Raw genomic sequence first — 230,686 nt, 5'->3', positions numbered from 1 at the left:
TTCACCATGTAATCGGCGTAATCCTTGAACTTCGCCGTTCCATCCGGGTTCGTAATCCCCGGCAGGCCCAACCTGACCCCAAGATCCAGCAGCACCGACTGGAACCCCCGCACATCGCGATCCGCCTCCACCACCGGCCAGCGGATCGCATCGCCCGCCGCATCCGGCTCGGATATCGGGCGGTCCAGCAGGCTGATGCAATCATACCGCTCCAGATAGGTCGTATCCGGTAGGATCAGATCGGCATAGGCCACCATCTCGGACGCATAGGCATCAGAATAGATGATGCGTGGGATGACATACTCCCCGCTCGCATCCTTGTCCGTCAGCATCTCCATGACGCGGGCCGAATTCATCGACGAATTCCACGACATGTTCGCCATGTACAGAAACAGCGTATCCACCTTGTAGGGATCGCCCGCATGGGCATTGGGGATGACCATATGCATCAACCCATGCGCCGAGAACGGGTTCTCCCAGGTGAACCCCTTGTCGATCCGCCAGGGCGTCCCGTCCTCCTTGATCGCCAGGTTCTCCGGCCCCCGCACATAGCCGAGGTGAGGCCCGCTCAGGGGCTTGCCCGGCGCCGCCACGAAATGCGGCGTGGGATGCGCCTCCACGGGCTTTGGGTAAGGCGGCTTCAGCCGATAGCCCCCCGGCACCTCCACCGTTCCCAACAGGATCTGCAACAGATGCAGCGCGCGCGCGGTCTGGAACCCGTTTGAATGGGCCGAAATCCCCCGCATCGCATGGAAACTCACCGGCCGCCCGGTCATGCTCTCATGCCGGTCCCCCCGGAAATCCGTCCACGCCACGGGGAGTTCAAAGGCCTCGTCAAAGGCCACCCGCGCCAGTTCCGCCGCCAGCGCCCGGATGCGCCCCGCAGGCACGCCACAGCGATCCGCCACCGCCTCCGGCGCATAATCCGCGCTCAGATAGCGCTCGGCCATATGCTGGAACACCGTCCGATGCCCCTGCCACACCGCCCCCAGATCCGGCTGCACCCCCGCCCCGTCCCACGGCGCGGGCATCCCCGTCCGCTTGTCGATGACAAAGGGCTGGCTTTCCGCATTCTTGAGGATCAGCCCCTTCTCCGGCCCTTCCGCCGCATTCACCAGCAAGGGCGCATTGGTCCAGCGGGCGAGGTAATCCAGATCAATCTTCCCCGCCTCCAGCAGGCAATGGATCAAGGACAGGATCAACAACCCATCCGTCCCCGGCGTGATCCCCACCCATTCGTCGGCCACCGCATTATACCCGGTCCGCACCGGGTTCACGCCCACGACCTTCGCCCCCCGCGCCTTCAGCTTGCCGATCCCGATCTTGATCGGGTTGCTGTCATGATCCTCCGCCACGCCAAACAGCACGAAAAGCTTCGTATGCGCCCAATCCGGCTGCCCGAACTCCCAGAACGCCCCGCCAATCGTGTAAGTCCCCGCCGCCGCCATGTTGACGGAACAGAACCCCCCATGCGCGGCATAATTGGGCGTGCCGAATTGCTGCGCCCACCATCCCGTGAAGGACTGCGATTGATCCCGCCCCGTGAAGAAGGCCAGCTTCTCGGGCGCCTCCTCCCGCAGCGGCTTCAACCACGCCACCGCCGTCGCCAGCGCCTCGTCCCAGGAAATCTCCTCGAACGCCCCCGATCCCCGCGGCCCCACCCGCCGCAAGGGCGCGCGCAACCGGCTCGGCGCCGTCACCTGCATGATGCCGCTCGCCCCCTTGGCGCACAGCACCCCCTTGTTCACCGGATGGTCACGGTTGCCCTCGATATAGGTGACCTTCCCGCTCGTCAGATGCACATTGATCCCGCAGCGGCAGGCGCACATGTAGCAGGTGGTCTTGCGCACCTCATCCGACACCTTCGGCGATGTCTCGACCTTCGGCTGTCCCATCACGCCTTCCCCATCCGCTCGGACGCCATCACCTGCATGGCCTCCATCGCAATCTGCCGCTCTTCCTCTGCCGCGACTATCCAGACAGCGACATCCGCCCCTGCCGGATGCAGCACCCCCGCCCCGGCCATATTCGCCGCCTCGTCGAACCCTACCCCCAGAAAGCCAAGTCCCCGCAGGATTTCCGCACGCACCCTTGCGTCATTCTCACCGATCCCGCCGGTAAAGCAGACCGCATCCACCCCGCCCATCGCCGCCGCAAGCGATCCGCCATGCCGCACCGCCCAATAGCAGAAATGCGCCACCGCAAACCGCGCCGCCTCTGTCCCCGCCCGCTGCAGCGCGCGCATGTCCGACGCCCCGCCCAGCCCCAAAAGCCCGCTCTCGCGGTTCAGGATGCGCGCCGCGCCGTCGATGCCATGCACCTCGGCCAGTCTCAGAACAGCATTGCCATCAATCGCCCCCGCTCGCGTCCCCATGGTCAGCCCATCCAGCGGCGAATAGCCCATCGTCGTCGCCACCGACCGCCCCTGAACGATCCCACAGGCCGATGCACCGTTTCCCAAATGGAACACAAGCATCCGCTCAGGCACCGATCCAGATGCCATTTCTTGCACTTTTCGAACAACTGACGCGTAACTGATCCCGTGAAACCCATACCGCCGCAGGCCCAGCGCCTCAGCCTCCGCCGGGATCGCATAGCGCGCCGCCACCTCCGGCACGCTGCCATGAAAGGCCGTGTCGAAACTCGCATATTGCGGCAGGTCCGGCACCAGCGCGGCCACCGCCCGGATCCCCGTCAGGTTGGCCGGATTGTGCAGGGGCGCCAGCGGCACGCAGGCCTCCACCGCCGCGACAACGCCCTCCGTCACCCGGCAGGGCGCCACCAGCCCCGCCCCCCCATGCACCACCCGATGCGCCGCCGCCCGCAGCGATGCCACGGCAATCCCCGCCTCCTCCATCCCCTCAAAGCACAGCGCCAGCGCGGCGGCATGGTCAGGCACCACCCGCGCCCCCTGCAACGGCCCGATCTCCACCCGCGCTGCCCCGCCGATCTCGGTCACCCGGCCCGCCAGCACCTCGCGCAAACCCTCGTCAAACACCGCCACCTTCAGCGACGAAGACCCCGCATTGACGACCAGCACCGCCATCACATCACCGCCTTCACCAACCCCATCCCCGCCAGCCCCGCCAACAGAAGGATGGCAAAGCGGCGGAAATCCTGCGGATCGGTGTTCAGGAAATGCCGACTTCCCAGCCAATTGCCCAGGAACGTCAAAGGCAGCGCAATCAGCGACGCCCAAAGCGTGTCCCACGTCACCAGCCCCGCCCACCAGTACAGCGGCGCCGAATACAGGTCCAACAGGGGAAAATAGGCAATCAGCGTCGCCCGGAACACCGCCGCCCGCATCGGCTGCGCGGCAAAGAAGGCCGCCACCGGCAGCCCCCCCATCCCCGGCGCATTTGCAAGGCCGCTCACCAGCCCTGCCGCCAGCGTGGCCCCGCCACCCGCCTCGCGCGCCATCCGCCAGCCTGCCCACAGCACCAGACACATGCCCAACACATAGGCCGATATCACCGCCCGCGCCGCATCCTCCGATATCCCGGTCAGCGCCCACAGGCCCAGCGGCAAGCCCACCGCCGCCCCCGCCAGCAACAGCCCCACCCGCCGCCAATCCACATCCGCCGACACACCCCGCGCCGCCTGCACGCTCATCGCGGTCTCAAGGATCACCACCACCGCCACCATATGAAGCGGGTTCATCACCAGCGACGACGCGGCAATCACCATGGCCGAATAGCCAAAGCCCGAATAGCCCCGGATGAAGGCGGCAACCAGCACCGCCACCCCCATCCAGACTGTCCCCACAAGGGACAGATCAAAGGGCATCAAACGGCCTGCGGGCGCATATCCGCGCGTGTGATCCCCGCCACCGCGACCGGCTTCTTCATCGCATCGCGCCGGAACGGCTCGCCCAGTTCCTGATTGATCAGCGCCTCGATCAGCGTGGTCTTGCCGTGGGTCATCTGATCCTCAACCGCCTTGGCCAGCGCGTCCCGCAACTCCTCCATTGTCCGGGCCTGCACGCCCTGCAACCCGCAGGCCCGCGCGATCCCGGCATAGCTCACCTGCATATCCAGCTCGGTGCCCACGAAATTGTCGTCATACCATAGGGTCGAATTCCGCTTCTCCGCGCCCCATTGGTAATTGCGGAACACCACCATCGTCACCGCAGGCCATTCCGGCCGCCCGATGGCCGTCAGTTCCGTCACCGCGATGCCAAACGCCCCGTCGCCTGCGAACCCCACCACCGGCACATCCGGGCAGGCGATCTTCGCGCCGACAATCGACGGCAGGCCATAGCCGCAAGGCCCGAAAAGGCCGGGCGCCAGATATTTCCGCCCTGCCTCAAAGGTCGGATAGGCATTGCCGATCGCGCAGTTGTTCCCGATATCGGACGAAATGATCGCCTCCTTCGGCAGCGCCGACTGGATCGCGCGCCAGGCCATGCGCGGGCTCATCCAGTCGGGCTTGGCCGCCCGTGCCCGCTCATTCCAGGTCGTGCCTGGATCGTCCTCCTCATGGTCCATGCTGGCCAATTGCTGCGCCCAGCGGCTCTTGGTCGTGGCGATCAGGTCCAGCCGCGCCTGCCGCCCCGCCTCCCCGGCCCTCGCCGACAGCCGCGCCAAAATCCCCTCCGCCACCTTCTTGGCATCCCCCACGATGCCCACCGTGACCCGCTTCGTCAGCCCGATCCGCGCGGGGTTGATATCCACCTGGATGATCTTGGCCTCCTTGGGCCAATAGTCCAGCCCATAGCCCGGAAGGGTGGAGAACGGGTTCAGCCGCGTCCCCAGCGCCAGCACCACATCAGCCTTGGAGATCAGCTCCATCCCGGCCTTGCTGCCATTATACCCCAAAGGCCCCGCAAACAGCGGATGGCTCCCCGGAAAGGCATCATTGTGCTGATACCCCACGCAGACCGGGGCCGACAACCGCTCCGCCAGCGCCATCGACGCCGGGATCGCCCCCCCGATCACCACCCCCGCCCCGTTCAGGATCACCGGGAACTTCGCGGATGACAGCAGCGCCGCCGCCTCCGCCATCGCCGCCTCGCCGCCCGCGGGCCGCTCGAACTCCACCACCGCGGGCAGATCCACATCAATCACCTGCGTGAAATAATCCCGCGGCATGTTGATCTGCGCCGGCGCCGAATGGCGACGCGCGTTCAGGATGACCCGGTTCAACACCTCCGCCACCCGCGACGGATCGCGCACCTCTTCCTGATAGCAGACCATGTCCTTGAACAGCGCCATCTGCTCCACTTCCTGGAACCCGCCCATCCCGATGGTCTTGTTCGCCGCCTGCGGCGTCACCAGCAGCAGCGGCGTATGGTTCCAATAGGCCGTCTTCACCGCCGTCACGAAATTCGTGATGCCCGGCCCGTTCTGCGCGATCATCATGCACATCCGGCCACTGGCGCGGGTGAACCCGTCGGCCATCATGCCCCCCGATCCTTCATGCGCGCAGTCCCAGAAGGTGATCCCCGCCCGCGGGAACAGATCCGAGATCGGCATGAAGGCCGACCCGATGATCCCGAAGGCATTGTCGATGCCATGCATCTGCAGCACCTTCACAAAGGCCTCTTCCGTCGTCATCCGCATGGGGTCTCTCCCGTCCAATCCACTGCGCCACGGCGGGCGCTCTCCGCTTCCTTCTACCCCCGCCCCCACCCCCGGCTTAGGGCCAGAAAACAGGGCCGCTTAAGTCCAGATGCCCGAACCACCCCCGGACATCCGCCCCGACCCGCCCGCCCGCCAAATGGTTAACGCCCACTTGCCCCATCGCGCGCCTGCACCCTCTGCTGCACGCGTCGCGGCACGCGAAACGGCCCCCCCAGGAACCCCCCACGAACCGGCAAGCAAAGGAATAAACCCAGCGCCCGCAGGCCCTTACCCTGCCGCCTTCCCCGTTGCCCAAATATCCTCCAGGGGTGAATTGGCCGCAGGCCAAGAGAGGACGGAACGTCCCCTTCTTTCCCCCCCTCACATCTCCCGCCCCTCACATCTCCCGCATGACCTTCGCCACCAACCCGATCCCCTCGGCGATCTTGCCCACCGGGATCGACGAATAGGCCAGCCGATAGAAGTTCCGCCGCTCCGTCCCGGGGTGAAAGAACACCCGCCCCGGCTCGATCAGCACCCCCTCCCGCCGCAGCCGCAAGGCCAGCGCCTCGGTATCGACATGCCGCGTCGCCGCCATCCAGAAGGACGACCCGCCAAATCCCCCCTGCCCCGCAACACTCAGGCCCTGCTGGGAAATCGCTTCCTCCATCGCCCTGCGCCGCTTGGCAAAGGCCGCCTTCATCCGGTTCACCAAGGCATCGTAATGCCCCAGCGACAGAAAATGCGCCGCCGTCCGCTGCAACTGTCCCGGCGGATGGCGCAACACCTGCGCGCGCAGCGCCCGCGCCTCGCGGATAAATGGTTCCGGCCCCACCAGCCAGCCCAGCCGCAACCCCGGAAAGATCGACTTCGAAAACGATCCCGCATGCACCACCCGCCCCCCGGAATCGAGGCTCTTGATCGACGGCGACACGGGCGTCAGGTAACTCATCTCGAACTCGTAATCGTCCTCCACCACAAGGAAATTCCGCTCCTCCGCCGCCCGCAGAAGCGCGGTCCGCCGCGCCACCGGCATGGTGGCATTGGTGGGGCTCTGATGGCTTGCCGTGGTGAAGACGACATCCACCGCCTCGGGCAGCGCATCGACCACCAACCCCCCCTCATCCACCTCCACCGGCGTCACCCGCGCCCCCGCCTGCGCGCACATCGCCCGGAACCCCGGATAGCCCGGATTTTCCACCACCGCATGGCGGCCCGCACGCAACAGAACCTGCGCCGCCAGCCACAGCGCATTCTGCGCCCCCATGGTCACCAGCACCTCGGATGGCCGCGCCTCGATCCCCCGCCGCGGCAGGATGTTGCGCAAGAGATATTCGATCAGCAGCGGATCATCCCGCTCGTACCGATCCGCCGTCAGCGTTTCGAACTCTCGCCGCCCCAAGGATTGCAGCGCGCAAAGCCGCCAGTTCTGATGGTCAAACAGCGCCGGATCCGCCTGCCCATAGATGAACGGATAGGGATAGGCCCGCCAATCCTCGGGCCGCTCCACCCGCTCCATGGCCGAGAACCGCCCCCCGCACAGCGCCTCCCAATCCACCGTCCCCACCGCCCGCGGCGCGGGCTGGAACCCCGGCTGCACCGGCACGCCTTCGGACACGAAATAGCCCGACCGCCCCCGCGCCGTCAGGTAATCCGCCGCCACCAGTTCCGTATAGGCCAGCGTCACGGTGATCCGGCTCACCCCCAGATGCTGCGCCAGACCCCGGGAAGAGGGCATCTTCTCCCCCGCCCGGAACCGCCCCGTCAGGATGCCATCGGCGACCATGGCCCGGATGCGCTGCTGCAACGTGCCGCTCACCCCTTCCGCCAGATAGAAACGCTCCACCGGTATCGCCATCTGGACCGATCTCCCCTTGCGTCTGGATATAAGGCGCGCCCCACTTGCGGGCGTCAAGCCCGGCCGCACCGCCGCTTGGGGGGCTGTCTGCCCCCCGCGGCCCTGCGGGCCTCCCCCTGAGGGTGTTTTTCCCAAGATGAAGACCACACCCTTCATCTTGGCCCAAATACCCAAAGAAACCTCAAGCCGGAGCGCGCAGGCGCGCAGGCGAGCCAAAAGGAATGCGCGGCCCCTTCTTCAGGGGCCGCGCGCATGAACCTTGACGGTCGGGGAAAATCAGCCGAAGACGCGGGTCAGCGCGCCGTCGATGGCCCCGGTGATATGGTCGATGTCATCCTTCGTGGCGATCAGCGCAGGGCTCAGGCACAGCGTGTTGTTCAGCCCTGGCAACGAACGGTTCGTGGCCCCGATGATGACGCCCTGCGCCATGCAATCGGCCACCACCGCCTGCACCTTCTTCTCATCCGCCGGTTCCTTGGTCGCGCGATCGGCCACCAGTTCCGCACCAAGGAACAGCCCCTTGCCGCGCACATCGCCGATGACCTTGTGCTTCTCCATCAGCGCCTGCAGGTTGCCCAGGCAGTAATCGCCCATCTTCACGGTGTTCTCGAGAAGCCCCTCGCGCTCGATGATCGCCATGTTCTCCAGCGCCGCCGCAGGCCCGCTGGTGCAACCCCCGAAGGTCGAGATGTCGCGGAAATAGCTCATCGGATCGGCGGGATTGTCCTTGAACATCTCGAACACCCGCTCCGTCGTCACCGTGCAGGAGATGGCGGCATAGCCCGAGGCCACGCCCTTCGCCATGGTCACGAAATCAGGCTGGATGCCGTAATGCTGGTAGCCGAACCATGTGCCCGTCCGGCCCACGCCGCAGACCACCTCGTCAATCGCCAGCAGGATATCGTATTTGCGGCAGATCTCCTGCACCCGCTCCCAATACCCTTTCGGCGGCACGATCACGCCACCGCCCGCCGTCACGGGTTCCAGGATCAGACAGCCCACCGTATCCGGGCCCTCGCGCAGGATCACCTCTTCGATCGCATCCGCCGCGCGCTCGCCATAATTCTCCACATCCCACTGCTTGCGATATTCCAGGCAATGCGGCACCCGCACGAAGCCATCTGGGAAGGGCCCGTACTGCATCGCCCGCTGGTCCTGCCCGGCGCTGGCCAGCGCCGCGATGGTCGTGCCGTGATAGTCGCGGTCGCGATACAGGATCTTCCACTTCTTGCCGCCATGGTGCCGATGCGCGATCTGGCGCACCATCTTGTAGACCTTCTCGTTCGCCTCCGACCCCGAGTTGGAATAATAGACCCGGCTCATCCCCGGCATCTTCTCGATCAGCCGCTGGGCAAAGATCGACCCCGGCACCGATCCTGCGGCGCCCGCGAAATAGTTCATCTTGATCAGCTGGTCGCGCACCGCATTGGCGATGCTCTCGCGGCCATAGCCCACATTTACCGTCCAGACCCCGCCCGAGACGGCATCAAGATGCTCTTTCCCCTTGGCATCCCAGACCTTCATCCCCTTGCCTTCGACGATCACGCGGGGATCGACGCCGGTATCGTACTGCTTGTGCTGGCTCAGGTGGTGCCAGACATGGGCGCGGTCGGCCTCGACCACTTCGGAAATGTCGTTGAACCGGTCCAACCCTTCCATGGGCGCGTCCTTTCCTAAAATGCGGCAAGCCCCGGCAAAGGCGGGGGCGATCCGTTGCATCATCCCTTACCAGCGGCGGCACAGATAGGGCCAGAGGCCCCATCGCCATAAGTCCAGATACCCGCCTGGCCATGCGACTCAAGGCTTGCGCGCGAATGGTTAATGCGCCCTTTTCACCGCGCGCGTGCATACGCCTTGCTGCACGCGGTCCTGCACCGGTTCCGGCACATCCGCCGCCACCGCGCTGCACCGATTAATCCAGCGTCCGCAAGGGCTTGGCCGCGGGGCCAAGAAAAGATTTGATTTTGGGGGCCGAACCCGTATGAACGCGGGCAGCCGTCGGTCCGATCCGGTGGCCAAACCCTGGTGACCGGGCCCCTCTGGCGGAAGTCTTGCGACGCTTCCGCGATGTCGGCACCGCGGAAATCAACCGTCGCACGGACCTGACCGACCGACCGACCTCCACGACGCCCCTTCGCGCCGCGCGTCCTTCCGTCTGCCACCGGCCCGCCCCAGGCAAGGGATCGTCCCAATGTCCTCCACCACTGCTTCGAAATCGACGCTCGGGTATTTCACCTGGGCCTTCATCGTCACGGCCGCGGGCCTCGCCCTGGGCGCGTGGCTCGGCTGGCAGACCACCGGCACGCTGTCGGGCATGCTGTCCATCTTCTTCATCTGCTGCGTCCTCGCGGTGCTCGAAATCTCGCTCTCCTTCGACAACGCCATCGTGAATGCCAACAAACTCAAGGACATGCGCCCCGAATGGCAGCGCGCCTTCCTGACCTGGGGCATCCTGATCGCGGTCTTCGGGATGCGCATCGTCTTCCCGCTCCTGATCGTGGTGGTGGCCGCCAATATCGGCCCGTGGCAGGCGCTGGTCCTCGCCTCCACCCAGCCCGAGGAATATTCGCGCATCATGCACGAGGCGCATCTTCCCATCGCGGCCTTCGGCGGCGCCTTCCTGATGATGGTGGGGCTGACCTATTTCTTCGACGCCGAAAAGGACGTGCACTGGGTGCGCTGGCTTGAGGAAAAGGTGGCGGCCACCGCCACCATCCGGGGGATCGAGGTTGGGGTCGTGCTGATCCTGATCCTCGTCTTCTCCAAGTTCCTCGACGGCGCGGAATCGACGGCCTTCGTCTCCTCCGCCATCTACGGCCTTGTCACCTTCCTCGTGGTGGAAACCGTGGGCGGGTTGCTGGACAAGAGCCAGGAAACCATGTCCGCCGCCGCCAAGGGCGGCCTCGGCGCCTTCCTCTACCTCGAGGTGCTGGATGCCTCCTTCTCCTTTGACGGGGTGATCGGCGCTTTTGCCTTGTCGAACAACCTCTTCGTCATTGCCATCGGCCTTGGCATTGGGGCCATGTATGTGCGTTCGATGACCATCATGCTGGTCGAAAAGGGCACGCTGGCGCAGTACCGCTACCTCGAACACGGGGCTTTCTACGCCATCCTGATCCTGTCGGTGATCATGTTCAGCCAGACGCTGGTGCATATCCCCGAGGTGATCACCGGCCTCGGCGGCGCGGCCCTGATCGGCCTGTCGCTCTGGTCGTCGATCCGCTGGAACCGCGCCAATGGCGGCGCGGTCACCGATCCGCGCTGAACCGTCGCCGCGCTGCACCCCGTGAAACGGGTGCAGCGCGCCTCGACCGGATGGTTAAAAGGGCGTTAACGCCTTGACGTCATTTCAGGCCAATGGGCGCCCGTTTCAATGTCTTGACTGGGACGAGCATAAACCACCATCCACGCTGGTCCTTGCAAACCGACCGCCGCCCTATTTGCCCAGCCTCGCCGTACGCGCCTCAAGATGCTCGCGCATCTTTTCAAGATAGACCGCGTCCTCTCTTCGGCCTGCTCTGATCGTTTTGCGAAGCCACGCAATATCCGGATTGCCTTGCAGCAGTTGCGTCAACGCAGCCCCGCCGATCCCGGCACCCGCCAAGGCCCGCCAACAATGATGCCCTGAGAAAGGCACCTTGACCTCCGTCACCGTGGCGACGGATCTCAGCACCTCCACATGCCTGCGATCTACTTCGAACGGATCGTAGACCACAATATGTTGTGCCGTGCGCGAGATGTTTCCCAGATCGTCCCAACAGAAGGCAACGCCGCGCATCCGATCCAGCCAACGCGGCAGGATGAAATCATGTTTCCTCTCATCCACGGAAATCTGCGGTGAATAGGTGACTGTGACGCCCGCATTCAGATAGGCCGAGGATTGCAAAGCCGCGAAACCACCCATCGACATGCCATAGGTGGTGATCTGGCGATAAGGCGCAGAATACGCCTTTGCAATTGCAAGCGCCTCATGGATTTCGGGATACTGATACCGACGATTGTTGGCCGGAAGAAAATGCAGGGCATCCGCACCCGATCTTTGGATCGTAACCTGCGATTCACCCGAAGTCGGAAAAATCAAGCCTGAATTCTTGAGTGAGGCCAGCAAAGAGCGGAACGCAATCACGATACGATCCGACCGCCTTTCCTTACGCGCTGGAACAAATCCAACGCGCAGATCAGCCGTCTCGAACACGATCTCCATTTACTCAGTCCCACGCATACGCCACCAAAACACCGCCGCCAATCTGGGCCCATTCCGCCCTTCATGCAACCCGTTCCGCCTGCACCAAGGCCGGGACGCTTTCCGACACCGCGCCCCGGCGAACGTCGCCCCCAGCGATCTGCGCCCGGCCGCCCGCCGATCCGCGTTGACCAAAGCGATTTGAACATCTCTCACCCCGCAAACCCTTGACAGGCGCGGGGTGGCGGGCCACCCCTTCCAAAGCGCTTTCAAGGGAGGGACCCATGGCCATCCGCGTCACCGTCTGGGGCGAGAACGTCCACGAACGCAACAACCGCATCGTGGCCGGGATCTACCCGCAGGGCATGCACACCACCATCGCCGAAGCGCTCAACCGCGATCCGGGCGTGACGGCCACGACCGTCACCCTGCAGGACGCCGATCACGGCCTGACCCCGGCAAGGCTGGCCGCAACCGATGTGCTGATCTGGTGGGGCCATGCCGCCCATGGCGAGGTGCGCGATGACATCGTCGATCGCCTCTGCGATGCGGTCTGGTCCGGGATGGGGATCATTTTCCTCCATTCCGCCCATTTCTCCAAACCGTTCAAGCGTTTGATGGGCAGCCCCTGCAACCTCACCTGGCGCGAGGCGGGCGAGCGGGAACGCCTCTGGCTCACCTCGCGCAACCACCCCATCGCGGCCGGGTTGCCAGACCATTTCGAACTGGAACAGGAAGAGATGTATGGCGAACCCTTCGGCGTGCCGGAACCGTTGGAGACGGTCTTCGTCTCGTGGTTCCAGGGGGGCGAGGTGTTCCGCTCGGGCCTGACCTACAAGCGCGGGGCGGGCAATGTCTTCTACTTCCGCCCGGGGCATGAAACCTATCCCACCTATCACGATGCCAATGTGCAGCGCGTGATCCTGAACGCGGTGAAATGGGCGCATAATCCCGCCGCGCGCCTCGCAGATCCCAATGCCGCGCCGAATGTGCCGGTGGACAAGGCCCCTGAGTCCATTACCGAACGCGGCCCGCGCCTGCATCAGGCGGGGGAAGAGGGGTTCCGCTGATGCCGCGCGCGATCCGCCTGCTCATCCTCGGGACCGGGGGCATGGCCGCCAACCATGCGGAACAGTTCGCAAAAATCCCCGGGGTAAGGATCGTGGCCGGGGTAGACACCCGCGCCGATCAACTTGCCACCTTTGCCGACCGCTTTGCCATCCCGCATCGCTTCACCTCGCTGGAGCGGGCGCTGGACTGGGGCGCCTTCGATGCCGTGACCAACGTCACCCCCGACGCGGCCCATCACCCCACCACCCTGCCCCTGCTGGGGGCGGGCAAGCATGTGCTGTGCGAAAAGCCGCTTGCCACCAACGCCGCCCATGCCGATGAAATGGCCGCCGCTGCCGCCCGCGCCGGGGTGGTGGCGATGGTCAACCTGACCTATCGCAACGTCCCCGCCCTGCAACAGGCGGCTCAGATGGTGGCCGCAGGCGCCATCGGCACGCTCCGGCATTTCGAGGCCTCCTATCTGCAAAGCTGGCTCACCCAGCCCGCCTGGGGGCATTGGGACCGCGAACAGCAATGGCTCTGGCGGCTGTCCACCGCGCATGGGTCAAAGGGCGTGCTGGGCGATGTCGGCATCCATATCCTTGATTTCGCGACCTTTGCCGCAGGTCTTGACGTGGCCGACATCTCCTGTCGGCTGGCCACCTTCGATAAGGCGCCGGGCGGGCGGATCGGCGACTATGTGCTCGATGCCAATGACAGCGCCACAATGCAGCTTCGCCTTGCCAATGGCGCGCTTGGCACCGTCACCGCCAGCCGCTTTGCCACGGGCCATCTGAATGACCTGCGCCTCCGGCTGCACGGCGACCGGGGCGCGCTGGACGTGGCCTTTGAAAAGGGCAAAAGCCGCCTCTCCGCCTGCCTCGCCCCCGATCTTGAGGCGGCGCTCTGGCGGCGCGTGCCGTGCCCCCCCGTCCCCACGGTCTATCGCCGCTTCATCGCCGCGATCCGGGGCGAAGGCCCCGCCATCCCCGATTTCGCCCGCGCGGCCCGCCTTCAGGCCCTGCTGGACAGGGCCGAGGAGTCAGCCGCGCAGGAGGCGCGCGCCCTGCCCATCTAACTATGCCCCTCTGACCCTGTCCCTCTGACCCTGCCGTCAGCGCAGATAACGCCCGTTCACCCAGCCCGTGACCACCACACCGCCCGTGGTCTGGATGCGGCACCAGCGGGATGATCCGCTCGTCTGGCAGCCAAGGTTCTCCACCCGCGCGCCCTGTGAAAGCCGCGCGATCACCGCCCCTTGGGTGGAAGGCTGCGACCGCACGTTCAGCGTATCCCCGGCCGCAAGACCCGACACGACAAGGAAATCCGAACCACCGCCCGGCGGGGGTTGCACCACTGGCGCGCCGGATTCGCGCAGAAACTGGCCCAGAACCCAGCCCGTCACATCCATCCCCGTGGTCGATCGGATGCGGCACCAGCGCGTGCCACCCGTCATCCGGCAGCCCAGATTGCGCACCACCTCACCGTTGCTCAGGGTGGCCAACAGCGCCGCGCCGCGCACGGGCTCGATGCGAACGCCAAGCCGTTCATTGCCCTGCAGCCCGCGCACCGCCCAGAAATCCGGCCCCCCCGCCAGATCATCCGGCGGCACGCCCGCCCCCCCTTCGACCAGAAACCGCCCGGCCACATAGCCCGACACCCGGCCATCCAGCGTCGTCACCTCGCACCACCGCGCGCTCCCCCCGCCGAGGCAGAGCCCCGTCTCGACCCGCGTGCCATATCCCAGCGACCCCACCACCGGAAACACCACCGACGGACCGCTGCGCACATTGATCCGCGCATTCACCCCGATCCCGCCAATGGTCGTCACCCCCGGCCCGGTGATCGGCTCTGCCCGTTCCGACACCTGCGCCTGTGCGCCCCCCGAAACCCCAAGCACGACACCCAGCAGCGCCGCGCGGCACGCCATCATGACCCACCCACCCATGCCATCCTCCCCAATCCGCTGTCGAAACAATAGGGAGAGCCTAGCAGATTTCGGGCAGCCGGTATCGCCTGCCGACGGCAGATCGGCGCCCTTGCGGCGATCCCCGGCAGATCCTTGCTCAGCCGGGCGGTGCGGATCGGGGCGGATCGTCGGGCGCGGCAAACCCCTCTGCCGCATCAAACAGGCGGCGCACGGCTTCGAACTCGTCAACCGCCTGCTGCGCCTGCAAAATCTCGCGTGAGATCTTGGTCTGCCGCACAAGGTCCTGCACCGCGCCCTCGATCGCACGCAGCCCCTTGGTCTGGCGGGCGAGGTCTTGCAACTGTGTTTCGATGGCGCGCAGGCTGCGCGTCTGAGCCTCGCGGGCGGCATCGTTCCGCCAGGCCTGCACCGCGCCCCAGACATCACCCGCACGCAGCCGCGCCGCATGATACCATGTCGAAGACAGCTTCATTTCCGGGGCCAGCCCCGCCCACTCCGGCTCTGGCACCAGTTGTAGCGCCTCATGCGCGGCAACCGCATAGGGCAGCATCGCGCCGGTCTGCAAACGCCCCAGATGCCAGCTCATGTTGCCAAGGATCCAGCGCGTCGCCTGACGGCGCAGATCGGCCGCCTCTTCGGGCAGGGCGCCAAGGATGCTGCGGAAATGGGTGAAAAAGGCCGCCAGTTCCGTCCCGGTCGAGGCCATGGTCTGCCCCGGCCGGTTGATGCGATGATGACAGACGATCTGGCGCGAGAAGGCGATGCTCTCGGCCCGGGTGCATACCTGCCAGTGAAAGGGATTATCCTCGAAGAAGAATTCGCCTTCGGGATAGCGGATGCGATGCCGCCGCAGGAAATCGGCCCGATAGAACTTGCGCCACGGCACGGCGATCAGCGAAAGCGCCGCCAACCGGGTCGCATCGTCGGACAGCGGGCGATCCAGACTCGCCCAGCGTCCCGCATCGGCGGGCGCTTTGGTCTTTCCCGCCTTCTGGTCGAACTCCAGATAGTCGGCGATGCTGATATCCGTCGGTGCCGCCTCAAAGGCGCGGCGGGCGGCCATAAACCCTTCGGGGATCAGGTAGTCATCCCCATCGACGAAAAAGATCGCCTCCCCCTCGGCGTGATCCAGCCCGATATTGCCTGGGATGCCCACACCGCCGATGGTGTTGGTGCCCAGAAGCACGGGCGTCCAGCGGATATCCGGGCCAAAGCCCCCCTGCGCGACGAAGGCGTCGATGATCCCGACCGTGCCATCGGTCGATCCGTCATCCACCAGCACGACCTGATCCCCGGCCTGCAGACAGGGGCGCAGGCTTTCAAGGCACTGAAGGATATAGGGTTCGATGTTGAAGGTCGTGATGATGAACGAAATGATCATCGGCGCGTCCCCGTGGTGGCAAACCGCAGAACGCTCCGCGCAAGCGCCGGATCGCCATGCGCCAGCAGCGTCATGTGCGGGCCGTTCAGATGCTGCAGAAAGAAGCGGCGCGCCCTGTGGCGCAATTCGGCGGTATGGTCGGGATCAAGATTGGCCTCGATCCAGCCGATCAGGTTCCACGAAAAGCGCACGAAAGGGACAAGGAAGTAAAGCCCGCCATTGGGCACCGTCGCCGTGATCCGCGACAGGACATTGGCAAGGGCGGCAAAGACCTCCAGCCGCTCGCGCGAACGGCGATTGGTCAGCCGCCCGCCGTTGTCAAAGACGTAATGGACAGCGCCGATCAGGGTCGTCACCAAGATCCGCTCGGCGGCGATGAAGCTGGTCCAGTGCAGTTCCACATCGTTATGCACCATAAGCTCCGTACAGCGCAGGCCCCGCTCACGCAGGAACGCCGTGCGATAGATCTTGTTCCATGGATAGGCCGAAAGCCGGACAAGCCGCGCCGCCTTGCCACGGCCGATCGCCTGAGGCTGGGCCCGCGCCCCGATGGCGCGCCAGTGCTCCTCCTCCGACGCAAAGGTTCCGCCCGGCAGGCCCTCGCCCATGCGGCGGCTGTCGTCATGGCGGAAGATCATGAAATCGAACGGGTCTGTCTGCGCCGCCGCAAGCGCCACGATCTGCGGAAAGTCACGTCCGAAAAGATCATCGGAATCGAAAAAGATCACATGCGTCCCGCCCACCCGCGCCAGCGCGATGTTGCGGGCATGGCCCGCCCCGCGCTGCACCTCGCAGCGCAGGATCGTCACGCCACCCGGAAAGGCGCCCTCCGGCACCAGCGCAGCCGGATCAAGCGGCACATCCGACGCATCATCCACGATGACGGCGTCATCAAACACGCCCAGTTCGGCAGCCTGCCGCAACAGACGGGCCACCCCCTCCGCATCGTTCCAGACCGGGATCGCCAGCGACAGCCGGAACGGGGCGCGGTCCGCATCCATCGGATCAAACGATGAAAACACGGAAGTCCTGCAGAACGAGGTCTGCCTTGCTCGGCTGGAAGAAAAGCACGATCTCCCGCCACTCTGCCTGTTTCGGCAGGCCGGACACCGTATCGAGGCGCAGCAGATCGACATGCACGCTCGGCTGGGCGAAAGCAACGACGGATTTCGGCAGGAAGGTATCGACAAACCCTTCGGGCGTTCCAGAACGCAGACAGATGCGGAAGGTCACCGCCGCCTCGGCCTGCGACTTGCAGATCACGCCCAGAACGGTCGCCTCGGCAAGGTCGATGCCCCCCGCCGTCAGATGCAGGGCGCACCAGCGCGGCTTGCGTGACGCGGCATAAGAAAGCCGGATCAATCCGTCCTCTGCCGTCGCGAAGGTGCCCGTCAGCGCCGCCTCGGGATCGATGCTGAAGAACGTGTTCGGGGCCGGGGACCCAAGATCGGCGATCTCACCCTGACGCGCCTCCGCGCCCAAAAGCGCAATCGCGTGGTTCACCTGCGCGTCCCGCTCAAGACGCGTGTTGTGAATGTCCGTCACCCTGTCACCCTTTACGCAAACAAACCGATACTGACGACACAGATTAGCGCACTCCGCCCGATTCACAAGAGATGGCCGCCACCCGACAGGCCAGCCCGCACCGGGGGCGGAACGCGCCCGATCCATGGCGCAAGGGTGCATCGGCAACGGAATGGGGGGGGGTGCTTGGAGGCGGGTACCGGAATCGAACCGGTCTACACGGATTTGCAATCCGCTGCGTAACCTCTCCGCCAACCCGCCAAGAGCATGGGTGAACTATACGACCCGGCCCCGCCGCGCAAGAGCGGCGGCACAGGAAAATGCGCGCGCAGGCAGTGGCAGAGTTGTGAAGGCGCAAGGGTTTTCTTGTCCGAACGCGGCCTATCTTTGGCCGACCATGATGGATGACGCCCGATGTTGAAACCGCTCGCCGCCCTTGCAATCCTGCTTGCCCTGCCCGCCCAGGCCGATCCGGTGGCGCAGGCGCGGGCGATGGGGGCGGATGTCCTGTTCCTGCGTCACGCCCTCGCGCCCGGCACCGGCGATCCCGCGAACTTCCGGCTTGGGGACTGTGCCACCCAGCGCAACCTGTCCGACGAAGGCCGGGCGCAGGCCGGTGCCATCGGCGCCGCGATCCGTGCGTCCGGCCTGCGCGTGGCGCAGGTCCTCAGCTCCCAATGGTGCCGGGCGCGCGAGACGGCGGTGCTTCTGGACCTCGGCCCCGTGGCCGATGAAACCGGGCTGAACTCGTTCTTCGGCAATCCCGATGCACGGCAACCGACGCTGGATCGGTTGCAAGCCACCCTCGCCGCCCTGCCCGAAGGCAGCGAGGCCGGCCTGACCGTCATGGTGACGCATCAGGTTGTCATCACCGCCGTCACGGGTCGCACCGTCGCCTCGGGCGCAGCCGTGCTCTACGACACAGATACCGGCGCAGCGGTGGACTTGCCCCTGCCCTGATCGTCCCGCCTCCCAATCGCCTGCGGGCGGTCTTCATCTTGGCAAAAATACCCTCAAGGGTTGAGGCCGAAGGCCGAGGGGGCGGAACGCCCCCTGCCCCATCTGCCGTGGGCGATGTCAGGTCCAGTCCAGCACGACCTTGCCCGACAGGCCCGATTTCATTGCCACAAAGCCGTCGCGGAAATCGTCCACCTTGAAGCGGTGGGTGATGACCTTGCGCACATCCAGCCCGTTCTCCAGCATGGCGATCATCTTGTACCACGTCTCGAATATCTCGCGCCCATAGACGCCCTTGATCGTGATGGCCTTGAAGACGATCCTGCTCCAGTCCACGGGGGATTTGCCCGGCGGGATGCCCAGCATCGCGATGCGGCCGCCCATGACCATCGCCTCCACCATCTGGTCGAGCGCGGCCTGATTGCCGCTCATCTCCATCCCGACGTCAAAGCCTTCGGTCATGCGCAGCCGCGCCTTCACGTCGGACAGATGTTCCTTCGTCACATCGACCGGCGTCACATCGGCCACCTGCGCCGCCAGTTCCAGCCGCGCGGGGTTCACGTCGGTGATCACGACATGCCGCGCGCCCACATGGCGGGCGACGGCAGCGGCCATGATGCCGATGGGGCCCGCCCCGGTGATCAGCACATCCTCGCCCACCAGATCGAAACTCAGCGCCGTATGCACCGCATTCCCCAGCGGGTCGAGGATCGCCCCGATCTCGTCATCAATAGCATCCGGCAGCGGCACCACGTTAAAGGCCGGAAGGCGCAGATACTCGGCGAAGGCACCCTGCTCATTCACGCCGATGCCACGCGTGGCAGGGTCAAGGTGAAACTTGCCCGCGCGCGACTGCCGCGATTGCCGCCCGATCAGATGCCCCTCGCCCGAACAGCGCTGTCCGATGGTCAGACCTTCCACATTCCGCCCGATCTCCACGATCTCGCCCGCGAATTCATGCCCGGTCACAAGCGGCACAGGCACCGTCCGCGCCGCCCAGTCATCCCAGTTCCAGATGTGGATATCCGTCCCGCAGATCCCCGTCTTGCGGATGCGGATCAGCACGTCATCCGGCCCGATCTCCGGGACGGGGCGGGTTTCCATCCACAGGCCCGGCTCCGCCTTGGCCTTCACCAGCGCCTTCATCTCGTTCGTCATGTCAGATCACCCCCACCGCGCGACCGGCCGCCGCAAAGGCCTCCAGCCCGAAATCCAGATCACCCTTCGTCAGCCGCGCGTTCATCTGCGTGCGGATGCGCGCCTGCCCCTGCGGGACGACCGGGAAGAAGAACCCCGCCACATGCACGCCCCGCTCGCCCAGATCGCGCGCCATGGCCTGTGCAAGCCGCGCCTCGCCCAGCATCACGGGCACGATCGGATGTTCACCCGGCAGCAGCCGGAACCCCGCCGCCTCCAGCCCCGCGCGCCAATAGCGGGCATTGTCGAACAGCCGCGCGCGTAGGTCATCCGCCGCTTCGACGATGTCCAGCGCGGCAAGGCCCGCACCCACCACGGCCGGCGGCAGCGCGTTGGAGAACAGATAGGGCCGCGCCCGCTGGCGCAACAGGTCGATCACCGCCTGCGGGCCGGCGATATAGCCGCCCAAGGCCCCGCCCAGCGCCTTGCCCAGCGTGCCGGTCAGGATATCCACCTCCACCCCGAAATGGGCGGGCGTGCCGCGCCCCTGCGGCCCCATGAAGCCTGTGGCATGGCAATCATCGACCATCACCATCGCGCCGTGACGTTCGGCCAGCGCCGTGATCTCGGGCAGCTTGGCCAGATAGCCATCCATCGAAAAGACGCCATCGGTGGCGATCATGATAAAGCGCGCCCCATCCTCACGCGCCTTTAACAATTGGGCTTCAAGATCGCCCATGTCCGAATTCGCGTATCTGTAGCGCCGTGCCTTGCTCAGCCTGATCCCGTCGATGATGCTGGCGTGGTTCAGCGCGTCAGAGATGATCGCATCTTCGGGGCCAAGCAGCGGTTCGAACAGGCCGCCATTTGCATCGAAACAGGCCGCGAAAAGGATCGCGTCCTCCTTGCCCAGAAAGGCCGCCAATCGCGCCTCAAGCGTCCGGTGAATGTCCTGCGTGCCGCAGATGAAGCGAACGCTCGCCATGCCATAGCCATGCCCCCGCATCGCGGCCTCGGCCGCGGCAACCAGACGCGGATCATCGGCAAGGCCCAGGTAGTTGTTCGCGCAGAGGTTGAGCATCTCGCGCCCGGCCATCGCGACATGCGTGCCCTGCGCGCTCGCGATCAGACGTTCGCGCTTGAAAAGCCCATCCCGCTCGATCCCGGCCAGCACGCCATCCAAGTGTTCAAGAAACTCTGCCTTGGTCGCCATCGCGAAGCCCCCCAATTGCCGCAGCAGGAGGATCGCAGATCACAGCGTCTTCGTCAATATAACGGAAGCGTATCCGTCAAGACGGACGCGTCGGCCGGAAACGGCGCGACGCCCCAGCCCTCAGCGTCCGGCCACAAGACTGCCGAAGATCCGCTCCATATGCTCGGCCAGATAGATGCGCAGCCATGGCGTATAGGTCTCCGGGCAGCGCAGCGCCTCTGCGGCCAGATCATAAAGATCCACCCAGCGCACCGCCGCCACCTCGTCGGGGTTCGGCTGGACCGCAAGATCCTCGCCCGCCTCGGCCACGAAGATATCGACCAGTTCATGCTCGATCAGCCCGCCCCCCACTTCGGCGCGGTATTCGACCCGCTCCACGAAAGCAGGAAACAGGCCGGAAATGCCCAACTCCTCGCGCAGGCGCCGCACGGCGCAGGCAGCGGGTTCCTCATCCCAGCGGGGATGGGTGCAGCAGGTATTCGCCCACAGGCCGGGGGTGTGATACTTGCTCAGCGCGCGCTGCTGGATCAACACCCTGCGCCCGGCCACCACAAAAACCGACACCGCCTTGTGGCGCAGGCCGCGCTGGTGCACCTCAAGCTTGCCCACCGGCATCAGGCGGCCATCCACCCAGGCGGGGATCATTTCCTCGGTCCCCGTATCGGTCACAGCATCGGGCGCGCGCAGCATGGTCATGGCGGCGTCAGGTCCAGACCGGCGAGACAAGGCGCAACAGATGGGCCATGTTCTTGATCCCGATCTTCACATGGGCCAAGGGCCGCTTGGTCACAAGCTTCTTGTTCATGTAGGCCTCGAAGGTCAGCTTCTGGACATCCACATCGTGGCACAGGCTGACAAAGCGTTCGCGTCTTTCGTCGCTGCGATAATAGGCATCCTGCATCGAACGCAAGACGCGGAAGACGGTGCCATGCTCGCGCATGAACATCTTGCGCGCCAGACGCAGATCCGCCACCCGGCCCGAAGCCAGCGCCGCCTGCGCCGCTGTCGCGGCGGCCCGCCCCCCGGCCATGGCGTAATAGATGCCCTCGCCCGATGACGGCGCCACCACACCCGCCGCATCGCCCGCCAGCACGACATCCCGGCCATTGTCCCAACGGTCCATGGGGCGCAGCGGGATCGGCGCGCCTTCCTTGCGGATCGTCTCGCACTCCGTCAGGCCGGAAGCCGCGCGCAGATCGGCGGTGGCCTTCTTCAGGTCCACCCCGTCCAGCCCGGTGCCCATGCCGACACTGGCCTGACCGCCATGCGGAAAGACCCAGCCATAGAAATCCGGGCTGATCTTGCCGTCATAGATCACATCGCAACGGTCCGGATCGTAATCGGGCGACGGGGCCGGGGCCTTGATGATCTCGTGATAGGCGATGACATAAGGGATGCGGTCGCCGCCCGGCACCTCGGCCCGCGCCACGTTGGATCGTGCGCCATCCGCCCCGATCACCAGCCGGGTCTGGCTGCGACGTTCGGCCCCTGTCTCTTTCTCGCGCCACACGACGTGGCTGCCCGCGCCATCGCGTTCGATCCGCAGGAAGGTGCCGGTCAGTCGGTCCGCCCCGGCACTGGCCGCCCGGACACGCAGGTATTCGTCGAAATGTTCGCGATCCACCATGCCGACATAACCGTTCTCGATAGGGATATCGACCATGCGCCCCGTGGGCGAAATCATGCGCGCGGTGGTGATCTTGGCCACGATCTGGCTATCCTCGATCCCGAAATCGCGGATCGCGCGCGGCGGGATCGCGCCACCGCAGGGCTTGATCCGGCCTGCCCGGTCCAGCAGCGCGACGCGCTTGCCCGCGCGGGCCAGATCCTCGGCCGCCGTGGCACCCGAAGGGCCACCGCCCACGACGAAGACATCATAGGTCATGGCTCATTCCCCCGGTACGAGTTGCGGGCCGGGGGCGCGCGCCGCACCCCCGCGCCCTTCGACGACCCTCGCCGCGATCAGCGCGGCAAGACAGAACAGCGCGGCCTCAAAGACGAAGACCGATCCAAAGGCGGCAGGCACCGGGACGAACAGGCGCAAGCCATCGGCGGCAGCCGCGCCCACAAGGCCGCCGAACCCGGCCGCCAGCGCCTGCGCCGCCCCCCAGAGGCCCATGCGCGTGCCTTCGCGCGCAGAACGCCCCTGCCCCGCCAGCGCCATCATGGATCCGATGGCGGCCACGGCGAACATCCCGTTGAAAAAGCCCAAGGCCACGACGGCAGGCACCAGCGCGCCCCCCGTCTGCCCCAGCAGGGCGATGGCCATCAGGGCCGCCGCCGACCCGAGGCATCCAGCCACCACCCACATGCGCAGCGTGCCAAGACGCAATCCCGTGGCGGCAATCCCCACCAACAGCATGCCCACGAAGACCCCGCCATTCTGCGCCCCGGAAAGCTGCGTGCTCTGTCCGGGGGTAAAGCCGAAGACCAGCCCGGCATAGGGTTCAAGGATCAGTTCCTGCATGAAATAGGCGGTCATCGACAGGAAGATGAAAAGCGTGAAGATGCGCGCGCGCGGCTCGGCCCAGACTTCGGCGAGGCCGGCGCGGAAGGGCAGCGCCTCAGTCTCCCGTTCGGCCACTACGCGCCGCTCGATCCCCCAGACGGCAACAGCGGTCAGCACGGTCGCGCCTCCCGTCACCACCCCCACGATCTCCAACAGCAGTGCGGGGGTGTAAGGGTCCAAGAGCGCGCCCACCGTCCCTGCCGTCACCGCGATCCCGAGGATCATCATCAGCCACGTGATGGTGGCCGCCGCCGCCCGCCGCGCGGGATCGGTGGCCGTCGCAAGCAGCGCCAGAAGCGAGGTGCCCGATGCCCCCACGCCCACGCCGATCAGACCGTAGGCCAGCACAGACAGGACAAGCCCGCCCGTGAAACTGGACGCAAAGAGGATAACCGCCACCGCAGCGAGAAACGCGCCCAGCGACAGCGCCGCCATCCCGCCGATCACGAATACGGTGCGGTTGCCCTTGGTGTCAGAGCGGAAACCCCAGTTGGGCCGCGTGATCTGGATGCCGTAATGCAGTGCAACCAGCAGGCCGGGCAGGATCGCAGGCAGGGCCAGTTCCACCACCATCAGGCGGTTCAGCGTCGATGTCGTCAGCACCACCACGGCACCAAGACACATCTGCACCAGACCAAGCCGGATGATCTGGAACCAGCTCAGCCTCATGCCAACCCCCGCAGGGCAAAGGCCGAAATCATCATCCCGGCCACATAGAGCACGACGCCGGTGCCATTGTACCACGGCGCCTTCCCCTTGGGATCCCGGAACAGGACCCGCATCGCCGCGATCTGCAGGACAAGCACCGCAAGCACGCCCAGCGCGTGCCAAGGCTTGCCCCACAGCAGGAGAAGCGGCACCACAAGCGCCTGCGCCATCCCCATCACCGTGCAGGCGATCCGCGCCGCGACCTCCGGCCCCAGCACCACAGGCAAGGACCGCACCCCGTGCTGCCGGTCCCCTTCCAGCGCCTTGAAATCGTTCAGGGTCATGATCCCATGCGCCCCAAGGGAATAGAGCAGCGCGATGATCACGATCTCGAACCGCGGGGCGGCCTGCAGCAGGACCGCGGCCCCCGTGAACCACGGCAGCCCTTCATAGGACAGGCCCACCAGCCCCGGCCCCCACCAGCCCGACCGCTTTAGCCGCACCGGTTCGGCGCTATAGGCCCAGGCGGCCACGACGCCCGCGACCGTGGCCCAGAACCCCCAGGTCCCCAACAGGGAGCCGACCCAAAGCGAAAGCGCCGTCATCGCCAGCGCGATCCACAGCCCCCAGCGCCCCGGGATCCGCCCCGAAGGGATGGGGCGATCGGGTTCGTTGACGGCATCCACATGCCGATCGCACCAATCATTCGCGGCCTGACTCATCCCGCAGACGATCGGCCCCGCCAGCACCATGCCTAGAAGCACCATCCCCCAATTGCCCGAAAGCGGCACCCCGGCGGACACGGACCCGCAAAGATAGGCCCAGATCGGCGGGAACCACGTGATCGGTTTGATCAGCCGCAGCATGGCGCGCGGGTCCGGCAGGCGGCGGGGGTGTATCGAAACGCTGACAGTCATGGATCAACTACATAGCAGAAAGGAGAGTCGAGCAAGAGTCCAAAGGCAAAATGTGTCAACTTTATCTGACAGTCGGGCTTCATCTTGGGTCAAATACCCGCAAGCTGCGGCCAAAGCCCGCGGGACGGCCGCGATCAGGGCAAGGGTCCACTTCGAACCGGCAGAGAGTGGCACCCGCCGCGCGGCAGGCCGTCTCATGCACCCGGCACCCGGGCCAGACCAGATGCGCAAACAGCCGCTCGAACACCGCCGCATGCCAATGGCACAAAGGGTGATCCGCCTGCAGCCCCGCCACCAACGGGTTCTGCGTCACCTCGAAGGTCAGGGGATGCCAGCCTGCCACCCGGAAGCCACCCGATCCGGCAAAGGTCCAGCTGTGCCGCGTGATCGCACCCGAAAGGACCCGCGCCGCGATCCCCGCAGGAAGCGCCCGGATCAGCAATTGCGCCGCGCGGGGGATGCGGTGACGCAGGATATAGCTGCCCGTGGCCAAGCCCGCACTGCGCAAGAGCGTCTCTGCCCGCGCGGGCGCAAGCGCGCGCAAGGCGTGGTGAACAGCGGCCGCGTCGCCTTCGGGGATCATGCCTGCGGCTGGATCGGGCACCACCACCCCGGCGCGGGACATCACGGCGTCGCGGAAATGCGGCCCCTCGCAGTGATCCAGCACACCGACAAGCTGGGTGATCGCATTGGGCCCGATCCGCGCCACGGCTGGATCTGGCGCGCCCGCGCCTGTCATGGCCCTCACGCCCCTTCGTCCATCTGCGCCTTGCCACCGCCGCAGGCCGCGACCTCGGGCATCCGGAAGGCCCGCCGCTCTTCCGCCCGCTCGGCCATTTGCGCCTTCACCGCCGCCCGCCGCTCGGCCGCGCGGGCGGCGCGGTCGGCGCTTGCCTCCCAATCCGCCATCTGGGCATCGGCGATGGTCCGCGTCTCGTCAAAGTGGAAATCCACCTTCCCCTTGGTCTGCGGCCCCCAATAGCCCGCCTTGCCAAGGTCATAGAAGGTGCGCCCCACCCCGGCCTTCAGGAACGCCTTGAGGCAACCCAGCAGATAGCGCCGCCGGAAGCCGGTTCCGCGCCACGGGTAATGGAACAGCGCCTTGCGCATGTAGAAGCGGCGGTAGTTCTTCATGACACCATCCAGAAGCTCGCCCCGCGTCAGGGCGGCAGGCTTCATGATGGGCGTCACGAAGTTGTATTTGGAAAAGTCGAACACCTCCACCTGATCGCGGATTTCCTGGAACAGGGGGGTAAAGGGCCAGGGCGTATACATCGACCAGTTGGCAAGATCGGGCTGCCAATCCCACGCCATCTGAAAGGTTTCTTCCAGCGTCTCTGCCGTCTCGTTGTCCAGCCCCACGATGAACTGCGCCTCGACGAAGATATCCGCCTCGCGCAGCAGGCGGATCGCCTCCTTGTTCTCGGCGACCGTGGTCTCCTTGTTGAACAGGTCGAGCTTCAACTGCGCCGCCGCCTCGGTGCCAAGGCTTACATGCACCAGCCCCGCCTTGCGGTAGAATTTCAGCAAGTCGCGGTCGCGGTAGATATCCGTCACCCGCGTGTTGATCCCCCAGGTCACCCGCTTGTTCAGCCCCCGGTCGATCAGTTCCTGACAGAACTCGACGAATTTCCTCTTGTTGATGGTGGGCTCCTCATCCGCAAGGATGAAGAAGCCCACCCCGTGATCTGTCACCAGCCGCTCGATCTCATCCGCCACCTTCTTGGGGTCACGCACCCGGTAATCGCGCCAGAACTTCCACTGGCTGCAGAAGGAACAGGTGAACGGACAGCCCCGCGCCATATTGGGGATCGCCACCCTCACCCCCAATGGCACATAGATGTATTTCGACCATTCGAGGATGGACCAATCCGGGTCGATCGCATCGAGGTTCTTCACCGTGCTGGCCGCTTGTGTAGAGACGATCTCATCGCAATCGCGGAAGGCCAGACCCTTGATCCGCCGCCGATCCGCCGGCCAGCGGCCATCGCGCAGCGCCTCCATCAGCGCGACAAGGATTTCCTCGCCCTCTCCGCGCACGATGACATCTACCCATGGCGCCTCTTCCAGAACCTGACGGAACATGAATGTGGCATGGATGCCGCCCAGCACGCGCAGCGCCTGTGGCACAACCTCCTGCGCGATGCGCAGGCATGCCTCCGCCTCGTAGATGGCGGGGGTGATCGCCGTCAGACCGACGACATCAGGCTGCAAAGCCAGCAACCGGGCGCGTAACTCTTCAGGCCCGATGTGATTGGTCATCGCGTCGATGAAATGGATGTCATCGAACCCGGCGCGGCGCAGGTGGCCGGTCAGATAGGCAACCCAGGCAGGGGGCCAGTTCCCCGCAATCTCGGCCCCACCGGAATGGTAATTCGGATGGATGAAGACGATGCGCATGTGGTCCCTCCGCAAAACTGTAACATAAAGTTGACAGTTTTTGGCTCAGGCACCTTGACGCATGTCAATTTGCAACGACAATCTCTGTGCAAGAAAGGGATCGCAGGATCAGCGTCAGGCAGAATCGAGGTAAAGGAAAAGATGCACGGGGTTGGTTGTCAGATGCGGAACGGACGCCACAGCACCAGCCGGCTGCGCGCCCTAGTCGCCATCCTTGTTCAACAGCCCGTATTTGCGCAGTTTGACGTAAAGCGACTGTCGGCTCAGGCTCAGCATCTCAGCGGCGGCGACGCGGTTGTTGCGCGTCAGTTCAAGCGCCGTCTCGATACACATCTTTTCGATGACATCGGTTGTCTCGGCGACGATGTCCTTGAGCGTGCTGGACCCGACCAGCTCCATCACGTTGCGCACGCCTTCATCCGGCTGCCCAAAGGCAGGACGGCGCATGGTCTCCACCCGGCTTGCATCGCGCACGATCAGCACGAGCACGGGATTGGGGCGATCGTTGAGCCAGGTTGCCGAAATCTCCACCGCGATCTGGCCCATGAAATCGGTCGTCAGCCGCGTGGAGTAGAGGCGCAACTGCCCCGTCCGCTTCACGTTGTCCAGAAGGACGCGCAGATCCACCGCCCCACGGGCCAGGAAATCGGTCAGCGACCGGCCCCGCACCGCCGCGATATTGGCCGTATCGGTCAGGTTCAGGAAGGCCTCGTTGGCGGCGCGGATATTGCCCTCGCCGTCGGCGAAGACGATACCATCGACCCCTTCGTGGTAGAGACGGGCCAGATTGTCGCCCAATTCGTCCGCGCCCAAGGCTTCGCGTTCACTCGTGTCCAATTGGCACAGCAGCAGGCGTTCACCCGCCGCGCGGAACAGGGTGGGCGTCAAAAACATCCGCTTCTGCGATCGCCGCGCCATAAGCTCGATGGCGGCAGATCCTTCGGCAATCGCCATCGTGGCAAGATTGTCCAGCAACTCGCCCCTGCGACGGCCCTCGAATTCCTGCGCGACGGCCGAGCCCAGAAGATCGGCCCGCGTCCCCCCCAGCAGCTGCGCGGCCGCTGGGTTGATGTCCGTGATCCGGCCTGTGGACATTGATACCATCAGCACCGGGTCGCGCGACACCTCCATCAGGACGCGGTAGCGGGTCTCCATCTCGCGCTGGGTTTCGTAGTCGCGTTCAAGCGCCAATTGCGCCTGCACCAATTGCTGCTGCACCTCGGCGACAAGTCGCAGGTCATGCCCCAGCATGAGGATCGAGTCGTCCGCCCCGATCCGGTGCAGCGAGTAACGGACCGGGAACTCCCAGTTGGACTGATCCGCGTGGTTCAACTCAACCGCCACGGCACCGTGACGGATCCCGTGCATGTCAGTCAGCCGCGCCTCAAGCTTGCGCAGGCTTTCCTCGGTCAGCACATCGCGCAGATGACAGCCCTCCCAGTCGGTCAGCTGGCCAAAACTGCGATGATGCGGATTGACGAGAACAGAGATGATCCGGCGGGACGGCGCGACAAGGAGCGCAAGATCGGACGCCGTCGCAATGATCTCGCTCAAGAGATCGGGTGCGATCAACGGCAACTTCCCGCCATTCAGCAAATGTCTACCGTCCGTCGTCACTCTCTTTCCGATCCCATGACGCCCCGCAAAGGAGGGGCCATACACCCGTCAACTGGACTCAAGAACCGGCATGTTGCCAATGACAATGCCCATGGCCCGCAAGACATGGTCGATATCATTGGTCACCAGATCGGCACCTGTAGACCGCATTTCCTCTTCAGCTTCGTCGAGGATGGCGCCGCCGATCGCCACCAGGAGTGAGCCGTTTCCTGAGTGTTTAAGCGCTTTTATCAAATTCGAGCAAGCCGCAAGCCTGCTTTCGCCCGACACCGAGATCAGTACGCCGCGAAAGGCACCATCCGACACCAGTTTTGCAGCCGCCGCCGGGTCGGCGGCAAAGCGCAGACAGACCGAAACACCCATCCGGCGCAGGCGACCTGCCAGCAGCATCAGACCCAGCGTATGCTGCTCGCCGGGCGGGACGAGCAACAGCAAGCCCGGACCATCCGCCGCGCCATGCGCATCCGCCGTCCAGTCTGTGCCGATCTCACGCAGCACGGCCTGAAGCCGGGCCGTGCCCATCGTGACCGAGGCGAAGCTCAACTGATCATCCGTCCAGCACTGGCCCAGCCGACGCGCCACTTCGGGGATGTAGACATCGGCGATCTCGGCAGCCGAGATGCGGGCGCGGCGAAACTCGGCCCGGACACCCTCGAGCGGGCGCAAATCCGGGGCGATCACGGCCTCCATCAGGCGTACCAGCAGCGGTTCGCGAAGGGCGGCCGTATCAGCACCGTCGCGCGCCACCAGCCGCGCCACAACCTCGGCGGCAAGCCGCGACACGCCGCTGGCCGGACCTTCGGTCCGGTCTGCCGACGTGAACTGCTTGCCCTGCTGCATGTTCGGCTCCACCGACCCGCCAGACCAACCTGACAAAAGGTCATGCGGCCACCCGTAGACGACCTTCTACACTGTCCGCCTTCGGTCTGGCAATGTCAAAGCAAATTGACACCCCCACGGCCAAGAATCGGGGAATCCCGCCCGCACCGCGGCTTTGGTTCAAATTTTCCTTAAAAATTCTACATCTGGGCCGCTGATTTGGACCCGCTTTCGGCAAAAGCGTAAACCCCAAATGTGTAAGTTTTGATTGACACTCCGCCGCCCGACGCTAACCTTGATGCGAAGAGCCGAAAGGAGAGGCGTCTGTCGATGCACGCAGGTCAGAGCCCCACCCCGCGCAGGCGGCTTTACACCGAAGAGCAACGCGCTCGGCGCGATGCCACGAAATGGACCCTGGTTCAGGGCCTTCTGGCACCCGCACAGTTCGCGGTCTTTACGGTGTCCGTCGTGCTGGTTCTGCGCTTTCTCTGGACGGGCGAGGGCTATGGTGCCGCAACCGTCTCGATCCTCGTCAAGACCGGATTTCTCTATGTTATCATGGTGACGGGCGCGATCTGGGAGAAGGAGGTTTTCGGCCAGTACCTGTTTGCGCCCGCCTTCTTCTGGGAAGATGTCTTTTCCTTCGCCGTGATCGCGCTGCATTCGGCCTATCTCTGGGCGCTTTGGACAGGCGCGCTGACGCCCGCGGAACAGATGGTCCTCGCGCTGGCCGCCTATGCCACCTATGTCGTGAACGCGGGCCAGTTCCTTTGGAAGCTGCGCATGGCGCGGCTGGATGCCGAGGCCGAGGCCATCGAGGAAAACCGCACCATGGCCGAGGTGGTGGCATGAGCCTCGACCTGCCCAGCAGCGGCTGCCGCTCCACCCCCGTGCTGAAGGAACGCGGTCAGCGCGAGGTGTTCTGCGGGCTGACGGGCATCATCTGGCTGCACCGCAAGATGCAGGATGCGTTCTTCCTTGTCGTGGGCAGCCGAACCTGCGCGCATCTCTTGCAGGCCGCTGCCGGCGTGATGATCTTTGCCGAGCCGCGCTTCGGCACGGCGATTCTGGAAGAAAAGGATCTGGCCGGACTGGCCGATGCCAATGCCGAGCTTGACCGCGAGGTTGGCCGCCTGCTCGCCCGCCGCCCGGATATCCGGCAGCTGTTCCTTGTGGGGTCCTGCCCGTCCGAGGTGATCAAGCTCGACCTCGCCCGCGCGGCAGAGCGGCTCAACGGCCAGCATGCGCCGCATGTGCGGGTCTACAACTATTCCGGTTCGGGGATCGAGACGACATTCACCCAAGGCGAAGACGCCTGTCTTGAGGCGATGGTGCCGACCCTGACCACAAGCACCGCACGCGAGTTGCTGATCGTCGGCGCCATGCCGGATGTGGTGGAAGATCAGTGCCTTGCCCTGCTCGCCGCGATGGGCATCGGCCCGGTGCGGATGCTGCCCGCCCACCGGGCGGGCGAATTGCCGGGCGTGGGGCCGCAGACCGTGTTCGCCCTGGTCCAGCCCTTCCTCGGCGAAACCCATGCCGCCCTGCAACGCCGTGGCGCGCGCCACCTGCCCGCCCCCTTCCCCTTCGGAGAAGAGGGCACGACCGCATGGCTGCGCGCCATCGCCGATGAATTCGGCGTGCCTGCCCATCTGTTCGATGCCGTCACCGCCGCCCCCCGCGCCCGCGCGCAAAAGGCCGTGGCCGCGCAGGCGGCCGAACTGCGCGGCAAAAGCGTGTTCTTCTTTCCCGACAGCCAGCTGGAGATACCGCTGGCGCGGTTCCTTGTGCGCGAATGCGGGATGACGGCCATCGAGGTTGGCACGCCCTATCTGCACGACGCCATTGTCGGCCCCGATCTGGACCTGCTGCCCGCAGGCCCGGTCATCAGCGAAGGTCAGGACGTGGACAAGCAGCTGGACCGCCAGCGCGCCGCCGCCCCGGATCTGACCGTTTGCGGCCTGGGCCTTGCCAACCCGCTGGAAGCCCAAGGCTTCACCACCAAATGGGCGATCGAGCTGGTCTTCACGCCCGTGCATTTCTACGAACAGGCGGGCGATCTGGCGGGGCTCTTCTCGCGCCCGCTGCGCCGCAAGGCGGCCCTCCGGCAGGAGGCCATCGCATGAAGCTGACGCTGTGGACATATGAAGGCCCCCCCCATGTCGGGGCGATGCGCGTGGCTACGGGCATGACCGGCCTGCACTACGTGCTGCACGCGCCGCAGGGCGACACCTATGCCGATCTTCTGTTCACAATGATCGAACGGCGCAACCACCGCCCGCCCGTTACCTTCACTACGTTTCAGGCCCGCGACCTTGGGGGCGATACGGCCAATCTGTTCAAGGCTTCCGCCCGGGATGCCTATGACCGCTTTCAGCCGCAAGCGATGATCGTGGGCGCCTCCTGCACCGCCGAACTGATCCAGGATGATCCCGGAGGCCTGGCCGAGGCGCTGGACCTGCCCATCCCGGTGATCCCGCTGGAACTGCCCTCTTATCAGCGGAAAGAGAATTTCGGCGCGGACGAGACATTCTTCCAGATCGTCAAGGCCTTGGCCAAACCTATGCCGCGGACCGATGCCGTAACCTGCAACCTGCTGGGCGCGACCGGGCTTGGCTTTCGGCATCGCGATGACGTGACAGAGGTCACGCGCCTCTTGGCCCTGATGGGCATCACGGTGAATGTGGCAGCACCGCTGGGATCCAGTCCGGCGGACATTGCCCGGATGGGGCAGGCGCATTTCAACGTGCTGCTCTATCCGGAGACGGGCGAGACGGCAGCCCGTCATCTGGAGCGGGCCTGCGGCCAGCCCTATACCAAGACGGTGCCGATCGGCGTCGGCGCCACGCGTGAATTTCTTCGGGAAGTCAGCGGTTTGACCGGGCTTCCTGCGACGGTGGATGAAAGCGGGCTGCGCGCGCCGTGGTGGTCGGCCTCGGTCGATTCCACCTATCTGACGGGCAAGCGCGTTTTCATCTTCGGCGATGCCACCCATGTGATGGCCGCCGCCCGCATCGCCCATGCCGAGGTGGGCTTTGAAGTGGTGGGCATGGGCTGTTTCAACCGCGAGTTCGCGCGCCCCCTGCGCGCCGCCGCCAAGGGCTACGGGCTCGAGGCGCTGATCACGGACGATTACCTTGAAGTGGAAGAGGAAATCGCCCGCCTGCAGCCGGAACTGATCCTTGGCACGCAGATGGAACGCCATATCGGCAAGCGGCTGGGCATCCCCTGCGCCGTCATCTCTTCGCCCGTGCATGTGCAGGACTTTCCCGCCCGCTACAGCCCGCAGATGGGGTTCGAAGGCGCGAACGTGATCTTCGACACCTGGATCCACCCGCTGGTCATGGGGCTGGAGGAACACCTCCTCACCATGTTCCGCGAAGATTTCGAATTCCATGACGAGGCCGGTCCAAGCCATCACGGCGCCAAGGCCATGGCGCGTACGGAAGCGGATGATGATCTGTCCGTCCTGCCGATGGCCGACTGGCCGCCAGAATGGACCGATGAGCGCGATGCCGATCCTCGGGACTATCCGGCGGGTCCGCAAAGCGGGTCGATCCCGGTCGTCATGCCGTCGGGCGCGGTCGTCTGGATGCCGGATGCCGAGCGCGAGTTGAAGAAGATCCCCTTCTTCGTGCGCGGCAAGGCCCGGCGCAACACGGAAAAATACGCCGCCGACCGCGGCGTCCAGCAGATCACCGTCGATACGCTCTACGAGGCGAAGGCCCACTATGCGCGATGACCGTTTCACAGCGCCGGAAGACCGCACCATCCCCCGCAGGGGCGATGGGGTCTACCGCTTTGTGATCGTCACGCTCGACGCCCATGCGGCAGGCCCCGCCGCGCGTGTCGCCCCTGCGCTTGCGCGGGATTTCCCCGGGATCCAGGTCAGCGTGCATGCCGCCGCCGAATGGGCCGAAAACCCGGGCGCCCTCGCCCGGGCCAAGGCGGACATCCGCGCCGCCGATTTCGTGGTGGCGAACCTGCTCTTCATCGAAGAGCACATCACCGCGATCATCGAAGACCTGCGCATCGCGCGGGACGAGGCCGATGCCTTCGTCGGCGTCATCGCCGATCCCGCGGTGGTAAAGCTGACGCGCATGGGCGATCTGGACATGTCCAAGCCCGCCTCGGCGGCCATGCAACTCCTTAAGAAACTGCGCGGCTCTGGCGCGCCATCGGGTTCTTCGGGCGAAAAGCAGATGAAGATGCTGCGCCGTCTGCCGAAGATCCTGCGTTTCCTGCCCGGCAAGGCGCAGGACCTGCGCGCATGGTTCCTGTCGATGCAGTACTGGCTTGGCGGTTCGGACGACAACATCGAACAGATGATCCGCTATCTGGTTTCCCGTTACTCGGCCAACCGCGACTGGAAAGCGGTTTCGGCCAAACCCCCGGTCGATTACCCGGATGTGGGCTTGTACCACCCGGACCTGAAGGCGCGTATTACCACGAACCCGGCGGACCTCCCCCGCCCCGTGGGAGCGACTGCGACCGTGGGGCTCCTGATGCTGCGCTCCTACATCCTTGCCTCGGACACGGCGCATTACGATGCGGTGATCCGGCGGTTCGAGGAACAGGGGATCGCCGTGCGTGCGGCCTTTGCGGGGGGGCTCGACGGCCGCCCCGCGATTGATGCCTTCTTCGCAGGCACGGTTGATGCGATGGTGTCGCTGACAGGCTTCAGCCTGGTGGGCGGCCCGGCCTATAACGACAGCCCTGCCGCCGTCGCGGCGCTGCAGGCGCTGGATGTTCCCTATATCGCCGCGCATCCGCTGGAGTTCCAGACGCTGGGCCAGTGGGGCACCTCAGGCGGCGGTCTTGGCCCGGTGGAAACCACCATGCTCATCGCCCTGCCGGAAATCGACGGGGCAACCAATCCGACGGTCTTCGCCGGGCGGCACGATCTTGGCGGCTGCACAGGCTGTGCGCGGCAGTGCCAACCCGCCAGCGCCGAGGCGCTGACGACGCGCGCGATGGCGCCCTGCCATGAACGCATCGCGGCCCTTGTGGACAAGACGGCGCGTCTGGCCCGTCTGCGCCGGTCCGATGTTGCAGCGCGCAAGGTGGCCGTCATCCTGTACGGCTTTCCGCCCAATGCCGGGGCGGCGGGCACGGCCGCCTATCTGGGCGTGTTCGAGAGCCTGTTCAACACGCTGCACGCCATGGCGGCCGAAGGCTATGACCTGACCCCACCCGCCACGGTGGAGGAGCTGCGCGAGGCGGTGATGGGCGGTTCGGCCCGCAGCTATGGCCAGCCCGGGAATGTGCATTGCATCGTGCCCGCGGCCGAGATTGTCGCACGGTCGCGCTGGCTGTCGGATGTGGAAAAGGCCTGGGGCCCTGCGCCGGGGCGGGTGCAATCGGATGGGCGCGGCGTCATGGTGCTGGGCCGCCAGTTCGGCAATGTCTTCGTCGGTCTCCAGCCTGTCTTCGGCTATGAAGGCGATCCGATGCGCCTTCTGTTCGAGAAGGGCTTCGCCCCCACCCATGCCTTCACGACCTTTTACCGCTGGCTGCGCGAAGATTTCGGGGCTGATGTCCTGCTGCATTTCGGGATGCATGGCGCCTTGGAATTCATGCCGGGCAAACAGGCCGGGGTGGGCGAAGGCTGCTGGCCCGACCGGCTGATCGGCAATCTGCCCAACGTCTATCTCTACGCCTCGAACAACCCGTCCGAGGCCACGCTGGCCAAGCGCCGGTCGAATGCGGTGACGATCACCCATCTGACGCCGCCCTTGGCACAATCCGGCCTCTACAAGGGTCTGCAAGACCTGAAGGAGTCCCTCTCGCGCTGGCGCGCCGCCCCTGACGATGCGCCCGACCGCGCGGACCTGTGGGAATTGATCGTCGAACAGGCCCGCGCCGTGGATATGGACGCGGCCGATCCCGGCCAGCTCTGGGTGAAGCTCCTTGAAACCGAAGGCGCGCTGATCCCCGATGGCCTGCACGTCCTTGGCCGCCCGATGGGGCCGCAGGAACGGCGCGACTATATCGACCTGATCGGCGCGACGGGGGCCGAGGCCGCGGCGCTGGATGCCAAGCTGCAGGCCCAGACCGAGATTCCCGCGATCCTGCGCGCCCTTGGCGGCCATTTCACCAGCCCCGTGCCGGGCGGCGACCTGATCCGATCGACCGACATCCTGCCCACAGGCCGCAACATCCATGCCTTCGATCCGTTCCGCATGCCCACGGCCTTTGCGATCAAGGACGGCACGCAACAGGCCCAGCGCCTGCTCGACACCCATCCGACGCTGCCGCGGACCGTTGCCCTTGTCCTGTGGGGGTCGGACAACATCAAATCCGACGGCGGCCCGCTGTCGCAGGCGCTGGCCCTGATGGGGGCAAAGCCCCGCTTCGATCACTATGGCCGCCTCTGCGGTGCCGACCTCATCCCGCTGTCCGAACTGGGCCGCCCGCGCATCGACGTGGTGATGACGCTGTCGGGCATCTTCCGCGACCTTTTGCCCCTGCAAACCCGGATGCTGGCCGAAGCCGCCTGGAAGGCCGCCACGGCCGAGGAACCGCTGTCCCAGAACTTCATCCGCGCCCATGCCTTGGCCTATGCCGAAGAGATGGGCGTGGACATGGACACGGCCGCGCTGCGCGTCTTTTCCAATGCCGAAGGCGCCTATGGGTCGAACGTGAACATCCTTGTGGGCTCGTCTGCCTTTGGCGAGGAGGACGAACTCGCCGACGCTTATGAGAACCGCAAATCCTTTGCCTATGGGCGGAGCGGAAAGCCGGTGCAGAACGCGGCACTGTTGCAAAAGACGCTGCGGGATGTGGACCTTGCCTATCAGAACCTAGAGAGCGTCGAACTGGGTGTCACCACGGTGGACCAGTATTTCGACACGCTGGGCGGCATCGCCCGCGCGGTCAAGCGGGCGCGCGGCGGACAGGAAACGGCGGTCTATATCGGCGACCAGACACGCGGCGGCGGCACGGTCCGCACGCTCAAAGACCAGATCGCGCTGGAGACCCGGTCGCGCAGCCTGAACCCCAAGTATTTCGAAGGCCTGCTCCGCCACGGCGCCGAAGGCGTGCGCCAGATCGAGGCGCAGATCACCAACACGCTGGGCTGGTCCGCCACCACCGCGCAGGTGGAGCCGTGGGTCTATCAGCGCCTGTCGGAAACCTTCGTGCTGGACGAAGCGATGCGGCGCCGTCTGGCCGCGCTGAATCCCGAAGCCTCTAACCGCATGGCCCAGCGCCTGCTGGAGGCATCGGACCGGAACTACTGGCAACCCGATGCCGACACGCTAGCCGCGCTGCAACGCGCCGCTGACGAGCTTGAGGATCGGCTGGAAGGGATCGCGGCGGAATGAGCGGACGGCACGCCCAGACCCACCGTCGGACCGGGGGCCAGCCCCCGGACCCCCGGGGTATTTTCACCAAGATGAAGACCATTTCGAAGGGAAGCGACAGATGAGCCCGAGAGACGAAATCCCCCTGCTGAAAGGGTTGGACGGCGAGGGTTCGGTGCAGGTGCATCAGGATGCCTCGATGAAGATCGAAGGGGCAAAGGTCTTTTCCGTCTACGGCAAGGGCGGGATCGGCAAATCCACCACCTCGTCCAATCTGTCGGCCGCCTTTTCGGTCATGGGCAAGCGCGTGTTGCAAATCGGCTGCGATCCCAAACATGACAGCACCTTCACCCTGACGGGACGCCTGCAGCCTACGGTGATCGACATCCTGAAGGAGGTGGATTTCCACCCTGAGGAATTGCGCCCCGAAGATTATGTCGCCACCGGCTGGAACGGCGTGAAATGCGTGGAAGCCGGGGGCCCCCCGGCGGGCACGGGCTGCGGCGGCTATGTCGTGGGGCAGACGGTCAAGCTCTTGAAGCAGCATCACCTGTTGGAAGACACCGATGTCGTGATCTTTGACGTGCTGGGCGATGTGGTTTGCGGCGGGTTTGCCGCCCCCCTGCAGCATGCCGACCGCGCGGTGATCGTCACCGCCAATGACTTTGACAGCATCTACGCGATGAACCGCATCATCGCCGCCGTGCAGGCCAAGTCGGGCAATTACAAGGTGCAGCTTGCAGGCTGCGTCGCCAACCGCTCGCGCGAGACCGACGAGGTGGACCGTTACTGCGCGCGCGTAGGCTTCAACCGGCTTGCCCATATGCCCGACATCGACGCCATCCGCCGTTCGCGCCTGAAGAAGAAGACGCTGTTCGAGATGGATGACGAACAGGACATCGTCACCGCCCGCGCCGAATACCTGCGTCTTGCCGAAACGCTGTGGCGATCCGTGGGCGGCCCCGGATCGACCCCCGATCCCCTGCCCGACCGCGACATCTTTGAACTTCTGGGATTTGACTGAGAATGCAGGACTATTCCGCCACGCTCTCCCGGGTCGAAGACTATTTCGACCGCAGCGCCACCAAGGTGTGGGAGCGCCTGACCTCTGATGCGCCGGTAAGCCGGATCCGCCAGACCGTCCGCGAAGGCCGCGACCGGATGCGCGCGATCATGCTGTCGCGCCTGCCCGCCGATCTGCGCGGCTGCCGGGTGCTGGATGCAGGCTGCGGCACCGGGCTCATGACGGCGGAACTGGCGGCGCGCGGCGCGGATGTGGTGGCGGTGGACATCTCGCCGCAACTCATCGCCATCGCGGAGGCGCGCCTGACCGAAGACCTGCGCCCCCGCGTGACCTTCGCGGCAGGCGACATGACGAGCCCCGCACTTGGCCGGTTCGATTTTGTCATGGCGATGGACAGCCTGATCTACTACCGCACGGCCGACATCGCGGCGGCACTGGGAAAGCTGGCCGATCGCACGGCAGGCCACATTACCTTTACCGTCGCCCCGCGCACGCCGTTCCTGATGACCTTTTTCACCATCGGCAAGGCCTTCCCCCGCGCCGACCGGTCCCCCACCATGATCCCGCAGGACTGGCGCGCCATCGCCCGCCACACAGGCGGCGACCTGGGACGCGTCGAACGGGTCAGCCGGGGCTTCTACATTTCCGAATGTCTGGAGTATCGCGCATGATCCTCCGCAAGAAAGACCTGCAACGCTTCACCGCCAACTGGCTGCCCTTCGCGGATGCTGCATCGGAAGGCCTGCCGCTGGCGCAGCTCCTGCGGCTGTCGCTGTTTCAGGTTTCGGTCGGCATGGCGCAGGTGCTGCTTCTGGGTACGCTGAACCGCGTGATGATCGTGGAGCTTTCTGTGCCTGCCATGATCGTGGCAGCGATGATCGCCATCCCCGTTCTGGTCGCACCCTTCCGCGCCTTGTTGGGGCATCGGTCGGATACCTACCGTTCGGCTCTGGGGTGGAAGCGGGTGCCCTATCTCTGGTTCGGCTCGCTCTGGCAGATGGGCGGGCTGGCGATCATGCCGTTTGCCCTGCTCGTCCTGTCGGGCGACCGCACCTTCGAGGTGCCCTATGCGGGCGAGGCGCTGGCCGCCATCGCCTTTCTGATGACGGGCCTTGGCATGCACATGACCCAGACGGCGGGGCTCGCCCTCGCCTCGGATCGGGCAAGCGATGCGACACGCCCGCGTGTGGTGGCACTGCTTTATGTGGCCAATCTTCTGGGCATGGGCATTTCGGCGCTGGCCATCGGGTGGCTGCTGCAGAATTTCGACCCGCTCACCTTGGTCAAGGTTGTGCAAGGCTGCGCCCTTGCCACGCTGGTGCTGAACCTGATCGCGCTGTGGAAACAGGAACGCGTGCGTCCCATGTCGCGGGCGGAACGGGAAGAGCCGCGCCCGCGTTTCCGCGATGCCTGGGCCGATCTGATGGCAGGCGGGACAGCCGGCCGCCTGCTGGTCGTGGTCGTGCTGGGGACGCTGGGGTTCAACATGCAGGATGTCCTGCTGGAGCCTTATGGCGGCGAAATCCTTGGTCTGACCGTGTCGCAGACGACAACGCTGACCGCGATGTCGGCAGCGGGTGCGCTGTGCGGGTTCATGCTTGCGGCACGCTGGCTGGCGCGCGGCGTGGATCCCGTGCGGCTGGCGGCGCGCGGACTTCTGGCCGGTGTCGGTGCCTTCTCGGCCGTCATCTTTGCCTCCCCGCTCGGCTCGACCGCGCTGTTCTATGCCGGGGCGGGCCTGATCGGTTTTGGCGGGGGGTTGTTCGGCATCGCCACGCTGACGATCGCGATGACGATGCCCACCAACGGGCAGGCCGGGGCGGGCATCGTGCTGGGCGCCTGGGGCGCGGCGCAGGCCACGGCCTATGGCATCTCCATTTTCATGGGCGGCGCGATCCGCGACGTGGTGGGCCATTTGGCCGCCTCGGGCCGCCTTGGGGTGGGCCTGTCCGACCCCTCGCTGGGCTACTCCTTTGTCTACCACTTCGAAATCGGGCTGCTCTTTGCAACCCTTGCCGTGCTCGGGCCGATGGTCCGGTTGCGGCCTCTTGCCGACCCGAACCACCCGCAGACTTCCGGCGATGGACGCCTGCGCATCGCCGAATTCCCCACCTGACCCGGAGGACCATCACATGGTAGGTGTCAACTTTTTTGGAAACTTCGATCTGGCCAGCCTTTCCATCTGGCTGTTCTGGGCCTTCTTCGCCCTGCTGATCTACTACCTGCAAACCGAGAACATGCGGGAAGGCTATCCGCTGGAGATGGAGGACGGCTCGCCCGCCCCGAACCAGGGCCCCTTCCCGGTGCCCAAGCCCAAGACCTTCCACCTGCCGCATGGCAAGGGCGATGTCACGGTGCCGTCGGCCGCGAACGAAGCCGCCCATCGCCGTACCGATCTGGCACTGGCCCGCACCGCCGTGTCAGAGGGCTTTCCCCATGCGCCGACCGGCAATCCGCTGGTCGATGGTGTCGGCCCCGCATCCTGGGTGCCGCGGCGGGATGAGCCGGAACTGGATGGCCACGGCCACGCCAAGATCGTGCCGATGGGCCACGCCAAGGGCTTTGTCGTCAGCGCCGGGCGCGATCCGCGCGGCCTGCCGGTGCAGGCGGCGGATAACGAGGTGGTGGGTCGCATCTCGGACATGTGGGTGGACGCGCCGGAACAGCTTGTCCGCTATCTGGAGATCGAGCTGAACTCGGGCGGCAAGCGGCTGGTGCCGATGACGCTGGCCCGCATCTGGCCGGACCGCGTCCGCGTGCGGGCGCTGGCCTCGGACAGCTTCGAGGCGATCCCGCAGACCAAATCCATGACTACTGTCACCAAGCTCGAGGAAGAGAAGATCTCGGCCTATGTGGGCGGCGGTTGGATGTACGACGCCGACAAACGCAAGTTCGGCTTCTGAGAAACGAAGGGGGGCGGCCTGCGCCCGGGCCGCCCCGTCTTTTCCAAACACGGAGGGTCTGAAGATGTCAGACCATGATGATTTCGCCTTCGATGTGGCCCCGGGCATCCCCGCGCCACTGCCCAAAGGGGAGGTGGTCCTCTGGCAGGGCCGCCCTGACACGAACGCCCTTGCCCGCGAGGCATTCAAGATCCGCTGGATCGCTGGCTACATGGCGCTGATCGTGCTGTGGAAGGCGGGCGTCGGCTTCGCCGAGGCAGGGCCGCTTCTCGCGCTAGCGCGCGGCCTGCCCTATGTGGTGCTGGCGCTTGCGGCGACCGGCGTGGTCTGGCTTCTCGCCTGGGCGCAGGCCCGTGCCACTGTCTATACGATCACCTCGGCCCGCGTGCTGATGAAGATCGGGGCCGCCCTGTCGGTCACTTACAATATTCCTTTGGTGCAGATCGGCACCGCGCGGGCCGAGATCGGCCCCAAAGGCACCGGCACGATCGCCATGGAAACGCTGGGCGAAACCCGGCTGGCCTTTGCCGCGCTCTGGCCGCATCTGCGGCCCGGCCATGTGCGGATCACCCAGCCTGCCCTGCGCTGCATCCCCGACGCGGCCCGCGTGGCGCAGATCCTGGCGGAGGCCGCCGAAACGCGGGTGTCCATGCCAGTTGTCACCCGCAGCACCGACGTGACGCACGGCGCTGACGCCGTTGCCGCAGAGTGAGGCAGGAAAGCACCATGAACACGACACGCCAACCCGCCCTGCGCAACCAGAAGTCCGAGATGATCCCCACCGCGCTTGTGCGGGCGATGTTCGCGCTGGCGCTGGCCACACTGGGCATCACCACCATCGCCGTCGTGACCGACCGCCCGACGGTCGGTCAGCCCAAACCTTCGCAGGTTGTATCCTCTCAGGCCATCATCCTTGAAGGCCGGGACGCACAGGCCGTGACCGTGCGCAATACGGACGGCACGGTTCTGGCCGACCTGCCGCATGGCGGGTTCATCACCGTGATCCAGAACGCCATGGCGCGCGAGCGTCTGGTCCACCGGATCGAAGGGAACCCCCCTCTCTACATCGTGCGCTACGCCAACGGCCGCCTTGTCGCAGAAGACCCGGCCACGGGATGGAGCGCAGAACTTTACGCCTTCGGGGGTGAGAACAAAGCCGCGTTTGAACGGCTGCTGGATCAATAAGGGAACCGAACCATGGGACTTTTTCGCAAAGCAAAGGAGCAGGTGCCCTGCACAGTCGAGGTGAGCCATCGCTTCGAAAGCCTGCATGCGCATGTGCGTTTCAACAACGGTGCCGTCGTCCATCCGGGCGACGAGGTTCTTGTGCATGGCACGCCTGTCATGGCCGCCTATGGCGAAGTGGTGATCGAAGAGCGCACCGCAACCATCACCCGCGCCACATGGCTCGAACGGCAATGGACGCGGCTGACCGGCGATCTGGAGTTCATGGAACTGTGCGAATTCTCTTTCTCGGATGAGGTGACGCTATGAACGCCCACGCCCAGCCGCAGCATGACACCACCCATGGCGAGTTGCATGCCGAGCTGTCGGATGCCTTCGACACCACCGCCATGGCGACCGAAACCACGCTTCTCAATCCGCGCTTCTACACCACCGATTTCGACGAGATGGACCGTATCGACGTCACGCCGGTGCGCGCGGAATGGGACAGGCTGATCGCCCAGATGAAAAGCGACCCGAACCGCGGCCATTTCAAGAAGACGGCGGATTGGGACAGCATCGACTGGTCGGCCATGCCCCCTGCCCTGCGGGCAGAGCTGATTGATTTCCTCGTGTCATCCTGCACGGCAGAGTTTTCGGGATGCGTGCTTTACAAAGAAATGAAGCGGCGCGGAAACAACCCCGACATCTGCGAATTGTTCAACTACATGGCCCGCGATGAGGCCCGCCATGCGGGGTTCATAAACGATGCGCTGCGCGAGGCGGGCGTCGCAGTGAACCTTGGCTTTCTGACCAAGGCCAAGAAGTACACCTATTTCCGGCCGAAGTTCATCTACTACGCCACCTACCTGTCGGAAAAGATCGGCTATGCCCGCTACATCACGATCTACCGGCATCTGGAGGCGCATCCCGAACACCGCATCCACCCGATCTTCAAGTGGTTCCGCGAATGGTGCAACGACGAGTTCAGCCATGGCGAGGCCTTTGCCCTGCTGATGCGCACAGACCCCAAGCTGACAGGCAGTTTCACGAACAAGCTGTGGATCCGCTTCTTCCTGACGGCGGTCTATTCGACGATGTGGGTGCGCGATCATGCGCGGGTGGAGTTCCACAAGGCCTTGGGGATCGACATCGACTGGTATGATCAGGAGGTGTTCCGCAAGACATCGACGATCGCGCGGCAGGTGTTTCCGGTGGAACTGGACATCGACCATCCGCGCTGGCTGCCCGGCCTGCGCCGGATGGACGAGGCGATGCGCGACATGGACAAGGCCAAGCGCCAGGGCGGGCTGGGGGGATGGCTGGCCCACAAGACGGCCTCCCTGCGGGCTCTGAGGGCCTTTGCTGGTCTCTATCTGATCCCGGTCAAACACCAGATCCCGCCGGCACAGGTCCGGCTGGAGCCTTCGTATTGACCTTTGGATCGACATATCGCCGCGAAAGCGGTGATTGTGGCCGCGGGATGGGCGCGTCCCACGGCCCGGTGCGGCATCCCCTGCAAAGGGGGTGCCGCACATGACCAACCCATGGCTTGCCGCCGTCATGGCGCTGTTTCTGTGGTGGTTCTCGACCGGCATCATCATCTGGCGCGTCAAGCGCGCCGATCATGAGGGGCGCGATGCACATCTGTGGTCGGTCATCCTTGGCCTTCCGCTTCTGGTGGGCGGTTTTGGCGTGCTGCGCCAAACGCTCGACGATGCCAGCGCGCAAGGGGCCTTTGCCGGTTTTGTCGCGGCGCTGGCGATCTGGGGCTGGATCGAACTGGCCTTCCTGTCGGGCATCATCGCCGGGCCGAACACCCGCCCCTGCCCGCCTTTCGCGCCGATGTGGGAACGCTTCCTGCGCGCCTGCGGCACCATCGCGTGGCATGAACTGGCCCTGATGGGAACGCTGGGCGTTCTGGCGCAGATCAGCGAGGGCGCGACCAACCGCTTTGGCCTGTGGACCTTTGCGATCCTGTTCTTTGCCCGCATCTCGGCCAAGCTGAACCTGTTCTTCGGCGTGCCGCGCATCCATACCGAATTCCTGCCCCGGCCGCTGGCGCATCTGCCAAGCCATTTCCGCGTCGCGCCGATGAACGCGGTCTTTCCCCTGTCCATCACCGCGCTGTCCTTTGCCACCGCCTGTTTTCTGGAACGCCTCTGGTCCGCCACGACGGAAGGCCAGATCATCGGCTTTACCCTGCTTTCCGCCCTGACCCTGCTCGCGCTTCTGGAGCATTGGTTCATGGTCCTGCCCCTGCCTGACCAGAAGCTCTGGCGCTGGATGATCCCATCCAACCGCGCCGCACTGACACCCGCAAATGCCTCGGGCATGACAAGACCCGAAAAGCCACTGACAGTGAGGAAGTGACGACATGGACTTCGACGCCATCTTTCAAGGCCAGCTTGACGCGCTAAAGGCCGAAGGCAACTACCGCGTCTTTGCCGATCTTGAACGCCGCTGCGGATCGTTTCCGCGCGCTGCCAACCACAAGGATGGCACGGTGCGCGAGGTCACTGTGTGGTGCTCGAACGACTATCTGGGCATGGGGCAGAACCAGACGGTTGTGAAGGCGATGATCGAGGCGGTGGAAACCTGCGGAACCGGCGCGGGCGGGACGCGCAACATCAGCGGCACGAACCACCACCATCTGCTCCTGGAACGCGAACTGGCCGATCTGCACGGCAAGGAAGCGGCGCTGCTTTTCACCTCGGGCTATGTGTCGAACTGGGCGGCGCTGTCCACGCTTGGCGCGCGCATCCCCAACGCCGTCATCCTGTCGGATGAAAAGAACCACGCCTCCATGATCGAAGGCATCCGGCACAGCCGCGCGGACAAGGTCTTGTGGAAGCACAATGACTGGCGCGATCTGGACCGCAAGCTGCATGCGGTGGGCGACCGGCCGAAGATCGTGGCCTTTGAAAGCGTCTATTCCATGGATGGCGACATCGCCCCGATCCGCGAGATCGTCGAGGTCTGCGAAGCCCACGGCGCCCTGTCCTATATCGACGAGGTTCATGCCGTGGGCATGTATGGCCCGCATGGCGGCGGCGTGACCGAAGCGCTTGGCCTTGCCCATCGCATCAGCCTGATCGAAGGCACCCTGGGCAAGGCCTTTGGCTGCGTCGGCGGCTACATCACGGGATCGGCCAGCCTGTGCGACTTCATCCGCAGCTTCGCCTCGGGCTTCATCTTCACCACCGCCCTGCCCCCGGCCGTGGCGGCGGCAGCCACCGCGTCGATCCGGCACCTGAAGCAATCCGATGAGGAACGCCGCCTGCAGCGACAGAATGTCGCCCAGTTGCGCGCCCGGCTGGACCGCGCCGGCATCCCGCATCTGGCCAATGACAGCCACATAATCCCCGTGATGATCGGCGATCCCGTCAAATGCCGCATGATTTCCAACATCCTGATGGATGACTGGGGCATCTATGTGCAGCCCATCAACTATCCGACGGTTCCGAAAGGGACAGAGCGCCTGCGCATCACACCCGGCCCCTTGCATTCCGACGCGGATATGGATCATCTGGTCACCGCGCTTGCCTCGCTTTGGCAGCGCTGTGCGGTGGCACATGCGGTGGCTTAGGCAAAAATCTTCACATCCTTTTCAAGAAGACTTGCCACACAGGCCAAACAAACCAGATTAGGCTTCGCAGATAGACCCGGGAGGATATGCCCCATGAAGACCACACTTACCGCCCTCGCCCTGATGTCGTCCTTCGTCGCCGCCCCCGCGCTTGCCGCAGGCGATGCCGAAGCGGGTGCGAAGGTGTTCAACAAGTGCCAGACCTGCCACGTCGTCGCCAATGAGGCGGGCGAGGTGCTGGCTGGCCGCAACGCAAAGACCGGGCCGAACCTGTACGGCGTGGTCGGTCGCGCGGCGGGCACTTACCCCGACTTCGCGTATGGCGAGTCGATCGTGGCGCTGGGCGCCGGCGGCTATACCTGGACCGAAGCCGACCTGGCGGTGTACCTCGCCGATCCGGCAAAGTTCCTGAAGGAAAAGCTGGGCGACGACAAGGCGAAGTCCAAGATGGTGTTCAAGCTGAACAACGAAACCGAAGCGGCCAACGTCGCGGCCTTCCTTGCCACGTTCTCGGCCGCACCGGCAGCCGCTGAAGGCGAAGCCGCACCCGCCGAAGGCGAAGCGACCAACTGATCTGCTCCGAACGGACGATCAACAGGGCCGCCCCCAATCGGGCGGCCCTGACCGTTTTTGGCGAAGCCTAGACCGAAACGGTCGCGCGCAAGGCATCTTGCGACAATTCGGCCTTGGCGCCCTGCAAAGCCACTGCCCCACGCTTGAGCACATAGAAACGATCCGCCAGGCCATAGGCGAAGTCGAAATACTGCTCCACCAGAATGATCGCCATGTCACCCTTGCCGCGCAGATAGGAAATCACGCGGCCGATCTGCTGGATGATGTTGGGCTGGATCCCCTCGGTCGGTTCATCCAGAAGCAGCACCTTGGGTTTCATGATCATCGCACGCGCGATGGCAAGTTGCTGCTGCTGCCCGCCCGAAAGATCGCCCCCCCGGCGATGGCCCATGTCGCGCAGGACCGGGAAAAGATCGTAGATCTCGTCCGGGATGCGATGCTCTGCCTTGGGCAGAAGGGCGAAGGCCGTCTGCATGTTTTCTGTCACGGTCAGCAGCGGAAAGATCATGCGCCCCTGTGGCACCACGGCGAGACCGCGCTGGGCCATGCCTTGTGGCGGCACGCGCGGCACCTCTTCCCCGTCAAGGATGATCTTGCCACCAGACCGGGGATGGGTGCCCGCCAGCGCCTTCAGCAGGCTGGTCTTTCCCACGCCATTCGTGCCCATGACGCAGGTCACCTCACCTGCCCGCGCCTCCATGTCGATCCCGTACAGGATCTGCGACCCGCCGTAATGCAGCGTCAACCCTTCGGTCCTGATCATCACCCGCGCCCCAGATATACTTCGATCACCTGTTGGTTCTTCGTGACATGATCGAGCGAGCCCTCCGCCAGCACGGCCCCCTCATGCAGCACCGTCACCTTGCAGTTCAGGCGGCGCACGAATTCCATGTCATGCTCCACCACCACCACGGCCCGCGTCTTGGCCATCTCGACCAGCAGCTGGGTCGTGTGTTCGCGCTCGGCCAGGGTCATGCCCGCCGCCGGTTCATCGACCAAGAGAAGACGCGGCTCCTGCGCCAGCAGCATCCCGATCTCCAGCCATTGCTTCTGCCCATGGGACAACTCACCCGACTTGCGGGGAAGATGATCCGCCAGCCCCACCTCTTCGGCCAGTGCCTGCACACGGGCGCGGTCGTCGGGTCCTTCCTTCCAGAACAGCACCCGCCACGGCGCGCGCTGCGCCTTCAGCGCCATGGTCAGGTTTTCGGCCACGGTCTGATCTTCGAACACGGTGGGGCGCTGGAATTTGCGCCCCACCCCGGCGCGGGCGATCTCGGCCTCGGACAGCGACAGAAGGGATACCGAACGCTCGCCGAAGGTGACCGACCCTTTGTCGGGACGTGTCTTGCCGGTGACGATATCCATGAAGGTCGTCTTTCCCGCGCCATTCGGGCCGATGATCGCGCGCAACTCCTGCGCGCCGATGGAAAAGGACAGGTTGTTGATCGCGCGAAACCCGTCAAAGGTGACCGACACGCCCGACACTTCCAGAAGCGCGGTCATTTGAGCGCCTCCTTCTCTTGCAGCGATCCGTCCTCGGGGCCAAGTTGCGCGCCCTTGCGATCGGGCGCCATCCTGCCCTGCCAGAGATCGAACAACCCGCCGATCCCCTTGGGCGCGAACAGGGTGACCGCCACGAAGGACAGCCCCAGCAGCACCAGCCACCAATCCACCCAGTTGATCGTATAGAAGCCAAGCGGGATCGACGGGGCGCGCCCGCCCGTGAACCATGACGACAGAAGCGACACGAAAGCCGCGCCGATGACCGCCCCATACAGGCGCCCCCGCCCCCCGATTGCCACCCAGACCGCCAGATAGATCGACGCGATGGGCGCCAGTTCCGCCGGGTTGATGATCCCCGCCTGCGGATAGTAAAGCGCCCCTGCGATCGCCGCGATCACTGCCGTCAGGGTGAAGACAAACAGCTTGTACCCCTCGACCGAATAGCCAAGAAAGCGCACCCGCTGTTCATCATCCCGGATCGCCCGGATGACAGAGCCGAACTTGCCCGACACGAGCCAGGCCAGCAGCACATAGCCCAGTCCCAAGGCAAGCGCCGAGGCCCAGAAGAACCAGATCGACAGATCATCCTGTGATACATCGCCCAGACCCGGCAGGTTCTGCAACCCCGACAGGCCATTATTGCCCCGCAGGCCCGAGTCGTTCTGGAAGAGGTAAAGCGCAAGCGCCAGCGTCATCGCCTGCGTCAGGATGGACAGGTAGACCCCCGTCACGCGGCTGCGGAAGGCAAGCCAGCCGAACGCCAGCGCAAGGCCCCCCGGCACCAGAACGACCAGCGCCATCTGCGCCCAGAATGAATGGGCAAAATACCAGATCGGTGGAAACTCCGACGCCCCGACAACGCCGAAAATCTGCACTGCGATGCCTTGGCTGATTTCTTCCGGCGTGGCGGGAAGGCCGCCCTGTGCCAGCGCCGCGACCACGATCTCTTCGGTCCGGGCATACATCAGCCACATGCCCAGCATGTAGCCGCCCAGCGCGAAAAAGGCCATGTGACCGAGGGACAGGATCCCGGCATAGCCCCAGATCAGATCCATCGCGAGGGCGACAAGGCAAAGGCAGAGCGTCTTGCCGAGCGTCTTGACGAAGGAAGTGGAGATGAAGGCCAGGCCATAGGCCTCGGACAGGACGGTGACGCCCAGCGTGAAGACCGCAAGGATCAGGATGAACCACAGGACAGAGGGGTTTCTGGCCAGAAAGGACCGTTCGACAAAGGTCTGGCGCGTCATGTCAGCCTCGCGCGGGTTGAAGCTGCGGGACCGGGGGTTTCACACCCCCGGACCCCCGTGGGATTTTTGAACAACGGGGAAGCGGCAGGAAGGTCCATCACGCTCAATCCCCCGCTGCGCGGCCCTTGAGGGCGATGATCCCCCGCGGGCGGAACTGGATGAAGAGGATGATGAAGAGGATCATGTAGGTCTGCGCCGCCAGCGTGTTCGACGGATTGAGCCATTCGATGCCCTTTTGCAGCGCGCCGATCAGCGCGGCCCCGGCCAGCGTGCCCCAGATGTTGCCGACGCCCCCCACGACCACGGTCATGAAGCTTTGCACGATGTAATCGGACCCGAGTTCCGAGGTGACCTTGGCGAACAGCCCGATCGCCACGCCCGCGATGCCCGCGATGCCGGAGCCGAGGCCGAAGGTCAGCATGTTGATCCTGTCGGGATTGATCCCCATGCTGGCCGCCATGGACGGGTTCTGTGTGACCGCCCGCACCTCAAGCCCGAGCCTTGTGCGCTTCATCAGCCACAGGAAGAACAACAGGAAGACCATCGCCAGCACGAAGATGGCGATACGGATGTAGCTGATCGACACCACGTCGTTGAATGTCAGCGCCCCGTCGAGCCAGCCCGGCGCCGTCAGTGGCCGCGCCTGCGTGCCGAAGATGTTCTTGGCGATCTGCTGCAGCGCGATGGAGATGCCGAATGTGGCAAGCAGCGTTTCCAGCGGGCGCTTGTAGAGGTGCCGGATCACCAGCCGCTCCATCGCAACGCCCGCCGCGAAGGTGACTGCAAAGGCCAGCGGCAGGGCGATCAGGATGGACAGCGTGTAGTTGGTGACAAAGAGTTGCACCACATAGCCGGTATAGGCCCCCATCATGATGAACTCGCCATGGGCCATGTTGATCACGCGCATCACGCCGAACGTGATGGCAAGGCCGATGGCGGCAAGGAAATAGATCGACGCAAGCGAGATGGCGTCGAGTGCAAGATCCGCCGCCTGCATCGCCCCCACTTTGACCGTGATCGCATCGAGCGCGGTCCGGGCGGCCGATGTCACCAGCGGGTCGGGCTCTTCGTAGACTTCGGCAAAGCGGTGGGCGGCGATCGCGGCGGCCACCTCGGCATCGGTTGCCGCTGCGGGCACCGCCCCTGCCACCTCAAGCGCGGTATAGGCTCGGTCGCGCGCCGCCTGCGTGCCAAGCTCGGCCACCGGGATACCGGCCACAGCCCCATCGGTGATGTTTGCCAAAAGCGCCGCCCGCGCCTCTTCCACCGTCAGGCGGGCCGGGGCCATGCCGGCCGCGACCAGCAGATCATAGGCCTCGACCTCTGACAGGTCTGTTCCCGGCACGATGTTGCGCGCAAGGTTCACGCCTTCGGGAACATCGCCCGCATAAGCGATGCGCGATGTGGCCAGCAGCGGGTTCAGCGCCCCGCGCAGATCAAGCCCGAGATCCGCACCAAAGCCCTGGATGGCCGCCACACGCGCCGCGCTGTCCGGATCGAAGCGCAGGGTGAGCAGCCGTTCCAGCCGCTCCTTCTGCGCCCGCAGCGCAGGGTCCGTCTCGGTTGCGAGCGAAGCGCGCAGGGGTTCGAGATGCGCCTCTTCGGGGTCGCGCGCGATGGAGGTGAGCGCATCGGCCCGACGCGCCGGATCAGGATCGGACAGGGTGAACTGCACCAGCGCCGTCGCGATCAGGCCGCGCACCCCGGCATTGGGGCGCAGCTCGACCACATCCGCCCGTGCCGCCGTGCCCGCATCAGTGCCGCTGAGATCGCGCAGGATCCAGCCGTCCGCGCCGGCCTCGATCAGGAAAAAGGCGCCATCCGCCTTGCGCAGGCCCAGCCCTTTCTCCGCCCATGCCGCCAGCACGGTGGCGGCGACAGGATCGCCGCTTGTGGCGAGGGCCTCGATCACCGGGGCGATCTTGGCGCGGGTCGGCTTTTCGATCAGCGCGCGGTTCTCGTTCAGGATATCGGTCGCCGTGGCCTGCGCCTGCGCAAGGCCCGGCAGGGCCAGCAGCAGCGCCGTGGCGAGGGATAAAAGGATTTGTCGCATCACACCCTGCGGCAGAAAAAGGGGAGGCCGGATCATCCGGCCCCCCGCATGTCACGTGCGATCAGTAGTTGGACTTGATCTGCACGCAGGTTTTCGTCTCGGTGTTGTACATGCCGCAGTCCAGTTCGGCCCAGTCGGACTCCAGCACCGCCGATTCCGGCAGGAAGTCGGTCCATGCGTCGCCCGGCACGGGTTCGGTCTGGCTGATGATGTCGAACTGGCCATCTGCCCGGATCTCGCCGATCAGGACCGGCTTGGTCAGGTGATGGTTGGGCAGCATCTTGGCGATACCCCCGGTCAGGTTCGGCACCTCAAGGCCATACATCGCCTCGCGCACGGCATCCACATCGGTGGTTCCGGCCTTTTCCACAGCCTGCACCCACATGTTGAAGCCGATCACATGCGCTTCCATCGGGTCATTCGTCACGCGCTCCGGCCCGGCGAAAGCCTTCCACTTTTCGATGAAGGCGGCATTTTCCGGCGTGTCGGCCGACTGGAAGTAGTTCCACGCGGCGAGATGGCCGACGAGGTTGGACGTATCCAGACCCGACAGTTCCTCTTCGCCGACCGAGAAGGCGACGACGGGGATTTCATCCGCCGAGACGCCGGCCGCGGCCAGTTCCTTGTAGAAGCCGATATTCGCATCGCCGTTGATGGTGGAGATCACGCCCACCTTCTTGCCATCCGCGCCCAGCGCCACCACGTCGGCCACGATCTTGGACCAATCGGAATGGCCGAAGGGGGTGTAGTTGACGAAGATGTCTTCCTTGGGGATGCCCTTGGAGATGAGGTAGGATTCAAGGATGTTGTTCGTCGTGCGCGGATAGACGTAATCCGTCCCGAGCAGGGCGAACTTCTCCACCCCCAGTTCTTCGAGGAAATAGTCGGTGGCCGGGATCGCTTGCTGGTTCGGCGCGGCGCCGGTGTAGAAGACGTTCTTGGACGACTCTTCACCTTCATACTGCACGGGGTAGAACAGCAGGCCGTTCAACTCTTCGATCACCGGCAGCACCGATTTGCGCGACACAGAGGTCCAGCAGCCGAACATCACATCCACGTTCGACACGGTCAGCAACTCGCGCGCCTTTTCGGCAAACAGCGGCCAGTCCGACGCCGGATCGACGACGACCGCCTCAAGCTGCTTGCCCAAGAGCCCGCCCTTGGCGTTCTGCTCTTCGATCAGCATCAGCATGGTGTCCTTGAGCGTCGTCTCAGAAATCGCCATCGTGCCCGACAGCGAATGCAGGACGCCCACCTTGATCGTTTCCTCCTGCGCCAGTGCGGCACCGGCAAGGGCCATGCCCATCGCACCGCCCAGCATCATCCCCTTGATCCCGTTCATACGGTTTATCCTCTCTCGAGGCCGCCCGAAGCCATCCCTTCCCATTCCGGGCCGGGGTCACTATCTTCGTGCGGCAACTCTGGTTGCACCCCGTGCGGCGGGGGCGGACTTCCACATCGAAGCCCCTGCCGCACATCTTATCTTTCACGCGCCACACAGGGCCCGCAGGGGAAGAAGACTGCCTCTGCCGCGTTGCGGCAACGCAGGACCGCATGGGGGCCGGGCGCGGGTGGTGAAACGCCCTTGGACAGCCTGATTATTGCGCATCTGCAGCGTTCACGCGGAGAAAACAGGCAACGAAAATGTGACAGAGCCGCGACTCAGGCCGGTTTCTGGCGAGAATGGGTCGAAAACGTGAAGGGCCGGGGACACCAGATCCCCGGCCCTTCATCCGATGCGGCAGGGATCAGGCGCGCAGATGCAGCCCGCCCTCGCGTTCCAGAAAGGCCACGATCTCGGCGATGCCGTGGCCCTGCCTCAGGCGGGCCATGACATAGGGGCGGCTGCCCCGCGCCCTTTGGGTATCGGCCTCCAGCAGGGCGACATCGACACCGACATGGGGCGCAAGATCCGTCTTGTTCACCACCAGAAGATCAGACCGCGTCACCCCCGGCCCGCGCTTGCGCGGAATGTCCTGCCCGGCGGCGGTGTCGATGACATAGATCGTCAGATCGGCAAGTTCCGGGCTGTAGGTCGCGGCCAGATTGTCGCCCCCACTTTCGATCAGGATGAGGTCCAGATCGGGAAAGGCGCCGCGCAGATCGGCCACGGCGGCGAGGTTGATGCTGGCATCCTCGCGGATGGCCGTATGAGGGCAGCCGCCGGTTTCCACCCCCCGTATCCGCTCCACCGGCAGGACCTGCGCCCGCATCAGATATTCCGCATCCTCGCGGGTGTAGATGTCATTGGTGATCACCGCCATGGAACAGCGGGCCGCCAGCGCGCGGCACAGCTGTTCTGTCAGGGTCGTCTTGCCCACGCCGACCGGGCCGCCGATACCGACGCGCAAGGGGCCATTCCCGCTCATGTCTTGAAGATCCTCACATCCATTCCTTCATGCCGCAGGGCGGCCAGATCGGCCCCCAGCGCGGCGCTTTCGATCGCGGTGATCCCCTGCGCGGCCGCCCCCTCGGCGAGGGTTTCGATCAGCGGATGCAGGGCTGCAAGGGCCGCCTGCCCCTCATTCTGGCCCAGCGGCACGAAACGCACCGCGGCAGAGACAAGGTTCGACGCGAAGGCGTGCAGATACAGCGCGATCACCTGCGCCTTGGGCAGACCAAGGGTCCGCGCCGCCGCTCCCACGGCCACCGGCAGGGGATGCGCCTCTGCCGCAACGCCCGTTACCGCCGATACTGCCCGGGCGAAAGCCGCACCCTGTTCGGACGTCTCGCGCAGCCGTTCAGCAGATGGCTGCAGCGCCACGGCAAAGGCCCCGAGCGCCGCGTGATCTGCCCCCGGTTCGAGCGCCGCCGACAGCAAAAGCGCATCCTGCCGCCCGGCCCCGAAACGCAGGACATCGGACAGCCACCGCTCCAGTTCCGCGCCTGACCGGATCGCCCCGTCATGGATGACCTGCTCCATCCCATGCGAATAGGCGAACCCGCCCGTCGGAAAGGCGGGCGAAAGCCATTGCACAAGGGTCATCAGCGCGGCGGTTGTCATTCGTCGGGCAGATCCGGCTCATCGGCATCGACGCGATGCGAGGCATGGTGCTGCACCTGCAGACCCGATACGGAATGCGACAGGGAAAAGACATGCGGCACATGCCCCCCGCCATGCGACGGCCCATGATCGTGCCCCATCGTGCGCCCGTGCCCATAGGCCCCGCCTTCGGGCGAGAACGGCTCCATCGCATGGCTGACCGAGGCACCGAGTTGCACCAACATGGCCTTGAGCACATGGTCATCACGGATGATCAGACGATCCTCCTCGATCTGGCAGGGGGTGTGGCGGTTGCCGATATGCCAGGCCAGACGGGGCAGATCGCCCCGGATCACCAGCACCGGCTCTGCCGCCGCGACCACGGCGATCAGGCGCCCATCCATCAGTTCAAAGCAATCCCCCGCCTCGGCGCTGGTGGTTTCGGGCAGGTCGATCATCACGCCGCGATCCGACGCCGTCATCAGCCGCTTGCGGCGCAGGAAGCGTTCGTCATAGCCCAGCACCACCCGGTCGCAGGGGGTGCGGTCCAGCAGGGCCGCGCGGCGGATCAGGGCATGGGCGGGGGGATAATCGGTCATCGGTCGCATCCTTCTGGGTGTCGGCGGATCGGGCAAAGTCTATCAATTCCGCCCTGTCACGTCGTCACCGGTTGTTAAGGCCTGCATGCAAATCTGACGACATGGAATGGAGGTTTGCGATGCACATGATATCCCTTGCCGACGAACTTGCCGAAATCCGGGCCGAGATCGCGCGCCTGAAGCTGCGCGAGGCGGCGCTGCGCGACCGCATCCTTGCCGCCCCTGCGGCCGCACGCCTGGGACGCTGGCACCGGGCAGAGGTGAGCGATCACCTCGTGCGTCGGTTTGATCTGTCGCTGCTGCCTGCGGCGATCAGTGAAAACCCCGCCTTCTGGCGCGAGACGGTGCAGACCCGGGTGGCCACAATCGCGTTGACGGGCCGCACCGCGCGGCCGGGCTGGCCGATCCGCCGCGGCGACGGGCAGGCCGCGATGCACTGAACGCTGGCAGAGGCCACCGTTCGCCCGTCCCTGCCCGGGGTTGCCCTGACCAGCCATTCCTTGCCTTGCCCCGGCCTCAGAACAGGAAATAGCGCTGCGCCAGCGGAAGTTCGCGGGCAGGTTCGCAGGTCAGAAGCACGCCATCGGCGCGCACCTCATAGGTTTCGGGGTCAACCTCGATCTGCGGGGTCGAGCTGTTCAGGCGCATGTCGCGCTTGCCGATCCCGCGGCACCCCTCCACCGCCAGCGTTTCCTTGGCCAGCCCGTATTGCCCCCGCACATCTGCCGCCTGTCCGGCCTGGCTGACAAAGATGACGGCGTTGCGTTCGACGCTGCGGCCAAAGGCGCCGAACATGGGGCGGGTATGCACCGGCTGCGGCGTGGGGATAGACGCGTTGGGATCGCCCATCTGCGCCACAACGATGGCGCCGCCGATCAGCACCATTTCGGGCTTTGCCCCGAAAAAGGCGGGGGACCACAGCACCAGATCGGCGCGCTTGCCCTCTTCCACGCTGCCGATATGGCGCGACAGGCCATGCGCGATGGCAGGGTTGATCGTGTATTTGGCGACGTAGCGGCGGACGCGCAGATTGTCGTTTTCGCCCTGCTCGCCTTCCAGCCGCCCGCGCTGCACCTTCATCTTATGCGCCGTCTGCCAGGTGCGGGTGATGACCTCGCCCACCCGCCCCATCGCCTGACTGTCGGACGAGATCACCGAAAACGCCCCGAGATCATGCAGGATATCTTCGGCCGCGATGGTTTCGCGCCGGATGCGGCTTTCGGCGAAGGCCACATCCTCGGGCACCTTGCGATCGAGATGGTGGCAGACCATGAGCATGTCGAGATGTTCTTCGATCGTGTTCACGGTGTAGGGCATGGTCGGGTTGGTCGATGACGGCAGCACGTTCTGGCTGCTGACGACCTTGATGATATCGGGCGCATGCCCGCCGCCCGCGCCTTCGGTGTGGAAGGCGTGGATGGTGCGGCCGCGGATCGCGGCAAGGGTGTTTTCGACGAAGCCGCTTTCGTTCAGCGTGTCGGTATGGATCATGACCTGCACATCCATCGCATCGGCCACGGTCAGGCAGCAGTCGATGGCGGCGGGGGTTGTGCCCCAATCCTCGTGCAGTTTCAGGCAGGACGCCCCGGCGCGCACCTGTTCCTCGATCGCGGCGGGCAGCGAGGCATTGCCCTTGCCCGCGAAGGCGAGGTTCATGGGAAAGGCATCCGCCGCCTGCATCATCCGCATGATGTGCCAAGGCCCCGGCGTGCAGGTGGTGGCAAGCGTGCCATGCGCGGGGCCGGTGCCGCCGCCCAGCATGGTGGTGATTCCGGAATGGAGGGCGTCGTCGATCTGCTGGGGGGCGATGAAATGGATATGGGCATCCATCGCGCCTGCCGTCAGGATGCGCCCCTCGCCCGCGAGGATCTCGGTCCCAGGGCCGATGATCACGTCTACCCCGGGCTGGGTATCGGGGTTCCCGGCCTTGCCGATCTTGGCGATGCGCCCGTCGCGCAGGCCGACATCGGCCTTGTAGATGCCGGTCCAGTCCACGATCAGGGCATTGGTGATGACCGTGTCCATCGCGCCTTCGGCGCGGGTCAGCTGGCTTTGCCCCATGCCGTCGCGGATGACCTTGCCGCCGCCAAACTTCACCTCTTCGCCGTAGCGCCGGGCATTGGCCCCTTGCGCGGACCGCTCGGCAATCAGGTCGCGCTCCACCTCGATGATCAGGTCGGTATCGCCAAGGCGGACCTTGTCGCCCACGGTCGGGCCGTACATGTCGGCATAGGCTGCGCGGGACATCGCATAGGGCATGGGGTCAATCCTTCATGGGTTGGGCTGCGGATCCGCGACTGTGGGACCGCCGCGCGCCGTCGGGCGCGCAAATGTTTGCTTGGCCGGCTTGCGGCATCCACCACATCCCCATCTGCCAGACAGAACTGGCGATCTGGCGCTGCATCTCGATCATCCCCAAGGTTGCGGCCATCTGCCAGCGAAGCAGGTCAAGGGGTGTCATCGGTCGGTCCTTCCCCGGTCACGGTGAACCTGTCATCCACAGGCACTTGCAGGGCGGTAGCCAGCGCGTTGGTCTGGGTGGCCATGGCGATCACGGCCATCAACTCGCCTTGCTGGGCATCGGTCATCCCCTTGGCCCGCGCCGCCGCCGTGTGGGAATGGATGCAGTAGCTGCAGCCATTGGTGACCGATACGGCGATATAGATCATCTCCTTCACCAGCGGATCGAGATGGCCCGGACCCATCACCACCTGCAGCCGTTCCCATGTCGCGCGCAGGAGGGCGGGATCGGCGGCAAGCGCGCGCCAGAAGTTGTTGACGTAATCGGTGTTCCGCTTGGCGCGGATGTCGTCGAACACGGCGAGGGCATCAGCCCCCGCCGCCTTGTCCGAAAGGATCGGCACAACGGCCATCAGACGACCGCCATCACGCGCGCCGGGCCGCCCGTGCCGGTCTTGTGCTTGGGCGCGCCGATGAAGACGGTGGCCCCGCTGGCAGGCAGGCCATCCAGCCCGGCAAGGTTTTCGATCCCGAAGCGCCCGCCGGGCAGCCAGCTGAAATGCACGGCGAAATCGGCCGAATTCCCGGGATCGAGCGACAGGGTATCCACCCCGATACAGGCCGCATCCATCCCCGCCAGCATATCGGTCGCCGCCTTGGAGAAGCCCGGGAAGGCGAACTTGCCCTCGGCGTCGTTGCGATAGGACGGATCGCCCACCTTGGCCGCCCAGCCCGAATTCATGGCCACGCAGGCCCCGGCAGGGATCGCGCCATTGGCCGACACATAGGCCTCGATATCGGCGGGTTCGACCATGGCGTTCGGGTCCTCGGCCGCCTTGGCCTTGATGTCGATGATGCAGAGCGGGCAGACCAGCCGCTCGGGCGCCAGATCGGCGACCGAGGTGCCATCTTCGGTAAAGTGCAAGGGCGCGTCGATATGCGTGCCGGTATGTTCGAAGATCGTGAGCTTCCAGAGCTGATAGCCGGAATCCGCGAATTTCACGGCCGGTTCATAAAGGATGCCGGGGTTGCCGTCGAAGGTGGGGAAGGCGCCATCATAGGCGTGGGTCAGATCGACCACCCGCCCCGCCGCCTGCGCCAGTGCCGGACGCGCCGCTGTCAGGCCAGAGGCGAGGGCCGCCGCCGTGGTGGCCGCCGCCCCGGTAAAGAGTGACCGGCGCGACAGCATGGATTGCTTGACCGACTCGATAAGGCAGGTGTCACACATTCTATCCTCCTGATTTTCCGAGATGTTCCGTGCCGCTTTGGCCGGTGTTGCGGACCCTGTCCCTTGGCCCGTGGATCAGCCTTTCACCCCGTCTGCCCCTGCGTCAAGCAAAGCTAGAGCGGCCCCATTACCCGGGCGTTGAAGCCATAGACGCGCCGCGCGCCGGAAAGCGGCACCAGCCGCACCTCGCGGCTTTGCCCCGGCTCGAAACGCACTGCCGTTCCGGCGGGAATGTCCAGCCGCAGGCCATGGGCGGCGGCGCGATCGAAGGACAGGCCGGGATTGGTTTCGGCAAAGTGGTAGTGGCTGCCCACCTGTATCGGGCGGTCGCCGGTATTGGCCACCATCAGGACCACGGCTTCGGCATCGGCGTTCAGAAGGATGTCGCCTTCGGCGGGAAAGATCTGTCCGGGGATCATCATCCGCCTCCTTCAGCCAAAGACCAGCGACAGACCGGCCAGCGCCACGCCCGCGCCGATCACCCGCACCACCCGGCGCGCGGCGGGCGCCTGCAGCGCCCAGCCGAGGGCAAGCCCTGCCAGATGCAGCCCCAGCGTCGCCAGCGCGAACCCTGCGGCATAGGCGGCAAAGCCGCTTTGCCCCGCCTCGGCCCCGTGCGCATGGCCGTGGAACAGGCCAAACGCCGCCACCCCGGCCGCCGCCACGGCCACAGGCACCCGCAGCAGCAGCGCCGCTGCCACGCCAAGAAGCACGACCGAGGCCATGATCATCGGCTCCACCCCCGGCAGGGGCAGGCCGGCAAAGCCCGCCGCCCCGCCCGCCAGCATCGCACCCACAAAGGCCAAAGGCAGCGCCCAGACCGCCCGCCCCCCCAGCATGGCCGCCCAAAGACCGACGGCCACCATCGCCAGCAGATGATCGGTCCCGCCAACAGGGTGGCCAAGACCAGCCGCAAAGCCAGAGGCATGGCCCCCCTCATGCGCGAACAGGGCGGACGGGGCGGCGATAGCCAGTGCGGCAAGGGCGGAAAGCAAAGGTGTGGATCGCATGATGGCCCTCTCAGCGGATGGGATGGTGGACGGTGACAAGCTTCGTGCCGTCGGGAAAGGTCGCCTCGACCTGCACGGAATGGATCATCTCGGGGATGCCTTCCATGCACTGGTCACGGGTGATGACATGTGCGCCCGCCTCCATCAGATCGGCGACGGAGCGGCCGTCGCGCGCGCCTTCCACGACGAAATCGGTGATGAGGGCGATGGCCTCGGGGTGGTTCAGCTTCACACCTCGCGCGAGGCGGCCGCGCGCCACCATGGCGGCAAGGCTGACCAGCAGCTTGTCCTTTTCGCGGGGGGTCAGGTTCATCCTGTCTTCTCCTGATATTGCCAGACGCGGGGCAGGACGGCGCCGCGCCGCAAGATGAATAGGGCACGCGCGATCTGGCGGCGCAGAGGCCAGCCATCCTGTGCCAGCGCCCGCAGCGTAAGCCGCCCGTCAAAGGCCGAGGCGGCGGCGCTGACCCCGGGTTCATCCAGCACCGGGCGCAGCGCGGGCAGCGCATCTTCCACACCCGGGGCCACCATCACGAGGCTGGCGAAGGCCCGTGCGCCCCCAAGAACGGCCACCCCGGCCGCCAGCGCGGCCGCGTCCAGATGCAGGGGTTCCACATGCAGCGGCCGGTCACCGCGCCAGATTTCCCGCCGGTCGCGAAAGCGCAGGCGCGTCACCGTCTCGCCCATCGCGGCCCGGCCCAGCACCACGGTTTCCAGCGCAAGGCAGCCCGCATCGGGGCCGAGGTCGATGCGCGTCGCGCGTTCAACGGCGGCGTCTTCGAACAGGATCGTCTCCTGCGGCAGCCAGTCGAGCCAGCCCCCTGCCCCCACCTGCAGCGCAACATCTACCCGCGCGATGCCGGCGCCGGCCCGATAGGCGCGTTCGGCGGTCTGGGTGGTGGCCGTGGCGCGCAGGCACGCATCGAGCGTGACCGCGTAGGACAGCCGATCCCCGCCCGTAAGCCCGCCCGAGGTGTTGAGAAAGACGATCTCGGGCAGCGCGCCGACGCGCGGCAGAATAGCCTTGGCCGATCCCGCCTGCCGCAGGTCAGCGAGCCTTGGCACCCCTGCGTCATTGCGCAGACGGACCGCGGCATCGCCGCGGCTGCGCTGGTGTCGTGGCAGGGGGGTCTGGTCTGTCATGCGCGCTCCTCGCGCCCATCCAAGGCGCGGGGGCGCGGTGGCGGCAATCGGGGCGCTGCAGCATGGCGACACGCCCGCCATGATCGCAGGATAATAGCCTAATTTTTAGGCAAATAGCCCAGAATACCATCACATCGCCAAGTCGCACCCCGTTGGGGTGCGCCCCTCAGCCCCGCAGGAAATCGGTCAGCACGGCCCGGGTGCCGCGCGCGCCCAGATCGTTAAGAAAGCCTGCGAAACAGGCGATAACCTGCGGATCGCGGCCCAAGGGGCCGTAGATATCGGCCATGCCCAGCCAGACCGCCGGATCGGCAGCGGCGGCGCGGGCCGTGGCCTGCAGCCTGTCCCAGTTCGGATCGTTTGGCGCGATCGTCACCCCGGCATCGGACACGCCCATGCAGTAGCGGCACCACAGCGCGCTCTCCAAGATCAGCCCGCGCGGCAGATGGCCCCGCGCCAGATTGTCGGCAATGGAGGGGATGATGAATTTCGGCTGCCGGTTGGAGCCGTCGAGGCAGAGGCGGCGTTCGGTATCGGCCACCTCTGGGTTGGCGAAACGGTCGCGGATCAGGTCGAAATAGGCGTGCAGATCGGTATCCGGCACGGGCGGGACGATGGGGATGATTTCTTCCCGTTCCACCTTGTCGAGGAAGCCCGCGATCAGCGGTTCTGCCATCGCCTCATGCACATATTCGATATCCATCAATCCGCCGGGATAGGCGATGATGGCATGGCCGCCGTTCAGGATGCGGATCTTCATCGCCTCAAAGGCGTGGACATGCGGGGTGAAGGTGACACCCACCTTTTCCAGCGGCGGGCGCCCTGCGGGGAAGTGATCCTCCAGCACCCATTGGCGGAAGGGTTCGCAGGTGACGGGGACCGGGTCATCAGCAAGGCCGAAACTGGCCGCGAGGCTGCGTTCGCGCGGGCCGGTGGCAGGGGTGATGCGGTCCACCATGCCGTTGGGGAAGGCGACGGTCGCCTCCACCCAGTCGGCCAGTGCAGGATCGGACAGGCGCGCAAGGCCCGCCACGGCGGCGCGGGTCACCGCGCCGTTGCCCGGCAGGTTGTCGCAGGACATGACGGTGAACGCAGGCAGACCGCCCGCACGACGGGCGCGCAGGGCCGCAAGGATCGCGCCGAAGGCCGTGGTCGGGTGATCGGGGCGGCGGGCATCTGCGACGATGTCGGGATGGGTCGGATCGAACTGCCCGGTGGCGGGATCGACGAAATATCCCCCTTCCGTCACGGTCAGCGACACGATACGGATCTCGGGCCGCGACATGGCCGCGATGAGGGGGGCGTTGTCGGGGGCGACGGGCAGGAAGTCGATCATAGCCCCGATCCGGCGCGCGCTCTTTCCGGCCGGATCCAGTTCGATCACGGTGGACAGGCAATCCTGCGCCAGAAGCGCATCGCGCATGGCCGCATCCTGTGGGCGCACGCCCGCGCCGATGATGGCCCAGTCCATGCCTTCGCCCCGCGCGAACAGATCGTCCAGATAGACGGCCATATGGGCGCGGTGGAAATTGCCAAGGCCGATATGCACGATGCCGGGGGTCAGGCGGCGGCGGTCATAGGCGGGTAGCGTGAAGGCGGTCATGCGGGGCCTCGGACAGTAAGGGCGAACCCGTGGGGCCAGGCTGCGGCCACAGGGTTAAGGCGTGTTTGATGCAGGGATCGCTCGGGCATGGTCAGGCCATCCAGTTGCCGCCATCGACGCCGAAGCACTGGGCGACGATGTAGCGGGCTTCAGGCGTGGCGAGGAAGATGGCCATCCCCGTCAGGTCGGCGGCGGTGCCCATGCGGCCAAAGGGGACGGCGGCGCCCACCTCGCGCTTCTTCTGGCCGGGGGCCTTGCCTTCGTATCTGGCGAAGAAGGCATCCACCCCGTCCCAATGTTCGCCATCCACCACGCCCGGCGCGATGGCGTTGATGTTGATGCCATGGGCGATGAGGTTCAGCCCCGCCGATTGCGTCAGGCTGATGACGGCGGCCTTGGTGGCGCAATAGACGGCCACGAGACCTTCGCCACGCCGCCCGGCCTGACTGGCCATGTTGATGATCGTGCCGCCCTGCCCCCGCGCGATCATGTGGCGCGCGGCGGCCTGCAGGCAGAACAGGGTGCCTGCGACATTCACCGCGAAAAGCCGGTCAAAATCGCTGCGCGCGATCTCGGCGATGGGGGCGGCGGAAAAGAGGGCGGCGTTGTTGATCAGGATGTCGATATGGCCAAGCTGCGTGATGGCCGCAGCAAAGCCGCTATCAATGCTATCCTGCTGCGTGACATCCATCTGCACCGCAACGGCCTGCGGGCCAAGGCTGGCTGCAGCCTGCGACACGGCGCTATCATTGATATCGGCCAGCGCGACGCGCGCGCCTTCGGCGATATAGGCGCGCGCAAACGCAAGCCCGATGCCGCGGGCGGCACCGGTGATGAGCGCGGTTTTTCCCTGCAATCTCATGCCATTGCCTTTCCGTCGGCGTCGAAGCGGTGGATCTTGCCCGCCTGCGGGGCAAGCGCGATGCGGTCGCCATGGCGCAGCGCCACCTCGCCGCCCGCGCGCACCGTCAGTGCCTCGCCACTGTCGAGCGTGACCTTGAGGAAGGTATCCGATCCCAGATGTTCGGTCAGCCCGACCACACCCCGCCATGGCCCGCTATCGGTGATATCAAGGTGTTCCGGCCGCACCCCGATCGTGGTGGCCCCCTGCGCCTGCGCCGCCGCGCCTGCGATCAGGTTCATCTTCGGGCTGCCGATGAAGCCTGCAACAAACAGGTTCGCGGGACGGTGGTAAAGCTCCAGCGGCGAGCCCACCTGTTCGATATTGCCCGCATTCAGCACGACGATCTTGTCGGCCATGGTCATGGCTTCGACCTGATCATGGGTTACATAGATCATCGTGGTCTTCAGCGACTGATGCAGTTCGGTGATTTCCTGCCGCATCGTCACGCGCAGCGCGGCGTCGAGGTTCGAGAGCGGTTCATCAAAGAGGAAGGCCGCCGGTTCGCGCACGATGGCCCGGCCGATCGCCACGCGCTGGCGCTGGCCGCCCGACAACTGACCCGGGCGACGGTCGAGGTAATTGGTCAGGTTCAGGATGCGTGCGGCGTTCTGGACCTTCTTCTCCTGCTCGTCCTCGGGCAGGCCCGCCATTTTCAGCGGGAAGGCGATGTTCTTGCGCACGGTCATATGGGGATAGAGCGCATAGCTTTGGAACACCATCGCCAGCCCGCGCTTGGCGGGCGGCAGATAGGTGGCATCTGTGCCGTCGATGTCGATCTGGCCCGAGGTCACATCCTCCAGCCCCGCGATCAGGCGCAGGAGCGTGGACTTGCCACAGCCCGAGGGGCCGACAAAGACCACGAATTCCCCGTCTTCGATGGACAGGTTGATATCGGGGATGACAGCGACATCGCCGAAGGATTTGTTGACGTGTTTCAGGGTTATCTTGCCCATGGGAACCTCACTTCACCGCGCCGAAGGTCAGGCCACGGACGAGTTGTTTCTGGCTGAACCAGCCAAGGATCAGGATCGGCGCGATGGCCAAGGTGCTGGCGGCGCTGAGTTTTGCGTAGAAAAGCCCTTGCGGGGCAGAAAAGCTTGCGATGAAGGCCGACAGGGGGGCGGCCTTGGTCGTGGTCAGGACGATGGTCCAGAACGCCTCGTTCCACGCCAGAATGACGTTCAGAAGCAGGGTCGAGGCGATGCCGGGCAGCGCGATGGGGGTGAGGACGTAAAGGATTTCCTTGGGCAGGCTGGCCCCGTCCATGCGCGCGGCCTCTAGGATCTCGCCGGGGATTTCCTTGAAATAGGTGTAAAGCATCCAGACGATGATCGGCAGGTTCATCAGCATCAGCGCCAGCACAAGGCCGATGCGCGTGTCGATCAGGCCAAGCCGCAGGAACAGAAGGTAAAGCGGGATCATCACCGCCACGGCGGGCATCATCTTGGTGGACAGCATCCACATGAGCAGGTCCTTGGTCCGCCTGCCGGGGACAAAGGCCATGGCCCAGGCGGCGGGGATCGCGATGGCAAGACCCAGAAGCGTGGAGCCGAGCGAGATCACGACCGAATTCCAGAAAAAGCGCGGGTAATCAGAGCGCGACCAGACCTCGACATAGTTCTCGACCGTCCAATCCGCGCTGAACAGTTCGGGCGGCGAGGCGACGGCAGAGGCTTCGGTCTTGAAGCTGGTCAGGATCATCCACAGGACCGGGAAGAAGATGATCAGCGCGACCGACCATGCGGCGATGGTGGTGAACATGCGGCGGCGGGGAGAGACGGCGCGGGCCATGGGGATACCTTATGCGTCGAGATGGCGGCCAATGCCGCGCATCAGGAAATAGGCCACGATATTGGCGAGGATGACGGCGATGATCCCCCCGGCAGCGGCGCGGCCGATATCCTTGGCGGCGATGGCCTGCTTGAAGATCATGTAGGGCAGCGTGGTGGAGGCCGATCCGGGGCCGCCTTGGGTGGTGGTGAAGATCTCGCCGAAGATGCCCAGGAGGAAGATGGTCTGGATCAGGATGACCACGGTGATGGCGCGGGTCATATGCGGCAGGATGATATGGCGCAGGCGGTTGAAGGCGGAGGCGCCGTCCATCTCGGCCGCCTCAAGCTGTTCTGAGGACAGCGATTGCAGCGAGGTGAGCAGGATCAGCGTGGCGAAGGGCAGCCATTCCCAGGACACGATGCCGATGACCGACAGCATGGGGTGATTTTCAAGGAAAAGAATGGGTTGCGCGCCGAAGCCGCGTGCCAGCGCCGCGAAAAGCCCGTTCTGGGGGTGCATGAACAGGTTTTCCCAGATCGAGGCGGCGACAGGCGGCATCACGAAAAAGGGCGCGATCACGAGGATGCGCAGCAGCCCCTGCCCTTTCACCGGCTGGTCGATCAGAAGCGCGATCAGGATGCCAAGGACGACCGTCACGACCAGCACGCCCCCGACGAGCGCCAGCGTGTTCCACAGTGCCAGCCAGAATTCGGGCGAGTTGAAGAACCACAGATAATTGTTGAACCCCACCCAGCCGGTCCGGTCCGGCGACAACAGGCGGTAGAGGCGGAAGGAGTAGTACAGCGTCATGGCCAGCGGCACGGCCATCCAGATGAACAGCAGGACGACCGAAGGGGCCACCATGATGCGCGCGGCGAGACGGCTGGAATGTGTGGACATGGAATGCGCCTTTGGGACTACGTCGCGAACAGGGCGCCTTGCGGGCGGCGCCGTCGGATCGGGGCCGTTCCGCGGCAAAGGGCGCGGGCGGGCAAGGCACTGCCCGCGCCCAAGCGGCGCAGGCAGGCCAGGTTTGCGGGGCCGGTGGGAGGCCGGCCCCGCCCGTGACGGTTACTGGATGTAGCCTGCGGCCTTCATCTCATCGGCCACGGCGGTCTGGGCCTCTGCCAGCGCCTCATCCGCGGTCTTCTGCCCGGCCAGCGCGGCCGAGAAGATCTCGCCCACAGTGGTGCCGAGCCCCTGGAATTCCGGGATCGCCACGAACTGCACGCCGACGTAAGGAACGGGCTTCACCGTCGGGTTGGTCGGATCGGCCGCGTTGATGCTGTCCAGCGTCATCTTGGCGAAGGGAACCTTCTGGTATTCCGGGTTTTCATAGAGCGAGGTGCGGGTGCCCGGGGGAACGTTGGCCCAGCCTTCCTTGGAGGCGACGAGTTCCAGATAGCCCTTGCTGGTCGCCCAGTTGATGAAGGTCTTGGCCGCATCCGGCGCATCGGACGAGGACGGGATCGCCAGCGACCACGCCCAGAGCCAGTTGCCCCGCTTGCCAAGGCCGTTATCGGGGGCGAGCGCGAAGCCCACCTTGTCGGCCACCGTGCTGTCCTTGCCGGTCACGAAGGACGCGGCCACCGTAGCGTCGATCCACATGCCGCATTTGCCCTGATTGAACAGGGTCAGGTTTTCGTTGAACCCGTTGTTCGACGCGCCCGGAGGACCGTAGTTGTTCATCAGGTTCAGATAGAAATCGAGCGTGGCCTTCCATTCTGGCTGGTCGAACTGGGGGTTCCAGTTCTCATCAAACCAGCGGGCGCCGAAGGAGTTGGACATTGCGGTCAGGAAGGCCATGTTTTCGCCCCAGCCGGCCTTGCCGCGCAGGCAGACGCCGTAGATGCCGGCATCCTTGTTCGTCATGGCGGCGGCGGCCTTTTCGATATCGGCCCAGGTCGGCGCCTCGGGCATGGTGAGGCCTGCGGCTTCCATCAGGTCGGTGCGGTACATGACCATGGAGGATTCGCCGTAAAACGGCGCGGCATAGAGGTTGCCATCCACCGTCAGGCCGCCCCGGATGGCGGGCAGCAGATCATCCACGTCGTATTCGGCGGGCAGGTCGTTCAGCGAGGTGAGCCAGCCCTGCTTGCCCCAGATCGGAACCTCATAGGTGCCGATGGTGAGCACGTCGTACTGCCCGCCGCCGGTGGCGATGTCGGTTGTAACATTCTGACGCAGAACGTTTTCTTCCAGTGTTACCCATTCAACGGTGATATCGGGATGCTTGGCGTTGAAGTCATCCATCAGGCCCTGCATGCGGATCATGTCGCCGTTGTTCACGGTGGCCACGGTGATGGTGGTTTCGGCCATCGCGGCACCCGCAAGAGTGAGCGAAACCGTCGCGCCCAAAAGCGCGCGATGCGAGATTTTCATTGGTATCCTCCCATAGAAGCGACTGAGCATTTAATCGCTTAATGAGCAATTACCCACATCACTGGCCGCGACGTCAAGTCTGATCTTGGCAAAACATGCGGCGCGGATGCGAAAATCGCGCCCGAAAAACGGGCGATATGGCAACTGTCAGCCTGACAGCGGCGGGTTGCGGTGGGGTTAACGGGGCGATCCCACGGGTGCTGCGGCGCGGCGTCAGCGCTGGGCGAGGATGGCGCGGGCGGTTGATTCGTCGGTCACGATGCCGTTCAGGATCCCCGCCCCCAGCGCGGCGCGGATGGCCGCCACCTTGGAAGGGCCGGCCGCCACGCCGATGGCGGGGCGGGCCATGCGCGGCAGGATCGGCACGCCGCCGTTGCGGGTGCTGCCGGGGGTTTCCAGATAGGCGCCGCTGGCATCATAGACCCAGCCCGCCACCTCGCCCACCGCGCCGCGGGCCTGCAGGGCCGACAATTCGGCCCGAGTGATGAAGCCATCGGCGAGAAGCGGCGCATCATCGCCCATCTGGCCCACGCCGACGAAGATCACATCGGCCCGGGCGGCAAGATCGCGGACACGGGCAATGGGGGCGAGCGCGGTGAAAGCGGCAAACTCTTCCAGCGTCGAGGAAATCACCGGCATGGGCATGGGATAGTGCGGGGCGCGGACCTTGTCGGCGATGCGCATGATGACATCGAAGAAAGAGGCCGAGCCGTCGGGGGCGATGTTGCCGATCATCGACACGAGGCTGTGCTGGGGCGCGTCCATCGTCGTCATCGCATCCACCATACCCCGCAAGGCCCGGCCCGTGCCGAGCGCGATCACCAGCGGATCGGGCATGGCGAGGAAGCGTTCCAGCTCTTGCGCGGCGGCGGGCGCGATGGCCCGGACGGCATCCGCGCCCGGCCCGAGGCCCGGCGAGACACGCGCGCGGATCAGACCGAAACGGTCGCTAAGGGCTTGTTCCAGTTCAAGACAGGCGGCGATCGGGTGTTCGATGCGGACATGGATCAACCCTTCGGCCATGGCCCGGCTGACGAGGCGTTGGGCGCGCTGGCGGCTGACGCCCAGTTCGCGGGCGATCTGGTCCTGCGTCAGGCCCGCGACGTAGTAAAGCCAGCCCGCGCGGGCGGCATCATCGGATTGGCTGGGCTCTGTGTCGTGCAGGGTCATGGTGTCACTTGTTCCTTGAACAGGCCCGGATGGGCGGCGCGCAAGGCGGGAAAGCTGTCGAAACTCGCCTCAGGAATGGCATCGTCAGGCGGGGTGAGGTCAAGCCCTTTCAGATGGCTGCCCCCGGTGAAGCGCCAGACGCGCATACCTGCGGCAAGGCCGGCGCGGATGCCATTCTGGCTGTCTTCCAGCACGATGCAGGCTTGCGGATCGGCCCCCATCCGCGCGGCGGCATGAAGGAAGAGATCTGGCGCGGGCTTGCCGCGCGCCACCTCGGACGCGGTGAAGGCGCGGCCGTCGAACAGGGCGGAAAGTCCCGTGATTTCAAGGGATTTTCGCATCCGCTCTGGGCTGGAGGAGGTGGCGAGGCAATAGGGGATGCGCAGGTCGCGGATGGTGTCGACCACGCCGGGCATGACCTTCAGGTCACGCTCGAAGGCGGCGAGGAGGCGGGCGCGATAATCGGCCTCGAACCGGTCGGGCAGCTGCACGCCCCAGCGTTCGCGCACCTCTTTCAGCACGACCGGGTAGGAGCGGCCCAGGAAATGGCGGCTGACAAAGGCCATGTCCATGTCCACCCCATATCCCCGCAGCTCGGCGATCAGTTGGCGGGCGGAGATGACTTCGCTGTCGATCAGGACGCCGTCACAATCGAAGATGAAGAGCGCAGGGGTCATGGCGGGCGGAGAGTGGGGCGCGGAGGGCGGGCTGTCAACCGGCGGATGGGGCGGCGGCAGGATGGCAGGATCGGGGCGCAAGGGATTGCGGGCGCAGGATTAATTCGGATCATTGTGCAACAGCGGGGAGGCAGGAAGGCATGCAGCGCGATATGCAGACGGGCGTGCATACGGGCGGTGGGGTCAGGGCGCGTTAACCATCGCGGCACGGCCTGAGTCGCGGGGGCGATAAGGCCAGCGCGACCGCGCCTTAAGTCCAGATGCGGGGGCGGAACTTGACGCAAGTTCCGGCGCGATTTCTGCGTCAGAAATCGCCTACCGGGCGGCGAGGAGCGCCTCGATCTCGGCCCGTGATGGCATCGCCGGGGCGGTGCCGGGGCGGGTGACGGAGATGCCGGCGGTGGCGCAGCCGAAGCGCACCGCATCCACCACGTCGCGCCCTTCGGTCAGCGCCACGGCAAAGCCGCCATTGAAGGCATCCCCTGCCCCGGTCGTATCCACCACCTTGCCCGCGCTGATGACCGGCACATGGACAGACCGCGTCCGATCGCGGTAGAGCGCGCCGCGTTCGCCCAGCGTGATCAGGCAGGCCCCCACCCCGCGGGCAAGGAGCGCATCCGCCGCCGCCTCGGCCTCGGGCAGGGTTGTGACGGGCAGGCCTGTCAGGCTTTCGGTTTCCGACTCGTTGGGGGTGATGAAATCGCACAGGGCGAGCAGGTCATCCTCCAGCGGCGCGGCGGGCGCGGGGTTCAGGATCGTGCGCACGCCCGCCGCGCGGGCGATTTCCAGCGCGCGGCGGGCGGCGGGGATCGGCTGTTCCAGCTGGGTGATAAACACCTTGGCGCCTTCGATCAGGGCGCGGTTCGCCTCGACATCGTCAACGGAGATGCACCCTGCGGCGCCGGCGGCCACGATGATCGCGTTGTTGCCGGTGGCGTTTTCCAGAAAGATATAGGCCGCACCCGTGTAGCTTTCGGGGTCTTCGGTGATGGCGGACTTCACGCCCGCCTTGGCCCATGTGCTGCGCGCGATGTCGGCAAAGGCATCCTTGCCCAGACGGCTGATGATCGTCACATCCCCCCCGGCCATGGCGGCCGCGACGGATTGGTTCGATCCCTTCCCCCCCGGCCCCAGCGCGAAGGAGGTGCCCAGGATGGTTTCCCCCATCTTCGGCTGCCGGTCGGCGCGATAGGCGGTGTCGGCCACGAAGATGCCGAGGATGACGATGTCGGACATGGGAAGAACCTATCGGATCAGGTGGGGGGATCAGGCTTCGGGCGGGATCACGCCCTTGCGGAACATGAAGCAGCCGTAGAAGCGGCGTTCGCCCGTCTGGATCACGGCATAGGACTGGCGCGCCATGTCGTAGAAGGCGAAGCGTTCGATGCCGATCATCGGGCGGGGGCGACCCTCGGCCCGGTCGATTTCGGCCTGCACCTCGGCCTGCACGGGCGGGATTTCGGCGGGGTTGCCCACCACCTCCATCCGGCCTGCGAAATCATCGACGAAGGTGTCGAGCGGCAGGACGGAGAGGATGGCCTGCACGGCCTGCGCCGCGGTGAGGTTTTCCATCCGCAAAAGCTCGCCCGTGACCGTGGCGCGGGCGACGGAATCGGAGGGGAAGTTGGTGTCGGCGACGATCAGCACGTCACCATGCCCCATCGCGCGCAAGACGCGCAGCACATCGGCGTTGAGCCGGTTGTCTATTCCCTTGAGCATGCGATCCTCCCTCGGCGGTGTGGCGCCGGATGTTGCGAAAGCTGCCGCGCCCGGGCGGCAGGGTCAAGCGGCCCCGCGCGGCAAGACAGGACAGGCGGGGTCAGAAGCGGGTGCCGGTCGCCTTGTCGAAGATATGGACCTGCGCGGGATCGGTGGGGGCCAGCGTGATGGCATCGCCCGGGCGGTGGGCGACGCGGTCACGGAAGACGGCGACGAGTTCGCGCCCTTCGATCCGCACGACGACATGGGTTTCCGAACCGGTGGGTTCCACCACGGCGACCGTGCCCCTGATGCCCGCCGCCGTTGCCCCAAGGTTTTCGGGGCGGATGCCATAGATCACCTCGCGCCCGTCCGCGACCTTGAGGCCGGGGGGCAACGGCAGCGTCGCGCCGCCCGCCTGCACCGCGCCGCCCTGCACCACGCCTGCGATCATGTTCATCGACGGCGAGCCGATGAAGGAGGCCACAAACGTGTTGGCGGGGCGGTCATAGAGTTCCAGCGGCGCGCCGATCTGTTCGATGCGCCCGCCCTGCATCACGACGATCTTGTCGGCCATGGTCATGGCTTCGATCTGGTCATGGGTCACATAGACGGTGGTGGTCTTCAGGCGCTGGTGAAGCTCGCGGATTTCGGTCCGCATCTGGACGCGCAGTTTCGCATCGAGGTTCGACAGCGGTTCGTCGAAGAGAAAGACCTGCGGGTCACGCACGATGGCCCGACCCATGGCCACGCGCTGGCGCTGGCCGCCCGACAGCGCGCGGGGATAGCGGTCGAGATAGGGGGTGAGACCCAGCACCTCGGCAGCGCGCTTCACGCGGGTGTCGATTTCGGCCTTGTCCATCCCGCGCATCTTGAGCGCAAAGCCCATATTGGCGGCCACCGTCTTGTGCGGGTAGAGCGCGTAGTTCTGGAACACCATCGCGATGTCGCGTTCGGACGGGGGCAGGTTGTTCACCCGACGCTCGCCGATGCGGATATCGCCGGATGTCACCTCTTCCAGCCCCGCGATCATGCGCAGGAGCGTGGACTTGCCGCAGCCCGAGGGGCCGACGAGCACGACGAATTCGCCATCCGCGATGTCGATGTCCAGGCCGTGGACAACCTGCAGGGCACCGTAATTCTTTTTCAGAGCGCGGATCGTGACTTCGGCCATGCACCCCTCCCCGGGCATTTCCCCTGTGGTAGCGGGTGCGGCGGGGCCTGTCCACGCACTAATCATACTAACATGTTAGAATCTTGACAGGGGGCCTGCCCCGCGCCAAGGTTCGGCGCAGGGAATGCTGCCGCACGGGGTTGGGAGGCCCCGCTTCCACAAGATCAAAGGCTGCGACGGGCGGCCGCTGTGGTGTTCCGGACGTCAATGAAAGCACAAGGGTCGGGGCCGGATGGCCACCGGCCCATTCTCAGGGAGGAGAAAGACGTGAAAGTTGGAGCCTATGAGATCATTCAGGCGCGGATGAGCCGCCGCCGCCTGTTGCAGGGGGCGACGGCGCTGACGGCCGTGGCGGCGATGGGGCCGCTGGGCGGGGTGCGCGCGGCCTCGGCGCAGGAAAACCTGCGGGCCGAGATCCTGAAGATCCCCGGCGTGGGGATGGGGTCCCCGACCGATGCCGATTGGCAGAAGGTGGGTGAGTTGTGCCTTGGCGCGACCAAGGCCAACGTGGCCGAGGGCGAGTTCGCGGGCGTGGAGCTGACCTTCCTTGGCCTGAACAACCAGAACCTGCACAACTTCCTCTTCCGTGGCTTCCTCAAGCCGTGGGAGGCCTACACGGGGGCCAAGATCAACTGGATCGACCTGGCGCAGGCCGATTACAACGCGCGTCTGCAGCAGTCGATCGCGACCGGGACGGTGGATTTCGACATCATCGAGATGGGCGCCCCGTTTGAAGGCGATACGGCGGGCCGGGGCCTTCTGGACGAGATGCCCGACTGGGTGAAGACGCAGATCGAGGCGGATGATCTGGTGGGCTATCTGCAACCGCCGGTGGGGACGTGGGATGGCAAGTCCTACCGCATCACCATCGACGGCGACTGCCACACCTTCGCCTATCGCACCGATTACTTCGGCGAGGGCGCGATCGGCGGGGCTGCGGTGCCCACCACATGGCAGGATGTGAACGCGGCCACCAAGGCCGTGATCGGGCAGACCGACCCGCTAACCGGGCAGCCCGCGCATGGCTATCTGGACCCGCTGAAGGGCTGGGGCGGCTTTGGCTTCTACTTCATCGCCAACCGGGCCGCGGCCTATGTGAAGCATCCCGATGACCGGGCCTGGCTGTTTGACGCCGATACGATGAAGCCGCGCGTGAACAACCCGGGCTGGGTGCAGGCCATCCAGGATGTGATGGACCTGATCGCCACGGAAGGCGCCTATCCGGCCGACCAGATCAACGCCGATCCCGGCACCACCGGGTTCTCGCAGTTCCTTGCCGGGACGGGTTCGATGCTGATGTGGTGGGGCGATATCGGATCGTCGGCGCGCACCTCGGACACCTCGGTTGTGGGCGATGTGGTGGGCTTTGGCATCAACCCCGGATCGACGCGGCGTTACAACGCGGCGGCGGGCGCATGGGAAGAGACCGCGAACGAAGCGCCCGTGATGGCCTATATCGGCTGGGGCATCTATGTCACCAGCCGCGTGTCGGGCGACGAGAAGAAGCGCAAGGCGGCCTGGTCGGCGGCGGCCCATCTGGGCGGCAAGGACCTGTCGCTGTGGACGGCGGCCTATCCGTCGGGCTTCCAGCCCTATCGCAACTCGCACTTCCAGTATGAGGAGTGGGAAGCGGCGGGCTATGACCGGGCCTATATCGAGGATTATCTGGGATCGAACCTCGACAGCTACAACCACCCCAACGCCGCCATCGAACCGCGGATCCCCGGCATCTTCCAGTATTACTCGGTGGCCGAGGACGAGTTGGCCAAGGGCTTTGCCGGGCAATACGCATCGGCGCAGGAGACGGCGGATGCGATTGCGGCGGCCTGGGAGAAGATCACCGACCAGATCGGCCGCGACAGCCAGATCGCGCTGTACAAGGCGAGCTTGGGGATGTGATCCATCGGGGCGCGGTTCGCCGCGCCCCGCTCTTTTGCACAGGGTGTGCGGTCCCCGCGCACCCTTATTTTGCCAAGGACCGGGCCAAGGTGAGCAGCGAAGGCGATCTTCTTCATGTCGTGACGAACGACAACATCTCGGACGGGCGCAAGCGGTTCGGCCGGGCGATCATCTGGGGGACGGCCGCGCTGACGGCCCTGGTGGGCGGGTTGCAGTTCCTGCAGGCCACCGGGCAGGCGGAGTTCGGCTTCACCAATTGGCGGCCCACGCTTTACGCCTTTTGCACCTGGGCGGTGGCCCTGTGCTGGGGGCAGGTGCTGATCAATGGCGAGCATGGCAAGCGCACGCTGTTCGTGCTGCCGGCGGCCATTTTCGTGGCGGCGCTGACGATCTTTCCGCTGCTCTTCGGCCTGATCATCGCCTTCAGCGACTGGAACCTTTCCTCGCCCACGGGGCGGCAGTTCAACGGGTTGGACAATATCCGCCAGATGTGGACCGATCCGTTCTTCTGGAACGCGTTGTGGAACATGGTCCTCTATTCGCTGGCGATCCTTGTGGAATATGCCATCGCCTTCGGCCTTGCGCTGCTTTTGAACGCACAGATCCGGGCGCGGAAGTTCTTTCGCGTGGCCTTCCTTCTGCCGCTGATGCTGTCGCCGGTCGCGGTGTCGTGGATGATCGGCAAGTCGATGCTGGAGGCGCGATATGGCCCGCTGGCGCGGCTGGCACGGTTCTTCGGGGTGGAGAACCCGTCCTTCTTCGGCAGCCCCGAGATCGCGCGGGCCACGATCATGATCATGGATGCCTGGACCTATATCCCCTTCATGATGATCATGATCCTTGCAGGCCTGCAGGCCATCCCCAAGGAGCTGAACGAGGCCGCGAAGGTGGATGGCGCGAATGGCTGGCGGAACTTCTGGGAGGTGACCTTCCCGCTGATGCTGCCCGTGTCGATCACGGCGATCCTCATTCGCATCATCTTCAAGCTGAAGCTGGCCGACATCGTGATCAACGTCACCTCGGGCGGGCCGGGGGGCGCGACGGATACGGTGACAAGCTTCATCTTCCGCGAGTATCGTGAGCGGTCGAATGTGGGCTATGGCACGCTTCTGGCCTTTGTCTACCTCGTCATCATCGTGATCGCGATGACCTTCCTGATGAAACTTGCCGACCGCTGGATGAGGCCCCGGACATGACCGCCAATCCGCAGATTTTCCGGGATTCCGAAGCCGATCGGGGCCACCGCGCCAAATGGTGGACAAGCCGGATCGCGATTTATGGCGTGTTGATCCTGTGGACGGTGATCTGCCTGTTCCCGATCTATTGGACGATCACCACCAGCTTCAAGATGGCGCCCAACGTGATGAAGGGGAACATGATCCCTTGGGTGGATTATCAGCCCGCATGGCTGGGCTGGCGGTCGCTGGGCCTGTCACCCGACACGATCGGGGCTGAAAGCACGGTGCGGGCCGAATTCATGAAGCGCTTCATGAATTCGGCGGTGATCTCGGTCACCTCATCCGCGCTGGCGGTGGCCTTGGGCAGTCTTGCGGCCTATGGCCTGTCGCGGTTCAACTATCGCTTCGGCTATATGCGGAATTCCGACATCAGCTTCTTTTTCCTGAGCCAGCTGATCCTGCCGCCGGTGGTGCTGGCCCTGCCCTTCCTGGTGCTCTACCGGGAACTGGCGCTTCTGGACACGCGGGTGGGTCTGATCCTGCTCTATACCCTGTCGGTGCTGCCGATCGTGATCTGGATCATGCGCGACCAGTTCGGAAGCATCCCCACGGAACTGGAGGAGGCAGCGCTGGTGGACGGGCTGTCGATCTGGGGGGCGTTCGCGACGATCATCCTGCCCATCGCCCTGCCGGGGATGGTGGCGGCCTTCATCCTGTCGCTGGTCCTGACCTGGAACGAGTATTTCTTCGCGGCGCTGCTCACCTCCACCTATGCCAATACCTTGCCCGTGATGGTGGCAAGCCAGACAGGAAGCCAGGGGATTTCATGGTGGTCGATGGCGGCCCTGTCCTTTGCGGCGATCCTGCCCCTGATCGTGATCGGGGTGGTGCTAGAGCGCTATATCATCAAGGGCATGGCAGCCGGGGCGGTGAAGTGACCCGGGACGGGGCTACGATTTTCCTGCGAAGAATCCGCCCCGCGCGGCCTGATTTTTCGCAGGAAAATCGTGGGCCGCGGGGGGTGCGTCGATGCTGAAGGGGATCGACCAGCGGCTTTCGGCCGAGATCGTGCATGTGCTGATGCTCATGGGGCATGGCGACGATCTGGTGATCTGCGATGTGAACCACCCGGCCGCGGCCATTGCGGCCGAGACGACGCATGGGCGGCTCGTGGACATGGCCGGGTGCGATCTCCCCACGGCGGCGCGGGCGATCCTGACGCTGATGCCGCTTGACACCTTCGTGCCGGCGCCCGTGACCCGGATGCAGGTGGTGGGAGACCCCGCTGCAACGATGCCGGTCTTTGCGCGGATGCAGGCGGTGATTGATGCAGCCGAAGGGCGGCGCGTGGAGATGCAGGCGCTGGAGCGGTTCGCCTTCTACGCGGCGGCGAAGCAGGCCTTTGCCATCATCCGCACAGCCGATAGCGGGCCTTATGGCTGTTTCATCCTGAAGAAGGGCGTGGTGAACCTGCCGGAACTGTAGGATGGGCAGGTCTGCCCATCCTACGCGGGCGGCTCCTGACAGCGGCGCGGATGCGAAAGCGCGAGGACGCCCTGAGCCTCTCCGCCTCCGTGGCGGCGCTGCGGACGGCGGACAGGCGGCTGGCATGATGTCCGATCAGCCCGAGCGGCGGGACTGCGGGCCGGTTGTCGGCCATGGGGCATCAGGCCTGATCCGCGTGATGCCCCCCTTTCATTTCCCCCTGTCGGTGCCGAGGTCATGGGCGATATCCCGCGTCTGGGCATAAAGCCGCTTGAACAGCGGATACTGCCGCGCATAGGCGGGCACAGCCTCGGGCCGCACCGTGCGGGCCACGGGGTTCCATTCCACGATCTGATCCGGCAGGGCCTTGCCCACTGCGGTGGCGGCGAGGAAGGCATCGCCATAACTTGCCCCCACTGTCTTTTCGCAGAGGATCTGCCCGACGCCCGCGATATCGGATGTGGCCTGCATCCAGACCGCATTCTTCGTTCCCCCGCCGACGGCGAGGATGCGGCGGGGCATCGCATCAAGGTCGCGATAGGTTTCCAGCACATGCGCGGTGCCTGAGGCGATGCCCTCCAGCACCGCGCGGAACATGTCGCCGCGCGTATGGGTCAGGTCGAGGCCGAAGAAGGCCCCCTTGGCCTGTGGATCATGGATAGGCGTGCGTTCGCCGCTGAAGTAGGGCAGGCAGAGCAGGCCCTTGGCGCCCTTCGGGCTGGCCGCTGCCTCGGCGGCGAGGTCGCCAAAGCGCGCATCTCGGGCGAACTGGTCGCGGAACCAATGCGTCAGCGTGCCCGAGGTGGCCAACCCCGCCATGGAGGCATGCATTCCGGGCCAGAGCCAGGGCGCATACCACAGGCGTTGGTCGCGCACCGGATCGGACGTGACCTGGATGATGAAGATTGTGGAGCCATACATCATCATCATCTCGCCCGGACGCTGCACGCCCACGCTGACCGCCTCGGCCGCCGCGTCGATCGTGCCGCAGGTGACGGGGGTGCCGGTGGCAAGGCCCGTCTCGGCGGCGGCTTCTGCCGTGACATGGCCCGCGACATCGGTGGACCACATCAGCCGCGGGAGTTTCTCCAGAGGCAGGATGTCAGGGGCCAAGGCATCCGTCCAATCCAGCGCGTTCACATCGTAGAGGGGCGAGAAGTTGGCCGCCGTGTAATGGTCGATCACATGGGTGCCCGTGAGCTTCCACGTGATGTAGGAAGTGGAGGTCAGGACCTTCGCAGTGCGGGCGTAAAGATCGGGATGGGTGTTCTTGAGCCAGAGGATCTTTGGCCCCACCGATTGCGAGGTCAGCGCATTGCCGCAGGTGGCCATGATGCGCTCCGCGCCGATGCTGGCGTTCAGATGGTCGATCTCCGCCGCCGCCCGGGTGTCCACGCCATAAAGGACACCGTTCATCAGGGGCGCGCCCGTCGCATCGACGGGCAGCATGCAGGGGCCGATGGCCGAGGCGGCGACACAGGCGATATCCTTGGGGTCGATCCCCGATTCGGCCAGCAGCGCGCGGGTGATATGGACGAAATCGCCCCACCAATCCTCCTCCGCGCGATGTTCGGCCCAGCCGGGGCGCGGCACCAGCATCTTGTGGGGCCGCGTGGCGGTGGCGACGATGCGGCCCGTGCCGTCCACCAGAACGCCCTTGGATTCAAAGGTGCCGATGTCGATGCCGAGCGTATGGGTCATGGGGTCACCGGATCAGGTTGAAGCCGGGGGTGATGCGGGCGATGGCAGATTGCAACAACGCGACCATCTGCGCCACATCGGCGGGGTCCACCACCTCCAGCGCGGAATGGGTATAGCGCATGGGGAAACCCACATCGAGACAGGCCACCCCCTCCTCGCCCATGAACTGGATATAGCTGAGGTCCGTCAGCGCCCCGGTATGGGCCGAGCGTTGCAGCGGCAGGCCCTCGGCCTGTGCCGCCTCCTCCATCAGCGCGACCAGGGCCGGATGCGGGATCACCCCGTTCAGCGTGCCGCGCCCGTGGAAGGAATAGAGGCTGATGCCGGGGCCTCCGCCCAAGGTCACTTCGCCACGAGACTGCATGTCCGGCGTGTCGCAGGCCAGAAGAAGGTCGATCTGGAAGGCGATGTCGGGCTTCGCCGCCGCCGCGGCGGGCAGGACGCCGCGCAGGTTGTATTCCTCCTGCACCGACCAGACGAGGTGGACCGTCGGCCCGCTGCGCCGATCTTTCAGCCGCGCGGCCAGATCCACCAGCGCGGCGCAGCCGGCGCGGTCATCGGCGCTGGTCCCGGCAAGGCGGCCATTGGCAAGGTCCATCACATGGGGGCGATAGACCACCGGATCGCCGATGCGCAGGCCTGCCGCCTCGGCCTCGGCCTTGGAGGTGAAGCCGGCATCGACGTAAAGCTCGGCATAGGGCAGCACGCGGTATTTCTCTTCAGGCGTGGTGGCGTGGTGGCTCTTGTTCGCAATCACGCCGGGCACATCGCCCACCCGGGTGCAGATCACCACCGCCTGCGCCGCCAGCGCCCGTTCCGGCACGCCGCCCAGCCGTTCCAGCCGGATCAGCCCGCTGGCCTCGATCTTCCGCAGGATGAAACCCAGCTGGTCCATATGGGTGAAGACCAGAACCGCAGGCGCGGCGGGATCGCCCTCCAGCGTGGCGGACAGATTGCCCAGCCGATCGGTCCGATGCGCGATGCCCAGCGCATCGAGATCGGCCTTGATGCGGGCGCGGATGCGGTCCTCATGCCCGGCCAGACCGGGGATCAGCATGTAGTCGCGGATCAGGTCGCGCAGTGTCATTCCAACCCCCTGCCCCCTTCATCTTGGCCAAAATACCCACAGGGGGTGAATGGGCCGCATGGCCCAGAGGGGGCGCGTGCGCCCCCTGACCGCGGAGGAGGCGCGCAGGCGCCGACGACAGGAAAGGCTTGCGCGCCAGCGCTCCGCTTCGGTGGCGTCGGATGCGGGCGCATCAATAGCCCCTCGCGGCGCGGGCGCGGTCCATGAAATCCTTGGCGCGGTCGGGGTCCACGGCGGCCCAGGTGTCGCCGTCATATTTCAGGGCAGACCCCACGATGCAGCCATCGGCCACGCGCAGCACATCGGCGATGGTGGCGTGTTTCACGCCCGTGTTGGCCAGCACGGGCGTCTTGGGCAGCACGCGCTTGACTGCCTCGAGATCGGCCATCTCGGCCGCCTCGCCGGTGATCGTGCCGGAGACGAGCACGGCATCGGGGATGGACGAAAACACCGCTGACCGCGCCCGATCGGGCAACGAGCGGGGATCGAGCGAGCCTGCGAATTCCGCCGACACGTTATAAAGCAACGCGCAATCGGTATTGCCCAGGCGGCGCTGATAGCGCTGCGCGGCCCCTGCATCCGGCGCCCAGAGGCCCATGTCGCTGGCATAGGTGCCCGAGAAGATCTCGCGCAGGAAGGCCGCGCCCGTGGCCGCAGCCAGCGCAAGACTGGCCATCGGATCCCACAGCACATTCACGCCGAAGGGTACGCTGATGCGGTCGCGCAGGCGGCCGATCGCATAGGCCATGGTGGCGGTAGAGGCGGCATCCACCTTCATCTCGTAGGGGCGGTCGTTTTCATTGCCGAACATGACCGCATCCACGCCCGCCGCCTGCAGCGCCGCAAGATCGCGGGCGGCGCCGTCGATGATCGCCTCGACCCCGCCTGCGGCATCATAGAGCGGGGTGCCCGGCAGCGCGCCGAAATGCACCATGGCGATGACGGGCTTTTTCGGCCCGAACACGTTTTGAAACCGAGACATTCCATCCTCCCAAGACAGGGGAAGGCTAGACGGAAAGGGATTGGACCGAAAGGGGGAACATACTAGCATGTCAGTCAACGCGGGAGGGGCGGAGATGCAGGCACGGCGGCGCTGGAACAGGCATGGGGGCGCAGGGTTGGACTTCACCCTGCTGGGCTTTGGATCGGCCCCGATCGGCAACCTGTTCCGGGCGATATCGGATGACGCGGCCCATGCGGTGCTCGAGGCGGCCTGGGCGGGGGGCATCCGCTATTTCGATACGGCGCCACTCTATGGCCTTGGCCTGTCGGAGACGCGGCTGAACCGGTTCCTGCGGGGCAAACCGCGGGAAGACTACGTCCTCTCGACCAAGATCGGGCGGCTGTTACGGGTGGCAAGCCCCGAGACGCGCGACGGCCGGGGCAAATGGTTCGACGTGCCGTCGCGCCGCGAGATCTACGATTACGGCTATGACGCGGTGTTCCGGTCGGTGGAATTTTCGCTGGAGCGGCTGGGGCTGGACCGGATCGACATCCTTTATGCGCATGATCTGGACATCTTCAACCACGGGTCACAGGCGGCGCTGGAGGCGCGGCTGGCCGAGTTCATGGAGGGCGGCTATCGCGCGCTGGTGCAGTTGCGCGACGAGGGCGTGATCGGCGCCTTTGGCGCCGGGGTGAATGAGTGGGAGCCCTGTGCCTGGATGATGGAACGGGGGGATTTCGACATCTTCCTGTTGGCAGGGGAATATTCGCTGCTGCGGTCGGATGCGCTGGAGGGGTTCATGAACCCGGCGGCGGCGCGGGGCGTGGGGGTGGTGGTGGGTGGCCCCTACAATTCCGGCATCCTCGCCACGGGGCCGCGCCCGGGGGCGCAGTATCGCTACAACGACGCGCCGGATTGGGCGATGGAGAAGGCTGGGCGGTTGCAGGCCCTGTGCGCGGCGCATGGGGTGCGGCTGGTGGATGCGGCCTTCCAGTTCTGCGCGCGCCATCCCGCTGTCGTGTCGGTCATCCCCGGGGGGCAGACGCTGTTCGAGATGGAAAGCAATCTGGCTGCCGCGCGGGCGGAGATCCCGGCCGCGCTGTGGCAGGCGATGAAGGCCGAGGGGCTGATCCCCCCGGCCGCGCCCGTGTGAGGGGAGCGACCATGCAGATCGACGCGCATCAGCATTTCTGGCACCCCGCGCGGGGGGATTATGGCTGGATGCCTGCGGATGACCCCGTGCTGTCGCGGCCCTATGGCCCGGCGGCGTTGTGGCCGCAGCTGCAGGCGGCAGGCGTGCAGGGGACGATCCTTGTGCAGGCCGCGCCCACGGTGGCAGAGACGGAATACATGCTGGGGATCGCGGATGCGACGCCCTGGGTTCTGGGCGTGGTGGGCTGGGTAGATTTCGAGCGGCCCGGGGATCTGGCCCAGATGCGGCGACTGGCGGCGCATCCCAGGATGAAGGGGTTGCGCCCCATGATCCAGGACATCCCAGATGACGGCTGGATGCTGCGCGAGGATGTGCAATGGGCGTTCCGCGCGATGTGCGATCTGGGCCTTCGCTTTGATGCGCTGGGGTTTCCGCGCCATCTGGGGAATTTCCTGACGATCCTGAAACGCTATCCGACGCTGCAGGTGGTGGTGGATCACTGCATGAAGCCGCAGATCCGCGACCGTTCGGAGGCGCAGTTCCGGCTCTGGTCCGAAGGGATGGCCCGGATCGCGGATGAGACGGCGGCGGTGGTGAAATTCTCGGCGCTGATCACCGAGGCGGGGCCGGATTGGACGGTGGAGGACCTGCGCCCCTATGTGGAGCATGTCTTTGCGGCCTTCGGGCCGGAGCGGGTGATGTGGGGATCGGATTGGCCGGTGTGCCGGTTGCGCGGGGAATATGCCGATTGGCGGGCGGCGGCCTTGCGCCTGACCGAGGGCCTGTCGGACGTGGATCGCGCGCTGGTCTTTGGCGGGACGGCGGCGGGGTTCTACGGGGTATGACACGGCGCGCCGCCCTGCCGGGCTGCGCAAGTATGTTTCGCGCCTGCGCGCCTGCGCGCTTTGGCGCAGCGGCGGGGGCGCAGCGGCGGGGGCGCTTCGCCCCCCGCACCCCCCGAGGGTATTTGGGCCAAGATGAAGCCCGGAGGCCGAACAGCCGGCTGCGGGGCGCTCAGGCGCCGTAGAGGGCGGTGGCGATCCGGCGCGTGGCGGTGGCGGCATCCTGTGCGGACATCGCGGCGCGCAGCGTGGGATCATCGCGCAGGTCTGCGGCAACCGCCCGCAGGCGTTCGGTCAGGGCGATGTTGGCGCGCGATTCCTGCACCGGGTCCATGCCGCCGTGATCGGGGAAGGTGTCGAAATAGATCACCCCGTCATAGCCCAGCCGGTCGAGCACCCAGAAAAGTTCCACCGTCTGGATCGGGTGCACGGTGCCCGCGATCAGGCCATCGTCGCGCTTGGCATAGCCGTCATTCAGATGGACGCCCATGATCCGGCAGTAGCGGGCGGCAAGCAGGGCGGATCTGGCCGGCATCTCGCCTGCAAAGAGCATGTGGCAGAAATCCAGCGTCACGCCGAGATTGGGGCGGGCGACATCGCGGATGGCGTGCAGCGTGCTGGCCATGTCGGGCAGGACGGACCAGCTGCGCGGTTCGTTGGGTTTGTATTCGATGGAGATGTCGAGCGCGGGGTTGTGATCGCAGATCTCGGCCAAGGCCGCGAGCGTATCGTCCCACTGGCGGGCGTAATCGGCCTGAAAGCTGTAATCAAAGCCATCCTGCCCGAGCCAGACCGTCATCACCCGCCCACCCATCTGCGCCAGCGCATCCAGACCGCGCTTTGTAAGGTCGATCGCGGCGCGGCGGACGGTCGCGTCGGGATGGGTGAAGGCGCCAAGGCGGAAGCCGGGATCGGTGTAGTAGCGCATGGCGAGACCGTTCAGCGCCATGTTCGAATCTTGCAATAACTTGCCCAGAATTTGCGGCGTGTGATGGTCGAAATGGTCTGGAAAGTTCAGGTCCGCAGCATCAAGCCCGCCCACCTGACCGGCCTTTGCGATCATGTCGGCGACGGTGTCGCCCTTGCTCTTGAAGGCGTTCAGGCGCGTGGCATAGCGCGGGAGATTGCGCAGGGTCATGGGGAGGGGGCCTTTCAGGCAGGGGCGAACAACTCGGGCCGGTCACGTTCGAGCGGTTCGAGATAGGTGACAAGCTGACGCAGATGTGCGCGCGTGGCCTGACGGGCGGCCTGCGGATCGCGCGCCTCGAGCGCGGCGAGGATGGCGCGATGCTCGTCCAGCGTGGCGGCGACGCGGCCGGGGACGGGCAGGATCAACTGGCGCGCGCGGTTAACGTGGAGCCAGGCCGTTTCGCTGACCTGGGCGAGACGGCGGAACCCGGTGAAAGATAGCATCATCTCATGCATCGCGGCATCGAGCTGATAGAAGCCCGGCACATCGCCATCGGCCACAAGCGCGGCTTGCACCGTGATGTTGCGGCGCAGTTGGGTGATCTGGTCTTCGGTGATCGTCTCGGCCACGCGTTCGATGGCGGCCACTTCGATCGCCTCGCGCAGGAAGGCGCCTTCGCGGATCTCGGCCATGGAGAAGCGGGCGACAAACGTGCCAGCCTGCGGGATGACATCGACCAGCCCCTCTGCGGCGAGGCGGGCCACGGCATCGGCCACAGGGCTGCGCGAGACGCCGAGCGTCTCGCAGATTTCGGGTTTGCGGAGGATTTCGCCGGGACGATAGGCGAGCGACAGGATCGCCTCGCGCAGCGTCTGATAGACGCGCTGGCCGAGCGAGCCGGAAAACCGGTCAAGCGGCGCGAGCCGCACGGTGGAAGGGTCTTGTGGTGCGAGCTCGGGCGGCTGTAACATGCTAACATGTTAGACATGCGCGGGGTCCTGTCAAGGAAGCCGCGGGATCAGGGGGGGCGCGCGATGACAGCGGTTGCGGAAGTGGCGGGCGGGACGATCCGGCTGCACGGGTCGGACAATGTGGTGATCGCGCTGGAGGACCTTGCGAAAGGGGCGATGGCCGCGGGGGTGCCGGTGCCGTTGCCGCAGGCGGTGCCGCGCGGCCACAAGATCGCAACCGAGGCGATCCCTGCGGGGCGCAATGTGCTGCGCTATGGCCAGATCATCGGGCAGGCGACGGTGGATATCCCGGCAGGCGCGCATGTGCATGCGCACAACCTCGGGATGGCGCCCCATTCTGATGACTATGCGATCGGGACGGAAAGCCGCCCCCTGCCCCCGCTGCCGCCGCGCGAATTCATGGGATATCACCGCCCCGACGGGCAGGTGGGAACACGCAACTACATCGGCATCCTGACCAGCGTGAACTGCTCGGGTTCGGTGGCGCGCTTCATCGCCGAGGCGGCGGAAAGCGATCCGGTCCTGCGCGCCATGCCGAATGTTGATGGCATCGTGCCCATCGTGCACCAGACGGGCTGCGGCATGTCGGGGACGAACGAGGGCTATCAGACGCTGATGCGGACGCTGAAGGGCTATGCCCGGAACGCGAATTTCGGCGGCATCCTGCTGGTGGGGCTGGGCTGCGAGGTGATGCAGGTGCCCGATCTGGTGGGTCAGGGCCGCCTGCGCCCCGATGGCAATTTCCGCTACATGACGATCCAGGGCACCGGGGGGACGCGGGCAACGATCGCCAAGGCGCTTGAGGTGCTGCGCGAGATGGCGGAGGTGGCCGCGCGGGTAGAGCGGCGGCCTGCCCCGGTGTCCAAGCTGATCGTGGGGCTGCAATGCGGGGGGTCGGACGGCTATTCCGGGATCACGGCGAACCCCGCGCTGGGACATGCGAGCGATCTGCTGGTGCGGATGGGGGGGACGACAATCCTGTCGGAGACGCCCGAAATCTATGGCGCCGAACATCTGCTGACGCGCCGGGCGGTGCGCCGGGAGGTGGGCGAAAAGCTGTTGGAACGGATCCGCTGGTGGGAGGATTACACCGCGCGGAACGAGGGCGAGATGGACAACAACCCCAGCCCCGGCAACAAGAAGGGCGGGCTGACGACGATCCTTGAAAAATCGCTGGGCGCGGTGGCGAAGGGCGGCACGGCGCCGCTGGCAGGTGTCTACAAATTCGCCGAACCCATTGATACGGCAGGCTTTGTCTATATGGACAGCCCCGGTTATGATCCCTGTTCGGTCACCGGGCAGATCGCCAGCGGCGCGACGATGATCGTCTTCACCACGGGGCGCGGGTCGGTATCGGGCTACAAGCCCAGCCCCTGCATCAAGCTGGCCACCAATTCCGAGATGTATGCGCGCATGGCCGAGGATATGGATATCAACTGCGGCGACATCCTGACCGAAGGCCTGAGCATCGAGGCGAAGGGAGAGGAGATCCTCGAGCGGATCATCGCCGTCGCCTCAGGGCGGAAAACCCTGTCCGAGGAACTGGGTTTTGGCGGCGCGGAATTCGTGCCGTGGCAGATCGGCGCGGTGATGTAGGCGCGCAGCCGCCCCCCCTCCTTCCTTCTGGCCCTGCCGCTTCCCCGTTGTGGAAATATCCTCGGGGGTCCGGGGGCAGACAGCCCCCGGGGGGCGGGGCGGGGTGCCGTCAGGCCAGCAGCGCGCTGATCTCGGCCACGGCCCGATCCACCAGATCGGGGCGGGCGCGGGATTCGACGTTCAGGCGCAGAAGCGGTTCGGTGTTCGATCCGCGCAGGTTCAGCCGCCACGTCCCGAAATCGAGCGACAGCCCGTCGGTATCGTCGCGGGCCGTGGCCCGGGGCGCGAAGCTGGCCTCCACCCGTGCGATGGCCGCGCGCGTGTCGGGGACGCGGAAGTTGATTTCGCCCGATGACGGGAAGGCCGCGCGGCGTTCGGCCAGCAGCGCGCCCAGCGACAGGCCCGTGCGGCCCATCAGTTCGGCCACCAGAAGCCACGGGATCATGCCGCTGTCGCAGGCGTAGAAGGCGCGGAAGTAGTGATGGGCCGACATCTCGCCGCCATAGACGGCGCCGGTGTCGCGCAGGGCCTGTTTGAGGAAGGCATGTCCCGTGCGCGCCATAACCGCCCTGCCCCCGGCGGCGGCGACGGCGGCCTGCGTGGCCAGCACCACGCGGGGATCGTGCACGATGGTGGCGCCGGGTTCCTTTGCCAGAAACACCTCGGCCAGCAGGCCCACGACATATTCGCCGGGGGTGAAGCGGCCCGCTTCATCGAAAAAGAAGCAACGGTCGAAATCGCCGTCGAAGGCCACGCCCATGTCAGCGCGGGCGGCGACCACGGCCTCGGCCGTTACCGGCTGGTTCTCGGGCAGAAGCGGGTTCGGGATGCCGTTCGGGAAGGTGCCGTCGGGGGTGTGGTGCAGGCGGGTGAAGCGCAGGGGCGCGCCGCGGGCGGCAAGCGCATCGGCAAGCGCGTCGAAGGTGGGGCCTGCCGCGCCATTGCCTGCGTTCACCAGGATATGGAGCGGGCGCAGCGCCGCGATATCGACGAAGGACAGGACGCACTCCACATAGGCCGCACGGGTGGCGGAGGCATCGGTGATCCGCCCGCCCGGGCGGGCCGGGGCGAAGGCCTGCGTTTCGGCCAGATCCTTGATCGCGGCAAGGCCCGTCGCAGCATCGAGCGGTGCGGCCCCGGCGCGGACCATCTTCATCCCGTTGTAATCCATGGGATTGTGCGAGGCGGTCACGCAGATGCCGCCATCCGCACCGAGATGGCCTGTGGCGAAATAGACCTCTTCCGTCCCGCAGAGGCCGAGATCGAGCACCTCGACCCCCACCGCCATCAGGCCCTGCGCCACCGCATCGGCAAGCGCCTGCGACGAGGCGCGGATATCGCGGCCCAGCACCACGCGGCGGGCATCCAGCACCTCGGCGAAGGCGCGGCCGACGCGGGCGGCGATGCCTTCGTCAAGGTCATGGCCGAGGCGGCCGCGGATATCATAGGCCTTGAAGCAGGTCAGGGGGGCGGCGGTCATCTTGTCCTCATGGCCGGGGTGGTGGCCACTGGTTAACAGGGCAAGGCCCCTTGGGGAAGCGGGGCGTTCGGTCGTGCCGGGGTTTGGTGGCAGGAGGGGATTAAATCCGACTAAAAGAATCAGCTTTACAAATCTGACTGTTTTGCTAGGTTTCTTTTACTCCTCCCAGCCAACCCTTGCGGTCAGCCCGGCGCCCCTTGACCCCAACGACATGGCGAGATGACCCAGATGCACAAGATGACGCTTTTTTCCAAAGGCTTGCCACCTGTTCCTGATGCTCATCGGAGCACGGACATGGCTGATCTGATCCGCATGGCGCTGGAGGGCTGGCTGCCCATGGGCGCGGGTGCGGGGCTGGAGGCCCTGTTTGACCTGGTGGAGGCCGCACGATGAACATGCGTCCCGATCCCCTGCGGCTGCGCGATGGCGTGGCGCGCAGCATGAGCGTCGCCCGGCCTGCGGCCCCGGCGCCGATGCCCGTGGCGGCGGCGCCGCTGCATGATGCCCGCGTTCTGACGCAAGGCGGTGTGCAGGCGCGCATCGCGCTGGATGGGCAGGTCTATGCCCTGCGCATCACGCGGGCGGGCAAGCTGATCCTGACGAAGTGACCCATCCGGCGAGAGGCAGTGCCGGGTGACAGGCGGCACGGGGCGGTGTAAGGGACGGGCATGACGCACAGCCCGGCCCCTTTCGCCGCCCCGATGGCCCCGCCGCCGCGACCGCCCGGATCGGCGCTTTTGGCCTTGTGGCTGGGGACGACGGCGGCGCTGGCCCCGTTCGGTGCAACAATCTTGCGGCGACGGCTGGCGCGCGGCAAGGAGGACGCGGCGCGCTGGCCTGAAAAGCTGGGGCGCATCACGCTGCCGCGCCCCGAAGGCGCGCTGATCTGGCTGCATGCGGTGAGCGTCGGGGAAGGGCTGTCGGTCCTGCCCCTGCTGCGGGCGCTGGTGGCGCGGGCGGGCACGCGGGTGCTGCTGACCTGCACGACGGTGACGGCGATGGGCCTGATGCAGGCGCGGGTGCCTGAGGGCGTGATCGTGCAATATCTGCCGCTTGATCTGCCCGGGCCGGTGACGCGGTTCCTGTCGCATTGGCGGCCCGATGTCGCGGTGATGGTGGAAAGCGAATTCTGGCCCCGGCTGATCCATGCCACCCATGCGCGGGGCATCCCCCTTGTGCTGGCCAATGCGCGGATGTCCGAAGGATCGGCGCGGGCTTGGGCACGCGTGCCGGGATTGGCGCGGGCGATCCTCGGGCGGTTCACGGCGCTGGCGGCGCCCGATGCGGCGATGGCCGCGCGCCTTGTGGCGCTGGGGGCGGATCAGGCGCGGCTGCAGGTCATGGGAACGCTGAAGCGCGCGGCAGAGCGCCTGCCGGTCGATCCCGCGGCGCTGGCGCAGGTGCGCGCGGGTGTGGGCGGGCGGCCCGTCTGGCTGGCGGCATCGACGCATCCAGGCGAAGAGGCGGTGGTGGCCGAGGCGCATCGCGCGGTGCGGGCCGTGTCGCCCGATGCGCTGTTGATCCTTGCGCCGCGCCATCCGGCGCGCGCGGGCGAGATTGCCGCGCAACTATCAACGGCGGGGCTGGATGTGGCGCTGCGCAGCCGGGGGGAGGCCCCCGATGCAGCGGTCTATCTGGCCGATACGCTGGGCGAGATGGGGCTGTGGTTCGACCTCTGCCCCATCGCCTTTGTCGGCGGGTCGCTGCTGCCGGGAATCGGGGGCCACAATGCCTATGAACCGGCCTTGCACGGATCAGCGATCCTGCACGGGCGGCATGTGGGGAATTTCGCCGATCTCTATGCCCGGCTGGACGCGGCGGGGGGCGCGCAGCCTGTGGTGGATGCAGGCGCCATGGCCGCCGTGGTGCTGCGGCTGATGCAGGACGGGGCGGCGCGGGCGGCGCTGGTGGCGGCGGCGCGGGACGTGCTGGCGACAGAGGCGGACGGGGTGGCCGCCACGTCCGATCTGATCCTGTCGCTGCTGCCTGCGGTGTGAGGCGCGGCTACCAGGTCTTGTTTTCCATCTTCCAGCGGCGGTGGGTCCAGAGCCACTGGTCCATATGCGCGCGCACCTGGGCCTCGAGGCTGTCATTCAGCGCCTGTGTCATCGCCTCGGGCGTGGAATGGGGGATCGGTGCTTCGACCCGCAGGTCGAAGCCGCCATCGGGGCGGCGGATGCCATAGGTGGGCAGGATCAGCGCGTCATAGCGCAGGGCCATCTCGGCGGGTGAGAGCGCGGTCAGCGCGGGCTGGCCGAAAAAGGACAGAAGCGCCCCGTCCCCCATCGACTGATCGAGCACCACGCCCACCATACCGCCCCCCCTGAGGAAGCGCAGCATATCGGCAAGGCCCTTGCGCCCGCGGGGAAAGAGGGGCGTGCCGATGCGCGAGATGGCGGCGACGTAATGGATGTTGAAAAACGGGTTGTCCATCGGGCGGTAGAGGCCGCCCACAGGGTAGCCGCGGGCGATCAGGGCGCCACGGATGGCGTCGTAATTGCCCAAATGACCGGTGACGAGGAGGACGGGGCGGCCCGTGCGGTGCGCCTCTTCCAGCGCGGGGACGCCTGCGCCCTGCAGCGGTTCGCGGGCGACGCGGGCCACGAAATCGGGGCCGGAGTAAAGCTCGGCCAGGGTGCGGCCGATGCTGCGGGGAACGGCAAGTTCCATGCGGCGCACCTCGGCCTCGGGCAGATCGGGGCGGACGAGGGCGAGGTTTTCGCGGATGCGCCGGCGCCATCCGCCCAAGGGCGCGACGATGCGCGTCATCAGGAAGGCCGCAAGCGCGCGGCGGGCGTCGAAAGGCAGGCGCAGCATCACCCAGATCGCCCCGCGGATGAGGCGATCTGCCAGCCAGTGGCCGGCCTTTCCGGTGGTGTCCTTGCTTTCGGCCATCGGTGCCCTGCGTCAGCGGGGCATTGCCCTGCGCGCGAGGGATATAGCCCCGGCGGCGGGTGGTCACAAGGATGGGACGGGCGTCTCGGCGGTGCGTTGACAGGACGGGTCCTGCCGGGGTCTATGGGGCGCGCAAGCGGAGGGCTGCATGGCCGGGGATACCGACGTTTATGTAACCAACCTGAACCCCCGCTTCACCGGGGTTTCGGCCACGGCGGCGGCGGTGCTTTCGGTGCAGGCGCGCGATCTGCGGGTGGCGCTGGTGGGCCATGCCCTGCCCGGCTGCCCGCTGCCCATCACGCGGCGGCAGGCCGTGGCGGCGGCGCGGGTGGCGCCTGCGGGGCGGCCATTTTCCATCTGGCATGTGCGGCGCAACCCCGAGATGCAGCTGGCGCTTTTCGCGCGCGACGTGCTGCGCCTGCCGGTGCGCATCGTCTTCACGTCGGCGGCGCAGCGGCGCCATTCGGCCTGGCCGCGCTGGCTGATCAGCCGGATGGATGCGGTCATCGCCACGACCGAGGCGGCAGCAGGCTTTGTGCCGGGGGTGCAGGCGGTGGTGCCGCATGGCGTGGATACCACGCGCTTCCATCCCGTGCCGGACCGGGCCGCCGCCTGGGCGGCGACGGGGCTGCCGGGGGAGTATGGCATCCTGACGGTGGGGCGCATCCGGCCCGAGAAGGGAACGGATCTGTTCGTGCAGGCGATGATCCGCGCCCTGCCCCGCCTGCCCGGTGCCGTGGCGGTGGTGGCGGGTCTGGCCAAGGGCGGGGACGAGGCCTTTCTCGCGCAGCTGCAGGCCGAGGTGGCGGCGGCGGGGTTGACGGATCGCATCCTCTTTCCCGGCGAAGTGCCGGCCGAGCGGATGCCCGCGCTGATGCAGGGCTGCAGGCTTCTGATGGCGCTGCCCCGCTATGAAGGCTATGGCGTGACGCCGATCGAGGCGATGGCCTGCGGTGTGCCGATCATTGCCAGCCGCACGGGGCATTTCGCGGAATTCGCGGGCCGTCCGGGCGGGAATGATCAGGCGGGGATCGTGGTCGCGCTGGAGGATGCGGCAGCGGCAGCGGAGGCGGCCGTCGCGCTGCTCACCGATGACGCGCGCCACGCCGCATGGTCGGCCACGGCACGCGACCGGGCGGTGCGGCTGTTTGGCGTGGGGCGCGAGGCGGCGGGGATCCGCGCGGTCTATGACGCGCTTTGGGCGCGGGGCTGAGCGCCGCCGGGCGGAGGCCGGCGCCGGGGCCTAGCCCTTGGCGCCCTGCCCCCTTGCATAGATGTCTTCGTAGCGGATGATGTCATCCTCGCCCAGATAGGTGCCGGTCTGCACCTCGATCAGGATCATGGGCACCTTGCCGGGGTTTTCCATCCGGTGTTTGGCGCCAAGCGGGATGTAGACGGATTCGTTTTCACAGACGAGGCGGACGGTATCATCCACCGTCACCCGTGCGGTTCCGGCCACCACGATCCAATGTTCCGAGCGGTGCATATGCGATTGCAGCGACAGGGCCGCCCCCGGCTTGACCACGATCCGCTTCACCTGAAACCGGTTCGACAGCGCCAGTGTTTCGAACCAGCCCCAGGGGCGGTGGTCGCGGGGGAAGGCCTCGGCCTGTTTGGCGCCTTTGGCTTTCAGCACCTCGACCGCGCGCTTCACGTCTTGCGCGCGGGATTTGTCGGCCACCAGAACCGCGTCGCCCGTGGCAACCGCCATGATGCCGGAAAGCCCGATGCCCACAAGTTCCACACCGTCATCCTCGGCCCGGAGAAGCGTGTCGTCGCAGTCGATCGCGATGGCACTGCCGCCCAGCGCATTGCCGCGCGCATCCGCCGCCATCTCGGCGGCCACGGCGTCCCAACCGCCGAGATCGGACCACCCCGCACCGAAGGGCACGGCGACGAGGTTGCCCGCGCGTTCCATCACCGCGTAGTCGATGGAGATGGCCTCGGCCCCGCTCCATGCGGCCTCATCCAGCCGCAGGAAGCCCAGATCGACGCGGGCGGCGGTGACCGCAGCCTCGACCGGGGGAAGCAGATCGGGGGCGTGGGCGCGGAAGGCGGCGATCATCGTTTCGGCGGTGAAGAGGAAGATCCCCGCGTTCCACAGGAAATTGCCGGCGGCGAGCATCGCCTCGGCCGCGTCGCGGGGCGGCTTTTCCACGAAGCGGGCCAGATCCACCGGCACGCCATCGGCGGCGGGGCCTGTGAGTTCCAGCCAGCCATAGCCGGTTTCCGCGCGGGTGGGCCGGATGCCGAAGGTGACGATGCGGCCCGCGCGGGCGGCGGCTTTGCCCGCCTGCACGGCGGCGCGGAAGGCGGGCGCGTCGGGGACGACGTGATCGGAGGGCGCGACCAGCATCAGCGCCTGCGGGTCGGACTGCGCCAGATGCAGCGCGGCGGCCAGCACGGCGGGGGCGGTGTTGCGCCCCTCGGGTTCGATCAGCACGGCGCCGGGGTCGATCCCTGCGGCCTGCAACTGTTCGGTGACGATGAAGCGGTAGTCCGATCCGGTGATCACGACCGGGGCGGCGAAACCATCGCCCGCCAACCGCCGGGCAGAGGCCTGAAACAGGCTTTCGCTGCCGATGAGGCGCGTGAACTGTTTGGGAAAGCTCTTGCGCGAGAGCGGCCAGAGGCGGGTGCCGGACCCCCCGCACAGAAGAACCGGATGGATCATCGCCGCCAAACCCTTGCTAAACAATTCTGTAGAACGCGATGCATGGTTGCCGGATTTTGCGCCGCTGGGCAACCCTGCCGCGCAGGTGTTTCGCGCGGGTGTTGCACGGGATGCAGCGGGGGAAGGGACAGAGCAAGGGCCGCCCCTTTCGCGGGGCGGCCCTTCCCTTCATCAGGCGCGAGAGGGTGTCAGCTGGGGAAGGCTGGCGGCGCGGCCGGGGCGAGGGAAGCCCCCGGATCCGCGCCTTGGACCCCCGTCACGCGGATGACGTGCGCCCTTGCGTCAGTGGCGACGGCCCCAGGCATCGACTTCGCGTTCGGCCTCTTCCTTGGCGAGACCGTATCTCTCTTGCACCTTGCCCACGAGCTGGTCACGCTTGCCGGCCATCTGGTCCAGCTCATCATCGGTGAGCTTGCCCCACTGTTCTTTGGCCTTGCCGCGAAGCTGCTTCCACTTTCCTTCGATCTGGTCCCAGTTCATAGCGTCTTCTCCTGTGTCCAGCGCCCACCGCGAGGGCGGGGCGCAAGTTGCCGTCGGCCGGGGCCGACACGGGGACCGCGCTGTCGCCACCGGCCATTCCCTGCCGGGCGGCGTGGCGATCCCGAGACAGAGATAGGGGTTCTGACGCCGGGATGGATGCCCGGGGGGCCGGGGCACCGCGCGGCGGGGGCCATGGCGGGCTGCGGCGGGCGGGATGATCACGCGGGCGTGAGGGCGGCGCGCAAGGCGCGCCAGAATGCGCCTGTTCCCGGCGTGCAAGGGAAACGGGTCGATTTCCGGAGCGGACTGCCGCGGCGGCGGGCGCAGGTCGCCTCACCCGGGTTCAACTGGGCGTGAGAGGGCGAAACATTTGGGTTTTGCAGGGTTCGGGGGGTGCCGCGGGCAAACAGGGTGCCGCAGGACACGGTGCCGCAGCGCGTTGATTTCGGCGCGCGGCGGATCAGGTGTGCAGAGAACGCAAGGAGAGGCCGTGCCGGATCGCAGTGATCATCGCCCCGAGGGCAGCTTGGGCGCCCTGCGCGCAGATCCGCGGATCGCGCGGCTGCTGGCGCTGATCGGCGGCGCGCTGCACCCGGCGCCCGGGCGCGGGCGGATCGCGCTGGCACTGGCCATGGGGGTGATCTGCCACATCGTCTTTGCCGCCGCCGTGCTGGCCATGATCGCGGCGATGTTCTTCGGCATGAGCGCGAGCCTTGGGCGCGTGCCTTGGCCTTGGGCGGCGTTGGCCAATGCGGCGCTGATCCTGCAATTCCCGCTGGCCCATTCGGCTTTGCTGACGGGGCCGGGCGGGCGGTTTGTGGCCCGGCTGGTGCCGGGGCCGCATGGCGCGACGCTGGCGACCACGACCTATGCGATCATCGCATCCCTACAGCTTCTGGCGCTGTTCGCGCTGTGGACACCGTCGGGCATCGTCTGGTGGCGGGCGGAGGGGGCGGTGTTCTGGGCGGTGACGGCGGCCTATGGGGCCAGCTGGTTGCTTTTGCTGAAAGCCAGTTTCGATGCCGGGGCGGAGGTGCAGTCAGGCGCGCTGGGGTGGATGTCGCTGATGGCGGGGCGGCGGCCCGTCTTTCCCGACATGCCGGAGCGGGGCCTGTTCGCGGTGATCCGGCAGCCGATCTATGTGGCCTTTGCGCTGACGCTGTGGACCGTGCCGGTCTGGACGCCGGATCAGCTGCTGCTGGCTTGCGCCTATACCGGCTATTGCCTGTTGGCCCCGCGCCTGAAAGAGCGCCGCTTTGCCGCCCGCTATGGCGCGCGCTTTGCGCGCTATCAGGCGCGGGTGCCCTATGCGCTGCCGCGCCCGCGGCGGACGGAGAAAGATGCGGATGCGCAATGACCTGACGATCTATGACCGCGTGGCCGACAGGTGGTGGTCCGATGACATCCGCTGGGTGCGGACGTTGAAGAACCTTGTCCCCGGGCGGCTGGGCTGGTTCGACGGCCAGATCGACTGGGCGGGCAAGGCGGTGCTGGATCTGGGCTGCGCCGGGGGCTTCATGGCCGAGGCGCTGGCGCGGCGGGGCGCGGCGGTGACGGGGATTGATCCTGCTGCAGAGGCGATTGGCGCGGCACGGGCACATGCGCGGGCGGCAGGGCTGCGGATCGGCTATGACGTGGGCGTGGGCGAGGCCCTGCCCTATGCGGATGCGGCCTTTGATGCGGTGGTCTGTGTCGATGTGCTGGAACATGTGGCGGACCTGCACAAGGTGCTGGCCGAGGTGGCGCGGGTGCTGCGCCCGGGCGGGCTGTTCCTGTTCGACACGATCAACCGCAACCTTCTGGCGCGTCTGGCGGTGGTGACGGTGGCCGAGGATATCCTGCGCCTTCTGCCGCGCGGGACGCATGATCCGGCGCTGTTCATCCGCCCGGGCGAGTTGCGGGCGGGCCTGATCGGGGCGGGGCTGGTGCCGGGGCCGATCACCGGGCTTGGGCCGCGCGGGGTGAACCGGCGGCTGGACCTGACATTCGGCCGCCTGCCGCTGACGGCGATCCTGTATATGGGCGTGGCGCGGAAGCCGGCGGGGTGACCCATCACCCGTTGTAGCGTTCCAGAAATTCCTCGGCCTTGAGCCTGCGGAAATCGTCCAGCGCCGCGCGGAGGCGGGCGTGATCCCAGTCCCACCAGCCGAGCGCCAGCAGGCGGTCGATCACCGGGGCGGAAAAGCGCGACCGGATCGGCTGGGCCGGAACGCCCGCGACGATGGCGAAGGGGGCCACATCGCGCGTGACCACCGCGCCAGAGGCCACGATGGCCCCGATGCCGACCGTCACCTCGGGCTTGATGATGGCGCCATGGCCGATCCAGCAATCCGCCCCCAGCGTGCCGCGCCGGGCGGCGCGGGCGGCGAAGAAGGCGGGGTCATCCTCGGCATCGTCCCAGTAATAGCTGGAGCGATACAGGAAATGATGCTGGGCGGCATGGGTGAAGGGGTGATCCGTCGGCCCGATGCGGGTGAAGGCGGCGATATTGCTGAACCGTCCCACGGTGAAGTTGGCGATATCGGCATAGCGGTCGCAATAGGCGTAATCGTCGAACCGGCTGTTCTGCACGCGCGCGCCCTGCCCGATTTCGACATAGGCGCCGAAGGTGCTGTTCGCGATCTGCACGTCCGGGTGCAGGAAGGGCGCGTCGGGGGAAAGTTTCGGCATGGTCTTCGCGTCACTCGCCCTTGATCAGCTTGCGCCGCAGCCAGCCCGACAGGCTGTCCATCGCCATGACCATCAGGATGATGAGGACCATGTAATAGGCGACCTCTTCCCAATCCTTCTGCGTCTGGATGGCCTGTGTCAGCATCAGCCCGATGCCGCCGCCGACGATGGCCCCCACCACGGTGGCGCTGCGGGTGTTCGATTCGAAGTAGTAGAGCACCTGGCTGAGCAGCACGGGCATCACCTGCGGGATCACCCCGAAGCGCGCCCTTTGCAGGGCATTGGCGCCGGTGGAGCGGATGCCTTCCACCTGCTTTTCATCAATGTTTTCCAGCGCTTCCGAGAAGGTTTTGCCAAAGCTGCCGATATCGGTGATCAGGATGGCCAGCGCCCCGGTCATCGGCCCCGGCCCGAAGGCGCGGGCAAGGATGATGGTCCAGATCAGGCTGTCCACACCGCGGACAAAGTCGAACACCCGGCGCAGGCCAAAGCGGATGGGGGCAAGGACGTTGAAGTTGCGCGCGGCGATGAAGGCGAGGGGCAGCGAAACGATGGCGGCGCCGAACGTGCCCAAAAAGGCCATCAGCATCGTCTCGAAGATCGACCAGGCGACATCACGGTGGCGCCACATCTCGTTGTTCCAGAAATCCTGCGCCATGCCGACGATGTTGGCGCGTTCGGGATCCACCCGGTCGCCCCAGAGGGCCAGACCCGCGAGTTCAAAGAAACCGCGCCCGTGGAAGGGGCTGTTCAGGTCGAAGAAGAAGAGCTCCCACCCGTAGAAGTAGCGGAAGGTTTCCACCCGCGACCGGGTATAGGTGAAGCGGCCCGCATCGGTGGTGACCGTGACCCGGTTGCCCGAAGCGTTGATCCAATCGGGCAGCGGTTCGGGCGCGGTCAGCGCAAGGCGGCCGCCTTCGGGGCGGATGTCGACAAGACCGTAGCCCGGGATATCGTAGCGCGCGCCGGCGGGATCGTAGGTGACGACATGGCCATCGCCCAGATTGATGGTGGTGCTGTCGCCCTGCACCGTGACCCAGTCGGGATGCACGCCTGCGGGATAGGTTCCCTTCGCCTCGCCCTCGATCGCGGTGACGACAGCGCCACTGCGGTTGTCGCGCGAGACGTGCACCTTGTGCGACACGAAGTCGGACATCAGGATCACGGCATTGTCCATCCGCGCGCGCTGCGCGAGGCCGGGGATGTCAAAGCTGAAGAAGATGTAAACAAGATAGGCAAGGATCACGGCGGGCACCGACAGCGCGATCAGGCGGCGGCGGTGCATCCGGGCGAGGATCGGCGCGGCGGCCGTGGGAGCAAGGCTTGCGGTCATGTCAGCGCCCCGTCACGAGTTTTTCGCGGCCGCGATCGGACAGCTGGTCGATCACGACGATGGTCAGGAAAAGGACAAGGAAGATGGCGACAACCTGATCATACCGCCCCCCGCCCCATTGCATGGCGATCTTGAGCTCGTAGCCGATCCCGCCTGCACCCACGAAGCCAAGGATGGCCGAGGCGCGGACGTTGATTTCGAACCGCAGCAGCGCATAGGACAGCCAGTTCGGCGCGACCTGCGGCAGGATGCCGAACCACATCTGCTGGCCCCAGGTGGCGCCCACGGAGGACAGCCCCTCGACCGGTTTCAGATCGGCATTCTCGGCCACTTCGGAAAACAGCTTGCCCAGCGCGCCCGCAGTGTGGACGGCGATGGCGATCATGGCGGGAACCGGCCCGCCGCCCAGGATGTAGATCAGCACCAGCGCGATGACGATTTCGGGAAAGGCGCGCATGCCATCGGTCAGGCGGCGCAGATAGGGGATCAAGCGGGGAAAGCGCGCCAGACCCCGCGTCATCAGAAGCGACAGGATACAGGCGGCCAGCGCCCCGATCAGGGTAGAGACCAGCGCGATATTCACCGTTTCGATCAGCGACGGCAGCGCCGCCCACATCAGCCCCGGCAGGTTGCCGCGCTTGGCCCAGGCCTCGGTCAGCACTTCGGAGGGGAAATCACCCAGACGCTGCAGCCCATCCATAAAATCCCCGGCATTGCGATCCTGCGCGACAAGAAAGCCCGAGGCCATGGCGGCCACAAAGAAGATCAGCAGAACCCCACCATACATCCGCTTGCGGCGCTGTGCGGCGAGATAGGCTTCGGCATTGGCGGTGCTATGGGCCGGTTTCTTTCCCGGCTCGGGTCCGAAGGCAATGTCGACCATCGCTTCTCTTTCGCTGAGGATACGAAAAAAGGCCGGGCCATCGCATGGCCCGGCCAGTGGGGGAAAGGAGGATCAGTTGGTCGCGGCTTCTTCGAGCTTGCGCGCCGCGACCACGCCTTCGTATTCGGCATGCGTGACGGGGACGAAATCCTTCGCCTCACCTGCGGCCACGCCATAGGCGCATTCGGCATCGGTCTGCCACAGCGTGTCGGTCAGAGCGATGACCTTGGCCTTCACATCGGCGGGCAGCGCCGAACGCACGACCATCGGGCCTTCGGGGATCAGCTTCGATCTCCAGATTTCCACGATGTCGTTCATGTCCACGAGGCCCGCATCGGCGGCGCGGCGGAAGGCGCCCGAGTTGTAGCCGTCTTCCCAGTTGCCCAGGCCATCGGCCCACGACACGCCGGCATCGAAATCGCCATTGGCGACGCCGACGATGGTCTGCTCATGGCCGCCGGAGAATTTCACTTCCCCGAAATATTCCTGCAGGTTGCCGAACTTTTCGGTCAGTTCCGCGCCCGGGACGAGGTAGCCGGAGGTGGAGTTCGGATCGGCAAAGGCAAAGGACTTGCCCGCCGCATCTTCCATCGAGGTGATGCCCGCATCCTTGCGCGCAAAGCCGATGGAGTAGTAGCCGGTCGAGCCGTCAATGTTCTGCTTGGTCAGCGCAAGTTCCACGGCGGCGGGGTCGGTCAGGTAGATCTTGGCATAGGCGGACGCGCCGAGCCAGGCCATGTCAAGCGTGCCGCCCAGCAGGCCCTGGATCACGCCGTCATAGTCGGCGGGGGTGAACAGCTTGACCGGAACGCCCAGCTCGGCCTCGATCTTGGCGCGGTAGCATTCCTGCGAGGTCAGGCGGTCCTGCGCGTTTTCGCCGCCGAGGATGCCAATGTTGAATTCGGTGATCTCCTGCGCCTGTGCGGCACCGGCGAGGGTGGTGGTGGCAACGAGAAGGGCAAGCAGTCGCTTCATCGGAAGTCTCCGTTGTGAATGGCCCCCGGACAGGGGCCGGGTGGGAAAATCAGGCCAGCATCCTGTCGGCATAGGCATCGTCACCCGCGGTGCCGAGCCGGTCGATGGAGGTGGAGGTCGCGCTTTCGTTGAACGACGCGTCGGCACCGTAGATGTCGCGGGCGACCCCGGTGGTGAGTTGATCGGGGGTGCCGTCGAACACCACGCGCCCGTCGCGCATCCCGATCACGCGGTCGCAATAGCGGCGCGCGGTATCGAGCGTGTGGAGGTTGGCGATGACCAGACGGCCATCCTCATCGTGGATGCGGCGCAGCGTATCCATCACGACCTGCGCGTTCATCGGATCAAGGCTGGCGATGGGTTCATCGGCAAGGATGACCTTGGGATCCTGCATCAGGGCGCGGGCGATGGCGACGCGCTGCTGCTGGCCGCCCGACAGCGCCTCGGCCCGTTTGGGGGCCTGTTCGCCGATGCCGAGCCGGTCAAGGATCGCAAGCGCCTTGAGCGTGTCGTCATCCGGCCAGAAGCCGAACATGGACGGCAGCATGCCGCGCCGCGCCAGCGTGCCGTGCAGGACGTTCGACACCACATCGGCGCGCGGCACGAGGTTGAACTGCTGGAAGATCATGGCGCACTGGCCCTGCCAGGCGCGCTTTTCCTTGCCCTCGAGCGCGAGGATGTTGCGCCCTTCGAACAGGAGTTCGCCCGAGGAGGCATCGGTCAGGCGGTTCATCATGCGCAGGAAGGTGGATTTGCCCGCGCCGGACCGGCCGATGATGCCGATGAAGCCCGGCTTTTCGATGGTGAAGCTGACAGTGTCGACAGCGGCCTTCTGGCCGAACAGGCGTGTGACATTGCGCGCTTCAAGCAGCATGGGCCGTCTCCCCTTTGACTGGCGCCTTGCTAGCGGGGGTTTATGACAGCACGATTTCCGGTCTGTGAACGTTCAATGACTTCTTCATCGTGAAAGCGTCATCGAAACGATACAAGGCCGCACCCCTGTACGGGATGCGGCCAAGTCATTGAAATTAAAATGTTATCAGGCAGGGCAAGACAAAGCGGAATGAATGGCGCCGGTCAGGGCGGGCGCGGAGGGCCGCCCGAAAATCAGGCAGACCTCAGCCCAGCGCGTAGCCCGATCCGCGCACGGTGCGGACCGGATCATCATCGCCATGCACGCAGAGCGCCTTGCGCAGGCGGCCCACATGAACATCGACGGTACGGGTATCGACATAGATGTCGCGGCCCCAGACACGATCCAGAAGCTGTTCGCGCGACCAGACACGGCCCGGCTTTTCCATGAAGGCGGTCAGCAGGCGAAATTCGGTCGGCCCCAGCTTGAGCACCTTGTCCCCGCGGAAGACGCGGTGGGTTTCGGTATCCAGCCGGATGCCTTCGAATTCCAGCACCACGCCCATCGTCGAAGGCCGGACACGGCGGATCTGGGCCCGTGCGCGGGCCATCAGTTCCACCATCGAATAGGGCTTGATGACATAGTCATCTGCCCCGGTTTCAAGCCCGCGGACGCGGTCCACCTCATCGGCGCGGGCCGACAGCATGATCACCGGGATCGTGCGGGTTTCGGGGCGCATCTTCAAGCGGCGGCAGACCTCGATCCCCGACACTTTGGGCATCATCCAATCGAGGATGATCATATCGGGATGGTCTTCATCCACCAGTAGCAGCGCATCCTCGCCATTGTCGGCTTGGATCACGTCGAACCCTTCGGCCTCGAGGTTGTAGGCAAGCACTTCGCGCTGGGCGAATTCATCCTCGACCAGCAGGACCTTGGGTTGATGGACCATCGCACGCTCCATGTTCAGCGACCCGCCGCCGTGTCGGTGCCGCTGATCAGTTCGGCCTTGGGCCGTTCGTCGGCGGGCATGTCGCCGGTGGACAGGTAGATAACCTGTTCGGCGATCGACGTGGCATGATCGCCGACGCGTTCGATGTTCTTGGCGATGAAATGCAGGTGCATCGCGGCGCCGATATTGCGCGGATCTTCCATCATGTGGGTCAACAACTCGCGGAAGAGCGAGTTGTACATCTGGTCCACCTCTTTGTCGCGCAGACGCACATCCTGCGCCACGGCCACATCATGGGCGATATAGGCATCCAGCGCCTCTTTCAGGCGCAGCACCACGGTGCGCGCCATCCGCAGGATCGAAGACGAGGTGCCGCCCAGCGGGCTCATGTTCGACAGGACGAGCGAGCGCTTGGCCAGGTTCTTGGCATAGTCGCCCGACCGTTCCAGCGCGGCGGCGATGCGCATGACCGAAAGCACGGTGCGCAGATCCCCCGCCGCCGGGGCACGCAGGGCCAGAAGGCGGGCACATTCCTCGTTGATCTGCTCTTCCAGCGCGTCGATGGCCTTGTCGCCCGCCTGCACCTTCTGGGCCAATGCCTCGTCGCGGGTTTCCAGAGCTTCGGCCGCGTCGAGCAGGGCCTGTTCCACCAGACCGCCCATGCGCAGCACATGCGCCTGCACCGCTTCGAGATCGCGGTCGAAGGCCGACAGGATATGGGGTTCCTTCATGGTCTTTCCCTTCTCAGCCGATGCGGCCGGTGATGTAGGCTTCGGTTCTGGGATCCTTGGGATTGGTGAAGATCTGCCCCGTTTCGCCATATTCGACGAGGCTGCCCAGATGGAAGAAGGCGGTCTTCTGGCTGACGCGCGCCGCCTGCTGCATGGAATGCGTGACGATCACGACCGAGAATTGCGAGCGCAACTCGTCGATCAGTTCCTCGACCTGCGCGGTGGCGATGGGATCGAGCGCCGAGCAGGGTTCATCCATGAGCAGCACCTCGGGCGAGGTGGCGATGGCGCGCGCGATGCACAGGCGCTGTTGCTGGCCGCCCGAAAGCCCGGTGCCGGTGGCATCGAGCCGATCCTTCACCTCGTTCCACAGCGCGGCCTTGCGCAGGCTGGCCTCTACGATCGAGTCAAGCTCGGCCTTGTTGGCGGCAAGGCCGTGGATCTTGGGGCCGTAGGCCACGTTTTCGTAGATCGACTTGGGAAAGGGGTTGGGCTTCTGGAACACCATGCCCACCTTGGCGCGCAGCTGCACCGGATCGACGCGGGCATCATAGATGTCTTCGCCGTCGATGCGGATGCTGCCCATGACGCGGGCGCTGGCGACAGTGTCGTTCATCCGGTTCAGGCAGCGCAGGAAGGTGGACTTGCCACAGCCCGACGGGCCGATGAAGGCGGTCACGGTGCGATCGAGGATCGCCACATCCACATCCTTGAGCGCGTGCTTTTCGCCGTAATAGACCTGCACGCCCTTCGCTTCGATCTTGCTCTGAAGCTGTTCCACGGTCCTCTCCACCAGTCGCATGTCGTCCATCATAGCACCTTATCACCAGCGGCGTTCAAAGCGGCGCCGCAGCAGGATCGCTGCGACATTCATGATCACGAGGAACCCGAGCAGCACGATGATCGCGCCCGAGGACCGTTCGATGAAGGCCGGGTCCGAGCGCGAGGCCCAGGAATAGACCTGCACCGGCAGCGCGGTGGCAGGGTCCAGGACGCCGCCTTCCAGCGGCCCAGCAGGGTAGTTCGTCACGAAGGCCACCATCCCGATCAGCAGCAGCGGCGCGGTTTCGCCCAGCGCCGTGGCCAGGCCAAGGATGGTGCCCGTCAGGATGCCGGGCATGGCGAGGGGCAGCACATGGTGGAACACCGTCTGCATCTTGGACGCGCCCACGCCCAGCGCCGCATCGCGGATCGACGGCGGCACCGCGCGGATCGCCGCGCGGGTGGCGATGATGATGGTGGGCAGCGTCATCAGCGAGATCACCAGCGCCCCCACCAGCGAGGAAGATTGCGGCAGGCCCGCGAAGTTGATGAAGATCGCAAGGCCGAGGATGCCGAACACGATCGAAGGCACGGCGGCGAGGTTGGAGATGTTCACCTCGATCAGGTCCGTCAGGCGGTTCTTCGGGGCGAATTCCTCAAGATAGATCGAGGCGGCGACACCGACCGGCAGGGTGAAGATCAGGACCAGCACCATCATGTAAAGCGACCCGATGATCGCCACGCCAAGGCCCGACGATTCCGGCCGCTGGTCCGACGCATCGGGATTGGTCAGGAAGCCCGAGTTGAAGGCGACCGACAGGATCCCGCGTTCGACAAGGAGATCGGCAAGTTGCAGCTGTTCCACCGAGACGTTGGAATCGAGCTGGGCGGTTTCCATCGTCACCCGGCCCTTGAGATAGCCGTCGATCCGGCCCGTGGCATAGGCGGTGAAGTCGATGGTCTGGCCGATCAGCGCGGGGTTGGCCAGCACCATGTCGCGCAGGCGGCCCGGCGCATCGCGCGACACCATCCCCGAGATATCGCGGTCGGTGATGCCTTCCACGGCGATGCCTTCGGCGGCAAGGAAGTTGGCGAATTGCTGGCCGATCAGGTTGCCGTAGCCAATGGTCGTGACCTTGGCGAGGTCTTCGGGCGCGCGGTTGCCATTGGGATCGAGGATCGCGGCATCCAGCGTTATCGGAAAGCTGAGCGAGGCCTGCCGGAAGGCGGAGGTCCCGTCGCGGAAGATGGTGAACAGCATGATCGCCAGCACGACGAGGCTGACCACGATGGCCGTCAGCCCATAGAGACGGAAGCGCGTCTCGGCGGCGTTGCGGCGGCGGGTCAGCGCATCCTGTTCGAACAGCGAGGATTTGCCCCGCGGATGCGCGGTGGGGATCGGGGATGCGGCGGTGGCGTCGCTCATTCGTATTGCTCCCGGTATTTGCGCACGATCATCAGGGCGAGAATGTTCAGCCCCAGCGTGATCACGAAGAGGGACATGCCCAGCGCGAAGGCAACGAGCGTTTCAGGCGAGTTGAATTCGGTATCCCCCGTCAACTGGCTGACGATCTTGACGGTGATCGTCGTCATCGCCTCGAACGGGTTGAGGTCGAGCTTGGCCGCGGCCCCTGCCCCCATCGTCACGATCATCGTCTCGCCGATGGCGCGGCTGGCGGCCATCAGCACGGCGCCCATGATGCCGGGCAGCGCGGCGGGCAGCACCACCTTGCGGACCGTTTCCGATTTCGTGGCGCCAAGCCCGAGCGAGCCGTCGCGCATAGATTGCGGCACGGCGTTGATGATGTCATCGGCCAGCGACGAGATGAAGGGGATGTTCAGGATCCCGATCACGATGCCGGCCGTCATCACCGAAGAGCCGGAATTGCCCAGGCCCAGCGGTTCGGCAAAGTAGTCGCGCAGGAAGGGGCCAACGGTGACAAGGGCAAACAGGCCGAAGACCACTGTGGGGATGCCGGCAATCACCTCGATCAGCGGCTTCACGATGGCGCGGAAGCGGGGCGAGGCATATTCGGCCAGATAGATCGCCGCGAAAAGGCCTATGGGGACGGCCACCAGCATCGATACAAAGCTGATGTAGAGCGTGCCCCACAGAAGCGGCAGCAGGCCCAGTTCGGAATTGCCCCGGAAATTGGGCGACCACGTCAGGTTGAAGAAGAAATCCGCCGCCGGATACATCGTGAAGAAGCGCAGCGATTCCGACAGCATCGACAGCACGATCCCCACGGTGGTGAGGATGGCGATGGTCGAGGACAGGATCAGCAGGGCCAGCACCACCTGTTCCACCCGGTTGCGGGCGCGGAAGGCGGGCTTAGTCACGCGGATGGCCAGCGCAAGGCCGCCCAGCGACAGAAGGACGGTCAGGATGCTGCGCCCGAGCGCGCCGATATGCGACATCTCGCGATAGTCCTGCGCGGCTTGCAGCACGGGCGGCGTCACCTCGGCCCCCAGCGCCACGCCCACGGTGGCCAGACGGTCGCGGATGGAGCCGAATTCGGTGCGGATGTTGGCGGCCTGATCTTCGGTCAGCGCCCCTTGGGCGACCGCGACATCCAGCCCGGCGGCGACACGGCGCACATCATCGAAAAGCAGCGTGCGGGCGGCGTCATCCTCGATCATCTCGGGCGGGAAGAAGCCGCTCAGTTGCCGTTCGATCACGAGGGGCTGGGCGATCAGCCACACGGCCAGCACCAGAAGCGCCGGGACCGAGGCCATCACGAAGCCGTACCAGCCGTAGTAATTGGGAAGGGAATGAAGTTTCTGCCCGGTGGCGGCAGCGCCCTTGAGCGCGCGCTGGCGGCAGAGGATGTAACCGGCGACAGAGAAGACCGCCACGAGGGCGAGCAGCATGAAAACCGACATGGGGTGATCCAACCGGCAAGAGGGGAAAGGCAGGGCGGCGCCGCGCGCCGCCCTGCCCCGGAGAGCTTATTCCAGCGGACCCATCGGGGTGCGCGCAGCAACCATCGCCTGCGTCGCGGCCAGTTCCGGATCGGACACCAAGCCGTACTGGGCGAGCGGGCCGTTCGGGCCGGCCATATCGTCGGACACGAAGAATTCGACGTATTCCTTCAGGCCGGGGATGACGTCCATATGCGCCAGCTTCACGTAGAAGTAGAGCGGGCGCGACACCGGGTATTCGCCCGAGGCGATCGACTCGGTCGACGGGGTGACGCCGCCCATGGTCGCGACCTGCAGCTTATCGGTGTTGTTCTGGTAGAAGGACAGGCCGAACACGCCGATGGCGTTCTTGTCGGCATCCAGACGGGCCAGCGTTTCGGTGTAGTCGCCGTCGATATCGACGTTGCGGCCATCGGTGCGCAGCTTCAGGCAGGCCTCTTCGGCGCCGTCCTCGTCCATGCCGGCGGCCATGAAGGCGGCCATGGCACCGGTTTCTTCGCAGCCCACGAGGAGGACCTTGTCCTCATAGACTTCGCGCGTGCCGTGCTTCGTGCCGGGCGACAGGACCAGAATGTCCTGCGCGGGCAGGTTCGGATTGAATTCCGACCACTGGGCGTGCGGGTTGGCGACCAGCGCGCCATCCTTCACGACCTGCTCGGCCAGCGCGTTGTAGATGTCGGCGGGGGTGAAGGCGAAGGCCGGACCGGCCACGTCAGAGGCGAACACGATGCCGTCATAGCCGATGCGCACTTCCATCACCTCGGTCACGCCGTTGGCGGCGCAGGTATCGAGGTCTTTCTGGCTGATGCGCGAGGAAGAGTTGGCGATGTCCACGGTGTTCTCGCCCACGCCTTCACACATCTTGGCGCGGCCGGCGCCCGAACCGCCACCTTCCACGACGGGGGTCGGGAAGTCGAAGTTTTCGCCGAAGGCTTCGGCGACGATGGTGGCATAGGGCAGCACGGTGGACGAGCCGGTGATCTGCACCTGATCGCGGGCCAGGGCCAGACCGGTGGTGCCGGCCAGCACCGCCACGGTCGAGAGGGTGAGTTTGATAAGGGTCATCTGCATCTCCATCAGGGACCACGGCCCCCCGTCTGGGCGCCGCTCGTGAACGGTCCTAGTCTCGCTGCGTGACGACTATGCAAAGAAAGTATGACAGTTGTGTAACACCCGTTTCCAGCCTGTCACGAATGATGCAGACGATTGTGCGGGGGCAGAGGTATTCGCCGCGCGGTTGTGAAGCGGGGGCGGCGGCGCCTGTCACAAAAGGATCATCAGGCCGCGATCTGCCCGTCACCGCGATGTTGCCTGAGGGTGATCCCCTGCCATGGCGCAATCGGACGCGCCCAAACCTGCCCTCACCTACCCCTGCCCTCACCTGTCCCTGCCTTGCCGCCACCGCCCGCCGCCCGCACCAATGCCATTCCCCTGCCCTCTGCTTTTTCCCCGCTGCAAAGGAGAACCGCCCTGCCTGACCATTCCCTCCGCGCTGATGCAGGCGACGGCGCAGCGGTTTCCAAGGTGGCTTTGTCCTGCGTCCGCGTGCCGATTCGTGAAAGGCCCGCGCCCGCCTGACATACCCGAGATTGGCCGACTGTCCCCCTGACGGCCAACCCGAGGCCGCCCCCCTGCCCCGGGGGGGCGGCCTCACCCGTCACGGCTGGCCTGCAGCGGGAAGGTGGTATGCAGCGGCCCGGTCCGGTCTGTAGTATCAGTGGCAGGCGGCAGGACCGCCTTGCCCCCTGACAGAGGCCACAGCGCGCCATGCACCTTGTGAACCGCCCCTTTGACGAGATCGCCGTCGGCGAGGTGGCCGAATTGCGCCGCCTGATCACGGCGGATGATCTGTATGTCTTTGCCGCGGCCTCGGGCAATCACAACCCCATGCACCTGACCGACAGCGATCTGGATGGCGATGGCAAGATGGAGCGTGTGGCGCCGGGGATGTTCGTGGCCTCGCTCGTCTCGGCGGTGCTGGGGATGCGGCTGCCGGGGGCGGGAACGCTCTACCGCAGGCAGGTGCTGGATTTCCATGCCCGCGCCCATGCGGGCGACGAGGTGATCTGCCGTGTCGAGGTGCTGGAAAAGCAGCCCGGCGGGCTGGTGCGTCTGGCCACGGATATCCGCCACGCGGCGGATGGCGCGCCGATCCTGACTGGCGAGGCGCTGGTGCAGGCCCCGGCAACTAAGATCGAGCAGGAGGGGGTAGAGGTGCCGGGGCTGATCGTGCAGCGGCACCGGCATTTCGAGGCACTGCTGGCGCGGGCGCGCCCCCTGCCCGCCCTGCCCACGGCCGTGGTCTGCCCGGACGAGGCCGCCGCACTGGACGGCGCGCTGCGGGCGCATCGGGAAAGCCTGATCACGCCGATCCTCGTGGGGGATGCCAAGGCCATCATCGCGGCGGCGGCGGCCTTGCAGGCGGACCTGACGGGGATCGAGATCGTGGATGTGGCGGGCGACGAGGCGGCGGCGGCGCGCGCCTGCGCGCTGGTGCATGAAGGGCGGGCGGCAGCAGTGATGAAAGGGCATCTGCACACCGATGCCCTGCTCCGCCCGATGGTGGATCGCGCGCAAGGCCTGCGCATCGGGCGGCGGCTGACCCATGTCTTCGTGATGGATGTGCCGGGCCTGCCCGAGCCGGTGATGGTGACCGATGCCGCGATCAACATCGCGCCCGACCTCGCCACCAAGATGGACATTTGCCAGAATGCCATTGACCTTGCGCTGTCGCTTGGGATGGAGGCGCGGGTGGGCGTGCTCTCGGCGGTAGAGACGGTGAACCCCGCCATCCAGTCGTCCATCGACGCGGCGCTTCTGTCCAAGATGGCCGAGCGGGGGCAGATCCGGGGCGGGTTGGTGGAGGGGCCGCTGGCGATGGACAATGCCATCGACATCGCCGCCGCTCGGACTAAGGGCCTGACGGGCAAGGTGGCGGGGCGGGCGAATATCCTTGTCGTGCCGGGGATAGATGCGGGCAACATGCTGGCCAAGCAGCTGGCCTTTGTCAGCCATGCCGAAGGGGCGGGGCTGGTGCTGGGGGCAAAGGTGCCGGTGATCCTGAATTCACGCGCCGACAGCGCAATGTCGCGGCTGGCGTCCTGCGCGGTGGCGGCGATCCATCATTTCCATACCAAGGCGTAACAGGATGGGGAGCGGGGGGGGGGTGCGGGGGGGCGGGATGCCCCCCCGCCCCGCTTCAGTCTGTCATCTGCCCGGACCGCGCGGCGCGATCGCCCGGCGACAGCCGCAGCACCGATTGCGCGAGCGATCGGCGGTCCAGCCCGAAATGGCGATAGAGATCGCCGATCGTGCCGGTCTGGCCGAAATGTTCCACCCCATGCGCCACCGTCCGATGCCCCGCGACAGACCCGAGCCAGGCCAGCGTCGCGGGATGGCCGTCGATCGCGGTCACGATCAGGCAATCGCGCGGCAGGCCTGCGAACAGCGTCTCGATATGGCTGCGGGCGGCGGCATGGCCCCGGGCGCGGGCGCGTTGCGCCGCCGTCCAGCCCGCATTCAGCCGGTCGGCCGAGGTGACGGCCAGCACGCCCACATCGCGCCTGTGTTCCCCGATCAACCCCGCCGCGGCGATCGCCTCGGGCGCGATGGCGCCCTGATAGGCGATCACCGCCGCGCAATTCGGCCCCGGCGGGCGCAGCCAGTAGGCGCCGTCGATGGCCCCCTGACGGAAGGCATCGTCGCGCCGCTTTCCCGGCTGTTCCAGCGGGTTGGTGGTCAGCCGCAGATAGACCGATCCGCCCGTTTCATCGCGCAGCCATGTGCGCTCATCCGCGTCGCCGTCGCCGTCGCGCTGCAGATAATCAAAGGCCCATTCCATGATGACGGCCAGTTCATCGGCAAAGGCCGGCTCGAATGCCGCGAGCCCGTCCTGGCTCATCCCCGTCAGCGGCGTGCCGATGGATTGATGCGCCCCGCCTTCCGGCGCCAGTGTCACGCCCGAGGGCGTGCCGACGATGAGGAAGCGCGCATCCTGATAGCAGGCGTAGTTCAGCGCATCCAATCCGCGATGGACGAAGGGATCATAGACCGTGCCGATGGGGAAAAGCCGCTTGCCGAACAGGCTGTGCGACAGGCCGGCGGCCCCCAGCAGCAGAAACAGGTTCATCTCGGCGATGCCCAGTTCGATATGCTGGCCGTCCGGCGTGAATTCCCATTTCGCGGTGGACGGGATGCGATGTTCGATGAAGGCATCGGCCTGCGCCGCGCGGGCAAACAGCTTGCGCCGGTTCACCCAGGGGCCGAGGTTGGTGGTCCCCGTCACATCGGGCGAGGTGGTCACAATCCGCGCGGCAAGCGCGCTGTCGCCCTTGGACAGATCGTCGAGGATGCGGCCAAACGCGGCCTGGGTGGATATCTCGCGGTCGGTGTCGATCGCGATGGGCGGCACGGGAAGGCGCGCGTCGCTGTGGCGGCGGGGACCCTGCGCGAAGAAGGGAACACGTGACAGGAAATCCCGCAAGGCTAACGCATCGGGGACGGTGGCGAACGGCTCCCATTCCTGCCCGGGGGCCACGCCCATATGCGCCTGCCATGCGGCGAACTGGGTGGGGTTCATCAGCCCGCCGTGATTGTCCTTGTGGCCCGCGATGGGTGTGCCCCAGCCCTTGATCGTATAGGCGAGGAAACAGGTCGGGCGGTCATGGGTGACGGCGTCGAAGGCATCGGCCATGGTCTGCACGCAATTGCCGCCGAGGTTTTCCATCAGCGCCGCCAGTTCCGCATCGCTGCGCCGGTCGATCAGCGCGCTGACCGCGCCCTGATCGCCCAGATCCTCCATCAACCGCTTGCGCCACACCGCCCCGCCCATGAAGGTGAGCGCGGCATAGTCCTGGTTCGGGCAGGCGTCGATCCAGTCGCGCAAGGCGCTACCCCCCGGTTCCGCAAAGGCCGCGCGCTGGAGCGCGCCGTATTTCACTCGCACCACATCCCAGCCGAAGGCATCAAAGATCTTCTCGACGCGCGCGAACAACCCCTCGCGCACGATCCCATCCAGCGACTGGCGGTTGTAGTCGATCACCCACCAGCAGTTGCGCAGGCCGTTCTTCCAGCCTTCCTGCAAGGCTTCATAGACGTTGCCCTCATCCAGTTCGGCATCGCCCACCAGCGCCACCATGCGGCCCAGGGGCAGGTCCGCCCCCCAGGATTTGGCGGCAATGAAATCCTGCACCAGCGACGCGAAGGTGGTGATGGCCACACCAAGGCCCACCGAACCGGTGGAAAAATCCACATCATCCACATCCTTGGTGCGGCTGGGATAGCTTTGCACGCCGCCAAGGCCGCGAAAGTTTTCCATCCGCGCGCGGGTCTGGTTGCCCATCAGATACTGGATGGCGTGAAAGACCGGGGCGGCATGGGGCTTGACCGCCACCCGATCCTCGGGCCGCAGCGCGTGGAAATAGAGCGCCGTCATGATCGACACCATGGATGCTGACGAGGCCTGATGCCCGCCGATCTTGATCGCGTCCGTCTTGGGGCGGATGTGGTTGGCGTGGTGGATCATCCAGTGCGACAGCCACAAGAGCCGCTGTTCGATGGTTTTCAGATGCGCGCTGGTCATGGCCTGTCTCCCTCTGTGGCGGCAGTCTGCGGCGCGGGGGGCGCGCTTGTCCTTGCTATTTCCGCCCGGGCGCGCCAGCCTTGCGCAGGAAACCGCTACACATGGCGCCATTCATGGCTGATCCCGCCCAGATCGACGAATTCGACGTTCGAATCATCCAGACCCTGCAGCGCGAGGGCCGCCTGTCGGTGCAGGACCTGAGCCAGCGCGTGGGGCTGAGCCCGACCCCGGTGCTGCGGCGGATGCGGCGGCTGGAAAAGGATGGCGTGATCACAGGCTATGCTGCGCTGGTCGATGAGGTGGCGGTGGGCTTTCCGGTGCAGGTCTTCGTGTCGGTCAAGCTGGACCGTCAGGTGGACGCGGCGCTGGTCAGTTTCGAGGCGGCGGTGCAGGATTTCCCCGAAGTGGTGGATTGCTGGCTGATGACGGGCAACCGCGATTACCTGCTGCGGGTGGTGACGGACAGCCTTGCCGGGTTCGAGGCTTTCCTGACCGGGCGCCTGACCCGCCTGCCAAGTGTATCGAGCATCGAAAGCTCCATCCCCTTGCGGCGGGTCAAGGCCGGCATCAGCCGCAGCCTCTAGGGGCGCGATCAGCCCTCTTTGTAATAATAGCTGTAGCCGTTGATGGCGGGTGCGCCGCCCAGATGGACGTAGAGAACGCGCGATCCTTCGGGGAAGAACCCCTTGCGCGTCAGGTCGATCATCCCCTGCATCGACTTGCCCTCATAGACCGGGTCGGTGATCATCGCCTCGGTCCGGGCGGCAAGGCGGATGGCGTCATTCGTTTCCTCGGACGGGACGCCATAGGCCGGATAGGCGTAGTCGGGGTTGATGACGATCTCATCCTCGCGGATCTTGCGGCCAAGGCCCACCAGTTCGGCGGATTGGTCCACGATCTGGCGCACCTGCGCGCGGGTCTGGTCCAGCGTGCCAGAGGCATCAATCCCGATGACGCGATCCGCGCGGTCCTGCGCGGCGAAGCCCACGATCATGCCGCCCTGCGTGGAACCGGTCACGACGCAGACGATGATGTAATCGAAGGTGAAGCCAAGCGCGCGTTCCTGTTCGGCCACCTCTTCGGCAAAGCCGATATAGCCCAGCGCGCCGTATTTGTGCACGCTCGCCCCCGCCGGGATGGGATAGGGCACGCCGCCCGCATCGCGCACCGATTGGATCGCGTCTTCCCAGCTTTTGCGGATGCCGATGTCGAACCCATCCTCCACCAGCCGCGAATCCGCGCCCATCAGGCGGGTCATCAGGATATTGCCCACACGGTCATAGACGGCATCGTAATGGGGCACCCATTTTTCCTGCACGACCACGCATTTCATCCCGATCTTGGCCGCCGTCGCCGCCACCATCCGGGTGTGGTTCGACTGCACGCCGCCAATGGAGACCAGCGTATCCGCCCCCGACTTGATGGCATCGGGGACGATGTATTCCAGCTTGCGCAGCTTGTTCCCGCCCATGGCCAGGCCCGAGTTGCAGTCATCCCGCTTGGCATAGATCTGGACCTTGCCGCCCAAAGCCTCGGTCAGGCGCGGGAGGTGCTCGATCGGTGTGGGGCCGTAGGTGAGCGGGTAGCGTTCGAATTTGGCAAGCAGCGACATGCCGGTGTCTCCTGTGGGTGGCTATGCCGAAAGACTAGCAGGATCGGCGCAGAGGGGGCTTTCATATTGGGGCGGCAGAATTGCCGTTTCTTCCACGATGCGGCATGATTCGCGCCTTGGCGAAGACAGCAGGCCCACAGGATGAAAGAACCTTCCACCGCCGATCTGGACCGAATCGATCGCAACCTGCTGCGGGCGCTGCAAAAGGATGGGCGGCTGGCCAATGCCGATCTGGCGCGGATGGTGAATGTCAGCCCCGCCACCTGCCACCGCCGCACCCAGCGGCTGATCGACGAAGGCTATGTCACCGCCATCCGCGCCCAGATCGCGCCCAATGCGGTGGGACTTGGCGCGCTGGTGATGGTGGGCGTGGTGCTGGACCGGTCCACGCCTGAAAGCTTTGCCGCCTTCGAGGCGGCGGTGGGCGCGATGACCGAGGTGCTGGATTGCAACCTTGTCGCGGGTGATTTCGACTATCTGCTGAAAATCCGCGTGCGCGACATGGCGGGGTTCAACCTGCTGCATGGGCGGCAGCTGATCGCCCTGCCCGGCGTGCGCCAGATCCGCACCTTCTTTGTGCTGAAAGAGGTGAAGGACAACGCCCCCCTGTCCTTTTAGCCCTGTCCTTTTGGCCCTGTCCTTTTAGCGCGCCGCCGTGGCCTGCGGCGGCAGGGCGCGCGCGGGCGCAGATGCAGGCACATGCGCGGCGGCCGCATCCGGCCGGGTGTCGCGGATGCGGAACCACGCGGCATAAAGCGCGGGCAGGAAGAACAGCGTCAGCACCGTGGCCACGATCAGCCCGCCCATGATCGCCATGGCCATCGGCCCCCAGAAGACCGACCGCGCCAAGGGGATCATGGCAAGGATCGCCGCCAGCGCGGTCAGCACCACAGGGCGCGCGCGGCGCACGGTGCTTTCCACCACCGCATCCCATGGGGCGGCCCCGGCAGCAAGGTCGTGGTCGATCTGATCCACAAGGATCACGGTGTTGCGCATGATCATGCCCGCAAGCGCGATCACCCCGAGCAGCGCCACAAAGCCGAAAGGCGCGTTGAACAGCAGAAGCGCCGCCACCGCCCCGATGGCCCCGAGAGGCGCCGTCAGAAAGACGAGGAACAGCTTCGAGAAGCTGCGCAATTGCAGCATCAGAAGCGACAGCATCACCACGAACATCAGCGGAAAGATGCGGAACAGCGCGGCATTGGCCTTGGCGCTTTCCTCCACCGCGCCGCCGGTTTCGATGCGATAGCCCGCAGGCAGCGCGTCGATGATGGGTTGCAGGCCGGGCAGGATCTGCGCGGTCACGGTGGGGGCCTGCACGCCCGGCACCACATCGGCGCGCACGGTGAGCACCATGTCGCGGTTGCGCCGCCACAGGATCGGCTCTTCGAAATCATAGCTCACATCGGCCAGTTGCGACAGCGGCACAGCCGCGCCGGTGGGCAGCAGCACCGTCAGATCGGACAGGCGCGAGGGATCGGCCCGTTCGGCCTGTGGCGCGCGGACCATCACGTCGATGAGTTCGGTGCCATCGCGAAACTCGGTGACCTTGACCCCCGACAGCAGGGTTTGCAGCGTGTTGGACACATCCGCCGTATTCAGGCCCAGCGCGCGGATGCGGTCCTGATCGAGGTGCACCCGCAACGCCTTGGCCTGTTCGTTCCAGTCGAACTGCGGCTCTACCGTGTTGGGGTTGGCGACCAAGGCGGCGCGGACATCGGCGGCGATGCGGCGCACCTCGGCCGGGTCGGGGCCGATCACGCGGAACTGCACGGGAAAGCCCACGGGCGGGCCAAAGACGATCTGATCCACACGGATGCGCGCCTCGGGGATGGCGCCTGCGGCGACGGCCGCCTCGATCCGGGCGCGCAGGCGGTCGCGCGCGGCGGCATCCTGCGCCATGATGACCGTCAGCGCGAAGGATGGGTTGGGCAGCGCGGGGTTCAGCGCGAAGAAGAAGCGCGGCGCGCCCGCCCCCACATAGGTGGTGGCATGGCGGACATCCGGATCGCCCGCGACCAGCGCCTCAGCCGCCAGCGCGGCGCGGGCCGTGGCCGTGATTGAGGTGCCTTCAGGCATGCGCGTTTCGATGAACAGTTCCGCCCGCGCCGAGGTGGGGAAGAACTGCTGCTGGACAAGGCCCATCCCCACGCCCGTCAGCCCCAGCGCGCCCAGCGTCGCCCCGATCACCCACCAGCGGGCGCGCAGCGATGCGGTGACGCCCGCGCGCAGGGCGCGGTAGAGGCGGCTGTCATAGCTGGCGTGATGCGCCCCGGCTTTGGGCGGAGGCAAGAGTTTCATCCCCAGATAGGGCGTCACGATCACCGCCACGAACCAGGACACGATCAGCGCGATGCCCACCACCCAGAAGATGTTGCCCGCGTATTCCCCGCTGGTGGACCGGGCCAGCCCCACGGGCAGGAACCCCGCCGCCGTGACCAGCGTGCCGGTCAGCATCGGGAAGGCGGTGGAGGACCAGGCGGCCGAGGCGGCGGCGATGCGGTCATGGCCCTGTTCGATCTTCACCACCATCATCTCGACCGCGATGATGGCATCATCGACCAGAAGGCCCAGCGCGATGATCAGCGCGCCCAGCGTGATGCGGTCAAAGTTCATCCCCCAGACCTGCATCACCACAAAGACGATGGCCAGCACGATGGGCACCGACAGCGCCACCACGATCCCCGTGCGCCAGCCCAGCGTGACGAAGGACACGACAAGGACGATCACCAGCGCCTCGAGAAATGTCTTCAGGAATTCGTCGAAGGCATGGGTCACGATATCGGCCTGGTCGGCAGTCTGGATCACCTCGACCCCGAGCGGCAGGTCGGCGCGGAAGGCGGCAACCTCGGCCTCCAGCCGCTGGCCGAGTTGGACGACATTCGCGCCCTCGGCCATGGCGACGCCCACGCCCACGGTCGGCATCCCGCCGTGAAAGGCAAGATAGTCGGGCGGGTCCTCGTAGCCGCGCCGCACCTCGGCGATGTCGCCCAGCCGGAGCGTCGCCTCTCCGGCCGGGATGGGCAGGGCGCGCAGCGTGGCCAGCGTGGCGAGGCCGCCGCTGACGCGCACCTGCACGGCATCGCCCTGCGTCTGGATCGCCCCCGCCGCCGTCATGTCATTCTGCCCCGCGATGGCATCGAAGATGGTCTGGGGCGACAGGCCCAGCGTGGCCAGACGGCGGTGGCTGATCTCTACCCAGATGCGTTCCTCGACATCGCCGATCAGCGCCACCTTGGCGGCATCCTCGACCGCCAGCAGGCGCGTGCGCAGGCGTTCGGCATAGGCCTTAAGCTCGGCCCGGCCCAGCCCTTCGCCCGTCAACATGTAGATGGCGGAAAAGACATCGCCATATTCATCGTCGAAGAACGGGCCGATCACGCCCTGCGGCAGGGACGGCGCCAGATCGTCCAGCTTCTTGCGCACCTGATACCAGACAGGCTGCGCCGCACGCACCGAATCCTGCAATTGCACCTGCAGCACCGTCGCACCGGGGCGCGAGAAGGTGCGGACGAATTCAAGCTCCGGCAGTTCCTGGATGCGCTTTTCCATCGGTTCGGCGACGAGGTTCTGCATCTCATCCGCCGTGGCGCCGGGCCAGACAGCGGTGACGACCATGGTCTTGATGGTGAAGGTCGGGTCTTCGGCGCGTCCGAGATTGACATAGGCAAAGGCCCCGGCAGCCAGCGCCACGAGGATGGCAAAGAGCGTGACCGCCGGGTTGGTGACGGCCAGACGCGACAGGTTCAGGTTGCGCATCGGATCACTCCGCGACCGGGGTTTGGATTTCCACCACGCGGACAGGGCGATCGGGATCCAGCTTGTGGGCGCCAAGGCTGACGATGCGGTCACCGGGGCGCAGCGCGCCGCGGATCGTGGCAACCGTGTCGGTGACGGCGGCCAGTTCGACCGGGACACGCTCCACCCGGTCGCCCGTCACGCGCCAGACGGCGGGGCCTGCGCCTGCATCCTGCACGGCGGCGAGGGGGACGGTGGCCACCGGCGCCCCTGCCCCGGGGGTGACGCTGATGGTCACGGTGCGCCCGAAGCTGGCCCCTGCCCCCGGATCGGCCAGCGCCATGCGCACCCGGTAAGTGCGCCCCTGCGGATCGGCATCAGGGGCGATGTCGCGCAGGACAAGCGGGTGGGACACAGCGCCCGCGCCCCAGATTTCGGCGCGGGCGGTGCTGCCCGCCAGCAGATCGCGGTCATCCTCGGGCAGCGAGAAGACCACATCCACCGCCCCGCCCTGCGCGATGGAGACAACCGGCGTTCCGGCGGCGACCACCTGCCCCGCCTCGCCCGGCGTGGCGGTGATCACGCCATCGGCGGGGGCAAGCAGCCGGGTATAGCCCAGCCCGTTTTCGGCCAGCGCCAGCGACCGGCGGGCGCGGTCGGCGCGGGCGGCGGCCTCGGCCTCAACGCTGAGCGCGCGGTCGAGCGCGGCCTGCGCGACATGGCCCTTGTCGAACAGGGTTTGGGTACGGTCGATATCGGCGCGCGCGCGGCGGTGGTCCACCTCGGCGGCGGCCACCTCGGCGGCGGCGACATCGCGTTCCAGCCGCGCATCGGTATCGTCGAGCGTGGCCAGCACCGTGCCCGCCGTCACGGCATCGCCCACCTCCACCCTGCGTGAGACGATCTTGCCGGACAGGCGAAAGCCCATCGCCACCTCGTGCCGGGGGCGGATCGTGCCGGTATAAGTGACGGCGCGCGTCGTGGGGGTGAAGGCGATCTCGGTCACGCGGACAGGCTGGGCGGGGCGTTCTGCGGTGGCGGTGGCCTGCCCGGCCCGGGGGGCCAGAACCGCCCCGGCGGCGCCCAAGCCCCCCAGCGACAGGATCACAAAGGCCGTGATGGCCACGGCCCGCCGTCCCGAATTCCGTGCCATCGCGACCTCATGTGCTGGGGTGGGGTTGATTCTCGCAAAGTAAGTGACACATACATTAGTAAGTGATACTTACTTGACAAGCCCCTTTCTCGCGGTATCCCGAAAAGGCCGCGTCGCCTGCGGCCCCGGCGCCGAACTGGCCCTTCTGGAAAGCGACATGCCCGACAAGACGACCGCGCGCAGCACCTATCACCACGGCGACCTGCGGGCGCAGCTGATCGCGGCCGTGCGGGACCTGGTGGAAAGCCACGGCCCTGACGGGTTTTCCGTGGCCGAGGCCGCCCGCCGGGCGGGCGTCAGTTCCGCCGCGCCCTACAAGCATTTCCGCGACCGCCCCGAACTGCTGCGCGCCGTCGCGGCCGAGGGGATGGACCGGCTGCGCGCCGCGATGGAGGCGGGCTGCGCCCGCCATCCCGCCGGTTCGATCGAGGCCGTGGCCGCGATCGGGCAGGCCTATGTGGATTTCGCGCGCGGCGGGCCGGGTGTGTTCCGCCTCGTCTTCGGGCTGACCGAGGGACATGCCGCCGATACGCAGTTGCAGGGCAAGGGGTGGAACTGCTTTTCCGTGCTGCTGCAGGCGGTGGCGCGGGTGATTGGCCTGTCGGAAGGCCACCCGCAGGTGCAAGAGCGCGCCTATATGCTGTGGGCCACCGTGCATGGCCATTCCTTCCTGACCATCGACGGCAAGACGACCGGGAAATTCGCCCCGGGCGCGGATTGGCCGATGCTCATGCAGGTGGCGGCCGCGATCCTGCGCGACGGGCGCGCCGCCTAGATCGGGCGGGCCGCGCCGCCAAGACTTGCTGGCAGGTGCCAGAGCGGCTTATGTGCCGGGGCGGCAGGCGAGCAGAGGAAACAGGATGCGCAACGCGGCTATGGTGCTCGGGATCATCGGGGGGTTGATCGCGATGCTCGTGGGGTTCTTCGGGTTCGGCTATACCGAACTGGTGCAGGAGCATGCCGAACTGGGCGAGATCTTCGGCGAATTCGACAACCCCGCCCTGATCCGCTTTGCCAGTTTCATCGCCCCGCTGCTGGCGATTGCGGGGGCCGCCATGGCCAAGATCCGCGCGCTGGTGGGGGGTGTGCTGATGCTGGTGGCCAGCGGGTTGATGTATTTCTCTTTCGGCTTTGGCGTGTTCACGATGTTTCCCATCGGCTTTTGCATCGTGGGCGGGATCCTGGCCATCGCGGCGGGCAAGCCGGACGAGCCGAAATCGCATTTCTGAGGCAGACAAGGGCGGCGCGCGCGCCGCCCTGCCCTGACTATACAACCGGGGTCAGACGGCGACGGTGACCTTGCCCATGGGATGGGAACAGCAGGCGAGGATGTAGCCTGCGGCGATGTCGTCATCGCTGATCCCGCCGTTATGAACCATGTGCACATCGCCTTCGGTCTTTTTCACCTTGCAGGTGCCGCACAGCCCGAAGGTGCAGCCCGAGGGGATGTTCAGCCCCGACCGCTTGGCCACCGCCAGCACCGTATCGGTTTCGGCACAAGGCGCGGTGATGCCGCTGCTGGCAAAGGTGATGACTGCGCCGGTCCCGGCATCGGGGACCACGTCTGAGATCACGGGCGCCTCGGCCTCGGTCCGCACGGGGGCGCCGAAGCTTTCCTGATGGTAGTGCGCCATCTCATAGCCCAGCGACACCAGCATGTCGCGCACCCCCTGCATGAAGGGTTCGGGGCCGCAGCAGAACACCTCGCGCTCCAGATAGTCGGGGGCCATCAGGCCCAGCATGATCTGGCTGAGCCGTCCGGTATAGCCGGGCCAGGCGCGGAAGGGATCGGGTTCCTCGACCACAAAACGCAATTGCAGGCCCGGCACGCGGTTGGCGAATTGCTCCAGCCTTTCGCGGAAGATGATCTCGGACGGGCGGCGGGCGGCGTGGACGAAGGTGATGTCGGGCATCTCGCCCGAATCCCAGGCCCATGTCGTCATCGACATCATGGGGGTGATGCCGGAGCCTGCCGAGATGAAGAGGTATTTCTTCGCCGGGTGGCGATGGAAGGAGAAGATGCCCGACGGACCATAGGCCTTGATCCGCATCCCGGGCTTGAGGTGATCCAGCATCCAGCGCGTGCCGATGCTGTCCTTCTGCGCCTTGACCGTGACGCTGATCGACAGGGGGCGCGAGGGGCTGGAACTGATCGTGTAGGTGCGCTGGATATTGCCGCCCGGCACCGGCAGATCCAGCGTCAGGAACTGGCCCGGCTGATAGTCGAACCACGCGCCCGACGGCGCGCGGAAGGTGAAGGTCGCAGTGTCGGACACATCCGGCACCACCATGGCACATTCCAGAAGCTCTGCATCCGTCCAGGGCCGGGCCGTCCAGTTCATCTGACCCATGGCTTACTCCGCCGCCAGAGCCGGACCCGGCGCAACGCGCCCGGCCATCACGCCGCAATACCAATCCACGAACTGGATCACGCCTTCTTCCTGAATGGTCGAATAGGGGCCGGGTTCATAGGCGGGCGACAGGATGCCCTTCTGGTTTTCCTCCACCACCTGACGGTCCTCGTCATTGGTGGCGATCCAGACCTCGGTCAGGGTTTTCAGATCGTAGTCCACACCTTCCACCGCGTCCTTGTGGACGAGCCATGTCGTCGTCACCTCGGTCTCGGTCGGGCTGACGGGCAGGACGCGGAAGGTGATCGCGTGATCGCCCAGGAAGTGGTTCCACGTGTTGGGATAGTGATACATAAGCAGGCTGCCCGCATCGTTGAAGGGCATCCGCCCCATCCGCCGCGCCACGGCTGCCTTGGTCGACAGCGTATAGCTTTCGGCGTTGTTCAAAAGCGGGATGCGCGCGAGCCGCCACTGGAAATCGGGGGCATGGACAAAGCGCGAGGGCAGGCCTGCGGCTTCGCAGCGTTCCCAATGGGCAAGGATTTCGGGGCTGGCCGAATGGGGGCCATCCATCGCGCCGATCTTGGGATTATCCGAGAAGGTGCGGCAGAGCGACGGGTGCGAACCGCCGCAGTGATAACATTCGCGGTTGTTCTCGATCACCAGCTTCCAGTTGCCGTTTTCCACGATGGTCGAGGTGAAGGCCACCTTGGCATCCGACAGACCCGAAGGCGCCAGATAGCCCGCCGCGGTGCGCGCCAGATCGGCGACGGGGGGCGGCACCTCGGCCAGACAGATGTAGACGACCCCGCCCAGATCGACGCAATGCACCCGCTTCAGCCCGAACTTGGCGGCATCGAAATCCTCGCCCATGTCGCGGGCATAAAGAAGCTTGCCATCCAGCTCATAGGTCCACTGGTGATAGGGGCAGACGAGTTTGGGCGTGTTGCCCATGGTCTTGGAGCACAGCCGCTGGCCGCGGTGGCGGCAGACGTTGTGGAAGGCGCGGATGCGCCCGTCGGCGCCCTTGACCACGATCACCGGATAGGCGCCCACCTGCACGGTCTGATAATCGCCCGTCTTCTGCAACGCGGCCGAGGGCAGCGCGAACAGCCATTCGCGATACCAGATCTGTTCGAGATCGGCCTGATAGACGGCCGGATCGGCGTAAAGCGCGCGCGAGAGGGAAAAGTTCTTGCGGCGCGCGGCCAGTTCGGCGGCAATCTGGGAGTGGCTCAGCATCATCACCCTCGCTGTCCCGTGCCTTCCCGCACGGTCTTGTTCCTGACATGCGGCCAGACAGGGGGAAATGCGCGCGGCGACATGCAGGCCCGACGCAACGCATCGCCCCACCGCCCACCGCGGTTCGACGTATCGGTGCAAGGCTGGTTTCCGGGCTGGGGGAGCGGCCTTTCGGCCCGGACGCGACGCCTTCCCAAGGGGCTCCTCCCCCCCAGTGGCCTGATGTCGCGCCCTCTCCCGTTACCGTTGCGGGGGCAGCGCCGGTCTTGCACCGGCTTCCCAATTCTCCGCCTGTCGGGGCGGCACCTTGCCGGGCGAATGTAGGGGGTCGCCCGGGAACGAATCCCCTTTGGAACGACAGGTCATGTCGCAAACTCGACATGGGCCGCAGTGGGGGCGGCGCAGGCCAGCGTCACGCCGGCTGCGCCGCGAGATAGGCCCGCCACCCCCCGTGATGCGTGATCTCCTCTGCCCCTGTGACCGCCAGGGCTTCGGCCAGAAAGCCCACCGCGCTGCGGCCATCTGTCAGGTCCACCCGCCCAAGGCCAAGGGGCGAGGGGATCTGCGCCAGAAAGGCCCCCACCTGCGCCATGGGCAGCGCCCAGACCTCCACGTCGATGGCCGCGCCGGTTTCGGCGCGCACAAGGCCCGGGCGCGCGGGCGGCGATCCGGGCAGGCGGAACAGGCGGTAGACCGGCGCGGTGGTGGTGCGCCGCAGGAAGCGCCCGCCCAGCCCCGTGATCTGGCTGTTCAGCGGCAGGCCCGACATATGCGCGCCCACCAGCACCAGTTCCATTTCCTGCGGCAGGGCGGCGGGGGCTGGCGCGGGCGCGGCGGGAAGCGCCCAACCCGTGGCCCCCAGAGCTGCGCCCGACTGCGCCTGCACCACCGCGCCCAGCGCGGCCAGACGGGCGTCTTCGCCCGGGCGGGCCAAGAGCGTGATGCTTCCCGGCCGCCCGTCGCCACGCGGGCCGGTCGGCACGGCCAGACCGCACATGTCCAGCAGATTGACAAAGTTCGTATAGGTCCCAAGGCGGCTGTTGGGGCCGATGGGATCGGCCTCCAGATCGGCCAAGGAATAGAAGGTGGGGATCGTCGGCACCGCCAGCAAGTCAAGGCCAGCCATCGCCGCCACCGCCTGCCGCCGCAGCGCCGCAAGCCGATAGATGCCACGGAAGGCATCCGCCGCCGACAGCCGGTCCGCCCCGCCGATGATGCGCGCCGTCACCGGGTGAAAGGCCCCGGGCCGCGCCCGGAACAGGGGTTCCACCGCGGCCATGCGTTCGGCCACCCACGCGCCGTCATAGAGCATCTGCGCCACGGCGTAGAAGGGGGTGAAATCGACCTCCACCACTGTGGCGCCCATGGCCTGCAACATGGCGCGGGCGGTGCCGAAGGCGGCGGCCTGTGCCGTGTCGCCGAAGAACTCGATGCTGGCGGCATCCGGCACGCCGATGCGCTGGCCCGGCGGCGGGGCGGACAGGGCCGGGGCGGGCATCGGGCGCGACCACGGATCATCAGCGTCGGGCGCGCAGGCCACACGGTAGGCGCGCCACGCATCGGCGACGGTCAGGCCGAAGATCGAGATCGTGTCGAGCGTCCGGCAGGCGGGAACAACACCTGTGGCCGACAGCGCACCGAGCGACGGCTTCAGCCCCACGATGTTGTTCAGCGCCGCCGGAACGCGGCCCGATCCGGCCGTATCGGTGCCGAGCGCAAAGCTGACCAGCCCGCGCGCCACCGCCACCGCCGACCCGCTGGACGAACCGCCCGGCACGATGGCGGGGTCCAGCGCATTGCGCGGCACGCCATAGGGTGACCGCACGCCCACCAGCCCGGTCGCAAATTGATCCAGATTGGTCTTGCCGATCCAGATCGCCCCTGCCGCGCGCAACCGCGCCACCACAAAGGCATCCGCCTGCGCCAGATAGGCGAAGTCCGGGCAGGCGGCCGTGGTGGGCGCATCGCCCACGTCGATATTGTCCTTGACCGCGAAGGGAATCCCCCAGAGCGGATAGGCCACCGGATCGAAAGGCAGCAGGGACGCGGCCTCGTCCGCCGTGGCGGCGGGATCGCGCAGATGCAAAAAGATCGCGCGGTCCCCGGCCGCCGCGATACGGGCATGGACCTCGGCCATCACGGCGGCGGGTGATAGCCCGGTCGCATAGGCGGCGTGCAGCCGGTCGATGTCGAACGGCAGATCGGTCAGGCTTGTCTTGTCCATCGTCTTTCTCAGGTCATGAATTCCACAGGCCGGTTCCACTGGATCAGCACGGTGCAACCCGATGCTGACCAGACCGAATGTTCGGTCCCTTCGGGGTTCAGGATCAGCGATCCAGCCGGATAATCGCCGCGTTCGTCGCTCTGCACCCCTTCGAGAACGAGGATCGTCTCCATCCCCGGGTGGCGGTGGCGTGGCACCCCCGCACCGGGCGCATAACGCAAGAGCGCCACACCCGGCGCGCCTTCGCGCAGCACCGATATCTCCACGCCGTCGCGGAAGGGCTTGAAGGTGCGCGCGCGCCAGCCCGTCAGCAGCGCGGCAAAGGCCACGGGCTCTTCTGCGCGGTCAGGCATGGAAGGCCTCGACGATCTCGGCCACGGTGGCTGTCCAGCCGACGATGGCGCCTTGCGCGCGGATCATCTCAAGCGTGGCGGTTTTGAAGGCGGGAAAGTAGCTGTCGGTCGCATCCTCGGCCAGCAGACAGTCAAACCCGCGATCATTCGCCTCGCGCATGGTGGTCTGGACGCAGACCTCGGTCGTCACCCCGGCAAGGATCAGGCTGCGTGTTCCCATCCGCACCAGATGGGCCGACAGGCCGGTGGCGTAGAAGGCGCCCTTTCCCGGCTTGTCGATCACCAGTTCCCCCGCCACGGGATAGAGTTCTGGCACGATATCGGCGCCCGGCTCGCCGGCAATCAGGATGCGCCCCATGGGGCCCGCATCGCCGATCCGCAGCTCGGGCGCGCCACGGTCGCGCTTGGCAGGCGGCAGGTCGGACAGATCGGGGCGGTGACATTCCCGCGTGTGGATCACCGGCACGCCCGCCGCCCGCGCCCCGGCAATCAGCGCTGCCACGGCGGGAATGATCGCCCGCAGGCGCGTCACGTCATTGCCCAGACTTGCGCCGAACCCGCCCGGTTCGACAAAATCGCGCTGCATGTCGATCACGATCAACGCCGTGGTCGCCGGATCGAAACCAAAGGCGAAGGGCCGCGCCGCCGCGATCTGCCGCATCCCCAATCCGCGCATTTCGTTCATGCCGCATGTCCCCCCATGTGATGGCCGATCTCAGCCACCCGCGCCTCGGCGGCGGGCACCTCATAGGTGATCCGCCCTTCCGACATCACGAGGACCCGGTCGGACAGTTCCAGCACCTCGTCCAGGTCTTCGCTCATCAACAGCACCGCCGCGCCGGCATTGCGCGCCGCCACGATCCGCGCGCGGATATCCGCGACGGCGGCGAAATCCAGCCCGAAACAGGGGTTCGAGATGACCAGCAGACGCACCGCGCCCGTCAGTTCGCGCGCCAGCACCGCGCGCTGCACATTGCCGCCCGACAAGGCCGCGATCGGGCCTTCGGGATCGGCGGCCTTGACCTTGAAGGCCGCGATCAGATCGCGCCCGCGGGCCCGCATCTCGGCCGCCGACAGCCAGAAGCGCGGCCCCTTGCCGTTGCGGTCGAACGACCGGAAGGCGATGTTCTCGATCACGCTCATCCGGGGGGCGCAGGCATTGCGCAGCGGCTCTTCGGGCAGGTAGCGCACGGCATGGGCCTGCGCCTCTTGCCGCGTCGCGCCATAGGCTTCGCCCGCCACACGCACCTCGCCCGCGCGCAGCGCGCGCTGGCCGGTCAGCACCTCCATCAGTTCCATCTGCCCATTGCCCGATATGCCCGCAATTCCTGCGATCTCGCCCGCATGGACGGTCAGCGCGTCGATGCTGATCTCTTTCAGCCCTGACCGATCCACCGCCCGGACGCCGCGCAGTTCCAGCACCGGCGCCCCGCGCGTGCCCTGCCGGTCCATCGGGCGCAGCGCCTTTTCCTCGCCGATCATCATCGCGGCCATCTGGTCGTGCGTCAGATCGGCCACCCGGCCCTGCCCCACCAGACGCCCGCGCCGCAGCACTGACACCTCATCCGCAAAGGCCGTGACCTCGCGGAACTTGTGGGTGATCATCAGGACCGAAATCTCGCCCGCCTGACACAGACCGCGCACATGGCCCAGCACCTCGTCCGCCTCATCCGGCGTCAGCACCGAGGTGGGTTCGTCAAGGATGAGGAAACGGCTTCCCAGATACAGCTGCTTGAGGATCTCGAGCTTCTGCTTCTCGCCCGCCGCCAGCCGCGCCACCGGCTGGTCGAGCGGCACCCGAAAGGGCATGGCAGACATGAACGCCTCCAGCCCCGCGCGTTCCTGCGCCCAGTCGATCACCACCGGCGCATCGGCGCGGCTGATCACAAGGTTTTCGGCCACGGTCAGGGACGGGACCAGCGTGAAATGCTGATACACCATCCCCATCCCCAAGGCCCGCGCGTCGCGCGGATCACCGATCTCGGCCTCGCGCCGTGCCACGAGCAATTGCCCCGCCGTCGCGTGGTAAAAGCCCATGATGCATTTCACCAGCGTGGACTTTCCCGCCCCGTTTTCCCCCAGCAGGGCATGGAAACTGCCCGGGGCGATGCGGATCGACACATCGTCGAGCGCGGTGAAACTGCCAAAGCGCATGGTCATGCCCACCGTTTCCACCTCCAGCGCGCCTGCGGGCAAAGGATCCGCGCCGATCCCTGTGACGGGCGGCCTCATGGCAGCGCCCCGATCAGGGTGGCGCTGTCGCTGACCGCGCCGAAGACGCCGCCCTGCATGGTGACCATTTTCAGCGCCGCCGCATGGTTGCCCGCGTCCGTCGCCCCGCAGCAATCCGACAGGATCAGACATTCAAAGCCCCGGTCGTTCGCCTCGCGCATTGTGGTGGACACGCAGACATCCGTGGTGATGCCGGTCAAGATCAGGTTCTCGATGCCCCGCGTGCGCAGGATCAGTTCCAGATCGGTCGCGCAAAACGATCCCTTTCCCGGCTTGTCGATGATCGCCTCGCCCGGCAGGGGGTAGAGCGCGGGGATGATGTCCCACCCCGGTTCCCCCCGGATCAGGATCTTTCCGCACGGCCCCGCATCCCCGATCCCCGCCCCGATCTGCTGGCTGCGCCAGCGCTTGTTCGGCGGCAGGTCGGCCAGATCGGGCCGGTGCCCTTCGCGCGTGTGGATGATGTGGTAGCCCTTGGCCCGCATCGCGCCAAGCACCGCGCGGATGGGTTCAATGGGCGCCTGTGTCATCGATAGGTCATAGCCCATCATGTCCACATAGCCGCCCTGGCCGCAGAAATCGGTCTGCATGTCGATGATGATGAGCGCGGTGTTCTCGGGCCGCAGATCGCCATTGTATGGCCAGGCATAAGGATTGGCGTTGATCGTGGTCATCCTGCCCCTCATTTCGTTATGGAAAGTTCACCCGGCGCGCCCGCAAGCGCGCGGTTCGGCGACGAGGTGGCGATCAGCACGCCAAGCGTCAGCACATAAGGCGCGGCGTAAAAGAGGTAGTAGCCCTGCGTCACCCCCACCGATTGCAGCGCCGGACCCAAGGCCCCCGCCCCGCCAAACAGCAGCGCCGCCCAGAAACAGTTCAGCGGTTGCCAGCGTGCAAAGATCACCAGCGCCACGGCCATCAGACCCTGCCCGCTGGAAATGCCCTCATTCCAGCTGCCGGGATAGAACAGCGACAGATAGGCCCCGCCCACCCCCGCAAAGGCCCCGCCCAGCGCTGTCGCCATCGTGCGGATCACGGCAGGCCGCAGCCCCATCGCACGGGCCGCATCGGTGCTGTCGCCCACCACCCGCAGGATCAGCCCCGGCTTGGTGGCCCGCAACCCCCAATGCAGCACCAGCGCCGCTGCGATGCCCGCAAGAAACAGCACGTTCACATTCAACGCCGCCTGCACCTGCGGCACATCCGACCACCAGCCAAAGGGGATTGACGGCAGATCGGGCGCCGCAGGCTGGATGAAGGGCTTGCCGAAATAGAAGGCAAGCCCCGTCCCCAGCAGCATCATGGCGATGCCGATGGCGATGTCGTTCACCTTCGCCATCGAACAGATCAGCCCATGCACCAGCCCGAACACCGCCCCCGCCAGCGCCGCAACCAGAACCCCCGCCCAGGGGTTCCCCGTCATCACCGCGGTGGCATATCCCGCCATCGCCCCGAAAACGAGCGTCCCCTCAAGCCCCAGATTGATCCGCCCCGACCGCTCTGTCAGTGTCTCGCCCAGCGAGACGAACAGGATCGGCGTTGACACCCGGATCGCACCGCCCAGCACGGCAAGAGGAACCGCCCACCAGCCCAGATCGCCTTCCATCGCCCTACCCCCGTGCCTTGAAGAAGGGCAGCCGCCCATAGGCCGCGTCCGACATCAGGATCGCCATGAACACGATCCCCTGCAGCACCTGCATCGTGGCATCCGGCAGGTCCATCCGCCGCTGGATCAGGCCCGATGACGCATCAAACCCCGCCAGCAGCACCGCCACGGGCAGGATCGCCAGCCCGTTGTGACGGGCCAGGAAGGCGATCAGGATGCCGGTATAGCCATACCCCGCCGCAAGCGACGCATTGGCCGACCCATGCACCGCCGCCACTTCGAAGAACCCGGCCAGCCCCGCGCAGGCCCCGCCCAGCGCCGTGAAGCCCAGGATCAGCCGCCCCACGGGCAGGCCCTGCACCTCGGCCGCGCGGACGTTGCCGCCGGCGATGCGCGCGGCAAAGCCCCACCGCGTCCGCTCTATCACAACCCAGGCGAGGATGCAGGCAAGGATGCCGAAGGCAAGGCCCCAATGCACCTCCATCCCGGGCAGCATTCCGACCTGCAACCCGTCGGCCAGCGGCGCGGTCGAGGGTTTGTTCAGGCTTGCCGGATCGCGCAGCGGCCCCTCCACAAGGTGGTTCATCAGCGCGATGGCGATATAGGCCAGCAGCAGGCTTGATATCGTCTCGTTCACGCCCCGATAATGGCGCAGCGCCCCCGCCATCCCGATCCAGACCGCGCCCACCGCCATCGCGGCCAGCGCCATCAGCGGCAGGCCAACCGCCGAAGGCACCCCCGCCAGCGGCAGGGCCAAGGCTCCGGCGGCCAGCCCGCCCAGAACGATGGCCCCCTCTCCGCCGATCACGACAAGGCCCAGCCGTGCGGGCAGCGCCACGCAGAGCGCCGCAAGCAGCAGCGGGGCGGCACGCGACAGTGTGTTCATCCAGGAAAAGACCGATCCAAAGGCCCCCTGCCAGACATACCCGAAAAAGGCGGCGGGGGACTGCCCCTGCGTCAGCAGGAACAGCGCAAAGACAGCCAGCCCCGCCAGCAATGCCAGCACGGGGATCACCACCGGTTCGGCCCGGCGCAGGGCCGCCATGGCCCCGCCCCCCGTCACCTGCGCCTCGACCACCGCCATGCCCCTGCCCCCTTACGACGTCGAACCGATGACGCCCTCGACCAGATAGCCCATGCCTTCCAGCACCGGGTCGGTCTCGAGGAAGGCCTCGCCATCGGCCGCGACGACATTGCCTTGATTGTCCTTCAGCGGCCCCTTGATGACGCTGAACCCGCCCTTCTCGATCTCGGCCTTCACGGCCTCGAACTGGGCGCGGCCCGCCTCCGGCACCGCAGGACCGAGCGGCGACATCTTGATGAACCCCTCGGCCAGACCGCCGCGCACGAAGTTCGGGATTGCCTCGCCTGCCATCGTGGCGGTGACCATGTCGGTATAGACCTTGGCCCAGTTCCATTCGGCCCCGGTCAGGTATTTCTCGGGGGCAAGTGCGGTCTGATCCGCGTGATAGCCGCAGACAAAGGCCCCGCGTCCCGCCGCTGTCTCCACCACCACCTTCGGCCCGTCCACATGGCAGGTGATCACATCGCAGCCCGCATCGACCAGCGCGTTGGTGGCCTCGGCCTCCTTCACCGCCAGCGACCATTCGCCGGTGAAGATGACCTGACAGGTGATCGCGGGATCGACCGACCGCGCGCCCAGAAGGAAAGAGTTGATGTTGAGCAGCACCTGCGGGATGGGCTTGGCCGCGACGAAGCCGATCTTCTTGGTCACCGAGGCATGGCCCGCCGCGATGCCGTTCAGATACTGGCCCATCCCGATATAGCCGAAATAGCTGCCCACATTTGCGGGGTGCTTGTCGGCCGCCCAGAGGCCACCGCAATGCTGGAAGCGCACATCGGTGTATTTCGGCGCGAGAGCAAGGATATGGGGATCGAAATAGCCGAAGGATGTCGGGAAGATCAACGTCGCCCCGTCCAGATTGATCATCGATTCCATCGACTTCTGCACGTCCTGCGTTTCGGGGACGTTTTCCTCTTCGACGACGGTGACGCCTTCCATCGCCTTCACCGCCGCCGCGCCCGCGGCGTGCGATTGGTTGTAGCCGAAGTCATCGCGCGGGCCGACATAGATGAACCCCACGGTCAGGCCCGATTGCGCCCGCGCCGCACCGGGCAGGGCCGACAGCGCAGCGACACCGCCCAGCGCGGCGGCACCGCGCAAAAGGTTGCGGCGCGACAGGGTGGCGGGGGCGGCCAAGCGCCGCGGGAAAGCCGGAAACTCGGTCATGCAAATTCTCCATGCTGGTGTGGTCGGGCGCTCCATCGCGGGTCAGGCCCCGCGATTCGCCCCGGTTGTCTGTCACTTCTGCGGCGCAGCATGCGGCTTTGCACCGATGCCGTCTTGTGCTAACTTTGCACTTAACCGCTGCAAGAAATGCATCAGTCATGCACAGCCTGACCCCGCACCAGTTCATCGACGTCATCGCGCGCGCCGGATCCATCCGGAAGGCGGCCGAGGTGCTGGCGATCACGTCCACCGCGCTGAACCGCCGCGTGCTGGCGCTGGAAGAGGAACTGGGCGTCCCCATCTTCGAACGCCTGCCGCGCGGGGTGCGGCTGTCCACGGCGGGCGAGTTGCTGGTGTCGCACCTGCGTCATCAGGCATCGGATTTCGAACGCCTGCGCAGCCAGTTGGCCGATCTGGCGGGCGCGCGGCGGGGGCATGTGGCCATCGCCTGTTCGCAGGCGCTGCTGCCGTTCTTCCTGCCGGAACAGATCGGGCGCTACCGCCGCGACCATCCCGGTGTGACCTTCTCGGTCCAGTTGCGCGACCGCGCTGCCGCCGAGGCGGCGCTGGTGGAACATGACGCGGACCTTGCGCTGATCTTCGAACCGATCCGCCTGTCCGAGGTGCAGATCCTCGCCTCGGTCCGCCAGCCGATCCATGCCGTCATGGCGATAGACCACCCGCTGACGGCGCAAGCGACGGTGCGCCTGCGCGATTGCGCGGCCTATCCCGTCGCCATCCCCACCACGCAATATGGCGTGCGTTCGCTGATTGATCTGGCGCTGGTGCGCTTTTCGGTGCGCCTGCGCGTTGTGCTGGAGGCGGATAACTTCGATTTCCTGCGCCGCTATCCCGCGCAGGAGCATCTGATTTCGTTCCAGATTCCCATAGGCCTGCCCGATGGCCCCACCGCCGACGGCGTGACCTCGCGCCCCGTGGACACGCGCGATATCCCCGCCGGGCGGTTGTATCTGTGCCAGTTGCGCGGCCGCACCCTGCCCGTGGCGGCCGCGAAATTCGCCGCGCAGGTCGAAGGGTCGCTGCAGGACCGCTACGAGTTCTGATCGCCTTTTCCCCGCCCGCAGCCGCGCGCCCCACCGCCACCGCCCTGCCACCGCCCCACCCTGCCCTGCACCCCGGCCCGCTACACGCGGCTTGGGCCGGGTGCCGCGTCACCCTGCGGCCCATCCGCGCAGGAAGCGGATTGACAGATGGGGCGAATCTGTAAAAACTTACACAAGGGAGAAAAAATTACAGATCGGGAAACCGGTCCGTCACGATGGGGAGGATCGATGGCGCGCGGGCACCGCATCCGGGATGCCGAGGACAGCCTTGCCGTGCGGGCTGCCTGGTTGCATTACGCCGGCGGCCTGACGCAGGCCGAGGTGGCCAAGCGGTTGGGGATCACCGGGGTGAAGGCGCATCGGCTGATCACGCGGATGGCTGAATCCGGGGTCGTCAAGGTGACGATCGACGGCGACGTTGCCGAACTGGTGGAGCTGGAAGATCGTCTGGCGGGCCAGTACAACCTCGACTACTGCGAGATCGTGCCGGATCTGGCCGAAGAGGGGCTTCCCTTCCGGGCGCTGGGCCATGCCGGGGCGGGCTATATCCACCGGATGATCGACGCCCACCCGAAAGGCGTGATCGGCGTGGGCCATGGCCGGACGCTGGCGGCGGCTGTGCGCGAGATGTCGCATGTCGATGCGGCCTCGGTGCGGTTCGTTTCGCTTCTGGGCGGGCTGACGCGGAACTACGCGGCCAACCCCCATGACGTGATCCACCGCCTTGCCGAAAAGACCGGCGCGCAGGCCTATGTGATGCCTGTCCCCTTCTTTGCCAACACGGTCGAGGACCGCGAGGTTCTGCTGGCGCAGCGCGGCGTGTCGGATGTGTTCCGGCTGGCGGCCTCGGCCGATCTGATGCTGGTGGGGATCGGCACCGCCGAACCCCATGCGCAGCTCGTCGCCTCGCGCATGGTCGAGATGCCCGAGATCACCGAGGTCAAGGCACAGGGCGGCCTTGGCGAAATCCTCGGCCATTTCTTTGACGAACAGGGGCGGGCGATCGAGACATCGCTCACCCAGCGGACGCTTTCCCTCGGGCTGGAGGAGCTGAGGGAACGCAAGATCGTCGCCATCGCTGGCGGCGCGGAAAAGACCTGGGCGATCAGGTCTGTCCTGATGAGCGGCCTGCTCGGCGGGCTCATCACCGACGAGCGCACGGCACATGCGCTTGCACACGGCCTGACCGGTTAACGGCTCAGACACAAAGGGAGGAGTAGGAATGTACGATAAGGAAAAGGACCTGATAGATGCCTATATCCGCGGCTCGGTCAGCCGCCGGGGGCTGATCAAGGGTCTCGGCGCGCTGGGGCTGTCCACGGCGATGGGCGGCGTGTTGCTGAACGCGGCCGCGACGCGCGCGCTGGCGGCGGATTTCGACTGGAAGGCCCATGCGGGCAAGACGGTCAAGCTTCTGCTCAACAAGCACCCCTATACCGACGCGATGATCGCCAACATCGACAACTTCAAGTCGCTGACGGGTATGGAAGTCACCTATGACGTCTTCCCCGAGGATGTCTATTTCGACAAGGTGACTGCCGCGCTCTCCTCCGGCTCCAGCGAATACGACGCCTTCATGACCGGCGCCTACATGACCTGGACCTATGGCCCCGCCGGCTGGTGCGAGGATCTGGGCCAGTGGGCCAAGGATCCAGCCAAGACCAACCCGCTTTACGCCTGGGACGACTTCCTGCCGGGCGTGATCAAGTCCTGCGCCTGGAACGGCCAGCCAGGTGGCGCGCTGGGTTCGGACGATGCCAAGCAGTGGTGTATCCCGCTGGCCTATGAGCAGAACAACCTGACCTACAACAAGCGCATCTTCGATGCGAACGGTCTGGCTGTTCCCACCAACATCGACGAACTGCTGGAAACCGCTGCCAAGGCCAAGGCCGTGATGAACGGTGGCTATGGCATCGGTGTGCGCGGCTCGCGGTCCTGGGCGACGATCCACCCGGGCTTCCTGTCGGGCTATGCGAACTTTGACCAGAAGGACCTCAACATCGACGCGGAAGGCAAGCTGTCGGCCGCGATGAACACGGATGTGTCGAAGGAATACCATCGTAAATGGGTGCAGATGATTCAGGATTCCGGCGCGCCGGACTGGTCCACCCACACATGGTATCAGGTCGGCACCGATGTGGGCGCGGGCAAGTCGGCGATGATGTTCGATGCCGATATCCTTGGCTACTTCATGAACGGTGCGGGCAATGCCGAAGCTGGCAACCTCGCCTTCTCGGCGTTCAAGGCCAATGCGGCGGCGGCGGCCCCGACGCCGAACATCTGGATCTGGTCGATGGCCATGTCGTCCTTCTCGGCCGACAAGGATGCGACCTGGTACTTCCTGCAATGGGTGACCGGGCCGGAACATGGCCTGTTCGGCGCGCAGAAGATGGACCTCGTCAATCCGGCGCGGGCTTCGGTCTGGGCGGATGGGGCCTTCCGCGACAAGCTGTCGAAATCCTATCCGGGCTATGTCGAGATGCACGATGCCTCGGCCCCCGGTGCGTCGATCAAGTTCACGCCGCAGCCTCTGTTCTTTGACCTGACCACGGAATGGGCGGCGACGCTGCAGAAGATGGTGGCCAAGGAAGTGCCGGTGGACGAAGGGCTGGACCAGCTGGCCGAAAGCGTCAACAACCAGCTGAAAGAGGCCGGTCTGGGCTGATCGCCCCGGGATCGCCCAAAGCAAAGGGGGTGACGGGCACAGCGCCCGTCACCCGCACCCGCCCGAGATGACACCGCACTTGCGCCCTGAACACCCCGGCACGGATCGGGGATCGGAAGGACATATCCCATGACCACCGCCGCGCCCGATCTGCCGCGCCGCCGCCGTTTCCGCGTCAGCCGGAAGGTGCTGCCCTATCTTCTGTCGCTTCCCGCGCTCTTGACCTGCATCGGCATCCTGATCCCGTTCCTCACGGCGGTGGTCTATTCGCTGCAGCGCTACCGCTTGTCGCAGCCTTGGGCGCGCGAGTTCAACTGGGGTCAGAACTATCTGAACTTCCTGACGGATTCCGCCTTCTGGAACACGCTGAAGGTCTCTGTCACCTATGCCTTCCTGACCGTGACGGTAGAGCTTCTGCTGGGCCTCGGCATCGCGCTTTTGCTGCAGAAACGGACACGGCTGAACAATTTCATCTCCATCATGCTGCTGATGCCGCTGATGACCGCGCCCGCGCTGGCCGCGCTGATGTGGAAGCTGATGACGAACCCGGGCTTCGGCATCCTGTCCTATTTCGCCACCCTTCTGGGGCTTGAGAACTTCAACTGGGCGTCCGATCCCAGCACGGCCATGCTGACCGTGGTGATCGTCGATGTCTGGGTCTACACGCCCTTCATCATGATCCTGCTGCTGGCCGGTCTGCGGTCGCTGCCGCCCCAGCCGTTTGAGGCGGCGGCGCTGGACGGGGTGCCGCGGCTCTTTGTCTTCTGGCGCATCACCCTGCCCATGCTCACGCCCTTCCTGCTGACCGCAACGCTGTTCCGCGTGATCGAGAGCATCCAGCAGTTCGACATCATCTATGCCATGACGCAGGGCGGACCCGGCGACACGCTGACCGTCTTCCAGGTCGAGGCCTATCTCAACTTCTTCCAATCCACCAATGTGGGCCGGTCGGCGGCGCTGCTGATGATCCTGTGGGCCATCACCTATGTGCTGTCGAACATCTTCATCAAGAACTGGCTGAGGCTGCGTGAAAAGCAGCGCGGCAATGCCTGAGGTCTGATCATGGAAACCCATTCCCCCCTCGAACGCCTGCTGCGCGGCATCGCCCTGACGCTGGTCTGCCTGTTCTTCATGTTCCCCATCGTCTGGATCGTGCTGATGAGCTTCCAGACCAACGAGACGATCCTGCGCGTGCCGCCCTCGGTCGTCTTCATGCCGACGCTCGAGAACTATACCGCGCTGATCACCGGGCGGCTGGAGACGGCGGCCGGCACGCTGAACATCGATTTCATGGGCAATCTGTGGAACTCGCTGTTCCTGTCCACGACGTCGGTCGCCATCGGCCTGCTGCTCGGGGTGCCTGCGGCCTATGCCTTTGCCCGGCTGAAGTTCCGCGGGTCCGAGGATATCGCCTTCACGCTTCTGTCCTTCCGCTTTGCTCCGCCGCTGCTGGTGCTCTTGCCGCTGACGATCTATTTTCAACAGCTCGGGCTGGCCAATACCTATGGCGGGCTGATCTGGGTCTACCAGCTGATCGTGCTGCCGCTGATCCTGTGGATCGTGCGCGGGTATTTCGAGGATATCCCGGCCGATATCGAATATGCCTACCGTATCGCCGGGCATGACTTCTGGTCCACCTTCCGGCGCATCGCGCTGCCCTTGGCGGGGCCGGGGATTGCGGCGGCGGGGCTGTTGTCCTTCATCTTTGCCTGGAACAACTTCGTCTTTGCGCTGGTCCTTGCCTCGGCGGACAAGCAACCCGTCACCGTGGGCGCGCTGGCCTTTGTCACCGCATCCGGCATCCAGTACGGGCAGGTGGCGGCCGGGATCGTGCTGTCCATCGCCCCCACCTTCGCCCTCGCCCTCTATGCGCAGCGCTACCTTGTCGAAGGTCTGTCGCTGGGCGCCGTCAAGGGATAAGCCATGACGATTGAACTGAAAAACATCCGCAAGGCCTTCAAGACCAATACGGTGATCGAAGACCTGTCGCTGTCGGTCGCCAAGGGCGAAACGCTGGTGCTCTTCGGCCCCTCGGGCGCGGGCAAGACGGTGCTTCTGCGCCTGATCGCCGGGGTGATCGAACCCGACGCGGGCGAGATCCGCGTGAACGGCCAGAACATGGCCGGGGTAGAGCCGGAAGATCGCGGCATCGGCATGGCCTTCCAGAACTTCGCGCTGTTTCCCCATATGGACGCCTTCGCCAATATTGCCGCACCGCTGACGGCGCGGGGGCAGAGCAAGGGCGCGATGACGGAAACGGTGGAAAAGGTGGCGCGTCTTCTGAAGATCGACCATGTGCTGCACCACAAGCCGAAAGAGCTGTCCAACGGGCAGAAGCAGCGCACCGCGCTGGCGCGCGCCCTGTCGGCGCAGCCGTCGGTGCTGCTGCTGGATGATCCCTTGCGCAACGTGGATGCCAAGCTGCGCTTCGAGATGCGGCTGGAACTGCCGCGCCTGCTGAAGGATCAGAATGCCACCGTGATCTACGTCACGCAGGACTACAAGGAGGCGATGGCGCTGGGGCACCGCATCGCGGTGATGAACGGCCATGGCATCCAGCAGGTGGGCACGCCCGCCGACATCTACCACGCCCCCGCCAATGTGGATATCGCGCGGCTCTTCGGCGATCCGGTGATCAACCTGCTGGACATCGTGCCGGAACGGCGCGACGGGCGGGTGGTGGCGATGATCTCGGACCGGGCGATCCCGCTTGCCGACGACTACGCCCCGCAGATCGGCCAGCCCTGCATTCTTGGCCTGCGCCCCGAGGCGCTGCGCTTCGTGGCCGATGGCACCCCCGGCGCCATCCCGGTGGAGGTCGAGGCGGAGACGCCACTGAATGAAAAGACCGTGACGCTGGTCCTGACCCTGCGCGGGCGCGAGATCATGGTGTCGCGCCCAGCGGGCACCCCCGGCCCTGCGTCGGGACAGGCGCATGTGGCGGTGGATGCGGGCGCGGCGATCCTGTTTGATCGCGCGACCGGCCGCCGCATCGCGCCGGTGCACAAGATGATGCGTCAGGAGGACGTGGCATGAGCCTGCAGCTTTCGCTGAAATCGGTGGACAAGTTCTATGGCCCGGTGGGCAAGGGCGTGCACGCGGTCAAATCCATCTCGATGGATGTGCCCCGGGGCGACATCATCGCCCTTCTGGGATCGTCGGGCTGTGGCAAGACATCCACCCTGCGCATGATCGCAGGCTTCGAGACCGTCTCGCGCGGGACGATCGAACTGGCGGGCAAACAGGTGCAGACCCTGCCCCCCGTCCGGCGCAACGTGGCCATGGCCTTCGAGGGCTATTCGCTCTACCCCACCGTCACCGTGCGCGACAACATCGCCTTCGCCCTGAAGGCCAGCCGTCTGGCCGAGGCCGAGGTCGCCCGCCGCGTGGCCCATGTGACGGAAATGCTGGAGATCACCGATATCCTTGACCGCTTCCCTTCGTCCATCTCGGGCGGGCAGCAGCAGCGGGCAAGCCTTGCGCGCGCGCTCGTCCGCGATGCCGATCTGCATCTGCTGGACGAACCCATGGGCCAGCTGGAACCGCAGCTCCGCACGCTGTTGCGCGGGCGGATCAAGCATTACGTCAAGGAACGCGGCCTGACCGCCATCCTCGTGACCCATGACCAGACCGAGGCCAACGCGCTGGCCGACCGGATCGCGGTGATGGAGGGGGGCGTCTTGCAGCAATATGGCAGCCCGGCCGAGATCAAGGAGCGGCCTGCCAACCTGTTCACCGGCACCTTCGTGGGCGAGCCGCCGATGAACGTCTTTCCCGCCAGCGTGTCGGTCGCGGCGGGGCGGCTGACCTTCGATCTGACGGGCGGGCTGGACCTGCGCTATGACGAAGCGGCGTTTGACCCGCGCGTGCGCAAGATGCTCCTTGACCGCAAGCAGGTGGTGATCGGCGTGCGGCCTTATGCCGTCCACCGCGTGGAGACGGGGGCAGCCGCGCGGGTGGTGGCCAACCAGTGGCTGGGCGACCAGAGCCATATCGCGGCCAGCTTCGCGGGCAAGACCATCGTGCTGGTGGAACATGACCGCGCCCCCCTGTCCGAGGGCGAGCCGATCCGGGTGGAAATCCGCCCGCAGGATCTGCATGTCTTCGATCCGACCACGGGCCTTGCCCTGTCGCATGGGAACGAGTTGGCGGCATGACCTCGGGCGACGGCATCCTGATCGGCATCGACGCGGGCACCTCGGTCATCAAGGCCGTGGCCTTTGATGCGGGCGGTCGCCAGCTTGCCGTCGCCGCCACGCCCAACACCTATACCACCCGGCCCGACGGCGCGGCCTATCAGGACATGGCACGCACCTGGGCCGATTGCGCGGCCACCCTGCGCGCGCTGGCCGGCAAGGTGGAAAACCTCGCCGCCCGCACGCTGGCACTGGCGGTGACGGCGCAGGGCGACGGGACATGGCTTGTGGGGGCAGAGAACCGCCCCGTCACAGAAGGCTGGATCTGGCTCGATGCCCGCGCCGCCGCCACGGTGAAGCGCCTGCGCGGGACCGAGGCCGACCGCGCGCGGTTCCACCACACGGGATCGGGGCTGAACGTGTGCCAGCAGGGCAGCCAGATCGCGCATATGCTGGCGACCACCCCCGAAATGGTGGCGGCAGCCGAGGTGGCGCTGCATCCCAAGGACTGGCTCTATCTGAACCTGACCGGCATCCGCGCCACCGATCCGTCCGAGGCCTGCTTCACCTTCGGCGACTTCCGCACCCGCGCCTATTCCGACACCGCCATCGCGGCGCTGGGCCTGCAGGCGCAGTGCCATCTCCTGCCGCCGATCCTTGACGGCAGCCAGATCACCCATCCCCTGACCGAGGCCGCCGCGCAGGACACCGGCCTGCGCGCCGGAACGCCCGTCAGCCTTGGCTATGTCGATGTGGTCTGCACCGCGCTGGGGGCAGGCATCGTGACCGATGCGCCCGCCGCCTGCACCATCATCGGATCGACGGGCATGCACATGCGCGCGCAGGCGGCGGCCGACGCCGTGCTGAACGACGCGCTGACAGGCTATGTGATGTGCCTGCCCCTGCCCGGCATGATTGCCATGCTGCAATCCAACATGGCGGCCACGCTGAACATCGACTGGGCCCTGGCGCTGGCGGGCGATCTTCTGGCCAGTTTCGGCGCCCCGCAGGACCGCGCCGCCCTGATCGCGCGGATCGACGGCTGGATGGCCGACAGCACGCCGGGCGCACTGATCTATCACCCCTATATCTCGGACGCGGGCGAGCGCGGCCCCTTCGTGAACGCCGCCGCCCGGGCCAGCCTGATCGGGCTGTCGATGCGCCACCGCTTCCCCGATCTGATGCGCGCGGTGATCGAAGGGCTCGGGCTATCGGCCCGCGATTGCTATGCCGCGATGGGGGCGATGCCCGCCGAACTGCGCCTGACCGGCGGGGCCGCGCGATCCTCTGCGCTGCGCCGGGTGCTGGGCGCCGCTGTCGGCGCACCCACCCGCGTCTCTTCGCGCGAAGAGGCCGGCGCGGCCGGGGCGGCCATGATGGCCGCCGTGGCCAACGGCCTTTATCCCGACATGGCGGCCTGCATCGCCGACTGGGTCACGCCCGCCCTCGGCCCGGCCGAGCCTGCCGATCCCGACCTGACCGCGCTTTACGCCCGCCGCTACCCCGATTATCGCGCTGCACGACTGGCGCTGGAACCCGTATGGGACGGATTGAAGACCGACTGAGGACTGAAAGACAATGCCTAGAACCGTCGCCATCATCGGTGATCACTTCATGCTCCCCGAAGTTTTCGAGGAGAAACTGCGCGCCGCCTGCGGCGAGGATCTTGCCATCCGCATCCGCAAGGACAACTGGCCGGATGAGCCGATGGAACATGGCTATGCCGTGGCGGGGATGGATGGGTTGAAGGAATATTTCGGCGATCCCGACGGGGTGGTGGACTTCGTGGGCGATGCCGAGATCCTCGTCACCCAACTGGCGCCCGTGTCGCGCGGGATGCTGGAGCGGCTGCCCGCGCTGCGGATGATCGCGGTGTCGCGCGGCGGGCCGGTCAACATCGACATGGCGGCGGCGCGCGATCACGGCGTCCTTGTCGTCAACACGCCGGGGCGCAATGCCAGCGCGGTGGCCGAATTCACGCTGGGCGCCATGCTGGCCGAAACGCGCAAGATCCGTGAAGGGCACGAGGCGCTGCGCCGGGGCGACTGGCGCGGCGATCTCTACCGCGCCGATGTGACGGGCCGGGAACTGTGCGAGATGACGGTGGGCGTCATCGGCTACGGCAATATCGGCACCAAGGTGGTGCGCCTTCTGCGCGCCTTCGGAGCGCGCGTTCTGGTGCATGATCCCTATGTCCAGCTGGCGCCCGAGGATGCGGCGGCAGGCGTGGAACTGGTGGCCTTTGACCGGCTTCTTTCGGAAAGCGACGTGGTCACCATGCATGCCCGTGTCACGGAAGAGACCAGGCACATGATGAACGCCGCAGCCTTCGCCCGGATGAAGCGGGGGGCGCTGTTCGTGAACACCGCGCGCGGCCCCTTGTGCGATTACGATGCGCTTCATGCCGCGCTGACAGATGGCACGCTCGGCTCGGCCATGCTGGAGACTTTTGCCGTGGAACCCGTGCCGCAGGACTGGCCGCTTCTGCAACTGCCCAACGTCACCCTCACGCCCCATATCGCCGGGGCCTCGGTGCGCACCGTCACCTTCGCCGCCGAACAGGCCGCCGAGGAAGTGCGCCGCTACCTTGCGGGCGAACCCGCGCGGAACCCCTGCTGATGGGCGCGCGCGAGGATATCTGCGCGGCCATGGTCGCGCTGGTCGAGACCGGGCTGAACCGGGGTGCATCGGGCAATATCTCGGTCCGGGACGGGGATCACATGCTGATCACCCCGTCGGGCATCCCGCCGCGCGACATCCTGCCCGCCGAGGTGACGCGGATGGCGCTGACAGGGGATGGCGATTGGGAGGGGCCGAAGAAGCCTTCGGTCGAATGGCGCTTTCACCGCGACATCCTGCGCCACCGCCCCGACATCAACGCCGTCGTGCATACCCATGCCCAATGGTGTACGGTCCTTGCCATCGCGCGGCGCACGATCCCGGCCGTCCACTATATGATCGCGGCCTTCGGCGGGCCAGAGATCCGGCTGGCCCCCTACGCCACCTTCGGCACCCCGGACCTGTCGGCAGGCATCCTGCAGGCGATGGAGGGGCGGGCCGGGTGCCTGATGGCCAATCACGGCATGGTGGTGGGCGGGCGCGACCTGACCCATGCGCTGTGGCTGGCCAATGAACTGGAAGCCCTCGCCCATCAGCACTATCACAGCCTGCTGATCGGTGGCGGACAGGTCCTGTCCGAGGCGGAACTTGAGGACACCCTCAAGGGCTTCGCCACTTACGGAACCCAATCGAAAGCCGAACCCCAGAGGACATGAAAGATGACCGAAACGGTAGACCTGTTCATCATCGGCGGCGGCATCAACGGCGCGGGGATCGCGCGGGATGCGGCGGGGCGGGGCCTTTCGGTGATCCTGTGCGAAAAGGACGATCTGGCGCAGGGCACCTCGTCGCGGTCAGGCAAGCTGGTGCATGGCGGCCTGCGCTATCTGGAATATTACGAATTCCGTCTGGTGCGCGAGGCGCTGATCGAACGCGAGGTGCTTTTGGAAAGCGCGCCGCACATCATCTGGCCGATGCGCTTTGTCCTGCCCCATTCGGCCGATGACCGGCCCGCATGGCTGATCCGGCTGGGGCTGTTCCTCTATGATCACTTGGGCGGGCGCAAGCGGCTGCCGGGCACGCGCGCGCTGAACCTGCGCCGCGATCCCGAGGGCGCGCCGCTGAAACCTGCCTACGTCAAGGGGTTCGAATATTCCGACTGCTGGGTGGATGATGCGCGTCTGGTCGTGCTGAACGCGCTCGATGCCGCCGAACGCGGGGCCCGGGTGCTGACCCGCACCGCCTGCACCTCGGCCCGGCGCGAGGGCGGGCTGTGGCGGGTAGAGATGACCGACACCCGCACCGGCACCCGCCGCAGCGTGATGGCGCGGGCGGTGGTCAATGCGGGCGGGCCTTGGGTGAACGACATCATCGGTCGCGTCGCGGGCAGCAACTCCAGCCGCAGCGTGCGGCTGGTCAAGGGCAGCCACATCATCGTGCCGAAATTCTGGGAAGGCGCGCAGGCCTATCTGATCCAAAACCACGACAAGCGCGTGATCTTCATCAACCCCTATGAGGGCGACAAGGCGCTGATCGGCACCACCGACATCCCCTATGAAGGCGCGGCGGAAAAGGTCACCGCCGATGAGGCCGAGATCGACTATCTGATCGCCGCCGTGAACCGCTATTTCACCCAAGGGCTGCGGCGCGAGGATGTGCTGGAAAGCTTCTCGGGCGTGCGCCCGCTCTATGATGACGGGGCGGGCAACCCGTCGGCGGTGACGCGCGATTACGTCTTCGATGTTGATACCACGGGCGGTGCGCCGATGCTGAACATCTTCGGCGGCAAGATCACCACCTTCCGCAAGCTGGCCGAACACGCGATCCAGCGCCTCGCGCCACATTTCCCGCAGATGAAGGGCGACTGGACGGCGCGCGGCACCCTGCCCGGGGGCGATCTGCCCGATGGCGACGTGGCACGCTTCATGGCCGAACTGGCGCAGGCCTATCCTTGGCTGCCGCGCGATCTGGCCCGGCATTACACGCGGCTCTATGGCAGCCGGACGCGGCGCCTGATCGGGGCGCGGCAATCGCTGGCCGAACTGGGCCGCCGTTTCGGCCCCCTGCTATATGAGGCAGAGGTGCGCTATCTGGTGGCCCATGAATGGGCCGAAACCGCCGAAGACATCCTGTGGCGGCGCACCAAGCACCGCCTGCACATGACGCCCGCCGAACAGGCCGATTTCGCGGCATGGTTCGACAGCGCGCATCTGGCGATTTCGGCATGACCGTGCTTCCGCGCCCTGCCGACCTGCCCGCGCTGGCGCGCCTGTCCGCGCGGATCGGGGCCGATCCGCTGCTGATCCAAGGCGCGGGGGGGAACACCTCGGTCAAGGAAGACGCGGTGATGTGGATCAAGGCGTCCGGCACGCTGCTGGCCGATGCCCTGACGCGCGATGTCTTTGTTCCCTGCGATCTGGGTGCGATGCGGGCGGCCATGGCGGCGGGCGAGGCACGCGCCGACCGGCCGGGTGAATTCGCGCTGGTGGCGCAGGGCTTGCGCCCGTCGATCGAAACCTCGCTCCATGCCGTCTTCCCGCAGCGGGTGGTGGTGCATGTCCATTGCGTGAACACGCTGGCCCTTGCCATCCGGCAGGATGCCGGGGACGCGGTCGCCCGGCGGCTGGCGGGGTTCGGCTGGGCCATCGTGCCCTATGCCAAGCCCGGGGCAGAGCTGGCGCGACAGGTGCAGTCGGTTCTGGCACCCGGGGTGGATGTGGTCGTGTTGCGCAACCACGGGCTGATCGTGGCGGCGGATACGGTGGCAGAGACAGAGGCGCTCTTGTCCCGCGTCGTCGCCGCCGTCACCGCCCCGGCTGCCGCCTTGCCCCCGGCGGCCATGCTGGCCCAACGGGCGGACGGGGACTATCGCCCCCTTCCCCCCGATCACCCGCTGCATACGGTGGCGCGTCTGCCGCATCTCTTGCGCGCGGCGCAGGCGGGCAGTCTCTATCCCGATCATGTCGTCTTCTGCGGGGTGGGCGCCCCGGTTCTTGGCGAGGGTGACACGCCCGCGCAGGCCGCCGCCCGCATCGCGGCGCGCGGCTTGCCCCGCCCAGCCTTCCTGCTGGTGCCCGGGCAAGGCGCGCTGATCGCCCGCGATGCCAGCGCGGGGGCGGAAGCCCTGACCCGCTGCCTTGGCGATGTGCTGGCGCGCCTGCCCGAAGGGGCCGAAGTCGCGCCCCTGACCGATGCGCAGAACGCCGAACTGCTGAACTGGGATGCCGAAAAATACCGGCAGAGCCTGAATGTCGGCTGAGGCGCTGTATATCGGCATTGATCTTGGCACCTCGGGCGCGCGGGCGGCGGTGATCGACGCGGCAGGCACCCTGCACGCCACGGCGAAATCGGCCATGGCCGATCACGGCGGCGACCACCGCGATCCGCAGATCTGGTGGGCGGCGGTGCGCAGCGCGCTGGCGGCGGCGCTGGGGATGGTCGAGGCGCGGGCGGTGCGCGCGCTGGCGGTGGATGGCACCTCGGGCACGATGGTGGGCTTGGGCGCGGATGGGGCGGTCATCGGTACGGGGCTGATGTACAACGACCCCTGCCCCGATCCTGCGATCCTTGATGCCATCGCCCGCCATGCCCCCCCGACTTCGGCCGCGCACGGCCCCACCTCGGGCGCAGCGCGTGCGGTGCTTCTGTCGCGGCGCGGCGCGGTGCGCATGGCCCATCAGGCCGACTGGATCGCCAGCCGCCTTTGCGGCGCATGGGTCAGCGATGCGAACAACGCGCTGAAGACGGGGTACGATCCCGTCGCCGCGCGCTGGCCCGACTGGCTGGCGGCGGCCGGGGTGGACCTGCGCACCCTGCCCCCGGTCGTGGAACCCGGCACGGTGACAGGCCGCGTGACGCCCGCCGCCGCCGCCGCATTCGGCCTGCCCCCCGATTGCCGCGTGGTCGCGGGCACGACGGACGGCTGCGCCTCCTTCCTTGCCACCGGGGCCGAGGCCGCGGGGGACGGCGTCACCGCGCTGGGGACCACCCTGACGGTAAAGCTTCTGTCAGACCGCCCGATCTTCGCCCCCGAATACGGCATCTATTCCCACCGCTTCCTCGGGCGCTGGCTGGCGGGCGGGGCGTCGAATTCCGGCGGCGCGGCGCTGCTGGCGCATTTCACCGCCGCCCAGATGGCCGACCTGTCGCCCCGCATCGACCCGGATCAGGACACCGGCCTCGACTTCTATCCCCTGCCCGCCCCCGGCGAGCGCTTTCCCATCGCCGATCCCGCCCTGCCCTCGCGCACCATCCCGCGCCCCGCAGACGATGCGCGCTTCCTGCACGCCCTGTTCGAAGGCATCGCGGGGATCGAGGCGCTGGCCTATCGCCGCCTTGCGGAACTCGGGGCGCCGGCCCTGACCTCGGTCCGCACGGTGGGGGGCGGGGCGGCGAACCCGGTCTGGACCCGCCTCCGCGCGCGCCGCCTTGGCGTAGCCATGCCCGCCCCCCGGTCGGACGAGGCAGCCTTCGGCACGGCGCTTCTGGCGCTGCGGGGGGCCGCATGACGCCCGCCACCCTGCCCGATCTGATCGACCGCCACGACGCCTTTCTGATCGACCAGTTCGGCGTGCTGCTGGATGGCAAGGCCGCCTACCCCTGGGCCTCCGCCGCGCTGGATGCGGTTGCCGCATCGGGAAAGCCCGTGATCCTTCTGTCCAATTCCGGCAAGCGGTCCGAACCCAATGCCGCGCGTCTGGTGGCCCTCGGCTTCCGGCGCGAAAGCTTCCGCCTCGTCCTGTCCTCGGGCGAGGCGGCCTGGCGGCACCTGTCACACCGCGCCCTGCCCCCGCAGACGCGGGTCTGGCTCCATGCCCGCGACGGTGACACAAGCGCGATCGAAGGGCTGGGCCTGACCCTGACCGACGATCCCGCGGCAGCCGATCTTCTGATCCTTGCGGGCAGTCAGGCCGACCGGCTGTCGCTTGACGATTACCGCCACCTTCTGGAACCCGCCGCCCGGCAGGGGCGGCCCATGCTCTGCACCAACCCGGATGTCGAGATGCTGACCGCGCATGGCACCCGCCCCGGCGCGGGGCGCATCGCCACCCTCTACGCCGGATGGGGCGGGCGGGTGGACTGGATCGGCAAGCCCCATCCGCTGATCTATGCCGAAGCCGCGCGCCTTCTGCCCGGGATCGCGCCGGGCCGCATCCTCTGCATCGGCGACAGCCCCGCGCATGACATCGCGGGCGGCCATGCCGCAGGGCACAAGACCTGCCTTGCCCGCACCGGGCTGCATGCCGGGGCGGCAGAGGCCGATCTGCCCGCGCTCTGCCTGGCAGAGGCGGGCGTCCTGCCAGACCATGTCCTTCCCCGTTTCGCGGTGTGACCCATGCCCCTGACCCTGTCCCTGAACACGAACCCCCTTGTGAACCGCTTTGCCGATGCCGATGATCTGATCGACACGGTGGCGCGCGACCTGCGCATCCGCGATCTGCAACTGACCCATGAATTCATCAACCCAAGCTGGCCCGCCCCGGTGATCCGGCGCCTGACCCGGCAAATGGGCGCGGCGCTGCGCCGGACGGGCGTGCGCGTGACATCGGGCATGACCGGGCCTTACGGGCGGCTCAACCATTTCGGCCATCCCGACGCAGAGGTGCGGCGCTACTACATCGACTGGTTCAAGACCTTTGCCGACATCACCGCCGATCTGGGCGGCACCTCCATCGGCACGCAATTCGCCATCTTCACCTATCGCGACTACGACGATCCCACCCGGCGCGAGGATCTGATCCGCATCGCCATCGACGCCTGGGCCGAGGTGGCGGAACATGCACGGGCGGCAGGCCTGACCTACATCTTCTGGGAACCCATGAGCGTGGGCCGCGAATTCGGCGAAACCATCGCCGCCTGCATGGACCTGCAGGACAGGCTGACCGCCGCGCGCATGGCCGTGCCGATGTGGATGATGGCCGATATCGACCATGGCGATATCACCAGCCCCAACCCCGATGATTACGACCCCTATGCTTGGGCGCGGGCGGTGCCGCGCGTCTCCCCCATCATCCACATCAAGCAAAGCCTGATGGACAAAGGCGGCCACCGCCCCTTCACCGCCGAATTCAACGCCAAGGGCCGCATCCATCCCGCCCCCCTGCTGGCCGCGCTGGCCGAAGGCGGCGCGCAGGACAACGAGATCTGTCTGGAACTCTCCTTCAAGGAACGCGAGCCGAATGACCGGCAGGTGATCCCCCAGATCGCCGAAAGCATCGCTTTCTGGGCCCCGCATATCGACACGGGGGCGGCCGATCTGAAGGTCTGACCGCCCTCAGCCCTGCCCGCGCAGGGCGCGACAGATGTCCTCGATCACCATCGCGGCGGACACCGCGCCGGGGTCCAGATGGCCAAGGCTGCGCGCGCCCAGCCGTTCCGACCGGCCAATGGCGGCGACCATGGTTCGCGTCGCCTCGGCCCCGTCGCGGGCAGCGGCGGTGATGGCGTCGGGCGCGGCCCCGCCCAGCGCCGCCTCTGCCGCCGGGTGCCAGGCGTCCAGCATCGTCTTCATCCCCGGCGCGGCCTTGCCGCGCTGCGCCACCCCGTCGCGCATCGCGGCGATGATCTGGCGCAGATCGTCGCGCGGCATGGCGGGACGCGGCCCCGCCACCTTGCCCGCCCGCAGGAAGGCCGTGGCATAAAGTGGGCCGGAGGAAGCGCCGACCGCGTTCAGAAAGCCCTTGGCACCGGCGTTGAACAGATCCTGCAAGCTGCCATCCGCCCCCGCCACCGCCGCATCCGCCGCCACCATGCCCTGCTCCATGGCAATGCCGTGGTCGCCGTCCCCCACCAGCCCATCCAGCGCGCACAGCGCATCGCGCTCTGCCGCCATGCGCGCGGCCAGCCGGTGAAACAGCGCCTTCAGATCATCGGTCGTGAACTCCATTCGCCCCTCACCCGTGCCGGAACATCGCGCAATCGCAGGGATGGTCGATCAACCGCGTTAATTCATCATCCAGATGCATCAGCGTGATCGACGCCCCCGCCATGTCGAGCGAGGTGCAATAGGGACCCACCAGCGTGCGATGCACGCCAAGCCCCGCCTGATCCAGCCGCTGCGCCACGCGCGCGTTCAGGATGTATAGCTCCATCAACGGCGTCGCGCCCAGCGAATTGACCAGCACCGCCACCCGGTCGCCGCGCGCGGCACCCATCTCGGCCAGCAGGGCATCCATGATCTCGTCCACCACCTCATCCGCCGGGCGCAGGGGGCCGCGGCGGACGCCGGGTTCGCCATGGATGCCCATGCCGATCTCCATCTCGCCCACGGGCAGATCGAAGGACGGCCGCCGCGTCTGCGGCAGCGAACAGGAAGAGAGCGCCACCCCCATCGTGCAGGTGCGCGCATTGGCGTGGCGGGCGATGCGCTCCACCTCGTCCAAGGGCAGCATCAGATCGGCCGCCGCCCCCGCCGCCTTGAAGATGAAGACATTTCCCGCCACCCCGCGCCGCTTGGCCCGGTCGGTGTGCGAGGCGATGTCATCCGTCGTAAGCACCGTGCGCGCCTCGACCCCCTCCATCTCCAGCAGTTCCGAGGCCATGTCGAAATTCATCACATCGCCCGCATAATTGCCGTACATGAACAGTACCCCGGCCCCGCCCTGCGCGGCCAGTGCGGCATCCACCGCGGGCTGCGGCGGGGGCGAGGCGAAGACGTTGCCGATCGCCGCCGCATCGGCGAGCCCCTTGCCCACAAAGCCAAGAAATGTGGGCTCATGCCCCGATCCGCCCCCGATCACCAGCGCCACCTTGCCCGGGCGCGGGCCGTGGCGGGCCACGATGGCGCGGGGCGCATCGGCGGGGCGGAACAGGTGATCGGGATGGGCGGCAAGGATGCCTGCCAGCATCTCGTCCACGGCGGCATTGCCGTCATTGATCAGCTTCTGGGTCGGCAGCGTCATCCATTCCTCCCTCGCGGCACGGCATGATTAGAGCGCGGCGCAGGGCCGCGGCGCAACCCCGACGCGCGCGCCCCCGCGCAAGTCCCGGTTCAATACCGCTTCGCCATCGCCTCCAGCGGCAGCGGGCGGATGCGGTCGGCATGGCCCGAGGTGCCAAAGGCATCGAACCGCGCCTTGCAGACCTCTGTCATCATCGCCATCGCGGGCTTGAGGTATTTGCGCGGATCGAACTCGGCCGGGTCTTCCACCAGCGCCCGCCGGATCGCCGCCGTCATCGCCAGCCGGTTGTCGGTGTCGATGTTCACCTTGCGCACCCCGGACCGGATGCCGCGCTGGATCTCCTCGACCGGTACGCCCCAGGTGGGTTTGATGTCGCCACCATGGGCATTGATGATCGCCTGCAGATCCTCGGGCACGGAAGACGAGCCGTGCATCACCAGATGCGTGTTGGGCAGGCGGCGGTGGATCTCTTCGATCACATGCATGGCAAGGATCGCACCGTCGGGCTTGCGGGTGAACTTATAGGCGCCGTGGCTGGTGCCCATGGCGATGGCCAGCGCATCCACTCCCGTCTCGGCCACGAAACGCGCGGCCTCGGCCGGATCGGTCAGCAACTGGTGTTCCGACAGCTTTTCCGTCGCGCCATGGCCGTCTTCCTGATCGCCCATCCCGGTTTCCAGCGATCCCAGAACGCCCAACTCCCCTTCGACCGACACGCCGCAGGCATGGGCCATGCCCACCACCTGCCGCGTCACCGCGACGTTATAGGCGTAATCGGCAGGCGTCTTGCCATCGGCCCGCAGCGAGCCGTCCATCATCACGCTGGTGAACCCGTTCTGGATCGCCGTCGCGCAGGTCGCCAGATCGTTGCCATGATCAAGATGCATGCAGACCGGGATGTCGGGATACATCTCGGTCAGCCCGTCGATCAGCCGCGCCAGCACCCGGTCCCCCGCATAGGCCCGCGCGCCCCGGCTGGCCTGCAGGATCACCGGCGCGTTGCAGGCCTGCGCGGCGGCCATGATCGCAAGCCCCTGCTCCATGTTCGAGATGTTGAAGGCCGGCACGGCATAGCCCTGCTCGGCGGCATGGTCGAGAAGCTGGCGCAGGGTGATGCGGGCCATGGGATCGTCCTTTGATCGTGGATCAGTCGGGATGTGACAGATGGCGCAACAGCAGCGCCATCTCCTCGGTCGCGCCAAAGAAGAGCGGGGTCTTCTGATGCGGATGGTCGGCCGGGATATCGAGAATGGGCCGCTGGCCATCATGCGCCGCCCCGCCCGCCTGTTCGATCAGGAACGCGATCGGCGCGGCCTCATAGACCAGCCGCAGATGCCCGCGCTCTTTGCCCCGGCGGCGATCGGCGGGATACAGGAACGCCCCGCCCTGCAGCAGGATGCGGTGCAACTCGCCCACCGCCGCCGCCAGCCAGCGCATGTTCAGATCCCGCCCGCGCGGGCCGTCCTTCCCGGCCACAAGGTCCCGCGCATAGGCCTGCAGCCCGCGCGGCCAGTGCCGTTCGTTGGATGCGTTATAGGCGATGACCTTGGCTGCGGGCGGCAGCGCCACCCGGTCGCGCATCACGCGGAACAGGCCCGCGCCCCGGTCAAAGGTGGCGATGGTCACCCCGTCGCCCAGCGAAAAGCCGAAATCCAGCGAATGGCCGAAGGACGCATAGCCCGCCGCCACGATGGCGCGCCCCGGCCGGGCAAACCCCTCGGGCGCGGCGGGCAGGATGGAAAACATCATCCCCAGGGGCGCGCCGATGCCGATGCTGCCCGATCCGTCGATCGGGTCCATCGCCACATCCCATGCGCCTGCCGGATCGAGTTCCGCGATCTCCTCCGCCTCTTCCGACAGAACGAGCCGCACCCCCTGCCCCCGCAACGCGGCCAGCATGTGGTGATGCGCGCCCAGATCCAGCGCCTTTTGCGCATCGCCCGTGGCATTGTCACCCACCAGCGCCGCCGGATCGCCCGGCAGCAGGCCCGCCGCCAGCCGATCCGCCAGCGGCGGCAGCGCGCGGGCCAACGCAAGGATGATCGCCACAGGACCCGCGCCTGTCAGCCGCTCATCTATCGGGGCGCCCGCTGGCGCCCCGTCACCGGGCAGGAACAGCATGGAACCCCCTTCCGCCAAAACCCCAGAAAGGGCCGCGTCAGCCCTTGGTGTATTTCGCATCCACCGCGTCGATGGCGGCGACATTGCCCGCCGACCGCCCGGCAGGATCGAAGGTTTCCTTCAGGAAAGCGTCGGCAATGGCCTTGGCCAGTTCCGTCCCGATCACCCGCGCACCCATGGTGATGATCTGCGCATTGTTCGACAGGGCCGCGCGTTCGGCGGAATAGGTGTCATGCGTCAGCGCCGCGCGGATGCCCGGCACCTTGTTCGCCGCGATGCAGACCCCGATCCCCGTGCCGCAGACAAGGATCGCACGGTCATACTTGCCCGCCAGCACCTCATTCGCCACCCGGTCCGACAGGTTGGCATAAAACGCATCCGGCCCGGCTTCGGTGCGCGACACCTCTGCCACCTCGTGGCTTGCCTTCAGATGATCGGCCAGCACCCGGGCCAGACCTTCGCCCGCGCTGTCGCCTGCGACTGCAATCTTCATGTGTCTCTCCTTCAGATGGCGGCGGCGCAGCGCGACAGGATGTCAAGATAGCCTTGCACCTGCCAGGCCGACCGCCCGATGAAAAGCCCGTCCACATGCGGACAGGCGACAAGCTCGGCGCAGTTGTCGGGATTGACCGACCCACCGTAAAGGCAGGGGATGCGCCGCCCCAGCACATCCTGCGCGACAGCGATGATCTCGGCCTGCCGCGCATCGGCATAATCCGACGTGGCGGGGATGCCGTTCACCCCGATGGCCCAGACCGGTTCATAGGCCAGAAGAACGGGCGCCCCGCGCTGTGCGCCCGACAGCCGCCCCAGCGCCCCGCGCACCTGCGCCTCCAGCACCGCCGTGGCCCGGCCCGCCTGCCGCTCCTCCATCGTCTCACCGATGCAGATCAGCGGGATCAGCCCGTGCCGCACCGCCGCCTCCACCTTCAGGCCCACGGTTGCATCCGTCTCGCCGAAATGCGCGCGCCGCTCGGAATGGCCCAGTTCCACAAGGTCCAGCCCGCAATCCACCAGCATCAGGGGCGAAATCTCACCCGTCCAAGCGCCGTCATCGGCCCAGTGCATGTTCTGCGCCCCGACCTTGACCGAGGTGCCCGCCAGCATCGCCTTCACCTCGCGCACCGCCGTGAAGGGCGGGATGACAAAGCGCTGGATGCGGCTGTCGCACGCGGCATCGCTGGCGCGCAGGCCTTCGGCGAAGACCCGCGCCTCGGCCAGCGTCTTGTTCATCTTCCAGCTTGTCCCGATCCAGACCTGTGGTTCGTGCATGTCACTCCCTCGCAATGGTCAGCGCGATCCCCGCGCGGTCGATATCCGTGCGATCGGCGGGGTCGGCATCCGTGATGATGGCGTCGAACTCGGCCAGATCGGCCAGCACATGCAGCGAGGACCGGCCAAACCGCGCATGGTTCACCAAAAGCACCCGCCGTTCAGCCGCGGCCATCATCGCGCGCTTGGCGCGCACCACCGCCTCATCCATGTGGAAGGCCTGCACCCCCGCCACAGCGGGGGCCGAGATGAAGGCCACATCCGCCCGCAACCGCGACAGGGCATGTTCCGCAACCATGCCGAAAAAGGCGTTGAACTTGGCATTGAAGGCCCCGCCCAGCGCGATCAGCGTGATCCCCGGCGCATCCCGCAGGCCATCAATCATGGCGGCATTGTTGGTGATGATGGTCAGCGGACGCTTTTCCACCAGCGCCGCCCCCAGCAGCGCCGCCATGGAGCCGTCATTGACCAGCACGGTCATCCCCGGCTCCACCAGCGCCAGCGCCGCCCGCGCCATCCGCGCCTTGGCCTCCGCGTCCTGCAGCGCGCGGATGCGGAAATCGCTTTCAAACTGGATGCCCGCCTCGATCGTGGCCCCGCCGCGCACCTTGCGCAACAGCCCCGCCTGTTCGAGATCGTCCAGATCGCGGTGGATCGTCATGCGCGACACGGCAAAGCGTTCGGCCAGCGCGTCCAGATCGGCGGCCCGCGCTTCGACCAGAAGATCCATGATCGCCTGCCTGCGCTCTTCGCGTTTCAACGCCCCACCCACCCGTCGCGCCCTGTCTTATGGCCCCTCTAACACACCATCGTCACATCACAACATGATTCTTGTGATTTTGCGCTGATGTTTTGTGATTTCGTCCAGCCGACCGCCCCACTGTCAAAGTCTGGGCAACCCGATCATCCGCGCCCGCGCGCAGATAAGGCGGCGGCCGCGCGCTGCGGCATCAGCAGCGCCAAGGGACGCAGAGATGACAAAGGATCACTCCCGCAGACGGCCTTTCCCCGGGCCGCGTCCAAACCGACGCCAAAGCGCCGCGCCACCGCGCCCGGGGCGACCCGGTCGCCGCCATCACCCATCGGGGCGCCAGATTGACCGCCGTCCCGCGCGGCTTGGCGGGTGGCTGCGGGGGGGCTGCAGGGACGCAGGCCCTCCATCGGGATCCCCGCGACGCGGGGGCCCGCCGCAACGGCCCCGGGCTGAACTGGCCGCCGCCCAGACCCTGCCACGCGGTCTGCGGCAACGCAAAGCGGCGCGCCGGTGGTGGCCCGGCGCGCCGCACGTTCCCACGGTGGCGCAGTCTCAGGTCGCCTGCGGGCCGGGGAAGGGGAAGTCCAGCGTGCGCGCGTTCAGGAAGGCCTGCTCGTTGAAGCGCAGGAAACGCATCGTGTCGGCGCGGCTGGCAAGGTAGCTGTCCCAGATGCGGCGGGTCAGATCGTCGCCCGCGTCATAGGATTCCTGGATCACCTCGCCCGCAGCCTTGCCCAGCGCCTCCAGCACCGGGCGCTCCAGACGGCGGAACTCCACGCCATGTTCCACGCGCAGCGTCTCCATCGCGCGGCCGGACTGCAGGTCATACTCCACCTTCATATCCTCATGCCCCGCATGGCAGGCCGCGCGGATGATTTCCTGCAGATCGGTCGGCAGTTCCTGGAACTTGGCGGTGTTGAACATCGCCTGCACCGTGCCACCCGGTTCCTGCACGCCGGGGCCATAGCTGATCTTGGCCACCTGGTGAAAACCCATCGGCAGATCGTTCACCGGGCCGATGAATTCCGCCGCATCCACGGCGCCCGACTGCAGCGCGGCAAAGATCTCGCCCCCCGGCAGAAGCACGGGCGTCGCGCCCAGCTTCTTGACCATCTCGCCGCCCAGACCGGGCATACGGATCTTCAGGCCCTGAAAATCCTCGGGCGTGTTGATTTCCTTCTTGAACCAGCCAAAGGACTGGGCCGATGTCTGGCCTGCGGGCATCGAGATGATCCCGAACTGGCTGTTCAATTCGTCCCACAGCTGCTGGCCGCCAGAATGAAGCAGCCATGCCGCCTGTTCATCGCCCGTCATGCCGAAGGGCACGGCGAAGAAGGCCGCCAGCATCGGATGCTTGCCCACATGGTAGAAACTGGCGTCATGGCCCATCTCGGCCGTGCCGTCCATCACCGCGTCCATGCAGCCCAGCGCGGGGACAAGCTCGCCCGCGGCGAAGACGTTGATCTTCATCCGGCCGCCCGACATGGCCTCGATCCGCCGCGCCAGACGCTCGGCCCCCACGCCCACACCGGGCAACCCCTTGGGCCAGCTGTGCACCATGCGCCATTCGATCACCGATTGCGCGATGGCAGGTGCGGCCAGTGTCGTGGCCGCTACCGCCGCGCCCCCGCCCAGCACCGATTTCGTCAGAAAGTCGCGTCTCTTCATCCGGTCCTCCCGCTGCATTGTTGTGAACTGCGGCCGATCGCTCCCCTGACCCGCCACGATGCCGCTGGAGGTGGAGATGGAATGCCGCAGGGCAACGGTCCGACCCGCGGAAAAAGGTCGTTTAGGACAAAACTATCGAAAACTATCATTCGGACCTATTTGATTTAAAAAAACCTATCGCCAACCCTTGTATTCCCCTTGTCCGCGTCAAACTACCGCAATCAGGCCGGGGCGCGTCTGCCCGCGAGAGGCTGAAAAACAACTGCTGCGCGGCGCCATCGGCAGGATCGGCCGCACCGCGCGGCTGACAGGGAGGGGAAGACAGCATGGCAAGGTTGGAGGCCGGCCCCGAGCCGGCTTGGGTGCGCGCATCGGCACGCGTGGTGGCAGTGATCGACGGCATCTGCCGATGGAGCGGCTACATCGTCGCCTGGGCGACGCTGGCCACCGTGCTGTTGTGCTTTGCCACGGTCTATCTGCGCTATGTCATGGGCACGGGCCTGATCTGGCTGCAGGAATCCTACATCTGGACCCATGTCGTGGTGATCGTGCTGGGCGCGGGCTACACGATGATGACCGGCGGCTTCGTGCGGGTGGATGTGTTCTATTCGCATTGGCCGGCACGCAAGCGCGCCCTGTCCGACATGGCGATGACGCTGCTGTTGCTGGTGCCCTTCCTCATCGTCTTCGGCACCGCCGTCTGGACATTCTGGAGCGCCTCCTTCGCCTCGGACGAAGGCTCGCTCAACCCCGGCGGCATGGGGAATTACTGGATATTGAAGGCCTCGCTCATCGGGTTTGTCCTGCTGGTGGGCCTGCAGGGCGTGGCCTTCGTCCTGCGCGGGTTGATGGTGCTGGCAGGGCATGAACGCCACGCTCTGAACCACGGCGGCCACGGCGCCGAACAAACACAATAAGGGCGGGGGGCATAATCATGGATGCGGCACTTCTGGGCCAATTGATGGCGGCGGGTCTGTTCCTGCTGATCATCCTCGTTCTGATGACGGGCTATATCGTGGCCTTCACGCTGGGCGGTCTGGCGATCCTCGTGGGTTTTGCGGGCATCGCGGTGGGGGCCTTCGACCAATCGCTCTTTGCGGCGCTGCCCAACCGGTTCTGGGGGGTGATCACCAACCCCGTCCTTGTCGCGGTGCCGCTCTTCGTCTTCATGGGGGTGGTGCTTGAACGATCCGGCATCGCGGAATCGCTGCTCACCACCATGGGGCAGCTGTTCGGGTCGCTGCGCGGCGGTCTGGCGCTTTCGGTCGTGCTGGTGGGGGCGCTTCTGGCCGCAGCGACGGGCGTGGTCGGCGCCACGGTCGTGACCATGGGCCTGCTCAGCCTGCCTGCCATGATGCGCGCAGGCTATGATCCCAAACTTGCCACTGGCACGATCTGCGCGGCCGGAACGCTGGGCCAGATCATCCCGCCCTCGACCGTGCTCATCTTCCTCGCCGACATCCTGCAAGGCGCGAATTCCGCCGCCCAACTTTCGCTCGGCAATTTCGCGCCTGACACGGTGTCGGTGGGCGACCTCTTTGCCGGGGCCATCCTGCCCAGCCTCGTGCTGGTCGCGGCCTTCATCCTCTACATCGTCTGGAAGGCGATCTTCCACCCGGAAACCTGCCCGCCTGTCGCCATGACCCCGGCCGAAAAGGCAGGCCTCGGCCTGCGCATCGTGGGCGCGCTGATCCCGCCGCTCCTCCTCATCGTGTCGGTGCTGGGGTCCATCGTCACCGGCGTGGCCACCCCCACCGAAAGCGCCAGCGTGGGCGCCGTGGGCGCGCTGTTCCTTGCCGCCGTCAAGCTGTTCGCCGATGCCTATCTGGGGGCCGAGGGCGATCCCAAACGCGACATCCGGCTGTTCTGGTTCTGGCTGGTGGCGATCGCCGTCCTCGGGGCCACGGCCTTTGCCTTCGGGGCGGCCGGCCTTCTGAACACGATGCTGGGTCTTCTCGCGGTGGCGCTGATCGTGATCCTGGCGCGCGGCGATCTGCGGCGCAGCTACCTCCAGACGCTGTTCTATTCGTCGAAATCCACCATGTCGATCACCTCGATGGTGTTCATCATCCTCTTGGGCGCCACCGCCTTTGCGCTGGTCTTCACCCAGCTGGGGGGCAGCGCCATGGTGCAGGGCTTTTTGGAAAACATGCCGGGCGGCCAGTTCGGCGCGTTGTTCGTGGTCTTCTTCATCATCTTCATCCTCGGCTTCTTCCTTGACACGTTCGAGATCATATTCATCGTGATCCCGATCACGGCGCCGGTGCTGCTGATCATGGGGGTAGACCCGATCTGGCTGGGGGTGATGATCGGCTTGCTGTTGCAGACCTCGTTCCTGACCCCGCCCTTCGGCTTCTCGCTGTTCTACCTGCGCGGGGTGGCGCCACGCACGATCACCACACCGATGATCTATCGCGGGGTGATCCCCTTCATCGTGATCCAGCTTCTGGCGCTGGCGGTGCTGTGGATCTTCCCCGATCTGGCGACCTGGCTGCCGAACGAGCTGTTCCGCTCCGACGCGCCGGGAACCGAAGGCGCCCCGCCCCCGCCCCCGTCCTTTGACGAAGGCGGCGGCGAGGATGAGTTCCTCTGAGCCATGCGTGATCTGCCCAGCCTCCGCCAGTTGGAATACTTCGTCGCGCTGGTCGAGGCGGGCAGCTTCAAGGCCGCGGCCGAGCAATGCGGGATCAGCCAGCCCTCGCTTTCGGTGCAACTGGCCACGCTGGAAAAGCGGCTGGGCCAGCGGCTGGTGGAACGCGGGCGGGCGGGCGTGATCCCCACGCTTGCCGGGCGCGAGGTGCACGACCGCGCCCGCGCCATCCTCGAGGCGGCGCAATCGCTCGTGAACCGGTTCGATGTGCCGCGCACCGGCCTGTCGGGGACGATCCGCTTTGGCGCCTCCGGCACGCTGGGGCCTTATCTTCTGCCGCATGTGATCGCGCGCCTGCATGCCCGCCACCCGGACCTGCAACTCTTCATCCGCGAGGCCACGCCCGAAGCGCTGGCCACGGGCCTTGCGCGGGGCGATTTCGACATGATCCTCGTGCAACTGCCCGCGCGCGGGGACGTGGCCCCGATCCGCCTGTTCCGCGAACCGCTGGAAATCGTGGTCGCCCGCGACCACCCCTTCGCGGGCCGCAGCCGCATCCCGCGCGAGGAAATGCGCGGCCAGACCGTGCTCGCCCTCGGCCCCGCCTTCGCGCTGCGCCAACAGGTGGCAGACCTCTGCGAAACGCTGGGGGCGCATCTGCGCACGGATTACGAAGGCACCTCGCTCGATGCCATCCGCCTGATGGCCGGGATGGGGATGGGCATCGCCGTCCTGCCTGCGCTTTATGTCCGCTCCGAGGTGGGGCCGGATGATCGCGACGTCGCGGTGGTATCGCTGGAAGGGCCGCGCACGCTGCGCTCGGTCGGGCTGGTGACGCGGGCCGACACGTCCGATGACGCCGCCCCCCGCATCGCCCGGGTGATCCAGTCGGTGGTGCGCGATGTGTTCGCAGGCACCCTCGTCGTCGAACCGCTGTGATCCTGCGGCGCCATCGCCCGCACGCCCTGCGGCCCGCCCCCCACCGCGAGGCCGGGCGATGACGGCGGCGGCCCGCGCGATCGCCCAAGGCAACAGCTTCGGTCCTCCGGCACCGCAGGTGCGCCGGTCAGAGGCGGGTCACCGTTCCCCACCTCGAACGCCGCAGGCGTCAGGATGTTCAGCCCGTGAAAAGGCCCAACCTTTTCCACGCGAAGCCCTGCAAATCCCTCGCCAGATCCGCGCGGCCACCCTGGCCCGGCGAAACCAGCCACGCGCGCCCGCCTTCAAACCGCATCGCGCCCATGCCAAGCCCTCCCCGACAGGCCTGCACATCAGCGGCCGCAGCCGAACCCGGACAACGCTTTCGCCCGGGCAAGTGGCATAGGGAGTGGGTCTGACGTCGAACCGACTCTGGCAAACTCTTCGGACATCTGCGCAAGTGTCGGTAGCGAAAGCGACGGACCAACACCATGTGGTGGCGTGGGCGCCACCACAACGCGCTCGGCACATCTTCCGCAAGGGCGGTAGGGATAAATTTGTCCGAAGAGGAAACGCGGTTGCCGGACGGTCTGTTTGGTAGGTGCCCCAACAAGGGCGCGAGACAGCTTGACACTGCCGCTAAAGGTTGCTCTTGACTACATAACTTTAACGGATTGATGTTCGCGCCTTAAGTGCCGGTGCGATCTTTTCGCGCGACTGCGATTGCGTCATGACTAACCTATGCGTGGTCTGGGCTCTGGTGTAAACGCACGGGAGATAAGCCTCGAATTGCCCGTTTCGAAAACGCTTCGACGGCCAGGGCAGATTTAAGAATTATGTCAGTCATTACTTAATGGATGTGAGTTAATGAGATGAGAGCCTCCCGCGGCGCGAGAAGAGTAACGCTGTGCGTGGTGGCTTTCTGTGTATTAAATTACATTCTGCACAATCTTGGGTTCGTATTTTTTGGAAGAGAGTTTGCAGACTTGGTACTGCCAAGAGGGCTGCGGCTTGAGATAGGCAGAATGTCTGCTACGCCTCGCTATGCCTCGTTCGCTGATGCTTATGCGAGTTTCCTTGTGGTAATACTCTTCCAAATCATGATCTCCATGGCGATGTTTCTAACGCTTGTCATTCGGCGTGTCTTGGTCGGCCTCAAGGCAATACCGAAACTGGAACTTGAAAATGTTCAACTTCTGGCTGGAGTGTTTCTGGTGCTCGTAGTCATACTCACCTTTATTGTCCCAGATAGCGCTTCGATTGTTTTCAATGAGAATCCCCGATTGGGGGGGAAATCGATCTGTATTAGCACATTGTTCATAGCATGGCCGCTGTTGCTTGTGCTTGTTAGTTTTTGCGGCTTCTTACTGTTTCCAGCGGCGCTAAATCACAACGCAAATTTTCGAGGGAGAGACCCCAACAGCTCAAAGTGATCTTACTAATTCCGTAAGTCAAATCTTTGCAGCTTTGTTGAAACATTTCCGCCTACCGACTGAATAGCCTCATGTTTCCTGGACGCCTTATTCGTTAGAGACCGCTTTCGGGACTTTGCGCGCTAGCCGGTGAAAAGTCCTTCCCGCAAAACCCCCGAAAACAACAGAAGAAACCGGCCGCAGCCGAACCCGGAGAACGCTTTCGCGAGGGCAAGTGGCGGAAGCGGTGGGATTCGAACCCACGGTGCGGTTCCCCGCACGCTGGTTTTCAAGACCAGAGCCTTAAACCACTCGGCCACACTTCCGACGGCGCCCCTGTCCCCGCCCGGCACGCAGCCGGGGACGGGCCGCGCTGGGGCGACTAATCACATTCCAATCCGCCCGTCCAGCACCGACACGCCTCCCTTGCGCATCCGGCTTGGCGCCCAACCGCGCCCCGGGCGGGCACGACCGCGTGAGATTTCCGCCCATCGCCCGCCCCTGCCCTTTCCACCCGCCCGGCCAGACTGTATGCTGCGTGCGTCGGATCGGGTTGACCCGCCGACAGGGCAGGAACAACAACCGACAGGTCTGCGGGCGCGTGTCCGCATCCCGGCCGGAATGCGCGCGGCAAACGCGCGGCGATGGGGCTGAACATGGCAGGTCTTCCGAAAGCGCATCTTGCGCTGCTTCTCTCCGCAGTCACGCTGCTGGCCGCGTGCCAGCCCGGGCAGAACCCCTTCGCCCGCGACCGCGATACAGCCGCAGACGGCGCCAACGCGGCCGCCGCGCCCGCCCGGTCGGTCACGCTTGTGGATACCGATGTCGAGGCGCCCGAGGTCTTTCAGGTCACCGATCAGGCGCTCTGGGACGGGCGGCCCTCTCTGGGCGGCGTCTGGGTCGCCTCGGCCGATGCCGTCGATCCCGAACGGGTGATCCTGCGCAACCCCGCGAATGGCAAATTCGTCATCGGCGCGCTGTTCAAGCGCGAAGCGTTCAACCCCGGCCCGAAGCTGCAGATCTCGTCCGACGCGGCCGAGGCGCTGGGCATCCTCGCCGGTCAGCCGGCCGAGATCAGCGTCACCGCCCTGCGCCGCGAAGAGGCGGCCCCCGCCCCCGATGCCGCCAAACCCCTGCTCGATGCCAATGAAACGCTTGCCGCCGAAGGCAGCGCGTCCTCCGGGGCGGTGACCACCGCCGAAATTGGCGCCGTCGCCACCGCCGCCATCGACGCGGCCGAAGCCGACGGTGACGCCCCGACCGCGCCCCCCGCGCCGGCGATCACCGCGACAGCACCCGCCGCCACCGCCGCCAACGCACCCGCCCCTGCCCCCGCCCCGGCCCCGGCCCCGGCAGGTGACGTCACCATCCAGATCGGCATCTTCTCGGTCGAGGCGAATGCCAACCGCGCCGTCGAAACCCTGCGCAAGGCCGGGGTCAGCGCCAGCGCGCGGCAAGAGACCACCCAAGGCAAGACATGGTGGAGCGTTTCCGCCACCGGCAGCGGCGACCGCGCCGCCCTGCTGACCAAGGTCAAGGGGCTGGGCTTCGCCGATGCCTATCTCACCGGGCGCTGACCCGCGCCATCCCGCCGAAAGGAGACCCGCTTGATCGCCCTCAGCCGCGCCGCCGCTCGTATCCTTGCCCCGCTTGCCGCCCTCATCGCGGTGGCGCTGCTAGCTGCCCTGCCCGCCCGCGCCTTCGAGACGCGCGCGCAGGCGGCGTGGGTCTATGACATGTCGACCCAGACCGTCCTTCTGGACAAGAACGCCGATGTGGCCCTGCCCCCGGCCTCCATGTCCAAGCTGATGACGATCAACATGCTGTTTGAGGCGCTGCGCGACGGCCGCGTGACGCCTGAGACCACCTTCTCCGTGTCCTCACGCGCCAAGGCGATGGGCGGCTCGACCATGTTCCTCAATGAAACCGACCGCCCCACCGTGATGGACCTCGTCCGCGGCATGATCATCAACTCGGGCAACGATGCCTGCGTGGTGGTGGCCGAGGGGCTGGCCGGGTCCGAGGAACGCTTCTCGCAGGAAATGACGGAACGCGCCCGCGCGCTGGGCATGATGAATTCGACCTTCGCCAACGCCTCGGGCTGGCCGGCCGAAGGCCACCGCATGTCGATGCGCGATCTGGGCATCCTCGCCGTCCGCCTGATCAGCGAGTTTCCCGAATACTACCCGATCTTCGCCGAGACCGAGTTCAACTACAAGGATCGCGCCCCGGCCAATGCCAACAACCGCAACCCGCTTCTGCGCATCGCCGCGTCCGACTGGCGGGCTGACGGGCTCAAGACCGGCCACACGTCCGAGGCGGGCTATGGCCTCGTCGGTTCGGCGGTGATGGGCGAGCGTCGGGTGATCTTCGTCATCACCGGGCTCGCCTCCGACAAGGACCGCGCCGAGGAATCCGAGGCGATCGTCAACTGGGCCTTCCGCCAGTTCACCGAAAAGACCATCGTCAAGGCCGGCGCCCGCGTGACGGATGCGCCCGTCTGGCTGGGCGCCGCCGACACCGTGGGTCTGGTGCCTGCCGAAGACGTACGCCTCCTCGTCCCCGCGCAGGTGCAGGACAGCGTCAGCGCCGAGGTGCTGTTTACCGGCCCGGTCGAGGCACCGATCACCGCAGGCCAGCAACTGGGCGAACTGATCGTCCATGTCCCCGATCTGCCCGATGCCCGCATCCCGCTGGTGGCCGAGGCCGACGTGGCAAGGGGCGGCTTCAGCAAACGGCTGACCACCGCCGCGCAGCGCCTGATGCAGCAATACCTGTCCGACGCAGGCAGCGCCGAACCCAGCCCCGCCCCTGCCCCCGCCTCGTGATGGCGGGGCGTTTCCTCAGCTTCGAAGGGATTGACGGTTCGGGCAAATCCACACAGGCCCGCCGTCTGGCCGCCGCCCTACGCGCGCGCGGCCATGCCGTCACGCTGACGCGCGAACCCGGCGGATCACCGGGGGCCGAGGAAATCCGCCGCCTCGTCCTCGAAGGCGACCCCGACCGCTGGTCGCCCGAGACCGAGATCCTCCTGTTCACCGCCGCCCGTCGCGACCATATGGAAAAGACGATCCGCCCCGCGCTGGCCCGCGGCGATGTGGTCATCACCGACCGTTTCGCCGACAGCACGCGCATCTATCAGGGCATCACCCGCGGCGATCTGGCGGGCACCGTGGACCGGCTGCATGATCTGATGATCGGCACCGAACCCGACCTGACCATCCTTGTCGATATCGACCCCGCCCTTGGCCTGTCGCGCGCCCGCGCCCGCGCAGGCACCGAACTGCGCTTCGAAGACATGGGGCTCGACACCCAGACCCGCATGCGGGCGGGCTTTCTAGCCCTCGCCAGCCGCCACCCCCGCTTCCGCCTGATCGACGGCGCCCGGTCCGAGGATGCGGTGGCCGACGACATCCTGTCCACCGTCCTGCCGCATCTGGGCTGACCATGGCCGCCACCGCGCCGGAAGACATCCCCGAACCTGATCGCATCGAAGGCGCGCCCCACCCGCGCGAAACCCCGCGCCTGTTCGGCCATCCGGGGGCCGAGACTGCCTTCCTGCAGGCCTTCAACAGCGGGCGCATGCATCACGGCTGGCTCATCACCGGCCCGCGCGGGGTGGGAAAGGCCACGCTCGCCTGGCGTCTGGCGCGCTTCCTGCTGGCTGCGCCCGCCGATGACGGCGGCCTCTTCGGCGCCCCCCCGCCGCCAGATACGCTGGATACGCCCGAGGATGATGCGCTGGCCCGCCGCATCCGCGCGCTGGCCGAACCGCGCCTGTTCCTGCTGCGCCGCCCATGGGATGACAAGGCCGCCCGCCTGAAGCAGGACATCACGGTGGACGAGGTCCGCCGCATGAAATCCTTCTTCACCCTCTCCGCCGCCGACGGGGGCCGTCGCGCCGCCATCATCGACGCCGCCGATGACATGAACCCCAGCGCCGCCAACGCGCTTTTGAAACTCCTCGAAGAACCGCCCCCCGGCGCCACCTTCCTGCTCATCACCCACCAACCCTATCGCCTGCTTCCCACGATCCGCTCGCGCTGCCGCGAATTGCGCCTCACGCCCCTCGGCCCCGATGCGCTGGCGCAGGCGCTGACACAAGCCGGGGGCGAGGTCGCGCCCGAAGACACCCAACCGCTGGCCGAACTGGCCGGTGGTTCGGTGGGCGAGGCGTTCCGCCTCACCAATCTTGACGGGCTGAAACTCTACGCGGCCCTCATCGCGCTTCTCTCCACCCTGCCCCGCCTTGATCGGCCCCGCCTTCTGGCGCTGGCCGAAGCCGGGGCCGGGCGCGGGGCCGAGGCGCAGTTCGACCTGATCCTGTCCCTGATCGACCTCTTCCTCACCCGCCTCGCCCGCGCCGCCGCCACCCGCCAACTGCCGCCCGAGGCCGCGCCGGGCGAAGCCGCCCTCATCACCCGCCTTTCCGCGGCCCCCGATGCCGCCCGCCGCTGGGCCGACATCGCCCAGACACTCGCCGCCCGCGCCCGGCGCGGCAAATCGGTCAACCTTGACCCTGCCGCGCTTCTCATGGATATGGTGCTGAAACTGGAAGAGACGGCGGGAACGCTCGCCCATGGGTGAGCCGCAGATGACCACCGATCCCCGCCCGGAACTTGTCGACAGCCACTGCCATCTCGACTTTCCCGATTTCGCCGAAGAACTTCCCGACGTGATCGCCCGCGCCCGCGCCGCAGGCGTGCGCCGCATGGTCACGATCTGCACCCGCCTGCGCAACGAACCCGCCGTCCGCGCCATAGCCGAGGCGCATGACGGCGTCTTCTACGCCGCAGGCACCCACCCGACGAGCGCCGCCGAAGAACCCCTCGCCACTGTCGATCAACTGGTGGCCCTCGCCCGGCACCCCAAATTCGTAGGCATCGGCGAAACCGGGCTTGATTACCACTACACCGCCGACAGCGCCGCGGTGCAGAAAACCTCGCTCCGACTGCACATCACGGCGGCGCAGGAAACCGGCCTGCCGCTGATCATCCACGCCCGCGCGGCGGATGACGACATGGCCGCGATCCTGACCGAAGGCTACCGCGACCGCCCCTATTCCTGCGTCATGCACTGCTTCTCGTCCGGCCCCGCGCTGGCCCGCACGGCGCTCGATCTGGGCTTCTACCTGTCCATGTCCGGCATCGCGACCTTCCCGAAAAGCCAGGAGCTGCGCGACATCTTCGCCGCCGCCCCCGTGGACCGCATCCTTCTGGAAACCGACAGCCCCTATCTTGCGCCCATCCCCCATCGCGGCAAGCGCAACGAACCGGCCTATATCGCCTTCACCGCCCGGACCGGCGCCGCCCTCTACAATATGACCGAGGCCGAATTCGCCGCCCAGACCACCGCCAATTTCGACCGGCTCTTCCCCCGCGCCGCCCTGCGGGCAAGGGCCGCCTGATATGGCCACGCTGCGCTTCACCATCCTTGGCTGCGGATCGTCGGGCGGTGTGCCGCGCCTTGGCCCCCCCGGCGGCGACTGGGGCGCCTGCGACCCGTTCAACCCCAAGAACCGCCGCCGCCGCTGTTCGCTGCTCGTGGAACGCGAAACCAGCGACGGCACCACCCGCGTGCTGATCGACACCACCCCCGACATGCGCGACCAGTTGCTGGATGCCGGTGTCGGCACGCTGGACGCGGTGATCTACACCCATTCCCATGCCGATCATGTCCATGGCCTGGATGACCTGCGCCAGATCGTGTTCAACATCCGCCGCCGCCTGCCCGTCTGGGCAGATGGCCCCACGCAAGAGGCGCTGATCGCCCGCTTCGGCTATGCCTTCGTCCAACCCGCAGGCAGCCCCTACCCCCCCATCCTCGACCTGAACGCCATCGACGGCGACATCGCGATCCACGGCGCGGGCGGCACGCTGCACTTCACCCCCTTCACCGCCAATCACGGCAGCATCGACGCGCTGGGGTTCCGCATCGGCCCCCTCGCCTACCTGCCCGACGCCGTGCATATACCCCCGGAAAGCTGGCCCATCCTCGATGGTCTCGATTGCTGGATCGTCGATGCCCTGCGCCGCAAGCCGCACCCGACCCATGCCCATCTCGACATGACGCTGGACTGGATCGCCCGCGCCCAGCCCGCCCGCGCGGTGATCACCAACATGCACCACGATCTCGACTTCGCCACGCTGGAAGACGAACTTCCCCCCCATATCCGCCCCGCCCATGACGGCATGGTGATCAGCTACGAAAATCAGGCCTAGGGACGTGGAAGCCCTTCTCGACGTCATCCTTCCGGTCTTTCTGGTGATCGGCATGGGCTATGCCGCCGCCCGCGCCCGCCTCTTCGACGACAGCGCCGTGGACGGCCTGATGCGCTATGCGCAGAACTTCGCCGCGCCGACGCTGCTATTCGCCTCCATCGCGCGGCTGGACCTTGCCGCCACCTTCCAGCCTGCGCTGTTTCTGTCCTTCTACATCGCGGCCTTCACCAGCTTTGCCGTGGCCTTCGCCTGCGCCATCCTGGTCTTCCGCCGCCCCGTCACCGACGCCACCGCCATCGGCTTCGTCGCGCTGTTTTCGAACTCGCTCCTCCTCGGCGTGCCGATCACCGAACGCGCCTATGGCGCCGATGCGCTGGCGGGGAACTTCGCCATCATCTCGATCCACTCGCCGCTCTTCTACGGCTTCGGCATCGCGCTGATGGAATGGGCCCGCACCCGCGGGCAGGGCCTCTCCGGCCCCGCGCTCGCGCGTCAGATCCTGCGCGCAATCTTTTCCCAGCCCCTCGTCCTCGGCATCACGGCGGGCTTCCTCGTCAATCTCTCCGGCCTGCCCCTGCCGCAGGTCGCGTGGTCGGCGGTGGACCTGGTCGCCGCCACCGCCATCCCCACCGCGCTCTTCGGTCTGGGCGGCGTCCTGCTGCGCTACCGCCCTGATGGCGACTTCCGCATCATCGCCATGCTCTGCGCCTGCTCGCTCGTCCTGCATCCGGGATTGGCCTATCTCCTAGGCCGCTTCGCCTTCGGCCTCGATACGCCGGGCCTGCGCTCGGCCGTCATGACCGCCGCCATGGCGCCCGGCGTCAACGCCTTCCTCTTCGCCAATCTCTACGGCGTGGCCAAGCGCGTCGCCGCCTCCACCGTCCTCATCGCCACCGCCCTGTCGATCGGCAGCATCTGGGTCTGGCTGCAACTCCTGCCCTAAGGCCCGCCGCCGGGCGATTGACGCCGCCACCGGGCGGCCCTAGCCTCTGCCGCGTCAGTGCGTAAACGGTAGGGGGTTTAAAATGTTCAACGTCGCCGCGGGCCAGCATTACACGCGTTTCTTCGAAGGCCTGCACCGATCCTGCATCTTCGACTGGTACATGGAGGTGGGCTGCCGCAGCGGGCGCACCTTCGGCCCCGTCCGCAGCCGGACCATCGCCGTCGATCCCTATTTCCGCACCGAAGGCAACATCATCGGCGCCAAGCCCGCGCTGCACGTCTTCCAGCAGACCAGCGACGATTTCTTCGCCTCGGGGTTCCTGCGCGCCATGAACATCCAGCTGTCCTTCAGCTTTCTGGACGGCATGCACCTGTTCGAATTCCTGCTGCGCGATTTCATGAACGCCGAGGCGCACAGCCACGAAAAGGGCGTCATCGCGCTGCATGACTGCTGCCCCTCCAATCTGGGCATGACAACGCGCGATCTGGACAACCTGCCAAAGGGCGCATGGACGGGCGATGTCTGGAAACTGATCCCGATCCTGCAGGAATACCGCCCCGACCTCAGGATCACGGTGCTCGACTGCCGGTCCACCGGGCTGGTCCTGATCTCCAACCTCTCTCCCGGCAATCCCGTGCTGCGCCAGAACTACGACGCCATCCTCGCCCGCTATGTGCCGCTCACGCTTGATGCCTTCGGGATGGACCGCTTCGCCAGCAGCTTCCAGCTGACCGATGCCCGCGCCTATGCGCAGGCGGGCTATCCCGACTTCACCGCCATCGCCAAGCCGGGCAAGTCCTTTCAGGCACCGAAACCCACCGTCCCCTGACACGGTCAGAAACGAAAAAGGGCGCGCCCATCCCGGCGCGCCCCCGATTTTTCGCAGGAAAATCGCCCTTCGCCTCAATGCGGGGTGACGCCGCGCAACCGCTCCGACCGCCGCCGCAGCAATTCCACCGTGGCCAGCAGGCAGATCGATATCACCACAAGGATCGTCGCCACCGCCAGAATGGCCGGGCTGATCGCCTCGCGGATGCCGTTCCACATCTGCCGCGGGATGGTCTGCTGATCGGGGCCTGCGATGAACAGCACGGCCACCACCTCGTCAAAGCTCGTCACAAAGGCAAACAGCGCCCCCGACACCACCCCCGGCAGGATCAGCGGCATCACCACCTTGAAGAAGGTGCGCGACGGCGATGCCCCAAGGCTGGCCGATGCGCGGATCAGCGATTGGTCAAAGCCCGACAGCGTCGCCGTCACCGTGATGATCACAAAGGGGATCCCCAGCGTGGTATGGGCAAGGATCACCCCCAGATAGGTGCTGGTCAGCCGCCCGCATTCCGTCCCGATGATCGAACAGGGGTTGGAGTAAAAGAAGAACAGCCCCGTCGCGATGATGATGATCGGCACGATCATCGGGCTGATCAGGATCGCCATGATCACCCGCCGATAGGGCATCTCGGGCCGCGACAGGCCCAGCGCCGCCAGCGTGCCCAGAACCGTGGCAAGGATCGTGGCCCAGAACCCCACGATGATCGAATTTTTCGCCGCCCGCACCCAGGTGGAATTCTCCCACATGTCAGACCACCACGCCCCGTCGCGGATGGCCTCCGGCGCCTGCATCCCCAAGGTCAGCAACGCATCATACCAGCGCAGCGAATAGCCCGCCGGATCGAAGGTCAGCATCGCCTCGGTAAAGGTGAAATAGGGCTCCGCGTTGAAGGACAGCGGAATGACCACAAGGATGGGCGAGATCAGGAAGATAAAGATCGCCGTGCACAGCACCAGATAGGTGTAGTGCCAGATCCGCTCCAGGGGGCTTGCATAGATGGGCAGGGCCATGATCGCCGATCCTCAGCCAAGTTTCAGGTTGTCGATGCCGACCAGACGGTCATAGAGCCAGTACAGAACCAGCACCCCCGCCAGCAGCATGGCCGACAGCGCGGCCGCCATCGACCAGTTTGAATTCTTCATGTGGAAGTCGATCAGGTTGGAAATCAGCTGCCCATCGGCCCCGCCCACCAGCGCGGGCGTGATGAAATACCCCACCGCAAGGATGAACACCAAAAGCGACCCCGCCCCGATCCCCGGCAGCGTCTGCGGCAGATAGATGCGCCGGAACGTGGTCCAGCTTGTCGCCCCAAGGCTGCGGGCCGCGCGGGCATAGCTGGGCGGGATCACCCGCATCACCGAATACAGCGGCAGGATCATGAAGGGCAGCAGGACATGCGTCATCACGATGATCGTGCCCAGCTGGTTATAGATCATCTGCAACCGCCCCTCGGCCCCGATCAGGCCCAGCGCGATGAACAGCTCATTCACCACCCCCTCACCCTGCAACAGCACGATCCAGCTTGTCGTCCGCACCAGAAGCGACGTCCAGAACGGCAGCAGCACAAGGATCATCAACAGGTTGGCCTTCGCCATCGGCAGCGTCGCCAGAAGATGCGCCACCGGAAAGGCCAGCAGCAGGCAGATCAGCGTGATCAGCGCCGAAACAAGAAAGGTCTTGGCGAACAGATAGATATAGATCCGCCCGTTCTCTTCCACGCGCCGGATGCTGCCATCCTCGGCCCGCTCCATGTCCAGCGCGGCCAGATAGAAATCCGCCGTATAGGCCGAAGACGAAGACCGCATCGCCTGCCACACCGCCGCGTCATCCCAGCGGTCGTCGATGGCAAGGAAGGCCTCCTTGAAGGGCGGGGCCAGATCATCGGCATTGCGCGCCGTCTTGGTGAACAGCGACCGCGTCTCGGGCAGGGTGTAATTCACCCGCGTCCCCGCCTCGCCCGCCGTCCGGTTCTCGCGCATCGCCTTGAAATCCTCGGCCAGCGCGGCATAGGCCGCCTCGTCCGGCTCGGTGCCTTGCGCATTCTCCGCGAACCAGGCCGAAACCGCCGGGGCATTGGCGGAAAATCCGTCATGGTGAAACGACCGGTCCAGCATCTGCCCGATGGGAATGATGAAGGTCAGCACCACAAAGGCCAGCAGCGGCGCCACCAGAAGGAAGGCCCGACGCTTCGCCCGCGCCTGCGCGGCGGCCAGCGCGGCCTTCAGGGGGCGCCCGTCGGCGGTGGTAAGGGTCGCCGCAGAAGCGGCAGTCGCAGCAGCAGCAGCAGCCGGGGCGGCAGCGGTCAGATCGGCCATCGGTGCGGGTCCGTCGGAAAGGGAATGGGGGCGCGGTTCAACCCGCGCCCCCGGTCAGTCAGATCACTGCGCAAGCCATGCGTTGAAGCGCTCGTTCAGTTCCTCGTTCCGGTCCACCCAGAACTCGGCCGAGGTTTCCAGCGCGTTCTTCATGTTCTCGGGCGCGGTCGGCAGATGCGGCCCCATGACGGTCACGCCATCCTTGTAGAGCAGCTCGTCCTTCAGCGCCGACTGGCGCGCCGGGCCGTAGGAGATGTACTGCGCCTGCGCCCGCAGCCCCTCGGTCGAGGTGGCATACTTGATGAACTCCAGCGCCTGATCCTTGTTCGGCGCGCCCTTCGGGATGGCATACATCTCGTTTTCGTACAGCTGGCCGTCCCACACGATGACGAAGGGCTTCTTCTCTTCGATCGCCGCGTTGAAGATCCGCCCGTTATAGGCGGTGGTCATCACCACCTCGCCATCGGCCAGCAGTTGCGGGGCCTGCGAACCGGCTTCCCACCACACCACTTCCGACTTGATGGTGTCGAGCTTGGCAAAGGCGCGGTCCACACCTTCCGGCGTCGACAGCACGTCATAGACTTCCGCCGCCGGCACGCCATCGGCCATCAGCGCCACTTCCAGCACCGCCTTCGCACCCTTGCGGATGCCGCGTTTGCCCGGGAACTTCTCCAGATCGAAGAAATCGGCCACGGTCGTGGGCTTCTCGCCGGGGAACTTGCTGTCGTTATAGGCATAGACCGTCGACCAGATGTCGGTCGACACGCCACATTCCGTCACCGCACCGGCGATGAAGTCTTCCGACGCCGGGGTGCCATCTGCGCCCGCCGGCAGATCGTCGATCGAGATCGGCTCCAGCAGGCCCTCGTCGCACAGGCGGATCGCGTCGGCATATTCCAGCGACGCCACGTCAACCGTGACGTTGCCCGCCTCGACCATGGCCTTGATCGGGGTGGCGGGGTTGTCGCTGTCCACCATCTTGGCCGCGAAGCCCGAGGCCGCCGACCACGGCTTCACATGCGCCTCGGTCTGGGCCGCACCATAGGCGCCGCCCCAGCTCATCACCGTCAATTCCTGCGCGCCGGCCGAAAAGGCCATGCCGGTCAGGGCGGTGGTCAGGATCAGGATTTTTTTTCATGCTTTTAGCTCCCATGTTGAACAGAACTGCTCTGTTGTCGTTGGCCCCGCCCTTGCCGGGCGCGGCATAGGCTCAGATCGGGTCAAGCGCGCGCGCATCCGCGGGCGCCCAGCCGATCCTGATCTTCTCGCCCGGGGTCAGCACCCGCTGGCCCAGGGTGTTGCGGCTCTTGATGACGAAATCCTCATGCCCCGCCACCTTCAGCACGGTGCGGAACAGATCGCCCATATAGATCACCTCGATCACCTCGGCGTCGATCATATGGGCATCCGCAGGCAGCAGGTCGGGCTTGAACTCCACCCGCTCGGGCCGGATCGACACCAGCGTCTTCTGCCCCACCGACTGCACGTTCACGGGTGTTGCGTCGATCAGCTCGCCCGTGCCCAGCCGCACCAGCGCGCGCCCGCCCTTGATCTCTTCCACCGTGCCTTCCAGCCGGTTATTCTCGCCGATGAACTGCGCCACGAAACTGTTGTCGGGCCGTTCATACAGATCGGCGGGCGGGGCCAACTGCTGGATGCGCCCATCGTTGAACACCGCGATCCGGTCGCTCATCGTCAGCGCCTCGCCCTGGTCATGGGTGACGTAAACCACCGTGATCCCAAGGCTTTCATGCAGATGCTTGATCTCGAACTGCATATGCTCGCGCAACTGCTTATCCAAAGCCCCCAGCGGTTCGTCCATCAGCACCAGCTTGGGGTCAAACACCAAGGCCCGCGCCAGCGCGATCCGCTGCTGCTGCCCGCCCGAAAGCTGCGCGGGCCGCCGATTGGCAAAGGCCCCCATCTGCACCATGTCCAGTGCGCGCTTGATCTTGGCCTCGCGCTCGGTCTTGCCCATGCCCCGCACTTCCAAGGGGAAGGCCAGATTCTCGCCCACCGTCATGTGGGGAAACAGCGCGTAGTTCTGGAAGACCATGCCGATTCCGCGTTTGTGCGGCGGCACCTGGTTGATCGGGCGGCCATCCAGCAGGATCTCGCCATTCGTAGCCGTCTCGAAACCCGCCAGCATCATCAGGCAGGTCGTCTTGCCACTGCCCGAAGGCCCCAGCATCGTCAGGAATTCGCCCTTGCCGATAGACAGGTTCAGGTCCTTCACGACCAGCGACACGCCGTCGTAGCTTTTCTGAACGTGATCAAACACGACAAATACATCGCTTTGGCTCTTCGCAGCCATCGTAGCAGCCAAATTCGTCTCCCCGGTCTTGTCGGCGGTTTGCCCGCTCGTCTTGATTTCAATAAATCCAAAGCCCTGCTGCATTGCAACTGGCTTGTCCCCGTCAGGGGGTATCATCCGCGAATGCGGGAAAATAGGCCAGTTTGCGACCCGTTCGCCAATCAAAGCGGCAGGTCTGGGCTTGCTGGCAGGAAAAAAGCCTTCCTCGCGGGAAACGCGCCCTGCCGCGCCCTGCCGGGCCATGCCGCAGCGCAGCGATGCCGCCGCCACGCGCCCCACCCCTGTGGCCACGCCTATAGCTGCCCCCGCAGCCGCGATCAGGATCGCCGTCGCCGCCGCGTCCCGGTCAGGCCGCCGCCGACTGTCGCGGGTTCGGCCCCGACAGAAGCACCCGCCGCCGCGTCATCGGGCGCGCGGTCGGGCCATAGATCGCCGCCGCATCGGCCTCGCCCGCCAGTACCGGCGCCAGCCGGGGAAAGGCCGCCGCAATCTCGGCCGCCACCTCAGGCCCCAAAGCCGCCATCGCCACAGGCCCGGGATACATCGTCTCGCTCGCCAGGCCTTGGGCAAAGACGATGCCATGCCGCTCCAACAGGATGTGGTGATACCCCACCCGCCGCCGCCCGCGCGCCACGCGGAACCGGGCATCGCCCATCTCGGCCAGATGCTTGGCCCGCACCAGCATCTGCTGCCCCTCCACCTCTGCCAGCACGGCATGGTTGGGCGATACCAGCACATCGCCCCGGTTCCCCAGCGCCCCGCTGCGGATCACGACCGGGCGCAGCATGGGCGCCGCCGCCAGATCGTCACGGTCCAGATACCGCCCGCCCGCCCAGATCACCGGCTGCAACCCGTGATCCAGCGTCATCACCCGGTCGCCCGCGCGGATCGCCTCCACCGGCACCTCGCCCCGCTCGGTCAGGATGCGCGTCCCGGTCACGAAACAGGGAATCCCCATCCGCGCCATCGCGGCAGACCCTTCCACCGCGCTGGGCTGGATCCAGGACAAGCGAAGCGTCTCGCCCTGCGGGAAGGTCAGGATCGTGCCACCCTGCCCATCCGACGAAACGCTGACATCGCGCCAGTTGATGCGATTGCCCTGCGCATCGCGCAGCGCCGACACATCCAGCTGGTCCGCATAGACGCCATTCACGACCGAGGTGTCGAAGTCGGTGATGACATCCGCACCGCTGCCCGCACCCAGCACGAACACATCACGCCCCGACCCGCCCGTCAGCGTGTCGTTGCCCACCCCGCCCGTCAGCCGGTCATTGCCCACATCGCCGGACAACGAATCGTTGCCGATGCCGCCGTCGATCTGGTCGTCCTCGTTCCCGCCGAACAGGCTGTCATTGCCCGCCCCGCCAGAAATCGTGTCGTTGCCCGCATCGCCCATAAGCGAATCGGCATCCTCGCCACCATCCATCAGGTCGGCATCGGCCCCGCCGAACATGGTGTCGTTCCCGGCACCCCCGAGCAGCGTATCGCGGCCCACATCGCCAAAGACGAAATCCCGGTCAGCCCCCGCGTCGATCTGGTCGTCCCCGTCGCCGCCGAACACCGTGTCATTGCCGGTCCCGCCGGTGATCGTGTCGCGCCCCGCATCCCCCATGAGCGAGTCGGCATCACCCCCGCCATCCATCTGGTCGTCGTCGAGCCCGCCGAACAGCGTGTCGGTGCCGGCCCCGCCGGTGATGGTGTCGCGCCCCGCATCCCCGAACAGCGAGTCCGCCCCATCCCCGCCATCGACCACATCATTGTCGTCGCCGCCCTGAATGGTGTCGTTGTCGCTGCCCCCGGTCAGGCTGTCGCGCCCCGCGCCCCCGAACAGGACATCCGCCCCCGTCCCGCCATCCAGCGTGTCATTGCCCGCATCGCCATGCAGCCGGTCCCCCCCCGCCCCGCCAAAGGCGACATCGTTGCCATCCCCGCTCAGGATGCTGTCATCGCCGTCGCCGCCCTCCAGCCGGTCATCGCCCAGCCACCCCGCCAGCGTGTCGTTGCCTGCATCGCCCACGGCCACGTCATTGCCGTCCCCGGCATCAATGACATCATCATCCGCGCCGCCGGCAAAGCTGTCATCGCCCGCGCCCCCGATCAGGCTGTCGCGCCCCGTGCCGCCCGACAGGCTGTCATTGCCCGTCCCGCCCACCAGCGTATCGTTGCCCGCATCGCCCGCAAGCGTATCGTCACCGGCCTCGCCCATCAGCGAATCCGCCCCGTCCCCGCCCTGGATCAGGTCCGCGTCATCACCGCCCAGCACCGTGTCATTGCCGAGGCCACCCGTAATCGTGTCTTGCCCGGTCCCGCCCAGCAGGCTGTCATTGCCCTCGCCGCCGTCCAGGAAATCCCCGCCCGCGCCGCCAAAGATGGTGTCATTGTCCGCGCCGCCATACAGCGCATCCGTGCCCGCCCGCCCGTCGATGGAATCGTTCCCGGCCCCGCCATGAAGCTCGTTCCAGAACACATCCGACGTGCTGGTCCATTCCATGTCATAGCCGACCAGCGTATCGCTGAAGGCCGACCCGATCACGATGTCCACGCCGCTCAGCACATCGCCCTGCGCGTGGCCGCCCGACGCGGTGCCATCCACAAGGTTCACGTTCACCGCCGCATCGCTGGCCGAATAGTCTGCGGTGTCCAGCCCCGAGGACCCCCGCAACGTATCCGCCCCCGCCCCGCCGATCAGCGTGTCGTCGCCTCCACCGCCATCCAGCGAGTCCGCGCCCGCCCCCCCCGACAGGACGTCATTGCCGCCAAGACCGTCCAGCGTGTCGGCACCATCCCCGCCGAACATCTGGTTCGCGCCTTCCGACCCGGCCAGCGTGTCATTGAACGCCGACCCCTGCACATCCTCCATGCCGCTCAGCGTGTCGCCACCCGTCCCGCCCGACGTGGCCCCCGAACCGAGATTGACCGAAACCGCGCTTGTCGCATCGGAATAATCCGCAAGGTCGCGCCCGCTTCCGCCCGACAGGCTGTCCGCGCCCGCCCCGCCGCGCAGCGTGTCATCGCCCGCATTGCCGATCAGCGTGTCATTGCCCGCCCCGCCGATCAGCAGATCATTGCCGCTGCCCCCGGTCAGGCTGTCATTGCCGGCCCCGCCATCGGCGGTGAAGGCCGCCGTCTGCGCCCCCCCGTTGACCGAGTCATTGCCCGAACCCAGCACATAGCTTTCCATCTGCGAAAAGCTGGCCGCGCTGCTGCCGCCGGTCAGCGTACCGGTGCCGTTCGACGTGAAGCCCAGCGTCGTATTGCCCGTGACCGCGCTCGCATCCAGCGTGTCGGTCCCCGCCCCGCCGGTGATCGTATCCGTCCCGTCCGACGCGCCAAGGATGAACCGGTCATCCCCCGCCCCGCCCGAAAGCGAATCGTCCCCCGCCCCGCCGCTTAGCGTGTCATTGCCAGACCCACCCGTAACCGTGTCATTCCCGCCGCCCGCATTGGCGTTGAAGCCTGCCGTCTGCGCCGCGCCATTGATCGTGTCATTGCCCGATCCCAGCGTGTAGGCTTCCATCTCGCTGAAATTGACGACTGTCCCGCCGCCGTTCAGCGTGCCCGCCCCGTTCCCGGTGAAGGTCAGAGTCGCCCCGCCGCCAAGCGAACTCGCCTCCAGCGTGTCGGTCCCAGCCCCGCCGGAAACCGTGTCGGTGCCGCCCGAGTTGCCCACGAAGATGCGGTCGTCGCCATCGCCGCCAAAGATCGTGTCATTGCCCTCTTGGCCCAGCAGCGTGTCATTGCCACTGCCGCCCAGGATGCTGTCGTTGCCCGACCCGCCTTCGATGTAATCGGCCCCGGTGCCGCCATCAATCGTGTCCGACCCACCATAGGTCGCCACCGCGTCATCGCCCGCCCCGGCGCGCACGCTGTCATTGCCCGATCCGCCCGGCACGGAATTGGCGGCATTGGGATCATAGGTCTGGTTGGCCATGTTCGAATAGGCCACACCGCCAGAGTTCGTGTCCTGAACCGAGGTGACGGTCGCACTGACCCCGGGGATCAGGTCGCTGTTCGACACATACCCCACCAGCGTATTGCCGACGTACACCTCATACAGAACGACGGTCGAAACCCCGTTCGCGAACGTATAGGCATTGCCCAGCCGGATCGCCCCGTTCGCCAGCGTCTGGCCCGCGGCATTGGTGACCGTGCCCGTCTGGTTGCCGTCCAGCTGGCTGCCCCGGCTGCCGGAAAAGCCGCTGTCGTCGTCGTTGATGGTAAAGGTCAGCCGGTCCCGGCTGGCCGAAAACCCCGGATCGATCATCGCGTTCGATCCGTTCTGCAACGCGCCGCCGCCCTGCACGACAAGGCTCGAGACAGCAAATCCCGTCAGGGTATAGACCGGCATAGGATGGGGGGCTTTCGGCTAATCGGATCGGTTCATGCGTCGCTAACCATCCCTTAAGGCATTGGGATGGCGAATTAACGTCGATTAACGATTCATTTGGCATCCGTTTTAGCCCTGCCCATCCAAACGGATGGGAGGGATGCCGCGCCCCCGGCGGGCGCGGTCAGGCCACCGCCCTCTGCCGCGGGTTGGGTCCGGCCATCAGCGCGCGCCGCTTGGCCACGGGGCGCGCCGTCGGACCATAGATCTCGGCCGCGTCAGCGATGCCTGCCAGCACGGGTGCCAGCAACGGGAACGCCGCGGCAATCTCGGCCGCTACGGCCGGGCCCAGCGCCGCCACCGCCATCGGCCCGGGATACATCGTCTCGGTCGCCATCCCTTGGGCAAAGACGATGCCATGCCGCTCCAACAGGATGTGGTGATAGCCCACCTCGCGCCGCCCCTTGGCGATGCGGAACCGCGCATCGCCCATCTCGGCCAGATGCTTGGCCCGCACCAGCATCTCAGCCCCGTCCACCTCGGCCAGCACCGCATGGTTGGGCGACACCAGCACATCGCCCCGGTTGCCCATCGCCCCGTCGCGGATCAAGACCGGCCGCATCAACGGCTCTGCCTCCAGCGCGGCGCGGTCCAGATGCCGCCCGCCTGCCCAGACCACCGCCTGCAACCCGTGATCCAGCGTCATCACCCGGTCGCCCGCGCGGATCGCCTCCACCGGCACCTCGCCCCGCTCGGTCAGGATCAGCGTCCCGGTCCCGAAACAGGGCACGCCCAGCGCCACCAGCGCCGACCGCGTCGAGATCAGCGCCGGGTCGATCCCCACCAGCCGGATCGTCTCGCCGCCCGGAAAGCGGACCAGCGCCCCCCCGGCACCGTCCGACGTAACCGTGGCATCCGCCCAGTTGACCGGGTTGCCCTGCGCATCGCGCAAGCCCGACACGTCGAACCGGTCGGTGAACTGCCCGTCCACCAGCGTCAGGTCCAGATCGGTGACAACATCCGCCCCGCTGCCCGCCGCAAAGGCAAAGATATCGCGCCCCGCCCCCCCGGTCAGCGTGTCATTGCCCGTCCCGCCAAGGATCGTGTCATTGCCGATCCCGCCGCTCAGGCTGTCGTTGCCGATGCCGCCATCCATGACGTCGGCGCCGCTGCCGCCGTCCATGACATCATTGCCGATCCCGCCCGACATCGTGTCATTGCCGGACCCGCCCGACATCGTGTCGTTCCCGGCATCCCCGGACAGCAGGTCATTGCCATCCCCGCCATCGACCGTGTCATTGCCGTCGCCGCCCAGAACCGTGTCATTATCGGCCCCGCCGAACAGCGCATCGCTGCCGCCCCGGCCTTCCAGCACATCGTTCCCGGCACCGCCTTCGAACATGTTGTAGTAGAAGTCGGCCGAGGTCGTGCCTTCGTCATCAAAGCCGATGATCGTGTCATTGAAGGCCGACCCGATCACCCCGTCGATGCCGGACATGACATCGCCTTCGGCATGTCCGCCCTGCCCGGTCATCGTCCGCAGGTTGACATTCACCGCCGCGTCGCTGGCCGAATAATCCACCACGTCCAGATCGGTATTCCCGATTAGCGTGTCCGCCCCGGCCCCGCCCACCAGCGTGTCGTTCTCGTCCCCGCCCTCCAGCAGGTCGCGCCCGTCGCCGCCCTCCAGCCGGTCCGCGCCCGCCCCGCCATAGACGGAATCGTTGCCCACCCCGCCAAACAGCGTGTCGGCCTCGTCCCCGCCGTCGATCACGTCATTGCCGTCGCCGCCGAAGGCCAGATCCGCCCCGTCGCCGCCGATCAGCGTGTCGTTGCCCGCCTCGCCCTCCAGCAGATCGTTGCCCGATCCGCCCTCCAGCGAATCCTGCCCCAGACCGCCGAACAGGCTGTCCGCGCCCGCGCCGCCGAACACACGGTCATTGCCCGCGCCGGAATAGACGATCTCGTTGCCGCCCGCCCCGGTGATCGTGTCATTGCCCGACCCGGTCTGCAGCACCTCCATCTGCTGGAAGGACCCGCCGATCCCGCTGCCCGAGACGCTGCCCGCCCCCGCCCCCGAAAAGCCGACCGTCACCGCCGAGGTAAAGCCCGACAGATCCAGAATGTCATTGCCCGTGCCGCCGACGGATGAATCCGATCCATCGCCCGCGTTGATCACAAAGCGGTCATCGCCCGCCCCGCCGAACAGCGTGTCGCTGTCCGTGCCGCCGATCAGCGTGTCGTTGCCGTCCCCCCCTGCCAGCGTATCGGTGTCCGATCCGCCCGACAGCAGGTCGTCGCCCGCCCCGCCATCAACGCTTTCCTCGCCTGCCCCGCCAAAGACGCTGTCATTCCCCGCCCCGCCCTGCACCCGCAGGATCGACGAAAAGTTGATGTTGGTCCCGGCAGCGGTGATGGTGCCCGTCTCGTCAGCGGTGAAGGTGATCGTGACGCCGCCGGTCGCAAGGCTTGTGTCGATCACATCGCCCAGCGTGCCATCCGCGCCGCCGACGATGGTGTCGGTCCCCTCGGCATCCCCGATCAGGAAGGTGTCGTCGCCGGCCTGCCCGGTCAGCGAGTCATTCCCCGCCCCGCCCACCAGCGTGTCATTGCCCGTCCCGCCATCCAGCAGGTCATTGCCCTCATCGCCGCGCAGGACATCGTTCCCGGTCCCGCCATAGAGCGAATCCGCATCCGCCCCACCTTCCAGCGTGTCGGCCCCATCCCCCCCGAACAGGCTGTCGATCCCTGCGCCGCCGAACAACTGGTCAGCGCCGGTCGTCGCCTCCAGCCGGTCATTGCCGGTGCCGCCAAAGATCGTGTTGTCGCCGGTCCCGCCGAACAACTGGTCACTGTCGGCCCCGCCGTCGATCAGGTCATTGCCCGCATTGCCCGCGATCGTGTCGGCGCCCGTGCCGCCGAACAGCGCATCCGCCACCGACCCGCCCGCGATCGTATCCGCCCCGCCCCGCCCCGACAGGGTGACACTGCCCGCGCTTGCCGCACCGTTCAGCGTGTCGTTGAACTCGGTGCCTTCGATCCCTTCGATGCCGCTGAAGGCCACGCCCGCGACACCCACAAGGTTCTGCGTGCCGCTGCCCGTGCCGGAAAAGACGACATTCGCCCCGACCGTCGCCCCGTCATAGCGGATCGTGTCATTGCCGGTGCCGCCAAAGATCGAATCCGCCGCGCTGCCGGTCGTCACGATGAAGACGTCATCGCCCTCCTCGCCCGACAGGCTGTCATTGCCCGCCCCGCCGGTGATGACATCGTTGCCCGTCCCGCCAAGGATCGTGTCGTTGCCCGCCCCACCCGACAGCGTATCGTTGCCCGCCCCGCCGCGCAGCGAATCCGCCCCCGTCCCGCCGGTCAGGCTGTTGTCGTCGCCCTGCTCGTAATCCAGCAGCGCAAGCGAGCCATAGGGAACGCCCCCCGCTGTCGTCGCCGTCGTGCTGCCCACCGTATACAGGACACCCGGCTGCAACGGCGCGGTCGAGACATAGCCCACCACCGTGGACCCGATCATCACCTGATACAGCGTGACCGTGCCCGCCACCGGATCGCTGACGGCAAAACCGTTGCCCAGCCGGATCACCCCAGACCCGACCGTCGCCCCCGTGGCGGTGATCACCACCCCGGTCTGGTTGCCATCCAGAACCGTGGCCGCCGATCCCGAAAAGCCGGTATCGTCATCCGTCACGGTGATGGTCAGCGCCGCGCTGGACGCAGACCAGTTCGGATCCAGCCGGAAGGTGGATCCAGTGGCAGGCGTGCCACCGCCAGTCACAACGACACTGCCGACGGCGTAGCCGTCGATCACAAATGTAGGCATAGCACCGCTCGCGCCAGCCCGTCCGATCTTGCGCCGGTCCGGGCATGAACCCGGTCTTACGCCGGGGTTACCGCATCCTTAAGGATGCCAATTGTGGCGGAATTGTGGCAAACGCGCCATCTTGCTGGAATCGCGCCACAATTTCGGGCCGGACAGGCAAAACGTGGCCCCCGGGACTCACCCCGTCCGCAGCGCCGTCTCGGCACGCCAAAGCCCGCCCCGGCGGGGCGCGCATCTCGGACTACCCATGTCGGGAAAGTGGTGCGGATGAAAGGACTCGAACCTTCACGGGAGTTACCCCACAGCGACCTCAACGCTGCGCGTCTACCAATTCCGCCACATCCGCACGTTTCGGTTGGTGGCGGCTGTGTAGCGAAGCCCATCCGCGAAGGAAAGAGGAAAAATCGTCCCCACTCCCCCCTTGAGCCCCGCCACCTTCACGCGGCCCTCACCCCGCCCCTCAGCCCGCCAGAACGCTGCGCTCCAACCGCGCCGAGGCCGCCTCCGCGATCTTGCGCGGCGACCCTCCCAGCATCCCCGCCAACTGCTCCTGCGCCCGCGCCCGCAGCGTCAGCAAAAAGCGCCCCGCCGCCGTGCCCTGCGCAGGCTCGGGGATCGTGCGGGCGTTATGCGCCGCCATCGCGGCGCGCATCCGCGCGGCATTGGCGGCCAGCGCTGCGGCATCGCATTGGCCGCCCTCGCCCACCACCAGAAACACCCCGCAGCGCCCGGCCGACCGCGCCGCCGTCTGCGGCAACTCGACCAGCCCCGCCAGCCCGGCCACATGGCGCAGAAGGACCGGGTTGAAATTGTGGATATGGCCGAAATGGAACAGCCGCCCGCGCACCTTGTTGCGCGCATCGGCCTCGATGTCGGGCACCTCGACATAGAGAACGCCCCCCGGGCGCAACCACCCGGCCAACTGCCGCAGCGCGGCCACCGGGTCGCGCATATGCTCCAGCACATGGCTCAGCCGGATCAGATCAAAGCTCGGCCCCGCAAAATCGCAGTCCTCCAGCCGCTGCGCCAGCACCTGCACACCCAACCGCTGCGCCGCATAGGCGGCATAGCCGCTATGCGGCTCCACCGCCGTCACGCGCGCGCCCAGCCGCCCCGCTAGAAAGGTGAACTCGCAGCTGCCCGCGCCCAGATCCAGCCAGTCGCCGCCCCGGGCATAGACATCGCGATAGGCCACGATGTGATCACTCACCCGGCGAAAGTTGCGCCAGACCTGCCGACGCCGGGGCTCCGAAGCGCCCTTGTAGCTCTCGCGATAGCGCGACTTGTAAAAGGCCGCGAGGTCGGCCTCGCTCGGCACGGGATCGTTGCGCAGCATCCCGCAGCCGCCGCACAGCACCGTGGTCAGCGGCTCTCCATGCCGGTCCTTCCGCGAAACCACCTCAAAGGACACGCCACCACAAAACGAACAAGCCACCGACACGCCATCCCCCCGCCTTGGGCCGCTGTTTCCCAGATCGCCCGCGCCCCTGTCACCGTGCTGCGGGATATCACCCCCGCGGGCGCGGCGCGCAAGCCCGACAGCGACCTGTCGGCGGATTTTTTGCGGCCGCCCCGAAGCTCTGCCCGAAGCCTCCTCCCCCTCCCGAACACCCCAATCCGCCGCACCATCCGCCCCCGATGCAGACGTGACTTCCGCCCGTCTTTCCCCTATTTCAACAAGGGGGCGGGGAGGTATCGTTATCAGCCATGGTGAACTGGACGCATCTGCCGGGCCTTAGCCCCTATTTGCCCACGCTTGCCGCGATGGAGGCCCATGTCGAAGCCATGGCGCAAGGCCAGGGAACCGAGGCAGTCTGGCTTCTGGAACATCCCCCCCTCTACACCGCGGGCACATCGGCCAATCCGGCCGATCTCGTCCAGCCCGACCGCTTCCCCGTCCACCAGACGGGCCGCGGCGGGCAATACACCTATCACGGCCCCGGCCAGCGCGTGGTCTATGCCATGCTCGATGTGGGCGCGCGCGGGCGCGACGTGCGCTGCTTTGTCCGCGCGCTTGAAAATTGGGTGATCGCCACCCTCGCCGAATTCAACATCAAGGGCGAGATCCGCCCCGGCCGCGTCGGCGTCTGGGTCACCCGCCCCGACCGCGCCCCCAACCCCGACGGCACCCCGCATGAGGCGAAGATCGCCGCCATCGGCGTGAAGCTGCGCCGCTGGATCAGCTTTCATGGCATCTCGATCAACGTCGAACCCGACCTTGGGCATTTCGACGGCATCATCCCCTGCGGCATCCGCGATCACGGCGTGACCAGCCTTGTCGATCTGGGCCTGCCCGTCACCATGGCCGATCTCGATGCCGCGCTGATGGCCACGTTCCCGTGCTTCTTTCCGGCCGAAGGCGGGATCAACGTGCAGGGCACGGCCGATGGCCGCCCGGTCTGCGCGGTCTGAGGCGTCCATGCCGCTCGCCCCCGCGCCCCTGCTCGCCCAGAGCTTTAATGAACTGTGGCCCATCCTGCGCGCCCGCGGCTTCTGGGCCGGGCTCTTCGCGCTGGGGATCGTCCTTGGCATCGCCGGGCCTTACGGGACCGCCGCCACATTGCCGCTGGAATGGCGCCTCTGCTACTGGCTGTCGATCACCCTTGCCACAGGAACCTGCGGCTTTGTGCTTGGCTTTGTCGGCTGCGACCTGCTGCATGCGATGGGCCTGCCCAAGCTGATCGCCGGTCCTCTCGCCGGGGCCATCACCGGGCTGCCCGTCAGCGGCATCGTGCTGTCAATCAACGCCGTCTTCCTCGCGGCGGGTGATCTGGCCATGTCTGGCGTCCCGCTCGTGCTGTCCATCATCGCCGTGTCCGCCGTCATCTCGCTGGCCACCACCGTCACCTTCTTCCTCACCCCGGCTGCCCCGCAAGTGCCGCGGGCAGCGGGCATGACCCCCGATCACCCCCATGCCGACCCGACCCCGCCCGATCCGACCCCGCCCAACGCGCACCAACCCGATCCGAACCAACCCCGCCTGCTCGCCCGCCTGCCCGCGCATCTGCGCGGCCCGCTCATCGCCCTCACCGCGACCGACCACTATACCGAGGTGACGACAGCGCACGGCACAACCCGCCTGCTCCTGCGCCTCTCCGACGCCATCGCCGAAACCGTGCCCACCCCCGGCCTGCGCATCCACCGCTCGCACTGGGTCGCGCTCGACCAGATCATCGGCGCCCGCCGCGACGGCCCGCGCGCCATCGTCACCCTCAGTGACCGCCGCGACCGCCCTGCAAGCCGCCGCAGCCTGCCCCAGCTCGAAGAGGCAGGCTTCCTCATGCCGCGCTGAGGCAAACCCCGCCCCGCACCCCACCCCGCCTGACAGCCACCCCGCGACGTCCCCCCCTGCCCGCCGCACGCCATCGACCGCACGCGCAACAAACCGCCTGACCCATCCCCGATGCCCCCGACGCTCTCCCCGGACCTTGCCCGCGCCTTCGCGCAACTGCGCCCCATCCTCTCCAATCCGCGCTTCTGGCTGTCCCTCGTCTGTGGCGGCGCCGCTCTGGGCATCGCGGGGCCGTTCGGCACCTTCACCGCGCTGCCGCTCGGGCCAAGGCTGGCCTACTGGATCGTGATGATCCTTGGCACAGGCTGCGTCGGCCTGATCCTGTGCCGCAGCATGACGACCGTTCTGCAGGGCCGGGGCCTGCCGCGCCGTCTAGCATCGGTCCTGTCCGGGCTGCTGGCGGGACTGCCCATCGTCGCGATGGTCCACGGACTGAACAGCCTCCTCCTGCCCCCGGACGCGCTCGCGATCGGACCCATCCCGCTCACGCTCGCGCTTCTGGTCATCTCGGTCTGCGTTTCGCTGGCCGTGGCGGAAATTTTCTTCTCCCGCCCCGCGCCCCCATCACCCGCGCACCCGACACCTGCTCCGGCCACCGCTCCGGCGCCCGCACACAGCCCCACGCCGCCCCAACCCCGCCTGCTCGCCCGCCTGCCCGCACATCTGCGCGGCCCGCTCATCGCCCTCACCGCGACCGACCACTATACCGAGGTGACGACAGCGCACGGCACCGCCCGCCTGCTCCTGCGCCTCTCCGACGCCATCGCCGAAACCGCGCCCACCCCCGGCCTGCGCATCCACCGCTCGCACTGGGTTGCGCTGGACCAGATCGCCAGCGCCCGCCGCGACGGCCCGCGCGCCGTGATAACCCTGTCCGACGGCAGCACACGCCCTGTCAGCCGCGGCTTCCTGCCCGCCGTGGAACAGGCCGGTCTCCTGCCGCCGCGCTGACCGCGCCCGCGCGCGGGACAACAAGGCCCCACCCGGCGCCCGGCCGCCGCACCACCACAGGCATCTGCCTGCGACGTTTCATCTTGATCCAGATCAATTTCCGCCGTTGCCTCACGCCCCCCTGCGGGATATCACCAAGCTGTCGCCCCGACTCCGCCCAGCGGAGCCGGACGCAAGGGAACACGGCCGACGGGTTAACCCCGCGGACAGCGCAAGAACGGGAGACGCCAATGGCGGACGCAGCCATTCATGGCCATGATCATGACGAGCGGGGGTTCTTCATCCGCTGGTTCATGTCGACAAACCACAAGGACATCGGGATCCTCTACCTCTTCACCGGCGGTCTCGTCGGTCTGATCTCGGTCATCTTCACCGTCTACATGCGGATGGAGCTGATGAATCCCGGCGTGCAGTACATGTGCCAGGAAGGCCTGCGCCTCGTGGCCGACGCCGCCGCGACCTGCACGCCCAACGGCCACATCTGGAACGTGACGATCACCGCCCACGGCATCCTGATGATGTTCTTCGTGGTCATCCCCGCGCTGTTCGGCGGCTTCGGCAACTACTTCATGCCGCTGCAGATCGGCGCGCCGGACATGGCCTTCCCGCGGATGAACAACCTGTCCTACTGGCTCTACGTCGCGGGCACCTCGCTCGCCGTGGCCTCGCTCTTCGCCCCGGGTGGCGGTGGCGAACTGGGCACCGGCGCGGGCGTGGGTTGGGTGCTTTACCCGCCGCTGTCCACCACCGCCGAAGGCGGCTATGCGATGGACCTCGCCATCTTCGCGGTGCACCTGTCGGGGGCCTCCTCGATCCTCGGCGCGATCAACATGATCACCACCTTCCTGAACATGCGCGCCCCCGGCATGACCATGCACAAGGTGCCGCTCTTCGCCTGGTCGATCTTCGTGACCTCCTGGCTCATCCTGCTGGCCCTGCCGGTTCTGGCCGGCGCCATCACCATGCTGCTGACCGACCGCAACTTCGGCACCACCTTCTTCACGCCCTCGGGCGGCGGTGACCCGGTGCTGTATCAGCACATTCTGTGGTTCTTCGGTCACCCGGAAGTCTACATCATCATCCTGCCCGCCTTCGGGATCATTTCCCAGGTCATCGCCACCTTCTCCAAGAAGCCGATCTTCGGCTACCTGCCGATGGTCTATGCGATGGTCGCCATCGGCGTGCTGGGCTTCGTCGTCTGGGCGCACCACATGTACACGGTGGGCATGTCGCTCAGCCAGCAGGCCTATTTCATGGTCGCCACCATGGTGATCGCGGTGCCCACCGGCGTGAAGATCTTCTCCTGGATCGCAACGATGTGGGGCGGCTCGATCGAGTTCAAGACGCCGATGCTCTGGGCCTTCGGCTTCCTGTTCCTCTTCACCGTGGGCGGCGTGACGGGCATCGTGCTGTCGCAGGCCGGCGTGGACCGCGCCTATCACGACACCTACTACGTCGTGGCGCACTTCCACTATGTGATGTCGCTCGGCGCCGTCTTCGGCATCTTCGCGGGCATCTACTACTGGATGGGCAAGATGTCGGGCCGCCAATATCCCGAATGGGCGGGCAAGCTGCACTTCTGGGCCATGTTCATCGGTTCGAACCTGACCTTCTTCCCGCAGCACTTCCTCGGCCGTCAGGGCATGCCGCGCCGCTACATCGACTACCCCGAGGCCTTCGCCTACTGGAACTGGTGGTCGTCGGTCGGCGCCATGATCGCCTTCGCCTCCTTCGTGTTCTTCATCGGCGTGGTCGTCTACACCCTGTTCTTCGGCAAGCGCGTGACCGAGAACAACTACTGGAACGAATATGCCGACACGCTGGAATGGACCCTGACCTCCCCGCCGCCGGAGCACACTTTCGAACAGCTCCCCAAACGGTCGGATTGGGACAAGGGCCACGCCCACTAAGGCAGGCACAAAGAACAGGGCCCCGGAGCGATCCGGGGCCCTTTTTCATGGGCGGCCTGACAGGCCGACACCGCCACCCTCACCCACCGCGACCCATGGAGTAACCCGTGATCCGTTTCCGCACCGCCGCTCTTGCCGCCGCCGCCTCCCTTCTCGTCGGCTGCACCGCGACCGACATGGCCAGCAACACCCTCGATCTTGACAATGACGGCAACGGCCGCTTCAGCGGCCATGCCGGGATGGATTACACCGAAGCCCAGCTGCGCGGCATCGTGGGTCAGCAGATCTGCGGCGGCCCGCCGCCGCGCGAATTCGTGCTGCAAGTCCTGAGCAACCGCTGGCTCTTTTCCGGCACCTGCTGAGTCAGGCCGGGAGGGGCGCCCGCCCCTCCCGGACCCTCCCCATGCGCCCGAGGACCGGCCGGTCGCCAGCCGCGACGGAGCATGGGTATTTTTGCCAAGGTGATACAGCGGTCACAGCGCGCGCCTGCGACAGAGCTGGCCCCCTGCGGCGGCACGCCGCCCCTTTGCGCGCCGCCCTGCACCTTGTCACGCCCGGCCTGCGCGTTACCCTTGCGCGCGTCAAGACATGCCTGCACCGGACCAGAATACCCGCCTACCCCATGCCTTACGAATGGTTTCCCCCCGCCCCGGATCCAGACCCTGCGCCGACCGGCGCCACCCGCCTGCATCTGTGGCCCTACCGATCCCTGCCGCGCCGCGGCTTTGTCCTCTTCATCGGCGCCACCTGCGCGCTGATCGCCCTGCCGATGCTGTCCGTCCTCGGCTCCCCGGTGCTGTGGGGCATCCTGCCCTTCTTCGCCTTTGCCATCTGGGGGATGTGGGCCGCCCTGTCACGCTCGTACCGGGATGGCGAGATCCTCGAGGATCTCACCCTCACCCGCGACAGCCTGTCCCTCACCCGCCACGGGCCGCGCGGGCGGCGGCAGGACTGGCAGGCGAACCCGTTCTGGGTGTCGGTCCACCTGCATCCCACGGGGGGGCCGGTGCCCAACTACCTTACCCTGCGCGGCAGCGGGCGCGAGGTGGAACTGGGCGCCTTCCTATCCGAGGCAGAGCGCATCGCGCTCTGCGACGAATTGCAGGCCCGTCTCGCCCGCCTGCGCTGACCGCGCGCCCCTCGCCCGGCCAGCCTCGCCCGGCCACCCTTGCCCTGCCCCACTTGCCCTGCCCCTCTTGCCCGGGCGATCTGGGATTTCCCTCGCCAGATGCCGCGTTCTGTGCTTTGATGCACCATGACATGCTGTTGAAGGGGGGAGGGTCGCGATCATGCGCCACTATGTCCTGCGTGTCGCCCTGATAACTGTCGTTCTTGCCGCCGTCCTGTTCGCCGCGTTCCGACTAAGCCCTTGGCCTTCAGTCCTCGTCCTGCGCGTCCTGTTCGACCGTGACGCTGCCCGCGCCATGGCCGCGCTGGAACCGCGCCTGCCCGCCGGGCTTGTCGAACATCTCGACCTCGCCTATGGCACGGCCGAACGGGAACGGCTCGATCTGATCCTGCCGCCCGGCCCTGCCCCGCCCGAAGGCTGGCCCGTCCTGTTCTGGGTCCATGGCGGAGCCTTCGTCGCGGGCAGGAAAGAGAATGTGGGCAATTACCTGCGCCTTGTCTCGGCCCAAGGCTATGCCGCCATCGCCCCGAACTATACCCGCGCGCCCACCGCCCGGCATCCCCGCCCGACCGAGGAAATGCTCGAGGCGCTGCTCTGGGTGCAGGCCGTCGCCGCAGATTACCGCCTCGACCCCAGCCGCATCATCCTTGCCGGGGACAGTGCCGGCAGCCATATCGCCCTGCAGACCGCCATCGCCCTGCAGGATCCGGCCTATGCCCGCGCCCTGAACCTGCGCCCCGATCAGGCGGTCACGCGCCCGCGCGGGCTGGCGCTGTTCTGCGGCATCTATGATCTGTCCGAACTGGACAGCACCGGCGCCTTCGAAGGCTTTCTGCACACGGTGCAATGGTCCTATCTCGGCACGCCCGATGTGGCCGCCGCGCGCGATGCGGCCCTCTTTTCGCTTTTCGCGCATGTGCCGCCGAACCTGCCGCCGCTGTTCCTGACCGCGGGAAATGCCGATCCGCTGCTGCCGCAGACCGAAGGTCTTGCCCGGGTGGCGGCCCAGCGCGGCATCCCGGTGGATGCCCTGACCTTCCCGCCCGACCACCAGCCGCCGCTGGGCCACGAATACCAGTTCACGCTCGATTCCTCGGGCGAAGAGGCGCTCACCCGCCTGCTCGGCTATCTGGGGCGGGTCAGCGCGCCAAACCCGTCCTGACCACGCTCAGGCCAGCAGGTCCTTCACCTTCGGGCCGACCGCGCCGAAATCCATCTGTCCGGTATACCGGCCCTTCAGCACCGCCATCACCCGGCCCATGTCGCGGATGCCGGTTGCCCCCGCCTCTGCGATCGCGGCCTTCACTGCCGCCTCGATCTCTTCCGCCGTCAACTGGCGTGGCAGGAACTCTTCGATCACGCCGATCTCGGCGATCTCCTTCGCGGCCAGTTCCAGCCGCCCGCCCTCTTCATAGGCGCGCGCGCTTTCCTGCCGCTGCTTCACCATCTTGCCCATGATGGCCAGAATTTCGGGATCCCCCACATCCTGTTCGCCGCCCTCGCCGCGCCCAGCGATTTCGCGATCCTTGATCGCGGCGTTTATCAGCCGCAAGGTCGAAAGCCGCTCGGCCTCCTTGGCCTTCATCGCCTCTTTCAGCGCGATCTGAAGGCGTTCCCGCAAAGACATCTGTCACCCTTCCCCAAAGGTTGGCACGAAGCATCACCATACCCTGTCCCGCGCCGGGCCACAACCGCGGCCGGAAACGACAAGCCATTGATTTTCATTGAAAATCCTTTTGTCGCAAAGCCTTGACCCCGCCCCCCATCGCCACTAGTGTCCGCGCAATTTGCCGATAGGAGAGTCGCCCATGCCCGCTTCTGCGAAACCGACCGCATGCCTCGCGCTCTCCGATGGAACGATCTTCTACGGCAAGGGGTTCGGCGCCACGGGCGAAACCGTGGCCGAACTTGTGTTCAACACCGCCATGACCGGCTATCAGGAAATCATGACCGATCCCTCCTATGCGGGGCAGGTCGTGACCTTCACCTTCCCCCATGTCGGCAATGTGGGCGTGACGCCCGAGGATGATGAAACCGGCACCCCCGTCGCCGCCGGCATGGTGGTGAAATGGGACCCAACCGAGCCATCGAACTGGCGCGCCACGGGCGAACTCACCCAGTGGCTCACCGCCAAGGGCCGCATCGGCATCGGCGGCATCGACACCCGCCGCCTGACCCGCGCCATCCGCCAGCAGGGCGCCCCCCATGTCGCCCTCGCCCATGATCCGGCGGGCAATTTCGACATCGCCGCACTGGTGGCCCGCGCCCGCGCCTGGAAGGGGCTGGTGGGCCTCGACCTCGCCAAGGATGTCTCCTGCACCCAGTCCTACCGCTGGAACGAAATGCGCTGGGCCTGGCCGGACGGCTATAGCGAACGCACGGGCGACGGTCTGCGCGTCGTCGCCATCGACTATGGCGCGAAACGCAACATCCTGCGCTGCCTTGCCAGCGCGGGCTGCGATGTCACCGTCCTGCCCGCCACCGCCACGGCCGAGGATGTGCTGGCGCTCAACCCCGAAGGCGTCTTCCTGTCGAACGGCCCCGGCGACCCGGCGGCGACCGGCACCTATGCCGTGCCGATGATCCGGGGCGTCCTCGAGAAGGACCTGCCGCTTTTCGGCATCTGCCTGGGCCATCAGATGCTGGCCCTCGCGCTGGGGGGCAAGACCGTCAAGATGAACCACGGCCACCATGGCGCGAACCACCCCGTCAAGGATCTGACCACGGGCAAGGTGGAAATCACCTCGATGAACCACGGCTTCACCGTGGACAGCCAGACCCTGCCCAAGGGCGTGAGCGAGACACATGTCTCGCTCTTTGACGGATCGAATTGCGGCATCGCGGTGGATGGCAAGCCGATCTTCTCGGTCCAGTACCACCCTGAGGCCTCTCCCGGCCCGCAGGACAGCTATTATCTCTTCGAACGCTTCGCCCAGGCGATGCGCGCCCGCCGCGCCGCCTGACACGGCCCCCGCAGCCCCGGCACCCGCAATCCCGGCACGCGCACGGCCCCGCAAGGGGCCGCGCCCGCGGCCTGCCTCTTCGCAGGATCGCCCGCGACCAGCGCCCCCAAGTATCGCCCCCGATTATCCCTCCCCCGCCCCGCACCTTCCGCGCTTAACCGCGCGTTAACCGACACACGGCAAGCTGGCCCCGATCAACGGAGAAGCCGCTGCATGTTCGTCCGCCCCCCCCGACCGCCCGGCCCGCCCCAGACCGGCCGCCCGGCGATCGACACGCCCGGCCTGCCAAGCCTTGCCCCCTTTGCCCTCACCGCCCGTGCGCCGCGCCTTGTCTACCCGGCAGGGCCGCAGGCGCCCCACGCCTTTCCCCTGCTCCCAATCCCCGGCATGGCCGAAGCCCCCGCCCTTTTCGAACCCGCCCCCGCCAGACCGGCACGCCCCGCCCCCACGCCCCTCCCCACGCCCATCCACGCGCAGCCCCCGCGCGATCTGCCCCACCCGATCGACCTGCCCCTTCCCGTCGATCCCCGCCACGATCCCCCCGACCCGCATCTTCTCTACCGCCTCGGCCCGGCCATCGCCCTGCGGCGCGGCCTGCTGCCATGGCGGGAACGCGGGGGGGAAACGATCATCCTCACCGCCTCGCCCGCCGGGTTCCAGCGTCATGCCGCCTTTCTGCGCGCCCTCTACGGCGCGCGCCTGCGCCCCCTGCCCTGCCCCCGCCCGCTGATCGAGGCGGCGCTCCTCGCCCATGCCGGCCCCGGCCTCGTGCAGGCCGCCGAACTCCGCGCCCCCGCCATCGCCAGTTGCCGCACGCTGGACCGCACCGCGCTGACGCTCGTGGCCCTCCTCCTCTGCGCCGCGCTGGTCTGCCTCATCCCCGCCCATCCCGCCCTGATCTTCGGCCTCTTCCTCGCCGTGACGCTTGGCCTCTGCACCAGCCTCACCCTGCTCAAGATCGCCACCGCCATCGCCGCCCTGCGCCAGCTACCCGCGCCTGGCCCCCCGCTCGACCCCGCCGATCTGCCGACCATCTCGCTCCTCGTCCCCCTCTATGGCGAGGCCGAGATCGCCCCCCGTCTCATCCGCCGCCTCTCGGCGCTGGATTATCCGCGCGACCGGCTGGATGTGATCGTCCTGCTGGAAATGACCGACACCGCCACCTGCGCGGCCATCGCCGGGATCGACCTGCCGCCTTGGATGCGGGTGATCGCCGTGCCGGACGGGCGCATCCGCACCAAACCCCGCGCGCTGAACTTCGGGCTCGATTTCACCCGGGGCAGCCTGATCGGCATCTACGATGCCGAAGATGCCCCTGAACCCGACCAGCTGCTCAAGGTCGCCGCCGCCTTCGCCATGGGCCCGCCGCGCCTTGGCTGCGTGCAGGGGATGCTCGATTTCTACAACCCCCACACCAACTGGATCGCCCGCTGCTTCACCTATGAATATGCGGCATGGTTCCGGCTGTTCCTGCCGGGTCTCGTCCGCCTCGGCCTGCCCGTGCCTCTGGGCGGCACGACGCTTTTCCTCCGCCGTCAGGCCGTGCTCGACGTGGGCGGCTGGGATGCCCATAACGTGACCGAAGATGCCGATCTGGGCCTGCGCCTTGCCCGCCACGGATGGCAGACCGACATCCTCGCCTCCGTCACGCTGGAAGAGGCGAACTGCCGCGCCCTGCCATGGGTGCGGCAACGCTCACGCTGGACCAAGGGCTATCTGATGACATGGCTCGTCCACATGCGCGCGCCCCGCCGCCTCTGGCGCGATCTCGGCCCCCGCCAGTTTGTGGCGATGCAGGTCCTCATCCTCGGCGCGCTGTTACAGGGCATCGCGACACCGCTGCTGTGGTCGCTCTGGCTGGTGGCCTTGGGCATGCCACACCCGGTGCTGGATGTCCTCGATCACGCCACCCTCGCCGCCATGGCGCCGGTGATGCTCGCCGTGCATGCGCTGGATTTCATCCTTGCCGCGATGGCCATGCGCCGGGCGGGCCGCCCGGTCGGCTGGCTCTGGCTGCCGCTGCTGAAACCTTACGCGCTGCTCAACACCTTCGCCACGGCCAAGGCGATGGTCGAGGCTGTGATCCGCCCCTTCCACTGGGACAAGACACGGCACGGCCATTTCGACAGCGCCGCCAGCCCGACCGATGCCCTCCCCCCCGCAGGCTAGCGCGTGCGGATTTCCCCGGCATCCACCCGCAGCCGTGTCTCGAAGGCCTTGCTGATATGCTGGCGCAGGGCCTGGTAGGCGCCCTCGCCATCGCGCGCCTCGATCGCGCGCACGATCTGGTCATGCTCGTCCAGCGCCACCTCGTCCCGGCCCTCGGCCGCAAAGGATGTATTGGCCATCAACGCCATCGACCGATGCACAAGATCCAGTTGCTGCACCAGAAACCGGTTGTGGCTGGCCAGATGGATCTGCTTGTGGAACCGCTTGTTCGCCCGGCTGAGCAGCTTGGGATCCGCCCCAAGCAGCCCCCGGTCATCCTCCACCATCCCCCGCAGGACGCGGATTTCCTCATCCGTGGCATGGCGCGCCGCCAGCCGCGCCGCCAATCCCTCCAGTTCCGTGCGCACCGCATAGAGCTCGGCCAACTGGTTGTGGTCCAGCGAGGCGACGATCAGGCTGCGCCCGTCGCGCGTCAGCATCGCCTGCGTCTCCAGCCGCTGCAACGCCTCGCGCACCGGGGTGCGCGACACGCCCAGCCGTTCGGCCAATTCCGATTCCACCAGACGGTCGCCAGGCTTGTACAGCCCCGCGTCAATCGCCTCCAGAATCAGCGTATAGGCATCCTTCTGCACGTCCCGCTCCCCCCCGGCTGCGACGCCCCCCGATTGAATACGGCGGCATACCGTTTTGTGACACTACTCCAACGCCCCTGCAACACCCCCGTCTGCCCCACCTGACTGCCCCACCCGACTGCCCGCCCTTGCCCTGCCCCGCCCGGCGCCCTAGCCTCTGGCCATGACACAGCAAGATTTCCACCACGTCCGTACCTGGGTCTTCGACCTCGACAACACGCTCTATCCGCCGCGGATGCGTCTCTTCGATCAGATCGAGGTCCGCATGACCAATTGGGTGATGCAGGCACTGGGGGTGGACCGCGCCCATGCCGATCATCTGCGCGCCTCCTATTGGCAACGCTACGGCACCACGCTTGCAGGCCTGATGGCCGAACACCGCATCGACCCAGAGGCCTATCTCGCCGATGTCCATGACATCGACTTTTCCGTGCTGACCCCCGATCCGGCGCTGGCCACCCATATCGCCGCCCTGCCCGGCCGCCGCATCGTCTATACCAATGCCGACGCCCCCTATGCCCAGCGCGTGCTGGAAGCCCGCGGCCTGACCGGGCTCTTCGATGCCGTCTATGGGGTGGAACACGCCAACTACCGCCCCAAGCCTGAACGGCAGGCCTTCGAGACGGTCTTCGCCCTCGACCGCCTCGATCCCACCACCGCCGCCATGTTCGAAGACGATGCCCGCAACCTCGCTGCACCACATGCCATGGGGATGCGCACGGTCCATATCGCGCCGGAACCCGAACCGGCGGATCACATCCACCACCACGCCGAAGACCTCACCGAATTCCTCGGCCGCCTCACACGCGAATTCTGACACAGAAACCGCCGCGGCATCTGCGTCAGATTTCGCCCGCGCCCCCTGCGACGCCGCACCGCAGCAAGCACCCCTTGGAATCGCCCAAGCGCCGCCCCACCATGAAGAGGGAAATTAGGAGTCCCAGATGTCCCTTGCCGCCGAAGCCCCTGCCCGCAGCCTCGCCTCCCGCATCCTCCATGCCACGCCCGTCCTCGGCCACATCGCGCGCGACGTCTCCCGCGACATCTCGACCATCTACTACCTGCTCACGATCCTCGTGACGCTCATCGTCCTCGGCGTCAAAACTTGGGGTCTTGCGGCCCTCGTCCTGCCGGCCGTGGCCTTCGTGCCGGTGATGTTCGTCCTGCTCATCTGGATCACCCTGCCCTGACGCATCCCCGCCCCCCGCATCCAGCGCGAGGGGGGGCACTTTGTCGCTTCGCCTTCCCGTGCGACAGGCGTATCTCTTGGGCGACGGACGGGAGGCTCTGATGCGCGAAACCACCGATATCCTGATCTCCGGCGGGGGTGTCGCAGGCCTGACCGCGGCCGCAGCCTTTGGCACGGCCGGGTTCCGCGTGATCTGCGTCGATCCCACCCCCCCCGTCACCCGATTGGAGGACGCGGGCGCCGATCTGCGCACGACCGCCTTCCTGCAGCCCTCGATCCCCGTTCTGGAAGCCGCAGGTCTCTGGGACAGGCTCGCCCCCCACGCCGCCCCCCTTCAGGTCATGCGCATCATCGACGCAGGCGGCGCGGAACCCACCCCCCGCATCGTCAAGGAATTCGACGCCGCCGACATCTCGGATCACCCCTTCGGCTGGAACCTGCCCAACTGGCTCCTGCGGCGCGAAATGGTCGCCCGCCTTGCCGACCTCCCCAACGTCTCCTTCCGCCCCGGCCTCTCCACCACGCGCCTGCTCACGCGCGAGGCCGAGGCCATCGCCACCCTGTCCGACAGCACCCGCATCACCGCCCGCCTCGTCATCGCCGCCGATGGGCGCAACTCCGCCATGCGCGAAGCACTCAGCATTCCCGTGACGACCACACGCTACGGCCAGAAGGCGCTGGCCTTCGCCGTCACCCACCCGAAGCCCCACGACAACGTATCAACCGAAATCCACCGCAGCGGCGGCCCCTTCACCCTTGTCCCCCTGCCCGATCGGGACGGGATGCCCTGCTCTGCCATCGTTTGGATGGAAACCGGGCCGAATGCCGAACGCCTCGCCGCCCTGCCCGTACCGGACTTCGAGGCCGAGATGAACGCCCGCTCCTGCCAGATCCTCGGTCCCCTGACGCTGGTGAGCCGCCGCACCCTCTGGCCCATCATCAGCCAGATCGCCGCCCGCATGTCGGGCGAGCGCACCGCGCTTGTGGCCGAGGCCGCGCATGTCGTCCCGCCCATCGGCGCGCAGGGGCTGAACATGTCGCTGGCCGACCTGCGGGTGCTCCTCGACCTCGCGCAGGGCAGCCGCGCCGATCCGGGCACGCCAGCCCTGCTTGACGCCTATCACCGTGCCCGCCATCTGGAGGTGCAGGCCCGCGTGACCGGCATCGACGCGCTCAACCGCGCCTCGATGATGGGCGCGCAGGGCCTGCGCGACCTGCGGGCCACGGCACTGAACGCACTCTACTCCGTCACGCCGATCCGCAAGACGCTGATGCGCGCAGGCCTCGGCGTGCGCTAGGCACCCGAGAATTTTCCCGAAAATTCTCGGGCCGCCCCCGCCTGAAACTTTTCGACGAAAAGTTTCAGGCCCCGCCCCGGAAAATCTTTCCAGAAGGCGATATTATACTTCCCGTACCCATTGCCGAATCGGGTAGGCCGTGAGACGATCCACACATCATCTTGTGTGGAGATTTGGATATGGCTGTCTTTCTTGTGACTTACGATCTGAACCGGGAGGTTATACGCCCCAACATCACGAAAATCATCCGAGACGGCTTTGACGGCTTCGCAATGCTTTCAGAGTCATCCTACGCTATCGCAACGGACTTGGACGCAGATGATGTGTTTGCGAAGTTTTCCAAAGTTCTGGACGACAACGACCAACTGTATGTGATTACGCTGTCAAAGCCCTATTACGGTCAGGGGTCTGAACAGGTGAACAAGTGGTTGGATGACAACTTGCCTTGGTGATCCTTACCCTGCCGCTGGTGAGAGCGGCAAGGTGGCGTTCTTCTGCGTCAGTTTCCACGGTGACCACAAATTTCCCGTTTTCGGATACCACTTTCATGTGCGCCTCCAATGTGATGTTATAACATAGCATACCAGAGACGGCGAAGCAGCACTTTTCTTTGTCCCGGGCGCGTCAAATCATCTTGCACATTCAAGGGCGCGAAATTCGTTGTCCGGATACGGGCGCATACACGAGTGGTACGCGCTGAAATAAGTAGCGATCGAAGTGCTGAGCACTATCGCGAACCCCAGAATAATTGCTGCCTTCACCGGCTCACTTATCATTTTTCTGCTCCTTGGCCTCAGGTTTCCGCTTGAGGTCAAGCTTGCCCATGACGCGATCCAGCGCGTCGTCGGCCTCGTCTACGCCAAGTTCGCGGGCGGCCTGTTTGAAGCGGTCACTCTGGCTTTGTTTGCCTGACATCGACATCAAGTGTTCCCTGCTTTGCGATAGGGGACATGATTGTGAGGGGATACTTGCCGCAAACTGAAGGCACTCCGCTCCATGCGTAAAGCGTCAACAGCGGAATCTTCCCCTTCTTGTCTGAAGCGTCCCTCGTGTGAAACTCGTCGGCCTTTTCGATAATTGCGGTAGCTAAGTGGATACAATCGCCTAAATCCATCATCTTTGCTGGCTGTGCTGGCACAGCAGTAACGCCTTTAGACTTTGGAACAGCGGCAACTGCGGGGCGATAATAGTAGTCGCGTATCTCTCGCGCCAACAAGATCACATTTGTCCCTATCTGATACTCAAAGAACTTTTCAGCATCAAAGAGCGAGAGATAAGCGCTCTCGGCAGCCGCGTCCTTCTCCGTCATCTTTTGAGGAAGAACCTCAAGGTGGGTCGCCGAAGAGGTTAAGATGATGGCCTCTTGCGCCTCAACACTGGCAAGCACTTCTCTAATCCCATCGCTTTTCTCGCGCGGGACGTCCTCTTTCCCAAGCCATTCGTAGAAGATGCAAGAGTCCCAATAAATCTTCCTCTTCACCGGCATCTATAAGTCCCAAGCCACTTCTTGACGTTTTCGACCGGCAAATATCCCGCGCAAGTCAGCGAACTTTACAACGGACACAGAAGCTGGATAGAGACTAATCCCATCGTCAAGGATTTGCACACGCTTGGGGTGGGGGGAAAGGCTATCATAAGTCAGCACACCCTTTACTTTTACCTTCTTGAATAAGTATTTTCCGATCTCGGATTTCATTGCTTCGGGGAAGGTGCAGCGAATAAAGTCTGGCCCAGTGGCAGGAACTAGAACCACTTCGTTGTCCGCGTCCAGGTCGTCCACCTTTTTGAGTTCGCCAATTACCTCTCCAATGGCCTTGCCGGAATGCCATACAATTGGCGTCTCAGCAAAAGCCCGTTTCTGTGCAAGGCTCAAAGCCTTCACATGAAAATCCTTGTCAAAATGCACCGGATCAGTGTGTCCGTTGATCCAGAACGCCTTATATCCATCGTCCTTACTTGGCGCTGCCATCTCTGCGATCTCACCAAGAACAGCACTCGGTATTCGCTGATCCGGTTCTTCGCCTCGGTCAATAGTCTCAAGCTGCGCAATACTCCAATAGACCGCCGGTGCCGGATTGTAATCCCTCACACGAGGAACGGGCTTGAGAGTGAGTGTAGTCGGATTCTTCTTATCGGCATCAATGATCTCAAAGTCAGTTTTCTTGACGCTGGATCCCTCGTGAAGACGCTCCAGTCGATTCATCACCAGAATGAGCCTATTGATTTTCCCGACGTACGTATGTGCAAGGACGTTGCCCTGATGACCATCAGTGCCGCTCAAGTAGACTGTGAAGCCCTTATGGTGATGCTGTGCCAATTTCTGCGCCTCCGGCGCAGATTCTACGCGCCCAACGAGTCCCGGTAAAGCAGTCTTTTCCCTACGATCCCGTTAAGGGCGATGTCAGCACGCATCGCATCAGTCACATCCAGCGCGGCACGGTTGCTGTAACGGAAATCAAACTCCGCCATGTAGCGGTGCAGGTGCTTCTTGCCGCAGTGCTGGTAGATGCCCTTCATGCCGCGCTTGAAGATGGAGAAGTAACCCTCAATCGTGTTGGTGTGGACGTCGCCGCGCACGTATTCATCCTTGCCATGCTCGACCACACCATGAGCGGCGAACATCTTGCCGGGCTTGCGGTAGTGCTTGGCTTCGTCCGTGTAGAGCGTGGCTTCGCGGGCAATGTTCTCGCTCAGGATCGGCGCGATGGTCGCAATAGTCAGCGCATCCACAACGATGCTCTTGGCACGGCCCGTCTCACGGTCCAACAGGCTGACAACCTTCATCTTGTGGTGATAGGCGGTCTTTTTTTCCACGCCCGGCTCACGACCGATGAAGGTTTCATCAACCTCAACAGCGCCACCACCAGAGCCAAACGTGCCGATGCTGTCGTCACGCATAGCTTCGCGGATGCGGTGAGACATGAACCATGCGGTCTTGAGCGTGACGCCAAGGGTGCGGTGAAGCTGGTTGCTGCTGATGCCCTTTTTGCTGGCGCACATCAGGTAGATCGCTTGCAGCCACAGGTTCATGGGAACGTGGCTGGACTCGAAAATCGTGCCGATCTTGACGGTGAACGGCTTGCGGCAGGAGTAGCACTTATAGGTGCCGATGCGGGTGGACTTGCCGCCCATCTTGCTGGTGCGCTCACATTCGCCGCAGTGCGGGCAAACCCGACCGTTCGCCCAAACGCGCGCTTCCACATAGGCGTATGCGGCTTCTTCATTGTGGAACTCGGGGCGGGACAGGATGGACATGGCGCGTACTCTCTTGCTTGCCCCTTATATCTAAGGGTTTGGCGTGGGTACGTCAAGTATAATATCGCCTTCCAGAAAGATTTTCCGGGCGCTACAGCACCGCCTCGACGGCCCGCTCCAGCCGCGCCACGGTTCCCGGCACGTCTTTCAGCTTGTCCAGCCCGAACAGCCCCAGACGGAAGGTCTTGAAGGCCTCGCCCTCCCCCACCTGCAAGGGCACGCCCGCCGCGATCTGCAGGCCCTGCGCGCGGAACTTGGCGCCGTTCTGGATGTCTGGCTGATCGGTATAGCTCACCACCACACCCGGTGCCTGAAACCCCTCAGCCGCGACCGATGGCACGCCCTTGCGTGCCATCAGCGCCCGCACAGCTCGGCCCAATTCCCACTGCGCGGCCTTTGCCGCGTCAAATCCCATGGCCTTGGTCTCCAGCATGGCATCACGGAAGCCCAGGATGGCATCCGTGGGCATCGTGGCGTGATAGGCATGGCCCCCGCCTTCATAGGCCGCCATGATCGCCCGCCATTTCTTCAGATCGACGGCGAAGGAATTGCTCTCCGTCGCGGCCAGTCGTTCCTCACCGCGCGGCGACAGCACCACCACCCCGGCCGAAGGCGAGGCCGACCAACCCTTCTGCGGGGCGGAAATCAGCACATCCACCCCCGTCGCCTCCATATCCACCCAGACACAGCCCGAGGCGATGCAATCCAGCACCATGATGGCCCCCACCTCATGGGCGGCCGCCGCCACCTGCGCGATATAGTCATCGGGCAGGATGATCCCGGCGCTCGTCTCCACATGCGGCGCGAACACCGCATCAGGGCGCTGCTCGCGGATCTTGGCCACGACCTCCTCCACCGGGGGGGGCGCATACGGCGCGCGCGGGTCATTCCCCGTCTGCCGCGCCATCACCACGCTGGTCTGCGCGGTGAACCCGCCCGCGTCGAAAATCTGCGTCCAGCGGAAGGAAAACCACCCGTTCCGCACGATCAGCACGGACCCCTTGCCGAACTGCCGCGCCACCGCCTCCATCGCATAGGTCCCGCCACCGGGCACCAGCGCCACCGCCGATCCCCGATAGACCTCTTTCAGCAGGCCCGACACATCCCGCATCACGCCCTGAAACCGCGCCGACATGTGGTTCAGGCTGCGGTCGGTGAAGACGACCGAAAACTCCTCAAGCCCCTCGGGGTCGATATGTGCATGCAGTCCGGGCATCGCTCAGCCTCTTCCTTCCGAAACACGATGGCTTGCCCGCGCAAGCCAGTCAGGGTTGATCTCCACGCCCCAGCCCGGGGCATCGGGCACGGTCACGCAGCCGTCGCTCACATCATAGGGCGCGCCGCGGAAAAGTCCCTCCTGCCAGGGATAGTAATCCGGCCCCTCGATGGACAGTTCCAGATACTTTCCCGCATTGGGGATCGCCTTCAACAGATGCATGGTGCACATCGTCACCAGTGACAGATTGGCCGCATGCGGCGTGATGGGCAGGCCCGCCGCCGCCCCCATGCGGCACACCTCCAGCGTGCGGTGGATGCCGCCCATATACATGACGTCCGGCTGCAGGATATCCACCGCCCCGTGCTCGATCATCAAGCGCCAGCTGGAAAACTCGCAATCCTGTTCGCCCCCCGCCACGTCAATGGACAGCGCCGCCCGCACCTCGGCCGTCTGGTCCACCTCCCAATAGGGGCAGGGCTCCTCGAAATGCCCGATGCCATGGTCCTCCAGCATCCGCCCCACCGCGATGGCGCGCGCGGGCGAAAAGCCGGAATTGCCATCCACCAGCTTGTCAACGCCCTCGCCCAAGGCCTTTGCCACGACCGGGATCACCGCCTCTGTCCGCCCCGGCCATTCATCCACGTCCCGCCCACATTCCGCGCCCACCCGCCACTTGAAGGCGGTAAATCCCTTCTCGTCGCGCAACCGGCACAGCCGCGCCGCCTCATCCTCGGGCGTGATGTCGCGCTTCATGCTGCTGGCATAGGCGCGCAGCCGCCCCGGGCTCCCGCCCAGCAAGGACACGACCGGCTTGCCCTCCACCTTCCCGCGCAGATCCCACAGCGCCGTATCCAGCCCCGCCATGGCGCGGCGCAGATAGCTGCCGGGAAACTTGTGCTCCCGTTCATAGATGCGGCGCAGCGTATCCTCGAAATCCAGCGCATCGGTCCCCAGCGCATGGGGCGCCACCTGCCGATGGAACACCTCCGCTGTCAGATCGGCATGATAGGTGGACAACTGCCCCCAGCCCGTCACGCCCCCTTCCGCCGTCGCCCGCACAAAACAGACGAACGCATTCCCGAACGTCTCCAGCCGCGTGATCCGCATCGCCCCACCCCTTGCATGCCACGATCCTAAAGCCCCGCCCCGCGCCGTTCAGCGCCATTCCCGACATGGGCCACGCCGCTTCCCTTCCCCCGTCCCGGCCTGCCCCTTCCCCGTTGTGCAAATATCCCGGGGGTGAATGGCCGCCCGCGGCCAGAGGGGGCAGGCCCCCTGCGCGCATAAGGCGCAGCGCAACGCCGCGCAGCCAACCGAAAGACCGCGCGGCGGCACGCCGCTCCGCCTGCAAGCCGCTATCCCAAAGGCCCCGGCCGCCGCTCCTCGGTCAACAGCACATTCGCCTCCACATTCCCCACCCCGGGCAGCGTCATGATCCGCCGCCGCAGCACCCGCTCGAAATCCGCGATATCCCGCGCCACCACGCGCAGGCGGTAATCGAACAGCCCCAGCACATGCTGCACCACCTGCACCTCCGGGATCGCTGTCACCGCCCGCTCGAAATCCTCAAGGCTCACCCGCCCCCGCGCCGCCAGCTTCACCCCCAGAAACACCGTCACCCCGAACCCCAGCGCCGCGCGGTCCACCTCCACCCGCCGCCCCGCGATCACCCCCGCCTCCTCCAGCCGCCGCACCCGCCGCCAGGCCGCCGGCTGGCTCAGCCCCAGCCGCCGCCCCAACTCCCCGGCCGACAGCCCGCCATCCTCCACCAGCGCCCGGCAAATCGCCCGGTCCACATCATCCAGATCAATCACAGCGGCACCGCCTCCCCCTCCTTGATGGTGGAGATCAGCATCAACGCCTCCAACTCCGCGATATGCGGCAGGGTCAGGATGCGGGTCCGGTAAATCTCCTGATAATGCGCCATATCCCGCGCGATCACGTTCAGCCGCACATCGACCCGGCCCAGAAACGTCTCGATCGCCAGAACCTCCGGCACCTCCCGCGCCGCCGCGATGAAGGCGTCAAAGGCCCGCGGGTCCGTCTTGTCCAGCGTGAAGCGCAAGGACACCTCCACCCCATAGCCCAGCGCGCGCCAGTCGATCACCGCCTGCTCCGCCCGGATCACCCCCGCCGCCTGCATCCGCTCCAGCCGCCGCCACAGCGTCGCCACCGTCACCCCCGCCCGCGCCGCCAGTTCCGCCCGCGCCATCCCGGGTTCCGCCAGATACTGCCGCAGGATGCGCCGATCCGTCTCATCCAGCATGATCCATCCACCAAACCGCCACTTGACGCATGATCATTCCCACATCTGGCGAAAATCGTCAAACAATGCACGGGCTTGCACCGCAAAATCCCTATCCTGCCCACATCATCAGCAAAAGGAACGCCCCAATGCGCGTCTATTATGATCGTGACTGCGACATCAACCTGATCAAGGACAAGAAGGTCGCCATCCTCGGCTACGGCTCCCAGGGCCACGCCCACGCCCTGAACCTGCGCGACTCGGGCGCCAAGAACCTCGTCGTCGCGCTGCGCGAAGGCTCCCCCTCCGCCAAGAAGGCCGAGGCTGAGGGCCTGAAAGTCATGGGGATCGCCGAGGCCGCCGCCTGGTGCGACCTCATCATGTTCACCATGCCGGACGAGCTTCAGGCCGCCACCTACAAGCAATACGTCCATGACAACCTCCGCGAAGGCGCCGCTATCGCCTTTGCCCACGGCCTCAACGTCCATTTCGGCCTGATCGAGCCGAAAAAGGGCGTCGACGTCATCATGATGGCCCCCAAAGGCCCCGGCCACACCGTCCGCGGCGAATACACCAAGGGCGGCGGCGTCCCCTGCCTCGTCGCCGTGCATCAGGATGCCACCGGCAAGGCCATGGAAATCGGCCTCTCCTACTGCTCCGCCATCGGCGGCGGCCGCTCGGGCATCATCGAGACGAACTTCCGCCAGGAATGCGAAACCGATCTCTTCGGCGAACAGGCCGTGCTCTGCGGCGGTCTGGTCGAGCTGATCCGCATGGGCTTCGAGACGCTGGTCGAGGCCGGGTACGAACCCGAAATGGCCTATTTCGAATGTCTGCACGAGGTGAAGCTGATCGTGGACCTGATCTACGAAGGCGGCATCGCGAACATGAACTACTCGATCTCGAACACCGCCGAATACGGCGAATACGTCTCGGGCCCGCGCATCCTGCCCTATGATGAGACGAAGGCCCGCATGAAGGCCGTGCTGACCGACATCCAGACCGGCAAATTCGTGCGCGACTTCATGCAGGAAAACGCCGTCGGCCAGCCCTTCTTCAAGGCCACCCGCCGCATCAATGACGAGCACCAGATCGAAAAGGTCGGCGAGAAGCTGCGCGCCATGATGCCCTGGATCGCCAAGGGCAAGATGGTGGACCGCGCGCGGAACTGATCTTTTCTTGCAGTCAAAGGAGAGAGGGCGGTCCTAGCGGGCCGCCCTTTATCTTCCGAGCCGTCAGTCCCACTGCTACTTAGTCCGAACTAGTCAATCATCTGACACGGCGTTTCACTCATATTTACAATGAGCAGAGTCGCCACAATTTCCCCATCTTCAATCGAGGACCAATCAATGTCAGATGTTAAAATCGCCTCATCTTCTCCGAGAAACACTAAAACTCGCCCGTCTGATAAAGTGTTGCGCGCTGCAAAAGTATCATGAATTCGCCGTGGGTCATCAGGTGACTCAGTGATTGCACACTCCGCCAATCCACTTTCTCTTAGTTTCTCTCTTGCGCTAGAAATTTCTTTCTCCCAAAACTGCAGATCAGACGGACCAGCAATAATCGGATCTCCATCTGCAGAGACCACGCCTGCGCCATCTGAGTAGTTTCGGGAATACTTAAAGGTAACCGAAATTGATTCATTACCGGGATCTGCGATAAGCAAGAAACCAATTTTTGTTTTCCGATGCCTGCAATCGAACAGCGTAGGCTCGGCGTCTATCTCCAGCACCGGGAAACAGCTCATATACGGATTAATCATATACCCTGGGGAGATGATAGAAGAAAACACATCAAGGATAAACTCCTCCAGCGGGGCCGACACACTTTCTTCGGCCATCGCCCCCGATGGCTGTAAAACAGTGACTGATCCAAATGCGATGCACACAGCCGTACGTCTGATCCATGCAGTTGAACCCAGAAAGAAACGTCGCAGCCTCCAATCCCACCTAGAATCCTGAGCGCCATCCATTTGCGCACCTCATGAAAAAGCATTTATCGCCCAACGGTATACATCTCCAAAACAAATAGCGAAGAAATTCCGCGCACTTGCAAAGCGAATGTTGTCGCTCCTCCCCCCTATCTTTCCCCCCACAAAAGGCGCATACCACCTGCAGCCCTCCGAACACGGGGGGCGTGACGGGCCGGGGATCCGGGGAACGGGCCGCCTTTGTGCCCCGCCGGAAACCCATGGTCCGATTGTCCGGAAAGGACAGACCCATGGGCATCTCCACCCCTAAGACACCGTTCAACCTCGCTGAATTCCTGTCGCAGAAGGCCACCCCCGGTGCGCGGCGCAAACCCGCCTGGAACCGCCCCCGCGCCGCCGCCCCCACCCCGGATGACACAGCGGAAACCGAGGCGGAGCCCACCCGCAACGCCCCCCGCGAAGACTGACGCAAGTACAGCCACAGCCCGATCCGGGCCGCCCGCAAGCGGCCCCGATCTGGCCTCATGCCCCGAAACTCTGGCCTGAAATCGCTGGGAAAGCGTTAACCATCGCGCCTGCGCGCCCGTTGGCGGTGCATACGCGCGTATGCACGCCCGTCTGCACGCTTTCCTGCACGCCGGAAATCACCCCGCCGCCTTCTCCACCGCTCTCACAATGGTAGAAACCACCTCGTCCAGCAGCGCCGCATCCTCACATTCCGCCATCACGCGGACCAGCGGTTCCGTCCCCGATTTTCGGATCAGGATGCGCCCTTTTCCGGCGACGCGCCCCTCCATCGCCGCGATCACCGCCTGCACCTCGGGCGCGGCAAGCGGTTGTTTTCCTTGCGCATATCGGACGTTCTTCAACATCTGCGGCACCGTTTCGAACTGCCGCGCCAGCACGGCCGCGCTCTCGCCCGTCCGCGCCATCTCGGCCAGGAATTGCAGCCCCGCCACCAGCCCGTCGCCCGTGGTGGCATAGTCCGTCATCACGATATGGCCCGACTGTTCGCCGCCCAGATTGAACCCGCCTTCCCGCATCCTTTCAACGACATAGCGGTCCCCCACCGCCGTCCGCTCCAACCGCAGGCCGCGCCCTTCAAGGTGCCGCTCAAGGCCAAGGTTCGACATCACGGTCGCCACCAGCGCGCCCCCGCGCAGCCGCCCATCCTCGGCCCAGCGCGTGGCCATCAGCGCCATGATCTGGTCGCCATCCGCCACCCGCCCCTTGGCATCCAGGATCATCACCCGATCCGCATCGCCATCCAGCGCGATCCCCACATCCGCACCATGGGCGACCACCGCCTCGGCTGCCGTCTGGACATGGGTCGATCCGCAATTTTCGTTGATATTCTTGCCGTTAGGGGCCACGCCCACGGCGATCACCTCTGCCCCCAGCTCCCACAGCACCTCGGGCGCCGCGCGATAGGCCGCGCCGTTCGCGCAGTCGATCACCACCTTCAACCCGTCCAGCCGCACGCCTGCGGGCAGCGTCGTCTTGACAAACTCCTGATACCGCCCGCGCCCATCCTCGATCCGCTTCGCCCGCCCGATCGCCTCAGGCGCCGCAGGCTCGATCTCGCCCTCCAGCAGCGCCTCGATCTCCGCCTCCGCCTCATCGGAAAGCTTGAATCCGTCCGGGCCAAAGAACTTGATCCCATTATCATAATGCGGATTGTGCGAAGCCGAGATCATGACCCCCAGATCCGCCCGCATCGACCGCGTCAGAAACCCCACCGCCGGCGTCGGAACAGGCCCCAGAAGCAGCACATTCATCCCCGTCGAGGTCAGCCCCGCCGTCAGCGCGTTCTCCAACATATAGCCGGAAAGCCGCGTATCCTTGCCGATGACCACACGATGTGCCGCCTTGCCATCCCGCCGGAAGAACCGCCCCGCCGCCGCGCCAAGGCGCAGCGCCATCTCGGCGGTCATCGGATAGGCATTCGCCCGCCCCCGCACCCCATCGGTCCCGAACAGTTTCCGTGTCATCCATCCACTCCATTCACCGCCCGCCACAGCCGCAGCGCCTGCCGCGTCTCGACCACGTCATGCACGCGCAGCACCTGCACACCCTGCGCCACCCCTGACAAGGCCACCGCCACCGATCCCGGCATCCGCCGCTCGGCCACATCCGCGCCCCCGATCGCCCCGATGAACCGCTTGCGCGACGCCCCCAGCAGAACCGGCACCCCCAGATCATGGAACAGGCTCAGCCCCCGGATCAGCGCAAGGTTATGCGCCGCCGTCTTGCCAAAACCGATGCCGGGATCAACCATGATCCGGTCGCGCGCGATCCCTGCCGCCTCGGCCATAGCGATCCGTGCCTTCAGGAAATCGTAAACGTCCAGCAGCACATCCTCATAACGCGGATCGTCCTGCATCGTCGCAGGCGTGCCGATGGAATGCATCAGGATCACCGGCGCCCCGGTCTCCGCCACCACCGACGCCATTTCAGGATCAAACCCCATGGCCGCCACATCGTTCACGATCCCCGCGCCCGCCGCCAGGGCCGCCCGCGCAACGGCCGCTTTCCGCGTGTCGATCGAGATTGGGCAAGCCAGACCACCAGACCTGAGCGCCGCAATCACCGGGGCCGTCCGCGCCACCTCTTCGTCAACCGCCACCTCGGCCGCGCCGGGGCGCGTGCTTTCGCCGCCGATATCCAGCACATCCGCCGCCTCGGCCATGGCCCGCGCCTGCGCCACCGCCGCCTCAGGGGCCAGAAAACGCCCGCCATCGGAAAAACTGTCCGGCGTCACGTTCAGGATGCCCATGATCCGGGGGCTGTCCATCGCCATGCCGCCGAAATCGGGGCGCGGCGCTGCCAGCCTGTCACGCACCTCTGGCGGCAGATCGGCCACGCCCACCACCTGCGGCGCCGCCCCGCGCGCCAACACCTCCACCTGCGCGAACCAGCACCAGCCACCGGCAAGCGGCAAGGCGCCCGGGGGCCGGGCATGATCGGTCATCGCGATGGGGCGGTAATATTCCATACCTGCCTGCCTAGGCGCAGCGCCGCGCCCACGCAAGCCCCGCGCGGTTCAGCCCCGCTCCACCGGCACGCGGCTTCCTGCCGGAACTGCAACATCCCCGTGAACGACGATTCCGCCCGCCGCCATCACCTCGGCCAGCCACAGGGCCAGCGCCACCGGATCGCGGCTCTGCGGCCCGTCCACCGCATCCAGCACCAGCTTGGACGGCGCCCAGACGATCATCTGCCCCCGCTTCACCGCCCAGTCGATCTCGGTCCGCGTCGCCACCACCACGCAGCGGTCATCCCGCGCGGCCAAGGTCCAGGCGTTCTGCTCGATGGCCAGCAGGTCGATCCGCCGCTGTGTCGGCTTGTGCCCCGTCTCGGGGCGGGGCAGATCGGGCAACCCCACGGTCAGGATCACCGGCACGCCGCGCGCCTGCAGGGCATCCAGCCGCGCCGACAGGTCCGCCCCGTGGATCGCCGCATTGTCCAGATACACCACCAGCGGATGCACCGCCGCCTCCACCCCGTCCTTGCCCACCGCGCGCAAGGGCGCCTCGGCGCGCGACCGAGCAATCTCCACCCCCAGCTTGCCGGGGCCACGGTCCAGCTTTTCCACCCGCACGAAGGCGCGCATCGCCTGCGGCTCGGCCAGGATGCGCTCGGCCACCCGTTCGGCCAGCGTCTCCAGCAGGTTCAGACGTTCCGCCGCCAGTTCCGCCGCAATCGCCTCGGTGATCCGGTCATAGCTCAGGATCTTGTCCACATCGTCATCCAGCGGCTGCGGCTGCGGGCGCACCTCCACCACCACGTTGAACTGGATGCGCTGGCGTGTCCCGCGCTCCTGCTGAAAGGCACCGATCTCCACCTCGACGATGTGATCGCGCAGGGAAATCCGGTCGCGCGGGTCGGCGCTGGCCGACGCCACCGCCCGTTCCTCGGGATGCGCAAAGGCAAGCCGGATATCGCTGGTCATGGTCTCGCCTCCCGGCGCGCACAGGTCATGTCGGGGCGCAGGATACCCGCGCCCGCTGACGCTTCCATGTCCGAACCCGTCACAATCCGCAAGCAAGACGACGGGCGGCCGCCCTTTTCACGGCTGGCGATAGAACAGATGCGCCCCGATGGCCGCCGTCTGCGGAAAGCGCCGCGCCCAGCCGGGCCGCACCTGTTTGGTATGGAAATGCGTGGCCCCCATGGTCAGCGCGCGCGGCGCGCCATCCATCATCGCCCGGGCGATGCGCTCGGCACGCCACATCGCCTCCGGGTCGCGCATCCGGTCGGCCCGGCCATCGCAGACATAGCTGAACTGGCACCCGCCCCCGCCGCGCTGTTCCACCACGCCGCAGATTGTGCGCGGATAATCGGGGCTGTCCACACGGTTCAGGATCACCTCGGCCACCGCGAACTGGCCCCGCAGGGATTCGCCCCGCGCCTCGAAATAGATGGCCTTGCTCAGGCATTCCCACTGGGCATCACCCGTGGGTTCGGGCTGCGCGGCCAGCCAGGCGTCATCATAGCGGATCACGGCGGGCGTCTCGGCCCGGCCCGGCGTGGTGCGGGTTTCCACCTTGGGTCCCACGGCCACCTCCGTCAGCCGCCCCTGCGGCAGCGCGGCCAGCGCCTGCCGTTCGGCCCCCAGAAGGCTGCCCAGCGTGCCGCCGATGGCGGCGGTCGGATCGTTCGATTGGCTCACCGTCACGTCGGCGAAGGCCGCTCCATTCAGGATGACGGCGGCAACGGCCCCCGTGATCCAGCCTGTTTGCAAGCGCATGGTCTCGTGTGTCCCGGTCTGTTTCAGCCACGCGCCGCCGGAAATGCCCGGCAGCGACGAGGGCCGGACCTATGCGAATCATCGGGCGGGTGTCCACCAATGTGGCAAAATTACAACCGATTTCGGGCCGTTTTCGGCGGATATCCGCCCAAAAATCCTAAAGCCCTATGTGAGCTTCGCCCGCCAACCACATGATCTTGCGTTAATTTTTACGAATATCGTTCCGCCCCTGCAAGGCCAGATGCGCCGCCGCCAGCCGCGCCAGCGGCACGCGATAGGGCGAACATGAGACGTAATCGAATCCCGCCTTGCGGCAGAAATCTATGGATTCGGGGTTCCCCCCATGTTCGCCGCAGATCGACAGAACCAGATCGCCCCGCGTCCGCCGCCCCCGTTCCGCACCGATGTGCAAAAGCTCGCCCACGCCATCCACATCCAGGATGTGGAACGGATCCTCAGGGAACACCCCCTGCTGCACATAGGTGTTCATGAACCGCCCCGCATCATCGCGCGACAGGCCATAGGTCATCTGCGTCAGGTCATTCGTGCCGAAGGACAGGAAAGATGCATGCTGCGCGATCTCGCCCGCACGCAGCGCCGCACGCGGGGTTTCCACCATCACGCCCAACCTGTAGGCGAAATCCGTCCCGGCCCCGGCGCGCGCGCGCACCTTGGCCGCCACCGCCTCGATCCGGGTCTGGACCAGCTCCACCTCGCGCCGCGCGCTGACCAGCGGGATCATGATCTCCGGCACCACCGATCCGCCGCGCCGGGCGATCTCGACCGTCGCCTCGAATATCGCCTGTGCCTGCATGTCATAGATTTCGGGCAGCACCACGCCTAGGCGCACCCCCCGCATCCCCAGCATCGGGTTGAACTCGGCCAGCGCCTCGGCCCGCCGCGTGACCTCGGACAGCGGCTTGTCCAGCGCCTCGGCCAATTCGCGCAGGCCCTCGCGGCTGTGGGGCAGAAATTCATGCAAGGGCGGATCGAACAGGCGGATGCAGACGGGCAGACCCTGCATGATGTCGAAAAGCTGCACGAAATCCTCGCGCTGCATGGGCAAAAGCCGCGCCAGCGCGGCCGCCCGATCCTTGGCGCTATCGGCAAAGATCATCTCGCGCATCACCACCAGACGGTCTTCCTCGAAGAACATGTGTTCCGTCCGGCACAGGCCGATTCCCTGCGCCTCGAACTGCCGCGCGGTCGCGGCATCGGCGGGTGTGTCGGCATTGGCGCGGATGCCGATGTCGCGGTAACTGTCCGCCCAGCCCAGAAGTTTGCGGAAACTGTCATCCAGCGCTGGGGCCAGCATGTCCGCCGCGCCTGCCAGCGCCTCGCCCGTGGTGCCGTCCACGGTGATGATGTCGCCTTCGCGGAACACCCGGCCATCCGGCGCCACCAGCTTGCGCTCCTTGGCATCCAGCTTCAGGTCCGACGCCCCCACGATGCAGGGCAGGCCAAGGCCCCGCCCGATCACCGCGGCATGGGAGGTCATCCCCCCGCGCTCCGTCAGCACGCCCACCGCCGAATGCATGCCCCGGATATCCTCGGGCGCGGTCTCGCGCCGCACAAGGATGCAAGGCTCGCCCCGCGCCGCGCTGGCCTGCGCGGCCTGCGATGAAAACACGATCCGGCCCGTCGCCGCCCCCGGCGAGGCGGCGATCCCTCGCACGAACACATCCCGCGCCCCCCGCGGGTCCACCTGCGGATGCAGCAGTTCCGACAGCGCCCGGGGTTCCACCCGCAGCACGGCCTCGGCGTCAGAGATCACCCCATCCTCGGCCAGCGCCACCGCGATCTTCAGCCCCGCCCGCGCGGACCGCGCAACCTTGACCGCATCCAGCACCGACAGATGCCCGTCCTCGATGGTAAACTCGATCTGCATCTCCTCGCGCAGCCGCGCCCGGCAGGCCGCACCATAGCGCAGCAGGTCCGCAAACAGCCCCGGCGCCAGTTCCTCCAGCGACGGCCCGCGCGGATCGCGCGTCAGATAGATCGCTTCTGTCCGCTTCAGCGCATCCCGGCCCTGCGATTGGCCAAGATAGCGCCCCGTCACCTGCGGCAGGCCCGTCACCGGATCGACGAACTGGATCACGCCCGACCCGGAGACGCCCTTGCCGATCCCCTGCGCCATTTCCTGCACCACAAGGCCCAGCGCCGCCTCGTCGGGCGCCCCCTTGGCCGCGCGCAGCAGCCGCGCCGTCGTCCCTTCCCAGGCCCGCGCCATCGACCGCAGCACCTCGGCCAGCTGCCGCGCCGGATCCTGCGGAAAAGCCTCGTCCATCTCGATCTCATAGACCCGCAGCGCATCCTGCAGCGCATCCGCCGAAGGGGCGGCGGCGTCGAACATGTCGGGGTCCAGCCGCGCCACATGGGTGGCATAGGCCTGCACGAAGCGCAGATACAGCGCATCCGCCGCCGCCTGCCCGTGCCGCTGGGCCAATCCCGCATGCCGGGCCGCGTTCATTCCAATGTTCAGGATCGTGCCCGGCCCGCCCCAATCGGGGTTTTCCGGGCTGGGGCGCACGGAAATCAGCGTGGCATCCCCGAAATGCGCCAGAATCGCCGCCACATCCACCGCATGCCCCGCCGCAATGGCGCGGATCGTGGCCGCAGGCAGCGCCACCGTGCGCGGCACGGGCAGATCCAGCCGGATCAGGCGCTGCAGGCACTTGGCCCGCCAGCCATGCGCCGGGGTCTGGATGCGCGCCGTGGGCGTGATCTCGGCGAAATCGGGAAGCATGTCCATCTTCTGCACTGCAGCAGCCTTTCCTTTGCGCCCGCAGGATACGCTGAAAAAGGTGTCAAGCAAGTCTGACATTTACTGTCATGACGGCGGCGCGCCGGTGGAAAGCGCCGGGGGCCTTGCCCCCGGACCCCCAGGGTATTTTTCCAAGATGAAGAGGCTTACCCGTCCACCTTGGTCAGATCGGCCACGCCGGAACAGATCGCGCGGATGCGGTGCAGCAGGTTCAGGCGGTTGCGACGGACGACCTGATTTTCGGTGTTGATCTGGACGGCGGTGAAGAAGGCATCAATCGGCGCGCGCAGCTGCGCCATGGCGCCCATCGCGGCGGCGAAATCCTCGGCGCGCATGGCGGGACCGATGGCCTGTTCCGCCACGTCCAGCGCATTGAACAGCGCGCGCTCCGCGTCGCTTTCGGCGAATTTCGGGTCCGCGCCGAAGGAATATTCGACGCCATCCTTCGCTTCGGCCTGAGACAGGATGTTGTTCGCCCGCTTGAAGCCTTGCAGCAGGTTCGTGCCGTCGTCCGACGCAAGGAACGCCTGCAACGCCTGCGCGCGCTTGACCAGCAGCGTCAGGTCATCATTGCCGGGCATGGCAAGGCAGGCGTCGATGACGTCATGCCGGATGCCCTGATCCTTGAGGAAGACTTTCAGGCGGTCATGGAAGAAGGCGATCAGATCAGCCCCGTCCGCGCCCGGATAGGCCTTGGCAAAGACCGCCGCCAAAGACGCGCGCACCCCATTCACCAGCACCAGCCGGATCACCCCCAACGCCGCGCGGCGCAGGGCGAAGGGGTCCTTGCTCCCGGTGGGCTTTTCATCAATCGCCCAGAACCCGGTCAGCGTGTCGATCTTGTCGGCCAGCGCCACGGCGACCGATACCGGCTCCACCGGCACGGCATCCGATGGCCCGAGCGGCGCGTAATGGTCGCGCGCGGCATCGGCCACCGCCGCAGGCATCCCCGCCGCCAGCGCGTAATAGCGGCCCATCACGCCCTGCAATTCGGGGAACTCCCCCACCATCGCCGACCGCAGGTCCAGCTTGCCCACCCGCGCCGCCTGTTCCGCGAGGCCCGCATCCGCGCCCACCAAGGGCGCAATCTCGCGCGCCAGGGCCGCGATACGCTCGATCCGTTCCGCCTGGCTGCCCAGCTTGTTGTGGAAGGTCACCGCGCGCAGGCCTTCGGCCCATTCCCCCATGCCCGCCTTCGCCACCCGCAGGTCGTTCTCCCAGAAGAACCGCGCATCCGACAGTCGCGCCCGCAGCACCTTCTGATTGCCCGTCAGGATCGCCGCGCCGCCATCCGCCGCCTCGATATTGGCGACCGTGATGAAACGCTCGATCCGACCTGTCTTGGGGTTCCGGACAGAAAAGAACTTCTGATGCTCTTTCATCGAGGTTTGCAGAACCTCTGCCGGCAGGCCCATGAATTCCTCGCCGATCGGTCCCATCAGCACGACGGGCCATTCCACCAGCCCCGCCACTTCCGCCAGAAGCCCGCGATCCTCGACCACTTCCAGCCCTGCGGCAAAGGCCATGTTGGTGGCCGCCTGCCAGATCTGCGCCTCGCGCTCTGCCGCATCCAGCACCACGCGGGCGCGCGACAGTTTCAGACGGTAATCCTCAAACGAGGACACCGCAAACCGCCCCGCCCCCATGAAGCGGTGGCCTTCGGTGGTATTGCCTGCGGCGATCCCGTCCACCTCGACCGGCACCACCCGCGCCCCCGCCTCATCCACCATAAGGCAGAGGATGGATTGCAACGGCCGCACCCAGCGCAGGGACCCCGCCCCCCAGCGCATCGACTTGGGCCAGGGGAAATTGCGGATCACGCCCTCCAGCACCTCGGCCACGATCGCATCCGCCTTCCGCCCCGGCTTTTCGACCACGGCGAAATAGACCTGCGCCTTCTTGTCGTCGCGCACCTCCAGCTGGTCCTTCGTCAGGCCGGTGGACCGCAGGAACCCCTCCAGCGCCGCCGCCGGCGCGTCCGTCCGCGGCCCTTTGCGCTCTTCCCGCACGGGCCTGCTCTCGGCGGTCAGTTCCTCGACCGACAGCACCAGACGGCGTGGCGTCGAAAAGGCCCCGGCGCTGGCATAGGTCAGCCCCGCCTCCACCAGCCCATCTGTCACCAGCCGCTTCAGATCGGCCGCAGCCTTGGCCTGCATCCGCGCGGGGATTTCCTCGGAAAACAGTTCGATCAGCAGATCAGGCATGGTGTCACTCGCTCGCCGAGGCGTTCAACTGGTGCCAGGCAAAGGCCCGGCCATCGGGAAAGACCGCAACCACGCGGTCCACGCCGGGGTGGATATTGGCTTCCGACAGGAAGGGGATCGCCTCGCCGCGCTCGATCGCGGTGCCGATGGCCTGCGCGTCGAAACAGTCGAACCAGCCGGGCGCGACATTCGGCACGGCACCGGGGTAGATCTGATAGGTCTCGGTCAGCATGGCTTGGGTCATCGGCGTGCGGAAACAGGCGCGGAACCGGATGGGAGAGCTTTCGCTGTCGATCCCGCGCACCTCTTCGGCGATGATCGGCTCAGGCTGGCCGCCTTCGATCAGCGTCAGGCGAATCTCCTCGCCCGGCACGAAGGCCGCCTCCTCGTAGAAGGCATAGACCTGCAGCCACCACATCGCGACACCTGCAACCGCCCCGATCAGCACGATGCCACCCCCGACGATCTTGCCATTCACGCCACAGCTCCCCCGCCCGCGCCACCCCCGGCGGCAGTGGTCACGAAGGCATCGGCGCATTTCTTGGCCAAGGCCCGCACCCGCCCGATATAGGCCTGCCGTTCGGTGACCGAGATCACGCCGCGCGCATCCAAAAGGTTGAACAGATGGCTCGCCTTTATGCACTGGTCATAGGCCGGGTGCGCCATCACGATGCTCTTGGCCGCTTTGGGATCCTCGGGATCAAAGGCCAGCAGCCGCTCGCACTCGGCTTCCGCATCCTTGAAATGCTGAAACAGCATCTCGGTCGTGGCGCCGTCAAAGTTGTGGCGGCTGTATTCCTCTTCCGTCTGGCGGAAGATGTCGCCATAGGTCAGCGGGATGGGCGATTGCGGATCGTTGAAGGGCATCTCCATCACATGGTCGATCCCCAGCACATACATCGCCAGCCGCTCCAGCCCGTAGGTCAGCTCGCCCGAAACCGGGCGGCAATCATGCCCGCCCACCTGCTGGAAATAGGTGAACTGGCTCACCTCCATCCCGTCGCACCACACTTCCCAGCCAAGGCCCCACGCCCCCAGCGTCGGGCTTTCCCAGTCATCCTCGACAAAGCGGATGTCATGCAGCATCGGGTCCAGCCCGATCGCCCGCAGCGACCCCAGATACAGATCCTGCAGATCGGGGGGCGAGGGTTTGATGATCACCTGATACTGATAGTAGTGCTGCAGGCGGTTGGGGTTCTCGCCATAGCGGCCATCGGTCGGACGGCGCGACGGCTGCACATAGGCCGCGGCCCAAGCGTTCGGCCCCAGCGCGCGCAGCGTGGTGGCCGGGTGGAAGGTGCCTGCACCCACCTCCATGTCATAGGGTTGCAGCACGGCACAGCCCTTGGCGCCCCAATAAGCCTGCAGGCGCAGGATGATCTCCTGAAAACTGCGGGGAAGGGGTGCGCTGTCAGTCATGGCCCGAACCTCTTGAAAACCGCCCTCTCCATAGGCAACGGGCGGCATGGGGTCAATGCCGGCAGGCCGGGCCAGACCGACGCAGGCCATCCGTGCGGCCACCCGCCACCGCTGCCTCTCGGGTCAGCAGGTGGGCCAGCAGGTAGGGGTGTGCATCCCCGGCACGCTCTGCTAGTCTCCGCCCCTGAAACGATTATGGAATTCCCGGAATGCTGCGTCTGGTCCTTGCCTGCCTTGTTACCATTGCCCTTGGTCCGAACCTCCTGTCCCCTACCCCCGCCGCAGCCCAGCAATCCGAACCCCAAGTCTGGATCCAGATCGAGGCCAAGCCCAACCTGACCGAGGCCGAGGAACGCGCCGCCGCCTGGCAGACGATGTTCGATGATGTCCAAGGCTACCGCGTTGGCTCTGGCTGGCATGTCATCGCGCTTGGCCCCTTCACCCGCCCGGATGCCGAGGCGCGGCTGACCAGCCTCCGGCGCGAAAACCTTGTCCCGCGCGACAGCTTCATCACCGATGGACGCGGCTTTCAGGCCAGCTTCTGGCCCGTCGGCACCCCGCTGAGCGAAGACGCCGCGACCGAAGACGCCACAACCGACGGGACAGCAACCGACGGGGCCGCGGCAGCACAAACCGCCCCCACCCCCGACGCGACTCCCGAAGCAACCGCCGAGACCACCCCCCTGCCCGTGATCCCGGATGAAACCCCCGATCAGGCCCGCGCGTCGGAATCCCTCCTGTCCCAGTCAGAGCGTGAACTTCTGCAAACCGCGCTGAAATGGTTCGGCTTCTACGACAGCGGCATCGACGGCGCTTTCGGCCGTGGGACCCGCGCCTCCATGGCCGCATGGCAAGAGGCGATGGGCTATGAGGCGACGGGGATCCTGACCACCTTCCAGCGCGATACGCTGGTGGCCAATTATCAGGCCGAACAGGCCGCGCTCGGCCTTGCCACCGTCACCGAACCCGAAGCCGGGATCGAGGTGACGCTGCCCACCGCGCTGGTCGCCTTCGATCATTACGAACCGCCCTTCGTCCATTATGTGGCCAAGGACGGCAGCGACGCGCTGCGCATCACGCTCATCAGCCAGCCAGGCGATCAGTCGGCGCTTTATGGTCTTTACGACATGCTCCAGACGCTGGAGATCATGCCGATGACCGGCCCGCGCGAACGCGGCGAACGTAGCTTCACCCTGCGCGGGGAAAGCGCCACCGTCACGTCGGCCGCCTATGCCGAACTGTCGCGCGGCCTGATCAAGGGCTGGATTGTGACATGGAACCCTGCCGCCGATCTGCCCATCGACCGCATCCTTCCCGCCATCGAGGCCAGCTTCCGCCCCGTGGGCGACCGCGCGCTTGATCCCGGGATCGTGCCGATGGATGGCGCCACCAAGGCGGGCCTCCTGTCGGGGCTCGAGGTGCGCAAGCCCCGCCTCACCCGCTCGGGCTTTTTCATTGATGCGCAGGGCCGCGTGCTGACCTCGGCCGATGCCGTGGCGCAATGCGGGCGCATCACGCTGGACGCCGGGACCGAGGCGACCGTCACCTTCACCGATCCCACGGGCGGCATCGCGCTGATCACGCCCACCACGCCCATCAGCCCGCCCGCCACCGCCGAATTCCAGCTCGGCCCCGATCGGATCGGCGCCGAGATCGCCGTCGCGGGCTACAGCTATGGCGATGCCCTGCCTGCCCCCGTCCTGACCTTCGGCACGCTTGAGGCGACCGAAGGCCTGGCCGGCGAGCAGGGGGTCAAACGGCTTGCCCTCACCGCCCTGCCCGGCGATGCGGGCGGCCCGGTGGTGGACAATACTGGCGCCGTGCTGGGCCTTCTCTTGCCCGCCGCCTCCGATCCCGCCCGCATCCTGCCCGAAGGCGTGGCCTTCGCCGCCACCGGCCCCGCCATCGCCGCCACCCTGCAGGCGCAGGGCGTCACGCTGGCGCAGGCGGCCCGCCAGGGCGCCCTCCCGCCCGAGGATCTGGCGCGGGCCGCCGCCCGGATGACGGTGCTCGTTTCCTGCTGGGAGTGATCAGGTCCGCCAGAACCGCGGCAGCAGGATCACGAAGACGGCCATAAGCTCCAGCCGTCCCAGCAGCATACCGAAGATCATCACCCACTTGGCCGCATCGGGAAAGGCCCCCAGCGCCCCCGTGGGCGCGACCTCGGGGCCAAAGGCGGGGCCCACATTGGCAATCGCCGTCCATGCGGCGGTGACCGCCGTCTTGAATTCCAGCCCCGTCAGCGCCAGCGCCACCGAAAGCAGCCCGAAGCTCAGCATGAACAGGGTAAAAAAGGAAATCACCGCGTTCAGCACATCGTCATCCACCGCCCGCCCGTCATAGCGCAGCGTGTGCACGGCATTGGGCGCGAACAGGCGGCGCAGTTGCAGCTTCACCGCCTCGATCAGGATCAGGTAGCGGAACACCTTGACCGAACAGCCCGTCGATGACGTGCAGCCCCCGATCAACCCGGTGATGAACAGGATGACAAAGGGAAAGGCCCCCCATCCGGCAAGGTCGGCGCTGGTGAACCCGGTGCCCGAAAAGACCGACACCACGTTGAAGGTCGTCTCACGCAGCACCACCTCCAGCGGCAGGTCATGCGTCAGCATCTCATAGGCCACGATCGCCCCGATGGCATAGGCGTTCCAGCGCAGATAGGCCCGCACCTGCCGGTCGCGCCACAGCGGCACCCATTCCCCCTGCCAGGCCTGGATGAAGCGGATGAAGGGCAGGCTTCCGGCCAGCATGAACACCACCGCCACATATTCCAGCACGCCCGAGAATTTCGCGAATGACTGGTCCGACGATGAAAATCCGCCCGTCGACACGGTCGACAGCGCATGCACCACCGCCTCGAACCCGGTCATCCCCAGCGCCGCATAGGCCACCGCGCAGGCCACCGTCAGCACCACATAGATCTGCACCAGCGCCGATGAGATATCCAGGGCGCGCGGCAGCACCTTGCCCAGCGTGTCAAACCCCTCCGACCGGAAGAACTGCATCCCCCCCACCTTCATCACCGGCAGGAACAGCATCGCCACGATCACGATCCCAAGGCCGCCCAGCCAGTGCAGCATCGCCCGCCACAGGTTCGCCCCCTGCGGCAGGGCGTCCAACCCCACGATCATCGTGGCCCCGGTCGTGGTCAGCCCCGATGTCGCCTCGAAGATCGCATCCAGCCAGCCCAACCCCGGCGCGCCCAGCACAAGGGGCAGCGCGCCAAAGAAACAGGCCGCGACCCAGGCGAAGACGGTCAGAAGAAAGATCTGCTGCAAGGTCAGCCCGCGCGCCAGCGCATTGGCCGTGGCCAGCGCCACCGCCCCGCCCGCGATCACGCACAGCACCCCCGATTTCAGGAAGGCCCGCCAGTTCGGATCCCCCGCCAGCCAGTCCAGCGCCATCGGGAAAACCATCGCCACGCCCAGCGCAACGATCACCAGTCCGATGACATGGGCGACAGGTCTGACATCAATCATCGCGCGTGAAACTGGGCTGACCGCCCGCCCGTGTCAACCGCCCGCCCCTCAGCGCTGCCAGAAGCGCGGCAGCACCAGCACGAAGATCGCCAACAGGCCAAGCCGCCCCATCAGCATGGCCAGCGTCATGATCCACTTCGCCGCATCGGGGAAATCGACAAAGGTCCCCGTCCGTTCCACCAAGGGGCCAAAGCCATAGCCGATATTGCCCAGCGCCGTCCAAACCGCGAACAGCGACGAGGTGATATCCACCCCCGTCAGCGTCATCGCCACCGTCAGCACGCCCAGCGTCAAGACATATCCGCCCACATACAGGATCAGCGCGTCCATCACGTCAGGCTCCACCGTGCGGCCGTCATATTTCACCGGCGCCACCCGCCCCGGCAGGATGATCCGTCGCACCTGCTGCACCAGCGCCGCCCAGACAAGCTGCGCCCGGAACACCGTCAGCCCGGCCGCGCTCGATCCCGAACAGGCCCCGATCACCCCGATCAGAAAGGCCACCACCAGCATATAGCCGCCCCAGACCGGGAAAGACCCCGAAAAGAACCCGGTCGAAGACATGATCGAGGTCAGGTTGAACAGGCTTTCGCGGAACACAGCCTCGAACGCCATGTCCGATGTCCACCATTGCCACAGCGTGACCGTCCCCACCGACAGCCCCAGCACCTTCACATAGGCGCGGATCTGGCTGTCCTGCCACAGCGGGCGGCTGTCGCCGTTCACAAGCTGCACATACCGCACATAAGGCAGGCTGCCGAGGAACATGAACAGCGCCCCGAAATACTCCCCCGCCCCGGCATAGGGGTTGAAAGACGCATCGCGCGGGGAAAACCCGCCCGTCGCAATCGCCGCAATCGCATGCACCGTGGCATCCAGCGCCGTCATCCCGATGGCCGAAAAGGTCAGCCCCGCCACCACGATCAGCCCCAGATAGACCCCCAGCAACTGCTGGGCGATATCCGTCGCCCGCGGCAGCGCCTTGCCAAAGGTGTCGAACCCTTCCGTGCGGAAGAACTGCATCCCCCCCACCCGCATCACGGGCAGAAAGATCATCGCCACGAAGGCGATCCCCAATCCCCCTGCCCCGTTCAACAGGCCCCGCCACAGGTTCATGCCCGCAGGCAGCGTGTCCAGCCCATAGATCACCGTGGCGCCCGTGGTGGTGATGCCCGACACCGCCTCGAAATAGGCCTCGGTGAAATGCAACCCCGGCGCGCCCAGCATGAAGGGCAGCGCGCCAAAGCCCGGCACCCCGAACCAGATCACCGCCGTCAGAAGATAGGCCTGCCGGATGTCGAAGGCCCCGCCCATCCCGTTCTGCGTGGCCATGGCGATGGCCCCGCCGATCCCCCCGCTCACCAGCGCAGAGACCACAAAGGCCTGCGCATTGCGGTCCCCCGCGCTCCAATCCACGATGGCGGGGGCCAGCATCAGGATCGCCAGAACGATCAGGATGCGCCCGAAGACATAGGCGATGGGCCGGAAATCAACCACGACATGCCTTGGCTACATGCTTGCCCTGCGGGAATACCACGCGCGCGGCACAAGGCAAGCCCACCCTCTCCATTCCCCCCACCGCCGCGGCCCCCCGCATCAGCGCAAAAGCACAAGGCCCGGCGCAAGCCGGGCCTTCCCTCACCACATCAGCCGGGCATCAGCCCACGTGGTACAGCGTCTGGAACAGCCGCGGATCAAGGCTTTCCGCCGCGAAGGTCGGCCCTTCGGTCAGCACGCTCACGGCATCATGGCTGTGCAGGCTTTCCTGATGGCTGGCCACGATGCGGAAATCGCCGATCCGCCCGTCACCCTTCAACGCCTGGCAGAAAGACCGCGCCGCATCTTCCACAAAGATCGGGTTCGCGGCGTTCAGCTCGGCAAAGGCCTGCTCATCCTCGCGCTTCACCATCACCTGCGTCTCGGTCGGCACCGCCGCGCGCGCCAGATCAATCAGATCCTCGAACCACAGCCGCTTGCCAGGGCGAACCTCAACCGAAATCCGCGCCACCGACCGCTGCGAATGGGGCGTCGCCAGTTGCCCCCGCGTGCGGCGGGCATGTTCCGACAGTTCCAGCGAGCAGGGGCAGGTGGACGAATAGACGAAATCCAGATGCATGATCTTCTTGCGCACCCCGGCCACATCCACCAGTTCCAGCGCGATGTCGTAATACTGCCAGCCGGAAAGACCCGACCGCAGGGATTCAATCTTCACCGGGAAAGAGAACCGCATCTGGATGCGCGCATCAAAGCTTTCCAGATCGCGCTTGTAATCCTCCAGCGCGTTCTCGATCACGGCAAAGCTGAAATCCCGCTCGGCATGGCCATAGAAGGACCGCATGATCCGGCTCATGTTGATGCCCTTCTTTTCCGCCTCAAGGCTGACGGTGCCGGTCACGCTGGTCTCCAGCATCACCTCGCCATTGTCGCGGGTGCGATAGCGGATGGGCAGGCGGAAGTTTGAAATCCCCACATGCTGGATCAGCGCCTTCTCGCCCCGGATCAGGCTGGCCGGGCCGTTCTGCAGATCGGGAAGCGACTCCTTGTAATCCGCATCCACCGCGAAATCCTCAGGGTAGGCGCGGCTCAGGGCCGGATACCCCTCGCCGGGCAGAAGATACCCCACGGCGGAATCCAGACGCGCGATCTCGGCATCGGTCGCCTTGCCTGCCCAGCGGCGCAGGATGGCCAGCGCTGCCTCAGCCTCTTCGCGCGACGGCTGGCGGTCGAGTTCGGGGGTATGGATGTTCATGTGAAGTGCCTTTCGGTTCAGGCCGCGCCCCAAGGGCCGCCGTCAATGTCATCAGGTATACGCCGGACAGGGCCGCCCGGATCACCCGGCCCCGCCCTGCGACGCGGCCGCCTTGACGCCCAATATAGGGTGCCACCCCTCACATAGGAATGACACGCGCCGCTGCAATTGCGCGCAAATCCGACATGCCGCCCGCCGTCAAGCGGGCGCCGTCACCCCTGCGCCGCCGCGAGGGCCTGCCGCAGATCGGCGATCACATCTTCGGCATCTTCCAGCCCGACCGACAGCCGGATCAGCCCCGGCGTGATCCCCAGCGCGTCCTTCTGCTCCTGCGGCAGGCGCTGATGGGTGGTGGTCGCGGGATGGGTGGCGATGGTCTTGGCATCGCCCAGATTGTTGGAAATCTTGGCAATCTCCAGCGCGTTCATGAAACGGAACGCGGCCTCCTTCCCGCCCTTGACCTCAAAGGTCACCAGCGTCCCGCCCGATCCCATCTGCGCCATGGCCAGCGCGTGCTGCGGATGGCTCTCCAGCCCCGGATAGATCACGCGCGACACGCGGTCATCCCCCTCCAGCGCCCGCGCCACCTGCAAGGCCGCCTCCGCCATCGCCCGGCAGCGCAGATCCAGCGTCGCCATCCCGTTCAGATGCATCCAAGCGGTGAACGGGCTCATCGACCCGCCCGTGTGCTTCATATAGGGTTCCAGCACCTTGCGGATCCACTCCGTCGACCCGCAGACCACGCCGCCCAGCGCGCGCCCCTGCCCGTCGATGTGCTTGGTGGTCGAATAGACCACCACATCCGCCCCCTGCTCCACCGCGCGCGAAAAGATCGGCGTGGCAAAGACATTGTCCACGATCACAACCGCACCCACTGCATGGGCAATCTCAGAAACCGCGCGGATATCCACCAGTTCCAGCGTCGGGTTCGACATAGATTCGAAGAACACCGCCTTCGTCCCCGGCACCACGGCGGCCCGCCACTGGTCCAGATCGGCCCCGTCCACGAAGGTCACCTTCACGCCATAGCGCGTCAGCACCTCTTCCAGAATGTACAGGCAAGATCCGAACAGCGCGCGGGAACTCACCACGTGATCCCCCGCCCGCAGCATCGCGGTCAGCGCCCCGTTCACCGCCGCCATCCCGCTGGCGGTGGCAAAGGCATCCTCCGTCCCCTCCAGCGCGGCGATCCGCTCCTCGAACATCCGGGTGGTGGGGTTGCCATAGCGGGCATAGATGAACTCATCCTCCCCCGCCTTCACGAAGCGCGCCTCGGCGCTCTCGGCGCTGTCATAGGCGAACCCTTGGGTCAGGAAGATCGCCTCCGCCATCTCGCCATACTGGCTGCGGCGGCTTCCCTCATGCACCAGCTTCGTGCGCGTCTTCCACTCGGTCATCGTCTGCGGCCCCCGGCCAAGAAAAAGCCCCGGCAAACCCAGAGGTGCCGGGGCGAAATCCCCTCACCTCTTTAGCGGCTTGTTTAACGTGGCCCGCAATCCGGTAACAAAGCGCCACATCCGCCCGATACGCCCCTCGACGCCAAAGGTCAACGCCCAGTAACGGCCCAGTAGCCAGCCCGTCGCCAGCCCATCCCCACGTTGCACCAGCGCACAGGAGTGTGGCGCATTTTGCGCCTTGTTCTGCCCCGCCCCAGCCGCAACATTCTCAAAAGCACAGAACAGGAGCCGCCATGACCGCCCCCATTGACCTGCATTACTGGCCCACCCCCAACGGCAAGAAGATCACCATCGCGCTCGAGGAAATGGGCCTGCCTTACACCGTCCACTACGTCAACATCGGCGCGGGCGACCAGTTCAAGCCGGAATTCCTCGCCATCGCGCCGAACAACCGGATGCCCGCCATCACCGATCCCGAAGGCCCCGACGGCGCCCCCATCTCGCTCTTCGAATCCGGCGCGATCCTGCAATACCTCGCGCGCAAGACGGGCAAGTTCGGCGGATCGAACGCCCGCGAACAGGCCGCGGTGGAACAATGGCTGATGTGGCAGATGGGCGGCGTCGGCCCCATGGCGGGACAGGCGCATCACTTCCTGACCTATGCCCCGTCGATGGACCCGCCGCATGACCTGCCCTACGCCAAGGACCGCTACCGCCGCGAGGTGGGCCGGCTTTACGGCGTGCTCGACAAGCAGTTGGCCAAGACGCGCTACGCCGCAGGCGATTTCCTCTCCATCGCCGATTTCGCGATCTGGCCTTGGGCGATGGGCTGGCAGGGCCAGCAGCAGACGCTGGACGACAAGCCCAATTTCAAGCGCTGGCTCGACGAACTCGCCGCCCGCCCCGCCTTCGAGAAGGGTTCCGCCGTGGGCGCAGAGATGCGCAACAACAACACGACCGACCGCAAGGCGCAGGAAATCCTGTTCAAGCGCTGAGCGACAGGTGCCCCAAAAAATACACGGAAGGGCGGCACGAAAGCGCCGCCCTTCTGCCACGCGGGGACGAATTCCCTTGCTATCCCCCGGCAAAGGGCGCATGGGTTGCAGGCTTTATTCGATCTTTCGACCTTCTGTCTTCCCTCGGGCTGTCAGACGCGACCTTGACACGACCCTGAGCCAAGCCACCGCACCCTGCGGGTGGCACACCAAGACAGGAGATCTCACGATGGCCAACGGCACCGTGAAATGGTTCAACGCAACCAAAGGCTTCGGCTTCATCGCCCCGGAAGGCGGCAAGAAGGACGTGTTCGTCCACATCACCGCGCTGGAGCGCGCAGGCCTGCGCGGCCTGAATGACGGCCAGGCCGTCACCTTCGATCTGGAAACCGATCGCCAGGGCCGCGAATCCGCAACGAACCTCGCCCTGGCCTGAGCCTCGGCACAGGATGCGGAAAGGGCGGCCCTCGGGCCGCCCTTTTTCATTGCCCCACTGAGCGCCGCGTCAAGCGACGCCCCGTAGGATGGGCTGCCACCGCGCCGCGACGCCGCGGCGCGGTGGTGGCCCATCCTACCCGAGCCTCACTCCTTCTTCTCGTCCTCGGTCCCGTAGCGCGCCAGCAGCCCGCCTTGCGTCATGAAGAAGACGAACAAAGCCGCCGTCAGCCCGAAGGTCTTGAAATTCACCCAAGCTTCGGTGGACATCAGCCGCCACACCGCCTCATTGGCCACCGCCAGCGCAAAGAAGAACGCGCACAGCCGCCGGGTCAGGATCATCCACCCCTCTGGCCGCAGCGCCAGCGCCTCTTCCATCACCAGCCGCAGATAGCTCTGCCCGCGCAACAGGCCAAAGCCCAGCACCGCCCCGAACAGCAGATAGATCATCGTGGGCTTCATCTTGAAGAACCGCTCGTCATTCAGCCAGACCGACATGCCCCCGAACAGCACCACCAGCACCACCGTGGCCACCTGCATCTTCGACAGCTTGCCCGACAGCCACCACATCAGCCCCGTCGTCACCAGCATCAGCGGGATGAACAGCGCCGTCACCACGATGAAGCCGTCATACTCCGTGCCACCGATGCTGAAGACGCGGTCCTTCAGCATCACATAGCCCGCGAAGAACAGCGCCACCGGCCCCAGTTCCAGCGCCAGCTTCAGCCCAGGGTTCACCTTCTTTTCCGGCGTCCTGTCGGTCATGGCCTCTTTCCGTCCTTTTCCTGTCCTACCCGATCTGCACCAGGATCGCCCCCAGCGCAATCAGCCCCATCAGCGCAGCCCGCAGCGCGCCCACCTTTTCGCCCAACACCGCCCAGCCGATCAGCGCGGCAAAGACGGTGGAAGTCTCGCGCAGCGCGGCCACTTCGCCCACCCGGCCCAGCCGCGTGGCCAGCATCACGCCGCCAAAGCTGACAAAGGCCACCAAGGCCCCCACCACCCCCCGCAGGATCAGGGGCCGCAGGGGCGGCAGCACGGCCCGCCCCCGCATCAGCCGCGCGGCCATGAGCATGGGGAAATCCACCGCCGTGATCAGGAAGAACCACGCAAGAAACGTGAACGGATCCGGCGTCAGCCGGATGCCCCAGGCATCATATGTGGTATAGACCGCCACCAGCAGCCCCCCCGCCAGCGCCCAGCCAAGCCCCGCCCGCAGCGCCGCACGTCCAATGCGCACGCCGCGCAGGTTCACCCCCGCCAGCAGCAGGATCGCACCTGACAGCAGCGCCACGCCCCCCCATTGCACCGCGCCATACCCCTCGCCCAGAAACAGCGCCGCAAAGGCCAGCGTCGCGAGGGGGCCCGTCCCCCGCACCACCGGATAGACCACGGTATAGGCCGCCCGCTCATAGGCCAGCGCCATGGTCAGCTTGTAGGCGAAATGGATGCCCAGCGCCCCCAGCAGTACCAGCCATTCAAACCCCTGCGGCCAAGGCACGGCAAACAGCGCCACGGGAAGGCTGAACAGAATGATCCAGATGTCGATCGACGCCCGCGACAGCCACGGGTCATGCTGCCCCTTCTGCAAGGCCCCGAACACCGCATGCGCCATGGCCGAGGTCAGCGCCAAGCCCATCGCCAGCGACATCCCGGCAGGCGTTCCGGCGATGGACAAAAGCCAGTCCGTCACGGCTCCTAGGCGTCCAAGCCCACCAGCGCGCGCGCGAAATCCTCGGGGTCAAAGGGCGCCAGATCGTCGATCTGCTCGCCCACGCCGATGGCATGGATGGGCAGCCCGAACCGATCCGCCAGCGCCACCAGCACACCGCCCTTGGCCGTGCCGTCGAGCTTGGTCATCACCAGCCCGGTCACATCCGCGATCTTGCGGAAGATCTCGACCTGGGACAGCGCATTCTGCCCCGTCGTCGCATCCAGCACCAAGAGCGTGTTATGCGGCGCGGTCGCATCCACCTTGCGGATCACCCGCACGATCTTGGCCAGTTCCTCCATCAGGTCGGCCCGGTTCTGCAACCGCCCCGCCGTGTCGATCAGCAGCAGGTCCGCCCCCTGCGCCTGCGCCTGTGTCAGCGCGTCAAAGGCAAGACTCGCGGGATCAGATCCTTCCGGCGCCGTCAGCACCGGCACGCCCGCCCGGGTGCCCCAGATCTGCAACTGCTCCACCGCCGCCGCACGGAACGTGTCACCCGCGGCAATCACCACCGATTTCCCCGCCGCCTTGAACTGGCTGGCCAGCTTGCCGATCGTCGTGGTCTTGCCCGATCCGTTCACCCCCACCACCAGCACCACCTGCGGGCGCTTGGGGTAGATCGGCAGGGGCCGCGCCACGGGCTCCATTATCCGCGCCACCTCGCCCGCCAGCGCGGCCTTCAACTCGGCGGTCGAAATGCGCCGACCGAACCGCCCCTCCGCGATGTTGGCGGTCACCCGGACGGCGGTCTCCACACCCATGTCGGCCTGAATGAGAACCTCTTCAAGGCTCTCCAGCATCGCATCATCGACCAGCCGCCGCGGCTCTTCCGCCGCCGTGCCACCCCCGAAGATCCGCCCCAGAAGGCCGGGCTTCGGCGCCTCTGCTGCGGTCGGCGCCGCGGGGGAAGGCGCAGAGGGCGGCGCAGGGACGGAAGGAAGGGCGGAAGCAGGGGCAGGCCCGGAGGAAGACGCCGAGGAAGACGCATCTGCGCCCCCGCTCTCCGCGTCCCCGACCAGCGCCTCCAGACCCTCGCCGATCTTGTCCGAAGACCGGAACATCCGGTCGCGCAGTTTCTTGAAGAAGGACATGCCGCCCCTTTCCGCCGATGGCCTTGCCCGTCACCTAATCCCTTACGCGCAGGAACGGAAGCGCGCGCCGCAGCCTGCCCTCCAAATTCCTGCTAAGCAAATGCCTGCCCTCCGGCGTCCTGCCAACCATAGCCCGCCGCCGTCAGGGGACCGACGCCGCCAGATCGTCATAGCCCGGGTCCTCGCCCCATGCGAATTCCGCCAGCAGGTCCACGATCCTCCAATCCACCTCTATCGGGGCATCGTGCAAGCGGGACAGGTGGCAGTAGCGATCCTCATTCACGAATTCCAGCTGGAAGGAACCGGTATCGACAACGTCACCCTTCTCTGCCGTCGCGCCACAAATGCCGATCTCTGCCACAACCGACCGCAGCCTTGCCGTCTCTGCTTCCGTCAAGGTCCGCTCCCCACCCCGACGCCGCTGCATCTTGCCCCACATGTTCATCTGCCGCGCCTCGAACCGGAAAACAGGGGCACGCCCATCCGCATGGCTGACGATCACATATGTCTCGTCGGTGGGCACATCGACAAACCCGGAATTGACTTGCACCCGCAACAGCCGCCCCCCGGGGTCCAGCCCCCCGGGCAAGTGGAACGCTCTCAGGGGTGATGACCTGTCCATGGCAAAGACCGGCTTGCCCCTCTCCAACGTCTCCGCAGCCCAGCCGACACCCGCCGACACAAGCCACAGCAGAAAAATTCGCCACATGCCCCACCCCCTCTCCGCCGCGCTCTCCGCGTCCCCGACCAGCGCCTCCAGACCCTAGCCGATCTTGTCCGAAGACCGGAACATCCGGTCGCGCAGTGTCTTGAAAAAGGACATGTTCTTGAAAAGGGACATACCGCCCCTTTCCGCCAGTGGCCGTCTTTGTCACCCAATCCCTTATGGGCGTGAACGGAAGCGGGGCCGCAGCCTGCCTGCAAAATTCCTGCCCCGCACAGCCTCCCCCACAGCCCCACTGCCGAAAGCCCCGCCCCTTCCGGGCAGGGACAGCATGGCCCGCCCCCCGCACCACAGGCAAATTCCGCGGGGCAGTCCGGGATCCGCAAAAACCTCCCCTGTCCCCGCATCCCACAGGGGGGCAGAGGTCGCGAAACCAACCCAGCGTCGCGCCCGACGCGGGGATCAAACCGGGGGCGATCACGCCGGCCACCCCGGCCACCGGCCTGCAAACACCGATCCCGGATGGCGCCGATCCCCGCCCTTCCGTCCCACCTCCGATCAGGCTCCCCGCATTGGCCTCTCACCTGCGCATCGCGCCGCGAAGCGAGATTGGGACACACACCCATCCGCCGGACTTGCGATCACGGGGGCCAAATCCATGTGCACGTCCCCATGCCCGGCACAGCGTTACGCTCGCAAAACCCAGCCCCCTGTTCCAACCCGCAAGGCAAATGCCAGACCCTCGAACGCAAGGCTCTCAGGCGCCCGCCTCCGATCCCGGCCAAAGACCGGCACGCCCCCGTCCTGCCTCTTTGCCGCCCCGCCCAAGCGCAGGGACCAGACCCGCGAGAGAATCCGTCGCCACATGCCACGCCCTGCGCCCTGCACCGCCCCATGGATCACAACACCCCGCCCATGACACCCAACCCCTGCCCCGGCCATCACCCCGACACGGCCACCATTTGGGCGGCGCCCCGCCCGCCCCTGCAACGGCACCCGTCTTCCCAGATGCGCCCGCCCCCATCTTGCAAACGCCTCACCCGTGCCTGCCTGTCCCACACCCTTCCACCCGAACGCGCCCGCCTTCGCGACCGCCCTTTCACCTTGGCCCAAATACCCATGCGCCGCCCGACACCCCGCCCCCCCGCCGCGCCCCTGCGACAAAGGCACCCCGGTGACGCCTCCCCTCCCCGGTGCTATCTTCCCCGTGTCATGAGTAGCCCTGCCCGTTCCCCCCTTCCCATGGCCGCCTTCGCGGCGGCCACCCTTGCCCCCGTCGCGCTCATCGCGCTCGGACTCGCGATGGGCGGCCTGTGGCTCTGGGCGGGCCTTGCCTACATGGCGCTCCTCTCCGCGCTCCTCGACCAGCTTCTGCCGCTGGTCGAAAGCGACGCATCCGAAGGGGCCGAGTTTCCCGCCGCCGACAGCCTCCTTGTCCTTCTGGCCTTCCTCGCCCTCGCCCTGCCGCCGCTCGCCATACTCGGCGCCACCGGCACCACCCTCAGCCCCGCCGAAAAGATTGCCCTCATCGCCGCCACCGGCCTCTGGCTCGGCCAGATCGCCCACCCTGCGGCGCATGAGCTGATCCACCGCCCCGCCCGCCGCCATGTCAGGCTAGGCATCTGGGTCTATGCTTGGATGCTGATCGGTCACCACGCCTCCAGCCATCGCCTTGTCCACCACCGCCATGTCGCCACGCCGCTGGACCCGGCCACCGCGCGCCGTGGCACAGGCTTCTGGCGCTATCTCCCCCGCGCCTCGATCGGGGCCTTCCGGGCGGGGCTTGCCGCCGAAACCGACCTGCGCCGCCGCAAGGCGCAGCCCGGCCCGCACCCTTATGCGCTCTATGCAGGCATCGCCGCCGCCGCCCTCGCCCTCGCGGCCCTGATCGGCGGCTGGAGCGGGGTCCTTCTGTGGCTCATCCTCGCCGCCCATGCCCAGATCCAGATCCATCTGTCCGATTATGTGCAGCATTACGGCCTGACCCGCGCCACCGGGCCGGATGGCAGACCCGAACCCGTGAACGCCCGGCACTCGTGGAACACCGCGCACTGGTTTTCCTCCGCCCTCCTCCTCAACGCCCCGCGCCATTCCGACCATCACGCCCATCCCGCCCGGCCCTACCCCGCCCTGCGCCTGCCCGACGATGCCCCGCGCCTGCCCTGGCCCCTGCCGGTCGCCTGCACGCTCGCGCTCATCCCGCCGCTCTGGCGCCGCCTGATGAAACCCCACCTCGCCCGGCTCACCACCCCGCCCCCCACCGCGACGTGACTCGCCAAACCGCCCGCGCTCTGGCATGGTCCCCCCGCCTGATCGGAGCCACCATGCGCCTTGCCACCCTCTCCCTCTGCCTTGCCCTCGTGACCCCCGCCCTTGCGCAAGAGGCCACGCCCATCGCCGACGCCCCGATGACGGCCACCGAATTCGAGGCCTACGCCACCGGCAAGACCCTCTCCTTCGCGCAGGACGGTGTGGTCTGGGGGTCCGAACAATACCTGCCCGGGCGCCGCGTCATCTGGGCCTTCACCGAAGACGAATGTCAGTACGGCCACTGGTTCGAAGATCAGGGCAACATCTGCTTTCTCTACGACAACGACCCCGAGGCACAGTGCTGGCGCTTCTTCCGCGAAGCGGGCGGCCTGCGCGCCATCTTCATGGGCGCCGATGGCGGAACCGCCCTGTCCGAGGTGGCGCAAAGCACCACGCCGCTCAACTGCCCCGGCCCCGACATCGGCGCCTGACGGATCCGACCGCGATCCCCCGCGCCTGACCCGGCGCCTTCCCCAACCCGTCGCGCCACGGGTGCGAAGCCCGGATGTCCCGGGTCATTCCCGGGACAGGATCGCATCGCTCAGAACAGGCTGCCCTGTTCTGGCCCCTCGCCCGACTTCCGCGCCCGCGCCCGCCCGCCCAGCAGCAGCCGGCCGTCCGCGAATTCGATCTCCAGCGCGCCCGCGCGCTCGGCCCCGGCCTTGGTCGTGACCACCGCCCCGTCGCCCCGCACCACGGCATAGCCGCGCCGCAGCGTCTCGGCATAGCCAAGCGTGGCCCGCGTACGGTCCAGCGCCTCCAGCCGCTGCGCCAGCCGTTCCAGACGCGCCGCAGGCGCCGCGTCCAGCCGCAGCCCCAGCGCCTCCAGCCGCGCCCGTCCGTCGCGCGATGACCGTTCCGCCCCGGCGATCATCCGGGCCAGCGCGGGCGACAACCGCTCGCCCAGAACCTCCACCCGGGCCGCGACGCGTTCGCGCCGCCGCTCCAGTGCGATCTCCATCCCCCGCGCGCGCTCGGCCAGATCGCGCCGCCGATGCGCCACCAATCCCAGCAGCAACTCCGGCCGCACCAGCCCGGCCCGCGCCTCGAACACCTGCCGCTTGCGCGCGGCCGCCATCCCCAGCGCGGCCCCCAGCCGC

208 protein-coding genes, 3 tRNA genes and 2 riboswitches (2 of these 213 cut by a window edge) are annotated in these 230,686 nt (G+C 66.4%); of the genes, 84 read left to right on the top strand and 127 right to left on the bottom strand.

The genetic code is table 11. The features are described from left to right. The 6 genes from GU920_RS12155 to tpa form a co-directional block, all read right to left on the bottom strand. Positions 1–1,895: the 5' portion of a molybdopterin oxidoreductase family protein gene (locus tag GU920_RS12155; protein WP_161767280.1), read on the bottom strand. The gene continues 877 nt to the left of window position 1, outside the view; 1,895 of the gene's 2,772 nt are visible here — the first part of the coding sequence; it begins with the start codon at positions 1,893–1,895; the stop codon falls past the left edge of the window. Further along, on the bottom strand, positions 1,895–3,046 hold the full coding sequence (locus GU920_RS12150) for an acetate/propionate family kinase (RefSeq protein WP_161767279.1): 1,152 nt from the start codon (positions 3,044–3,046) through the stop codon (positions 1,895–1,897). Before GU920_RS12150 ends, GU920_RS12155 begins: the two co-directional genes overlap by 1 nt. After that, positions 3,046–3,786, bottom strand: coding sequence for a sulfite exporter TauE/SafE family protein (locus tag GU920_RS12145; protein ID WP_161767277.1), 741 nt, complete (start codon positions 3,784–3,786; stop codon positions 3,046–3,048). Before GU920_RS12145 ends, GU920_RS12150 begins: the two co-directional genes overlap by 1 nt. After that, on the bottom strand, positions 3,786–5,561 hold the full coding sequence (gene xsc, locus GU920_RS12140) for a sulfoacetaldehyde acetyltransferase (protein ID WP_161767275.1): 1,776 nt from the start codon (positions 5,559–5,561) through the stop codon (positions 3,786–3,788). The genes GU920_RS12145 and xsc overlap by 1 nt, the downstream gene beginning before the upstream one ends. Positions 5,562–5,958: 397 nt before the next feature. Continuing rightward, a complete protein-coding gene (locus tag GU920_RS12135) occupies positions 5,959–7,419 on the bottom strand; it encodes an aminotransferase-like domain-containing protein (RefSeq protein ID WP_161767274.1) in 1,461 nt (486 codons plus the stop codon). Between the two features lie 276 nt (positions 7,420–7,695). Then, complete coding sequence (tpa, locus tag GU920_RS12130; RefSeq protein ID WP_161767272.1) at positions 7,696–9,078, bottom strand: hypotaurine--pyruvate aminotransferase Tpa; 1,383 nt, start codon at positions 9,076–9,078, stop codon at positions 7,696–7,698. Positions 9,079–9,610: 532 nt separating this feature from the next. Between tpa and GU920_RS12125 the strand changes: the two genes are divergently transcribed. Further along, positions 9,611–10,684 carry a DUF475 domain-containing protein gene (locus GU920_RS12125; protein WP_161767271.1) on the top strand — a complete coding sequence of 358 codons (1,074 nt, stop codon included), beginning with the start codon at positions 9,611–9,613 and terminating at the stop codon, positions 10,682–10,684. Positions 10,685–10,855: 171 nt separating this feature from the next. Here the strand turns inward: GU920_RS12125 and GU920_RS12120 are convergent, their stop codons facing one another. Continuing rightward, positions 10,856–11,623 carry a hypothetical protein gene (locus GU920_RS12120; protein ID WP_161767269.1) on the bottom strand — a complete coding sequence of 256 codons (768 nt, stop codon included), beginning with the start codon at positions 11,621–11,623 and terminating at the stop codon, positions 10,856–10,858. Between the two features lie 263 nt (positions 11,624–11,886). Here GU920_RS12120 and GU920_RS12115 point away from each other — a divergent pair, with 263 nt between their 5' ends. Beyond that, complete coding sequence (locus tag GU920_RS12115; protein ID WP_161767268.1) at positions 11,887–12,672, top strand: ThuA domain-containing protein; 786 nt, start codon at positions 11,887–11,889, stop codon at positions 12,670–12,672. Continuing rightward, entirely contained in the window at positions 12,672–13,730 is a 1,059-nt protein-coding gene (locus GU920_RS12110; RefSeq protein ID WP_201744094.1) for a Gfo/Idh/MocA family protein, read from the top strand. Before GU920_RS12115 ends, GU920_RS12110 begins: the two co-directional genes overlap by 1 nt. A gap of 36 nt (positions 13,731–13,766) precedes the next feature. On the opposite strand, the gene GU920_RS12105 is transcribed toward GU920_RS12110, so the two are convergent. The 5 genes from GU920_RS12105 to GU920_RS12085 form a co-directional block, all read right to left on the bottom strand. Then, positions 13,767–14,600 (bottom strand): SH3 domain-containing protein, encoded by an 834-nt coding sequence (locus GU920_RS12105; protein WP_161767266.1) that lies wholly within the window; start codon positions 14,598–14,600, stop codon positions 13,767–13,769. 118 nt (positions 14,601–14,718) lie between these two features. Next, a complete protein-coding gene (locus GU920_RS12100) occupies positions 14,719–15,963 on the bottom strand; it encodes a glycosyltransferase family 2 protein (protein WP_161767264.1) in 1,245 nt (414 codons plus the stop codon). Beyond that, complete coding sequence (locus GU920_RS12095; RefSeq protein WP_328799259.1) at positions 15,960–16,985, bottom strand: glycosyltransferase; 1,026 nt, start codon at positions 16,983–16,985, stop codon at positions 15,960–15,962. The genes GU920_RS12100 and GU920_RS12095 overlap by 4 nt, the downstream gene beginning before the upstream one ends. After that, positions 16,969–17,508 (bottom strand): hypothetical protein, encoded by a 540-nt coding sequence (locus GU920_RS12090; protein ID WP_161767260.1) that lies wholly within the window; start codon positions 17,506–17,508, stop codon positions 16,969–16,971. The genes GU920_RS12095 and GU920_RS12090 overlap by 17 nt, the downstream gene beginning before the upstream one ends. Before the next feature lie 166 nt (positions 17,509–17,674). Further along, positions 17,675–17,748 (bottom strand) — tRNA-Cys (locus GU920_RS12085). Positions 17,749–17,901: 153 nt separating this feature from the next. Between GU920_RS12085 and GU920_RS12080 the strand changes: the two genes are divergently transcribed. Next, positions 17,902–18,447 carry a histidine phosphatase family protein gene (locus tag GU920_RS12080; RefSeq protein ID WP_161767258.1) on the top strand — a complete coding sequence of 182 codons (546 nt, stop codon included), beginning with the start codon at positions 17,902–17,904 and terminating at the stop codon, positions 18,445–18,447. A 117-nt stretch (positions 18,448–18,564) separates the two neighbouring features. On the opposite strand, the gene tdh is transcribed toward GU920_RS12080, so the two are convergent. The 10 genes from tdh to GU920_RS12030 form a co-directional block, all read right to left on the bottom strand. Next, positions 18,565–19,590 carry an L-threonine 3-dehydrogenase gene (gene tdh / locus GU920_RS12075; protein ID WP_161767378.1) on the bottom strand — a complete coding sequence of 342 codons (1,026 nt, stop codon included), beginning with the start codon at positions 19,588–19,590 and terminating at the stop codon, positions 18,565–18,567. Positions 19,591–19,603: 13 nt separating this feature from the next. Then, complete coding sequence (locus GU920_RS12070) at positions 19,604–20,794, bottom strand: glycine C-acetyltransferase (protein WP_161767257.1); 1,191 nt, start codon at positions 20,792–20,794, stop codon at positions 19,604–19,606. Between the two features lie 120 nt (positions 20,795–20,914). Continuing rightward, a complete protein-coding gene (idi, locus tag GU920_RS12065; protein ID WP_394351563.1) occupies positions 20,915–21,484 on the bottom strand; it encodes an isopentenyl-diphosphate Delta-isomerase in 570 nt (189 codons plus the stop codon). A gap of 13 nt (positions 21,485–21,497) precedes the next feature. Continuing rightward, positions 21,498–22,679 (bottom strand): geranylgeranyl diphosphate reductase, encoded by a 1,182-nt coding sequence (locus tag GU920_RS12060; protein ID WP_161767256.1) that lies wholly within the window; start codon positions 22,677–22,679, stop codon positions 21,498–21,500. A gap of 3 nt (positions 22,680–22,682) precedes the next feature. Continuing rightward, on the bottom strand, positions 22,683–23,972 hold the full coding sequence (locus GU920_RS12055) for a BCD family MFS transporter (RefSeq protein ID WP_161767254.1): 1,290 nt from the start codon (positions 23,970–23,972) through the stop codon (positions 22,683–22,685). Beyond that, the gene (gene chlG / locus GU920_RS12050) at positions 23,969–24,868 is read right to left on the bottom strand and encodes a chlorophyll synthase ChlG (RefSeq protein WP_161767253.1); all 900 of its coding nucleotides are present in this window, start codon (positions 24,866–24,868) and stop codon (positions 23,969–23,971) included. The genes GU920_RS12055 and chlG overlap by 4 nt, the downstream gene beginning before the upstream one ends. Positions 24,869–24,947: 79 nt before the next feature. Then, a complete protein-coding gene (gene bchJ, locus GU920_RS12045; RefSeq protein ID WP_161767252.1) occupies positions 24,948–25,607 on the bottom strand; it encodes a bacteriochlorophyll 4-vinyl reductase in 660 nt (219 codons plus the stop codon). A gap of 5 nt (positions 25,608–25,612) precedes the next feature. Further along, entirely contained in the window at positions 25,613–27,268 is a 1,656-nt protein-coding gene (gene bchE, locus GU920_RS12040) for a magnesium-protoporphyrin IX monomethyl ester anaerobic oxidative cyclase (RefSeq protein ID WP_161767250.1), read from the bottom strand. Positions 27,269–27,469: 201 nt separating this feature from the next. Continuing rightward, positions 27,470–28,864: a transcriptional regulator PpsR gene (gene ppsR, locus GU920_RS12035; RefSeq protein WP_161767248.1), complete on the bottom strand. Its 1,395-nt coding sequence runs from the start codon at positions 28,862–28,864 to the stop codon at positions 27,470–27,472. A 69-nt stretch (positions 28,865–28,933) separates the two neighbouring features. After that, positions 28,934–29,725: a cobalamin B12-binding domain-containing protein gene (locus GU920_RS12030; RefSeq protein WP_161767246.1), complete on the bottom strand. Its 792-nt coding sequence runs from the start codon at positions 29,723–29,725 to the stop codon at positions 28,934–28,936. A 309-nt stretch (positions 29,726–30,034) separates the two neighbouring features. On the opposite strand from GU920_RS12030, the gene bchF reads away from it, so the two are divergent. The 15 genes from bchF (at position 30,035) to GU920_RS11955 (ending at position 46,261) form a co-directional block, all read left to right on the top strand. Beyond that, on the top strand, positions 30,035–30,556 hold the full coding sequence (bchF, locus tag GU920_RS12025) for a 2-vinyl bacteriochlorophyllide hydratase (RefSeq protein ID WP_161767244.1): 522 nt from the start codon (positions 30,035–30,037) through the stop codon (positions 30,554–30,556). Further along, the gene (locus GU920_RS12020; RefSeq protein WP_161767243.1) at positions 30,553–31,830 is read left to right on the top strand and encodes a ferredoxin:protochlorophyllide reductase (ATP-dependent) subunit N; all 1,278 of its coding nucleotides are present in this window, start codon (positions 30,553–30,555) and stop codon (positions 31,828–31,830) included. Before bchF ends, GU920_RS12020 begins: the two co-directional genes overlap by 4 nt. Beyond that, the gene (gene bchB, locus GU920_RS12015) at positions 31,827–33,446 is read left to right on the top strand and encodes a ferredoxin:protochlorophyllide reductase (ATP-dependent) subunit B (RefSeq protein ID WP_161767242.1); all 1,620 of its coding nucleotides are present in this window, start codon (positions 31,827–31,829) and stop codon (positions 33,444–33,446) included. Before GU920_RS12020 ends, bchB begins: the two co-directional genes overlap by 4 nt. Beyond that, positions 33,436–37,029: a magnesium chelatase subunit H gene (locus GU920_RS12010; RefSeq protein WP_161767241.1), complete on the top strand. Its 3,594-nt coding sequence runs from the start codon at positions 33,436–33,438 to the stop codon at positions 37,027–37,029. Before bchB ends, GU920_RS12010 begins: the two co-directional genes overlap by 11 nt. Positions 37,030–37,129: 100 nt before the next feature. Then, the gene (bchL, locus tag GU920_RS12005) at positions 37,130–38,032 is read left to right on the top strand and encodes a ferredoxin:protochlorophyllide reductase (ATP-dependent) iron-sulfur ATP-binding protein (RefSeq protein WP_161767240.1); all 903 of its coding nucleotides are present in this window, start codon (positions 37,130–37,132) and stop codon (positions 38,030–38,032) included. Positions 38,033–38,034: 2 nt separating this feature from the next. Further along, positions 38,035–38,703, top strand: a complete 669-nt coding sequence (gene bchM, locus GU920_RS12000; protein WP_161767239.1) for a magnesium protoporphyrin IX methyltransferase — start codon at positions 38,035–38,037, stop codon at positions 38,701–38,703. Next, on the top strand, positions 38,700–40,148 hold the full coding sequence (locus GU920_RS11995) for a PucC family protein (protein WP_161767238.1): 1,449 nt from the start codon (positions 38,700–38,702) through the stop codon (positions 40,146–40,148). Before bchM ends, GU920_RS11995 begins: the two co-directional genes overlap by 4 nt. A 16-nt stretch (positions 40,149–40,164) precedes the next feature. Continuing rightward, complete coding sequence (gene puhA, locus GU920_RS11990) at positions 40,165–40,935, top strand: photosynthetic reaction center subunit H (protein ID WP_161767237.1); 771 nt, start codon at positions 40,165–40,167, stop codon at positions 40,933–40,935. A gap of 64 nt (positions 40,936–40,999) precedes the next feature. Further along, positions 41,000–41,647, top strand: coding sequence for a photosynthetic complex putative assembly protein PuhB (puhB, locus tag GU920_RS11985; protein ID WP_161767236.1), 648 nt, complete (start codon positions 41,000–41,002; stop codon positions 41,645–41,647). Positions 41,648–41,661: 14 nt separating this feature from the next. Next, positions 41,662–42,120 carry a photosynthetic complex assembly protein PuhC gene (puhC, locus tag GU920_RS11980; protein ID WP_161767235.1) on the top strand — a complete coding sequence of 153 codons (459 nt, stop codon included), beginning with the start codon at positions 41,662–41,664 and terminating at the stop codon, positions 42,118–42,120. Positions 42,121–42,132: 12 nt separating this feature from the next. Next, on the top strand, positions 42,133–42,429 hold the full coding sequence (locus GU920_RS11975) for a hypothetical protein (protein WP_161767234.1): 297 nt from the start codon (positions 42,133–42,135) through the stop codon (positions 42,427–42,429). A gap of 80 nt (positions 42,430–42,509) precedes the next feature. Continuing rightward, complete coding sequence (gene acsF, locus GU920_RS11970; RefSeq protein WP_235933279.1) at positions 42,510–43,535, top strand: magnesium-protoporphyrin IX monomethyl ester (oxidative) cyclase; 1,026 nt, start codon at positions 42,510–42,512, stop codon at positions 43,533–43,535. A 100-nt stretch (positions 43,536–43,635) separates the two neighbouring features. Next, positions 43,636–44,472 carry a putative photosynthetic complex assembly protein PuhE gene (gene puhE, locus GU920_RS11965; protein WP_161767232.1) on the top strand — a complete coding sequence of 279 codons (837 nt, stop codon included), beginning with the start codon at positions 43,636–43,638 and terminating at the stop codon, positions 44,470–44,472. A 4-nt stretch (positions 44,473–44,476) separates the two neighbouring features. Then, positions 44,477–45,688 carry a 5-aminolevulinate synthase gene (hemA, locus tag GU920_RS11960; RefSeq protein ID WP_161767231.1) on the top strand — a complete coding sequence of 404 codons (1,212 nt, stop codon included), beginning with the start codon at positions 44,477–44,479 and terminating at the stop codon, positions 45,686–45,688. A gap of 93 nt (positions 45,689–45,781) precedes the next feature. Then, positions 45,782–46,261 carry a c-type cytochrome gene (locus GU920_RS11955; RefSeq protein WP_161767230.1) on the top strand — a complete coding sequence of 160 codons (480 nt, stop codon included), beginning with the start codon at positions 45,782–45,784 and terminating at the stop codon, positions 46,259–46,261. 67 nt (positions 46,262–46,328) lie between these two features. Here the strand turns inward: GU920_RS11955 and urtE are convergent, their stop codons facing one another. The 8 genes from urtE to GU920_RS11915 form a co-directional block, all read right to left on the bottom strand. Next, positions 46,329–47,024 (bottom strand): urea ABC transporter ATP-binding subunit UrtE, encoded by a 696-nt coding sequence (gene urtE, locus GU920_RS11950; protein WP_201744093.1) that lies wholly within the window; start codon positions 47,022–47,024, stop codon positions 46,329–46,331. Further along, the gene (urtD, locus tag GU920_RS11945) at positions 47,024–47,767 is read right to left on the bottom strand and encodes an urea ABC transporter ATP-binding protein UrtD (protein ID WP_161767228.1); all 744 of its coding nucleotides are present in this window, start codon (positions 47,765–47,767) and stop codon (positions 47,024–47,026) included. Before urtD ends, urtE begins: the two co-directional genes overlap by 1 nt. After that, positions 47,764–49,014 (bottom strand): urea ABC transporter permease subunit UrtC, encoded by a 1,251-nt coding sequence (gene urtC / locus GU920_RS11940; protein WP_161767227.1) that lies wholly within the window; start codon positions 49,012–49,014, stop codon positions 47,764–47,766. The genes urtD and urtC overlap by 4 nt, the downstream gene beginning before the upstream one ends. Positions 49,015–49,117: 103 nt before the next feature. Further along, complete coding sequence (gene urtB / locus GU920_RS11935) at positions 49,118–51,067, bottom strand: urea ABC transporter permease subunit UrtB (protein ID WP_161767226.1); 1,950 nt, start codon at positions 51,065–51,067, stop codon at positions 49,118–49,120. Between the two features lie 61 nt (positions 51,068–51,128). Beyond that, a complete protein-coding gene (gene urtA / locus GU920_RS11930) occupies positions 51,129–52,409 on the bottom strand; it encodes an urea ABC transporter substrate-binding protein (protein WP_161767225.1) in 1,281 nt (426 codons plus the stop codon). 406 nt (positions 52,410–52,815) lie between these two features. Continuing rightward, a complete protein-coding gene (gene ureG / locus GU920_RS11925; RefSeq protein ID WP_161767224.1) occupies positions 52,816–53,436 on the bottom strand; it encodes an urease accessory protein UreG in 621 nt (206 codons plus the stop codon). Beyond that, entirely contained in the window at positions 53,433–54,071 is a 639-nt protein-coding gene (locus GU920_RS11920; RefSeq protein WP_161767223.1) for an urease accessory protein UreF, read from the bottom strand. The genes ureG and GU920_RS11920 overlap by 4 nt, the downstream gene beginning before the upstream one ends. Then, positions 54,068–54,649 carry an urease accessory protein UreE gene (locus GU920_RS11915; RefSeq protein ID WP_161767222.1) on the bottom strand — a complete coding sequence of 194 codons (582 nt, stop codon included), beginning with the start codon at positions 54,647–54,649 and terminating at the stop codon, positions 54,068–54,070. The genes GU920_RS11920 and GU920_RS11915 overlap by 4 nt, the downstream gene beginning before the upstream one ends. A gap of 119 nt (positions 54,650–54,768) precedes the next feature. On the opposite strand from GU920_RS11915, the gene GU920_RS11910 reads away from it, so the two are divergent. Next, positions 54,769–55,089 carry a hypothetical protein gene (locus GU920_RS11910; protein WP_161767221.1) on the top strand — a complete coding sequence of 107 codons (321 nt, stop codon included), beginning with the start codon at positions 54,769–54,771 and terminating at the stop codon, positions 55,087–55,089. Positions 55,090–55,165: 76 nt separating this feature from the next. On the opposite strand, the gene ureC is transcribed toward GU920_RS11910, so the two are convergent. The 18 genes from ureC to GU920_RS11820 all read right to left on the bottom strand — a co-directional run bounded on the left by ureC (position 55,166) and on the right by GU920_RS11820 (position 71,871). Then, complete coding sequence (ureC, locus tag GU920_RS11905; protein ID WP_161767220.1) at positions 55,166–56,908, bottom strand: urease subunit alpha; 1,743 nt, start codon at positions 56,906–56,908, stop codon at positions 55,166–55,168. Between the two features lie 188 nt (positions 56,909–57,096). Then, complete coding sequence (locus tag GU920_RS11900) at positions 57,097–57,522, bottom strand: carboxymuconolactone decarboxylase family protein (protein WP_161767219.1); 426 nt, start codon at positions 57,520–57,522, stop codon at positions 57,097–57,099. Then, a complete protein-coding gene (locus GU920_RS11895; RefSeq protein ID WP_161767218.1) occupies positions 57,522–58,337 on the bottom strand; it encodes a cyclase family protein in 816 nt (271 codons plus the stop codon). The genes GU920_RS11900 and GU920_RS11895 overlap by 1 nt, the downstream gene beginning before the upstream one ends. Positions 58,338–58,450: 113 nt before the next feature. Beyond that, complete coding sequence (locus tag GU920_RS11890; RefSeq protein ID WP_161767376.1) at positions 58,451–58,756, bottom strand: urease subunit beta; 306 nt, start codon at positions 58,754–58,756, stop codon at positions 58,451–58,453. A gap of 12 nt (positions 58,757–58,768) precedes the next feature. Continuing rightward, on the bottom strand, positions 58,769–59,347 hold the full coding sequence (locus tag GU920_RS11885; RefSeq protein WP_161767217.1) for a HupE/UreJ family protein: 579 nt from the start codon (positions 59,345–59,347) through the stop codon (positions 58,769–58,771). 10 nt (positions 59,348–59,357) lie between these two features. Continuing rightward, positions 59,358–59,660, bottom strand: coding sequence for an urease subunit gamma (locus tag GU920_RS11880; protein ID WP_161767216.1), 303 nt, complete (start codon positions 59,658–59,660; stop codon positions 59,358–59,360). Further along, the gene (locus GU920_RS11875; RefSeq protein WP_161767215.1) at positions 59,657–60,490 is read right to left on the bottom strand and encodes an urease accessory protein UreD; all 834 of its coding nucleotides are present in this window, start codon (positions 60,488–60,490) and stop codon (positions 59,657–59,659) included. Before GU920_RS11875 ends, GU920_RS11880 begins: the two co-directional genes overlap by 4 nt. 166 nt (positions 60,491–60,656) lie before the next feature. Next, a complete protein-coding gene (locus GU920_RS11870; protein ID WP_161767214.1) occupies positions 60,657–62,093 on the bottom strand; it encodes a mannitol dehydrogenase family protein in 1,437 nt (478 codons plus the stop codon). Positions 62,094–62,184: 91 nt separating this feature from the next. Next, positions 62,185–62,955 carry an L-iditol 2-dehydrogenase gene (locus tag GU920_RS11865; RefSeq protein WP_161767213.1) on the bottom strand — a complete coding sequence of 257 codons (771 nt, stop codon included), beginning with the start codon at positions 62,953–62,955 and terminating at the stop codon, positions 62,185–62,187. Further along, on the bottom strand, positions 62,952–63,950 hold the full coding sequence (locus GU920_RS11860; RefSeq protein WP_161767212.1) for an ABC transporter ATP-binding protein: 999 nt from the start codon (positions 63,948–63,950) through the stop codon (positions 62,952–62,954). The genes GU920_RS11865 and GU920_RS11860 overlap by 4 nt, the downstream gene beginning before the upstream one ends. Before the next feature lie 7 nt (positions 63,951–63,957). Beyond that, positions 63,958–64,788, bottom strand: coding sequence for a carbohydrate ABC transporter permease (locus tag GU920_RS11855; protein ID WP_161767211.1), 831 nt, complete (start codon positions 64,786–64,788; stop codon positions 63,958–63,960). 9 nt (positions 64,789–64,797) lie between these two features. Next, entirely contained in the window at positions 64,798–65,670 is an 873-nt protein-coding gene (locus GU920_RS11850; RefSeq protein ID WP_161767210.1) for a carbohydrate ABC transporter permease, read from the bottom strand. Positions 65,671–65,841: 171 nt separating this feature from the next. Continuing rightward, positions 65,842–67,152, bottom strand: a complete 1,311-nt coding sequence (locus GU920_RS11845; RefSeq protein ID WP_161767209.1) for an ABC transporter substrate-binding protein — start codon at positions 67,150–67,152, stop codon at positions 65,842–65,844. Between the two features lie 213 nt (positions 67,153–67,365). Next, on the bottom strand, positions 67,366–68,322 hold the full coding sequence (locus GU920_RS11840) for a sugar-binding transcriptional regulator (protein WP_161767208.1): 957 nt from the start codon (positions 68,320–68,322) through the stop codon (positions 67,366–67,368). Next, positions 68,319–68,999 (bottom strand): HAD family hydrolase, encoded by a 681-nt coding sequence (locus tag GU920_RS11835; protein WP_161767207.1) that lies wholly within the window; start codon positions 68,997–68,999, stop codon positions 68,319–68,321. The genes GU920_RS11840 and GU920_RS11835 overlap by 4 nt, the downstream gene beginning before the upstream one ends. A gap of 315 nt (positions 69,000–69,314) precedes the next feature. Then, a complete protein-coding gene (rbsK, locus tag GU920_RS11830; protein ID WP_161767206.1) occupies positions 69,315–70,235 on the bottom strand; it encodes a ribokinase in 921 nt (306 codons plus the stop codon). Positions 70,236–70,265: 30 nt separating this feature from the next. After that, complete coding sequence (locus tag GU920_RS11825; protein WP_161767205.1) at positions 70,266–70,718, bottom strand: RbsD/FucU family protein; 453 nt, start codon at positions 70,716–70,718, stop codon at positions 70,266–70,268. Positions 70,719–70,818: 100 nt separating this feature from the next. Then, entirely contained in the window at positions 70,819–71,871 is a 1,053-nt protein-coding gene (locus tag GU920_RS11820) for an ABC transporter ATP-binding protein (protein ID WP_161767204.1), read from the bottom strand. Between the two features lie 267 nt (positions 71,872–72,138). Between GU920_RS11820 and GU920_RS11815 the strand changes: the two genes are divergently transcribed. The 4 genes from GU920_RS11815 (at position 72,139) to GU920_RS11800 (ending at position 76,433) form a co-directional block, all read left to right on the top strand. After that, positions 72,139–73,770: an extracellular solute-binding protein gene (locus GU920_RS11815; protein WP_161767203.1), complete on the top strand. Its 1,632-nt coding sequence runs from the start codon at positions 72,139–72,141 to the stop codon at positions 73,768–73,770. Positions 73,771–73,859: 89 nt separating this feature from the next. Then, complete coding sequence (locus tag GU920_RS11810; RefSeq protein ID WP_161767202.1) at positions 73,860–74,966, top strand: carbohydrate ABC transporter permease; 1,107 nt, start codon at positions 73,860–73,862, stop codon at positions 74,964–74,966. Further along, complete coding sequence (locus GU920_RS11805) at positions 74,963–75,886, top strand: carbohydrate ABC transporter permease (protein WP_161767201.1); 924 nt, start codon at positions 74,963–74,965, stop codon at positions 75,884–75,886. The genes GU920_RS11810 and GU920_RS11805 overlap by 4 nt, the downstream gene beginning before the upstream one ends. Positions 75,887–75,977: 91 nt before the next feature. Beyond that, positions 75,978–76,433, top strand: coding sequence for an RbsD/FucU family protein (locus tag GU920_RS11800; protein ID WP_161767200.1), 456 nt, complete (start codon positions 75,978–75,980; stop codon positions 76,431–76,433). Between the two features lie 210 nt (positions 76,434–76,643). On the opposite strand, the gene GU920_RS11795 is transcribed toward GU920_RS11800, so the two are convergent. The 3 genes from GU920_RS11795 to GU920_RS11785 all read right to left on the bottom strand — a co-directional run bounded on the left by GU920_RS11795 (position 76,644) and on the right by GU920_RS11785 (position 80,203). Next, positions 76,644–78,134 carry an FGGY-family carbohydrate kinase gene (locus GU920_RS11795; RefSeq protein WP_161767199.1) on the bottom strand — a complete coding sequence of 497 codons (1,491 nt, stop codon included), beginning with the start codon at positions 78,132–78,134 and terminating at the stop codon, positions 76,644–76,646. A gap of 4 nt (positions 78,135–78,138) precedes the next feature. After that, entirely contained in the window at positions 78,139–79,221 is a 1,083-nt protein-coding gene (locus GU920_RS11790; RefSeq protein WP_161767198.1) for a M42 family metallopeptidase, read from the bottom strand. Positions 79,222–79,393: 172 nt separating this feature from the next. Then, on the bottom strand, positions 79,394–80,203 hold the full coding sequence (locus GU920_RS11785) for a BtpA/SgcQ family protein (RefSeq protein ID WP_161767197.1): 810 nt from the start codon (positions 80,201–80,203) through the stop codon (positions 79,394–79,396). 94 nt (positions 80,204–80,297) lie between these two features. Here GU920_RS11785 and GU920_RS11780 point away from each other — a divergent pair, with 94 nt between their 5' ends. Next, on the top strand, positions 80,298–81,320 hold the full coding sequence (locus GU920_RS11780; protein WP_161767196.1) for an aldo/keto reductase: 1,023 nt from the start codon (positions 80,298–80,300) through the stop codon (positions 81,318–81,320). Positions 81,321–81,331: 11 nt separating this feature from the next. Further along, on the top strand, positions 81,332–82,165 hold the full coding sequence (locus GU920_RS11775; RefSeq protein WP_161767195.1) for an amidohydrolase family protein: 834 nt from the start codon (positions 81,332–81,334) through the stop codon (positions 82,163–82,165). Positions 82,166–82,334: 169 nt separating this feature from the next. Here GU920_RS11775 and GU920_RS11770 read toward each other — a convergent pair whose 3' ends face one another. After that, entirely contained in the window at positions 82,335–83,300 is a 966-nt protein-coding gene (locus GU920_RS11770) for a sugar phosphate isomerase/epimerase family protein (RefSeq protein WP_161767194.1), read from the bottom strand. A 14-nt stretch (positions 83,301–83,314) separates the two neighbouring features. Next, on the bottom strand, positions 83,315–84,043 hold the full coding sequence (locus GU920_RS11765; RefSeq protein WP_161767193.1) for a GntR family transcriptional regulator: 729 nt from the start codon (positions 84,041–84,043) through the stop codon (positions 83,315–83,317). A gap of 63 nt (positions 84,044–84,106) precedes the next feature. On the opposite strand from GU920_RS11765, the gene GU920_RS11760 reads away from it, so the two are divergent. Beyond that, entirely contained in the window at positions 84,107–85,639 is a 1,533-nt protein-coding gene (locus GU920_RS11760) for a UxaA family hydrolase (RefSeq protein ID WP_161767192.1), read from the top strand. Positions 85,640–85,748: 109 nt separating this feature from the next. Here the strand turns inward: GU920_RS11760 and GU920_RS11755 are convergent, their stop codons facing one another. Further along, positions 85,749–87,119 (bottom strand): phosphomannomutase, encoded by a 1,371-nt coding sequence (locus GU920_RS11755; RefSeq protein ID WP_161767191.1) that lies wholly within the window; start codon positions 87,117–87,119, stop codon positions 85,749–85,751. A 473-nt stretch (positions 87,120–87,592) separates the two neighbouring features. Between GU920_RS11755 and hemP the strand changes: the two genes are divergently transcribed. Together hemP and GU920_RS11745 are read left to right on the top strand one after the other, a co-directional pair. After that, on the top strand, positions 87,593–87,727 hold the full coding sequence (gene hemP / locus GU920_RS11750; protein ID WP_235933277.1) for a hemin uptake protein HemP: 135 nt from the start codon (positions 87,593–87,595) through the stop codon (positions 87,725–87,727). A 60-nt stretch (positions 87,728–87,787) separates the two neighbouring features. After that, the gene (locus GU920_RS11745; protein ID WP_161767190.1) at positions 87,788–89,116 is read left to right on the top strand and encodes a 3-deoxy-D-manno-octulosonic acid transferase; all 1,329 of its coding nucleotides are present in this window, start codon (positions 87,788–87,790) and stop codon (positions 89,114–89,116) included. A 7-nt stretch (positions 89,117–89,123) separates the two neighbouring features. On the opposite strand, the gene GU920_RS11740 is transcribed toward GU920_RS11745, so the two are convergent. Next, complete coding sequence (locus tag GU920_RS11740) at positions 89,124–90,014, bottom strand: lysophospholipid acyltransferase family protein (protein ID WP_161767189.1); 891 nt, start codon at positions 90,012–90,014, stop codon at positions 89,124–89,126. 148 nt (positions 90,015–90,162) lie between these two features. Here GU920_RS11740 and GU920_RS11735 point away from each other — a divergent pair, with 148 nt between their 5' ends. Beyond that, positions 90,163–91,227 (top strand): glycosyltransferase family 4 protein, encoded by a 1,065-nt coding sequence (locus GU920_RS11735; RefSeq protein ID WP_161767188.1) that lies wholly within the window; start codon positions 90,163–90,165, stop codon positions 91,225–91,227. Between the two features lie 30 nt (positions 91,228–91,257). Here GU920_RS11735 and GU920_RS11730 read toward each other — a convergent pair whose 3' ends face one another. Together GU920_RS11730 and GU920_RS11725 are read right to left on the bottom strand one after the other, a co-directional pair. After that, positions 91,258–92,688, bottom strand: coding sequence for a mannose-1-phosphate guanylyltransferase/mannose-6-phosphate isomerase (locus GU920_RS11730; protein WP_161767187.1), 1,431 nt, complete (start codon positions 92,686–92,688; stop codon positions 91,258–91,260). A gap of 282 nt (positions 92,689–92,970) precedes the next feature. After that, positions 92,971–93,168 carry a CsbD family protein gene (locus GU920_RS11725; protein ID WP_161767186.1) on the bottom strand — a complete coding sequence of 66 codons (198 nt, stop codon included), beginning with the start codon at positions 93,166–93,168 and terminating at the stop codon, positions 92,971–92,973. A gap of 535 nt (positions 93,169–93,703) precedes the next feature. On the opposite strand from GU920_RS11725, the gene GU920_RS11720 reads away from it, so the two are divergent. Then, on the top strand, positions 93,704–94,525 hold the full coding sequence (locus GU920_RS11720) for a methyltransferase family protein (RefSeq protein WP_161767374.1): 822 nt from the start codon (positions 93,704–93,706) through the stop codon (positions 94,523–94,525). After that, the gene (gene ubiG, locus GU920_RS11715) at positions 94,515–95,216 is read left to right on the top strand and encodes a bifunctional 2-polyprenyl-6-hydroxyphenol methylase/3-demethylubiquinol 3-O-methyltransferase UbiG (protein ID WP_161767373.1); all 702 of its coding nucleotides are present in this window, start codon (positions 94,515–94,517) and stop codon (positions 95,214–95,216) included. Before GU920_RS11720 ends, ubiG begins: the two co-directional genes overlap by 11 nt. A 4-nt stretch (positions 95,217–95,220) precedes the next feature. On the opposite strand, the gene GU920_RS11710 is transcribed toward ubiG, so the two are convergent. From GU920_RS11710 to GU920_RS11660, 11 genes are all read right to left on the bottom strand, one after another. Continuing rightward, on the bottom strand, positions 95,221–95,838 hold the full coding sequence (locus tag GU920_RS11710; protein WP_161767185.1) for a chloramphenicol acetyltransferase: 618 nt from the start codon (positions 95,836–95,838) through the stop codon (positions 95,221–95,223). A gap of 10 nt (positions 95,839–95,848) precedes the next feature. Further along, positions 95,849–97,171 (bottom strand): phosphonate ABC transporter, permease protein PhnE, encoded by a 1,323-nt coding sequence (gene phnE / locus GU920_RS11705; RefSeq protein WP_161767184.1) that lies wholly within the window; start codon positions 97,169–97,171, stop codon positions 95,849–95,851. Between the two features lies 1 nt (position 97,172). After that, complete coding sequence (gene phnE, locus GU920_RS11700) at positions 97,173–98,054, bottom strand: phosphonate ABC transporter, permease protein PhnE (RefSeq protein ID WP_161767183.1); 882 nt, start codon at positions 98,052–98,054, stop codon at positions 97,173–97,175. 72 nt (positions 98,055–98,126) lie between these two features. Further along, positions 98,127–99,029 (bottom strand): phosphonate ABC transporter substrate-binding protein, encoded by a 903-nt coding sequence (phnD, locus tag GU920_RS11695; protein ID WP_161767182.1) that lies wholly within the window; start codon positions 99,027–99,029, stop codon positions 98,127–98,129. Positions 99,030–99,078: 49 nt separating this feature from the next. Further along, complete coding sequence (phnC, locus tag GU920_RS11690) at positions 99,079–99,903, bottom strand: phosphonate ABC transporter ATP-binding protein (protein ID WP_394351559.1); 825 nt, start codon at positions 99,901–99,903, stop codon at positions 99,079–99,081. A 244-nt stretch (positions 99,904–100,147) separates the two neighbouring features. Beyond that, positions 100,148–100,834, bottom strand: coding sequence for a phosphate regulon transcriptional regulator PhoB (gene phoB / locus GU920_RS11685; RefSeq protein WP_161767181.1), 687 nt, complete (start codon positions 100,832–100,834; stop codon positions 100,148–100,150). A gap of 14 nt (positions 100,835–100,848) precedes the next feature. Beyond that, entirely contained in the window at positions 100,849–101,565 is a 717-nt protein-coding gene (phoU, locus tag GU920_RS11680) for a phosphate signaling complex protein PhoU (RefSeq protein ID WP_161767180.1), read from the bottom strand. 13 nt (positions 101,566–101,578) lie between these two features. Next, positions 101,579–102,376 carry a phosphate ABC transporter ATP-binding protein PstB gene (gene pstB / locus GU920_RS11675; RefSeq protein WP_161767371.1) on the bottom strand — a complete coding sequence of 266 codons (798 nt, stop codon included), beginning with the start codon at positions 102,374–102,376 and terminating at the stop codon, positions 101,579–101,581. 12 nt (positions 102,377–102,388) lie between these two features. Continuing rightward, positions 102,389–103,753 (bottom strand): phosphate ABC transporter permease PstA, encoded by a 1,365-nt coding sequence (gene pstA / locus GU920_RS11670; RefSeq protein ID WP_161767179.1) that lies wholly within the window; start codon positions 103,751–103,753, stop codon positions 102,389–102,391. Further along, positions 103,750–105,210 carry a phosphate ABC transporter permease subunit PstC gene (gene pstC, locus GU920_RS11665; RefSeq protein ID WP_161767178.1) on the bottom strand — a complete coding sequence of 487 codons (1,461 nt, stop codon included), beginning with the start codon at positions 105,208–105,210 and terminating at the stop codon, positions 103,750–103,752. The genes pstA and pstC overlap by 4 nt, the downstream gene beginning before the upstream one ends. 66 nt (positions 105,211–105,276) lie before the next feature. Continuing rightward, the gene (locus GU920_RS11660; protein WP_161767177.1) at positions 105,277–106,314 is read right to left on the bottom strand and encodes a PstS family phosphate ABC transporter substrate-binding protein; all 1,038 of its coding nucleotides are present in this window, start codon (positions 106,312–106,314) and stop codon (positions 105,277–105,279) included. Between the two features lie 702 nt (positions 106,315–107,016). Between GU920_RS11660 and GU920_RS11655 the strand changes: the two genes are divergently transcribed. Further along, on the top strand, positions 107,017–108,393 hold the full coding sequence (locus GU920_RS11655) for a bifunctional enoyl-CoA hydratase/phosphate acetyltransferase (RefSeq protein ID WP_161767176.1): 1,377 nt from the start codon (positions 107,017–107,019) through the stop codon (positions 108,391–108,393). A gap of 55 nt (positions 108,394–108,448) precedes the next feature. Here GU920_RS11655 and GU920_RS11650 read toward each other — a convergent pair whose 3' ends face one another. Further along, positions 108,449–110,830, bottom strand: coding sequence for a transketolase (locus GU920_RS11650; RefSeq protein ID WP_161767175.1), 2,382 nt, complete (start codon positions 110,828–110,830; stop codon positions 108,449–108,451). 113 nt (positions 110,831–110,943) lie between these two features. Here GU920_RS11650 and GU920_RS11645 point away from each other — a divergent pair, with 113 nt between their 5' ends. Further along, positions 110,944–111,414 (top strand): Lrp/AsnC family transcriptional regulator, encoded by a 471-nt coding sequence (locus GU920_RS11645; protein WP_161767174.1) that lies wholly within the window; start codon positions 110,944–110,946, stop codon positions 111,412–111,414. 8 nt (positions 111,415–111,422) lie between these two features. Here GU920_RS11645 and GU920_RS11640 read toward each other — a convergent pair whose 3' ends face one another. Continuing rightward, positions 111,423–112,442: a 1-aminocyclopropane-1-carboxylate deaminase gene (locus tag GU920_RS11640; RefSeq protein WP_161767173.1), complete on the bottom strand. Its 1,020-nt coding sequence runs from the start codon at positions 112,440–112,442 to the stop codon at positions 111,423–111,425. A gap of 141 nt (positions 112,443–112,583) precedes the next feature. Between GU920_RS11640 and GU920_RS11635 the strand changes: the two genes are divergently transcribed. Then, positions 112,584–113,060: an Lrp/AsnC family transcriptional regulator gene (locus GU920_RS11635; protein ID WP_161767172.1), complete on the top strand. Its 477-nt coding sequence runs from the start codon at positions 112,584–112,586 to the stop codon at positions 113,058–113,060. Positions 113,061–113,084: 24 nt separating this feature from the next. Here GU920_RS11635 and GU920_RS11630 read toward each other — a convergent pair whose 3' ends face one another. Beyond that, positions 113,085–116,201 (bottom strand): efflux RND transporter permease subunit, encoded by a 3,117-nt coding sequence (locus GU920_RS11630; RefSeq protein ID WP_161767171.1) that lies wholly within the window; start codon positions 116,199–116,201, stop codon positions 113,085–113,087. A 4-nt stretch (positions 116,202–116,205) separates the two neighbouring features. Next, the gene (locus GU920_RS11625) at positions 116,206–117,333 is read right to left on the bottom strand and encodes an efflux RND transporter periplasmic adaptor subunit (RefSeq protein WP_161767170.1); all 1,128 of its coding nucleotides are present in this window, start codon (positions 117,331–117,333) and stop codon (positions 116,206–116,208) included. A 157-nt stretch (positions 117,334–117,490) separates the two neighbouring features. Between GU920_RS11625 and GU920_RS11620 the strand changes: the two genes are divergently transcribed. After that, positions 117,491–118,108 (top strand): TetR/AcrR family transcriptional regulator, encoded by a 618-nt coding sequence (locus tag GU920_RS11620; RefSeq protein WP_161767169.1) that lies wholly within the window; start codon positions 117,491–117,493, stop codon positions 118,106–118,108. 85 nt (positions 118,109–118,193) lie between these two features. Next, the gene (locus GU920_RS11615; protein ID WP_161767168.1) at positions 118,194–118,562 is read left to right on the top strand and encodes a hypothetical protein; all 369 of its coding nucleotides are present in this window, start codon (positions 118,194–118,196) and stop codon (positions 118,560–118,562) included. 51 nt (positions 118,563–118,613) lie between these two features. Here the strand turns inward: GU920_RS11615 and GU920_RS11610 are convergent, their stop codons facing one another. The 10 genes from GU920_RS11610 to GU920_RS11565 form a co-directional block, all read right to left on the bottom strand. Further along, the gene (locus GU920_RS11610; protein ID WP_161767167.1) at positions 118,614–119,684 is read right to left on the bottom strand and encodes a hybrid-cluster NAD(P)-dependent oxidoreductase; all 1,071 of its coding nucleotides are present in this window, start codon (positions 119,682–119,684) and stop codon (positions 118,614–118,616) included. A gap of 3 nt (positions 119,685–119,687) precedes the next feature. Then, a complete protein-coding gene (locus GU920_RS11605; RefSeq protein ID WP_161767370.1) occupies positions 119,688–120,926 on the bottom strand; it encodes an aromatic ring-hydroxylating oxygenase subunit alpha in 1,239 nt (412 codons plus the stop codon). A gap of 124 nt (positions 120,927–121,050) precedes the next feature. After that, positions 121,051–121,251: riboswitch (cobalamin riboswitch) on the bottom strand. A gap of 87 nt (positions 121,252–121,338) precedes the next feature. Then, on the bottom strand, positions 121,339–123,150 hold the full coding sequence (gene atzF, locus GU920_RS11600; protein ID WP_161767166.1) for an allophanate hydrolase: 1,812 nt from the start codon (positions 123,148–123,150) through the stop codon (positions 121,339–121,341). An 8-nt stretch (positions 123,151–123,158) separates the two neighbouring features. Continuing rightward, positions 123,159–123,503: a cupin domain-containing protein gene (locus GU920_RS11595; RefSeq protein ID WP_161767165.1), complete on the bottom strand. Its 345-nt coding sequence runs from the start codon at positions 123,501–123,503 to the stop codon at positions 123,159–123,161. After that, positions 123,496–124,188: a cysteine hydrolase family protein gene (locus tag GU920_RS11590; protein WP_328799258.1), complete on the bottom strand. Its 693-nt coding sequence runs from the start codon at positions 124,186–124,188 to the stop codon at positions 123,496–123,498. Before GU920_RS11590 ends, GU920_RS11595 begins: the two co-directional genes overlap by 8 nt. Then, positions 124,185–125,735: an ABC transporter ATP-binding protein gene (locus GU920_RS11585; RefSeq protein WP_161767164.1), complete on the bottom strand. Its 1,551-nt coding sequence runs from the start codon at positions 125,733–125,735 to the stop codon at positions 124,185–124,187. The genes GU920_RS11590 and GU920_RS11585 overlap by 4 nt, the downstream gene beginning before the upstream one ends. After that, positions 125,732–126,409 (bottom strand): biuret amidohydrolase, encoded by a 678-nt coding sequence (gene biuH, locus GU920_RS11580; protein ID WP_201744091.1) that lies wholly within the window; start codon positions 126,407–126,409, stop codon positions 125,732–125,734. Before biuH ends, GU920_RS11585 begins: the two co-directional genes overlap by 4 nt. 8 nt (positions 126,410–126,417) lie before the next feature. Beyond that, positions 126,418–127,341, bottom strand: coding sequence for an ABC transporter permease (locus tag GU920_RS11575; RefSeq protein WP_161767162.1), 924 nt, complete (start codon positions 127,339–127,341; stop codon positions 126,418–126,420). A gap of 4 nt (positions 127,342–127,345) precedes the next feature. After that, the gene (locus GU920_RS11570) at positions 127,346–128,425 is read right to left on the bottom strand and encodes an ABC transporter permease (protein ID WP_161767161.1); all 1,080 of its coding nucleotides are present in this window, start codon (positions 128,423–128,425) and stop codon (positions 127,346–127,348) included. 12 nt (positions 128,426–128,437) lie between these two features. Then, positions 128,438–129,592 carry a BMP family ABC transporter substrate-binding protein gene (locus tag GU920_RS11565; protein WP_161767160.1) on the bottom strand — a complete coding sequence of 385 codons (1,155 nt, stop codon included), beginning with the start codon at positions 129,590–129,592 and terminating at the stop codon, positions 128,438–128,440. 158 nt (positions 129,593–129,750) lie between these two features. Between GU920_RS11565 and GU920_RS11560 the strand changes: the two genes are divergently transcribed. From GU920_RS11560 to GU920_RS11490, 15 genes are all read left to right on the top strand, one after another. Further along, entirely contained in the window at positions 129,751–130,656 is a 906-nt protein-coding gene (locus tag GU920_RS11560; protein ID WP_161767159.1) for a LysR family transcriptional regulator, read from the top strand. 228 nt (positions 130,657–130,884) lie between these two features. After that, positions 130,885–131,850 carry a sugar-binding transcriptional regulator gene (locus GU920_RS11555; protein ID WP_161767158.1) on the top strand — a complete coding sequence of 322 codons (966 nt, stop codon included), beginning with the start codon at positions 130,885–130,887 and terminating at the stop codon, positions 131,848–131,850. A gap of 28 nt (positions 131,851–131,878) precedes the next feature. After that, positions 131,879–133,321, top strand: coding sequence for an ABC transporter substrate-binding protein (locus GU920_RS11550; protein WP_161767157.1), 1,443 nt, complete (start codon positions 131,879–131,881; stop codon positions 133,319–133,321). A gap of 129 nt (positions 133,322–133,450) precedes the next feature. Next, complete coding sequence (locus tag GU920_RS11545) at positions 133,451–134,374, top strand: carbohydrate ABC transporter permease (RefSeq protein ID WP_161767156.1); 924 nt, start codon at positions 133,451–133,453, stop codon at positions 134,372–134,374. 9 nt (positions 134,375–134,383) lie between these two features. Continuing rightward, entirely contained in the window at positions 134,384–135,241 is an 858-nt protein-coding gene (locus GU920_RS11540) for a carbohydrate ABC transporter permease (RefSeq protein ID WP_161767155.1), read from the top strand. A gap of 3 nt (positions 135,242–135,244) precedes the next feature. Then, positions 135,245–136,357: an ABC transporter ATP-binding protein gene (locus tag GU920_RS11535; protein WP_161767154.1), complete on the top strand. Its 1,113-nt coding sequence runs from the start codon at positions 135,245–135,247 to the stop codon at positions 136,355–136,357. After that, a complete protein-coding gene (locus GU920_RS11530) occupies positions 136,354–137,478 on the top strand; it encodes an ABC transporter ATP-binding protein (RefSeq protein ID WP_161767153.1) in 1,125 nt (374 codons plus the stop codon). Before GU920_RS11535 ends, GU920_RS11530 begins: the two co-directional genes overlap by 4 nt. Then, positions 137,475–139,022: an FGGY-family carbohydrate kinase gene (locus tag GU920_RS11525; protein ID WP_161767152.1), complete on the top strand. Its 1,548-nt coding sequence runs from the start codon at positions 137,475–137,477 to the stop codon at positions 139,020–139,022. Before GU920_RS11530 ends, GU920_RS11525 begins: the two co-directional genes overlap by 4 nt. Positions 139,023–139,071: 49 nt before the next feature. Continuing rightward, entirely contained in the window at positions 139,072–140,076 is a 1,005-nt protein-coding gene (locus tag GU920_RS11520; RefSeq protein ID WP_235933242.1) for a 2-hydroxyacid dehydrogenase, read from the top strand. Further along, a complete protein-coding gene (locus tag GU920_RS11515) occupies positions 140,076–140,732 on the top strand; it encodes a class II aldolase/adducin family protein (RefSeq protein WP_161767150.1) in 657 nt (218 codons plus the stop codon). Before GU920_RS11520 ends, GU920_RS11515 begins: the two co-directional genes overlap by 1 nt. 3 nt (positions 140,733–140,735) lie before the next feature. Next, positions 140,736–142,244: a glycerol-3-phosphate dehydrogenase gene (locus GU920_RS11510; RefSeq protein WP_161767149.1), complete on the top strand. Its 1,509-nt coding sequence runs from the start codon at positions 140,736–140,738 to the stop codon at positions 142,242–142,244. Continuing rightward, on the top strand, positions 142,241–143,275 hold the full coding sequence (locus GU920_RS11505) for a class II aldolase/adducin family protein (RefSeq protein ID WP_161767148.1): 1,035 nt from the start codon (positions 142,241–142,243) through the stop codon (positions 143,273–143,275). The genes GU920_RS11510 and GU920_RS11505 overlap by 4 nt, the downstream gene beginning before the upstream one ends. Continuing rightward, positions 143,265–144,524: an FGGY-family carbohydrate kinase gene (locus tag GU920_RS11500; protein WP_161767147.1), complete on the top strand. Its 1,260-nt coding sequence runs from the start codon at positions 143,265–143,267 to the stop codon at positions 144,522–144,524. The genes GU920_RS11505 and GU920_RS11500 overlap by 11 nt, the downstream gene beginning before the upstream one ends. After that, a complete protein-coding gene (locus tag GU920_RS11495) occupies positions 144,521–145,348 on the top strand; it encodes a TIGR01459 family HAD-type hydrolase (protein WP_161767146.1) in 828 nt (275 codons plus the stop codon). Before GU920_RS11500 ends, GU920_RS11495 begins: the two co-directional genes overlap by 4 nt. Positions 145,349–145,351: 3 nt before the next feature. Further along, positions 145,352–146,284, top strand: coding sequence for a sugar phosphate isomerase/epimerase family protein (locus GU920_RS11490; RefSeq protein ID WP_161767145.1), 933 nt, complete (start codon positions 145,352–145,354; stop codon positions 146,282–146,284). Between the two features lie 6 nt (positions 146,285–146,290). On the opposite strand, the gene dhaL is transcribed toward GU920_RS11490, so the two are convergent. The 8 genes from dhaL to GU920_RS11450 form a co-directional block, all read right to left on the bottom strand. Next, a complete protein-coding gene (dhaL, locus tag GU920_RS11485; RefSeq protein ID WP_161767144.1) occupies positions 146,291–146,902 on the bottom strand; it encodes a dihydroxyacetone kinase subunit DhaL in 612 nt (203 codons plus the stop codon). A 7-nt stretch (positions 146,903–146,909) separates the two neighbouring features. Then, complete coding sequence (locus GU920_RS11480) at positions 146,910–147,917, bottom strand: dihydroxyacetone kinase subunit DhaK (RefSeq protein ID WP_201744090.1); 1,008 nt, start codon at positions 147,915–147,917, stop codon at positions 146,910–146,912. Positions 147,918–148,006: 89 nt separating this feature from the next. Next, complete coding sequence (gene fba / locus GU920_RS11475; protein WP_161767143.1) at positions 148,007–149,041, bottom strand: class II fructose-bisphosphate aldolase; 1,035 nt, start codon at positions 149,039–149,041, stop codon at positions 148,007–148,009. A gap of 22 nt (positions 149,042–149,063) precedes the next feature. Beyond that, the gene (locus GU920_RS11470; protein ID WP_161767142.1) at positions 149,064–150,038 is read right to left on the bottom strand and encodes a class 1 fructose-bisphosphatase; all 975 of its coding nucleotides are present in this window, start codon (positions 150,036–150,038) and stop codon (positions 149,064–149,066) included. 37 nt (positions 150,039–150,075) lie between these two features. Then, the gene (gene derI / locus GU920_RS11465; protein ID WP_161767141.1) at positions 150,076–150,531 is read right to left on the bottom strand and encodes a D-erythrulose-4-phosphate isomerase; all 456 of its coding nucleotides are present in this window, start codon (positions 150,529–150,531) and stop codon (positions 150,076–150,078) included. An 11-nt stretch (positions 150,532–150,542) separates the two neighbouring features. Further along, positions 150,543–151,310: a triose-phosphate isomerase gene (locus GU920_RS11460; protein WP_161767140.1), complete on the bottom strand. Its 768-nt coding sequence runs from the start codon at positions 151,308–151,310 to the stop codon at positions 150,543–150,545. Position 151,311: 1 nt separating this feature from the next. Then, on the bottom strand, positions 151,312–152,082 hold the full coding sequence (locus GU920_RS11455; RefSeq protein ID WP_328799257.1) for a DeoR/GlpR family DNA-binding transcription regulator: 771 nt from the start codon (positions 152,080–152,082) through the stop codon (positions 151,312–151,314). Positions 152,083–152,616: 534 nt separating this feature from the next. After that, complete coding sequence (locus tag GU920_RS11450) at positions 152,617–153,732, bottom strand: TRAP transporter substrate-binding protein (protein WP_161767138.1); 1,116 nt, start codon at positions 153,730–153,732, stop codon at positions 152,617–152,619. A gap of 326 nt (positions 153,733–154,058) precedes the next feature. On the opposite strand from GU920_RS11450, the gene GU920_RS11445 reads away from it, so the two are divergent. From GU920_RS11445 to GU920_RS11430, 4 genes are all read left to right on the top strand, one after another. Beyond that, entirely contained in the window at positions 154,059–154,649 is a 591-nt protein-coding gene (locus GU920_RS11445) for a TRAP transporter small permease subunit (protein WP_161767137.1), read from the top strand. 17 nt (positions 154,650–154,666) lie between these two features. Next, positions 154,667–156,325 carry a TRAP transporter large permease gene (locus GU920_RS11440; protein ID WP_161767136.1) on the top strand — a complete coding sequence of 553 codons (1,659 nt, stop codon included), beginning with the start codon at positions 154,667–154,669 and terminating at the stop codon, positions 156,323–156,325. Between the two features lie 3 nt (positions 156,326–156,328). After that, the gene (locus GU920_RS11435; RefSeq protein ID WP_161767135.1) at positions 156,329–157,261 is read left to right on the top strand and encodes a hydrogen peroxide-inducible genes activator; all 933 of its coding nucleotides are present in this window, start codon (positions 156,329–156,331) and stop codon (positions 157,259–157,261) included. 851 nt (positions 157,262–158,112) lie between these two features. Beyond that, on the top strand, positions 158,113–158,673 hold the full coding sequence (locus GU920_RS11430) for a hypothetical protein (protein WP_161767134.1): 561 nt from the start codon (positions 158,113–158,115) through the stop codon (positions 158,671–158,673). 215 nt (positions 158,674–158,888) lie between these two features. On the opposite strand, the gene GU920_RS11425 is transcribed toward GU920_RS11430, so the two are convergent. Continuing rightward, positions 158,889–158,978 (bottom strand) — tRNA-Ser (locus GU920_RS11425). 330 nt (positions 158,979–159,308) lie between these two features. Between GU920_RS11425 and GU920_RS11420 the strand changes: the two genes are divergently transcribed. From GU920_RS11420 to GU920_RS11385, 8 genes are all read left to right on the top strand, one after another. Further along, positions 159,309–160,229 carry an SPOR domain-containing protein gene (locus GU920_RS11420; protein ID WP_161767133.1) on the top strand — a complete coding sequence of 307 codons (921 nt, stop codon included), beginning with the start codon at positions 159,309–159,311 and terminating at the stop codon, positions 160,227–160,229. Positions 160,230–160,259: 30 nt separating this feature from the next. Continuing rightward, positions 160,260–161,480: a D-alanyl-D-alanine carboxypeptidase family protein gene (locus tag GU920_RS11415; RefSeq protein WP_201744089.1), complete on the top strand. Its 1,221-nt coding sequence runs from the start codon at positions 160,260–160,262 to the stop codon at positions 161,478–161,480. After that, positions 161,480–162,097, top strand: coding sequence for a dTMP kinase (gene tmk / locus GU920_RS11410; protein WP_161767132.1), 618 nt, complete (start codon positions 161,480–161,482; stop codon positions 162,095–162,097). The genes GU920_RS11415 and tmk overlap by 1 nt, the downstream gene beginning before the upstream one ends. A 2-nt stretch (positions 162,098–162,099) precedes the next feature. After that, positions 162,100–163,239: a DNA polymerase III subunit delta' gene (locus GU920_RS11405; protein ID WP_161767131.1), complete on the top strand. Its 1,140-nt coding sequence runs from the start codon at positions 162,100–162,102 to the stop codon at positions 163,237–163,239. 7 nt (positions 163,240–163,246) lie between these two features. Beyond that, the gene (locus GU920_RS11400; RefSeq protein ID WP_161767130.1) at positions 163,247–164,059 is read left to right on the top strand and encodes a TatD family hydrolase; all 813 of its coding nucleotides are present in this window, start codon (positions 163,247–163,249) and stop codon (positions 164,057–164,059) included. Between the two features lies 1 nt (position 164,060). After that, positions 164,061–164,873 (top strand): MBL fold metallo-hydrolase, encoded by an 813-nt coding sequence (locus GU920_RS11395; RefSeq protein WP_161767129.1) that lies wholly within the window; start codon positions 164,061–164,063, stop codon positions 164,871–164,873. Between the two features lie 4 nt (positions 164,874–164,877). Beyond that, positions 164,878–165,816 carry an AEC family transporter gene (locus GU920_RS11390; protein WP_161767128.1) on the top strand — a complete coding sequence of 313 codons (939 nt, stop codon included), beginning with the start codon at positions 164,878–164,880 and terminating at the stop codon, positions 165,814–165,816. 82 nt (positions 165,817–165,898) lie between these two features. Next, complete coding sequence (locus tag GU920_RS11385) at positions 165,899–166,645, top strand: class I SAM-dependent methyltransferase (RefSeq protein WP_161767127.1); 747 nt, start codon at positions 165,899–165,901, stop codon at positions 166,643–166,645. A gap of 74 nt (positions 166,646–166,719) precedes the next feature. Here the strand turns inward: GU920_RS11385 and GU920_RS11380 are convergent, their stop codons facing one another. The 8 genes from GU920_RS11380 to GU920_RS11345 all read right to left on the bottom strand — a co-directional run bounded on the left by GU920_RS11380 (position 166,720) and on the right by GU920_RS11345 (position 180,835). Further along, positions 166,720–167,658, bottom strand: coding sequence for an ABC transporter permease (locus GU920_RS11380; RefSeq protein WP_161767126.1), 939 nt, complete (start codon positions 167,656–167,658; stop codon positions 166,720–166,722). Between the two features lie 12 nt (positions 167,659–167,670). Next, the gene (locus GU920_RS11375) at positions 167,671–168,963 is read right to left on the bottom strand and encodes an ABC transporter permease (protein WP_161767125.1); all 1,293 of its coding nucleotides are present in this window, start codon (positions 168,961–168,963) and stop codon (positions 167,671–167,673) included. A 63-nt stretch (positions 168,964–169,026) separates the two neighbouring features. Then, on the bottom strand, positions 169,027–170,061 hold the full coding sequence (locus GU920_RS11370) for an ABC transporter substrate-binding protein (protein WP_161767124.1): 1,035 nt from the start codon (positions 170,059–170,061) through the stop codon (positions 169,027–169,029). 112 nt (positions 170,062–170,173) lie between these two features. Further along, positions 170,174–171,277, bottom strand: coding sequence for an ABC transporter ATP-binding protein (locus tag GU920_RS11365; RefSeq protein ID WP_161767123.1), 1,104 nt, complete (start codon positions 171,275–171,277; stop codon positions 170,174–170,176). A 346-nt stretch (positions 171,278–171,623) separates the two neighbouring features. Then, positions 171,624–175,625: a Hint domain-containing protein gene (locus GU920_RS19830; RefSeq protein ID WP_161767122.1), complete on the bottom strand. Its 4,002-nt coding sequence runs from the start codon at positions 175,623–175,625 to the stop codon at positions 171,624–171,626. 163 nt (positions 175,626–175,788) lie between these two features. After that, complete coding sequence (locus tag GU920_RS11355) at positions 175,789–179,436, bottom strand: Hint domain-containing protein (RefSeq protein ID WP_161767121.1); 3,648 nt, start codon at positions 179,434–179,436, stop codon at positions 175,789–175,791. A gap of 259 nt (positions 179,437–179,695) precedes the next feature. Continuing rightward, a tRNA-Leu gene (locus tag GU920_RS11350) sits at positions 179,696–179,782 on the bottom strand. A 114-nt stretch (positions 179,783–179,896) separates the two neighbouring features. Next, on the bottom strand, positions 179,897–180,835 hold the full coding sequence (locus GU920_RS11345) for a class I SAM-dependent methyltransferase (RefSeq protein WP_328799256.1): 939 nt from the start codon (positions 180,833–180,835) through the stop codon (positions 179,897–179,899). Positions 180,836–181,143: 308 nt separating this feature from the next. On the opposite strand from GU920_RS11345, the gene lipB reads away from it, so the two are divergent. From lipB to GU920_RS11310, 7 genes are all read left to right on the top strand, one after another. Then, a complete protein-coding gene (gene lipB, locus GU920_RS11340; protein WP_201744088.1) occupies positions 181,144–181,848 on the top strand; it encodes a lipoyl(octanoyl) transferase LipB in 705 nt (234 codons plus the stop codon). Next, positions 181,823–182,728 (top strand): LytTR family DNA-binding domain-containing protein, encoded by a 906-nt coding sequence (locus GU920_RS11335; RefSeq protein ID WP_161767119.1) that lies wholly within the window; start codon positions 181,823–181,825, stop codon positions 182,726–182,728. Before lipB ends, GU920_RS11335 begins: the two co-directional genes overlap by 26 nt. A 111-nt stretch (positions 182,729–182,839) precedes the next feature. After that, positions 182,840–183,679: a LytTR family DNA-binding domain-containing protein gene (locus GU920_RS11330; RefSeq protein WP_161767118.1), complete on the top strand. Its 840-nt coding sequence runs from the start codon at positions 182,840–182,842 to the stop codon at positions 183,677–183,679. A gap of 230 nt (positions 183,680–183,909) precedes the next feature. Further along, complete coding sequence (ctaD, locus tag GU920_RS11325) at positions 183,910–185,589, top strand: cytochrome c oxidase subunit I (RefSeq protein ID WP_161767117.1); 1,680 nt, start codon at positions 183,910–183,912, stop codon at positions 185,587–185,589. 107 nt (positions 185,590–185,696) lie between these two features. Further along, a complete protein-coding gene (locus tag GU920_RS11320) occupies positions 185,697–185,951 on the top strand; it encodes a hypothetical protein (RefSeq protein ID WP_161767116.1) in 255 nt (84 codons plus the stop codon). Positions 185,952–186,211: 260 nt separating this feature from the next. Beyond that, positions 186,212–186,718 carry a DUF2244 domain-containing protein gene (locus GU920_RS11315; protein WP_161767115.1) on the top strand — a complete coding sequence of 169 codons (507 nt, stop codon included), beginning with the start codon at positions 186,212–186,214 and terminating at the stop codon, positions 186,716–186,718. A gap of 160 nt (positions 186,719–186,878) precedes the next feature. Then, positions 186,879–187,880, top strand: a complete 1,002-nt coding sequence (locus GU920_RS11310) for an alpha/beta hydrolase (RefSeq protein ID WP_161767114.1) — start codon at positions 186,879–186,881, stop codon at positions 187,878–187,880. Positions 187,881–187,886: 6 nt separating this feature from the next. Here the strand turns inward: GU920_RS11310 and GU920_RS11305 are convergent, their stop codons facing one another. Next, entirely contained in the window at positions 187,887–188,345 is a 459-nt protein-coding gene (locus GU920_RS11305; RefSeq protein ID WP_161767113.1) for a GatB/YqeY domain-containing protein, read from the bottom strand. Positions 188,346–188,526: 181 nt separating this feature from the next. Here GU920_RS11305 and carA point away from each other — a divergent pair, with 181 nt between their 5' ends. Both carA and GU920_RS11295 read left to right on the top strand, forming a co-directional pair. Further along, positions 188,527–189,681 (top strand): glutamine-hydrolyzing carbamoyl-phosphate synthase small subunit, encoded by a 1,155-nt coding sequence (gene carA / locus GU920_RS11300; RefSeq protein WP_161767112.1) that lies wholly within the window; start codon positions 188,527–188,529, stop codon positions 189,679–189,681. A 213-nt stretch (positions 189,682–189,894) separates the two neighbouring features. Further along, complete coding sequence (locus tag GU920_RS11295) at positions 189,895–191,850, top strand: glycosyltransferase family 2 protein (protein WP_161767111.1); 1,956 nt, start codon at positions 189,895–189,897, stop codon at positions 191,848–191,850. On the opposite strand, the gene GU920_RS11290 is transcribed toward GU920_RS11295, so the two are convergent. Further along, the gene (locus tag GU920_RS11290) at positions 191,847–192,482 is read right to left on the bottom strand and encodes a GntR family transcriptional regulator (RefSeq protein WP_161767110.1); all 636 of its coding nucleotides are present in this window, start codon (positions 192,480–192,482) and stop codon (positions 191,847–191,849) included. The genes GU920_RS11295 and GU920_RS11290 overlap by 4 nt on opposite strands. Positions 192,483–192,645: 163 nt before the next feature. Between GU920_RS11290 and GU920_RS11285 the strand changes: the two genes are divergently transcribed. From GU920_RS11285 to GU920_RS11270, 4 genes are all read left to right on the top strand, one after another. Next, complete coding sequence (locus GU920_RS11285; RefSeq protein ID WP_161767109.1) at positions 192,646–193,299, top strand: pyrimidine 5'-nucleotidase; 654 nt, start codon at positions 192,646–192,648, stop codon at positions 193,297–193,299. A gap of 127 nt (positions 193,300–193,426) precedes the next feature. Continuing rightward, positions 193,427–193,672, top strand: a complete 246-nt coding sequence (locus tag GU920_RS11280) for a hypothetical protein (RefSeq protein ID WP_161767108.1) — start codon at positions 193,427–193,429, stop codon at positions 193,670–193,672. A 97-nt stretch (positions 193,673–193,769) separates the two neighbouring features. Continuing rightward, complete coding sequence (locus GU920_RS11275) at positions 193,770–194,969, top strand: UbiH/UbiF family hydroxylase (RefSeq protein WP_201744127.1); 1,200 nt, start codon at positions 193,770–193,772, stop codon at positions 194,967–194,969. Between the two features lie 179 nt (positions 194,970–195,148). After that, a complete protein-coding gene (locus tag GU920_RS11270) occupies positions 195,149–195,421 on the top strand; it encodes a hypothetical protein (protein WP_161767106.1) in 273 nt (90 codons plus the stop codon). Positions 195,422–195,734: 313 nt separating this feature from the next. Here the strand turns inward: GU920_RS11270 and GU920_RS11265 are convergent, their stop codons facing one another. From GU920_RS11265 to GU920_RS11230, 8 genes are all read right to left on the bottom strand, one after another. After that, positions 195,735–195,890, bottom strand: coding sequence for a hypothetical protein (locus tag GU920_RS11265; RefSeq protein ID WP_161767105.1), 156 nt, complete (start codon positions 195,888–195,890; stop codon positions 195,735–195,737). Then, complete coding sequence (locus GU920_RS11260; RefSeq protein WP_161767104.1) at positions 195,859–196,455, bottom strand: type II toxin-antitoxin system VapC family toxin; 597 nt, start codon at positions 196,453–196,455, stop codon at positions 195,859–195,861. The genes GU920_RS11265 and GU920_RS11260 overlap by 32 nt, the downstream gene beginning before the upstream one ends. Continuing rightward, positions 196,456–197,250: a hypothetical protein gene (locus GU920_RS11255; protein WP_161767103.1), complete on the bottom strand. Its 795-nt coding sequence runs from the start codon at positions 197,248–197,250 to the stop codon at positions 196,456–196,458. A gap of 59 nt (positions 197,251–197,309) precedes the next feature. Continuing rightward, the gene (locus tag GU920_RS11250; protein WP_161767102.1) at positions 197,310–198,224 is read right to left on the bottom strand and encodes an IS1595 family transposase; all 915 of its coding nucleotides are present in this window, start codon (positions 198,222–198,224) and stop codon (positions 197,310–197,312) included. 91 nt (positions 198,225–198,315) lie between these two features. Continuing rightward, entirely contained in the window at positions 198,316–199,440 is a 1,125-nt protein-coding gene (locus GU920_RS11245) for an aminotransferase class V-fold PLP-dependent enzyme (protein ID WP_161767101.1), read from the bottom strand. A gap of 3 nt (positions 199,441–199,443) precedes the next feature. Then, positions 199,444–200,550, bottom strand: coding sequence for a mandelate racemase/muconate lactonizing enzyme family protein (locus GU920_RS11240; protein ID WP_161767100.1), 1,107 nt, complete (start codon positions 200,548–200,550; stop codon positions 199,444–199,446). Positions 200,551–200,798: 248 nt separating this feature from the next. After that, positions 200,799–201,257: an Lrp/AsnC family transcriptional regulator gene (locus tag GU920_RS11235; protein WP_161767099.1), complete on the bottom strand. Its 459-nt coding sequence runs from the start codon at positions 201,255–201,257 to the stop codon at positions 200,799–200,801. After that, entirely contained in the window at positions 201,254–201,709 is a 456-nt protein-coding gene (locus tag GU920_RS11230) for an Lrp/AsnC family transcriptional regulator (RefSeq protein WP_161767098.1), read from the bottom strand. Before GU920_RS11230 ends, GU920_RS11235 begins: the two co-directional genes overlap by 4 nt. 128 nt (positions 201,710–201,837) lie before the next feature. Here GU920_RS11230 and ilvC point away from each other — a divergent pair, with 128 nt between their 5' ends. Then, entirely contained in the window at positions 201,838–202,860 is a 1,023-nt protein-coding gene (gene ilvC, locus GU920_RS11225; RefSeq protein ID WP_161767097.1) for a ketol-acid reductoisomerase, read from the top strand. A gap of 89 nt (positions 202,861–202,949) precedes the next feature. On the opposite strand, the gene GU920_RS11220 is transcribed toward ilvC, so the two are convergent. Further along, complete coding sequence (locus GU920_RS11220) at positions 202,950–203,528, bottom strand: hypothetical protein (protein ID WP_161767096.1); 579 nt, start codon at positions 203,526–203,528, stop codon at positions 202,950–202,952. Positions 203,529–203,908: 380 nt separating this feature from the next. Between GU920_RS11220 and GU920_RS11215 the strand changes: the two genes are divergently transcribed. Beyond that, positions 203,909–204,085 carry a hypothetical protein gene (locus GU920_RS11215; RefSeq protein WP_161767095.1) on the top strand — a complete coding sequence of 59 codons (177 nt, stop codon included), beginning with the start codon at positions 203,909–203,911 and terminating at the stop codon, positions 204,083–204,085. A gap of 177 nt (positions 204,086–204,262) precedes the next feature. Here the strand turns inward: GU920_RS11215 and glmM are convergent, their stop codons facing one another. The 8 genes from glmM to GU920_RS11175 all read right to left on the bottom strand — a co-directional run bounded on the left by glmM (position 204,263) and on the right by GU920_RS11175 (position 214,755). Then, positions 204,263–205,609, bottom strand: a complete 1,347-nt coding sequence (glmM, locus tag GU920_RS11210; protein WP_161767094.1) for a phosphoglucosamine mutase — start codon at positions 205,607–205,609, stop codon at positions 204,263–204,265. Then, on the bottom strand, positions 205,606–206,613 hold the full coding sequence (gene folP / locus GU920_RS11205) for a dihydropteroate synthase (protein ID WP_161767093.1): 1,008 nt from the start codon (positions 206,611–206,613) through the stop codon (positions 205,606–205,608). The genes glmM and folP overlap by 4 nt, the downstream gene beginning before the upstream one ends. Before the next feature lie 48 nt (positions 206,614–206,661). After that, entirely contained in the window at positions 206,662–207,570 is a 909-nt protein-coding gene (locus GU920_RS11200) for a dihydroneopterin aldolase (RefSeq protein WP_161767092.1), read from the bottom strand. 117 nt (positions 207,571–207,687) lie between these two features. Further along, complete coding sequence (locus tag GU920_RS11195; RefSeq protein ID WP_161767091.1) at positions 207,688–208,368, bottom strand: cell wall hydrolase; 681 nt, start codon at positions 208,366–208,368, stop codon at positions 207,688–207,690. 202 nt (positions 208,369–208,570) lie between these two features. After that, a complete protein-coding gene (locus GU920_RS11190) occupies positions 208,571–211,120 on the bottom strand; it encodes a putative PEP-binding protein (RefSeq protein WP_201744087.1) in 2,550 nt (849 codons plus the stop codon). Between the two features lie 158 nt (positions 211,121–211,278). Continuing rightward, complete coding sequence (gene glyS, locus GU920_RS11185) at positions 211,279–213,336, bottom strand: glycine--tRNA ligase subunit beta (protein WP_161767089.1); 2,058 nt, start codon at positions 213,334–213,336, stop codon at positions 211,279–211,281. A gap of 4 nt (positions 213,337–213,340) precedes the next feature. Next, complete coding sequence (locus tag GU920_RS11180; RefSeq protein WP_161767088.1) at positions 213,341–213,814, bottom strand: DUF6446 family protein; 474 nt, start codon at positions 213,812–213,814, stop codon at positions 213,341–213,343. Next, positions 213,811–214,755, bottom strand: a complete 945-nt coding sequence (locus tag GU920_RS11175) for a glycine--tRNA ligase subunit alpha (protein ID WP_161767087.1) — start codon at positions 214,753–214,755, stop codon at positions 213,811–213,813. Before GU920_RS11175 ends, GU920_RS11180 begins: the two co-directional genes overlap by 4 nt. 209 nt (positions 214,756–214,964) lie before the next feature. Between GU920_RS11175 and GU920_RS11170 the strand changes: the two genes are divergently transcribed. Next, positions 214,965–216,785 carry a serine protease gene (locus GU920_RS11170; RefSeq protein ID WP_161767086.1) on the top strand — a complete coding sequence of 607 codons (1,821 nt, stop codon included), beginning with the start codon at positions 214,965–214,967 and terminating at the stop codon, positions 216,783–216,785. On the opposite strand, the gene GU920_RS11165 is transcribed toward GU920_RS11170, so the two are convergent. The 4 genes from GU920_RS11165 to metZ form a co-directional block, all read right to left on the bottom strand. Further along, entirely contained in the window at positions 216,786–218,234 is a 1,449-nt protein-coding gene (locus GU920_RS11165; protein WP_161767085.1) for a TrkH family potassium uptake protein, read from the bottom strand. It lies immediately after the preceding gene. Between the two features lie 48 nt (positions 218,235–218,282). Further along, complete coding sequence (locus GU920_RS11160; RefSeq protein WP_161767084.1) at positions 218,283–219,731, bottom strand: TrkH family potassium uptake protein; 1,449 nt, start codon at positions 219,729–219,731, stop codon at positions 218,283–218,285. A gap of 160 nt (positions 219,732–219,891) precedes the next feature. Continuing rightward, the gene (folE2, locus tag GU920_RS11155) at positions 219,892–220,983 is read right to left on the bottom strand and encodes a GTP cyclohydrolase FolE2 (RefSeq protein WP_161767083.1); all 1,092 of its coding nucleotides are present in this window, start codon (positions 220,981–220,983) and stop codon (positions 219,892–219,894) included. A gap of 212 nt (positions 220,984–221,195) precedes the next feature. After that, positions 221,196–222,380, bottom strand: a complete 1,185-nt coding sequence (gene metZ, locus GU920_RS11150) for an O-succinylhomoserine sulfhydrylase (protein ID WP_161767082.1) — start codon at positions 222,378–222,380, stop codon at positions 221,196–221,198. Positions 222,381–222,430: 50 nt separating this feature from the next. Beyond that, positions 222,431–222,508, bottom strand: a riboswitch (SAM riboswitch). A 165-nt stretch (positions 222,509–222,673) separates the two neighbouring features. Between metZ and GU920_RS11145 the strand changes: the two genes are divergently transcribed. Further along, complete coding sequence (locus GU920_RS11145; RefSeq protein WP_161767081.1) at positions 222,674–223,375, top strand: glutathione S-transferase N-terminal domain-containing protein; 702 nt, start codon at positions 222,674–222,676, stop codon at positions 223,373–223,375. Between the two features lie 229 nt (positions 223,376–223,604). After that, the gene (locus GU920_RS11140) at positions 223,605–223,811 is read left to right on the top strand and encodes a cold-shock protein (RefSeq protein ID WP_161767080.1); all 207 of its coding nucleotides are present in this window, start codon (positions 223,605–223,607) and stop codon (positions 223,809–223,811) included. A 146-nt stretch (positions 223,812–223,957) separates the two neighbouring features. On the opposite strand, the gene GU920_RS11135 is transcribed toward GU920_RS11140, so the two are convergent. From GU920_RS11135 to GU920_RS11120, 4 genes are all read right to left on the bottom strand, one after another. Continuing rightward, a complete protein-coding gene (locus GU920_RS11135) occupies positions 223,958–224,575 on the bottom strand; it encodes an inner membrane-spanning protein YciB (RefSeq protein WP_161767079.1) in 618 nt (205 codons plus the stop codon). A gap of 25 nt (positions 224,576–224,600) precedes the next feature. Next, positions 224,601–225,503 carry an EamA family transporter gene (locus GU920_RS11130; RefSeq protein ID WP_161767078.1) on the bottom strand — a complete coding sequence of 301 codons (903 nt, stop codon included), beginning with the start codon at positions 225,501–225,503 and terminating at the stop codon, positions 224,601–224,603. Positions 225,504–225,508: 5 nt separating this feature from the next. Further along, positions 225,509–226,612 carry a signal recognition particle-docking protein FtsY gene (ftsY, locus tag GU920_RS11125; protein ID WP_161767077.1) on the bottom strand — a complete coding sequence of 368 codons (1,104 nt, stop codon included), beginning with the start codon at positions 226,610–226,612 and terminating at the stop codon, positions 225,509–225,511. 142 nt (positions 226,613–226,754) lie between these two features. Next, complete coding sequence (locus GU920_RS11120) at positions 226,755–227,321, bottom strand: hypothetical protein (protein WP_161767076.1); 567 nt, start codon at positions 227,319–227,321, stop codon at positions 226,755–226,757. Between the two features lie 1,197 nt (positions 227,322–228,518). Between GU920_RS11120 and GU920_RS11115 the strand changes: the two genes are divergently transcribed. Next, the gene (locus GU920_RS11115; protein WP_161767075.1) at positions 228,519–229,547 is read left to right on the top strand and encodes an alkane 1-monooxygenase; all 1,029 of its coding nucleotides are present in this window, start codon (positions 228,519–228,521) and stop codon (positions 229,545–229,547) included. Positions 229,548–229,600: 53 nt separating this feature from the next. Next, on the top strand, positions 229,601–230,017 hold the full coding sequence (locus GU920_RS11110) for a hypothetical protein (RefSeq protein ID WP_161767074.1): 417 nt from the start codon (positions 229,601–229,603) through the stop codon (positions 230,015–230,017). Positions 230,018–230,127: 110 nt separating this feature from the next. Here the strand turns inward: GU920_RS11110 and xseA are convergent, their stop codons facing one another. After that, positions 230,128–230,686, bottom strand: partial view of an exodeoxyribonuclease VII large subunit gene (gene xseA, locus GU920_RS11105; RefSeq protein ID WP_161767073.1) — the 3' end only. 1,001 nt of this gene lie beyond the right edge of the window; the window shows 559 of its 1,560 coding nt (coding positions 1,002–1,560); its start codon lies off the right edge, out of view; its stop codon occupies positions 230,128–230,130.

This window comes from Paragemmobacter ruber (assembly GCF_009908315.1).
Classification (GTDB): Bacteria; Pseudomonadota; Alphaproteobacteria; order Rhodobacterales; family Rhodobacteraceae; genus Paragemmobacter; species Paragemmobacter ruber.
This window is presented reverse-complemented; position numbering and strand designations above follow the sequence as displayed.

Coding starts and splice junctions, on each gene's coding strand:
- GU920_RS12150 (WP_161767279.1), bottom strand. CDS start 3,046: ATGGCGGTGCTGGTCGTCAATGCGGGGTCTTCGTCGCTGAAGGTGGCG.
- GU920_RS12145 (WP_161767277.1), bottom strand. CDS start 3,786: ATGCCCTTTGATCTGTCCCTTGTGGGGACAGTCTGGATGGGGGTGGCG.
- xsc (WP_161767275.1), bottom strand. CDS start 5,561: ATGCGGATGACGACGGAAGAGGCCTTTGTGAAGGTGCTGCAGATGCAT.
- GU920_RS12135 (WP_161767274.1), bottom strand. CDS start 7,419: ATGGCGATACCGGTGGAGCGTTTCTATCTGGCGGAAGGGGTGAGCGGC.
- tpa (WP_161767272.1), bottom strand. CDS start 9,078: ATGGAAGGGTTGGACCGGTTCAACGACATTTCCGAAGTGGTCGAGGCC.
- GU920_RS12125 (WP_161767271.1), top strand. CDS start 9,611: ATGTCCTCCACCACTGCTTCGAAATCGACGCTCGGGTATTTCACCTGG.
- GU920_RS12120 (WP_161767269.1), bottom strand. CDS start 11,623: ATGGAGATCGTGTTCGAGACGGCTGATCTGCGCGTTGGATTTGTTCCA.
- GU920_RS12115 (WP_161767268.1), top strand. CDS start 11,887: ATGGCCATCCGCGTCACCGTCTGGGGCGAGAACGTCCACGAACGCAAC.
- GU920_RS12110 (WP_201744094.1), top strand. CDS start 12,672: ATGCCGCGCGCGATCCGCCTGCTCATCCTCGGGACCGGGGGCATGGCC.
- GU920_RS12105 (WP_161767266.1), bottom strand. CDS start 14,600: ATGGGTGGGTGGGTCATGATGGCGTGCCGCGCGGCGCTGCTGGGTGTC.
- GU920_RS12100 (WP_161767264.1), bottom strand. CDS start 15,963: ATGATCATTTCGTTCATCATCACGACCTTCAACATCGAACCCTATATC.
- GU920_RS12080 (WP_161767258.1), top strand. CDS start 17,902: ATGTTGAAACCGCTCGCCGCCCTTGCAATCCTGCTTGCCCTGCCCGCC.
- tdh (WP_161767378.1), bottom strand. CDS start 19,590: ATGAAGGCGCTGGTGAAGGCCAAGGCGGAGCCGGGCCTGTGGATGGAA.
- GU920_RS12070 (WP_161767257.1), bottom strand. CDS start 20,794: ATGGCGACCAAGGCAGAGTTTCTTGAACACTTGGATGGCGTGCTGGCC.
- idi (WP_394351563.1), bottom strand. CDS start 21,484: ATGCTGCGCGCGCCCGATGCTGTGACCGATACGGGGACCGAGGAAATG.
- GU920_RS12060 (WP_161767256.1), bottom strand. CDS start 22,679: ATGACCTATGATGTCTTCGTCGTGGGCGGTGGCCCTTCGGGTGCCACG.
- GU920_RS12055 (WP_161767254.1), bottom strand. CDS start 23,972: ATGAGGCTGAGCTGGTTCCAGATCATCCGGCTTGGTCTGGTGCAGATG.
- chlG (WP_161767253.1), bottom strand. CDS start 24,868: ATGACTGTCAGCGTTTCGATACACCCCCGCCGCCTGCCGGACCCGCGC.
- bchJ (WP_161767252.1), bottom strand. CDS start 25,607: ATGACAGGCGCGGGCGCGCCAGATCCAGCCGTGGCGCGGATCGGGCCC.
- bchE (WP_161767250.1), bottom strand. CDS start 27,268: ATGCGCATCGTCTTCATCCATCCGAATTACCATTCCGGTGGGGCCGAG.
- GU920_RS12030 (WP_161767246.1), bottom strand. CDS start 29,725: ATGCAGCAGGGCAAGCAGTTCACGTCGGCAGACCGGACCGAAGGTCCG.
- bchF (WP_161767244.1), top strand. CDS start 30,035: ATGCACGCAGGTCAGAGCCCCACCCCGCGCAGGCGGCTTTACACCGAA.
- GU920_RS12020 (WP_161767243.1), top strand. CDS start 30,553: ATGAGCCTCGACCTGCCCAGCAGCGGCTGCCGCTCCACCCCCGTGCTG.
- bchB (WP_161767242.1), top strand. CDS start 31,827: ATGAAGCTGACGCTGTGGACATATGAAGGCCCCCCCCATGTCGGGGCG.
- GU920_RS12010 (WP_161767241.1), top strand. CDS start 33,436: ATGCGCGATGACCGTTTCACAGCGCCGGAAGACCGCACCATCCCCCGC.
- bchL (WP_161767240.1), top strand. CDS start 37,130: ATGAGCCCGAGAGACGAAATCCCCCTGCTGAAAGGGTTGGACGGCGAG.
- bchM (WP_161767239.1), top strand. CDS start 38,035: ATGCAGGACTATTCCGCCACGCTCTCCCGGGTCGAAGACTATTTCGAC.
- GU920_RS11995 (WP_161767238.1), top strand. CDS start 38,700: ATGATCCTCCGCAAGAAAGACCTGCAACGCTTCACCGCCAACTGGCTG.
- puhA (WP_161767237.1), top strand. CDS start 40,165: ATGGTAGGTGTCAACTTTTTTGGAAACTTCGATCTGGCCAGCCTTTCC.
- puhB (WP_161767236.1), top strand. CDS start 41,000: ATGTCAGACCATGATGATTTCGCCTTCGATGTGGCCCCGGGCATCCCC.
- puhC (WP_161767235.1), top strand. CDS start 41,662: ATGAACACGACACGCCAACCCGCCCTGCGCAACCAGAAGTCCGAGATG.
- GU920_RS11975 (WP_161767234.1), top strand. CDS start 42,133: ATGGGACTTTTTCGCAAAGCAAAGGAGCAGGTGCCCTGCACAGTCGAG.
- acsF (WP_235933279.1), top strand. CDS start 42,510: ATGGCGACCGAAACCACGCTTCTCAATCCGCGCTTCTACACCACCGAT.
- puhE (WP_161767232.1), top strand. CDS start 43,636: ATGACCAACCCATGGCTTGCCGCCGTCATGGCGCTGTTTCTGTGGTGG.
- hemA (WP_161767231.1), top strand. CDS start 44,477: ATGGACTTCGACGCCATCTTTCAAGGCCAGCTTGACGCGCTAAAGGCC.
- GU920_RS11955 (WP_161767230.1), top strand. CDS start 45,782: ATGAAGACCACACTTACCGCCCTCGCCCTGATGTCGTCCTTCGTCGCC.
- urtE (WP_201744093.1), bottom strand. CDS start 47,024: ATGATCAGGACCGAAGGGTTGACGCTGCATTACGGCGGGTCGCAGATC.
- urtD (WP_161767228.1), bottom strand. CDS start 47,767: ATGACCGCGCTTCTGGAAGTGTCGGGCGTGTCGGTCACCTTTGACGGG.
- urtC (WP_161767227.1), bottom strand. CDS start 49,014: ATGACGCGCCAGACCTTTGTCGAACGGTCCTTTCTGGCCAGAAACCCC.
- urtB (WP_161767226.1), bottom strand. CDS start 51,067: ATGCGACAAATCCTTTTATCCCTCGCCACGGCGCTGCTGCTGGCCCTG.
- urtA (WP_161767225.1), bottom strand. CDS start 52,409: ATGAACGGGATCAAGGGGATGATGCTGGGCGGTGCGATGGGCATGGCC.
- ureG (WP_161767224.1), bottom strand. CDS start 53,436: ATGAGCGGGAATGGCCCCTTGCGCGTCGGTATCGGCGGCCCGGTCGGC.
- GU920_RS11920 (WP_161767223.1), bottom strand. CDS start 54,071: ATGACAACCGCCGCGCTGATGACCCTTGTGCAATGGCTTTCGCCCGCC.
- GU920_RS11915 (WP_161767222.1), bottom strand. CDS start 54,649: ATGACCGATTATCCCCCCGCCCATGCCCTGATCCGCCGCGCGGCCCTG.
- GU920_RS11910 (WP_161767221.1), top strand. CDS start 54,769: ATGCACATGATATCCCTTGCCGACGAACTTGCCGAAATCCGGGCCGAG.
- ureC (WP_161767220.1), bottom strand. CDS start 56,908: ATGCCCTATGCGATGTCCCGCGCAGCCTATGCCGACATGTACGGCCCG.
- GU920_RS11900 (WP_161767219.1), bottom strand. CDS start 57,522: ATGGCCGTTGTGCCGATCCTTTCGGACAAGGCGGCGGGGGCTGATGCC.
- GU920_RS11895 (WP_161767218.1), bottom strand. CDS start 58,337: ATGTGTGACACCTGCCTTATCGAGTCGGTCAAGCAATCCATGCTGTCG.
- GU920_RS11890 (WP_161767376.1), bottom strand. CDS start 58,756: ATGATCCCCGGACAGATCTTTCCCGCCGAAGGCGACATCCTTCTGAAC.
- GU920_RS11885 (WP_161767217.1), bottom strand. CDS start 59,347: ATGCGATCCACACCTTTGCTTTCCGCCCTTGCCGCACTGGCTATCGCC.
- GU920_RS11880 (WP_161767216.1), bottom strand. CDS start 59,660: ATGAACCTGACCCCCCGCGAAAAGGACAAGCTGCTGGTCAGCCTTGCC.
- GU920_RS11875 (WP_161767215.1), bottom strand. CDS start 60,490: ATGACAGACCAGACCCCCCTGCCACGACACCAGCGCAGCCGCGGCGAT.
- GU920_RS11870 (WP_161767214.1), bottom strand. CDS start 62,093: ATGACCGCCTTCACGCTACCCGCCTATGACCGCCGCCGCCTGACCCCC.
- GU920_RS11865 (WP_161767213.1), bottom strand. CDS start 62,955: ATGAGATTGCAGGGAAAAACCGCGCTCATCACCGGTGCCGCCCGCGGC.
- GU920_RS11860 (WP_161767212.1), bottom strand. CDS start 63,950: ATGGGCAAGATAACCCTGAAACACGTCAACAAATCCTTCGGCGATGTC.
- GU920_RS11855 (WP_161767211.1), bottom strand. CDS start 64,788: ATGGCCCGCGCCGTCTCTCCCCGCCGCCGCATGTTCACCACCATCGCC.
- GU920_RS11850 (WP_161767210.1), bottom strand. CDS start 65,670: ATGTCCACACATTCCAGCCGTCTCGCCGCGCGCATCATGGTGGCCCCT.
- GU920_RS11845 (WP_161767209.1), bottom strand. CDS start 67,152: ATGAAAATCTCGCATCGCGCGCTTTTGGGCGCGACGGTTTCGCTCACT.
- GU920_RS11840 (WP_161767208.1), bottom strand. CDS start 68,322: ATGACCCTGCACGACACAGAGCCCAGCCAATCCGATGATGCCGCCCGC.
- GU920_RS11835 (WP_161767207.1), bottom strand. CDS start 68,999: ATGACCCCTGCGCTCTTCATCTTCGATTGTGACGGCGTCCTGATCGAC.
- rbsK (WP_161767206.1), bottom strand. CDS start 70,235: ATGTCCGACATCGTCATCCTCGGCATCTTCGTGGCCGACACCGCCTAT.
- GU920_RS11825 (WP_161767205.1), bottom strand. CDS start 70,718: ATGCTCAAGGGAATAGACAACCGGCTCAACGCCGATGTGCTGCGCGTC.
- GU920_RS11820 (WP_161767204.1), bottom strand. CDS start 71,871: ATGGCCGAAGTCACGATCCGCGCTCTGAAAAAGAATTACGGTGCCCTG.
- GU920_RS11805 (WP_161767201.1), top strand. CDS start 74,963: ATGACCGCCAATCCGCAGATTTTCCGGGATTCCGAAGCCGATCGGGGC.
- GU920_RS11800 (WP_161767200.1), top strand. CDS start 75,978: ATGCTGAAGGGGATCGACCAGCGGCTTTCGGCCGAGATCGTGCATGTG.
- GU920_RS11795 (WP_161767199.1), bottom strand. CDS start 78,134: ATGACCCATACGCTCGGCATCGACATCGGCACCTTTGAATCCAAGGGC.
- GU920_RS11790 (WP_161767198.1), bottom strand. CDS start 79,221: ATGACACTGCGCGACCTGATCCGCGACTACATGCTGATCCCCGGTCTG.
- GU920_RS11785 (WP_161767197.1), bottom strand. CDS start 80,203: ATGTCTCGGTTTCAAAACGTGTTCGGGCCGAAAAAGCCCGTCATCGCC.
- GU920_RS11780 (WP_161767196.1), top strand. CDS start 80,298: ATGCAGGCACGGCGGCGCTGGAACAGGCATGGGGGCGCAGGGTTGGAC.
- GU920_RS11775 (WP_161767195.1), top strand. CDS start 81,332: ATGCAGATCGACGCGCATCAGCATTTCTGGCACCCCGCGCGGGGGGAT.
- GU920_RS11770 (WP_161767194.1), bottom strand. CDS start 83,300: ATGACCCTGCGCAATCTCCCGCGCTATGCCACGCGCCTGAACGCCTTC.
- GU920_RS11765 (WP_161767193.1), bottom strand. CDS start 84,043: ATGTTACAGCCGCCCGAGCTCGCACCACAAGACCCTTCCACCGTGCGG.
- GU920_RS11760 (WP_161767192.1), top strand. CDS start 84,107: ATGACAGCGGTTGCGGAAGTGGCGGGCGGGACGATCCGGCTGCACGGG.
- GU920_RS11755 (WP_161767191.1), bottom strand. CDS start 87,119: ATGACCGCCGCCCCCCTGACCTGCTTCAAGGCCTATGATATCCGCGGC.
- hemP (WP_235933277.1), top strand. CDS start 87,593: ATGCCCGTGGCGGCGGCGCCGCTGCATGATGCCCGCGTTCTGACGCAA.
- GU920_RS11745 (WP_161767190.1), top strand. CDS start 87,788: ATGACGCACAGCCCGGCCCCTTTCGCCGCCCCGATGGCCCCGCCGCCG.
- GU920_RS11740 (WP_161767189.1), bottom strand. CDS start 90,014: ATGGCCGAAAGCAAGGACACCACCGGAAAGGCCGGCCACTGGCTGGCA.
- GU920_RS11735 (WP_161767188.1), top strand. CDS start 90,163: ATGGCCGGGGATACCGACGTTTATGTAACCAACCTGAACCCCCGCTTC.
- GU920_RS11730 (WP_161767187.1), bottom strand. CDS start 92,688: ATGATCCATCCGGTTCTTCTGTGCGGGGGGTCCGGCACCCGCCTCTGG.
- GU920_RS11725 (WP_161767186.1), bottom strand. CDS start 93,168: ATGAACTGGGACCAGATCGAAGGAAAGTGGAAGCAGCTTCGCGGCAAG.
- ubiG (WP_161767373.1), top strand. CDS start 94,515: ATGCGCAATGACCTGACGATCTATGACCGCGTGGCCGACAGGTGGTGG.
- GU920_RS11710 (WP_161767185.1), bottom strand. CDS start 95,838: ATGCCGAAACTTTCCCCCGACGCGCCCTTCCTGCACCCGGACGTGCAG.
- phnE (WP_161767184.1), bottom strand. CDS start 97,171: ATGACCGCAAGCCTTGCTCCCACGGCCGCCGCGCCGATCCTCGCCCGG.
- phnE (WP_161767183.1), bottom strand. CDS start 98,054: ATGGTCGACATTGCCTTCGGACCCGAGCCGGGAAAGAAACCGGCCCAT.
- phnD (WP_161767182.1), bottom strand. CDS start 99,029: ATGAAGCGACTGCTTGCCCTTCTCGTTGCCACCACCACCCTCGCCGGT.
- phnC (WP_394351559.1), bottom strand. CDS start 99,903: ATGCTGCTTGAAGCGCGCAATGTCACACGCCTGTTCGGCCAGAAGGCC.
- phoB (WP_161767181.1), bottom strand. CDS start 100,834: ATGGTCCATCAACCCAAGGTCCTGCTGGTCGAGGATGAATTCGCCCAG.
- phoU (WP_161767180.1), bottom strand. CDS start 101,565: ATGAAGGAACCCCATATCCTGTCGGCCTTCGACCGCGATCTCGAAGCG.
- pstB (WP_161767371.1), bottom strand. CDS start 102,376: ATGGACGACATGCGACTGGTGGAGAGGACCGTGGAACAGCTTCAGAGC.
- pstA (WP_161767179.1), bottom strand. CDS start 103,753: ATGAGCGACGCCACCGCCGCATCCCCGATCCCCACCGCGCATCCGCGG.
- pstC (WP_161767178.1), bottom strand. CDS start 105,210: ATGTCGGTTTTCATGCTGCTCGCCCTCGTGGCGGTCTTCTCTGTCGCC.
- GU920_RS11660 (WP_161767177.1), bottom strand. CDS start 106,314: ATGACCCTTATCAAACTCACCCTCTCGACCGTGGCGGTGCTGGCCGGC.
- GU920_RS11655 (WP_161767176.1), top strand. CDS start 107,017: ATGCACCTTGTGAACCGCCCCTTTGACGAGATCGCCGTCGGCGAGGTG.
- GU920_RS11650 (WP_161767175.1), bottom strand. CDS start 110,830: ATGACCAGCGCGCATCTGAAAACCATCGAACAGCGGCTCTTGTGGCTG.
- GU920_RS11645 (WP_161767174.1), top strand. CDS start 110,944: ATGGCTGATCCCGCCCAGATCGACGAATTCGACGTTCGAATCATCCAG.
- GU920_RS11640 (WP_161767173.1), bottom strand. CDS start 112,442: ATGTCGCTGCTTGCCAAATTCGAACGCTACCCGCTCACCTACGGCCCC.
- GU920_RS11635 (WP_161767172.1), top strand. CDS start 112,584: ATGAAAGAACCTTCCACCGCCGATCTGGACCGAATCGATCGCAACCTG.
- GU920_RS11630 (WP_161767171.1), bottom strand. CDS start 116,201: ATGCGCAACCTGAACCTGTCGCGTCTGGCCGTCACCAACCCGGCGGTC.
- GU920_RS11625 (WP_161767170.1), bottom strand. CDS start 117,333: ATGGCACGGAATTCGGGACGGCGGGCCGTGGCCATCACGGCCTTTGTG.
- GU920_RS11620 (WP_161767169.1), top strand. CDS start 117,491: ATGCCCGACAAGACGACCGCGCGCAGCACCTATCACCACGGCGACCTG.
- GU920_RS11615 (WP_161767168.1), top strand. CDS start 118,194: ATGCGCAACGCGGCTATGGTGCTCGGGATCATCGGGGGGTTGATCGCG.
- GU920_RS11610 (WP_161767167.1), bottom strand. CDS start 119,684: ATGGGTCAGATGAACTGGACGGCCCGGCCCTGGACGGATGCAGAGCTT.
- GU920_RS11605 (WP_161767370.1), bottom strand. CDS start 120,926: ATGCTGAGCCACTCCCAGATTGCCGCCGAACTGGCCGCGCGCCGCAAG.
- atzF (WP_161767166.1), bottom strand. CDS start 123,150: ATGGACAAGACAAGCCTGACCGATCTGCCGTTCGACATCGACCGGCTG.
- GU920_RS11595 (WP_161767165.1), bottom strand. CDS start 123,503: ATGCCTGACCGCGCAGAAGAGCCCGTGGCCTTTGCCGCGCTGCTGACG.
- GU920_RS11590 (WP_328799258.1), bottom strand. CDS start 124,188: ATGAACGAAATGCGCGGATTGGGGATGCGGCAGATCGCGGCGGCGCGG.
- GU920_RS11585 (WP_161767164.1), bottom strand. CDS start 125,735: ATGAGGCCGCCCGTCACAGGGATCGGCGCGGATCCTTTGCCCGCAGGC.
- biuH (WP_201744091.1), bottom strand. CDS start 126,409: ATGACCACGATCAACGCCAATCCTTATGCCTGGCCATACAATGGCGAT.
- GU920_RS11575 (WP_161767162.1), bottom strand. CDS start 127,341: ATGGAAGGCGATCTGGGCTGGTGGGCGGTTCCTCTTGCCGTGCTGGGC.
- GU920_RS11570 (WP_161767161.1), bottom strand. CDS start 128,425: ATGGCGGTGGTCGAGGCGCAGGTGACGGGGGGCGGGGCCATGGCGGCC.
- GU920_RS11565 (WP_161767160.1), bottom strand. CDS start 129,592: ATGACCGAGTTTCCGGCTTTCCCGCGGCGCTTGGCCGCCCCCGCCACC.
- GU920_RS11560 (WP_161767159.1), top strand. CDS start 129,751: ATGCACAGCCTGACCCCGCACCAGTTCATCGACGTCATCGCGCGCGCC.
- GU920_RS11555 (WP_161767158.1), top strand. CDS start 130,885: ATGGCGCGCGGGCACCGCATCCGGGATGCCGAGGACAGCCTTGCCGTG.
- GU920_RS11550 (WP_161767157.1), top strand. CDS start 131,879: ATGTACGATAAGGAAAAGGACCTGATAGATGCCTATATCCGCGGCTCG.
- GU920_RS11545 (WP_161767156.1), top strand. CDS start 133,451: ATGACCACCGCCGCGCCCGATCTGCCGCGCCGCCGCCGTTTCCGCGTC.
- GU920_RS11540 (WP_161767155.1), top strand. CDS start 134,384: ATGGAAACCCATTCCCCCCTCGAACGCCTGCTGCGCGGCATCGCCCTG.
- GU920_RS11535 (WP_161767154.1), top strand. CDS start 135,245: ATGACGATTGAACTGAAAAACATCCGCAAGGCCTTCAAGACCAATACG.
- GU920_RS11530 (WP_161767153.1), top strand. CDS start 136,354: ATGAGCCTGCAGCTTTCGCTGAAATCGGTGGACAAGTTCTATGGCCCG.
- GU920_RS11525 (WP_161767152.1), top strand. CDS start 137,475: ATGACCTCGGGCGACGGCATCCTGATCGGCATCGACGCGGGCACCTCG.
- GU920_RS11520 (WP_235933242.1), top strand. CDS start 139,072: ATGCTCCCCGAAGTTTTCGAGGAGAAACTGCGCGCCGCCTGCGGCGAG.
- GU920_RS11515 (WP_161767150.1), top strand. CDS start 140,076: ATGGGCGCGCGCGAGGATATCTGCGCGGCCATGGTCGCGCTGGTCGAG.
- GU920_RS11510 (WP_161767149.1), top strand. CDS start 140,736: ATGACCGAAACGGTAGACCTGTTCATCATCGGCGGCGGCATCAACGGC.
- GU920_RS11505 (WP_161767148.1), top strand. CDS start 142,241: ATGACCGTGCTTCCGCGCCCTGCCGACCTGCCCGCGCTGGCGCGCCTG.
- GU920_RS11500 (WP_161767147.1), top strand. CDS start 143,265: ATGTCGGCTGAGGCGCTGTATATCGGCATTGATCTTGGCACCTCGGGC.
- GU920_RS11495 (WP_161767146.1), top strand. CDS start 144,521: ATGACGCCCGCCACCCTGCCCGATCTGATCGACCGCCACGACGCCTTT.
- GU920_RS11490 (WP_161767145.1), top strand. CDS start 145,352: ATGCCCCTGACCCTGTCCCTGAACACGAACCCCCTTGTGAACCGCTTT.
- dhaL (WP_161767144.1), bottom strand. CDS start 146,902: ATGGAGTTCACGACCGATGATCTGAAGGCGCTGTTTCACCGGCTGGCC.
- GU920_RS11480 (WP_201744090.1), bottom strand. CDS start 147,917: ATGACGCTGCCGACCCAGAAGCTGATCAATGACGGCAATGCCGCCGTG.
- fba (WP_161767143.1), bottom strand. CDS start 149,041: ATGGCCCGCATCACCCTGCGCCAGCTTCTCGACCATGCCGCCGAGCAG.
- GU920_RS11470 (WP_161767142.1), bottom strand. CDS start 150,038: ATGCTGTTCCTGCCCGGTGACGGGGCGCCAGCGGGCGCCCCGATAGAT.
- derI (WP_161767141.1), bottom strand. CDS start 150,531: ATGAAGATTGCAGTCGCAGGCGACAGCGCGGGCGAAGGTCTGGCCCGG.
- GU920_RS11460 (WP_161767140.1), bottom strand. CDS start 151,310: ATGCACGAACCACAGGTCTGGATCGGGACAAGCTGGAAGATGAACAAG.
- GU920_RS11450 (WP_161767138.1), bottom strand. CDS start 153,732: ATGAAGAGACGCGACTTTCTGACGAAATCGGTGCTGGGCGGGGGCGCG.
- GU920_RS11445 (WP_161767137.1), top strand. CDS start 154,059: ATGGCAAGGTTGGAGGCCGGCCCCGAGCCGGCTTGGGTGCGCGCATCG.
- GU920_RS11440 (WP_161767136.1), top strand. CDS start 154,667: ATGGATGCGGCACTTCTGGGCCAATTGATGGCGGCGGGTCTGTTCCTG.
- GU920_RS11435 (WP_161767135.1), top strand. CDS start 156,329: ATGCGTGATCTGCCCAGCCTCCGCCAGTTGGAATACTTCGTCGCGCTG.
- GU920_RS11430 (WP_161767134.1), top strand. CDS start 158,113: ATGAGAGCCTCCCGCGGCGCGAGAAGAGTAACGCTGTGCGTGGTGGCT.
- GU920_RS11420 (WP_161767133.1), top strand. CDS start 159,309: ATGGCAGGTCTTCCGAAAGCGCATCTTGCGCTGCTTCTCTCCGCAGTC.
- tmk (WP_161767132.1), top strand. CDS start 161,480: ATGGCGGGGCGTTTCCTCAGCTTCGAAGGGATTGACGGTTCGGGCAAA.
- GU920_RS11405 (WP_161767131.1), top strand. CDS start 162,100: ATGGCCGCCACCGCGCCGGAAGACATCCCCGAACCTGATCGCATCGAA.
- GU920_RS11400 (WP_161767130.1), top strand. CDS start 163,247: ATGACCACCGATCCCCGCCCGGAACTTGTCGACAGCCACTGCCATCTC.
- GU920_RS11395 (WP_161767129.1), top strand. CDS start 164,061: ATGGCCACGCTGCGCTTCACCATCCTTGGCTGCGGATCGTCGGGCGGT.
- GU920_RS11385 (WP_161767127.1), top strand. CDS start 165,899: ATGTTCAACGTCGCCGCGGGCCAGCATTACACGCGTTTCTTCGAAGGC.
- GU920_RS11380 (WP_161767126.1), bottom strand. CDS start 167,658: ATGGCCCTGCCCATCTATGCAAGCCCCCTGGAGCGGATCTGGCACTAC.
- GU920_RS11375 (WP_161767125.1), bottom strand. CDS start 168,963: ATGGCCGATCTGACCGCTGCCGCCCCGGCTGCTGCTGCTGCTGCGACT.
- GU920_RS11370 (WP_161767124.1), bottom strand. CDS start 170,061: ATGGCCTTTTCGGCCGGCGCGCAGGAATTGACGGTGATGAGCTGGGGC.
- GU920_RS11365 (WP_161767123.1), bottom strand. CDS start 171,277: ATGGCTGCGAAGAGCCAAAGCGATGTATTTGTCGTGTTTGATCACGTT.
- GU920_RS19830 (WP_161767122.1), bottom strand. CDS start 175,625: ATGCCGGTCTATACCCTGACGGGATTTGCTGTCTCGAGCCTTGTCGTG.
- GU920_RS11355 (WP_161767121.1), bottom strand. CDS start 179,436: ATGCCTACATTTGTGATCGACGGCTACGCCGTCGGCAGTGTCGTTGTG.
- lipB (WP_201744088.1), top strand. CDS start 181,144: ATGGTGAACTGGACGCATCTGCCGGGCCTTAGCCCCTATTTGCCCACG.
- GU920_RS11335 (WP_161767119.1), top strand. CDS start 181,823: ATGGCCGCCCGGTCTGCGCGGTCTGAGGCGTCCATGCCGCTCGCCCCC.
- GU920_RS11330 (WP_161767118.1), top strand. CDS start 182,840: ATGCCCCCGACGCTCTCCCCGGACCTTGCCCGCGCCTTCGCGCAACTG.
- ctaD (WP_161767117.1), top strand. CDS start 183,910: ATGGCGGACGCAGCCATTCATGGCCATGATCATGACGAGCGGGGGTTC.
- GU920_RS11315 (WP_161767115.1), top strand. CDS start 186,212: ATGCCTTACGAATGGTTTCCCCCCGCCCCGGATCCAGACCCTGCGCCG.
- GU920_RS11310 (WP_161767114.1), top strand. CDS start 186,879: ATGCGCCACTATGTCCTGCGTGTCGCCCTGATAACTGTCGTTCTTGCC.
- GU920_RS11305 (WP_161767113.1), bottom strand. CDS start 188,345: ATGTCTTTGCGGGAACGCCTTCAGATCGCGCTGAAAGAGGCGATGAAG.
- carA (WP_161767112.1), top strand. CDS start 188,527: ATGCCCGCTTCTGCGAAACCGACCGCATGCCTCGCGCTCTCCGATGGA.
- GU920_RS11295 (WP_161767111.1), top strand. CDS start 189,895: ATGTTCGTCCGCCCCCCCCGACCGCCCGGCCCGCCCCAGACCGGCCGC.
- GU920_RS11285 (WP_161767109.1), top strand. CDS start 192,646: ATGACACAGCAAGATTTCCACCACGTCCGTACCTGGGTCTTCGACCTC.
- GU920_RS11280 (WP_161767108.1), top strand. CDS start 193,427: ATGTCCCTTGCCGCCGAAGCCCCTGCCCGCAGCCTCGCCTCCCGCATC.
- GU920_RS11270 (WP_161767106.1), top strand. CDS start 195,149: ATGGCTGTCTTTCTTGTGACTTACGATCTGAACCGGGAGGTTATACGC.
- GU920_RS11265 (WP_161767105.1), bottom strand. CDS start 195,890: ATGTCGATGTCAGGCAAACAAAGCCAGAGTGACCGCTTCAAACAGGCC.
- GU920_RS11260 (WP_161767104.1), bottom strand. CDS start 196,455: ATGCCGGTGAAGAGGAAGATTTATTGGGACTCTTGCATCTTCTACGAA.
- GU920_RS11250 (WP_161767102.1), bottom strand. CDS start 198,224: ATGTCCATCCTGTCCCGCCCCGAGTTCCACAATGAAGAAGCCGCATAC.
- GU920_RS11245 (WP_161767101.1), bottom strand. CDS start 199,440: ATGCCCGGACTGCATGCACATATCGACCCCGAGGGGCTTGAGGAGTTT.
- GU920_RS11240 (WP_161767100.1), bottom strand. CDS start 200,550: ATGCGGATCACGCGGCTGGAGACGTTCGGGAATGCGTTCGTCTGTTTT.
- GU920_RS11230 (WP_161767098.1), bottom strand. CDS start 201,709: ATGCTGGATGAGACGGATCGGCGCATCCTGCGGCAGTATCTGGCGGAA.
- ilvC (WP_161767097.1), top strand. CDS start 201,838: ATGCGCGTCTATTATGATCGTGACTGCGACATCAACCTGATCAAGGAC.
- GU920_RS11220 (WP_161767096.1), bottom strand. CDS start 203,528: ATGGCCGAAGAAAGTGTGTCGGCCCCGCTGGAGGAGTTTATCCTTGAT.
- GU920_RS11215 (WP_161767095.1), top strand. CDS start 203,909: ATGGGCATCTCCACCCCTAAGACACCGTTCAACCTCGCTGAATTCCTG.
- glmM (WP_161767094.1), bottom strand. CDS start 205,609: ATGACACGGAAACTGTTCGGGACCGATGGGGTGCGGGGGCGGGCGAAT.
- folP (WP_161767093.1), bottom strand. CDS start 206,613: ATGGAATATTACCGCCCCATCGCGATGACCGATCATGCCCGGCCCCCG.
- GU920_RS11200 (WP_161767092.1), bottom strand. CDS start 207,570: ATGACCAGCGATATCCGGCTTGCCTTTGCGCATCCCGAGGAACGGGCG.
- GU920_RS11195 (WP_161767091.1), bottom strand. CDS start 208,368: ATGCGCTTGCAAACAGGCTGGATCACGGGGGCCGTTGCCGCCGTCATC.
- GU920_RS11190 (WP_201744087.1), bottom strand. CDS start 211,120: ATGGACATGCTTCCCGATTTCGCCGAGATCACGCCCACGGCGCGCATC.
- glyS (WP_161767089.1), bottom strand. CDS start 213,336: ATGCCTGATCTGCTGATCGAACTGTTTTCCGAGGAAATCCCCGCGCGG.
- GU920_RS11175 (WP_161767087.1), bottom strand. CDS start 214,755: ATGACTGACAGCGCACCCCTTCCCCGCAGTTTTCAGGAGATCATCCTG.
- GU920_RS11170 (WP_161767086.1), top strand. CDS start 214,965: ATGCTGCGTCTGGTCCTTGCCTGCCTTGTTACCATTGCCCTTGGTCCG.
- GU920_RS11165 (WP_161767085.1), bottom strand. CDS start 218,234: ATGATTGATGTCAGACCTGTCGCCCATGTCATCGGACTGGTGATCGTT.
- folE2 (WP_161767083.1), bottom strand. CDS start 220,983: ATGAACATCCATACCCCCGAACTCGACCGCCAGCCGTCGCGCGAAGAG.
- metZ (WP_161767082.1), bottom strand. CDS start 222,380: ATGACCGAGTGGAAGACGCGCACGAAGCTGGTGCATGAGGGAAGCCGC.
- GU920_RS11145 (WP_161767081.1), top strand. CDS start 222,674: ATGACCGCCCCCATTGACCTGCATTACTGGCCCACCCCCAACGGCAAG.
- GU920_RS11140 (WP_161767080.1), top strand. CDS start 223,605: ATGGCCAACGGCACCGTGAAATGGTTCAACGCAACCAAAGGCTTCGGC.
- GU920_RS11135 (WP_161767079.1), bottom strand. CDS start 224,575: ATGACCGACAGGACGCCGGAAAAGAAGGTGAACCCTGGGCTGAAGCTG.
- ftsY (WP_161767077.1), bottom strand. CDS start 226,612: ATGTCCTTCTTCAAGAAACTGCGCGACCGGATGTTCCGGTCTTCGGAC.
- GU920_RS11120 (WP_161767076.1), bottom strand. CDS start 227,321: ATGTGGCGAATTTTTCTGCTGTGGCTTGTGTCGGCGGGTGTCGGCTGG.
- GU920_RS11115 (WP_161767075.1), top strand. CDS start 228,519: ATGGCCGCCTTCGCGGCGGCCACCCTTGCCCCCGTCGCGCTCATCGCG.
- GU920_RS11110 (WP_161767074.1), top strand. CDS start 229,601: ATGCGCCTTGCCACCCTCTCCCTCTGCCTTGCCCTCGTGACCCCCGCC.